The sequence below is a fragment of the Pseudomonas sp. genome, from assembly GCF_049300855.1.
Lineage (GTDB): Bacteria > Pseudomonadota > Gammaproteobacteria > Pseudomonadales > Pseudomonadaceae > Aquipseudomonas.
The window spans coordinates 344,227-537,688 of the sequence record NZ_JBAQKH010000016.1 but is presented as its reverse complement, the minus strand read 5'-3'; the positions used below and the strand labels follow the sequence as shown (position 1 = coordinate 537,688).

Annotated in this window: 150 protein-coding genes, 1 tRNA gene, 2 rRNA genes and 1 pseudogene (1 of these 154 cut by a window edge); 91 read left to right on the top strand and 63 right to left on the bottom strand. The window is 60.2% G+C overall.

The window, feature by feature from the left end; all coding sequences use genetic code 11:
- Together WA225_RS07415 and rrf are read left to right on the top strand one after the other, a co-directional pair.
- Positions 1 to 107, top strand: a 23S ribosomal RNA gene (locus tag WA225_RS07415); the annotation flags it as partial.
- A 157-nt stretch (positions 108 to 264) separates the two neighbouring features.
- Positions 265 to 380 (top strand): 5S ribosomal RNA (rrf, locus tag WA225_RS07410).
- 71 nt (positions 381 to 451) lie between these two features.
- On the opposite strand, the gene WA225_RS07405 is transcribed toward rrf, so the two are convergent.
- From WA225_RS07405 to WA225_RS07390, 4 genes are all read right to left on the bottom strand, one after another.
- Positions 452 to 1,630, bottom strand: coding sequence for a PepSY-associated TM helix domain-containing protein (locus WA225_RS07405; protein WP_422607433.1), 1,179 nt, complete (start codon positions 1,628 to 1,630; stop codon positions 452 to 454).
- Between the two features lie 77 nt (positions 1,631 to 1,707).
- On the bottom strand, positions 1,708 to 4,212 hold the full coding sequence (locus WA225_RS07400) for a TonB-dependent siderophore receptor (protein ID WP_422607432.1): 2,505 nt from the start codon (positions 4,210 to 4,212) through the stop codon (positions 1,708 to 1,710).
- A gap of 88 nt (positions 4,213 to 4,300) precedes the next feature.
- The gene (locus tag WA225_RS07395; RefSeq protein WP_422607431.1) at positions 4,301 to 5,302 is read right to left on the bottom strand and encodes a FecR domain-containing protein; all 1,002 of its coding nucleotides are present in this window, start codon (positions 5,300 to 5,302) and stop codon (positions 4,301 to 4,303) included.
- The gene (locus tag WA225_RS07390) at positions 5,302 to 5,802 is read right to left on the bottom strand and encodes a sigma-70 family RNA polymerase sigma factor (RefSeq protein ID WP_026000801.1); all 501 of its coding nucleotides are present in this window, start codon (positions 5,800 to 5,802) and stop codon (positions 5,302 to 5,304) included. The genes WA225_RS07395 and WA225_RS07390 overlap by 1 nt, the downstream gene beginning before the upstream one ends.
- Positions 5,803 to 6,106: 304 nt before the next feature.
- Here WA225_RS07390 and WA225_RS07385 point away from each other — a divergent pair, with 304 nt between their 5' ends.
- The gene (locus WA225_RS07385; protein ID WP_422607430.1) at positions 6,107 to 7,987 is read left to right on the top strand and encodes a methyl-accepting chemotaxis protein; all 1,881 of its coding nucleotides are present in this window, start codon (positions 6,107 to 6,109) and stop codon (positions 7,985 to 7,987) included.
- Positions 7,988 to 8,140: 153 nt separating this feature from the next.
- On the opposite strand, the gene WA225_RS07380 is transcribed toward WA225_RS07385, so the two are convergent.
- The 5 genes from WA225_RS07380 to WA225_RS07360 form a co-directional block, all read right to left on the bottom strand.
- Positions 8,141 to 8,608 (bottom strand): SRPBCC family protein, encoded by a 468-nt coding sequence (locus WA225_RS07380; RefSeq protein WP_422607429.1) that lies wholly within the window; start codon positions 8,606 to 8,608, stop codon positions 8,141 to 8,143.
- Between the two features lie 22 nt (positions 8,609 to 8,630).
- Complete coding sequence (locus tag WA225_RS07375) at positions 8,631 to 12,023, bottom strand: non-ribosomal peptide synthetase (protein ID WP_422607428.1); 3,393 nt, start codon at positions 12,021 to 12,023, stop codon at positions 8,631 to 8,633.
- Between the two features lie 13 nt (positions 12,024 to 12,036).
- On the bottom strand, positions 12,037 to 12,966 hold the full coding sequence (locus WA225_RS07370; protein ID WP_422607427.1) for a diiron oxygenase: 930 nt from the start codon (positions 12,964 to 12,966) through the stop codon (positions 12,037 to 12,039).
- On the bottom strand, positions 12,963 to 13,739 hold the full coding sequence (locus tag WA225_RS07365; protein WP_422607426.1) for a DUF3050 domain-containing protein: 777 nt from the start codon (positions 13,737 to 13,739) through the stop codon (positions 12,963 to 12,965). The genes WA225_RS07370 and WA225_RS07365 overlap by 4 nt, the downstream gene beginning before the upstream one ends.
- A 753-nt stretch (positions 13,740 to 14,492) precedes the next feature.
- On the bottom strand, positions 14,493 to 15,203 hold the full coding sequence (locus WA225_RS07360; protein ID WP_422607425.1) for a GntR family transcriptional regulator: 711 nt from the start codon (positions 15,201 to 15,203) through the stop codon (positions 14,493 to 14,495).
- A 196-nt stretch (positions 15,204 to 15,399) separates the two neighbouring features.
- Here WA225_RS07360 and lapG point away from each other — a divergent pair, with 196 nt between their 5' ends.
- Together lapG and lapD are read left to right on the top strand one after the other, a co-directional pair.
- Positions 15,400 to 16,092, top strand: coding sequence for a cysteine protease LapG (lapG, locus tag WA225_RS07355; RefSeq protein WP_422607424.1), 693 nt, complete (start codon positions 15,400 to 15,402; stop codon positions 16,090 to 16,092).
- Positions 16,093 to 16,106: 14 nt separating this feature from the next.
- On the top strand, positions 16,107 to 18,053 hold the full coding sequence (gene lapD / locus WA225_RS07350) for a cyclic di-GMP receptor LapD (protein WP_422607423.1): 1,947 nt from the start codon (positions 16,107 to 16,109) through the stop codon (positions 18,051 to 18,053).
- Positions 18,054 to 18,267: 214 nt separating this feature from the next.
- Here the strand turns inward: lapD and WA225_RS07345 are convergent, their stop codons facing one another.
- Together WA225_RS07345 and WA225_RS07340 are read right to left on the bottom strand one after the other, a co-directional pair.
- Positions 18,268 to 18,606: a hypothetical protein gene (locus tag WA225_RS07345; RefSeq protein WP_038369138.1), complete on the bottom strand. Its 339-nt coding sequence runs from the start codon at positions 18,604 to 18,606 to the stop codon at positions 18,268 to 18,270.
- A 149-nt stretch (positions 18,607 to 18,755) separates the two neighbouring features.
- Positions 18,756 to 36,794, bottom strand: coding sequence for a LapA family giant adhesin (locus WA225_RS07340; protein WP_422607422.1), 18,039 nt, complete (start codon positions 36,792 to 36,794; stop codon positions 18,756 to 18,758).
- Positions 36,795 to 37,152: 358 nt separating this feature from the next.
- Between WA225_RS07340 and WA225_RS07335 the strand changes: the two genes are divergently transcribed.
- The 11 genes from WA225_RS07335 to WA225_RS07285 all read left to right on the top strand — a co-directional run bounded on the left by WA225_RS07335 (position 37,153) and on the right by WA225_RS07285 (position 51,461).
- A complete protein-coding gene (locus WA225_RS07335) occupies positions 37,153 to 38,505 on the top strand; it encodes a TolC family outer membrane protein (protein WP_064117410.1) in 1,353 nt (450 codons plus the stop codon).
- A gap of 34 nt (positions 38,506 to 38,539) precedes the next feature.
- Positions 38,540 to 40,696: a type I secretion system permease/ATPase gene (locus WA225_RS07330; RefSeq protein WP_422607421.1), complete on the top strand. Its 2,157-nt coding sequence runs from the start codon at positions 38,540 to 38,542 to the stop codon at positions 40,694 to 40,696.
- The gene (locus WA225_RS07325) at positions 40,686 to 42,053 is read left to right on the top strand and encodes an HlyD family type I secretion periplasmic adaptor subunit (protein ID WP_034151794.1); all 1,368 of its coding nucleotides are present in this window, start codon (positions 40,686 to 40,688) and stop codon (positions 42,051 to 42,053) included. The genes WA225_RS07330 and WA225_RS07325 overlap by 11 nt, the downstream gene beginning before the upstream one ends.
- Before the next feature lie 368 nt (positions 42,054 to 42,421).
- Entirely contained in the window at positions 42,422 to 43,318 is an 897-nt protein-coding gene (locus WA225_RS07320) for a TauD/TfdA dioxygenase family protein (protein ID WP_422607420.1), read from the top strand.
- 22 nt (positions 43,319 to 43,340) lie between these two features.
- Positions 43,341 to 44,201 (top strand): ABC transporter ATP-binding protein, encoded by an 861-nt coding sequence (locus WA225_RS07315; protein WP_422607419.1) that lies wholly within the window; start codon positions 43,341 to 43,343, stop codon positions 44,199 to 44,201.
- 20 nt (positions 44,202 to 44,221) lie between these two features.
- Entirely contained in the window at positions 44,222 to 45,088 is an 867-nt protein-coding gene (locus WA225_RS07310; protein WP_422607418.1) for an ABC transporter permease, read from the top strand.
- 192 nt (positions 45,089 to 45,280) lie between these two features.
- Positions 45,281 to 46,039, top strand: coding sequence for a hypothetical protein (locus WA225_RS07305; RefSeq protein WP_422607417.1), 759 nt, complete (start codon positions 45,281 to 45,283; stop codon positions 46,037 to 46,039).
- A 66-nt stretch (positions 46,040 to 46,105) separates the two neighbouring features.
- Positions 46,106 to 47,023 (top strand): LysR family transcriptional regulator, encoded by a 918-nt coding sequence (locus WA225_RS07300; RefSeq protein ID WP_422607416.1) that lies wholly within the window; start codon positions 46,106 to 46,108, stop codon positions 47,021 to 47,023.
- Between the two features lie 224 nt (positions 47,024 to 47,247).
- Positions 47,248 to 48,786 carry an MFS transporter gene (locus WA225_RS07295; RefSeq protein ID WP_422607415.1) on the top strand — a complete coding sequence of 513 codons (1,539 nt, stop codon included), beginning with the start codon at positions 47,248 to 47,250 and terminating at the stop codon, positions 48,784 to 48,786.
- Between the two features lie 27 nt (positions 48,787 to 48,813).
- Positions 48,814 to 49,884 (top strand): HlyD family secretion protein, encoded by a 1,071-nt coding sequence (locus tag WA225_RS07290; RefSeq protein ID WP_422607414.1) that lies wholly within the window; start codon positions 48,814 to 48,816, stop codon positions 49,882 to 49,884.
- The gene (locus WA225_RS07285) at positions 49,881 to 51,461 is read left to right on the top strand and encodes an efflux transporter outer membrane subunit (protein ID WP_422607413.1); all 1,581 of its coding nucleotides are present in this window, start codon (positions 49,881 to 49,883) and stop codon (positions 51,459 to 51,461) included. The genes WA225_RS07290 and WA225_RS07285 overlap by 4 nt, the downstream gene beginning before the upstream one ends.
- Here WA225_RS07285 and WA225_RS07280 read toward each other — a convergent pair.
- Entirely contained in the window at positions 51,442 to 52,131 is a 690-nt protein-coding gene (locus tag WA225_RS07280) for an NYN domain-containing protein (protein ID WP_422607412.1), read from the bottom strand. The two genes, WA225_RS07285 and WA225_RS07280, sit on opposite strands and share 20 nt — an antisense overlap.
- Positions 52,132 to 52,617: 486 nt before the next feature.
- Here WA225_RS07280 and WA225_RS07275 point away from each other — a divergent pair, with 486 nt between their 5' ends.
- From WA225_RS07275 to WA225_RS07260, 4 genes are read left to right on the top strand one after another with little or no spacing between them, the layout of a single operon-like run.
- Entirely contained in the window at positions 52,618 to 53,397 is a 780-nt protein-coding gene (locus WA225_RS07275) for an efflux RND transporter periplasmic adaptor subunit (protein WP_422607411.1), read from the top strand.
- Positions 53,394 to 54,713 (top strand): efflux RND transporter periplasmic adaptor subunit, encoded by a 1,320-nt coding sequence (locus WA225_RS07270; protein WP_422607410.1) that lies wholly within the window; start codon positions 53,394 to 53,396, stop codon positions 54,711 to 54,713. Before WA225_RS07275 ends, WA225_RS07270 begins: the two co-directional genes overlap by 4 nt.
- Entirely contained in the window at positions 54,714 to 56,810 is a 2,097-nt protein-coding gene (locus WA225_RS07265; protein ID WP_422607409.1) for a biotin/lipoyl-binding protein, read from the top strand.
- An 11-nt stretch (positions 56,811 to 56,821) separates the two neighbouring features.
- On the top strand, positions 56,822 to 57,316 hold the full coding sequence (locus tag WA225_RS07260; RefSeq protein WP_422607408.1) for a GNAT family N-acetyltransferase: 495 nt from the start codon (positions 56,822 to 56,824) through the stop codon (positions 57,314 to 57,316).
- 42 nt (positions 57,317 to 57,358) lie between these two features.
- On the opposite strand, the gene WA225_RS07255 is transcribed toward WA225_RS07260, so the two are convergent.
- Complete coding sequence (locus WA225_RS07255) at positions 57,359 to 57,670, bottom strand: DUF6916 family protein (protein ID WP_422607407.1); 312 nt, start codon at positions 57,668 to 57,670, stop codon at positions 57,359 to 57,361.
- Between the two features lie 54 nt (positions 57,671 to 57,724).
- Positions 57,725 to 58,312: a phage tail protein gene (locus WA225_RS07250; RefSeq protein WP_422607406.1), complete on the bottom strand. Its 588-nt coding sequence runs from the start codon at positions 58,310 to 58,312 to the stop codon at positions 57,725 to 57,727.
- 238 nt (positions 58,313 to 58,550) lie between these two features.
- Here WA225_RS07250 and WA225_RS07245 point away from each other — a divergent pair, with 238 nt between their 5' ends.
- The 6 genes from WA225_RS07245 (at position 58,551) to WA225_RS07220 (ending at position 70,912) form a co-directional block, all read left to right on the top strand.
- Entirely contained in the window at positions 58,551 to 60,131 is a 1,581-nt protein-coding gene (locus tag WA225_RS07245; protein WP_422607405.1) for a glycosyltransferase family 39 protein, read from the top strand.
- Between the two features lie 150 nt (positions 60,132 to 60,281).
- A complete protein-coding gene (locus WA225_RS07240) occupies positions 60,282 to 61,127 on the top strand; it encodes a sulfotransferase family protein (protein ID WP_422607404.1) in 846 nt (281 codons plus the stop codon).
- 56 nt (positions 61,128 to 61,183) lie between these two features.
- Positions 61,184 to 67,597, top strand: a complete 6,414-nt coding sequence (locus WA225_RS07235) for an Ig-like domain-containing protein (protein WP_422607403.1) — start codon at positions 61,184 to 61,186, stop codon at positions 67,595 to 67,597.
- 46 nt (positions 67,598 to 67,643) lie between these two features.
- On the top strand, positions 67,644 to 69,161 hold the full coding sequence (locus tag WA225_RS07230; RefSeq protein WP_016983933.1) for a TolC family protein: 1,518 nt from the start codon (positions 67,644 to 67,646) through the stop codon (positions 69,159 to 69,161).
- 15 nt (positions 69,162 to 69,176) lie between these two features.
- Complete coding sequence (locus WA225_RS07225) at positions 69,177 to 69,962, top strand: aspartyl/asparaginyl beta-hydroxylase domain-containing protein (RefSeq protein WP_422607402.1); 786 nt, start codon at positions 69,177 to 69,179, stop codon at positions 69,960 to 69,962.
- Positions 69,950 to 70,912: a sulfotransferase family protein gene (locus tag WA225_RS07220; protein ID WP_422607401.1), complete on the top strand. Its 963-nt coding sequence runs from the start codon at positions 69,950 to 69,952 to the stop codon at positions 70,910 to 70,912. Before WA225_RS07225 ends, WA225_RS07220 begins: the two co-directional genes overlap by 13 nt.
- Here the strand turns inward: WA225_RS07220 and WA225_RS07215 are convergent.
- Positions 70,907 to 71,665 carry a slipin family protein gene (locus WA225_RS07215; RefSeq protein ID WP_422607400.1) on the bottom strand — a complete coding sequence of 253 codons (759 nt, stop codon included), beginning with the start codon at positions 71,663 to 71,665 and terminating at the stop codon, positions 70,907 to 70,909. The genes WA225_RS07220 and WA225_RS07215 overlap by 6 nt on opposite strands.
- Positions 71,666 to 71,667: 2 nt before the next feature.
- On the bottom strand, positions 71,668 to 72,198 hold the full coding sequence (locus WA225_RS07210) for an NfeD family protein (protein ID WP_422607399.1): 531 nt from the start codon (positions 72,196 to 72,198) through the stop codon (positions 71,668 to 71,670).
- 173 nt (positions 72,199 to 72,371) lie between these two features.
- Here WA225_RS07210 and WA225_RS07205 point away from each other — a divergent pair, with 173 nt between their 5' ends.
- From WA225_RS07205 to pgaD, 14 genes are all read left to right on the top strand, one after another.
- Entirely contained in the window at positions 72,372 to 72,833 is a 462-nt protein-coding gene (locus WA225_RS07205) for an aminoacyl-tRNA deacylase (protein WP_422607398.1), read from the top strand.
- Between the two features lie 129 nt (positions 72,834 to 72,962).
- The gene (locus WA225_RS07200; RefSeq protein ID WP_422607397.1) at positions 72,963 to 73,208 is read left to right on the top strand and encodes a DUF2789 domain-containing protein; all 246 of its coding nucleotides are present in this window, start codon (positions 72,963 to 72,965) and stop codon (positions 73,206 to 73,208) included.
- 86 nt (positions 73,209 to 73,294) lie between these two features.
- Positions 73,295 to 74,785: a Fic family protein gene (locus WA225_RS07195; RefSeq protein ID WP_422607396.1), complete on the top strand. Its 1,491-nt coding sequence runs from the start codon at positions 73,295 to 73,297 to the stop codon at positions 74,783 to 74,785.
- A 117-nt stretch (positions 74,786 to 74,902) separates the two neighbouring features.
- Positions 74,903 to 75,331, top strand: coding sequence for a MarR family winged helix-turn-helix transcriptional regulator (locus WA225_RS07190; protein ID WP_103306495.1), 429 nt, complete (start codon positions 74,903 to 74,905; stop codon positions 75,329 to 75,331).
- Positions 75,328 to 77,391: an FUSC family protein gene (locus tag WA225_RS07185; RefSeq protein WP_422607395.1), complete on the top strand. Its 2,064-nt coding sequence runs from the start codon at positions 75,328 to 75,330 to the stop codon at positions 77,389 to 77,391. Before WA225_RS07190 ends, WA225_RS07185 begins: the two co-directional genes overlap by 4 nt.
- On the top strand, positions 77,388 to 77,597 hold the full coding sequence (locus WA225_RS07180; protein ID WP_007917703.1) for a DUF1656 domain-containing protein: 210 nt from the start codon (positions 77,388 to 77,390) through the stop codon (positions 77,595 to 77,597). The genes WA225_RS07185 and WA225_RS07180 overlap by 4 nt, the downstream gene beginning before the upstream one ends.
- Positions 77,594 to 78,496 (top strand): efflux RND transporter periplasmic adaptor subunit, encoded by a 903-nt coding sequence (locus WA225_RS07175; protein ID WP_422607394.1) that lies wholly within the window; start codon positions 77,594 to 77,596, stop codon positions 78,494 to 78,496. The genes WA225_RS07180 and WA225_RS07175 overlap by 4 nt, the downstream gene beginning before the upstream one ends.
- Complete coding sequence (locus WA225_RS07170; RefSeq protein WP_422607393.1) at positions 78,493 to 79,935, top strand: efflux transporter outer membrane subunit; 1,443 nt, start codon at positions 78,493 to 78,495, stop codon at positions 79,933 to 79,935. Before WA225_RS07175 ends, WA225_RS07170 begins: the two co-directional genes overlap by 4 nt.
- Positions 79,936 to 80,028: 93 nt before the next feature.
- Positions 80,029 to 80,664: an NADH:ubiquinone oxidoreductase subunit N gene (locus WA225_RS07165; RefSeq protein ID WP_422607392.1), complete on the top strand. Its 636-nt coding sequence runs from the start codon at positions 80,029 to 80,031 to the stop codon at positions 80,662 to 80,664.
- Positions 80,665 to 80,983: 319 nt separating this feature from the next.
- Positions 80,984 to 82,489 carry a YdgA family protein gene (locus WA225_RS07160; protein WP_422607391.1) on the top strand — a complete coding sequence of 502 codons (1,506 nt, stop codon included), beginning with the start codon at positions 80,984 to 80,986 and terminating at the stop codon, positions 82,487 to 82,489.
- 258 nt (positions 82,490 to 82,747) lie between these two features.
- Positions 82,748 to 85,228, top strand: coding sequence for a poly-beta-1,6 N-acetyl-D-glucosamine export porin PgaA (pgaA, locus tag WA225_RS07155; RefSeq protein ID WP_422607390.1), 2,481 nt, complete (start codon positions 82,748 to 82,750; stop codon positions 85,226 to 85,228).
- A gap of 12 nt (positions 85,229 to 85,240) precedes the next feature.
- On the top strand, positions 85,241 to 87,238 hold the full coding sequence (gene pgaB, locus WA225_RS07150) for a poly-beta-1,6-N-acetyl-D-glucosamine N-deacetylase PgaB (RefSeq protein ID WP_422607389.1): 1,998 nt from the start codon (positions 85,241 to 85,243) through the stop codon (positions 87,236 to 87,238).
- Position 87,239: 1 nt separating this feature from the next.
- Positions 87,240 to 88,595: a poly-beta-1,6-N-acetyl-D-glucosamine synthase gene (gene pgaC / locus WA225_RS07145; RefSeq protein ID WP_122844372.1), complete on the top strand. Its 1,356-nt coding sequence runs from the start codon at positions 87,240 to 87,242 to the stop codon at positions 88,593 to 88,595.
- Complete coding sequence (pgaD, locus tag WA225_RS07140) at positions 88,592 to 89,119, top strand: poly-beta-1,6-N-acetyl-D-glucosamine biosynthesis protein PgaD (protein WP_422607388.1); 528 nt, start codon at positions 88,592 to 88,594, stop codon at positions 89,117 to 89,119. Before pgaC ends, pgaD begins: the two co-directional genes overlap by 4 nt.
- A gap of 102 nt (positions 89,120 to 89,221) precedes the next feature.
- On the opposite strand, the gene WA225_RS07135 is transcribed toward pgaD, so the two are convergent.
- Positions 89,222 to 90,751: an FAD-dependent oxidoreductase gene (locus tag WA225_RS07135; protein WP_422607387.1), complete on the bottom strand. Its 1,530-nt coding sequence runs from the start codon at positions 90,749 to 90,751 to the stop codon at positions 89,222 to 89,224.
- Between the two features lie 139 nt (positions 90,752 to 90,890).
- Here WA225_RS07135 and WA225_RS07130 point away from each other — a divergent pair, with 139 nt between their 5' ends.
- The 5 genes from WA225_RS07130 (at position 90,891) to WA225_RS07110 (ending at position 94,719) form a co-directional block, all read left to right on the top strand.
- Positions 90,891 to 91,451 carry a YbhB/YbcL family Raf kinase inhibitor-like protein gene (locus tag WA225_RS07130; protein ID WP_422607386.1) on the top strand — a complete coding sequence of 187 codons (561 nt, stop codon included), beginning with the start codon at positions 90,891 to 90,893 and terminating at the stop codon, positions 91,449 to 91,451.
- 87 nt (positions 91,452 to 91,538) lie between these two features.
- Positions 91,539 to 93,224 carry a vWA domain-containing protein gene (locus WA225_RS07125; RefSeq protein ID WP_422607385.1) on the top strand — a complete coding sequence of 562 codons (1,686 nt, stop codon included), beginning with the start codon at positions 91,539 to 91,541 and terminating at the stop codon, positions 93,222 to 93,224.
- A gap of 30 nt (positions 93,225 to 93,254) precedes the next feature.
- Positions 93,255 to 93,836 carry an RNA polymerase sigma factor gene (locus WA225_RS07120; protein ID WP_422607444.1) on the top strand — a complete coding sequence of 194 codons (582 nt, stop codon included), beginning with the start codon at positions 93,255 to 93,257 and terminating at the stop codon, positions 93,834 to 93,836.
- Positions 93,833 to 94,429: a hypothetical protein gene (locus tag WA225_RS07115; protein ID WP_422607384.1), complete on the top strand. Its 597-nt coding sequence runs from the start codon at positions 93,833 to 93,835 to the stop codon at positions 94,427 to 94,429. The genes WA225_RS07120 and WA225_RS07115 overlap by 4 nt, the downstream gene beginning before the upstream one ends.
- A 20-nt stretch (positions 94,430 to 94,449) precedes the next feature.
- Positions 94,450 to 94,719, top strand: coding sequence for a hypothetical protein (locus WA225_RS07110; protein WP_422607383.1), 270 nt, complete (start codon positions 94,450 to 94,452; stop codon positions 94,717 to 94,719).
- A 77-nt stretch (positions 94,720 to 94,796) separates the two neighbouring features.
- On the opposite strand, the gene WA225_RS07105 is transcribed toward WA225_RS07110, so the two are convergent.
- Positions 94,797 to 94,873 (bottom strand) — tRNA-Arg (locus tag WA225_RS07105).
- 431 nt (positions 94,874 to 95,304) lie between these two features.
- Here WA225_RS07105 and gabD point away from each other — a divergent pair.
- The 3 genes from gabD to WA225_RS07090 all read left to right on the top strand — a co-directional run bounded on the left by gabD (position 95,305) and on the right by WA225_RS07090 (position 99,559).
- Positions 95,305 to 96,747 carry an NADP-dependent succinate-semialdehyde dehydrogenase gene (gene gabD, locus WA225_RS07100; RefSeq protein ID WP_007917688.1) on the top strand — a complete coding sequence of 481 codons (1,443 nt, stop codon included), beginning with the start codon at positions 95,305 to 95,307 and terminating at the stop codon, positions 96,745 to 96,747.
- A gap of 185 nt (positions 96,748 to 96,932) precedes the next feature.
- Positions 96,933 to 98,210 carry a 4-aminobutyrate--2-oxoglutarate transaminase gene (gene gabT, locus WA225_RS07095; RefSeq protein ID WP_422607382.1) on the top strand — a complete coding sequence of 426 codons (1,278 nt, stop codon included), beginning with the start codon at positions 96,933 to 96,935 and terminating at the stop codon, positions 98,208 to 98,210.
- A gap of 137 nt (positions 98,211 to 98,347) precedes the next feature.
- Entirely contained in the window at positions 98,348 to 99,559 is a 1,212-nt protein-coding gene (locus WA225_RS07090) for an HDOD domain-containing protein (protein WP_422607381.1), read from the top strand.
- Positions 99,560 to 99,633: 74 nt separating this feature from the next.
- Here the strand turns inward: WA225_RS07090 and WA225_RS07085 are convergent, their stop codons facing one another.
- Entirely contained in the window at positions 99,634 to 100,623 is a 990-nt protein-coding gene (locus tag WA225_RS07085) for a GGDEF domain-containing protein (RefSeq protein ID WP_422607380.1), read from the bottom strand.
- 143 nt (positions 100,624 to 100,766) lie between these two features.
- A complete protein-coding gene (desA, locus tag WA225_RS07080; protein WP_064117457.1) occupies positions 100,767 to 101,951 on the bottom strand; it encodes a delta-9 fatty acid desaturase DesA in 1,185 nt (394 codons plus the stop codon).
- A gap of 146 nt (positions 101,952 to 102,097) precedes the next feature.
- Here desA and dibA point away from each other — a divergent pair, with 146 nt between their 5' ends.
- The 6 genes from dibA (at position 102,098) to WA225_RS07050 (ending at position 108,456) form a co-directional block, all read left to right on the top strand.
- A complete protein-coding gene (gene dibA, locus WA225_RS07075; protein ID WP_422607379.1) occupies positions 102,098 to 104,017 on the top strand; it encodes a phosphodiesterase DibA in 1,920 nt (639 codons plus the stop codon).
- Between the two features lie 237 nt (positions 104,018 to 104,254).
- Positions 104,255 to 104,437, top strand: coding sequence for a sulfur starvation response protein OscA (oscA, locus tag WA225_RS07070; RefSeq protein WP_007917682.1), 183 nt, complete (start codon positions 104,255 to 104,257; stop codon positions 104,435 to 104,437).
- 134 nt (positions 104,438 to 104,571) lie between these two features.
- A complete protein-coding gene (locus WA225_RS07065; RefSeq protein WP_122594085.1) occupies positions 104,572 to 105,585 on the top strand; it encodes a sulfate ABC transporter substrate-binding protein in 1,014 nt (337 codons plus the stop codon).
- Between the two features lie 173 nt (positions 105,586 to 105,758).
- The gene (cysT, locus tag WA225_RS07060; protein ID WP_008080019.1) at positions 105,759 to 106,577 is read left to right on the top strand and encodes a sulfate ABC transporter permease subunit CysT; all 819 of its coding nucleotides are present in this window, start codon (positions 105,759 to 105,761) and stop codon (positions 106,575 to 106,577) included.
- Between the two features lie 13 nt (positions 106,578 to 106,590).
- Positions 106,591 to 107,463: a sulfate ABC transporter permease subunit CysW gene (cysW, locus tag WA225_RS07055; RefSeq protein WP_034151824.1), complete on the top strand. Its 873-nt coding sequence runs from the start codon at positions 106,591 to 106,593 to the stop codon at positions 107,461 to 107,463.
- A gap of 3 nt (positions 107,464 to 107,466) precedes the next feature.
- On the top strand, positions 107,467 to 108,456 hold the full coding sequence (locus tag WA225_RS07050) for a sulfate/molybdate ABC transporter ATP-binding protein (protein ID WP_102354732.1): 990 nt from the start codon (positions 107,467 to 107,469) through the stop codon (positions 108,454 to 108,456).
- Between the two features lie 145 nt (positions 108,457 to 108,601).
- On the opposite strand, the gene WA225_RS07045 is transcribed toward WA225_RS07050, so the two are convergent.
- Positions 108,602 to 109,129: a DUF962 domain-containing protein gene (locus WA225_RS07045; protein WP_422607378.1), complete on the bottom strand. Its 528-nt coding sequence runs from the start codon at positions 109,127 to 109,129 to the stop codon at positions 108,602 to 108,604.
- Between the two features lie 84 nt (positions 109,130 to 109,213).
- On the opposite strand from WA225_RS07045, the gene WA225_RS07040 reads away from it, so the two are divergent.
- The gene (locus WA225_RS07040; protein ID WP_422607377.1) at positions 109,214 to 109,891 is read left to right on the top strand and encodes a Crp/Fnr family transcriptional regulator; all 678 of its coding nucleotides are present in this window, start codon (positions 109,214 to 109,216) and stop codon (positions 109,889 to 109,891) included.
- Positions 109,892 to 110,055: 164 nt separating this feature from the next.
- On the opposite strand, the gene uraH is transcribed toward WA225_RS07040, so the two are convergent.
- The gene (gene uraH / locus WA225_RS07035) at positions 110,056 to 110,466 is read right to left on the bottom strand and encodes a hydroxyisourate hydrolase (RefSeq protein WP_422607376.1); all 411 of its coding nucleotides are present in this window, start codon (positions 110,464 to 110,466) and stop codon (positions 110,056 to 110,058) included.
- 12 nt (positions 110,467 to 110,478) lie between these two features.
- Complete coding sequence (locus tag WA225_RS07030; protein WP_422607375.1) at positions 110,479 to 110,964, bottom strand: GlcG/HbpS family heme-binding protein; 486 nt, start codon at positions 110,962 to 110,964, stop codon at positions 110,479 to 110,481.
- A 135-nt stretch (positions 110,965 to 111,099) separates the two neighbouring features.
- Between WA225_RS07030 and WA225_RS07025 the strand changes: the two genes are divergently transcribed.
- Positions 111,100 to 111,780, top strand: a complete 681-nt coding sequence (locus tag WA225_RS07025) for a heavy metal response regulator transcription factor (protein WP_038367211.1) — start codon at positions 111,100 to 111,102, stop codon at positions 111,778 to 111,780.
- On the top strand, positions 111,770 to 113,155 hold the full coding sequence (locus WA225_RS07020; RefSeq protein ID WP_422607374.1) for a heavy metal sensor histidine kinase: 1,386 nt from the start codon (positions 111,770 to 111,772) through the stop codon (positions 113,153 to 113,155). The genes WA225_RS07025 and WA225_RS07020 overlap by 11 nt, the downstream gene beginning before the upstream one ends.
- A gap of 117 nt (positions 113,156 to 113,272) precedes the next feature.
- Here WA225_RS07020 and WA225_RS07015 read toward each other — a convergent pair whose 3' ends face one another.
- Positions 113,273 to 114,277, bottom strand: a complete 1,005-nt coding sequence (locus WA225_RS07015) for an AraC family transcriptional regulator (RefSeq protein ID WP_422607373.1) — start codon at positions 114,275 to 114,277, stop codon at positions 113,273 to 113,275.
- Positions 114,278 to 114,377: 100 nt separating this feature from the next.
- On the opposite strand from WA225_RS07015, the gene WA225_RS07010 reads away from it, so the two are divergent.
- Positions 114,378 to 115,448, top strand: a complete 1,071-nt coding sequence (locus WA225_RS07010; RefSeq protein WP_422607372.1) for a fatty acid desaturase — start codon at positions 114,378 to 114,380, stop codon at positions 115,446 to 115,448.
- Between the two features lie 200 nt (positions 115,449 to 115,648).
- On the opposite strand, the gene WA225_RS07005 is transcribed toward WA225_RS07010, so the two are convergent.
- The 3 genes from WA225_RS07005 to WA225_RS06995 are packed head-to-tail and all read right to left on the bottom strand — an operon-like array spanning position 115,649 to position 119,684.
- Positions 115,649 to 117,259, bottom strand: a complete 1,611-nt coding sequence (locus WA225_RS07005; RefSeq protein WP_422607371.1) for an arylsulfatase — start codon at positions 117,257 to 117,259, stop codon at positions 115,649 to 115,651.
- A gap of 14 nt (positions 117,260 to 117,273) precedes the next feature.
- Positions 117,274 to 118,089 carry an ABC transporter ATP-binding protein gene (locus WA225_RS07000; RefSeq protein ID WP_150750241.1) on the bottom strand — a complete coding sequence of 272 codons (816 nt, stop codon included), beginning with the start codon at positions 118,087 to 118,089 and terminating at the stop codon, positions 117,274 to 117,276.
- Positions 118,086 to 119,684: an ABC transporter permease gene (locus WA225_RS06995; protein ID WP_422607370.1), complete on the bottom strand. Its 1,599-nt coding sequence runs from the start codon at positions 119,682 to 119,684 to the stop codon at positions 118,086 to 118,088. Before WA225_RS06995 ends, WA225_RS07000 begins: the two co-directional genes overlap by 4 nt.
- Positions 119,685 to 119,992: 308 nt before the next feature.
- On the opposite strand from WA225_RS06995, the gene WA225_RS06990 reads away from it, so the two are divergent.
- On the top strand, positions 119,993 to 121,006 hold the full coding sequence (locus WA225_RS06990; protein WP_422607369.1) for an ABC transporter substrate-binding protein: 1,014 nt from the start codon (positions 119,993 to 119,995) through the stop codon (positions 121,004 to 121,006).
- Positions 121,007 to 121,157: 151 nt separating this feature from the next.
- On the opposite strand, the gene WA225_RS06985 is transcribed toward WA225_RS06990, so the two are convergent.
- On the bottom strand, positions 121,158 to 122,078 hold the full coding sequence (locus tag WA225_RS06985) for a LysR family transcriptional regulator (RefSeq protein ID WP_422607368.1): 921 nt from the start codon (positions 122,076 to 122,078) through the stop codon (positions 121,158 to 121,160).
- Positions 122,079 to 122,259: 181 nt separating this feature from the next.
- On the opposite strand from WA225_RS06985, the gene WA225_RS06980 reads away from it, so the two are divergent.
- Positions 122,260 to 123,168 (top strand): TauD/TfdA dioxygenase family protein, encoded by a 909-nt coding sequence (locus WA225_RS06980; RefSeq protein ID WP_150692875.1) that lies wholly within the window; start codon positions 122,260 to 122,262, stop codon positions 123,166 to 123,168.
- A gap of 197 nt (positions 123,169 to 123,365) precedes the next feature.
- On the opposite strand, the gene WA225_RS06975 is transcribed toward WA225_RS06980, so the two are convergent.
- Together WA225_RS06975 and WA225_RS06970 are read right to left on the bottom strand one after the other, a co-directional pair.
- Positions 123,366 to 124,982, bottom strand: coding sequence for an alkaline phosphatase family protein (locus WA225_RS06975; protein ID WP_422607367.1), 1,617 nt, complete (start codon positions 124,980 to 124,982; stop codon positions 123,366 to 123,368).
- A 145-nt stretch (positions 124,983 to 125,127) separates the two neighbouring features.
- Complete coding sequence (locus tag WA225_RS06970) at positions 125,128 to 126,072, bottom strand: LysR family transcriptional regulator (protein ID WP_422607366.1); 945 nt, start codon at positions 126,070 to 126,072, stop codon at positions 125,128 to 125,130.
- A gap of 165 nt (positions 126,073 to 126,237) precedes the next feature.
- Between WA225_RS06970 and WA225_RS06965 the strand changes: the two are divergent.
- The 13 genes and pseudogenes from WA225_RS06965 (at position 126,238) to WA225_RS06905 (ending at position 139,385) form a co-directional block, all read left to right on the top strand.
- Positions 126,238 to 128,598, top strand: a pseudogene (locus WA225_RS06965) (TonB-dependent receptor).
- 23 nt (positions 128,599 to 128,621) lie between these two features.
- Positions 128,622 to 129,965 (top strand): aryl-sulfate sulfotransferase, encoded by a 1,344-nt coding sequence (locus WA225_RS06960; protein ID WP_422607365.1) that lies wholly within the window; start codon positions 128,622 to 128,624, stop codon positions 129,963 to 129,965.
- A 190-nt stretch (positions 129,966 to 130,155) separates the two neighbouring features.
- Positions 130,156 to 130,482 (top strand): hypothetical protein, encoded by a 327-nt coding sequence (locus WA225_RS06955; protein ID WP_038359731.1) that lies wholly within the window; start codon positions 130,156 to 130,158, stop codon positions 130,480 to 130,482.
- A gap of 380 nt (positions 130,483 to 130,862) precedes the next feature.
- A complete protein-coding gene (locus WA225_RS06950) occupies positions 130,863 to 131,672 on the top strand; it encodes an energy transducer TonB (protein ID WP_422607364.1) in 810 nt (269 codons plus the stop codon).
- Between the two features lie 45 nt (positions 131,673 to 131,717).
- Entirely contained in the window at positions 131,718 to 132,443 is a 726-nt protein-coding gene (locus tag WA225_RS06945; RefSeq protein ID WP_422607363.1) for a MotA/TolQ/ExbB proton channel family protein, read from the top strand.
- 1 nt (position 132,444) lies between these two features.
- Entirely contained in the window at positions 132,445 to 132,846 is a 402-nt protein-coding gene (locus WA225_RS06940; RefSeq protein ID WP_003220570.1) for an ExbD/TolR family protein, read from the top strand.
- Between the two features lie 382 nt (positions 132,847 to 133,228).
- A complete protein-coding gene (locus WA225_RS06935; RefSeq protein ID WP_422607362.1) occupies positions 133,229 to 133,810 on the top strand; it encodes an alpha/beta hydrolase in 582 nt (193 codons plus the stop codon).
- 53 nt (positions 133,811 to 133,863) lie between these two features.
- Positions 133,864 to 134,796 carry a sigma 54-interacting transcriptional regulator gene (locus WA225_RS06930; RefSeq protein WP_422607361.1) on the top strand — a complete coding sequence of 311 codons (933 nt, stop codon included), beginning with the start codon at positions 133,864 to 133,866 and terminating at the stop codon, positions 134,794 to 134,796.
- Between the two features lie 166 nt (positions 134,797 to 134,962).
- Positions 134,963 to 135,760, top strand: a complete 798-nt coding sequence (locus WA225_RS06925) for a MetQ/NlpA family ABC transporter substrate-binding protein (RefSeq protein ID WP_007918708.1) — start codon at positions 134,963 to 134,965, stop codon at positions 135,758 to 135,760.
- A gap of 671 nt (positions 135,761 to 136,431) precedes the next feature.
- Positions 136,432 to 137,097, top strand: coding sequence for an amino acid ABC transporter permease (locus WA225_RS06920; protein ID WP_008083580.1), 666 nt, complete (start codon positions 136,432 to 136,434; stop codon positions 137,095 to 137,097).
- Complete coding sequence (locus tag WA225_RS06915; protein WP_422607360.1) at positions 137,078 to 137,737, top strand: amino acid ABC transporter permease; 660 nt, start codon at positions 137,078 to 137,080, stop codon at positions 137,735 to 137,737. Before WA225_RS06920 ends, WA225_RS06915 begins: the two co-directional genes overlap by 20 nt.
- The gene (locus tag WA225_RS06910) at positions 137,734 to 138,516 is read left to right on the top strand and encodes an amino acid ABC transporter ATP-binding protein (RefSeq protein ID WP_422607359.1); all 783 of its coding nucleotides are present in this window, start codon (positions 137,734 to 137,736) and stop codon (positions 138,514 to 138,516) included. Before WA225_RS06915 ends, WA225_RS06910 begins: the two co-directional genes overlap by 4 nt.
- Positions 138,513 to 139,385, top strand: a complete 873-nt coding sequence (locus WA225_RS06905; RefSeq protein ID WP_422607358.1) for a transporter substrate-binding domain-containing protein — start codon at positions 138,513 to 138,515, stop codon at positions 139,383 to 139,385. The genes WA225_RS06910 and WA225_RS06905 overlap by 4 nt, the downstream gene beginning before the upstream one ends.
- 194 nt (positions 139,386 to 139,579) lie before the next feature.
- Here WA225_RS06905 and WA225_RS06900 read toward each other — a convergent pair whose 3' ends face one another.
- Positions 139,580 to 140,776, bottom strand: coding sequence for an AAA family ATPase (locus tag WA225_RS06900; protein ID WP_422607357.1), 1,197 nt, complete (start codon positions 140,774 to 140,776; stop codon positions 139,580 to 139,582).
- Between the two features lie 157 nt (positions 140,777 to 140,933).
- On the opposite strand from WA225_RS06900, the gene WA225_RS06895 reads away from it, so the two are divergent.
- Genes WA225_RS06895 through WA225_RS06885 form a run of 3 tightly spaced genes read left to right on the top strand, consistent with a single transcriptional unit; the run spans position 140,934 to position 146,205 of the window.
- On the top strand, positions 140,934 to 142,037 hold the full coding sequence (locus tag WA225_RS06895) for an efflux RND transporter periplasmic adaptor subunit (RefSeq protein WP_422607356.1): 1,104 nt from the start codon (positions 140,934 to 140,936) through the stop codon (positions 142,035 to 142,037).
- Positions 142,034 to 143,098 carry an efflux RND transporter periplasmic adaptor subunit gene (locus WA225_RS06890; protein WP_422607355.1) on the top strand — a complete coding sequence of 355 codons (1,065 nt, stop codon included), beginning with the start codon at positions 142,034 to 142,036 and terminating at the stop codon, positions 143,096 to 143,098. The genes WA225_RS06895 and WA225_RS06890 overlap by 4 nt, the downstream gene beginning before the upstream one ends.
- Positions 143,095 to 146,205: an efflux RND transporter permease subunit gene (locus tag WA225_RS06885; RefSeq protein WP_422607354.1), complete on the top strand. Its 3,111-nt coding sequence runs from the start codon at positions 143,095 to 143,097 to the stop codon at positions 146,203 to 146,205. The genes WA225_RS06890 and WA225_RS06885 overlap by 4 nt, the downstream gene beginning before the upstream one ends.
- Before the next feature lie 149 nt (positions 146,206 to 146,354).
- On the opposite strand, the gene WA225_RS06880 is transcribed toward WA225_RS06885, so the two are convergent.
- On the bottom strand, positions 146,355 to 146,981 hold the full coding sequence (locus WA225_RS06880; protein ID WP_422607353.1) for a class I SAM-dependent methyltransferase: 627 nt from the start codon (positions 146,979 to 146,981) through the stop codon (positions 146,355 to 146,357).
- Positions 146,982 to 147,221: 240 nt separating this feature from the next.
- On the opposite strand from WA225_RS06880, the gene WA225_RS06875 reads away from it, so the two are divergent.
- Positions 147,222 to 148,679 carry a hypothetical protein gene (locus WA225_RS06875; protein WP_422607352.1) on the top strand — a complete coding sequence of 486 codons (1,458 nt, stop codon included), beginning with the start codon at positions 147,222 to 147,224 and terminating at the stop codon, positions 148,677 to 148,679.
- A gap of 128 nt (positions 148,680 to 148,807) precedes the next feature.
- Here the strand turns inward: WA225_RS06875 and WA225_RS06870 are convergent, their stop codons facing one another.
- From WA225_RS06870 to WA225_RS06820, 11 genes are all read right to left on the bottom strand, one after another.
- Positions 148,808 to 149,452 (bottom strand): methionine ABC transporter permease, encoded by a 645-nt coding sequence (locus WA225_RS06870; RefSeq protein WP_034151854.1) that lies wholly within the window; start codon positions 149,450 to 149,452, stop codon positions 148,808 to 148,810.
- Complete coding sequence (locus tag WA225_RS06865) at positions 149,442 to 150,563, bottom strand: methionine ABC transporter ATP-binding protein (protein WP_422607351.1); 1,122 nt, start codon at positions 150,561 to 150,563, stop codon at positions 149,442 to 149,444. Before WA225_RS06865 ends, WA225_RS06870 begins: the two co-directional genes overlap by 11 nt.
- A gap of 2 nt (positions 150,564 to 150,565) precedes the next feature.
- Positions 150,566 to 151,375: a MetQ/NlpA family ABC transporter substrate-binding protein gene (locus WA225_RS06860; RefSeq protein WP_422607350.1), complete on the bottom strand. Its 810-nt coding sequence runs from the start codon at positions 151,373 to 151,375 to the stop codon at positions 150,566 to 150,568.
- Between the two features lie 126 nt (positions 151,376 to 151,501).
- On the bottom strand, positions 151,502 to 152,860 hold the full coding sequence (locus WA225_RS06855; protein WP_422607349.1) for an LLM class flavin-dependent oxidoreductase: 1,359 nt from the start codon (positions 152,858 to 152,860) through the stop codon (positions 151,502 to 151,504).
- A complete protein-coding gene (locus WA225_RS06850; protein WP_422607348.1) occupies positions 152,860 to 154,053 on the bottom strand; it encodes an SfnB family sulfur acquisition oxidoreductase in 1,194 nt (397 codons plus the stop codon). The genes WA225_RS06855 and WA225_RS06850 overlap by 1 nt, the downstream gene beginning before the upstream one ends.
- Before the next feature lie 38 nt (positions 154,054 to 154,091).
- Entirely contained in the window at positions 154,092 to 155,333 is a 1,242-nt protein-coding gene (locus WA225_RS06845) for an SfnB family sulfur acquisition oxidoreductase (protein ID WP_422607347.1), read from the bottom strand.
- A gap of 391 nt (positions 155,334 to 155,724) precedes the next feature.
- Entirely contained in the window at positions 155,725 to 156,489 is a 765-nt protein-coding gene (locus WA225_RS06840) for a hypothetical protein (RefSeq protein WP_422607346.1), read from the bottom strand.
- Positions 156,490 to 156,951: 462 nt separating this feature from the next.
- Positions 156,952 to 157,701 (bottom strand): L-cystine ABC transporter ATP-binding protein TcyN, encoded by a 750-nt coding sequence (tcyN, locus tag WA225_RS06835; RefSeq protein ID WP_422607345.1) that lies wholly within the window; start codon positions 157,699 to 157,701, stop codon positions 156,952 to 156,954.
- A 4-nt stretch (positions 157,702 to 157,705) separates the two neighbouring features.
- The gene (tcyL, locus tag WA225_RS06830) at positions 157,706 to 158,371 is read right to left on the bottom strand and encodes a cystine ABC transporter permease (protein WP_422607344.1); all 666 of its coding nucleotides are present in this window, start codon (positions 158,369 to 158,371) and stop codon (positions 157,706 to 157,708) included.
- Complete coding sequence (gene tcyJ / locus WA225_RS06825; protein WP_422607343.1) at positions 158,371 to 159,171, bottom strand: cystine ABC transporter substrate-binding protein; 801 nt, start codon at positions 159,169 to 159,171, stop codon at positions 158,371 to 158,373. The genes tcyL and tcyJ overlap by 1 nt, the downstream gene beginning before the upstream one ends.
- Positions 159,172 to 159,480: 309 nt before the next feature.
- Complete coding sequence (locus WA225_RS06820) at positions 159,481 to 160,473, bottom strand: D-cysteine desulfhydrase (RefSeq protein ID WP_422607342.1); 993 nt, start codon at positions 160,471 to 160,473, stop codon at positions 159,481 to 159,483.
- A 190-nt stretch (positions 160,474 to 160,663) separates the two neighbouring features.
- Here WA225_RS06820 and epsC point away from each other — a divergent pair, with 190 nt between their 5' ends.
- Both epsC and betT read left to right on the top strand, forming a co-directional pair.
- Positions 160,664 to 161,590: a serine O-acetyltransferase EpsC gene (epsC, locus tag WA225_RS06815; protein WP_016983653.1), complete on the top strand. Its 927-nt coding sequence runs from the start codon at positions 160,664 to 160,666 to the stop codon at positions 161,588 to 161,590.
- A 400-nt stretch (positions 161,591 to 161,990) separates the two neighbouring features.
- Positions 161,991 to 163,952, top strand: coding sequence for a choline transporter BetT (gene betT, locus WA225_RS06810; protein ID WP_422607443.1), 1,962 nt, complete (start codon positions 161,991 to 161,993; stop codon positions 163,950 to 163,952).
- Between the two features lie 24 nt (positions 163,953 to 163,976).
- Here the strand turns inward: betT and WA225_RS06805 are convergent, their stop codons facing one another.
- The gene (locus tag WA225_RS06805) at positions 163,977 to 164,237 is read right to left on the bottom strand and encodes a hypothetical protein (RefSeq protein ID WP_422607341.1); all 261 of its coding nucleotides are present in this window, start codon (positions 164,235 to 164,237) and stop codon (positions 163,977 to 163,979) included.
- 396 nt (positions 164,238 to 164,633) lie between these two features.
- Between WA225_RS06805 and WA225_RS06800 the strand changes: the two genes are divergently transcribed.
- Both WA225_RS06800 and WA225_RS06795 read left to right on the top strand, forming a co-directional pair.
- Positions 164,634 to 164,816, top strand: a complete 183-nt coding sequence (locus tag WA225_RS06800; protein ID WP_026000492.1) for a type II toxin-antitoxin system HicA family toxin — start codon at positions 164,634 to 164,636, stop codon at positions 164,814 to 164,816.
- Positions 164,817 to 164,875: 59 nt separating this feature from the next.
- On the top strand, positions 164,876 to 165,277 hold the full coding sequence (locus WA225_RS06795; protein WP_422607340.1) for a type II toxin-antitoxin system HicB family antitoxin: 402 nt from the start codon (positions 164,876 to 164,878) through the stop codon (positions 165,275 to 165,277).
- A gap of 5 nt (positions 165,278 to 165,282) precedes the next feature.
- Here WA225_RS06795 and WA225_RS06790 read toward each other — a convergent pair whose 3' ends face one another.
- The gene (locus WA225_RS06790; protein WP_422607339.1) at positions 165,283 to 166,320 is read right to left on the bottom strand and encodes a LacI family DNA-binding transcriptional regulator; all 1,038 of its coding nucleotides are present in this window, start codon (positions 166,318 to 166,320) and stop codon (positions 165,283 to 165,285) included.
- A 206-nt stretch (positions 166,321 to 166,526) separates the two neighbouring features.
- Here WA225_RS06790 and WA225_RS06785 point away from each other — a divergent pair, with 206 nt between their 5' ends.
- From WA225_RS06785 to mgrA, 3 genes are all read left to right on the top strand, one after another.
- Positions 166,527 to 168,752 (top strand): TonB-dependent receptor, encoded by a 2,226-nt coding sequence (locus WA225_RS06785; RefSeq protein WP_422607338.1) that lies wholly within the window; start codon positions 166,527 to 166,529, stop codon positions 168,750 to 168,752.
- A gap of 1 nt (position 168,753) precedes the next feature.
- Positions 168,754 to 170,073 carry an LLM class flavin-dependent oxidoreductase gene (locus WA225_RS06780; RefSeq protein WP_422607337.1) on the top strand — a complete coding sequence of 440 codons (1,320 nt, stop codon included), beginning with the start codon at positions 168,754 to 168,756 and terminating at the stop codon, positions 170,071 to 170,073.
- 110 nt (positions 170,074 to 170,183) lie between these two features.
- Complete coding sequence (mgrA, locus tag WA225_RS06775) at positions 170,184 to 171,221, top strand: L-glyceraldehyde 3-phosphate reductase (protein ID WP_016983660.1); 1,038 nt, start codon at positions 170,184 to 170,186, stop codon at positions 171,219 to 171,221.
- A gap of 160 nt (positions 171,222 to 171,381) precedes the next feature.
- Here the strand turns inward: mgrA and tauD are convergent, their stop codons facing one another.
- The 7 genes from tauD to WA225_RS06740 all read right to left on the bottom strand — a co-directional run bounded on the left by tauD (position 171,382) and on the right by WA225_RS06740 (position 179,806).
- Positions 171,382 to 172,221: a taurine dioxygenase gene (gene tauD, locus WA225_RS06770; RefSeq protein ID WP_122605775.1), complete on the bottom strand. Its 840-nt coding sequence runs from the start codon at positions 172,219 to 172,221 to the stop codon at positions 171,382 to 171,384.
- 56 nt (positions 172,222 to 172,277) lie between these two features.
- Positions 172,278 to 173,117 carry a taurine ABC transporter permease TauC gene (gene tauC, locus WA225_RS06765; RefSeq protein WP_158829996.1) on the bottom strand — a complete coding sequence of 280 codons (840 nt, stop codon included), beginning with the start codon at positions 173,115 to 173,117 and terminating at the stop codon, positions 172,278 to 172,280.
- Complete coding sequence (tauB, locus tag WA225_RS06760) at positions 173,114 to 173,908, bottom strand: taurine ABC transporter ATP-binding subunit (protein WP_422607336.1); 795 nt, start codon at positions 173,906 to 173,908, stop codon at positions 173,114 to 173,116. Before tauB ends, tauC begins: the two co-directional genes overlap by 4 nt.
- A gap of 16 nt (positions 173,909 to 173,924) precedes the next feature.
- Positions 173,925 to 174,902 carry a taurine ABC transporter substrate-binding protein gene (gene tauA / locus WA225_RS06755; protein WP_422607335.1) on the bottom strand — a complete coding sequence of 326 codons (978 nt, stop codon included), beginning with the start codon at positions 174,900 to 174,902 and terminating at the stop codon, positions 173,925 to 173,927.
- Between the two features lie 342 nt (positions 174,903 to 175,244).
- The gene (gene gshA, locus WA225_RS06750) at positions 175,245 to 176,828 is read right to left on the bottom strand and encodes a glutamate--cysteine ligase (protein ID WP_422607334.1); all 1,584 of its coding nucleotides are present in this window, start codon (positions 176,826 to 176,828) and stop codon (positions 175,245 to 175,247) included.
- A gap of 270 nt (positions 176,829 to 177,098) precedes the next feature.
- Entirely contained in the window at positions 177,099 to 177,482 is a 384-nt protein-coding gene (locus tag WA225_RS06745) for a PaaI family thioesterase (RefSeq protein ID WP_135294745.1), read from the bottom strand.
- A complete protein-coding gene (locus WA225_RS06740; RefSeq protein WP_064116977.1) occupies positions 177,482 to 179,806 on the bottom strand; it encodes a Tex family protein in 2,325 nt (774 codons plus the stop codon). The genes WA225_RS06745 and WA225_RS06740 overlap by 1 nt, the downstream gene beginning before the upstream one ends.
- Positions 179,807 to 180,164: 358 nt before the next feature.
- On the opposite strand from WA225_RS06740, the gene ompR reads away from it, so the two are divergent.
- Together ompR and WA225_RS06730 are read left to right on the top strand one after the other, a co-directional pair.
- A complete protein-coding gene (ompR, locus tag WA225_RS06735; RefSeq protein ID WP_008080479.1) occupies positions 180,165 to 180,905 on the top strand; it encodes a two-component system response regulator OmpR in 741 nt (246 codons plus the stop codon).
- 114 nt (positions 180,906 to 181,019) lie between these two features.
- The gene (locus WA225_RS06730; protein WP_064116978.1) at positions 181,020 to 182,333 is read left to right on the top strand and encodes an ATP-binding protein; all 1,314 of its coding nucleotides are present in this window, start codon (positions 181,020 to 181,022) and stop codon (positions 182,331 to 182,333) included.
- A gap of 215 nt (positions 182,334 to 182,548) precedes the next feature.
- Here WA225_RS06730 and rimK read toward each other — a convergent pair whose 3' ends face one another.
- The 3 genes from rimK to WA225_RS06715 form a co-directional block, all read right to left on the bottom strand.
- Positions 182,549 to 183,454 (bottom strand): 30S ribosomal protein S6--L-glutamate ligase, encoded by a 906-nt coding sequence (rimK, locus tag WA225_RS06725; protein WP_007949201.1) that lies wholly within the window; start codon positions 183,452 to 183,454, stop codon positions 182,549 to 182,551.
- Entirely contained in the window at positions 183,451 to 183,870 is a 420-nt protein-coding gene (locus tag WA225_RS06720; protein ID WP_422607442.1) for an ATP-dependent zinc protease, read from the bottom strand. The genes rimK and WA225_RS06720 overlap by 4 nt, the downstream gene beginning before the upstream one ends.
- Positions 183,871 to 183,945: 75 nt before the next feature.
- Entirely contained in the window at positions 183,946 to 184,725 is a 780-nt protein-coding gene (locus WA225_RS06715) for an EAL domain-containing protein (RefSeq protein WP_422607441.1), read from the bottom strand.
- A 116-nt stretch (positions 184,726 to 184,841) separates the two neighbouring features.
- Here WA225_RS06715 and WA225_RS06710 point away from each other — a divergent pair, with 116 nt between their 5' ends.
- Positions 184,842 to 185,249, top strand: coding sequence for an RNA-binding S4 domain-containing protein (locus tag WA225_RS06710; RefSeq protein WP_242209883.1), 408 nt, complete (start codon positions 184,842 to 184,844; stop codon positions 185,247 to 185,249).
- Between the two features lie 121 nt (positions 185,250 to 185,370).
- On the opposite strand, the gene WA225_RS06705 is transcribed toward WA225_RS06710, so the two are convergent.
- Positions 185,371 to 186,171 carry a phosphatase PAP2 family protein gene (locus tag WA225_RS06705; RefSeq protein ID WP_422607333.1) on the bottom strand — a complete coding sequence of 267 codons (801 nt, stop codon included), beginning with the start codon at positions 186,169 to 186,171 and terminating at the stop codon, positions 185,371 to 185,373.
- 105 nt (positions 186,172 to 186,276) lie between these two features.
- On the opposite strand from WA225_RS06705, the gene hslO reads away from it, so the two are divergent.
- A complete protein-coding gene (gene hslO, locus WA225_RS06700; protein WP_422607332.1) occupies positions 186,277 to 187,179 on the top strand; it encodes an Hsp33 family molecular chaperone HslO in 903 nt (300 codons plus the stop codon).
- A gap of 181 nt (positions 187,180 to 187,360) precedes the next feature.
- Positions 187,361 to 188,902, top strand: coding sequence for a phosphoenolpyruvate carboxykinase (locus WA225_RS06695; RefSeq protein ID WP_008080486.1), 1,542 nt, complete (start codon positions 187,361 to 187,363; stop codon positions 188,900 to 188,902).
- Positions 188,903 to 189,007: 105 nt separating this feature from the next.
- Here the strand turns inward: WA225_RS06695 and WA225_RS06690 are convergent, their stop codons facing one another.
- The 6 genes from WA225_RS06690 to WA225_RS06665 all read right to left on the bottom strand — a co-directional run bounded on the left by WA225_RS06690 (position 189,008) and on the right by WA225_RS06665 (position 192,077).
- Positions 189,008 to 189,295 (bottom strand): helix-turn-helix domain-containing protein, encoded by a 288-nt coding sequence (locus tag WA225_RS06690; protein ID WP_422607331.1) that lies wholly within the window; start codon positions 189,293 to 189,295, stop codon positions 189,008 to 189,010.
- Positions 189,292 to 189,612 carry a type II toxin-antitoxin system RelE/ParE family toxin gene (locus WA225_RS06685; RefSeq protein ID WP_064116983.1) on the bottom strand — a complete coding sequence of 107 codons (321 nt, stop codon included), beginning with the start codon at positions 189,610 to 189,612 and terminating at the stop codon, positions 189,292 to 189,294. Before WA225_RS06685 ends, WA225_RS06690 begins: the two co-directional genes overlap by 4 nt.
- A 110-nt stretch (positions 189,613 to 189,722) precedes the next feature.
- Positions 189,723 to 190,022: a hypothetical protein gene (locus tag WA225_RS06680; protein WP_422607330.1), complete on the bottom strand. Its 300-nt coding sequence runs from the start codon at positions 190,020 to 190,022 to the stop codon at positions 189,723 to 189,725.
- Between the two features lie 323 nt (positions 190,023 to 190,345).
- On the bottom strand, positions 190,346 to 190,528 hold the full coding sequence (locus tag WA225_RS06675) for a hypothetical protein (RefSeq protein ID WP_422607329.1): 183 nt from the start codon (positions 190,526 to 190,528) through the stop codon (positions 190,346 to 190,348).
- A gap of 47 nt (positions 190,529 to 190,575) precedes the next feature.
- On the bottom strand, positions 190,576 to 191,718 hold the full coding sequence (locus WA225_RS06670) for a hypothetical protein (protein ID WP_422607328.1): 1,143 nt from the start codon (positions 191,716 to 191,718) through the stop codon (positions 190,576 to 190,578).
- 95 nt (positions 191,719 to 191,813) lie between these two features.
- Positions 191,814 to 192,077, bottom strand: coding sequence for a hypothetical protein (locus WA225_RS06665; protein WP_064116986.1), 264 nt, complete (start codon positions 192,075 to 192,077; stop codon positions 191,814 to 191,816).
- 298 nt (positions 192,078 to 192,375) lie between these two features.
- Here WA225_RS06665 and WA225_RS06660 point away from each other — a divergent pair, with 298 nt between their 5' ends.
- Positions 192,376 to 192,879 carry a polysaccharide deacetylase gene (locus WA225_RS06660; protein WP_422607327.1) on the top strand — a complete coding sequence of 168 codons (504 nt, stop codon included), beginning with the start codon at positions 192,376 to 192,378 and terminating at the stop codon, positions 192,877 to 192,879.
- Between the two features lie 3 nt (positions 192,880 to 192,882).
- Here WA225_RS06660 and WA225_RS06655 read toward each other — a convergent pair whose 3' ends face one another.
- Positions 192,883 to 193,014: a hypothetical protein gene (locus tag WA225_RS06655; RefSeq protein ID WP_422607326.1), complete on the bottom strand. Its 132-nt coding sequence runs from the start codon at positions 193,012 to 193,014 to the stop codon at positions 192,883 to 192,885.
- Between the two features lie 240 nt (positions 193,015 to 193,254).
- Between WA225_RS06655 and WA225_RS06650 the strand changes: the two genes are divergently transcribed.
- A protein-coding gene (locus tag WA225_RS06650) for a RecQ family ATP-dependent DNA helicase (protein ID WP_422607325.1) crosses the window boundary here: on the top strand, positions 193,255 to 193,462 show its 5' end (the start). 1,721 nt of this gene lie beyond the right edge of the window; only the first 208 of its 1,929 coding nucleotides appear in the window; its start codon is at positions 193,255 to 193,257; its stop codon lies beyond the right edge, outside the window.

Here is a 193,462-nt window from a genome sequence, read left to right as displayed (position 1 = left end):
TGAGTTCCCTGAAGGGCCGTCGAAGACTACGACGTTGATAGGTTGGGTGTGTAAGCGCTGTGAGGCGTTGAGCTAACCAATACTAATTGCCCGTGAGGCTTGACCATATAACACCCAAGCAATTTGACTACTCGAAAGAGCATCAGATTGCGGTGTGTGAAGACGAGATGAACCGAAAGTTCGACGCTCACAAAACACCGAAAGCTGTCACATACCCAATTTGCTGAAGCGAAGCCATTTGGCTACGACTCAGTACCCGAATTTCTTGACGACCATAGAGCATTGGAACCACCTGATCCCATCCCGAACTCAGTAGTGAAACGATGCATCGCCGATGGTAGTGTGGGGTTTCCCCATGTGAGAGTAGGTCATCGTCAAGATTAAATTCCGAAACCCCTGTCTGCTAACGCAGACAGGGGTTTTGTCATTTCAGGGCCTGCAAAACCAATGATCAAACAGCTTTACGCGCTTTGCTGATACGTCGAGCCTGCCATTTGCGCCACCAGATGTAGACGCCAGTCCCCGACAAACCCGCAATCAAAATACCTAACATCGCGATCATGACTTGACCTGTAACCCCAATGATCCGTCCGCCATGTATCGGTAACTGCAACCGATAAAACTGCTCTCCCAACGTTCCCTGCCCAGCGATCTCCTGCCCTAACAAGCGCCCGTCCGTACCGTGAAAGAACAACCAGGATTTTCCATGGGCTTCAGTGTCGTGCTGTCCAAACCCTGCACCGTAGAAGTTGTACTCAAAGCTGTAATACAACTCGCCGATCGCCGCTGTCAGTCCTAACCTTTTCCCCTCCTGTAACGCCCTCTCGTACGCTTGTTGATAACTCAATTGCGTCACCCCCAACTGTGAAGGAGGCATTCGCCCTCGGGCCTCATAGACGCTGGGTTCTATCGGTGAAAACAACGAGACCGCAGGTTTGAATACCTGACTCGGTAAGTTCATCGCCACGCTGCTCACGGCAATCGGCAGTAGCAACAACCATAGCCACAATCCCCCGGCGCGATGCAGGTCGAAGTTAAGCCGGTAGGCATGTCCACCCTTGATCTTCCAGGCGGTCGACCACTTCTTCCAGAACGGCTTGCCACGCGGCAACGTCAGCCAAAGCGCAACGAAACAATCGATCACCCAGGCAACGGCAACCAAGCCCATCAATAACAATCCCCAGTTTCCCGGCAACGTCAGGTTGTAGTGAAACTCAAGAATGAACGGGACAAAATTTTCTCGCTGAAAACAACACTCACCCCAATACCGCTGGCCCTTTTGCTCAGCACTCACCGGGTCCAGATAGAACACCTGATTACGTTCATCGAACGGCTTCCCGGTGGCCGGATCATTACGCGGAACCATCGCCAGCAATGCTGTATGCCCGGCCTGATGCGGATACTCCATATACCAGACCTGCAACTTCGGATGAGCACTTTGCATGGCGTCCACCAAATCACCGGGAGGCAGGCGCTCACCCACGGCAGACGCTGCATAAAACTCCGGGTTCAGCCATTCATCCAGTTCGTGATTGAACGCGAGAATGCTCCCGGTCACTCCCGCCAACAGCAAAAACACCGCCGTGGCCAGACCGATATAACGGTGCAACAACACCAAAAACGCACGCATGAGAATTTCCCCACAGAAACGACAAAGCCAGCCCCTGAAACATCAGGAGCTGGCTTTTTTATGCACAGGACAAAGGCTTAGAACTTGTAACTGACCGTCGCCGCGACGTTGCGCTCTTCGCCCATGTAGCAGAAGTTCAGACTGGCGCAGGAGGCGACGTAAGACTCATTGGTCAGGTTGTTCGCATTCAGACGCACGTCGACACCCTTCAAGCCGACCTTGCCCAAGTCATAACCAATCGAGGCATCGAACAGCGTGTAGGAAGGCACCTTCAGGGTGTTCTCCGCATCGGCCCAGCTGTAACCGACATATCGCACACCGCCGCCCAGGCGCAGGCCGTCGAGCGCTGCGCTGTCGAACTTGTAGTCCGCCCACAACGACGCCATATGACGCGGCGCCTGCGTCGGTGAGTTGCCTTTGTTCTCGATCACGTCGGTGGGGGTGCTCAACGTACTGACCATCGATTTCGAGTATTCGATATCGGTGAAGGTGTAGCTGCCGAGAACCTTGAGGTTATCGGTCAACTGCATGTGCGCTTCCAGTTCCAGACCCTGCGAGCGCACAGCACCGACCGCGCGATAGAAGTTTTCCTGCGGCAGTTTGGTCGCCAGGTTCTCCTGATCGATGCGGAACAGCGAGGCGGTGAACAGGTTGTCCGTGCCAGGCGGCTGATACTTCAAACCGACTTCCCACTGTGTACCGTCGGTAGGTGCCAAAGGATTGCCGGCGCTGTCAGCATAGGAGTTCGGGTTAAATGACTCGGAGTAGCTGATGTAGGGTGCCAGACCGTTATCGAACAGGTACAGCACACCGGCACGGCCAGTGAGTTTGGTGCGTCGATCATTGATCTCTGTGCCAAGCGGGCGCCCGGCTTCAGCGATGCGGTTTTCATCCGAAGTCTCGACCCAGTCCTGGCGCAAGCCCAGCGAGAAACGCCACTTGTCCATCTCGATCAGGTCTTGCAGGTACACCCCGGTCTGCTCCAGACGGCGCAGGTAACTGGTTTCGCCATACATGTCGATCGCCGAGTTGCCGTACACCGGGTTGAACGCATTGATCGGCGCAAGACCGCCACTGGTCCAGTCGACCACGGTTTTGCGTCGCTGATAGTCTGCGCCCACCAGTACTGTGTGTTTGGTCGCACCCGTGAAGAATTCAGCCTGAAGCATGTTATCGACGATAAACGCATGCAGGCGCTCATCACCGCCGGTGTAGTAGCGGTTCAGCTCGTTGCTGGTTGGCGAGGTCCAGCCATACGCGTAGACCTGATCCATGTTTACTTTGGAATCGAGGTAACGGAAGTTCTGGCGTGCGGTGAAGACATCGTTGAAGCGATGTTCGAATTGATAACCGAACGATTGCTGATCACGCGAATAGCCATCGACACCCGGTTCGCCTTCGAAGAAGTGCGGCGAGATGCGGTCGCCGTTGCGCTGATGAATCGTGCCGTCGGCCGGTACGCCGCCGTGGTAACCGCCATCCGGATCGTGTTGCAGATAAGCCTGCAACGTCAGCGAAGTGTCTTCACTGAAATCGATGCTCAGGGTCGGAGCCAAGGCGAAGCGCTTTTCCTTGTTGTGGTCGAACTGCGTGTCGGACTGATCCGTTAAACCGGTCAGACGGTAGGCAATCCGTTTGTCGTCATCGACCGGGCCGCTGAAGTCAAAACCAACCCCGCGCTGGCCCTGAGTGCCCACCGTCGCTTGTACCTGGTGGTAAGCCTCATACAGCGGTTTCTTGCTGGTCAGTGCCACCAGGCCGCCCGGTGAGCTGCGTCCGTACAGCACCGACGACGGTCCCTTGAGAATGTCCACGCGCTCAAGGAAATATGGATCGACCTGCATGGTGCTGTAAGTGCCGCTGTCACCCATTGACTTGAGGCCATCGAGGTAGATGTTATCCACCGAGCCATCGTTGAAACCGCGCATCGCCACATAGTCATAGCGATGCGTCGCGCCGTACGGGTTGGTCAGCACGCCCGGGGTGTAGCGCATCGCCTGTGAGACAGTTTGCGAGCCCTGGTCGTCCATTTGCTCGCGAGTGACCACAGACACGCTTTGCGAAGTTTCCAGCAGCGCGGTACTGGTCTTGGTGGCGATCTGGCTGTGGGTGGCGTTGTAGCCATCCATGCTGCCCAGCGCGTTACCGAGGGCGAAGCCTTTGATGTCGGTGGTCGGCAGGGCCAGTGCCTCGGTTTCAGCGAGCGGGCGCAGGATGTAACTGCTGCCGTCCTGACTGACCGCTTCCAGACCGGAGCCACCGAGCAAATGGCTCAACGCCTGATCAGTCGAGTACTCACCTTGAATGCCCGGCGATTGCCGACCCTGCGTTTGCTGCGGGGTCATCGACAACGTGATGCCAGCCTGACGGGCAAACTGATTCAGTGCCTCACCCAGTGGGCCTGCAGCCACGTTGTAACGCTGGCTGACTTCACTGCCAGTGGGCATTGCAGCCATGCTCAAAGCCGGCATCACTCCCACACCCAGTACGATGGAAAACAGCGCGGCGCGAACAGCGTGGCGCAGCGGTCCGGAGTCGGCAGTGAAATTCGGAGAGTTCTTACAGGTGGCGCGGACAGTCATTGTAGGTTTCCGTAGGAAGTCGCAAACGCTTGAGTTGAAGTGCTTACTGACTAAGCCGGACTGGCTGCAAAAACCCGCCAAAATACTTTCAGGCGACGCGCTCCAGCGTCACCCACCAGCGTGTGCGATAGCGTAATTGCACCGGCAAGGTCTGCGGCAGGATCGCCAGCAGCTTATCGGTGTCCTCCAGACGGAATACGCCGGACAGCCGCAGGTCCGCCACCTGCGCCGCGCAATGCAGAAAACCCTGACGATAACGCGCGACTTCAGCGAGAAAGTCGCCCAGACGCATATTGCGCGTGACGAGCAAGCCGTCGACCCAGGCGCCAGCGTCCATATCCAGCGCCGGCGCGGGACGAATGCGTTGATGATCAATCAGGTAACTTTGCCCGGCGCGCGCCTCGATTGATGTGCCGCCGGCGTGAATCGCCACCTGGCCATGCGTGACGCTGAGCCGCGTGCAATCACTGTCCTGCCGCAGGATGAACCGCGCATCCTGCGGTTCGTAAACGCCGTGACGGCTTTGCACGCGCAGCGGCCGCTCGAAGGTTTCCCCCTGATCAGCGCCGCCACAGGTGACGATGATCTCGCCGCGAGTCAGTTTGATCAGCCGCTGCTGCGCGGTGTAATCGAGATCCACCGCACTGGCGGTGTTGAGCTCGATCCGTGTGCCATCCGGCAACTGGAAACCGCGGCGCTCGCCGGTCGCCGTGGCGTAATCGGCACTCCATTGCTGCCACGCGGCGGTGTCTTTGGCCAACCATGCGGCAGAGCCCATCAGCAGCGCGCCAGACAACAGCTTCAACGCTTGTCGCCGGCCCAAACCCTGCGCACTGTTTTCCAGGGTGTTGAACGCCACTTGTGCACCAGGCACCGTGCGCAGGTTATTGCTCAATTCGGCTTGCAGCGACTGCACGCGTTGCCAGGCCAGTTCATGCTCGTGGTGTTCGGCGCGCCACTGTTCACACTGGCGGTTCAGGCGCGGATTGCCGTGATTGTTGCGCAAGCGCAATAGCCAGTGAATGGCCTGCTTGACCACCTGTTGCTGTGGCTCGGTGCGGCGGCTCAGAGAAAGATTATCCACAGGCATCAGCTTTCGTACCGCAGTACGTAGCAGTGATACAGCGCGTCGGCGACGTAACGTTCCACCGAACGCAACGACAGACCCATCTGCTCGGCAATCTGCTTGTGGGTCAAACCTTCGCACTGCGCCAGCAGAAACGCCTGACGCACTTTCGGCTTCAATCCTTCAAGCATCCGCGCAATGCTTTCCAGCAACTCGATCACCAGCGCTCGGGCTTCGGCACTTGGCGTTTCGGCTTCGGGCAAATGCGCGATGGTTTCGAGGTAGGCGCGTTCGATTTCCTCACGGCGCCAATGGTCGATCACCAGCCCGCGCGCAATCGTGCGCAGGAAGGCGCGAGGCGCTTTCAGTTCGAGGCGTTCGGTGCGCTGCAACAGGCGCACAAAAGTATCCTGCGCCAGGTCTGCCGCATCCGCCGCGTTGCCCAGCCGCGCGCGCAGCCAGGCGTTGAGCCAGCCGTGATGACTACTGTAAAGCGCCTGTACTGCAAACTCAGGTGAGGACATGAACGCGAACGTCACAAATGATAATTAGTCGCATTGTCATCAAGGGTTACGAAATTTGCAACTGCCGCTCGAACATTGCCCTTGAAAAACCTCACGGCGAACGCTCTGGCACGCCGTTCGGCGGGAATCCTGCAGAATTGCCATCCATTTCCTGCACAGCCCTAAGATTTCTCCGACACGTGCCGACAGACTGGTGAGACATGCGTGCACCAAAGTAGAGCGGCCAGAAGAACGCTGCCTGCGCTGTACATGGAATGTTGCATCCGGAACGCATCCCCACTTTTGGCATAAGAAGTCCCATGAAATGAATCTCAAGTTCAGCCATAAAATCCTGTTGGCCGCCTCGGGCGTCGTGGTCCTGGCGTTCGCGCTGTTCACCCTCTACAACGACTATCTGCAGCGAAACACCATTCGCCAGAACCTTCAGTCCTCTGTGCAGCAGGCCGGTGATCTGACCGCCAGCAGCGTGCAGAACTGGATGAGCGGGCGGATTCTGGTGCTGGAAAACCTCGCGCAGAACGTTGCCCATCAGGGCAAGGACGCCGATTTCCCGGGCCTGGTCGATCAACCGGCCTTCACCTCGAACTTCCAGTTCACCTACGTCGGCCAGGCCAACGGGGTGTTCACCCAGCGCCCTGATGCGAAGATGCCGGACGGCTACGACCCGCGTCAGCGCCCTTGGTACAAGCAAGCCGTTGCGGCCGACAAAACCATGCTGACGCCGCCATACATGGCCGCAGTTGGCGGGCTGGTGGTGACCATCGCCATGCCGGTGAAAAAGAACGGCGAACTGCTCGGCGTGGTCGGTGGTGACCTGAGCCTGGAAACTCTGGTGAAGATCATCAACTCGGTGGACTTCGGTGGCCTCGGCCATGCGTTCCTGGTCAGCGCTGACGGTCAAGTGATCGTCAGCCCGGACAAAGATCAGGTCATGAAAAACCTGAAAGATATCTACCCGAACACCAGCGTGCGCATCGAGAAGGGCAACCAGAACGTGGTGCTCAATGGCCAGGAACGTATTCTGTCGTTCACTCCGGTCAGCGATCTGCCGAATGCGCAGTGGTACATCGGTCTGTCGATCGATCGCGATAAAGCCTACGCCGCACTCAGCCAATTCCGTACTTCGGCACTGATCGCAATGTTCGTTGCGGTGGCCGCGATTGCACTGCTGCTGAGCCTGTTGATCAACGTCCTGATGCGTCCGCTGACCACCATGGGCCGCGCGATGAAAGACATCGCTCAAGGCGAAGGCGATCTGACCCGTCGTCTGGTGGTCGAGAGCAAAGACGAATTCGGTGAATTGGGCAGTGCGTTCAACCAGTTCGTTGAGCGGATTCACGCGTCGATTTCCGAAGTGTCTTCCGCCACTCGTCATGTGCATGACTTGTCGCAGCGGGTAATGGCGTCGTCCAACGCCTCGATCGTCGGTTCCGACGAACAAAGTGCGCGCACCAACAGCGTGGCCGCGGCGATCAACGAGTTGGGCGCCGCCACGCAGGAAATCGCCCGTAACGCCGCCGATGCTTCGCAGCATGCCAGTGGCGCCAGCGAGCAGGCTGATGACGGTCGTCAGGTGGTCGAGCAAACGATTCAAGCGATGACCGAGTTGTCGCAGAAAATCAGCCTGTCGTGCACGCAGATCGAAACCCTCAATGCCAGCACCGACAACATCGGCCACATCCTCGATGTGATCAAAGGCATCTCGCAACAGACCAACCTGCTGGCACTCAACGCCGCGATCGAAGCGGCGCGTGCCGGTGAAGCCGGACGTGGTTTTGCGGTGGTGGCGGACGAGGTGCGTAACCTCGCCCATCGCACCCAGGAATCGGCGGAAGAGATCCACAAGATGATCACTTCGCTGCAGATCGGTTCGCGTGAAGCGGTGACTACGATGAATGCCAGTCAGGCGTCCAGCGAGCAGAGCGTTGAAGTGGCCAATCAGGCCGGTTTGCGTCTGGTCAGCGTGACCCAGCGCATCGGTGAAATCGACGGCATGAACCAGTCGGTGGCAGCGGCCACTGAAGAGCAGACCGCCGTGGTGGAAACCCTCAACGTCGACGTTAACCAGATCAACCTGTTGAACCAGCAAAGCGTCGCCAACCTCAATGAAACGTTGAAGGATTGTGATGCGTTGTCGCAGCAGGCCAACCGCCTGAAGCAGTTGGTCGACAGCTTCAAGATCTGATTTTTTCAGATTGCACACCGCGTTATCGTTCTTCGCGAGCAAGCTCGCTCCCACAGGATTTTTGGTTGAACACAACATGTGTGAACACCCAATACCCTGTGGGAGCGAGCTTGCTCGCGAAAGCGGTGGTGCAATCACCGCAAAGCCGAAGCCTTAAACAAACAGCTTCAAAACATTCCCCATCGCATCATCCGCAAACCCCTGCACAAAATCCTTGAACCCCGGCAACGCCTCTTCACCCCCCGAAGCCGGCTCGGCAATGATCGTCCAGGTCGCCCGGGATTTACCTGCGCCCAGCGACTCCACATTCATCGCCGCCCACAGATTCGCCACCCCCAACGTGTTGTAAATCGTCGTCCAGGTCATGCTCCGCGCGTGCTCATCGCGCGAATTGAGTTGCTCGACCACCACGTTGCCATCCTTGAAGACCTTCTTGCGCAGCGAGGACACGCCCTCACCGGTCAATTCGATGTGCGACAGCGCCGGAATGAAGCGGTCGAATCCGCCGAAAGCGCCGACCACCGCCCAGACCTGCGCGGCGTCCGCTGGCACTTCCACCGACGACACAACGTGGCAGCCATGCGGGTTTTTGATAAGGGTGTCCGGTTGCAAATTGCTCATGGTGTTGCTCCTTGTTGTTGGCTCAGATGAAGTTGATTTCTTTCAGGTAGTCGCAGCCGCGACGCAGCAGCGCCGGGGATTTCTGCGGGTAATGCGCGCCCATCTGCTGCACGCCGGCTTCAGCGTTGGCGTGGCCGATCAGCGAGATGTCGCCGATGTCTTCTTCAAAGCCGTTGAGGTAGAAACCGAGCACGCCGAACAGCGCGTTGTCGGCATCGACGCGGCCCAGTTGCTGCTGCCAGTCGGCAACGCTGACCAGCGAAAACTCGCTGCCGGTTTCGCGGAACGAAGCGACGTAGGCGTCCCAGCTCAAAGGCTCGGGGTTGTGCAGGTTGAACACCGCGCGCTCGGGCGCATAACGGCTGGCGTGGAAGGCGATAAAGCGGGCAAGAAAGTCCACCGGCATCAGGTCGAAATTCAGCGCGAAGGCTGGCACCTGACCGAGCTGGATCGAGCCTTTGAGCATCAGCATCAAACGGTTTTTGTGCGGCTGACAAACACCGCTCAAGCTGTTGAAACTGATGTTGCCGGGGCGATACACATTGACCCGAACGCCGCGCTCCCGCGCCCGCTCAAGGATGCGTTCTGCGACCCATTTCGACAGGTTGTAACCGTTGCGGATGTAGATCGGTGGCGTCAGTGCCGCAGGCAGTTCCAGCACCTGGCCGGCGTCGTCGACCGTGCTGGAAGCCGACAGCGTCGAGACAAAATTGAAGACCTTTTTGCGCTGCCCTTCGCACAAGCGCAGCAGCGCGAAAATCGGTTCGACGTTGTCCGCCGCCAGCGACTCGTAATCGAGTACGTGATTGACGTTGGCGGCGTTGTGCACCAACGCGCCGAACTCACGATCCAGACGTTGATAATCTTCGTCGTTCAGGCCCAGTTGCGGGCGCGTAATGTCTGCCGCGTAAACCCGCACCCGACTCAGATCCAGATGCTCCAGACGGTTTTCCCGCAGTGCCTCGGCAAAGCGTTGCGCCGCGGTTTGCCCGCCACCATCACGCACCAGGCACGCCACTTCGCTGACGCCCCAACCGAGCAATGCCTCGACGATGTGCACGCCGACAAAACTGTTGGCACCGGTGACGATGACCTTGTGCACATCACCCATGCGGCTGATGGGTAGCGGTTCGATGTCCAGCGCACGTTCGGCGTCGGCCATGGCCTGGGCGCTGAGCACCGCATTGTCATCGGTGCCGCGCACCAGCGTCGCCAGTTTGATGATGGTCGGCAGTTCGATGAAGCGATTGATCGAGATGCTGCGCCCGAACTCCTCACGCAGGCGCAGCAACATGCGCGACAGCAGAATCGAGTGGCCACCGAGGTTGAAGAAGCTTTCGTCGGTGGAAATATCGCTGTTCGGCAGCTCCAGCAATTCCGCCCAGATCTCCAGCAGCAACGCTTCGTCGGCATTCGCCGGCAGGCATTTCGGCCCGCTGTCCTGCACATTCACCGGCAGTTCCAGCAGCGCTTTGCGGTCGACCTTGCCGTTGCTGGCAAACGGCATGCTCGACAGTTCAGTCCACGCCACGGGTTGCATGTAGTCGGGCAAAAACTGCCGGGCGTGGGCCTTCAGCGCTTCGCGCGCGGTGTCCGATTGCGCTTGGGCGAGGAACGCCAGAATCCGCCGCTGAGGGTCGATCACCACCGCCACTTGCCGGTACAACTGGCTCTCGCGCAGGCAGCGTTCGATCTCTTCCGGCTCGACCCGGAAACCACGGATCTTCACTTGATTGTCGCGCCGCCCGCACAGCTCGATACCGTGCTCGCCCCACTTGGCCATGTCGCCGCTGCGGTAGGCGCGCAACGTTTGGTCGTCCGGCAGATTCAAGGTCAGATAACGCTCGGCGGTCTGCTGTGGGTTGTTCAGATAACCGAGGCAAACACCGGGGCCGACGATGAACAATTCACCGACGGTGTGCTCTGGCACCGGTTGCAAATCGTCATCGAGAATCAGCACCTGGCTGTTGGCGATCGGCGCGCCGAGGCTGCGGTTGCTGTCGCCGGGTTTGAGTTGCCGCGCGGTGATCAACACCGTGGCCTCGGTCGGGCCGTAAAGGTTGTGCAGCGTGCCCTGACGGGTTAGTTGCTCAATGACAAACGGCTCGCAGACATCGCCGCCGGTCATCACTTGCACGCCTTCCAGTTGTTCCAGCGGCAGGATGCTCAACAGCGCCGGCGGCAGGAAGGCGTGGGTCAGTTGTCGACGGCGGATCAACGCAACCAGTTGCAGCGGATCACGCCGTTGCGTGTCGTCGGGCACCACCAGTTCGGCGCCTTCGAGCAGGGTCGGGAAGATATCGATCAGCGACGAATCGAAGCTCAGCGAGGAGAACTGCAGCACCCGGCTCTCAGCCTGCAACTGCACGTAATCGGCGTACCACGCGGTGAAGTGCGCAAAGTTGGCCTGACTGAGCAACACCCCCTTCGGATGCCCGGTGGTGCCCGAGGTGTAGAGCGCCATGCACGGTGCGTCGAGTTCAGGGCGATGGCGCATCAACGGTTGGCTGATATCCGCGTCAGCACTGTCGATGTCACTGACATCCAGCCCCGCCATGGTGGCGCTGAGTGGATGCTCGCCATCATGCAACAACAGCAACGCGCCGGCGTTTTGCAGAATGTATTGCTGGCGCTGCAACGGATGGCTCGGCTCCAGCGGCAGGTACACCGCGCCGCTGCCGAGGATCGCCAGAATCGAGGCGAACAACGCCGGGCTTTTCGGCAGGCAGATGCCGACCACCCACGGATGTGGATGCTGTTCGAGCAAAGGCTGCAAGCGCTGTTGAATCGCGCGACTGTGGGCGTGCAACTGGCCATAGCTGAGCGATTGTTCGGCGAGGTGCAGCGCCGGGCGCTCAGCGTGGCGGATCAAGCTCTGCTCCAGACGCGCGATGACTGGCACTTGCGCCTGTTTCAGCAGCGCCAGGTTCGCGGTGTCGTTGCGCTGATGGACGTACGCCAGGCTGTCGAGAAACAGCAGGTTTTCCATTCGCTCGAAATCCGGCGCAGGCACAGATCCGGCCTGCTGCAGGTATTGCGCATCGCGCGAGAAGCGGCTGACCAGCAACGCCACCTCATCCACCACCTGCGTCAGCACTCGCTGGCGCAGGGCCTGACCGTTGCCGGACGGCTCATCGGCAATCGGCACACGGCTGATCAGTGACGAGCCGAGAAAGCACAGCAAATCGAGCGATGGCAAACCGGCGAAGATCGGCGCGCCGACACCCAAACGCAGATGCAGGTGCGGGATGGCGCAGAAGTCCCCTGCGCCGATAAAGCCATCATCGATGATCAAATCCACCGTCGATGCCGCCACGCCGCTGCGCTGCAATGAGTGACCGTGTTGTTCCAGTTCCTGCGCCAGGTCGGTCATGGCCTGGCTGGCGCCAATCAGCAAAATGTCGAGACGTTTCATGTCGGCCTCCTCATCAAACCAGGTAGTCACGCAAGGCGTGCTGCACGCAGGGCGTGTCGAGCAGCGAGCTGTTGTGGAAGAACTTGACGATGTTGCCCACCAACGGATGGTGGCGATTGATCGGGAACGCGAGCCCGGCCATTTCATCCCTGAGCGAACGGCGCGTGGTCTCGCTGACCGGCAGTGCGTCGATCAGGCGCAGGTCGAAGGATTTCTGGATGTCGTTGGTCAGGTAATGGCCGATAAACACCGGCAGAATCTGCGCGATGGTCTCGCGATCCGTCGCGCTGGCGGTGTGCCAATAGATGCGCACCATCCGCGCCCAGAAGCTCGAATGACGACCTTCATCGAGCAAGTGATCGGCCATCAGGCCTTTGATCGATGGCTTGACCGTGTCGTCGCGGGCAAATGCGGCGACATCACCGGTCACGGTGTTTTCGGCGATGGCCACGCAGATCAACTCCACCGCGCTGCGCAGGTGCTCCGGCGCCAGCGCTACGGCCGCAGGAATCGCCCGGCTCAGTTCGATTTCATCCGGCAGTTGAATCGGCTCGATGCCGGTCATCGCCACCGTTTGCTGCATGAAGTCCATCGCCACCAGCGCGTGGTAATCCTCGTCGACCACTACGGTCATCGCGTCGTAACGGCAAGCAAACGGGAACGCCACGGCGAAGCGATTCTTGGCGATGCTGCGCGCGGTCTTGTCGACGATCTCGGTCTCGAAAATCACTACGTCGTTGATGAATTTGTACAGCGTCTGCACCAAGGCGAAATCGCGTTGCTGCGGACACTCGCGCAGGAAGGTTTCGCTGAGCACCAGAGGCTGGCGGCTGAGCGGATAGATCAGCCGCTCATCGTCTTCGAGCACGCGCCGGGGACGGGTGCGGATGGTGGCGCGGTTCTCCCAGGCGTCAGCGAAGGATTGATAGTCGGCGGCGTTCATTGGGCCACCTCCGCCAACGGCTCGCGCATGCTCACACGCAGGCCGTCCCACAAGGCGATGCGGCTTTCCACGGCGGCGAGGGCACTGGCGTAGACCTCGGCTTCGCGCTGCGGATCGCCGTCGACCAGGCGCTCAAGAAGGTGCTCTGCTGCCGGGCCGTGATCTTCGGAGTCGACCTCGATGTGCCGTTCCAGGTAGTAACGGAAGGTCGGTGCCTGTTCGATGCTGATGCCCCAATCGTCGAGAATGCGCTGGAACATGGTCGGGATCACGCTCTCGCGGCCATGCAAAAACGCCGCAGCGACGCTGTGCCCCGGCGCATGCAGGGCCGTGCGCAAGGTGTCGCGAACGAACTGCGCGGCGGCCGGATCGACCTCGACACTTTGCAGCGCCACTTCATAGCTCACGCCTTCCTGTTGCAGCGCGACAAAGCGTTCCACCGCCGTGGTGCTAGCGCCGATTTCGCGCATCGCATCCAGGTACAACTCGAAGTGGCTGTAATGCCCGGCGATCAGACGATCATCGGATTCTTCACCGAGGACGATTTCGTTGATCAACCGAGCGGCGTGCGGGTCGCGCGGCGGCAGCCAGGGCAAACGCGTGCAGGTCAGCTCCTGCTGCAGGCGTTTGGTCAGCGACATGAAGTCCCACACGGCAAATACATGGGTTTCCATGAACCGGCGCAGTACCGATAGCGAAGTAATCTCGGAAAAGATCGGGTGAATACTCAGTTCGGCTTTCTTCAGGGCGAGTTGGTTCTTAGTGGGCATCATGATGTCCTTTATCATTGATATGAAATGCAACGGCTGTTTCAACGACGCCATTTATGGTGCAACGACTTACTGGGTTTGCTGGCGTTGAACAGGCGTCGATTTCAGTTATGTAAGCGTCAGGTTTATATCGACGGTTTACCGCTGGGTCCTGCGCTTGCCCCTGTCATTAGGGCTTGGCGCCGGGGTGGCTGCCGGAATGAAGAGGAAAGTTCAAACTCGGCGAAGAAAAACTAATACACAGCGAAAGCATTTAACAAGTGTATTTTTAATTATTTTAAGTTGGCTGTTTTTCAAGTATGAGAGTGGCCGATAAAACTTTTGGTTGAAGTTTTATTTGGACGTAGTTACTCCTTTCGGCCAATAATGGTCAAAATTGATTAATCAGAGTGAATGCCTCACTCGAAGCAACTTTCTTAATGAAATGAATTAATTGATTTAAAGGGGGCGGAAGTTGGCCGGGATCGGCGCCTGTACTTCCTTTTTCCCGTGACAAGGCTCCTTCCGTAGGTTCCTGGTGCGGGGACTGCACCGCGATGCGGTGCGTCGCCCGTTCTTTATAGGGTTGGCCGTTCAAGAGTGAGGCTAAATCAGCGCGACGGCTATTACCGTTTCACCGCTGGCTCAGGTGGGCCGGCGCAGGGAGGGTAGAGGGAAGGAGTCGGTTTGCCAGTGGCTTGGCAGCAGAACGGCGAGGGGATTTGTAAGCGGGTTATTCGCCGGGCAGGCGCGGTGCCTGCTCCCGGCGTAATGGGCTCAACGAGCGACTTTGCGGTTTTGCGCAGCCGGGCTGGCGAGATAGCGGGTAATGACCTCAACGCCGCGGTTGAGATGCTGCTCCAGCAGTTTTACCGAGAGTTCGACATCGTGCTCCTCGACCGCCTTGAGCATCTGCCGGTGATCTTCCTGGGACAGTTTGCCCAGGCCCATTGCCTCCAGGTTGAAGCGCAGAAAGCGCTCTTCCTCATTGAGCCCGTCTTCCACCAGACGCAGCAAACGGCGATTGGGCGCCTTGCTGTACAGCGCCATGTGGAACAAGCGGTTGAGGCGGCCGATCTCGGTGTAATCGTGCTGGCTTTCCAGTTCTTCGATATACCCGGCGGCGCGTTGGTAGTCGGCCGGGGTCAGCAGGGGAATCGACTGGCGCAATGCCGCGGTTTCCAGAAGGATCCGCAGTTCATAGGTTTCAGTCGCGTCGCCCTGAATCAGCGGTGCAACGACTGCGCCTTTGTGCGCGGTGACGCTGAGCAACTCCTGTGCTTCGAGCTGGCGCAAGGCTTCGCGCACCGGCATGCGGCTGACCCCGAACAGGTCGGCCAGATCCTGCTGACGCAGCGCCGTACCAAACGGCAGACGGCCGTCGAGGATGGCCGCGCGCAAGGTTTCTTCGATGATCGCGCGGGCGAGATGCGCGGGGATCGGCCCATCGACTTTGATGCTCTGCAGCGGTTTGGGCTTCTGTGTCACGACTACGCACCCTGTTGTCGGCGGAATTTGGATCCAAATGACACTAGTGATTGCTCTACAAGATGTCAAACCGTGTAGAGGAACCCCGTCACATTTGAAGTCTAGCGCGTCGGCGATGATCTCATGGTGCCATTGTTTTTTAGCCGTCTAAGCTTCACCATCAAACGCTTTCCTTCCTGCCCTCTGGAAACCTGCTGTGGCGGTACGTTTCGCGATCCCTCGGACGCTGCGCTGGCTAGGCTGCGCACTGCTGCTGGCCGGCGTCATGCTGGGCGGTCTGCATGCCGATTGGGATTTTTCCGCGATCAGCCGCAAAGCCACGGCACTCTACGGGCCACTGGGTGCCGGCCAGCAACGGATCGATGCCTGGCAGAATCTGTTGGCGACGCAGAAACAGGTCAGCGAGACGGAAAAGCTGAAAGTGGTGAACCTGTTTTTCAACAAACAGGTGCGCTACGTCGAAGATATCGATCTGTGGCACGAGGTCGATTATTGGGAAACACCGATCGAGGCATTGTGGAAAGGTGCCGGGGATTGCGAAGACTATGCGATCGCCAAGTATTTCAGTCTGCGCCATCTCGGGGTTTCCAGTGACAAGCTGCGCATCACCTATGTCAAAGCGTTGCGCCAGAACCGCGCGCACATGGTCCTGACTTACTATGCCACCCCCGATGCCATGCCGCTGGTGCTCGACAGCCTGATCGACCCGATCCAGCCGGCGTCGCAGCGAACCGATTTGCTGCCGGTCTATTCTTTCAATGCCGAAGGGTTGTACCTGCCGGGGGCCAAGGGCAATAAAAAGGTCGGTGATACCAAACGCCTGTCACGCTGGCAGGATGTGTTGAAGAAAATGCAGGCCGAAGGTTTCCCGGTCGAAACGACTAACTAGGAGCACGCGCTCAGATGTCTTTGTTCAAACAGCTGTTGATCGCTATCTGTCTGTTCCTGGTGGTCGCCTTCACCGGCAGCTTCATGGTCAGTCTGGAGAGCTCGCGTACCCAGTACGTCAACCAGTTGCGTTCCCACGCGCAGGACGCCGCGACAGCGCTGGCGTTGTCGCTGACACCGAATATCGATGACCCGGCGATGGTCGAGTTGCTGGTCAGCTCGATCTTCGACAGCGGTTATTACGCGAGCATTCGCGTGGTCGATCTGAAGACTGACCAGACCATCGTCGAGCGCAATGGCATTCCGGCCGTCACCAATGTGCCGGACTGGTTCGTCAAACTGATCGGCCTGGAGCCGGCCGGTGGCGATGCGCTGGTCAGCCGTGGCTGGGAGCAGGCGGCGCGGGTCGAGGTGGTCAGCCATCCGATGTTTGCCGTGGCCAAGTTGTGGCAGAGCGCGTTGGGCAGCCTTGGCTGGCTGTTGATCTGCGGTGCGGCGAGTGCGGTGCTCGGTGCGCTGCTGCTGCGCCGCCAGTTGAAGCCGCTGGACTACATGGTCCAGCAATCCCATGCCATCGCCCGCCGTGAGTTTCTCAGCCTGCCGGAGTTGCCGCGCACGCCTGAGCTGCGCCGCGTGGTGCAGGCGATGAACCAGATGGTCGAGAAGCTCAAGGCGCTGTTTCAGGAGCAGGCCGAACGCAGCGAAAAACTGCGCACCGAGTCCTATCAGGACAACCTCACGGGCCTGGCCAACCGGCGCTATTTCGAGATGCAGTTGAACAACCGGGTGAGCAACCCGGAGCAGGCCAGCTCCGGTTATCTGCTGTTGTTGCGGGTCAAGGATCTTGCCGGGCTCAACCAGCGTCTCGGTGGCCAGCGCACCGATGAGCTGTTGAAAGCGGTGGGCGAACAACTGTCGCGCGAATGCGCCAAGTACCCGGAAACGCAAAACCTCGTCACGCGTATTCGTGGCGGTGAATTCGCCGTACTCGCGCCGGGGCTGGTGCGTGAAGAGGCGCTGCAACTGGCGCAAAACCTCGACAGTGCGCTGAGCAGTCTGCACGCCACGGGCGCGACGGATGTGGCGGCGGTGGCTTCGATTGGTGTCGCACCGTTCGCTCACGGCGATTCCCCGCAAGCGGTGCTGACGCTGGGCGATCAGGCGCTGGCACAGGCTGAGGGGCAGGGCGAACAGAATTGGGCCTGTATCGATCAGAGCCTGACGGCGGATGTCGGCGACGATCACCACGCCTGGCATCGCTTGCTCGATCAGGCCTTGAGTCAGCAGCGTTTCGAGCTGTATTTCCAACCGGTGGTGGCGGCCGCCGACACACAACTGGTGCTGCATTACAAGGTGCTCTCGCGCCTGCTCGATGATCAGGGCCAGACCATTCCGGCCGGGCGTTTCCTGCCGTGGCTGGAGCGCTTCGGCTGGACCGCGCGCCTGGATCGACTGATGCTCGAGCGCGTGCTCGAGCAGATGAAAGGGCATGAGGATTCGCTGGCGCTGAACCTGTCCTCGGCGACATTGGCCGATCCGCAGGCGCTGAATAAAGTCTTCGAGATCCTGCGCGCGCACTCCAACCTGGGTTCACGCCTGACCCTTGAGATCGGCGAAGAGCAGTTGCCGGAGCAAGCGGTGCTGGAGCAGTTGACCCGGCGCTTGCGCGAACTCGGCTTCTCGCTGAGTCTGCAGCGCTTTGGTGGGCGCTTCAGCATGATCGGCAACCTGGCGCGACTCGGGCTGGCCTACTTGAAGATCGATGGCAGCTACATTCGTGCGATTGATCAGGAGGGCGACAAGCGCTTGTTCATCGAAGCGATCCAGCGTGCGGCGCACAGCATTGATCTGCCGTTGATTGCCGAGCGGGTCGAGACGGAAGGGGAATTGTCGGTGATTCGCGAGATGGGCTTGTATGGGGTTCAGGGGCAGTTGTTGGGTGAGCCCAAGCCTTGGCGGTGAGTCATTGCAAAAGCAACCCTCACCCTAGCCCTCTCCCGGAGGGAGAGGGGACTGACCGTGGGATATTGACGCAATACGCCGACGTGAACGATTTGCGCTGAATCCGTAATCGACTCGTTTTCTCAGGTCGATGTATAGCGCCAGACACCTCGGTCAGCTCCCTCTCCCTCGGGGAGAGGGTTGTGGTGAGGGCAGGCTTTTGATTCTGGGCGGATCAGATCAACCCGCCCTCATCCTCATCGATCAACTGACTCAAGCCGCCCAACGCCTCACGCGCCTGGGTCCGGTCCATCAGTTTGGCCTGGGCCGCCGGTGGCAGGTCGGTGACGCGGATCACGCCTTTCTGGGTCAGCACTTGAATCAGGTCGTCGAGTACCCGAATCATCTCAAAGTCGCTCTGCTTGAGCTGTTTGAGGCTGTTTTCCACCGCTTCATTGGCGTACCACGCCTGAATTTCGTGGTGGTCGGCCGGCAGCGTTTCCGTGGCCTCGGCGTAGGCCGCGGCTTCCACGCGAATCAACTGGCCTTGCGCATCGCGTTGCACGTAAAACATTGAGCATCCCTCGGAAATGAACCAGCGTCTTGCTGTCAGCAGCATAGCCAACCGCGCGCGAGTATGCGGTGCGGCGACGCAATCGTCACCGTCGCGGTAGGCGCAAACGTGACGGCCGCCCCAGAAGGGCGGCCGTTCTTGTTCATGTATCAGCTGTTGTTGTGGTCGACTTTGATAGTCGGGTCGCTGCCGGCAATCAGGTTGTGAATGTTGGCACTCGACCAGTTGTTGCCTTCCAGTTTGATCGTCACATCCGGGGTTGCCGCAGCAGTATCGCCGGAGTTGAACTTGCCCGCCGAGCTGACTTGCAGCGACGACGTGCCGTCGACCGTGGTGATCTTCAGGAAGTTGTCGATGGTGCTGCCGGTCTCGCCCTGCAACAGATCGCGCAGATCGATACGGTCACCGTCGGCGGCCTTGAAGTCCTTGATCACGTCGTTGCCGGTGTCGCCCGCCTTCCAGACGAAGGTGTCGGCACCCGAACCACCGATGAGGATGTCGTTGCCCTGACCGCCGATCAGCGTGTCATTGCCGGTGCCGCCGAGCAGGATGTCATTGCCTTTGCCGCCGTCGAGCAGGTCATTGCCGCCCGAGCCGAACAGGATGTCATTGCCGCCGCCGCCCAACAGCGTGTCATTACCGTCATGCGCGCCGGAGACATCGAACGCCTGATAGTGCTCGGTGATGTACTGGTGCACGTTGCTGGTGGTGACTTTGCTGACGTCGACGCCGGTTTGCTGCGCGACGAACGCCTGCATCGCCTGATAACCCTCACCGGCAATGCCGTTGAAGCTGACCAGATCGCCGAACAGGATGTCGTTGCCGTCGCCACCGCTGACGGTGTCGTTGCCCGGCAGCGTTGCCTCGGTGTGGCCGATGATCGAGTTGGCCAGATCCTTCGGATCGATGTTGGTTTGCGGCGTTTTATCCGAATCGTAAGGCTTCAGATCGTTGAGGCTGACGCCGCTGTTCAGGCCGATGGCCTCGACGTTCGACAGGCCACTGAGCAACGCGAAACTGCTGGTCGAGTTGTCGGTGGTGGTCGAGGTGGTGCTGCTGCCGCTGCCCGCCAGGCTCGACAGCTCGTAAGTGCCGTCGCCCTGCGCGTGAACGGTGCCCAGATTGGTGGTGCTCCAGCCGTAACGTGCCGTGTAGGTCTGCAACTGGGCAATTCCGCTGGCGTTGATGCTCAGGTAATGCGTGTTGTCGATATAGGTGCTGAAGGTGTCGCCCAGCTTGTAGTTGCTGGTGGTCACCACGCTGTCGAACTTCACGCTGCCGTACAGCGTCGGGTTGGTCTGCTCGCCGCTCTGGTAGTAGGTCGGCTGGCCGTCGGTGATGAAGTACGTGAGGTTCTTCGCCCCGGTGTTGGCCACAGCGTCGGCGCTCTGGAACCAGTTGGCCGTGGTTTTGAACACGTCCTCGTAGTTGGTGCCGCCGCCGGAACTCATCGAGTCCAGCACCGCTTTGAGCTGCGTCAGCGCGTTCGGATCGTTGAGGTTCACCGACACCGATTTGTTGACCTGGGTATCGAAGTCCACCAGGAAGATGTTCACCGTGCCCGAGTTGCTGCCGCCCAGACTCTGTTTGAGGGTGTTGAACACCGACGTCAGCGAGTCCTTGGCCGCGTTGATCGACGAGCTGCTCATACTGCCGGAGCTGTCGACCATGAACGCGATGTTGTAGTTGGTGCCCGGCACCACGGTCAGGCCACCGATGTCGGCGACGATGATGTCGTTGCCATCGGTACCGGTGACGGTGTCATCGGCCGAGGTGGCGACAATGGCGTTGTAGACCGCCGGCACCACGGTGACCGGAATGGTCGCGGTGCTGCTGGCCGAACCGCCGACCATTTCGGTGGAGGTCGAAGTCACGGTCAGGTTGAACTGGCCGTTGTAGTACGGCGGCGGGGTCACGGTCAGGCTGCCGAGGTTCCAGCCGGTGACGTTGGCATCGCCGCTGCTGGCGGTGACGGTGAAGGTGTGACCCGCGCCATCGCTGAGCACCGAGCCGACCGGTGCACCGCTGATCTTCACGCTGAGGGTTTCCGAACCGTCGGTGTCGGTCAGGGCAGTGGTGATGGCCGACAGTTTCACCGTGGTGCCTTCGGCGCCGGTGTTGAGTTTGTAGCCGTCGTAATAGCCTTCGCCGCCGCTGCCGTGCAGATCGGAAACGGTCACGCCCGAATTGATCAGATCCTGCACGCCGGTGTAGATCGGCACGCCAGTGCTGCTCAGGTCGATCGGCGTGCTGCCGTTGACCGACAGGTTGACGTCATAGCTGCCCGGGCCGCTCTGGTTGTGGTGGTAGATGTCCAGGGTGTAGTAGCCGCTGGTGGTCGGGGTGAACGAACCGTTGAGGTTGCCGCCCGCGCCCCACGTGGTCGACGCCACGCTCTTGCCGCCAATGGTCACCAGCAGGCTGTCATCGCCAACACCACTGAAGGTGTAGGTCTTGCCGGCTTCCAGATAGATCAGGCCGGAAGTCTTCGATGCTGTGCCGGCGGTCACGCTGCCGTCCGACTGGACGTTGTTCACGTTAGTGCTGGTGTTCGGTGTGCCCGCGCCGTCGATGACGTTTTTCAGGGTGGTCGAATTCGCCCCGCTGCCGTCGGTGCCAAGGCCCGACAGACCGGTCCAGACTTCTTTGACCAGCCCGGTGGACTTCACGCTGTTGTCGGCGACGCTCACGGTCGGCGCATCCGCCACTGGCGTGATGTCGATCTTCACGGTGCCGGTGTTGCCCAGCAGTTGGCCGTCGGTTGGCTGGAACTTGATCTGTGCGTAGTCCGCCTGGTTGTTGCCCAGGCCGGTGCCGCCGTAACCGTTCACACCCGATTCGTTGGTGTCCGGCAGGAAGCGCAGCTTGCCCGCGTCGATATCGGCTTTGCTGAAGGTCTGGTTGTTGGCAACGTCTTTCCAGGTCGAGCCGTCCAGGTACTGCAGTTTGCCTTCGCCCGGCAGCTGGGTGATTTTCACCCCGAGGCTGCTGGCCGGGCTGTCGACGTCGGTCACGCCGAAGGTCGACCAGCCGAGGATCAGCGGAGTGTCTTCAGTGCCGGTGACGTTGACCGGTGCAGCAACCGGGGCATCGTTGATCGCCACCACATTGACCGTGGTGGTCGCGGTGTTGGAGTAGTTGCCGCCATCGGTCACCGTCACGGTGATGATGCGCGGCACGGTGCTCGGGTCTTCGCTGTTGTTGGTGAAGCTGATGTTCTTGATCGCCTGCATGTAATCGGCCAGCGTCGCGTTGCCCGACAAGGTCAGGGTCACGGTGCCGTTGGTGCTGTTGGCATTGATCGTGATGCCGTTGACGCTGTTGCCCAGATTCAGCGCATCGCCGTCCTGACGGTTGGTCAACACAACGGTGGCGCCGGTGAGCATGGTGCTGTCCGGGTCGGTGATCTTGATATCGGTGTCGGCAATCGACACACCCGCGCCCGGGGTGTTTTCGGTGAAGGTCACCTTGTAGTCGGCACCGGTGGCACCGCTGGAGTTGTTGGCATCCAGGTCGATGACCGGCGGTGCGTCGTTGTCGATGATCGAGGTGCTGACGCTGCCATTGGTGCTGCTGACCGCGAGGTTCTCGAAGTTGCCGCCGGTGGCCGAATCGATCTTGACCACGAAGTTCTCGGTGCCTTCGGTGATCTTGTCATCGATGGTGGCGACGTTGAACTGCGCACTGCTCGCCCCTGCCGGGATCTTCACGGTGTACACACCGGTGAAGTCCGAACCGTCGGCAGCGGTGCCGCTGTAGACGATTTTCAGGGTCACTTCGGTTTGCGCCGGGTGGTTCAGGCTGACCGTGTAGCTGGCGGTCTGGCCTTCGGTCACCGAGCTGCTGCCAGTGATGCTGACGGTGGTGGTGTCGATGGTGTCGGTGACGCTGGTCACGGCTGGCGTGGTGTTGGTCACCAGATTCTCGAAGCTGCCGCCCGTTGCATTGCTGATGGTGGCTTGCACGGTGCCGGCGTCTTTGTAGACGTCGTCGGCCGGTGCCGCAACGGTCACGGTGCCGGTGGTTTTGCCAGCGTCGATGGTGATGACCGAGCCGTTGCTCAGGGTTACGGTCACTGGCGAGCCAGCGGCGTTGGTCAATGTCGCGGTGTAAGTGATCTGGCCACCTTCGGCCACGGTGCCGGTCGCGGACAGCGTCAGGTTGGTGGTGTCGACGGTATCGGTCACGGTGGTGCTGACCGGGGTTTTGTCGGCGACGAGATTTTCGTAGTTGCCACCGGTCACGTTGGTAATCGAGTTGCTCAGCGGTGCATGGCCGGTCAACGCATCGTTCGGTGCGGTGGTGGTCACAGTGCCGCTGGTTTTGCCGATGTCGATGGTGATGGTCTGACCGTTGGCCAGGGTCACCACGACCGGCGCGCCGGTCACAGCTGCACCGACAGTGGCGGTGTAGATGACGTTGCCGCCTTCAGCCGCGGTACCGGTCGCGGTCAGTTTCACCGTGGTGGTGTCGATGGTGTCGGTGACGCTGGTCACGGCTGGCGCGGTGCTGGTGACGAGGTTTTCAAAGCTGCCACCGGTGGCGGTTTTGATCGTTGCCTGGACGTTGCCAGCGTCTTTGTAAACGTCATCGGCTGGCGCTGGAACGGTCACGGTGCCGCTGGTTTTTCCGGCGTCGATGGTGATCACTGCGCCGTTCGACAGGGTTACGGTCACAGGCGAGCCTGCGGCGTTGGTCAGGTTCGCGGTGTAGGTGATCTGTCCACCTTCGGCCACGGTGCCGGTCGCGCTCAGCGACAAGTTAGTGGTGTCGATGGTGTCGGTGACGGTCGTCGAAACCGGCGTTTTGTCGGCCACCAGATTTTCGTAGTTGCCGCCCGTCACGTTGGTGATCGAGTTGGTCAGCGGCGCGTGACCGGTCAATGCATCGTTAGGCGCAGTGGTGGTCGCGGTGCCGGTGGTCTGGCCAACACCGATGGTGATGGTCTGACCGTTCGACAGGGTTACCACGACAGGCGAGCCGGTCACAGGAGCACCGACGGTTGCGGTGTAGACGACGTTGCCGCCCTCTGCCGCGGTGGCCGTTGCCGTCAACTTCACGGTGGTGGTGTCGATGGTATCGGTGACGCTGGTGATAGCCGGCGTCGTGCTCGGCACCAGGTTTTCGAAGTTGCCACCGGTGGCGGTGCTGATCGTGGCCTGCACAGTGCCAGCGTCTTTATAGACGTCGTCGGCTGGTGCTGGAACGGTCACGGTGCCGGTGGTTTTACCAGCATCGATGGTGATCACGGCGCCGTTCGACAGGGTCACGGTGACTGGCGAGCCAGCGGCGTTGGTCAGGGTCGCGGTGTAGACGATCGAGCCGCCTTCAGCCACAGAACCGGTCGCGCTCAACGACAGGTTGGTGGTGTCGACGGTGTCGGTCACGTTGGTGCTGACCGGGGTTTTGTCGGCGACGAGATTTTCGTAGTTGCCGCCCGTGACGTTGGTGATCGCATTGGTCAGCGGTGCGTGGCCGGTCAATGCATCGTTTGGCGCTGCAGTGGTTGCGGTGCCCGTGGTCTGGCCTACACCGATGGTGATGATTTGACCATTGGCCAGCGTCACGACAACTGGCGAGCCGGTAACCGGAGCGCCTACGGTAGCGGTGTAGACAACGTTGCCGCCTTCAGCCGCCGACTCAGTGGCGGTCAACTTCACGGTGGTGGTGTCGATGGTGTCGGTGACACTGGTGACGGCTGGAACGGTGCTCGGCACGAGATTTTCGAAATTGCCACCGGTGGCGGTGCTGATCGTTGCTTGCACGGTGCCGGCGTCTTTGTAGACGTCATCGGCTGGCGCTGGAACAGACACGGTGCCAGTGGTTTTACCGGCCTCGATAGTGATCACGGCACCGTTCGACAGCGTCACGGTGACTGGCGAACCAGCGGCGTTGGTCAGGGTCGCGGTATAGACGATCGAGCCACCTTCAGCCACAGAACCGGTAGCGCTCAGCGACAGGTTGGTGGTGTCGACAGTGTCGGTCACATTGGTGCTGACCGGCGTCTTGTCGGCCACGAGGTTTTCGTAGTTGCCGCCAGTGACGTTGGTGATCGAGTTGGTCAGCGGCGCGTGGCCAGTCAATGCGTCGTTAGGCGCAGTGGTGGTCGCGGTGCCGGTAGTCTGGCCGACGCCGATGGTGATGGTTTGACCGTTCGACAGGGTTACCACGACAGGCGAGCCGGTCACAGGAGCACCGACGGTTGCGGTGTAGACGACGTTGCCGCCCTCTGCCGCAGTCGCGGTTGCCGTCAACTTCACGGTGGTGGTGTCGATGGTGTCGGTGACGCTGGTGATGGCCGGCGTCGTGCTTGGCACCAGGTTTTCGAAGTTGCCACCGGTGGCGGTGCTGATGGTCGCCTGCACGGTGCCGGCGTCTTTGTAGACGTCGTCAGCCGGGGCGGGAACAGTCACGGTGCCGGTGGTTTTGCCGGCATCGATGGTGATCACTGCGCCGTTCGACAGAGTCACGGTGACTGGCGAGCCAGCGGCGTTGGTCAGGGTCGCGGTGTAGACGATCGAGCCACCTTCAGCCACAGAACCGGTCGCGCTCAACGACAGGTTGGTGGTGTCGACAGTGTCGGTCACGTTGGTGCTGACTGGCGTCTTGTCGGCCACGAGGTTTTCGTAGTTACCGCCGCTGACGTTGGTGATCGCGTTGGTCAGTGGCGCATGACCAGTCAATGCATCGTTTGGCGCTGCGGTGGTTGCGGTGCCCGTGGTCTGGCCTACACCGATGGTGATGGTTTGACCATTGGCCAAAGTCACGACAACTGGCGAGCCGGTAACCGGTGCGCCTACGGTAGCGGTGTAGACAACGTTGCCGCCTTCGGCCGCCGACTCAGTGGCGGTCAACTTCACGGTGGTGGTGTCGATGGTGTCAGTGACGCTGGTCACAGCCGGCGTCGTGCTCGGTACCAGGTTTTCGAAGTTGCCACCGGTGGCGGTGCTGATCGTCGCCTGCACGGTGCCGGCGTCTTTGTAGACGTCATCAGCCGGTGCTGGAACAGTTACGGTGCCAGTGGTTTTGCCGGCGTCGATGGTGATCACGGCGCCGTTGCTCAGCGTCACGGTGACCGGCGAACCAGCGGCGTTGGTCAGGGTTGCGGTGTAAACGATCGAACCACCTTCAGCAACCGAATTGGTAGCGCTGAGTGACAGATTGGTCGTGTCGACGGTGTCGGTAACATTGGTCGATACCGGGGACTTGTCGGCCACCAGGTTTTCGAAGTTGCCACCTGTTACGTCAGTGATCGCGTTGGTCAGTGGAGCATGGCCAGTCAATGCGTCGTTTGGCGCCGTGGTGGTCGCGATACCGGTAGTCTGGCCGACGCCGATGGTGATCGTCTGACCGTTGGCCAGGGTTACGACAACCGGCGAGCCGGTGACTGGTGCGCCGACAGTCGCGGTGTAGGTGACGTTGCCCCCCTCAGCTGTCGACTCTGTCGCTGTCAGTTTGACGGTGGTGGTGTCGATGGTGTCGGTGACATTGGTCACGGCTGGCACGGTGCTCGGTACCAGATTCTCGAAGTTGCCACCGGTCGCGGTCGAAATGGTTGCTTCGACTTTGCCTGCATCTTTGTATACGTCATCCGCTGGCGCTGCGACGGTGACGGTGCCGGTGGTTTTGCCGGCCTCGATGGTGATCACGGCGCCGTTCGACAGGGTGACGGTCACTGGCGAGCCAGCGGCGTTGGTCAAAGTCGCGGTGTAAGTGATCTGGCCACCTTCGGCCACGGTGCCGGTCGCGGACAGCGTCAGGTTGGTGGTGTCGATGGTGTCGGTCACGGTGGTGCTGACCGGGGTTTTGTCGGCCACGAGGTTTTCGTAGTTGCCGCCGCTGACGTTGGTGATCGAGTTGGTCAGCGGCGCATGGCCGGTCAATGCATCGTTTGGCGCAGTGGTGGTTGCGGTGCCGGTGGTTTGGCCTACACCGATGGTGATGGTTTGACCGTTCGACAGGGTTACCACGACTGGCGAACCCGTCACTGGTGCGCCGACGGTTGCGGTGTAAACGACATTGCCGCCTTCAGCCGCAGACTCGGTGGCTGTCAGTTTCACCGTGGTGGTGTCGATGGTATCGGTGACGCTGGTCACTGCCGGTACGGTGCTCGGAACCAGGTTCTCGAAGTTGCCGCCGGTCGCGGTCGAAATGGTCGCTTCGACTTTGCCTGCATCTTTGTAAACGTCATCCGCCGGCGCTGCGACGGTGACGGTGCCGGTGGTTTTGCCGGCCTCGATGGTGATCACGGCGCCGTTCGACAGGGTGACGGTCACTGGCGAGCCAGCGGCGTTGGTCAATGTCGCGGTGTAAGTGATCTGGCCACCTTCGGCCACGGTGCCGGTCGCGGACAGCGACAGGTTGGTGGTGTCGATGGTGTCAGTGACGGTAGTCGAAACCGGCGTTTTGTCGGCCACGAGGTTTTCGTAGTTGCCGCCAGTGACGTTGGTGATCGAGTTGGTCACAGGCGCGTGGCCGGTCAGCGCATCGTTCGGTGCGGTGAAGGTCACGCTGCCGGTGGTTTTGCCGACTTCGATGGTGATGTTCTGACCGTTGGCCAAGGTCACCACGACCGGCGAACCGGTGACTGGCGCGCCGACAGTGGCGATGTAGGTGACGGTGCCACCTTCAGCCACGGAGGTATCGGCGGTCAGTTTGACCGTCGAGGTATCGATGGTGTCGGTGACTTGGGTCACGGCCGGTACAGTGCTCGGCACCAGGTTTTCGAAGTTGCCACCGGTGGCGGTGCTGATCGTCGCCTGCACGGTGCCGGCGTCTTTATAGACGTCATCCGCTGGCGCTGGAACAGACACGGTGCCAGTGGTTTTGCCGGCTTCGATGGTAATCACCGCGCCGTTCGACAGGGTCACGGTGACTGGCGAACCAGCGGCGTTGGTCAGGGTGGCGGTATAAACAATCGAACCGCCTTCGGCCACAGAGCCGGTCGCGCTCAGCGACAGGCTGGTGGTGTCGACGGTGTCAGTGACGCTGGTCGAAACCGGTGTCTTGTCGGCCACCAGATTCTCGTAATTGCCACCGCTTACCTCGGTGATTGCATTGGTGATCGGCGCGTGACCGGTCAATGCATCGTTCGGGGCGATGGTGGTTGCGGTCCCGGTGGTTTGGCCAACGCCGATGGTGATGGTCTGGCCGTTTGACAGGGTGACGACAACAGGCGAGCCGGTCACTGGAGCGCCGACAGTGGCGGTGTAAGTGACGGTGCTGCCTTCAGCGACCGACGTATCAGCCGTCAGTTTGACGGTCGAGGTGTCGATGGTGTCAGTCACTTCGGTGACGGCTGGAACCGTGCTCGGCACCAGGTTCTCGAAGTTGCCACCGGTAGCGGTGGAGATCGTCGCTTCGACTTTGCCCGCGTCTTTGTAGACGTCATCGGCCGGAGCTGGAACGGTCACAGTGCCAGTGGTTTTACCGGCTTCGATGGTGATTACCGCGCCATTAGACAGCGTCACGGTGACTGGCGAGCCAGCCGCGTTGGTCAGCGTCGCGGTGTAGATGATCGAACCACCTTCCGCCACGGTGCCGGTTGCAGTCAGCGACAGTTCAGTGGTGTCGACGGTGTCGGTGACATTGGTCGAAACCGGCGTCTTGTCCGCCACCAGATTTTCGAAGTTGCCGCCGCTTACCTCGGTGATCGCATTGGTGATCGGCGCGTGGCCGGTCAATGCATCGTTCGGCGCGATGGTGGTCGCGGTGCCGGTGGTCTGGCCAACACCAATGGTGATGGTCTGACCGTTAGCCAGGGTCACGACCACAGGCGAACCGGTCACTGGCGCGCCGACAGTTGCGGTGTAAGTCACGCTGCCACCCTCAGTCGCCGACTCGGTCGCGGTGAGTTTGACGGTGGTGGTGTCGATGGTGTCGGTGACGTTGGTCACGGCCGGCACGGTGCTCGGCACCAGATTCTCGAAGTTGCCGCCGGTTGCATCCTTGATCGTCACTTCGACTTTGCCGGCGTCTTTGTAGACGTCATCGGCAGGCGCCGCAACCGTCACGGTGCCGGTGGTTTTACCGGCCTCGATGGTGATCACCGAACCGTTGCTCAGGGTCACGGTCACCGGGGTGCCGGACGGGTTGGTCAGGGTCGCGGTGTAAACGATCGAACCGCCTTCTGCCACCGAGTCGGTCGCGGTCAGGTTCAGGTTGGTGGTGTCGGTGGTGTCCGAAACCGCGGTGTCGGCGGGCTTGCCGTCGACCGCCAGTTTTTCGTAGTTGCCGCCGGTGGCGCCGTCGATGGTCACGCTCAGCGAGCTGCCGCCGGCCAGAGGGCTGTTCGGTGCGACGAAGTTCACCGAGCCGGTGGTTTCACCGACAGCGATGGTGATGGTCTGACCGTTGGACAGGGTCACGACCACTGGCGAGCCAGTCACCGGCGCAGTCACGGTCGCGGTGTAGACCACGGTTTCGCCTTCGGCGACGTTCGGCGTGGCGGTCAGCGACACGGTGGAGGTGTCGATGGTGTCATTGACGGTGGTGACGGCCGGGGCTGTGCTGGTGACGAGATTTTCGAAGTCGCCACCGGTCGCGCCTTTGATGGTCGCTTCAACGGTGCCTGCGTCTTTGTAGACGTCGTCTTTCGGAGCGTCGACGGTGACGGTGCCGGTGGTTTTGCCGGCGTCGATGGTGATCACGGCACCGTTCGACAGGGTCACGGTCACTGGCGAGCCAGCCGCGTTGGTCAAGGTGGCGGTGTAGGTGATCTGGCCGCCTTCGTCCACAGTGCCCGTCGCGGTCAGCGACAGATTGGTGGTGTCCGTGGTGTCGGTCACGGTGGTGCTGACCGGGGTTTTGTCGGCCACGAGGTTTTCGTAGTTGCCGCCGGAAACGCCAGTGATCGAGTTGGTCAGCGGCGCATGACCGGTCAGCGCATCGTTCGGCGCGGTGGTGGTGACGGTGCCGGTGGTTTTACCCACTTCGATGGTGATGTTCTGACCATTGGCCAATGTCACGACGACAGGTGAACCGGTGACAGGCGCGCCGACGGTGGCGGTGTAGGTGACGGTGCCACCTTCAGCCGCGGACTCGGTGGCGGTCAGTTTGACTGTCGAGGTGTCGAGGGTGTCGGTAACGTCGGTGACCGCAGGCGTGGTGCTTGGCACCAGATTCTCGAAGTTGCCGCCAGTCGCATCTTTGATCGTGACTTCGACCTTGCCGGCGTCCTTGTAGACGTCATCGGCTGGCGCAGCAACAGTCACGGTGCCAGTGGTCTTGCCCGCTTCGATGGTGATCACTGAACCGTTCGACAGGGTCACGGTGACCGGGGTGCCAGCCGGGTTGGTCAGCGTCGCGGTGTAAACGATCGAACCGCCCTCGGCCACTGTCCCGGTCGCAGTCAGTGTCAGATCGGTTGTATCGACGGTGTCGGTCACAGTGGTGCTGACCGGCGTTTTGTCGGCCACCAGATTCTCGTAATTACCGCCGCTCACGTCAGTGATTGCGTTGGTCAGCGGCGTGTGGCCGTTCAGTGCATCGTTCGGTGCGGTGGTGGTCACAGTGCCGGTAGTTTTACCGACTTCGATGGTGATGTTCTGACCGTTGGCCAGGGTCACGACAACTGGCGAACCGGTCACAGGTGCACCGACAGTGGCGGTGTAGGTGACGGTGCCACCTTCAGCCGCGGACTCGGTGGCGGTCAGTTTGACGGTCGAGGTGTCGATGGTATCGGTGACTTCGGTCACAGCCGGAACGGTGCTTGGCACCAGGTTCTCGAAGTTGCCGCCGGTAGTGTCCTTGATCGTCACTTCGACTTTGCCAGCGTCTTTATAGACGTCATCGGCAGGCGCTGCGACGGTCACGGACCCCGTGGTTTTGCCGGCTTCGATGGTGATCACCGAGCCGTTGCTCAGGGTCACAGTCACCGGACTGCCGGCCGGATTGGTCAGCGTCGCGGTGTAGATGATCGAACCGCCCTCGGCGACCGAAGGGGTGGCGCTGAGGGACAGATCGGTGGTGTCGACGGTGTCAGTAACTGTGGTCGACACCGGAGTCTTGTCGGCCACGAGGTTCTCGTAGTTGCCGCCGCTGACACCCGTAATCGAATTGCCCAGCGACGCCTGACCGGTCAGCGCATCGTTGGGTGCAGTGAACGTCACGGTGCCGGTGGTTTTGCCGACTTCGATAGTGATGCTCTGCCCATTGGCCAGGGTCACCACAACTGGCGAACCGGTGACCGGCGCGCCGACAGTCGCCGTGTAAGTGACAGTGCCACCTTCAGCCACAGTGGTGTCGGCGGTCAGTTTCACGGTCGAAGTATCGATGGTGTCCGTCACATCGGTAACGGCTGGCGTGGTGCTTGGCACCAGGTTTTCGAAGTTGCCGCCAGTCGCATCCTTGATCGTGACTTCGACTTTGCCGGCGTCTTTGTAGACGTCATCGGCCGGGGCCGCAACGGTCACGGAGCCGGTGGTCTTGCCCGCTTCGATGGTGATCACCGAACCGTTGCTCAACGTTACGGTGACTGGCGTGCCGGCCGGGTTGGTCAGGGTCGCGGTGTAAACGATCGAACCACCCTCAGCCACGGTGCCGGTCGCGCTCAGCGACAGGTTGGTGGTGTCGACGGTGTCGGTCACCGAGGTCACGGCCGGCGTCTTGTCGGCCACGAGGTTTTCGTAGTTGCCGCCGCTGGTGCCGTCGATTTTCACGCTCAGCGTGTTGCCGCCGGCCAGTGCATCGTTCGGTGCGGTGAAGTTGACGCTGCCACTGCTGGCGCCGACCGGAATGGTGATGGTCTGGCCGTTGGACAGGGTCACCACAACTGGCGAACCGGTCACTGGCGCGGTCACGGAAGCGGTGTAAACCACCACGCCGCCTTCAGTGGTGCTGGCGGTGGCCGTCAGCGAAACAGTGCTGTTGTCGATAGTGTCGGTCACGTCGGTGACCGCCGGGGTCTTGTCGACCACCAGGTTCTCGAAGTTACCGCCCGTGGTCTTGGTGATGCTGGCGTCGACTTTGCCGGCGTCCTTGTAGACGTCATCGGCAGGCGCTGCGACGGTCGCGGTGCCAGTGGTCGCGCCTTTGGCGATGTTGATCACCGCGCCGTTGCTCAAGGTCACGGTCATCGCCGTGCCTGCCGGGTTGGTCAGGCTCGCGGTGTAGACGATCGAACCGCCCTCGGCAACCGAAGCGGTGGCGCTCAGGCTGATATTGGTGGTGTCGACCGTGTCGGTGACGGTGGTCACGACCGCCGAACGGTTGGCATCGACCTGTTCGAAGTTGCCGCCGCTGTGGCTGGCAATCGCCGTCTGAACCTTGCCGCCGTCGATGTACGGAGTATTGGCAGGCGCGGCGAAATTCACCGAGCCGCTGGTGGCGCCGGCGGCGATGTTGATCACTGCGCCGTTGGCCAGGGTCACGGTCATGGCAGTGCCGGCCGGACTGCTCAGGGTCGCGGTGTAGGTGATCTGGCCACCTTCGCTGACGGTGTCGCTGGCGCTGAGGGTCAGCGTGGTTTTGTCGATGGTGTCATTGACGGTGGTGCTGACCGGAGTCTTGCTGACGTCGAGTTTCTCGAAGTTGCCGCCAGTGGCATCGGTCATGGTCACGGTGAGCTTGCTGACGTCTTTGTAAACGTCATCGCTCGGCGCAGCGATGGTCACCGAACCGCTGGTTTTGCCAGCTTCGATGGTGATGGTCTGGCCGTTGCTCAGGTTGACGGTCACCGGCGTTTGCGCGGCGTTGGTCAGGGTCGCGGTGTAGGTGATCGAGGTGCCTTCGAGCACGTAGCTTTCTGCGCTGAGGGTCAGGTGCGTGGTGTTGATCGTGTCGGCAACGTTGGTCACCGCTGGCGTTGGGTTGGCCACCAGGTTTTCGAAATTGCCGCCGTCGGTGCCCTTGATGGTCACTTCGACTTTGCCGGCGTCTTTGTAGACATCATCGGCAGGTGCTGGAACGGTCACGGTGCCGGTGGTCTTGCCGGCGTCGATGGTGATGGTCGAACCGTTGCTCAGGGTCACGGTCACCGGGGTGCCGGCCGGGTTGGTCAGTGTCGCGGTGTAAACGATCTGCCCGCCTTCATTGACGTTGCCGGTGGCGGTCAGCGAAACGGTGGTGGTGTCGACGGTGTCGGTCACGGTGGTGCTGACCGGCGTTTTGTCAGCGACCAGGTTTTCGTAGTTGCCGCCGCTGACGTTGGTGATCGAATTGGTCAGCGGTGCATGGCCGGCCAGCACGTCGTTCGGTGCAGTGGTAGTCACGGTGCCGGTGGTCTTGCCGACTTCGATGGTGATGTTCTGGCCGTTGGCCAAAGTCACGATCACTGGCGAACCGGTGACTGGCGCGCCGACAGTCGCGGTGTAGGTGACGGTGCCGCCTTCAGCAGCGGTTTCGGTGGCAGTCAGTTTCACCGTCGAGGTGTCGATGGTGTCAGTGACGTCGGTCACGGCTGGCGTGGTGCTTGGCACCAGATTCTCGAAGTTGCCGCCGGTGGCGTCCTTGATGGTCACTTCGACTTTGCCGGCATCTTTATAGACGTCATCGGCAGGCGCAGCGACGGTCACGGTGCCGGTGGTTTTACCAGCGTCGATAGTGATTACCGAGCCGTTGCTCAGGGTCACGGTGACCGGGGTGCCGGCCGGATTGGTCAGGGTTGCGGTGTAAACGATGGAGCCGCCTTCCGCCACTGTGCCGGTCGCGCTCAGCGTCAGGTTGGTGGTGTCGGTGACGTCAGTCACGGTGGTGCTGACTGGGGTCTTGTCGGCGACGAGGTTTTCGTAGTTGCCGCCCGTTACGCCGGTGATCGAATTGGTCAGCGGTGCGTGGCCGTTCAACGCGTCGTTGGGTGCGGTGGTGGTCACGGTGCCGGTGGTCTTGCCTACTTCAATGGTGATGTTCTGGCCATTGGCCAAAGTCACCACGACAGGCGAACCGGTAACCGGCGCACCCACGGTAGCGGTGTAGGTGACGGTGCCACCTTCAGCGGCCGTTTCGGTGGCGGTCAGTTTCACCGTCGAGGTGTCGATGGTGTCAGTGACGTCGGTGACGGCTGGAACGGTGCTCGGCACCAGGTTCTCAAAGTTGCCGCCGGTCGCATCCTTGATAGTCACTTCGACTTTGCCGGCGTCTTTGTAGACGTCATCGGCTGGGGCTGCGACGGTCACGGTGCCGGTGGTTTTACCGGCTTCAATGGTGATCACCGAGCCGTTCGACAGGGTCACGGTGACTGGCGAACCTGCGGCGTTGGTCAGGGTCGCGGTGTAGGTGATCTGGCCACCTTCAGCCACGGTGCCGGTCGCGCTGAGCGTCAGGTCGGTGGTGTCAGTGGTGTCGGTGACGGTGGTGCTGACCGGGGTTTTGTCGGCGACGAGATCTTCGTAATTGCCGCCGCTCACGCCGGTGATCGCGTTGGTGATCGGTGCGTGACCGGTCAGCGCATCATTCGGTGCCGTGGTGGTGATGGTGCCGGTGGTTTTACCCACTTCGATAGTGATGTTCTGACCGTTGGCCAGGCTCACCACAACTGGTGAACCGGTCACGGGCGCGCCAACGGTGGCGGTGTAAGTGACGGTGCCACCTTCAGCCGCCGACTCGGTGGCGGTCAGTTTGACCGTGGTGGTGTCGACGGTGTCGGTCACGTCGGTGACGGCTGGAGCGGTGCTCGGCACCAGATTCTCGAAGTTACCGCCCGTGGCGTCCTTGATGGTCACTTCGACTTTGCCAGCGTCTTTGTAGACGTCATCGGCAGGTGCGGCGACGGTCACGGTGCCGGTGGTTTTGCCGGCTTCGATGGTGATCACCGAACCGTTCGAAAGGGTTACGGTGACAGGCGAACCGGCGGCGTTGGTCAGGGTCGCGGTGTAAACAATCGAACCACCTTCAGCCACGGAACCGGTGGCGCTCAGCGACAGGTTGGTGGTGTCGGCAACATCGGTAACGCTGGTCGAAACCGGGGTCTTGTCGGCAACGAGGTCTTCGTAATTGCCGCCCGAAACACCGGTGATCGAGTTGGTCAACGGCGCATTGCCGGTCAACGCATCGTTCGGCGCGGTGGTGGTCACGGTACCGGTGGTTTTGCCGACTTCGATGGTGATGCTCTGACCGTTGGCCAGGCTTACCACGACTGGCGAGCCAGTGACCGGCGCGCCCACGGTGGCGGTGTAAGTAACGGTGCCGCCTTCAGCAACCGAAGTGTCAGCCGTCAGCTTCACGGTCGAGGTGTCGATGGTGTCAGTCACTTCGGTGACGGCTGGAGCGGTGCTCGGCACCAGGTTCTCGAAGTTGCCGCCGGAAGCGTCTTTGATCGTCACTTCAACTTTGCCGGCGTCTTTATAGACGTCATCGGCTGGCGCCGGAACGGTCACGGTACCGCTGGTCTTGCCCGCCTCGATGGTGAGTACCGAGCCGTTGCTCAGGGTCACGGTCACCGGTGTACCGGCCGGATTGGTCAGGGTCGCGGTGTAAACAATCGACCCCCCTTCAGCCACGGTGCCGGTTGCTGTCAGCGACAGGTTGGTATCGTCGATCGAGTCGGTGATGGTGGTGGTCGCTGGCGTGGTGTTCGGCACCAGGTTTTCGAAATTGCCACCGCTAGTACCGGTGATGGTCGTGCTGACGGTGCTGCCGTTGTTGTAGACGTCGTTGGCCGCCGTCGGCACGTTGACCGAGCCCGTGGTCTTGCCGGCTTCGATGGTGATCGTCGAGCCGTTCGACAGGGTGATCGTCACCGGGGTTTGCGCTGCGTTGGTCAGCGTCGCGGTGTAAGTGATCTGGCCACCTTCGACGACGGTGCCGGTGGCGGTAAGGCTCACGCTGGTGGTGTCGATCGAATCGGTCACCGTGGTGGTCGCTGGCGTGGTGTTCGGCACCAGGCTTTCGAAGTTGCCACCGGTGGCGCCGGTAATGGTGGTGCTGACGGTGCCGCCATTGTTGTAGACGTCATTGGCCGCCGTCGGCACATTGACGGTGCCGGTGGTCTGGCCGGCTTCAATGGTGATGGTCGAACCGTTCGACAGGGTGACGGTCACCGGGGTTTGCGCCGGGTTGGTCAGGGTCGCGGTGTAGGTGATCTGGCCACCTTCGACCACTGTGCCGGTGGCGGTCAGGGTCAGGTTGGTGGTGTCGATCGAATCGGTGATGGTGGTCACCGCTGGCGTCGGGTTTGGCACCAGGTTTTCGAAGTTGCCGCCGCTGGCACCGGTAATCGTCGTGGTGACGGTGCTGCCATTGTTATAGACGTCGTTGGCCGGGGTCGGCACGTTGACGGTGCCGGTGGTCTGGCCGGCACCGATGGTGATGGTCGAGCCGTTCGACAGGGTGACGGTTACCGGGGTTTGCGCCGGGTTGGTCAGGGTCGCGGTGTAAGTGATCTGCCCGCCTTCGGTGACACTCGGCCCCGCCGTCAGGGTGACGGTGGTGGTGTCGATGGTGTCGGTGACCTGCGTCGTGGCCGGGGTGGTCGGCGGCGTCACGGTGATGCCGTTGCCGCCGGTGGTGCCGGTGACGGTCACGTCGATCTGGGTCGGGTCGTTATAAACAGTGTCGTTCGGGGCCAGCGGCACATTGACGGTGCCGGTGGTGGAACCTGCTGGAATCACAATCACCGAACCGTTGGACAGGGTGATGGTCAGGTCGGTCAATGGCGCCTGGGTCAGGGTCGCGGTGTACACCAGCACGCCGCCGGCTTCAGTGATGGTCGGCGTGGCGCTGAGGCTCAGGGTCGATTCACGCAGGGCGTTGGTGGTGGTGTCGGTGGTCTGGCCGCCGGTGATGTTTTGCGCGGCTTGACCGCCGGCGTTGATGCCTGCGGTCGGGAAGCCAATAGTCGGGTCAACGCGGCCAGCGGTGGCGTCGAGCATCACGAAACTGTGACCACCCCCGGCGGCACCGCCAGTGCCGGCGGCGCTCGGGCCGGCAGCGGTGGCATCGAGGGCGGTGGTCGGGTCGACACCGGCGGCGATGGCTTGCTGCAATTCTGCTACCGACGGCGCAGCCTGCGCGGTGGCTTCGGCCAGGTCAGTGCTGGAGTCGGGCGCGGTGGCGCTCCACTGGGTTTCGCGGCCCAGGTCCAGGGTGCGGCCATCGGCCAATTCAAGCGACACGGCGCCAGACAGACCGGTATCGATCTGGTCGCCGACAAACAGGCGATCGCCTTCAACGAGTACGCGGCGCACGCCCTCTGGGGACACCACGAATACCTGACCGACAATGCTTTTGACGATGGCAACAACACTGCTCATTGAAGACTCTCCGGGGTGTCACGTTCAGTTGACTTCCATGGACCTGAAGGCATGGGCGCCGATTCAGTCTGGACGTACTTTAAAAATTCGCGAAATAAGTTTGACGCGTCTAATCGTCAATAATTTGGCTAGATTCTTTCGCTATTAACTTTATGCCAAACTATTGACCTTCTGGGTGCCATCCTAAACAATCGCCCCACTAATGTCACATTGATATTTCCGCGGCGACCTGTCCTTCAGCGTGTGATCCAGTTCCTGTTTTGAACTTTCCGACATACGGTCAATCTGGTTGCCATCATCCGACGCAGCGCCACGTTTTGCTGTGATTCAAGACAAGAAGTTCTGGGAAATTCCTACCATGCGTTCGCCCCTGCTTTTCGCCGTACCCTTCGCTCTCGCCGCCTCTTTCGTACAAGCACAATCCTTACCAGAAGCCATGCAGCAGGCACTGGATGTCCATCCGGAAATCCAGGCAGGGGTCAACAGTCGTTTGGCTGCGGATTATCAATTACGAGCGGCGAAAGGTGGATACCTGCCCAAGGTCGATCTGCTCGGCGGTTATGGCCGTGAAGGCACCGACAGCGTCACCACCCGTGCCAACTCCGGCGGTAACCACTACGAAACCCTGAACCGTAGCGAGTCAAGTTTACGTCTCTCGCAAATGGTCTTCGACGGTTTTGCGACGTCCAGCGAAGTCGGGCGTCAACAAGCCACCGTCAACTCCCGCGCCTATTCGTTGCTCGGCACTTCCGAGCGCACCGCGCTGACCGTCGCCCAGGTTTACCTGGACGTGTTGACCCGTCGTGAGTTCGTGCGTCTGGCCGAGGACAACCTCAAGAGCCACCAGCGCATCTACGACCAGATCCAGTTGCGCACCCAGCGTGGCGTCGGCAGCGGTGCCGACCTCGATCAGGCCGAAGCGCGGATGGCTCAGGCCCGCAACAACCTGATCACCGAGCAGACCAATCTGGCCGACTCGGAAACCAACTTCCTCAGCGCCGTTGGCCAGATGCCTGATCAACTCGAGCGTCCGGCGCCGTTCATGGCGATGATGCCGGCCAACCTCAACGAAGCCCGTACGCAGATGCTGGAGAACAGCCCGATCCTGCGCTCGGCCGAGTCCGACATCGCCGCTGCCGAGAAGCAGTACGAAACCGCCAAGTCGACCTTCTACCCGCGTTTCGACGCCGAGCTGGGTCGCACCGCCGACAACGATCTCGATGGCCAGAACGGCCACAACAACGAATGGCAGGCGATGCTGCGCATGCGCTTCAACCTCTATTCGGGTGGCAGCAACAAGGCCGATCTGGAATCCAAGTCGTACCTGTCGAACCAGGCGCTGGACATCCGCAACAACGCTTTGCGTCAGTTGAACGAAGAACTCGGTCTGGCCTGGAACGCCTTGAACAACGCCAACGCGCAGGTGCCGATCGCGCAGCAATACGTCGACCACAGCACCTCGGTGCGCACCGCCTACCAGCGTCAGTTCAGCCTCGGCGAACGCACCCTGCTCGATTTGCTCGACAGCGAAAACGAGTTGTTCACCGCTTCGCGGCGTCTGGCTGAAATCAAAAACATTCAGTTATTTACTCAGTACCGAATCAAGGCGACCATGGGCGAGTTGCTCAGAAGCCAGGGAGTGGTCGCACCGTTGGCATCCGTTGTGCAGAACGACGTCAAGCCCAAGGTCCAGCTGCCTGGGATGAATTGAGTTATCCCTTTTCAACTGTCAAAGAGTGTCGAGCGTGGAATCAGAAGTCAGTCGAGTTCATCTCAGTCATGATCCACGCGCGTTGCACGACGATCCGTTACTGGACGGTCTGCTCGCCCTTTGCATGCTCCATCAGAAACCCGCCAGCGCGGCGATGCTGACCACCGGCCTGCCGCTGCCCAAACAACGCCTGAGTGTCGAGTTGCTGCCCCGCGCGGCAGCTCGCGCCGGCCTGCAAGGTCGGGTGCTGCAGCGCAAACTGGAAGAGATTCCGGCGATCGCCATGCCGGCCTTGCTGCTGCTCAAGGATGGCCGCAGTGCCGTTCTGCTCGGCTGGCAAGGTGACAACGACGCGCGAGTGCTGCTCAGCGAAAGCGATGGCGGCGAGTCCGTGGTCAGCCGCGAACTGCTCGCCGACGATTACACCGGCAAAGTCTTCTTCGCCCAGCCGCAACACAAATTCGACGTCAACCACGGCACGCTGATTCCGCGTGCGCGCTCGTGGTTCCGCGACACCCTCAAGCGTTCGCGCTGGCTGTACGCCGATGCGATCGCCGCGAGTTTCCTGATCAACATCATCGCCATGGCCGCGCCGTTGTTCGTGATGAACGTTTACGACCGCGTTGTGCCGAACCAGGCCGAAGCAACCCTGTGGGTGCTCGCGTTGGGCATCACCGGCGCCTACATCTTTGACCTGATCCTCAAGAGTCTGCGTGCCCTGTGCCTGGATCTGGCCGGGAAGAAAACCGACCTGATCATCTCCGCGACGCTTTTCGAGCGCATCGTCGGCATGGCGATGAAATACCGCCCGGCGCGAGTCGGCAGCTTTGCGCAGAACATCCATGAGTTTCAGAGCCTGCGCGATTTCCTCGCCTCGCTGACCCTGACCAGCCTGATCGACCTGCCGTTCACCATCCTGATCTTTATTGTCATCGCCATTCTCGGCGGGCATCTGGTGTGGATTCCGGTGCTGGCCTTCCCGATTGCCCTGCTGATCGGCTATGCGTTGCAGAAGCCTTTGGTGGCAACCATGGAACGCACCATGGCCCTCGGTGCCGAGCGCCAGTCGAGCCTGATCGAAACCCTCGCCGGCCTCGACGCGGTCAAGGTCAACAACGCCGAAAGCGAACGCCAATACCAGTGGGAACAGACCATCGGCACCCTCAGCCGCCTCGAACTGCGGGTGAAAATGCTCTCCGGTCTGGCGATGAACATCACCCTGCTGATCCAGCAACTGGCCGGGGTGATCATGATCGTCTTCGGCGTCTACCAGATCATCGCCGGCAACCTGAGCATGGGCGGTCTGATTGCCTGCTACATGCTCAGCGGCCGCGCACTTAGCCCGCTGGCGTCGCTGTCGGGCCTGCTGACCCGTTATCAGCAAGCCCGCGTGACCATGACCTCGGTCGATCAAATGATGGAGCTGCCGCAAGAGCGCAACTTCGAAGAGCGCCCGCTGAGCCGCAAGGTTCTGCAGGGTGCGATCGAATGCCGCCAGCTCAACTTCACCTACCCGGAACAACAGAATCCGGCATTGAAGAACATCAATCTGGTGATCCGTCCCGGCGAGAAAATCGGCATCATCGGCCGCAGCGGCTCGGGCAAAAGCTCCCTCGCCAAATTGCTGGTCGGCCTGTATCAGCCGGACGACGGCGCGTTGCTGGTCGACGGTGTCGATATCCGCCAGATCGACGTCAGCGAACTGCGCTACAACATTGGCTACGTGCCGCAAGACATCCAACTGCTGGCCGGCACCCTGCGTGACAACCTCGTCTCCGGCGCGCGTTATGTAGAAGACGAGCTGGTGCTGCAAGCCGCCGAACTGGCTGGCGTCCACGAATTTGCCCGGCTGCACCCGCAAGGCTATGAGCTGCAAGTCGGCGAGCGCGGGCAAAACCTCTCCGGCGGCCAACGGCAGAACGTTGCGCTGGCTCGGGCCTTGTTGCTCAACCCGCCGATTTTGTTGATGGACGAGCCGACCAGTGCGATGGACAACACCGGCGAAGAACGCCTCAAGCAACGCCTCGCCGCCGTGATTGAAAACAAGACCGTGGTGCTGGTGACGCATCGGGCTTCGCTGCTGTCGCTGGTCGATCGTCTGCTGGTGATCGACCGTGGACAGATTCTCGCCGATGGCCCGAAAGCCGCCGTGATGGAAGCGTTGAAGAAGGGGCAGATCAGTGTTGCTTAAGTCGGGTTTCAAGGATTCGATCCGTCGCTACTTCAAAGGCTCGGCATCACTGCAGGGCCAGCCGCTGCCGGAGGTCAACAAAGCGCTGATCGAAGACGCCCCGCGCGTCGTGCGTCTGACCATCTGGGCGATCATCGGCTTCTTTATCTTCCTGCTGCTGTGGGCCAACTTCGCCGTGATCGACGAAGTGACCAAGGGCGACGGCAAGGCGATTCCGTCGTCGAAGATTCAGAAAATCCAGAACCTTGAGGGCGGGATCATCTCCGAACTGTTCGTCAAGGAAGGCCAGATCGTCGAAGCCGGCGCGCCGTTGATTCGCCTCGACGACACGCGATTTGCCTCCAACGTCGGCGAAACCGAAGCGGATCGCCTGTCGATGCTGCTGCGTGTAGAACGCCTCAGCGCCGAGGTCGATGACCGTCCGCTGAATTTTCCCGAAGACGTGCTCAAAGCCGTGCCGGGACAGGCAAAAAGCGAAGAGTCGTTGTACATCAGTCGCCGTCAGCAACTGCACGACGAGATTGGCGGTTTGCAGGAGCAGTTGATTCAGCGTCAGCAAGAGCTGCGCGAATTTGGCTCCAAGCAAGCGCAGTACCGTCAGCAACTCGGCTTGCAGCGCCAGGAAATCAACATGTCCGAGCCGCTGGTGGCCCAGGGCGCGGTGTCCCCGGTGGAGGTCTTGCGTCTGAAGCGTGCCGAGGTGGAAACCCGCGGCCAGCTGGATGCAACGACGCTGGCGATTCCGCGTGCCGAATCGGCGATCAAGGAAGTGCAGCGCAAGATCGACGAGACGCGCGGTAAATTCCGCAGCGAAGCGCTGACTCAACTCAACGAAGCACGCACTGACCTGAACAAGGCCAGCGCGACGGGTAAGGCGCTGGAAGACCGCGTCAGCCGTACGCTGGTGACATCGCCGGTGCGCGGCATCGTCAACAAGTTGCTGGTCAACACCATCGGCGGCGTGATCCAGCCGGGCAGCGACATGGTCGAAATCGTACCGCTGGACGACACCTTGCTGGTCGAAGCGAAGATCCGCCCGCAGGACATTGCGTTCCTGCACCCGGGGCAGGAAGCGATCGTCAAGTTCACCGCGTACGATTACACCATTTACGGTGGGCTGAAGGCCAAGCTTGAGCAGATCGGCGCCGACACCATTACCGACGAAGACAAGAAGACCACTTACTACATCATCAAGGTGCGCACCGAGCGTAGCCACCTCGGTACGGACGAGAAGCCATTGCTGATCATCCCGGGGATGGTCGCGTCGGTGGACATCATCACCGGCAAGAAGTCGGTGTTGAGCTACCTGCTCAAGCCGATCATCCGCGCGCGGGCTGAGGCGTTGCACGAGCGCTAGATCTTCGTTGGTCTCTCTGGCCTCATCGCTGGCAAGCCAGCTCCCACAGGTTTCTGTGTCGGACACATAGTGTTCCAGTCGAGAACCCTGTGGGAGCTGGCTTGCCAGCGATGGCGGCAGCCCAAACACCACATCCCTTTCAGGAAGTGACAAAAACCGTCACTCACCATCCCGTCCCTTCCTCACCAATCGCCATATCGTTATTCATTAACGGTATTTAATTTCCAATTCTTATAGCTATAAAGTCATCCACCTGCGTACCTGCCGACCAATCGGCGCGCCGCACGACCTGAACCAACACGCAATCCAGCGTGAGTGTCTGATCGACGAGCGCGCCCGTGAGCGTGCCGTGCGTGGGAGATGGAAAGATGTCCGCAGCTACTGCTTCCCCAAGCGCCGCGACCGCCGCGCCGCAAACCTTCGAAATTCGCCCGTTCAGCGGTGCCGTCGGCGCCGAAATCATTGGTCTCGACCTCACCCGGCCGATCAATGATCAGGACTTTGCGCGCATCCATCGCGCGCACCTGGATCACCACGTCGTGGTGTTTCGCGACCAGCAAATCACCCCGCAACAGCAAATCGACTTCAGCCGCCGCTTCGGCGTGTTGCAGATCCATGTGCTCAAGCAGTTCCTGCTGGCCAATCACCCGGAAATCCTCATCGTTTCCAACATCATCGAAAACGGTCAGAACATCGGCCTCGGTGATGCCGGCAAGTTCTGGCATTCCGACCTTTCTTATAAAGAGCTGCCAAGCCTCGGCTCGATGCTGCATGCGCAAGAGTTGCCGTCCGAGGGCGGCGACACCCTGTTCGCCGACATGCACAAAGCCTGGGACAACCTGCCCGAAGCGTTGCGCAAAGCGGTCGAAGGCCGCAGTGCCGCGCATTCCTACACCGCGCGCTACAGCGAAACCAAATTCGAAGGCAACTGGCGCCCGACCCTGACCCCGGAGCAACTGGCTCAAGTCGCCGAAGTGGTGCACCCGGTGGTGCGTACGCACCCGGAAAACGGTCGCAAGGCGCTGTTCGTCAGCGAAGGTTTCACCACGCGCATCGTCGGCCTGCCGGACGATGAGAGCCAGCAACTGCTGAGCGAGCTCTACGCCCACAGCGTGCTGCCGCAAAACATCTACCGCCATCAGTGGCAGCCCCACGATCTGGTGTTCTGGGACAACCGCTCGCTGATCCATCTCGCCGCCGGCTGCCCCGCGCACCTGCGCCGCAAGCTGTATCGCACGACCATTCAGGGCGACGCGCCTTTCTGATTTGCCGGAGATTGATCAAATAATGAACGCTTCCTTGCCAGGCCACGCGGCCAGCAACCCGGTCGCCCGCAGTGAAGCGCTGTTGGCCGTCGATCATGTCAGCCTTGAATACCGCACCCCGCAACGTGTGGTGCGCGCCACCCACCAGGTCAGTTTTGAAATCGATCCGGCCGATCGCTACGTGCTGCTCGGCCCGTCCGGTTGCGGCAAATCGACTTTGCTCAAAGCGGTCGCCGGGTTCATTCAGCCGTGCGAAGGCGAGATCCGTCTGCAAGGTCAGCGCGTCGACGCGCCGGGGCCGGACCGGATTGTGGTGTTTCAGGAATTCGATCAACTGCCGCCGTGGAAAACCGTCAAACAGAACGTGATGTTTCCGCTGCTCGCTTCGCGCACCCTGAAGAAAAAAGAAGCTGAAGAGCGCGCGTTGCACTATCTGGAAAAAGTTGGCCTGGCGGCGTTTGCCGATGCCTACCCGCATACCTTGTCCGGCGGCATGAAAGCGCGCGTGGCGATTGCCCGAGCGTTGGCGATGCAGCCGAAAATCCTCTTGATGGACGAACCGTTCGCCGCCCTCGATGCACTGACCCGACGCAAGATGCAGGAAGAATTGCTGCTGCTCTGGGAAGAGGTGCGCTTCACTCTGCTGTTCGTCACTCACTCAATTGAAGAGGCGTTGGTGGTCGGCAATCGCATCCTGCTGTTGTCGCCGCATCCGGGCCGAGTGCGCGCCGAAGTGCACAGCCATCAATATGATTTGCACAGCCTCGGTGGCGTGGCGTTTCAGCAATCGGCGCGGCGCATTCATCGTCTGCTGTTCGACGAAGGCCAGTCGCCGGAAACCGAGCGTGAACACGACTTCAACGACATTCGCATCGCCTATTGAGCGGCCAGGAGGACAACCCGATGAGCCAATCATCATCTGTGCGTGAAGAGTTCGAAATTGTGCTGGAGCCGCTGACCGAAGTGCCGGTCGAGCGCGAGCTGTCGCTCGGCACGCGGCTGTGGCAACAGGGCTGGTTGCGTAAAGGCCTGATCCTGATTGTGCTGGCGGTGCTGTGGGAAGTGGTCGCGCGGATTCAGAACAATGATCTGATGCTGCCGAGTTTCTTGCAGACCAGTCACGCGCTTTTCGAGGGTCTGCTCAGTGGTGAGCTGCTGGCCAAGGTGTGGATATCGTTGGTGGTGCTGATCAAGGGGTATCTGATCGGCATCGTTCTGGCATTTGCCCTGACCACGCTGGCCGTTTCGACGCAATTGGGTCGCGATTTGCTGAGTACGATGACCTCGATGTTCAACCCGCTGCCGGCGATTGCCCTGTTGCCGTTGGCGCTGCTGTGGTTTGGTTTGGGGCAGAACAGTTTGATTTTTGTGTTGGTGCATTCGGTGTTGTGGGCGCTGGCGTTGAATACTTATGCCGGGTTTCTCGGGGTCTCGGAAACCTTGCGCATGGCCGGGCGCAATTATGGTTTGAAGGGCTTGCGGCTGGTGTTGTTCATCCTGATCCCGGCGGCGTTGCCGTCGATTCTCGCCGGGTTGAAGATCGGCTGGGCGTTTGCCTGGCGCACGTTGATCGCGGCGGAACTGGTGTTTGGCGCGACCAGTGGCAAGGGTGGGCTGGGTTGGTACATCTTTCAGAATCGCAATGAGCTGTATACCGACAAGGTGTTTGCCGGGCTGGCGGTGGTGATTCTGATCGGGTTGCTGGTGGAGAATCTGGTGTTCGATACGCTGGAGCGGGTGACCGTTAAGCGTTGGGGTATGCAACGGTAAGCCGAATCACTGGCGGGAAATGTTTCAAGAGGTCTAGGCCGTAAAGTTTGATCCCTTGTGGCCGTTAAGTTGGCATCAGAGACAACAATTCACAGGGTTACTTCAGTGGGTCGATCCAAAACTAAAGAGCCGCAACCAGGCGTTGTGGGCTGGGTTCTAGCGCTATCGGTGGCACTACTCATAATCGCAATTATGATCGCCAACAGTGACGGGCTAACACCAGAATTGTTTTTGTCTGTGATGTGCCTTTCTATGGGCACAGCGCTTTTTGCTATTGCTTTGCTGATTGAGCAAAGAATTTTGCGACCTCTAGTCAGTTACGCGTCCGCTGCTGTTTTTTGGATCGTTTTGATTGGAGTTGCAACCTTCTTCGCCAGAAGAAACGCGTTAAGTGACATAAACAGCATCTTTGCATTCGATGCATCGGCGCTGCCAATGACACTGTCAGCCGGTATAGCCTTTCATCTTGCGTACTTTCTGTTTTGGCCGCTCGTTATAGGCGCATGTATAAGCGCTATCTATTGCATCGGTGCCTTGCGGGGCAGCGAGCCGGAGGGAGCTATCGGGGCTTTTGTGATTTGCGTGATGACATGCATAAGTGCTTTTTTGGTTAACCAATGGTTTTCGGATGCAGCCCGGCGCGAACAAATTTTGTACAGGGTCTCGCACATGACGGATTTCAGTTCCAAGTTCAATTGCGCCGGCATTGACCCCGAAAAATTCCAAGTGCTTTTTGTCGGACCTGAACAGCGCCGCATCTCGGTAGCGCCCATTATTCCTGAGACCATTCTTTTCTTTGGCAAGCGACCTCCTGTGCTCCTTCAGAGCGTCACGCTGCCTGACAAAAAAAGCCTGGAACTTCGCGATTGCCTGCCAATTGGCACGGATTCGCCTGATCCCGTTTCTGATCGTGTTGACGAAATACACTTTGAGATAAAGCCCTCGAGTTGATCTTCGAATACATGGCTTTGCTAATATTGCGCCCAGATCAATCCTGATCAGCCATGAGTGCTCAGCATGCAACTCCCGGACATGAACCTTCTGGTCGCCCTCGACGCCTTGCTCGACGAGGGCAGTGTGGTCGGCGCCGCGCGGCGGATGAACCTCAGCCCGGCCGCCATGAGCCGTACGCTGACGCGGATCCGCGAAGCCATCGGCGATCCGATTCTGGTGCGTGCCGGCCGCGGTCTGGTGCCAACGCCCAAAGCCCTGGCGCTGCGCGAACAGGTTCGCGATGTGGTCGAGCAGGCCGCGCTGTTGTTCCGTTCCGCTGACAGCGTGGAGTTGGGCACGCTACGCCGTCGCTTCAGCATTCGCGCCAACGACTTCTTCATCGGCGTCTACGGCGGCAAACTGTTCGACACCCTCGACCAGCAGGCACCGCACTGCGAATTGCGCTTCGTTCCGGAAGGCGACGGTGACGATGAGGCCCTGCGTGAAGGCCGCATCGATCTGAGTGTCAGCAACACTCGCCCCGTCACCCCCGAGGTCAAAGTACAGAATCTGTTCTCGACGCATTTCGTTGGTTTGGTGCGCGAAGACCATCCGCTGCTCGATGGCGAAATCACCGCCGAACGCTACGCCGGGTTTTCCCATATCAGCATGTCGCGCCGTGGCATCGCTCGCGGCCCCATCGACACGGCGCTGAATGCGCTGGGCCTGGAGCGGCGCGTGGCGGTGATTGCACCGAGTTTCCATGCGGCGATGTTTGCGTTACCGGACTCAGATCTGATTCTGCCGGTGCCCAAGGAGGCGCTGCTCAGCGTGCGCCGGCTCGGCTTGAAACTGCGCTCATTCGATTTGCCAATCCCGTTGCCGACGCTGATGCTGACCCAGGCCTGGCACCCGCGCTTCGACAAGGATCCGGCACATCGCTGGCTGCGTGAAACCCTCAAGGCTTGCTGCGACGAAACGTGGCTGGCTGCCCAGCCCTAGTCCCCCAGAAAACACAAAAACCTGTGGGAGTGAGCTTGCTCGCGAAAGCGGTGGGTCAGTCCCCATGATGTTGTCTGACCTGACGCATTCGCGAGCAAGCTCGCTCCCACAAGGGATATTCATTGTTGCGTCAGGCGCACTTATAAGCTGCCAATAAGTCAATTTTCGTCATTGCCAAGCCCGACTAAGATGCTCCGGTATTTTTCCCTCCGGAGTGTGTATTCATGACATCCCTGACGGCGGCAGCGCCTATCGCTGCGGCCAGCCCGGCGAAGGCGATCACGCCACCGGTGTTCGGGGCGCGGATCATCATTGGCCTGGTCGGCGTGCTGCTGGCGGTGCTGGTGTCGGGCCTCAACGAGATGGTCACCAAGGTGGCCCTGGCCGACATTCGTGGCGCGTTGAACATCGGTTACGACGAAGGCACCTGGCTGGTCGCCTGTTACGCCGCCACCTCGGTCGCGGCCATGGCTTTCGCGCCGTGGTGCTCGGTGACCTTCTCGCTACGGCGTTTCACTCTCTGCGCCATCAGCCTGTTCACGTTGCTCGGCGTGTTATGCCCCTTTGCACCGAACTACGAAAGCCTGCTGCTGATGCGCACCTTGCAAGGTCTGGCCGGCGGTGCACTGCCACCGATGCTGATGACCGTTGCCCTGCGCTTTTTGCCCGCCAACATCAAACTCTATGGCCTCGCCGGTTATGCACTGACGGCAACTTTCGGCCCGGGCCTCGGCACGCCGCTGGCCGGATTGTGGACCGAATACGTCGGCTGGCAATGGACGTTCTGGCAAATCATTGGGCCGTGCCTGATCGCGATGGCGATGGTGGCTTACGGTCTCCCGCAGGATCCGGTGCGCCTGGAGCGCCTCAAGTCATTTAACTGGAAAGGCCTGCTGCTGGGCTTTCCGGCGATCTGCATGCTGGTAATCGGTGTGTTGCAGGGCAATCGCCTGGACTGGTTCGAGTCGAGCCTGATCTGCGGCTTGCTCGGTGCCGGGTCGCTGTTGCTGGTGGCGTTTCTGATCAACGAGTGGTCGCAGCCGATTCCGTTTTTCAAATTGCAAATGCTCGGCATCCGCAACCTGTCGTTCGCCTTGATGACGTTGGCCGGAGTGCTGGTGGTGCTGCAAGCGGTGGTGTTGATTCCATCGAGTTATCTGGCGCAGGTGCAGGGTTATCGGTCGGCGCAGACCGCGCCGATCATGCTGATCGCCGCATTGCCGCAACTGATTGCGCTGCCGCTGGTGGCAGCGTTGTGCAACCTGCGCTGGGTCGATTGTCGTTGGGTGCTCGGCATTGGTTTGAGCATGCTGGTGCTGTCCTGCCTCGGTGGCTCGTTGCTGACCGCGCAATGGATCCGCGACAACTTCTACGTTCTGCAATGGCTGCAGATCTTCGGCCAGCCAATGTCGGTGCTGCCACTGTTGATGCTTTCGACCGGCAGCATCCAGCCAACGGACGGTCCGTTTGCCTCCGCGTGGTTCAACACCGTGAAAGGTCTGGCGGCAGTGGTCGCCACCGGGGTGCTTGAGGCGCTGACTACGGCGCGGCTGCATTTCCACTCGACCATGCTGGTCGACAACCTGGGCAATTCACCGTTGGTCGATCGCAGCGATCCGGGCCTTGCCCATCGCCTGCACGAACAGGCTGTGGTGCTGACCGCATCCGATCTTTATGTGTGCATGGCCGGCGTCGCGGTGGCGCTGATCCTGCTGATTTTCTGGCTGCCGACGCGGATCTTTCCGCCGCGCGCGCCGACCTGATTGCTGCACTGAACAATGAAGGTTTTTATGACGACTCAAGCAAAGCAAAAACTCGCGGTGGCCATAGCCGCCGCTCTGGCGGTCGGCGTGCTGGTGTATCTGGCGCTGCCCGGCTTGTTTGGCAAGCGCACCCAGCAAACGACCAACGATGCATTCGTCTCTGCCGACTACACCCTGGTGGTGCCGCGTGTGGCCGGTTTCATCAAGGAAGTGCTGGTGGAAGACAACCAGCAAGTGAAGGCCGGACAATTGCTGGCGCTGATCGATGACCGCGATTTGCGTGCTTCTGCCGAAGCAGCGGATGCGCAAACCCTGGTGGCGCGGGCGCAGGTGCAGAACGCCAAGGCGACGCTGGAGCGCCAGACCTCGGTGATCGCTCAGGCTCAGGCGTCGGTGGTGTCGGCCAAGGCTGAAATGGCCTTCGCTCAGCAGGAATTGAATCGCTACAACCATCTGGCCGGCGTTGGCGCCGGGACTGTGCAAAACGCGCAGCAGGCGCGCACTCGCATCGATCAGGCCACGGCGCATCTCGACACCGCCACGGCGAAGCTGGCGGCAGAGCGCAAGCAGGTCGACATTCTTACTGCTCAACGAGATGCGGCCGAGGGCAGTTTGAAACACGCACAAGCGGCACTGGAAATCGCCAGTTTCGAACTCTCCTACACGCGCATCACCGCACCGCAGGACGGCATGATTGGCGAGCGCGCCGTGCGCGTCGGCGCTTACGTGACGCCGGGCAGCAAGTTGCTGGCGGTGGTGCCGCTGAAGCAGGCGTTTGTGCTGGCGAATTTTCAGGAGACGCAATTGACCGACGTACAGCCGGGGCAAGAGGTGCAAGTGCGTGTCGACAGTCTAGGCGGTGAAGCGTTGAGCGGTCGTGTCGAAAGTATCGCCCCGGCGACCGGCGTGACCTTTGCAGCGGTGAAACCCGATAACGCCACGGGCAACTTCACCAAGGTTGTGCAGCGGATTCCGGTGAAAATCATGCTGGAACCGGGTCAGCCGTTGGCCGAACGGTTACGGGTGGGGATGTCAGTGGAGGCGAGTATTGATACCAAAAGCTCGGCGACCTCCGTGCGTGAGGTGACTCAGCGATGATGGGTATTGAATCGGCTGTCCTCATCGCTGGCAAGCCAGCTCCCACAGGGTTTGTCGGCGGGACTAGAGTTTTTGGACAACCTGCAAAGTTCCTGTGGGAGCTGGCTTGCCAGCGATTGGGCCTGTGGCAGCAAATCAGTTTGAGTGCCTTGCTCGCAGTGAGCCTCACCGCTTGCACAGTAGGACCTGACTTCCAGAAACCCGAAGCCACACAAATCGCCGACTGGGCAAAGCCTGCCAAATCCGCCCCCAGCCAGGCCGTCAGCGAACCTCTCAACGAACGCTGGTGGGAAGTCTTCCACGACGCGCAACTGTCCGCGCTCACTCAGCGTGCGGTGAAGAGTAACCTCGACCTGCAACTGGCCAGCAGCCGCCTGCAACAAAGCCGCGCCGCCCGCCAGGTCATTACCGCCGACCGCTATCCAAACACTGCGGCCACTGGCAGCTATGCGCGTGAACGTAACAGCGGCAAGAGCCTGAGCGACCCGTCCGGGCACAACGGCGATTCCGCCTTCAACCTGTGGGATGCCGGTTTCTCCGCCTCATGGGAACTGGATTTCTGGGGCCGCGTGCGCCGCGAAACCGAAGCCGCCGACGCCAATCTCGAAGTCGCCGAAAACGACCGTCGCGGGGTGCTGCTCGCCGTGCTTGCCGACACGGCGCAAAACTACATTCAACTTCGCGGCGTGCAGAACACCCGCGCCGTCACCGAGCAGAACCTCGACGTCGCCCGGCACAGCTTGAAGCTCTCGCAACTGCGTCTGGCCGATGGCGTGGCGACCGACCTGGATGTCGCCGAAGCCGCTGCGCAAGTCGCCGCCATCGAGTCGCGCCTGCCGGCACTGGAACAACGCCAGTCGCAGTTGATCAACGCGATCAGCCTGCTGATGGGCGAACCGCCGCAAGCCTTGGCCAAGGAGCTATCCACGGACGCCGTCGTGCCGCAGTCGCCGCTGCAAGTCGCCATCGGCCTGCCGTCGCAACTGGCCGAACGCCGCCCGGACATCCGTCAGGCCGAAGCGCGCCTGCACGCCGCCACCGCCAACATCGGCGTGGCCAAGGGCGATTTCTATCCGCGCATCACCCTGTCCGGCAACCTCGGCTCACAAGCCATGCAACTCAGCGATTTCGGCTCGTGGGGCTCGCGCGCCTTCGGCATCGGCCCACAATTCAGCCTGCCGCTGTTCGACGGCGGACGCCTGCGCGGCGTGCTGCAACTGCGTGAAGCGCAGCAACAGGAAGCGGCGATCGGCTACCAGCAAACCGTGCTGCGTGCCTGGCATGAAATCGACGATCAACTGACCGCCTACAACGCCAGCCAGCGCCGCCGCGACAGCCTCGCCGAAGCCGTACGCCAGAACCAGATCGCACTGCGCACTGCGCAGCAGCAATACGTCGAAGGCGTGGTCGATTTCGTCAACGTGCTCACCGTGCAAGGCGCGTTGCTGGCGACGCAGGAACAATGGGTGGAGAGTTCGACCGGCGTTTCGTTGGCGATGGTCGGGTTGTACAAGGCGTTGGGCGGGGGGTGGGAGTCGGTCTATCCGGCGCAAGTACCTACCAATAATCCGGTTTGATCGCTGGTTTTTTGTGAGTGGCTACTCGGTTTGGAAACTGATGGAGGAGCAATTCATCCGCAGTGATTACGCGGCGCAACCAATGAGAGTGATCTTTCAGAGAACCTGGAGTGGGCCGGTTCAAACCTGCCCTGTGCGGAAGAATCACGCCAACGGTTAGATGAGGAAAATCTGTCCGTATTGCTCTCAATGCGGGAGTGATATCGGTGTCACTCGACACCAGTACGAGTTGTTCGACACGCTCTTGAGTTGCGAACATCATCTGCTGGCAGGCGGTGCGGTACATGCTGATCGCTATATGAACGTCGGTTTCCTTTTCTTCAAGCTTCCAGATGTCGACCTTGTCTTGACGTGAGGCCTTGGTGTTTTTGTCGATGAATCGAGGCGCTTTAGCCTGTTCAAGGTGATGTCGACCAAAATGCACCCTGACATTGGTCGTGCGCAGTGCCCTTATATAAGTGTCTTGTGCCTCTTTTGAAATTCGGCCCAATGTCGCGAGCTCGGGTTTGATTGAGGAGGTGAAATAGTCAATCGAGACAACGGCATTCTGCGGGTTTTCGATGTACGCCACATGGACCAGCAATCCTTCAAGATTGAGCCATTTATAGGGGGTGCCAGCGAGCAGCCCATAAAACAAGTTGTAGCCATCGACAAAGAAAGCAGTTCGCACAAATCATTCCTCAGAAACGAAAAAACCGGCCTAGGCCGGTTTCTTCACCCCAACTGCCAGCGAACTGAATCGCTACGTACGGGGTTGAGTAAGGCAATCCTAGATTGAGTGCGTCATGCAGGTCAACCACCAAATAATTGCACGCTCACTCCGCTGGTTTAGCCCCAGCACCGGCTTGTCAGTTTTGGTTGCTGGTATCCGCCATGGTCAAGCCATTTAAGGGCTTGTGTGTCAGAGGTTGTTGCAGAGAGAGGTAAATTCGCTCCGCGCCTATTTGCATAGATAGCCTGTCTATCGCCGTTTTCGCAGTGAGTAATCAGTAGTATCCCCAACTCGTGTAGGACGCCGGAATTTGCCTACATCTTTTAAACAGTCATAGAGCGGCTTTCTCTTTTGAAACATTACATTTCCGAAGAGTGATGGCCTTTCGCTTGACGCTAACCCCCGCTGTCGTAGACTCCGCACATCCGTCAGGGAGTAGCGGTTATGCAGCGTTTTCGTAGTTGGGTTATCGGATTGACCTTAGTAACGTGTGCAGTTCAGGCGCAAACGCCCGGGCCAGACGATCCGCTGCTGGATAATCCGGCGTCGGGAGCGGCCACTCCGAGCAGTGAGGCGCGGGGGGTGTTGCGCGCGCGCGATCAGGCGACGCTGGCCAGTGAGCTTTCCGGGCGGATTGTCGAGTTGCCGTTCAGCGAGGGCGAGTCGTTCAAGAAGGGCGATACGCTGGCGAAGTTCGATTGCTCTGCTTATCAGGCACAGCTCAATGCTGCACAAGCGGCCAGCCGTGGCGCTGGTGAAGAGCTGGCGCACAACAAGCAACTGGCCGCGCTCAATTCTGTCGGGCGCTTCGAAGTGGCGCGGGCTGAGGCCAAGGTCAGCGAAACCCAGGCGCAATCCCAGGTGTATCAAGTGCAGGTCAAACGTTGCAGCGTGATCGCGCCGTTCGACGGGCAAGTCGTCGAGCGCAAGGTGCAGCGCTATGAAAGCGTGCCGGCCGGCGCGCCGCTGCTCGATGTGGTGGATAACCGCACTCTGGAAATTCATTTGCTGGTGCCGTCGCGCTGGATGGCCAGACTCAAGCCCGGCCAGACGTTCAGCTTCGTTCCCGATGAAACCGGCCAGCCGATTGATGCTACGGTGAAACGCCTCGGCGCGCGCATCGATGAGGGCAGTCAGACCCTGTTGCTAGTAGCAACACTCCCGGAAGCCAAAGGCCTGCTCGCCGGCATGAGCGGCACCGCGCGTTTCCCGGAGCTTAAGTGAACGCCCCGGTGAGCGGCGGCGCCGAGCAGGTGTTCGCCAGGTTTCTTGACCTGGAACGCCAGACCCGCGCGGCCCGTGACGCCGCGCAACTGGCCTACAGCCTGGTCAACGACGGCCAGTCGTTGTTTGGTTTTCGCCATGCCGCGTTGTTGATCGCCGGCAAGGTGCAAGCCGTGACCGGCGTCAGTGCGGTCGAGCCGAATGCGCCGTTCGTGGCGTTTGTCGAACAGGCCGTGGCGCAGTTGTTCAAGCAGGATGTGCTGAAGCAGGCGCGAGTGATTGCGCCGCAACTGCTCAGCGAATCGATCCAGGCCGGCTGGCGCAGCCTGTCCGCCACGCAAGTGTTCTGGTTGCCGCTGGTTGATCGCGATGCGCAGGTATTTGGCGGTTTGTGGCTGGCCCGCGATGTGCCGTGGAACCCTTCCGAACAAGTTTTGCTGTCGCAATTGGGCGACACCTACAGCCACGCCTGGCTGGCGCTGCAACCGCGCAAACCGTGGCGACTGCGCTGGACCCGTAAACGTCAGGTGGCCTTGCTCGCGGTATTGTTGCTCGGGCTGTTGATCCCGGTGCGTCAATCGGTGCTGGCCCCGGCCGAAGTGGTGCCACTGGGCGGGCGCGTGGTGGCGGCGCCGCTGGATGGGGTGATTGCCGAGTTTCTGGTCAAACCCAATCAAACGGTAAAAGCCGGCGATGTGCTGGTGCGTTTCGAAAGCACCACGCTCAAGGCACAGGCCGATGTCGCTGAGCGCGCGCTGGGGGTGGCCGAAGCTGAGCTGAAATCCAATTCCCAGCGCTCGTTCGCCGATGCCGAGTCGAGTGCAAAAGTCGATTTGCTCGCCGCCCGCGTTGAACAGAAACGCGCCGAACGTGACTACGCCCGCGAGCTGCTCAAGCGCAGCGAAGTGCGCGCCGAGCGCGACGGCATTGCGGTGTTCGCCGACGCCGAGCGTTTGACCGGCAAACCTGTGCAGACCGGTGAGCGCCTGATGGACATCGCCGACCCGAACCAGGCCGAACTGCGTATCGAACTGGCGGTGGGCGATGCGATCTCCCTTGAGCCCGGCGCCGAAGTCGCGCTGTTTCTCGACAGCGACCCATTGAAGCGTCATCTCGCCACGTTGGAACGCTCGGCGTACGAGGCGCAGCCCACCGCGGGTGGACAACTGGCTTATCGGCTCGACGCCAACTTCGCTGACGCCCCCCCGCGCATCGGCCTGCGTGGCACAGCGAAAATCTTCGGCGACCGCGCGCCGCTGGCGTTGTACCTGCTGCGCCGGCCACTGGCCGGTTTGCGCCAGAGCGTGGGCCTCTAGATGAATCTGCCGAGCCTGCGTGCCGACCTGCAATTGTCGCCCGCGGCGCCGGCCCTGGACGGTTCGCCGCGCTGGACCCTGGCCGATCCGGTGCGTGGGCGTTATTTCAAACTCGGCAGCGCGGCGATGCGCCTTCTGCGCCACTGGTCGCTGGGCGACGCCGAACGAGTCTTGCACGCGGCCAATCGTGAGCCGGGCTTGCCGCTGGACGGTACGGAGCTTGAGCAGTTGCTGGAGTTTCTCCGTGGCCACGATTTGATCAGCGCGCTCGACGATCAACAGCGCGCCAGTTATCGACTCAAGGCCTTGGCGAAAAAGCAAAGTCTGTGGCAAATCCTCCTGCATCAATATCTGTTCTTCCGCATACCGCTGTGGCGTCCCGACGCGTTTCTCAATCGCGCCTGGCCATGGCTTGCGCGCTTCGGCCCGCGTCTGCTGCGCTACGGGTTACCGGCGACGCTGGCGCTGGGTGTGTTTCTGGTCTCGCGCGACTGGCAGCGCTTTGTCGGCACCTTTCCGCACCTGTTCAGCCTCGGCGGCGCGTTGGCGTTTGGCGTGGCGCTGTTCTTTGCCAAGCTCTGTCACGAGTTTGGCCACGCGTTCATGGCCAAGCGCGCCGGGTGTCGGGTGCAGAGCATGGGCGTGGCGTTCATGGTTTTGCTGCCGATGTTTTATACCGATGTCAGTGATGCCTGGCGGGTCAATGATCGCCGTGCGCGATTGTTGATCGGTGCCGGCGGTGTACTCGCCGAACTGCTGTTGGCGTGCCTGGCGTTGCTGGTGTGGTCGTTGCTGCCGGACGGCCCGGGACGCACGGCGGCGTTCATGCTCGCCAGCGCCACGTGGATCACCACGCTGGTGGTCAACCTCAATCCGTTCATGCGCTTTGATGGTTATTTTCTGATCAGCGATTTCTGGGAAGTCGACAACTTGCAGGGCCGCGCATTTGCGCTGTGTCGCTGGCGTCTGCGCGAGTTTTTGTTTGGCTATGGCGCACCGGCGCCGGAGCCGTGGTCGCCGAAGATGCAACGGCGTTTGCTGATCTGGGGGTATGGCTCATGGTTGTGGCGTGCGGCGTTGTTTTTCGGGATCGCGCTGGCGGTCTATCACCTGTTCTTCAAGGTGTTGGGGATCTTCCTGATGCTGGTGGAACTGGTCTGGTTCATTTTTTTGCCGATCATGCGTGAGTGGCGCCAGTGGTGGAGCCGCCGCGAGCAGGCGCACGGCCCACGCGTGTTGCTCAGTGGGTTGGCGCTGTTCGGGTTGTTGCTGGTGCTGATCGTGCCGTGGCGCAGTTCGGTGGAGTTGCCGACGATGCTCGAAGCCGGGCGCGCCAGTGCTCTGCATGCGCCGACGGCGGCGCGGGTCAAAGCGGTGAACGTGACGGACGGGCAGAAAGTCGCTCAGGGCGATGTGCTGATTGAACTGGAGTCACCGGACCTCGAATCGCGACTGGCGATTGTGCGCCGGGAAATCCAGATTCAGCAGTTGTTGATGCGCCGCCAGGCCAGTCGCAGCGAAACCGCTGCCGACGCCGGCATTGTCGAACAGCGCTTGGCAGAAGCGGTCGCCGAATACCGTGGGCTGACGGCGCAACGCGAGCGCCTTTTGCTGCGCGCACCGCAGGCCGGCAGCGTACGTGATCTGCTGCCGAACATGACGGTCGGGCGCTGGCTGTCGACCCGCGATGCGCTGGCCCGAGTGGTCGAGGACGGCGCGCGCCTGCGTGGTTATCTCGCTGAAGCCGAATTGTGGCGAGTCAAACCCGGCGCCAGCGGCCGCTTCATCGCCGATGACCCGATGCACCCGGCGCTCGCCGTGCAGTTGAATGAAATCGACACCAACGGCGTGGCCTACGTCGATCAGGAGGCGCTGACCTCCGATCACCACGGGCCGATTGCCGTGCGCCGCGATCAACAGCAGCGGGCAGAGCCGGTGCAGGCGCAATACGGCGCGCGACTCAGCGTGCTCGACACAGCGCCGACACCGGTACAACCTTTGCGCGGCGTGGTGGTGTTGCAGGGCAGCGGCGAGTCACTGCTCGGCGTCGCCTGGCGGCGAATGGCGGCGCTGGGGGTCAGGGAAAGCGGTTTCTAACGGAGAGCACGATGGCGGACAACGCAGCAGTGGCGGCAGAAGGATTAGTGGTGCGGCCTTCGCGGGCAAGCGACGGGCCGTTTTTGCAAAGCCTGTATCAGACGGCGCGGCCGGATCTGCAATGGGTCGACGGCGAGCAAGAACAGGTGCAACAACTGGTCGCCCAGCAGTTCCAGGTGCAGGAGCAGGGCATGGGCGACAACTACCCCAACGCCATGCACTACGTGGTGGAAAAACTCGGCACCGCGATTGGCGCGTTGAGCACCGATTTCGGCACCAACGAGATTCGCGTGTTGTACCTGGCGTTCATTCCGCAGGCACGCGGCCAGGGTTATGGCCGCGCCGTGTTGCAAGGGGTACAGAAAGCGGCGCAACAGATTCGTTGCCCGGTAGCGACGGTGGTCTGGACCAGCAATTCCCACGCGCGGCGGCACTACCTCGCGCTGGGGTTTGCGGTTGAAGAACGCAACCCGGCGGCGGAGCGACTGGTCTGGTATCCCCAGTAATCTCCGCGCAGGTGCTTCCGAAGGCTGCTCCTTGGGTTCGGGTCAGTTGAAGGTGATGTGGAAGTAAGCCAATTCTGGCGGCCGCCCCATCGGCGGTACCCGCGACACGAAGATGCCGTCCACTCGCCCCAGTTCTGGCAACTCCAGAGCACATAACCCGTCCACAAATTCCGTCGCATCCAGACTGCTCAGTTCGACGCTGAAGGGCATGCGCTCGCTGTAGCGCATTTGCGCCAGAGGCTTTTCCGCCAGTTCGTCGATGTGGATAGGTAATTCAGTGCCATCGGGCAAATGCAGGGTGCCGATCCGCCCCAGCAATGCCTGGAAGTGTTGGCTTTGAACCGATTGCAGCATGTTCTCGCTCCGCCAAGGTTGGAAACCGGGGGAGGTGGCTCCCCCGGCGGTAGGTCAGTTACGCGTTGGGAAGATGCCGTTCAACGCGATGCTGAAGTTGAGCACCAGATACGGGTTCATCACCGGCATCGGCAGGCCGTTGCCGGTGGGGCTGATCGTCCCGCTGATGGTGGTGGCAGCGCCTTTGAGCGGCACGGGGGATGCGCCCTGCGCGTCGGAAAAGATATTCGCCAGACCCGGCCCGGTGCCCGACGCACCAATGTAGGCGTTGGTCGCCGTCGGCGCGCCGGCCGGATTGCTCGCCGGGTTGGCCAGTTGCACGGTGGTGGTGGCGGTGAGGCCGGCGAGGGTGTGGGTGTGGTTCGGCAGATTGTTGAGGGTGGCCGTGACTTGCTCGGCGCCGGAGATTTCTCCCATGACCCGCGGCGTCAGACCCGCGCCGTTGCCTTGGCAGATCGGCATGCGGCTCTGCAGGTTGGGCAGGCCGAAGTTGACGGTGCCGTTGCCGCCGTAAGTGGTGCCGAGCAATGCGAACAGCGCCTGGTTCTGGTTGATTCCGATGATCTGACCGTTGCACAAGGCCCAGCCGCTGGGCGCATAGTTGAAGGCAAACGTCAGAACAGTGCCCATGTAAACTTCCATAAAGTCCTTATCCTTCTGATTGGTTGTCGGCGGGCCGCTAGTGGGTTCAGGCGGTTGCTATTGCCTTGGCACTCCGTGGCCAGGTCACGCCACGCCAGAGCGTAGACGCGGATTGGCAAGCTTGCCGGATGTCGTGAAGTCGCAAATCGGCATCGACGGTTCTCCTGCGCCTGACCTAGAGTGACTGGCAGGTTCGGGCTCATACAGGCGTGGTGTCGTGGCACGGCAAGAGGCAGCAATGGCGGTCAACAGAGTGACACCGGTGGGCGACACACAGGATCCGCACGCGCTGCCGGGTTCGTGGTTTGCCCGCTTGCGTTTGATCCGCTGGGCCAGGGAACACTGGCTGCTGCCGATTCTGTTGTTGGCTGGCGCCGTACGCTTTTACGACCTGACCGCTGCGGCGATCTGGGGCGATGAAGGTTCCAGCCTGCTGCTGGCGCGCTATTCGTTGGCCGATATCTGGCATCACGCGGCGTTCGATGTGCACCCGCCGCTGTACTTCATGCTGCTGCATGGCTGGATCGAACTGTTCGGCGACGGCATTTTTGCCATCCGTTGCCTCAGCGCTCTGGCCGGTGTCGCTGCGGTCGGCATGGGCATCTGGCTGGTGGATCGCCTGGCCACACTCCGCGCGGCGATTCTCGCCGGGCTGCTGTTGGCGTTATTGCCGACAGCGGTGCGCTACAGCCAGGAAGTGCGCATGTATTCGCTGCTCGGCCTGCTGCTGATCGCCGCGACGCTGGCGCTGGTTTACTGGATCCGCCGACCGCAGCGTCATCGCTATCTGGTGATTTATGCGCTGTTGATGACGGCCGCGCTCTACACCCATTACTTCGCCGTGCTGGCGGCGCTGTGTCACTGGATTTATCTGGCTGTGATTCGGTTTCAGCGCGGCTATCGCTTGCGACACATCCAGCGCCCGGGCTGGTGGCTGGCTAACCTGGCCATCGCGGCGTTGTACCTGCCGTGGTTGCCCAACCTGCTCGATCTGACGCAGCACATGGAACAACTCAAGGTCGGTGGCGATGTCGGCTGGGAAGACCCGGTGACGCTGGCGTCGTTGCCGTCGATGATCTGGACATGGTTGATCCAGGATGACGGCGAACACCTGCCGTTGCTGGTGTTCGGCGCGTTGCCGCTGGCATTGTTGCTGCTGACGACGGTGGCGGTCACTCGTGATCGCAGCGTGTCGCGCGGCAGTGTCCTGTTGGCGTTGTACACTGGCTTACCGCTGTTGCTGGTGTTTGCGGTGTCGTTCATCACGCCGATATTCATCGAGCGCTATCTGACCGCCTACGCCCTGGGTTTGCCGCTGCTGGCGGCGCTGGCCATCGACCGCTTGTACAGCCGCGTGCGGGTTCTCGCGTTGGCGGTGCTGGTGGCATTGCTCGGGGTGGAAATGGTTGGCCTGAACAACAACGCCGCGGTCGACAGCAGTGATCAGTTCGATCGCGTGGTGAACTACGTCAATCAGCATTTCCAGCCCGGTGATCGCATCATCACCAGCGACATGCTCTGGTACTTGAGTTACGTCTACTACGATCGCACCGGCGCACAGGTGCGGCTGTACACGCCGCCCGCTGCGGACGGCCGCTCGACGCGGCCGAATCAATATGGTTTCGGGACGCTGGTCAGCGCCGATGTCTACCTCGACAGCCTTGCCGAGGTTTCTGGCAATGCGCGGATATGGCTGGTCGGCACCCAGGATGACCCGGCAGAGTTTGCACCGATGCCCGCCACTTGGCAGATCAGCGCGCAAGTTCATGCGGGCGGGGCGCAAGCGCGCTTGATCACGCCGAAATCCGCAGCGCAATAGCGGCGGTTGAGACTAAAACGATTCACCTTCAAATTCGCGATTAAAAGTTAACCGGTTAGTCCTTTTTGCTCTGAATTGATATCAAAACACTACTAGTCGCAGGGGGGTTGTTGGACTACGCTTTGTCGGACAAAGGGACTTTAGATCAGGGTGAAGGGATTGCAGCAGTTCCACTTTATCTCCGGCTTGCCGCGCTCAGGCTCCACCCTGCTTTCTGCAATTCTTTTGCAGAACCCGCGCTTTCATGCCGGCATGACCAGCCCGGTCGGATCGCTGTTCGCCAGTGTCCTCGAACAATGCAGCGCCGGCAGCGAGTACGGTGCGGTGATCGACACCGACATGCGCCGCCGCCTGTTACGCGGTCTGTTCGACTCCTTCTATGCCGACAAGGCCGACAAACCGGTGGTGTTCGACACCAATCGGCAGTGGAGTTCGCGTCTGCCGGCACTCAACGACCTGTTTCCCCAGGCTAAAGTCATTGCCTGCGTGCGCAATGTCGCCTGGGTGATGGACAGCCTAGAGCGGCTGTACCGCGCCAATCCCTTTGAAAACACCAAACTGTTTGGCGATGCCGTCGAGCGCAACACGGTGTACAGCCGTTGCGAAACCCTGGCTCAGCGCAATCGCCTGGTGGGTTTTGCCTGGGCCGCGCTCAAGGAAGCCTATTACGGCGAGCAAGCCGACTCATTGCTGATCATCGATTACGACTTGCTGACCCAGGCGCCTGAGCGCGTGTTGCGGCTGGTCTACGAGTTTATTGGCGAGCCTTGGTTCGAACACGATTTCGAGCATCTGGCCTATGACGCGCCGGAGTTCGACCAAGGCCTTGGCGTGGCTGGCCTGCACAAGGTGAAACCGAAAGTGGCCTTGCAGTCACGGCGCACCATTCTGCCGCCCGACCTGTTCAAGCAATACGCTGATTTGTCCTTTTGGCTCGATGGCTCAGCCAGCGCCGCCAATGTCATTCGTATGAAGTCCGACGCCGCGATCAGTTGATCGCGGCGTTTTTCATTGATGCCTTACGTACCTTCGTTCGAGTTCGGGTGAGCAACATGTGGTGGAGCATTTTTGGCGGTGCAAAGGTCAAGTCTCGGGCAACCGCAGGTCAGCGTTCGCTGGCCGCGCCGATGATCATGTCGCTGGAGCCGCGCATGCTGTTCGACGGCGCGGTGGCTGCCACCGTGGCCGATACCGCTGCGCAGGCCGACAGCCATGCGCCCACCGCGGCCGAGGCGGCCAAGGCGCCGGTGGCTGACCATCCCGTAGCGAGCAAGGACACCCACGGCCAGGCTGATGCCACGCCGGCGGCCAGCCCGGTCGCGGTGCCCGGCCAGAGTGTGGTGTTCGTCGATTCGCGGGTGAAGGACGCCGACAGCCTGCTGCAAGGGATTGCTCCCGGCACGCAAGTGGTGAAACTCGACGCCAGCAAGGACGGTTTGCAACAGATCGCCGACTTCCTTGATCAGCATCACGGCGTCAGCTCGGTGCAGATCATTGCCCACGGCAATGCCGGTGATTTGTGGCTGGGCAACAGTTATCTGTCGGCAGACAACGTCGCTCAACGCAGCGCGGTTCTCGCTGAAATCGGCAAGGACATGAACGCTGGCGGCGATATCCTGATTTACGGCTGCTACACCGCTGAAGGTGATCGTGGCTTGAGTTTCGTCGACTCGCTGGCGCAGTTGACCGGGCGTGATGTGGCCGCCTCGAACAACCGCACCGGTGTCGGCGGCGACTGGGATCTGGAGATCGCCACCGGCACCATCGAAAGCGCCAACGTGCTGTCGAGCAAAGCCATGAGCGAGTACCAGTGGGGCCTGGCCACCTGGACCGCGACCAACAACCTCAACTCGGGCGTCGGCTCGCTGCGCGCGGCGCTGGCCTCGGCGCAGAACGGCGACATTGTCACGTTCAGTTCCGGCATGACCGTGCAGCTTACTTCCGAGCTGCTGATCAACAAGAACATCACCGTTGACGGCGACCTGAATAATGACGGCGTGGCTGACGTGACCCTTGATGGTCAGTACAAAACCCGTGTGGTGGAAGTCACCTCCGGCAGCACCGTGACCCTCGACGGCCTGGTGATCACCAAAGGTCTGGTCGCCGGCAACGGTGGTAATGGCGGCTCGGCGGCGGCGGGCGCCATGGGCGGCGGCATTTTCAACGCCGGCATTCTTACCCTGAACAACGTCACCGTGACCGCGAACGCCGCTTCCGGCGGTGGTGGTGGCGGGGGTGTGACCGGCGGTTATGTCGGCGGTGGCGGTGGCGGCGGTGCGGGTATCGGTGGCCAGACCGGTGGCCATGGCGGTACCTCCGGCCCGGGCACCGGCACTTATGCCGGGGGCGCAGGCAGTGCCAATGCCGGCGGCTATGGCGGCGGTTACAGCCCGACCGACATGGGCGGCCGTGGTGGCACCAGCACCGGTGGCGTGGGCGGCAACGGTGGCAGCGCCGGTGCTGGTTACAGTCATGGCGGCAATGGTGGTTCGGCGAGCAACGGCACGCTGTCGATTGGCGGCGGTGGCGGTGGTTCCGGCTGGGACAAAGTCGGCGGCGTCGGCGGCAATGCGGCCGGCGGTATCTACAACGCTGCGAGCGGCACCCTGAAAGTCATCGGCACCTCGGTCATCAGCAATAACATTGCTGCCGGCGGCGGCGGTGGTGGTGGCGGCGGGGTCGGCAGCAACGGTGCCGATGGCGGTGCCGGCGGTCGCGGCGTCGGGGCGATCTGGAACAACGGCGGTGTGGTGCTGATCACCGCGAGCAACTTCGCCGCGATCAGCGGCAACGGCGCCGCCAGCGGTGGCGGTGGTCTTTCCAACGGTGGTTCGACCGGCACGACGCCGAGCGCACTGGTGGGGATCTACAACAACGGCGGCACCCTCAATACGGCTTACGTGGAACCGCCGACCGCCACCATCGTGGTCGCCGACACCGCGCTGAAAATCGGCGAAACCTCGCTGGTGACCATCACCTTCAGCCGCGCCGTCAACGGTTTTACCAACGCTGACCTGACCATTGCCAACGGCACGCTGAACAATGTGTCCAGCGCCGACGGCGGTATCACGTGGACGGCGACGTTTACGCCGACCAACAACATCACTGACACCACCAACCTCATCACCCTCGATAACACCGGGGTGACGGCTGTGTCCGACAGCGTGGCAGGCGTCGGCACTACCAACTCCAACAATTACGTCATCGATACTCAGCGACCGACCGCAACCATCGTGATGGCAGACACTGCCCTGAAAATCGGCGACACCTCGCTGGTGACCATCACGTTCAGCGAGGCAGTGAGCGGTTTCACCAACGCCGACCTGACCATTGCCAACGGTACGCTGACCAACGTCAGCAGCGTCGACGGCGGCATCACCTGGACGGCGACGTTCACCCCGACCGCGAGCATTACCGATGCCACCAACCTGATTACCCTGGACAACACCGGGGTGGCGGATCTGGCCGGCAACGCCGGCAGCGGCACCACCGATTCAGCCAATTACGCGATCGACACCGTGCGTCCGACCGCCACGATTGTGGTTGCCGACAACGCGCTGAATCTCGGCGAGACGTCGTTGGTGACCATCACCTTCAGCGAAGCGGTGAGCGGCTTCACCGCCGCCGACCTGACGGTGGCCAACGGCACCTTGACCGGACTGAGCAGCAGCGACGGCATCACCTGGACGGCAACCTTTACGCCGAACAGCAGCACCACCGACGCGACCAACCTGGTCACCCTGAACAACACCGGGGTTACGGATCTGGCCGGCAACACCGGTACCGGCACTACCGACTCCAACAACTATGCGATCGATACGCTACGGCCGACGGCAACCATTGTGGTCGCCGACACTGCGCTGAAAATCGGTGAAACCTCGCTGGTGACCATCACCTTCAGCGAAGCGGTCAGCGGCTTTACCAACGCCGATCTGAGCATTGCCAACGGTACGTTGAGCGCAGTCAGCAGCGCTGATGGCGGTGTCACCTGGACGGCGACGTTCACGCCGACCAGCAGCATCACTGACGCCACCAACCTGATCACCCTGAATAACACCGGGGTCGCCGATCTGGCGGGCAACACCGGCGTCGGTACCACTGATTCCAACAATTACGCGGTCGACACCGTGCGGCCGACCGCCACCGTGGTGTTCGCGCAAAACACTTTGAAAATTGGCGATACCTCGCTGGTGACCATCACCTTCAGTGAAGCGGTGAGCGGTTTCACCAACGCCGATCTGACCATCGCCAACGGCACCCTGACGGCGGTCAGCAGCGCGGATGGCGGGATTACCTGGACGGCGACGTTTACGCCGAGCGCGAACATCACCGATGCCACCAATCTGGTGACACTGGACAACACCGGCGTCGCCGACCTGGCCGGCAACGCTGGCAGCGGCACCACCGATTCGAACAATTACAGCATTGACACCCAGCGGCCGACCGCAACCATCGTCATGGCCGATCCTGCCCTGAGCGCCGGCGAAACCTCGCTGGTGACCATCACCTTCAGCGAAGCGATCAGCGGTTTCACCAACGCCGACCTGACCGTCCCCAACGGCACGCTGACGGCGGTCAGTACTGCGGACGGCGGCATTACCTGGACGGCGACGTTCACGCCGACCGTGGCGATCAACGACAGCACCAACGTCATCACCCTGGCCAACACCGGGATCGCTGACCTGGCCGGCAACGCCGGCACGGGCACGACCAACTCGGGCAACTTCACCATCAACACCGTGGCGCCGACCGCCACCATCGTCGTCGCGGACAACAGCCTGACCATCGGCGAAACGTCGCTGGTGACCATCACCTTCAGCGAAGCCGTGAGCGGTTTCAACAACGCCGACCTGACGATTGCCAACGGTACGCTGACGGCGGTGAGCAGCAGCGATGGCGGTATCACCTGGACGGCGACTTTCACCCCGACCAGCAACATCACCGACGCCTCCAACCTGATCAGCCTCGACAACAGCGGCGTGCAAAACGGCTCCGGCAACGCTGGCAATGGCACCACCAACTCCAACAACTACGCCATCGACACCCAACGCCCAACGGCAACCATTGCACTTGCCGACTCGGCACTGGGCGTCGGCCAGACCACCACCGTGACCATCACCTTCAGCGAGGCCGTGAGCGGTTTGACTCTGGCTGATCTGACCGTGGCCAACGGCACGCTTTCCGGGCTGAGCACGTCGGACAACATCACCTACACGGCGACGTTTACGCCGTCGGCGGGCATCACCGACACCAGCAACATCATCAGCCTGGACAACACCGGTATCACTGACATCGCGGGCAACACCGGCAGCGGTACCACCGACTCGGGCAACTACGTCATCGACAGCCAGCGTCCGACCGCCACCATCGTCATCAGTGACACCGATCTGCGCCCGGGTGAAACCGCGCTCGTTACGATCACCTTCAGTGAGGCGGTCAGCGGCTTCGACAACTCTGACCTGAGCGTCGCCAACGGCGTACTCAGCAACGTCTCGTCGAGCGACGGCGGCATCACCTGGACCGCAACGTTCTCGCCGACCATCGGCATCAGCGATGCCACCAACCTGATCGTGCTGAACAACGCTGGCATCACCGATCTGGCCGGCAATGCCGGCATCGGCATCACCAACTCGGCCAACTACGCGGTGCAAACCGAAGTGCCGACCGCGACCATCGTCGTCGCGGACACCTCGCTCAAGGCCGGTGAAACCTCGGCGGTGACCATTACCTTCAGCGAGGCGGTCAGCGGTTTCAGCAACGCCGACCTGACTATCGCCAACGGCACGTTGAGCAATGTGGCATCCAGCGACGGCGGCATCACCTGGACCGCGACGTTCACGCCGACCGCCAACATCACCGACACCAGCAACCTGATCACCCTCGACAACAGCGGCGTGACCAACGCCTCCGGCAACAGCGGCGTCGGCACCACCGATTCGAACAATTTCGCCATCGACACCGCACTGCCGACCGCCTCCATTGTGGTCGCCGACAATCGCCTGGGCATCGGTGAAACCACCACGGTGACGATCACCTTCAGCGAGGCTGTCAGCGGTTTCGATCTGTCGGACATCAGCGTCGCCAACGGCACACTGGCGAACCTTGCCAGCAGCGACGGCGGCATCACCTGGACCGCCACGCTGACGCCGACGGCGAACGTCAATGACACCACCAACCTGATCATCGTCGACACGGCCGGGGTGCAGGATCTGGCCGGCAACCTGGGCGCCAGCATCGCCATTTCCAACAATTACGCGCTGGATGCGACCCGGCCAACCGTGGACATCGTGGTCGCCAATCCGCACTTGGGTATCGGCCAGACCACCACGGTAACCTTCACCTTCAGCGAGGCGGTGAGCAATTTCGATTTGTCCGACCTCAGCGTGACCAACGGTGATCTGAGCAACCTCAGCAGCAGCGATGGCGGCAAGACCTGGACCGCAACGTTCACGCCGACCGCCAACGTCAACGACCCGAGCAACTTCATCGCGCTGGACACCAGCAACGTCACCGACCTGGCCGGTAACGTCGGCAGCACGGTGGCGGTGTCGAACAACTATGCGCTCGACAGCGAACGGCCAACGGCGACGGTGCTGATTGCCAATCCGAACCTCGGCCTCGGCCAGACCTCACAGGTGACCATCACCTTCAATGAGGCGGTCAGTGGGTTTGATCTGGCGGACATCAATGTCGGCAACGGCACTCTGTCCAACCTGAGCAGCAGCGACGGCGGCAAAACCTGGACCGCGACCCTGACGCCGAATGCCAACGTCAACAGCGCCAGCAACGCCATCAGCGTCAACAGTGCCGGGGTCAGTGATCTGTCAGGCAACAGCGGCAGCGGTGTCAGCAGTTCGAACAATTATGCGATCAACACGGTGCCGCCAGTCGTTCCACCGACGCCGCCCACTGCGCCAATCAGTGTGGTCATTCCCGATCCTTTGATTCGCAGCAGCGACCCGGTGGTGCCACCACCGCCACCGAGCTTGCCGCTGCAACCGATCATCTTCACCGCGCCGACCGGCGATCTCGGCTCACCGCTGACCTTTGCGCCACTGTTCGAGCAACGGGTGATCGGCAATGGCATCCGTCCGCTGGGCGATATCTTCATGAACCACGGTGCCCTCAGCCCGAGCTTTATTGCTCAGGTGTTCGCCAGCAGCGACAGCACGGGTGACGGCTCCGGTCATGGCTTCCTTGGCTTTGGCGGCGGCGATGGCGGCGTCTTCGCCAGCAGCACGCTGTCGAGCCTGTTCAACCAGAACAGCGGCGCCGAGCGCGATTCGCTGAACGCGTTTGGCAGTCACTCACTCAAGGCTGGCGACGTTTCTCAAGGCCTGCGCGGCGTGTTTGGCGCACCGACGCTGGGCCAGCAATTGCAGGAAATAAAAGACAGCGAGCAGCACCGGGTCGACAACCTGGCGGCAGCACTGCAACAGGTCGGTATCAGCGAAATATCGGCCTGAACCAACCATTACTCAACACTGTGCGGGACCTAGGGGCGATCCAGGGATGAAGAGAAGTCAGAAGTTGTTCGGCGCCAGCCTGCTGGCGCTGGCGATCAGCGGATGTGCAGTGACCAGTGAACCGATTGAGCGCAGCGTCAGTGAACAGCGTGCCAAAAGCGATCTGCAAGGCATGTACAAGGACCAGGAACCGCTGCGCGGGCCGTTGACCCTGCACCAGGCCATGGCCCGCGCCGTGAAGTACAACCTCGAAGGCCGCTTGAAAATCATGGAGGAAGCGCTGGCCAAGCGGCAGCTCGACCTCGCCAGTTTCGACATGCTGCCGCGCATGGCGCTGGACGCCGGTTACGTCGGGCGCAACAACGTCAACGCCTCCAGCAGCCAGAGTGTGCGCACCGGCACTCAGTCTCTGGAACCGTCGACCTCGCAGGACCGCGACCGCGACGTCGCCGACCTGACCATGGTCTGGAACGTCCTCGACTTCGGCGTCAGCTACATCAGCGCCAAACAGCAGGGCGACCAGCGACTGATCGTCCAGGAGCGGCGCCGCAAGGTGATCAACACCATCGTCCAGGACGTGCGCTCGGCCTATTGGCGGGCGATGGCCGCTGAACGTCTGCTCAAGCAGATCGACAGCCTGATGGCACGGGTGCAGACCGCCCGCGACAACAGCCAGACCCTGAGCGATCAACGCATTGGCGATCCGGTGCAATCGCTTGGTTACCAGCGCTCGCTGATCGAAGCCACCCGGCAACTGGAAGAGCAGCGCCGTGCCTTGTCACTGGCGAAAACCGAACTGGCGACTTTGATCAACTTGCCACTGGGCACCCAACTGACGCTGGCCACCGATGACGGTTACCAGATTCCCGAGCTCAAGGTCGGTCTGGCCAAACTCGAACAAGAAGCGCTGACCAGCCGCCCGGAACTGCGCGAGCAGGATTACCAGACGCGCATCAGCGCCGCCGAAACCCGCAAGGCCATGCTGCGTTTGCTGCCGGGTCTGGAGTTCTCGGCTGGCGGGCATTACGACAGCAACTCGTTCCTCGTCGAACAGGGCTGGGCCGACTACGGCGTCAAAGTCACCTGGAACCTGTTCAACGTGATCTCCGCCCCGGCCGCCATCAACGTCGCCAAGGCCGGCGAAGAAGTCGCCACGGCGCGGCGTCAGGCGATGTCGATCGCGGTGCTGGCGCAGCTCTACGTGGCCAACGCCAATTACCAGGAGGCGCTGCGGCAGTTCAAGACCAACCAGCAACTGTCGGACATCGACGGGCAAATCGTCGGTCAGTTGCGCAACCGCCATCAGGCTGCCGGGATCGGTGAGCTGGACCTGATACAGGGCGAGCTGAACAACCTGCAAGCAGACCTGCGCCGCGATCTGTCGTACGCCGACCTGCGCAATGCCTACGGCCAGATCTTCGCCAGTGCCGGCCTCGATCCGCTGCCGGATCAGGTGCAGTCGACCGAAGTGCAGTCGATCGCCACCGCGTTGGCCAATCGTGAGTCGGCGTGGGCGGCGGGGGATATCTCCGTGCCGGTGGTGGCGCATGCTCCGGCACCGTGAGGTCAGGGTGCAACCATGAACCGGCCGGCGTTTGCGCGCCTGCCGGTGACGGTGGATTTGCCGCTGCTGTTGCAAGCACTGGAGGCGATTGCCGACGACGCTTGGCACAGTCACTTCAATGCTGAGTATTTCTCGGGTGACTGGAGCGGTGTCGCGCTGATTTCAGCGGTCGATGCGCTGACCGAGTTGTCGCCCGGTCGCGGCGTACCGCTGCAACGCGCGCCTTGGCTGCGGGATGAGCGCTGGCGACAGGGGCTGCGCAATCTGTCGCTGGATATCGTCAGCGCCAGGCTGCTGCGCCTGGGCCCGGGCGGGCAAATCCATGAGCATCGCGATTACGATCTGGAGGGCCCGCAGGCCGATGTGCGCCTGCATATTCCGTTGCTCAGTCCAGCGCACGTCGATTTCTGGCTCGACGGCCAACGCATGCCCATGCAGGCAGGCGAATGCTGGTTTCTCGATCTCGCTCGCCCGCACCGCGTGGATAACCGTGATACCTCGGCGCGGGTTCATCTGGTCATCGACTGCCGGCCCGGTGCCTGGCTCGCGCAGATGATCGCCGAAGGCTTGCCGAGCACACCTGCGCCGGGTTTGGCCGATACCGCGTTGCAACGCTTTCAGACACTGGTCGCGGAGGACGCTGCGCTGTCGCAGGCCTTGCAGACGTTGCACGACCCCGAAGCCTTCATCAGCCGGACGCTGGCACTCGCCGCTGAACGTGGCCTGGGGTTTTCCCGCGAACAATTGCGCGCGGCAATGCGCAACGGGCGGCGGCAGTGGAACGAACAATGGAGCGCTTGAGCTTCGACGGCTGGTTGCCGATTCGGGTCTGGGCGGCCGCCGGACAGTGGCAGGTGGATTGGTGCTGGTTCGGTGACACGCCGTTGCATCAGCCATTTTTCCGCGAGGCGGTGGAGGATGCGCTGCGGCTGCCGTTCAATCAGGCTTTTCGACGGCAGACGCCGCTGTCGGCACTGAGCGATTGGCAGGCGCAAAGCCCCGGGCTCGCGCCGAGTGCATTCATCCTGCACGCCTCGCGCTGTGGTTCGACATTGATCAGTCAGATGCTCGCGCGGCTCGACGATCACATCGTGGTCTCCGAGCCGCCGCCACTCGATGCGCTATTACGTAGTGATTTACCCGGAAGCGCACGGCGTGCCGCCCTTCGCGGATTGCTTTCTGCGTACGGGCAGCGCCGTTGCGGCATTGAGCAACGGTTGGTGATCAAGCTCGATGCCTGGAACATTGGTGAGTGGTCGCTGCTACAGGAATGCTTCCCCGATACGCCGTGGCTGTTTCTTTATCGCGACCCTTTGGAAATTGCCGTTTCGCATCTGCGCCGGCCGGGCATGCACATGGTGCCGGGGATGCTCGGCGACTGTGTGCTGGAGGATGGCTTGCCGTTTGAGGGGCGCGAAGATTTCATTGCCCGGCGTCTGGGGCGGTTGCTTGAGGCGGGGTGGATGCATTGCCGGGATTCCGCGGGATTGCTGGTGAATTACAGCGAGCTGCCCGAGGCGATGGCCGGTCGTCTGGCGCGGTTTTTCCGCTTGAGCGAAGCGCAGCGCCAGCAAGTATTTACAGCGACCGCACAGCATGCGAAACAGCCTTCACAAGTGTTCGTTGCCGATGGCGAAGACAAACGCCGCGAGGCCTCGGCACTGTTGCAAATGCGCGTGCACAACTGCACCCGCGCGCCCTATGAAGCGCTGGAAAAACTTCGTCTGAGTGCCACTGCGTTTGCTTCATGACTTGCCGGACAAATCCGCCATGCCCTTGAGCAACTCGATCGGCAACGGGAAGACAATCGTCGAACTCTTGTCGCCGGCAATCGAACTCAAGGTCTGCATATAACGCAACTGCATCGCCCCGGGCTGGCGGCCGAGCATTTCCGCTGCCTGCATGAGTTTTTCCGACGCCTGCAACTCGCCTTCGGCGTGGATCACCTTGGCTCGCCGCTCGCGCTCGGCTTCGGCCTGTCTGGCGATGGCGCGCACCATCGACTCGTTGAGGTCGACATGCTTGATCTCGACGTTGGCGACCTTGATGCCCCAGGCGTCGGTCTGCGCATCGAGCACCTGTTGAATGTCGATATTCAACTGCTCGCGTTCGGCCAGCAGTTCATCCAGTTCGTGCTTGCCGAGCACGGCGCGCAGGGTGGTTTGCGCTAATTGGCTGGTGGCTGACAGATAATCCTCGACCTGAATAATCGCCTTCTGCGGGTCAAGCACGCGAAAGTACAGCACGGCATTGACCTTCACCGACACGTTGTCACGGGTGATCACGTCTTGCGGCGGCACATCGAGCACGACCGTGCGCAGGTCGACCCGGACCATTTGCTGGACCACCGGAATCAGCAGGATCAGACCGGGGCCTTTGACCTGCCAGAAACGGCCGAGTTGAAACACCACACCGCGTTCGTATTCGCGCAGGATGCGAAACGTCGAGCCGGCCAGGGCAATGACCAGTAACAGCAGCGCGACAACACCGATTTGCAGACCCATAATCACTCTCCGAGCGGCACCGCGTCAGTCGCGGCCACTTGCAGCAACAATCCCTTGCGCCCGACCACGCGCACCGATTGCCCGGTTTGCAGCGCGGTGGCGCTGAGCACTTGCCAGCGTTCGCCTTGCAGTTGCACCCAGCCGTTGCGGGCATCGTCCGGTTGCACCGTGGTGATTGCGGTCACACTGCCGAGCAGGCCGGCGTCGCCACTGACGGCGTGGCGCGGACGGGTTTTCAGGGCGCGAATCAGCAGCGCGATCAACAGCAGGGCGCTGATCAGGCCGAGGCCGATCATCATCGGCACCGGCAATTCGGCGTTACTGAGAATCAGCGCACCGATGACGAACATGATGATCCCGCCCAGGCCGATAACGCCGTAATTGGGCAGCGCAGCTTCGGCGATCAGGAACACGATCCCCAGCGTGATCAGCCACAGACCTACCGGGCTCATGGCTGGCAATGAGGTGTCGGCGGCGAGTGCGGATGCGCTTGTCAGCAGGAGCAGGGCGAAGGCACAACATCGGCTGTTCACGTGACTCTCCATGAGCGTCAGTGGCGGGTTCTTTCAGTCTAGTTGAGGGTTGGGCTGGATGAATTTTGATCAATGTGCGGATGTGTCCGGTGAGCGGATTTCCCTTCGCCAGCGGCCCGCCGAACTAGACTCAAAACACAGCAACAACCTTCCGCGCGACACCGAGGTGCATCATGCGAATGGCAAAAAAGGTCCAGAGCAGCCTGAACCGGGCACACTGCGAATACGACATCGTCGCCCACCGGCATTCATCGAGCAGCCTGGAAACCGCACGGGTCGCCGGGGTGCCCGCCGAGCGTGTGGCCAAATCGATCATCCTCGACGACCACCATGGGCACTATCTGATGGCCGTGCTGCCGGCCAGCCGTCACCTTGACCTGAGCAAAGTGCGCCTCAGTGGCGAATGGCAACTGACCCGCGAAAGCAATCTGGCGCACATCTTCGACGACTGTGAGCGCGGCGCGGTGCCGCCACTGGGTGATTCCTACGGGCTGGACATGGTCATCGACCCGCTGCTGACGCGGCAGAAGGATATTTATCTGGAGGCGGGCAACCACAACTACCTGCTGCACATGAGCATGCCCCAGTTTCTGAAAATGGTGCCGCATGCCGAGGTGCGGGAGTTGAGTGATTAGGATTTGTGGCGCCAGTGCCGACGCCATCGCGAGCAGGCTCACTCCTACAATAGGAATGCGTTCAACCTATAGGGGTGAGCCTGCTCGCGAATAATCGTTCACACAGCCCATTTTTGAAGGAGTTGATGAATGGAAAGTCCAACCCACAGCCTCCCATCCCTGTTCAAACAACTCGGCCTTCCCGACGATCCGGTCGACATCGACAAATTCATCGCCACCCATTCCCCGCTCAAACCCGAGCTGCATTTGGCTGATGCGTTTTTCTGGACGGAGAGCCAGTCGCAGTTTTTACGGGACGAGATTCTGGATGACGCCGATTGGGCGGAGGTGGTGGATCAGTTGGATGTGTTGTTGCGTAAGGGCAGGAGTGTGTAAAAAAAATTGTAGGAAAAGGCTGAAATGTAAAAAAAACATGCGCGATGTAAAAAAAACTGGGCTTTAATCGTCGCAGTGAATTTTTTATGTGGACGATGACGATGCCAACTGTTGGTTATGCCCACCTGCGTGATGCGCTGAAGCTTAATGCATTTGCCCCCAAGCGTATTGCGATGATCAAACCGGTTACCCGGATTACCTTGATCGGTGAGTGTCTAGCGGTTCCAAACGGCGTCGCGCCGGAACAGGGTTCGACACTTGAGCACATTTTGTTTGCTCTGAAGCATGAGGGAATAAACCTGTGCATTCTTGCTCAGGCGCTTGAAACCGTTGAAGCGGACGAGTTGCTAGGTGAGTTGAGCCGATCACCTAACGGGGTATTTATCCGCAAGGCCTGTTTTCTTTGGGAAAGTTTCACGGGCAAACAGCTGGAATACTCCGTACCGGTTCGGGGCAACGTTGTCGCTTTGTTTGATCCCAAGCGTTATGTCACCGGGCCTGCAATTCGAAATAGTCGTTGGCGGGTAGATTTTAACGGGTTGGGGTCAATGCGTTATTGCGCCACAGTCGAGCGTACGACGGAGCTGCAGGCGCTGCTTGATCTGGACATCCTTGGTCGAGCCCAGGCTTTTATGGCGACGTTGCCGCCGGAAATGATGGATCGGGCAATCAATTGGGCCTATCTGCATGAGACCCGCGATTCTTTCGCCATTGAGAAAGAAGAGCCCAATGAAGAAAAGTCGCGCCGTTTTGTTCGGCTTCTCCGCCAAGCTCATGAGCGAACAGAGTTGAGCGAAGACTATTTGGTCGAGTTGCAGAACAGTACGGTTTCCAATCCTTTCGATAAAGCTGTGCTTTTCCGTCATGAACAGAACCATTTACACAACGGCTTGAGAGGCGCAGCTGGCGTCAGCTATGTCCCGCCTCCACCGCAATTGTGCAGGGAGTTGATGGACGAGTTGATGAGTTTTGCCAATCACTCAGCCAAGCAGGTTGATCCGTTGATAGCTGCAGCGGTTGTGGCTTTCGGGTTTGTCTTTCTTCACCCGTTCATGGATGGCAATGGTCGACTTTCACGTTTCCTGATTCACCAGACGCTTTGCCACTCTGGGGCTCTAAAAAATGGTTTGTTATTACCGGTTTCCGTAGCGATGAAACACGAAGAGTCTGGCTATCTCGAAGCATTAAAGGAGTTCTCGAAACCAGCAAGAGAGTTCTGGAATGTCACTTGGCTGGACGCTGATCAGATGGCTTTCGATTTTATTGGGCACGACTCAATCTATCGATTCTGGGACGGGACTCAATGTGCAGAATTTACCTTGCAAATGGCCTTGCGAGCATTGGAAGTGGAGCTGCGCGAGGAGACCGAGTTTCTCGAAAAATACGACTACGTCATCAAAGAGGTGAATGGGCGTTTTGACGTACGGGGGAGCGACCTCTCGAAACTGGTAATGATGTGTCTGGACAACGGTAACAAAGTTTCAAAGCATCGACGTAAGCAGTTCCAGTTCAGCGTGCCGGAGGAGGTCTTCGATTTCATTGAGCAGATAGCGGGTGAATTCGATTCGGTAGGCTAACCCTGAAAAGGCAATTTGTTTCAAAACTTGACTGAAATTCCCCTCCAATGCGATATTGATAGTTAGCAAACTAACAGTGTGCATTTCCCCGTGCCGAACGATCTCGACGCTCTCCAGATGAACATCAGCAGTGCCATGGTGGTGGCCGCCAGGCATTGGCGGAAGATCTGCCAGACCACGCTGGTCAACTATGGAATCTCCGAAGCCTGCGCCGTGCCGCTGTTGATGATCGGCCGTTTAGGCGAGGGCGTGCGGCAGGTCCAGGTGGCGCAGGCGGCCGGGATGGAGAGCCCGTCGCTGGTGCGTCTGCTCGATCAGTTGTGCCATTCCGGTTACGTCTGTCGTACCGAAGATGCTCAGGATCGCCGCGCCAAGTGCCTGAGCCTGACCGACACCGGACGTGAACTGGTGCAAGCGGTCGAGATCGAACTGGTGCGCTTGCGTCACGAGGTGCTCGAAGGCATCGATCAAAGCGATCTGGAAGCTACGCTTCGGGTACTCAGAGCTTTTGAGGCGGCCAGTCCGCCTGTGGTGGTCAATTCTTGAACGGTTTTTTCTCTGGCATTCCGCCGGCCCGCGACTGGTTTTACGGGATCCGTACCTTTGCGGCGTCGATGATCGCGCTGTACATCGCCTTGCTCATGCAAATGCCGCGTCCGTATTGGGCGATGGCCACGGTGTATATCGTCTCCAGCCCGTTTCTCGGGCCGACCAGTTCCAAGGCGCTGTACCGTGCCATCGGGACTTTTCTCGGTGCGGCGGCAGCGGTTTTTTTCGTGCCGATGTTCGTCCAGAGCCCGTATGTGTTGGTGGTGGTCATCGCGTTGTGGACGGGGATTTTGTTGTTCATGTCTCTGCATTTGCGCACGGCCAACAGCTACGCGCTGATGCTCGCCGGTTACACCTTGCCGCTGATTGCCTTGCCGGTGGTGGATAACCCGCTGGCGGTGTGGGACGTGGCGGAAGCGCGGACCGAAGAGATTTTCCTCGGCATCGCCGTCGCTGCGGTGGTCGGTGCGATGTTCTGGCCGCGTCGTCTGGCGCCGGTGTTCAACGATGCCGTGAGCAAGTGGTTCGCCGACGCAACGACCTATAGCCTGAAATTCCTCAGCCGCGACGTGCAGCCCGAAGAGGTCACTGCGCTGCGCATGGCTATGGTCGCCAACTTCAACAGCCTCGAATTGATGATCGGCCAGTTGCCCCACGAAGGCTCGCGACCGCAAACGGTGCGCAACACCAAAGAATTGCGCGGGCGCATGATCCATTTGCTGCCGGTGATCGATGCGCTGGAAGATTCGCTCTACGCCCTCGAACGGCGCACGCCGGAACTGGTGGAAAAATTCGCACCGCTGCTCGTCGCGACCCGCGAATGGCTCGCGCACCAAGACGCCGATCTCAACCGCTGGCAAGCGCTGAAAGATCAGCTCGAAGCCCTGCAGCCGAGTGCCGAAGCGCTGGAGGATCGCCGGCAACTGCTGTTCTCCAACTCGATTTATCGCCTCGGTGAATTCATCGATTTGTGGCAGGACTGCCGCAGCCTGCAGGACGCAATTCTCTGCGAGCGCCAGGACAACTGGCGCGCGGTTTACCGCCATTGGCGCCTGGGTCGGCTGACACCGTTCATCGATCGTGGGCTGATGCTGTATTCGGTGGCCTCGACGATTCTTGCGATCATCACGGCCTCGGTGTTATGGATTCTGCTCGGCTGGCCGGACGGCGGCAGTGCGGTGATTCTGGCGGCGGTAGCGTGCAGTTTTTTCGCCTCGATGGACGACCCGGCGCCGCAGATTTACCGGTTCTTTTTCTGGACCGGGATGTCGGTGCTGTTCGCCAGCCTGTATCTGTTTTTGATTCTGCCCAACCTGCACGATTTCCCGATGCTGGTGCTGGCGTTTTCCATCCCGTTCATTTGCGTCGGCACGTTGACCGTGCAGCCGCGTTTCTACCTTGGCATGCTGCTGACGCTGGTCAACACTTCGTCGTTCATCAGTATTCAGGGTGCTTACGACGCGGACTTTTTCGCCTTCGTGAACTCCAACCTCGCGGGTCCGATCGGCCTGCTGTTCGCGTTTATCTGGACGCTGGTCGCGCGCCCGTTCGGTGCCGAACTGGCGGCCAAGCGCCTGACCCGCTTCAGCTGGAAAGACATCGTCGACATGACTGAGCCGGCCAACCTCGCCGAGCACCGGCAATTGGGCGTGCAGTTGCTCGATCGGCTGATGCAGCACTTACCGCGTCTGGCCCTCACCGGCCAGGACACCGGCATTGCCATGCGCGAAGTGCGTGTGGGTCTGAACCTGCTCGACTTGCTCGCCTACACCCCTCGGGTGACGGGCGCGCCGAACGCTTTGTTGCAGCAAGTGGTCAGTGAAGTCGGCGAGTATTTCCGCGCCTGCCTCAAGGCCGGTGAACGCTTGTCGGCCCCGGCTCCGTTGCTGATGACCCTGGATCGCACCCGCCGTTCGCTCAGTGGCCACGGCGACGATGAAACCCGTCTGAACCTGTTACACGCCTTGAGCGGTTTGCGTCTGGCGCTGTTGCCCGGCGTTGAATTCGTTTCCAGCGCCGAGCCCGAAGAACCGCTGCCCGATGGAGCGCCCCTATGATCGGTGATCTGGACATCAGCGGCATTTTCCTGCCGACCCTGCTGGTGTTGATGGGCATCACGTATGTGCTGTTTTTGCTGGTGCATGCCGTGCTCACGCGCGTGCACTTTTACCGTCTGGTCTGGCACCGGGCATTGTTCAACGTGGCCCTCTACGCGGTACTGCTGTACGGCGTGGACTCACTCAGTCGATACCTGATGACATGAAAAAACCGTTCCTGACTATCGGTCGCGTGGTGCTGACCCTGCTGATCGTGACTTTTGCCGTTGTCCTCGTCTGGCGCATGGTGATGTATTACATGTTTGCGCCATGGACCCGTGACGGCCACATTCGCGCCGACATCATCCAGATCGCCCCGGACGTGTCCGGTTTGATCCAGCAGGTTGAGGTGAAAGACAACCAGTTGATCAAGCGTGGCCAGGTGCTGTTCAGTATCGACCAGGATCGCTTCAAACTGGCGCTGCGTCAGGCCAAGGCTGCCGTCGCCGATCGCGAAGAAACCCTCGCTCAGGCCCAGCGCGAAGCCAAGCGTAACCGTGGCCTCGGCAACCTGGTGCCGGCCGAACAACTGGAAGAAAGCCAATCGAAGGTCGCCCGTGCGCAATCGGCGCTGGCCGAAGCCATGGTTACCGTAGACAGCGCCCAGCTCAACCTCGACCGCTCGGTAATCCGCAGCCCGGTCGATGGCTACGTCAACGACCGCGCGCCGCGTCCGCAGGAATTCGTCACTGCCGGGCGTCCGGTGTTGTCGGTGGTCGACAGCAATTCATTCCACATCGACGGCTATTTCGAAGAGACCAAACTCGACGGCATTCATGTCGGTCAGTCGGTGGATATCCGCGTGATCGGTGACCGCGCCAAGCTGCGCGGGCATGTCGAAAGCATTGTCGCCGGCATCGAAGACCGCGACCGTACCAGCGGCAGCAACTTGCTGCCGAACGTTAACCCGGCGTTCAGTTGGGTGCGGCTGGCGCAGCGGATTCCGGTGCGGATTGCCTTTGACGATGTGCCGGAAGACTTCCGCATGATCGCCGGGCGCACTGCCACGGTGTCGATCATCGATGACGCAAAAGTCGACGATAAAAAGCAGGAGCCCGCGCAATGAGCAGGGCCCTGATGATCGTTGGACTGGGCATGATGCTGTCGGCGTGTCAGATGGTCGGGCCGGACTATCACGTGCCAGAGGATGCGGCGGTTCAGCGCAAGGATTTTCAGGGCGAGCTGGCCGTGGCCGGCAAGCCGGTGGTCTCGGCGCCCGTGCCGGCGGATTGGTGGCGGCTGTATAAAGACCCACGCCTCGATCAACTGGTGCAGCAGGCCATGGCCTCCAACACCGACCTGCGCGTCGCCGCCGCCAATTTGCAGCGCGCCCGCGCTCAGGTCGATGAGGCGGAGGCTGCCGGCGGCTGGAGTGGCGGCGTGAAAATGGGCGCCCAGCGTTTGCAGGAATCCGGTCAGGCATTCCTGTTGCCAGAAAAAGTGCCGGTGGCCAACGTTGGCGATATCGGCATCAGTGCCTCATACCAATTCGACCTGTGGGGCACGTTGCAACGCGGTATCGAAGGCGCCAAGGCCAACGCCGATGCGACCCAAGCCGCAGCGGATACCGCGCGCATTACGTTGGTGGCAGACGTGGTGCGTGCTTATACGCAGGTCTGCGCGGCCAACGAAGAACGCGAAATCGCTCAGCATTCCCTCGACCTACAATCACAAGGCACCACGCTGATCCAGCGTCTGCGCGACGCTGGCCGTGGCGACGAAACCCAGGTCACCCGCTCGCAAACCCAATTCAAATCTCTGCGCGCCGACATGCCGCGTTATGAAGCGGCGCGTCAGGCCGGGTTGTTCCGTCTGTCGATGCTGCTGGCCAAACCGGTCGATCAATTGCCCGCCGGCACCGCCACCTGCGCCGAACTGCCGAAAATCGCTCAACTGGTGCCGGTCGGTGATGGCGCCGCGCTGCTCAAGCGTCGCCCCGACATTCGTCAGGCTGAGCGACGTCTGGCCGCCGCCACCGCCGGGATCGGCGTCGCCACCGGCGAGCTGTACCCGGACATCAGCATCGGCGCGACCATCGGCACCGTCGGCATCATCGATGACCTCGGTGATCCGTCGACCAACCGCTGGGGCTTCGGCCCCTCGCTGAGCTGGAAAGTGCCGACCAACGGCGCCCGTGCGCGTATTCGTGAAGCTGAAGCGAGCACCCAGGGCGCCTTGGCGCACTTCGACGGCGTGGTGCTCAACGCCATTCGCGAAACCCAGACCGGCCTCGCTCAGTACAGCGCACTGCTGCAACGTCGCGACGCGCTGGCCGATGCCGAGCAGTCAGCGAAACTGGCCGCCGACCAGACCCACCGCTTCTTCCAGGCCGGCCGCGAGTCATTCCTGGCGGATCTGCAAGCGACCCGCACCTACACCGATGTCACCGCGCAACTGGCCGCCGCCAACACCCAGGTTGCGATGAGCCAGATCGATCTGTTCCTCGCCTTGGGCGGCGGCTGGGAAAGCGGACGAACGCACGCGACAACCGCCAGCAAACCCTGAGGCCGTTGCTATGCTTTGAAGTGTTGGAAGGGCGCCCCGTGCAAAGCACCCTTCCAGCGCACATTGCTAGCGCTGGTCTAGGGGAAACCAATAATGAAAAACCCTTACGCTCTCGGCTTCTGGTGCGCCCTCGCAGCGCTGGTGCTGCTCTCGGCCACCTATTTCTACGGCATCATGCTGGCTCACCAGATCGACAAGGCCATGGTTTTCCTCGACAGCGCCGTCGCGCTGATTGCGGTTATGGCAATCGTCGTCGTGGCGTGGGCGTCGGTTCAGGTGCAGCGGGTCAAGAAAAGACAACTTGAACAGGGCAAGACCCTGGTGCTGATCTGGGACACCAAAGTTGCCCTGCGCCGGGTCGAAACCGTGTTCGACCGGTATTTCTGGGGCAGTTACTGGCAACCGGGACGGACCTTCGCCGAAGTCATGGGCGAACTCACCGGCACGCCGCTGGAAAAAAGCCTCGAAGCGCTGAAAAAACAGTGTCTGGAACTCGATAAGCAGATTGATGGCGAGGGCTGGCACTGGCTCAACAATGCCCGGGAATTGTCCGATGTCGCCACGGCCATGGCCCGCGAGCGCTATCAACTGGATTTCTGCGATCCACGCGCCGACGGGCCGGGCGGGGCGGTGATCGATCGGGATTTTGAAGTGCTGGTCTACACCTGGACCGCGCGGCTGAAAAGCTTTGATCATCAGCTCGATGCGATGGAGGTTCAGTATTCCTGATGCTCTGCTGAATCAAATGGCCTCATCGCTGGCAAGCCAGCTCCCACAAGGTTTTCTGGTGTTCACAGAATTTGTGTTCACCCAAGATCCCTGTGGGAGCTGGCTTGCCAGCGATGGCGTCTGCAAAGCCACCGAAACTCTTCCAGTCTCTCAGCTGTCCATTCCCCCCATAGACACTCTTTAACCTTTAAACATTGGGCCGTCTTGCGCGCCCGGTGCTAATCTCCACCGCTGAATTCAGCGCAGTCGAGCCGCGACCCGGTCACGGGTTCAGGGAAGACGACCACACTCACAGCCACGGAAATCGATCAGGTCATTCATGAATAAATCAGCAGGCGTGCTTCTCGGAATTGTTGTTGCCATCGGCGCGATCAGCGCAGGCGGGGCCTGGTACACCGGGACCAAGATCGAAGGCGTGCTGAACAACGCCGTCAGCAATGCCAACAAAGAGCTGCAAACCGCGATGGCCGGCTCCAACGGCACCGCGTCGCTGGAACTGGTGTCGCTCGACCGCCACACCTTCACCAGCACCGCGCACTATCGCCTCAAGGGCGAAGGCGAGATGTTTGGCGACAAGCCGGTCGAATTGCTGTTCGTCGACCACATCGAACACGGTCCGTTGCCGTTCTCGCGTCTGGTTTCGCTGAAATGGCTGCCGGTCATGGCCACCAGCAACTACGAGCTGGAAAAGAACCCGGCCACCGAAAAGTGGTTCGCCGCGACCAAGGGCGCCGCGCCGCTCAAAGGCGTGACCAGCATCGGCTACGACGAATCCACCACCAGCACCCTCGACCTGCTGCCGTTCGAAACCGCACTGGATGAGCAGTCGAGCCTGAAATTCTCCGGCCTGACCATGAACATCTCGGCCAACGCCCAGGCGCAGAAGGTCAAGGCGGACGGTTACATGGACAATCTGAAACTGGTCACCGTCGCTGAAGATCAGGCGCCGGTGCAGGTCGAACTCAACGGTCTGACCCTGGCCAGCAACCTCGCCAAGAGCAGCTACGGCTACTACACCGGGGAAAACACCCTGGAACTGACCAACAGCAAAACCACCTTCGGCACCAAGCAATCGGTGCTGGGTGTGAAGAACTTCGAAATGAAGAACCTCACCGAAGAAAACGGCAGCAATGCCTCGGGCCGTGCTGATTACAAGATTGGCGAAGTCAGCCTCAACGACAAGAAAATCGGTTCGGCGAACATGGCCATGAGCCTGAAGAACCTCGACATCCCGTCGACCATGTCGCTGATGCAGATCTACCAGACCAAATTGCAGCCGTATGAAAAGGCTGCCGCCGAAGCCGCAGCCCAGGGCTTGCCAGCGCCGGAGTTGAACCTCACCGAAGCTGAAAACGCCCAGGTCAAAGCCGACCTGCAGAAACTGCTGGCCGCCGGCCCGCAGATCGCCTTGGAAAACCTGTCGTTCAACACTGCCAACGGTGAGAGCAAGGCCAATCTGGTGATTGACCTGACCAAGCCGCAATCGATGGATCTGCCACCGGATCAACTGGGCAAACAACTGATCGCGTTGCTTGACCTGAATATCCAGGTATCGAAGCCAATGCTGGTCGATCTGCTCAGCGTGCAGGCTCAACTCGACGGTCAGACCGATGCTAAAGCCATCGTCGATCAGTCCAAGGAAGCGGCTGACATGTTCGCTGGCATGGCGGTGGGTTCGCAGTTGGCAGTCGTCGACGGCAGCAACGTGGTGACCAAGCTGCATTACGCCGCCAATCAAGTCGAATTCAACGGCCAGAAGATGACCGTCGAGCAGTTCGTCGGCTTCCTGATGAGCAAGTTCGCAGGCGTCACGCAAGTGCAGTAATTCTGCGTTCTTAATAGCAACGCCCGGCCTCTGTATCGCACAGACGCCGGGCGTTTTGCTGTCTGGCGTTCGGGTTTTCGGCGTTTTGGCTGAGCCGCTCCCACGATTCTGAACAATTATTGTGTTGCGGATATTGGTCTACGCTTGCGTGCAAGACTGCCTGACTAAGCTTGGCCGTTGGATGTGCATTGGCGGCCACCGTTACGAATGGGCAAGGAGGGCATTGCGACCCGGCTGGCCATGTAAGGATGCTGACGAATGCCGCGTATTGATGTTCCTGTATTACATCGTGGTTTACGCCCGTTGTTCCGAGTCGCGCTGTGCAGCCAATTGCTCTGGCCGGCGCTGGCGTTTGCCGACACGCCCTACGATCAGAAGGTGCGCGACGCCCGTGCCGGGCAAACCACGCCCGCGCTGACGGTATTGCGTCAGGTGCCGCCGGGGCAGTCGACCACCGGGCAGATCAGCGATCACCTGCAAATCGCCAGTTGGGCCGGTCTCGACGCCGAAGTGGTGCAGGTCTATGAAACCCAGGGTCGCGACCGCGTCCTGCCGGTTCAGGCGCTGACAGCCACCGCCCGCGCCTATCGCAACCTCAAACGCTGGGATCAGGCAACTCAGGTCTACAACAAAGCCTTGGCGCTGGAGCCGGATAATGCCGACCTGCAACTGGGTTTGGCCCTGACTCAGGCTGACGCCGGTAAACCCGACGAAGCGGTGACCCGCGCCAAAGCGCTGGTGGCAGCCAAACCCGATGATCCGTCGCGCCGTCTCGCCTTGGGCTACGCCCTGACCCGCGCCGGCAAGCAATACGATGCGCTGTTCGAATACGATCAGGCTTTCAAGCGCGCCGGCACTAAACCGGAGGTCGCTCGCGAATACGTGGTCGCCCTGCAAAAGGCGCGTCTGCCCGAGCCGGCGCTACGCCTGGCCGATCAACGTCCGGGCCTGATCGATCCGGTCACGTTGCGCCGCCTCGAAGGTGATCTGGCGGCCGAGCGCGTACGCCTCGCCGAATACGCCACCCGCAGTGAGAAAGAACGCTACGTCATCGCCGACCGTGCGCTGGCCGATTACGACAAACTGCTCGCCACCTGGACGCCTGATGCGACGGCTCACGATGATGTAATTCGCTGGCGCATCGACCGCATGGGTGCACTCAAGGCCCGCGCACGCACGGCTGACGTCATCACTGAATATCAGAAGCTGCAAGCCGAAGGCGTGAAGATTCCGACTTACGCCCTGCGCTGGGTGGCGGCGTCGTATCTGGATCAGCGTCAGCCGGAAATCGCCACCGATCTCTATCGCCAAGTGCTGTCGGCGCCAGACGCCGATGTCGGCGACCGCCTCGAAGACACCACCGCGCTGTACTACTCGTTGCTGGAAAGCGATCGTGCCGACGAGGCGCGCAAAGTCGCCGAAGACCTGGCCAAGTCCCAACGCCCGCGCATTGAGCTCAAAGGTTTGCCCATCGGCAACCCCAACGATGAATGGATGGACGCCCAGCAACTGGCGGCGCAGGCCGGCACCTATGGCTCCGACTTGCCCCACGGTGAGGAACGCTTGCAGACCCTGGTCGATCAAGCACCGGGCAACGTCGGTTTGCGTCTGGCCCAGGCCGATTTGTACCTTGCCCGCAACTGGCCGCGCCGCGCAGAAATGCAGCTCAAGGAAACCGAGAGCATGGTGCCGCGCGACATGGGCCTGGAAATTGGTCAGGCGCACACGGCCATGGAATTGCAGGAATGGCGGCAAATGGATGCGCTGACCGACGACGTCGTCGCGCGTTATCCGGACAACCGTCAGGTGCAGCGACTGGCCCGCGAACGCGAAGTGCATGACATGTCCGAGCTGCGCGTCGAAGCCTATGGCGGCAAGGCCAATGGTGGCGGCAGTGGCGATGCCGGCGCGGTCAGCGGCAGCCGCGACTTTGGCATCCAGACCACCTTGTACAGCCCGCCGATCGATGAAGACTGGCGCGTGTTTGCCGGGGCTGGCTATGCCACCGGCGACTTCGCCGAAGGCACCGGCAACCACCGCTTCCAGCGTGTCGGCCTGGAGCGGCGCACCCGCGACATGACCCTTGAAGCGGAAGTCTCCAACCATTCCTACGGTTTCGGTGACAAACAGGGCGCGCGTCTGGCGATCGCCCGTGACATCAACGATAACTGGCAGTACGGCGGCAGCCTCGAATACCTCTCGGCCGAAACCCCGCTGCGCGCGCTCAACAGCGACATCAAGGCCAATGGCGGCAGCGGTTTCATTCGCTGGCGCGCCAATGAAAGCCGCGAGTGGAAACTGTCGGTAAGCCCCTCGCACTTCAGCGACGGCAACAACCGCGTCGAGGCCTTGCTCACTGGTCGCGAAGGCGTTTACAGCGCGCCGAACGTGCAGGTCGACGCCGGTCTGGAAGTCGGCACCAGCCACAACTCCAAGTCCGATGACGTGCCGTACTTCAACCCCAAATCCGACTTCAGCGTGATGCCGCTGGTCAACGTCAATCACGTGCTCTACCACCGCTACGAAACTTCGTGGAGCCAGCAATTTCAGGCCGGCGCGGGGACATACAGCCAGCGTGATCATGGCACTGGCGGCATGGCGCTGCTCGGTTACGGCCAGCGTTATACCTGGAACGACGTGTTCGAGGTGGGCGGCTTGTTCAGTGTGATCAACCGGCCCTACGACGGTGATCGGGAGACCGATCTGCGTCTGCTCGTCGACCTCACTTTCCGCTTCTAGAAGAGTTTGAAGATGCCTTTGATTTCGCGTTTCATCCTTCTGCTGGGAGTGCTGCTGGTCAGCGCTTGCGCCCAGCAAGCTCCGGCCTTCGCGCCGCCGTCCGAGCGTCCGCTGGCGGCCAGTGAAAAACCGTGGCCGAAAAATCACGTGCTCGGCATCGCCTATCACGATGTTGAAGACCGCGATCCCGATCAGGCCGTGGTGGCGGTGCGCACCGAACGCATGATCGAGCAGCTCGCCTGGTTGCGCGAAAACGGCTACAAGCCAGTCACGGTCGACCAGATCATGGCGGCGCGCAAGGGCGGCCCGGAGCTGCCGGCGAAAGCGATTCTGCTCAGCTTCGACGACGGCTATTCGAGCTTCTACACCCGCGTCCTGCCGGTGCTGCGCGCCTATAACTGGCACGCATTGCTGGCGCCGGTCGGCAGCTGGATCGATACGCCGCTCAATCAACCGGTGGATTTCGCCGGGGCGCCGCGTGCGCGTTCCGACTTCCTGACCTGGGATCAGGTGCGTGAAATCTCGCAATCCGGTCTGGTGGAAATCGCCGCCCACACCGACGCCAACCACAAAGGGATTCTGGCCAACCCGCAAGGCAACATGCAGCCGGCAGCGGCGACCCGGCGCTACGATCCGCTGACCAAACGCTACGAGTCCGAGGCTGACTTCCAGGCGCGGATTCGCACCGACGTGAATAACATCTCGGAGAAAATCCGCAAGGTCACCGGCAAGAAACCGCGCGTCTGGGTCTGGCCGTACGGCACGGCGGACGGCACCTCGCTGACCGTGGTCGGCGAGGAAGGCTACGAGATGGCCCTGACCCTGGACGACGGTCTCGACGCCCTCGACAACCTGATGAGCAGCCCGCGATTTCTCGTCGCCTCGGACCCTGATGGTGAACATTTCGCCAACAGCGTCGTTGGTGTGCAGTCGGATTTCGCCATGCGCGTGGTGCATGTCGATCTGGATAACGTCTACGACCCGGACCCGGCGCAGCAGGACATCAACCTTGGCAAACTGGTGCAGCGCATGGCCGACATGGGCGCCAACACGGTGTTCTTGCAGGCCTTCGCTGATCCTAAGGGCGATGGTCTGGTGCACTCGCTGTACTTCCCCAACCGTCACTTGCCGGTGCGCGCCGACATCTTCGATCGCGTCGCCTGGCAGCTGCGCACCCGTGCCCACGTGAAGGTGTTTGCATGGATGCCGGTGCTGAGTTTCGGCCTCGATTCGAAACTGCCGCGTGTCACCCGCTGGGATCCGAAAACCGGCATCACCGCAGTCGATCCAGATCAGTACAAACGCCTGTCGCCGTTCGATCCTGAGGTGCGGCGGATCATCGGTGAAATCTATGAAGACGTGGCGCGCCTGACTTCGGTCGACGGCATTCTTTACCACGACGATGCGGTGCTGTCGGACTTTGAAGATGCCAGCCCTGAAGCCTTGAAAGCCTACGCCGCCCAAGGTTTGCCCGGCTCGATTGCCGCGCTGCGCGATGACCCGGCCGCGATGCAGCGCTGGACGCGCTTCAAGAGCAAATACCTCATCGACTTCACCAACGAGCTGACCGCCAAAGTCCGCGCCATCCGTGGCCCGCAGGTGCAGACCGCGCGCAACATCTTCGCCGAGCCGATGCTCAATCCACACAGCGAAGAATGGTACGCACAGAACCTTGACGATTTCCTCGCGACCTACGACTGGACCGCGCCGATGGCCATGCCGCTGATGGAAAAACAGACCCAGGCAGAGTCCGGCCCGTGGCTGGAAGCGCTGGTGGCCACGGTCAAAAAACGCCCCGGCGCACTGGATCGCACGGTGTTCGAATTGCAGGCCCGCGACTGGACCAAGAAGGATCAGGCCGACATCGACGGCGTGCACCTGGCGGACTGGATGGGCCGTCTCAAGCGTCAGGGCGCGACCAGTTTTGGTTACTACCCGGACAACTTCCTCGACAACCTGCCGGACCTGAAAACCGTAAGGCCTGCACTCTCCAACAAATGGAATCCATAACATGCTGGATAGACTGTTAGCCCTGCTTGTTCTGGCGCTCGTCCTCGGCGTGCCGCTGGGGCTGATCTTCCTGGTCACCGGGCAGTTCCTGATGGACTTCGTGTTCTTCTACCCGCTGTTCATGTCCGGGTTGTGGATTGCCGGTGGCCTGTATTTCTGGCTGCACTGGGAGCGCCACTGGCCGTGGAAAGACGACACGCTGCCGCCGCCGCTGGAAGGCGAACCGCTGATCTCGATCCTGATCCCTTGCTACAACGAAGGCGACAATGCCGCCGACACCATCCACGCGGCGCTGGCCCAGCATTATCCGAACATCGAAGTCATCGCGATCAACGACGGTTCCAAGGACAACACCGCGCAAGTGCTCGACGCGCTGGCCAAGGAAGATCCGCGACTGCGCGTGCTGCATCTGGCGGAAAACCAGGGCAAAGCCGTCGCTCTGCGTATGGGGGCGATCGCGGCGCGGAGTGAATATCTGGTGTGCATCGACGGCGACGCGCTGCTGGCGCCGAACACGGCGGCCTATCTGGTCGCACCGATGCTGGATAACGCTCGTCTTGGCGCGGTGACCGGCAACCCACGGATTCGCACGCGTTCAACGTTGGTCGGGCGCGTTCAGGTCGGTGAGTTCTCCTCGATCATCGGCCTGATCAAACGTACGCAACGGGTATTCGGGCGGATTTTCACCGTGTCCGGAGTGATCGTCGCGTTCCGCCGTACCGCGCTGAACCGCGTCGGTTACTGGAGCCCGGACATGATCACCGAAGACATCGACATCAGCTGGAAGCTGCAACTCGATCACTGGAGCATCTTCTACGAGCCGCGCGCGTTGTGCTGGATCCTCATGCCGGAAACCCTCGGCGGCCTGTGGAAGCAGCGTTTGCGCTGGGCCCAGGGCGGCGCCGAAGTGCTGTTCAAGAACATCCGTGGCATCTGGCAGTACCGCCATCGTTACCTGTGGCCACTGCTGTTCGAATACTGCCTGTCGACCGGTTGGGCGTTTACCTTCCTGCTGTCGGTGATTTTCTGGGGCGTGGGCAAGTTCGTGGTCATGCCCGAGGCGATCGCGGTGGATCACCTGATGCCGCCAGCGTTTACCGGGTTGCTGCTGGCGTTTGTTTGTCTGGTGCAGTTCGCGGTCAGCATCATCATTGACCGTCGCTACGAGCCGGGGTTGGGCAAGACCATGTTCTGGGTGGTCTGGTACCCGATTGCATTCTGGTTCGTCAGTTTGCTGACCACGCTGGTCAGCTTCCCGAAAGTCTTGTTCGGCCAACATCAGAAACGTGCGCGTTGGGTCAGTCCCGACCGGGGTATCAAACCGATTGGCGACGACGAAGAGGAGGTCATCAAATGAAAATCATCCGGACCCGCCAGCGGCCCTTTCTGGTCGTGGTCGATGTGGTGCTTACCGTGGTGGCGTGGGTGGGGCTGCTGTTCTTGCTGATCCGTGGGTTATGGCCATTGATTGAAACCCATGCCGGTGGACCGCGTATCGATAACTCGGCGTTCGAAGCGTTGGGCACGCTGCAGATTTATCTGTGGGTGGCGTTGGTCAACGCGGTGATCCTGATCGGTTGGGCGCGTTACCAGCAGCGCAAAAGCCGCAGTTTCGCCCAGCGCCGGTTGCCCTCGCCGGTGATCGACGATGAAGGGTTGAGCAAGAGTTTCAAACTCTGCGATGACCGCTTTCAGAAACTGCGCACGCCCGGGGTGATGACCATTCACAACGATCAGGAAGGTGACATCAGCCATGTGGTGACGCACTTCTGGCCGGTTCAGCAGCAGGAACTGCCACCGCCGCTGGCACCACTGGAGAATCCACGGGTGATCTTTTTGCATGCCGAGGATGACGACAATCGCGAGCCCCTTTCCCGTTAATTGATCGTTCCCACGCTCCGCGTGGGAACGCCTCTAGGGACGCTCTGCGTCCAGTGACGCGGAGCGTCACGGGCTGCATTCCCACGCAGAGCGTGGGAACGATCAAGCGTAATCGCGGATCAGTGTCCAGGCCTCTTCCATTGCCAGCGGTTGCTTCATGCGCTCGGCCAGCAGCGCCATCGCCCGTTCCTTCTCGCAAGCGACTGCAGCGACCAGAATGCCGTTTTTGCCGAACAGTCCTATGAATGGCGGATGTTCAGGCTCACCGAGAAACTCCACCTCATCCCAGTGCTCAGCGTGGCCAAGGTAGTCGTAATTCTTGCCGAAGTGCCAGGTCCAGAAGAACGGAACGTCGAGGTAATGTTCGTCGCCACCGAGCATATTGGCGGCGGCGATGCGCGCATGCTGCTGAGCCAGGCGCCAGTGTTCGATACGTTGTGGCTGGCCGTGCAGCGGGAACGTCGCGATGTCGCCGACAGCCCACAGGCCTTCGCTGACGCGCATGCCATCGTCAACGCGAATTGACTGATCTTTTTCCTTCGGCAGAGAAGCGAAAGCTGCGGTCGCCGGGTGCACACCGACCCCGGCCAGCACCAGATCCGCTGACAGCCGCAGGCCATTGTCCAACAGCACGGCTTCGACCTTGCCTTCGCCGATGATCTCTGTCGCCTCGTGCTCGCTGATGAATTTCACGCCGTTTGCCTCGTGCAGCGTGCGAATCGCTTTGCCCACGGCTTCGCCGAATTGCGCGGCGAAGGGAATCGCGTGGCGCGCCAGCACCGTGACGTCGAGGCCGTATTGGCGCAGGGCCGAGGCACATTCGAGGGCGATGAAGCTGTCGCCGATGATCACCGCACGTTGCTCCGGTTTGGCAGTGTTCATTATTTGTTCTGCCTGGGCTTTTGAGCGCAGTACGAATACCTGTGGCAGATCGGCACCGGGCAGTTCCAGCGGGTTGGGTTCGCCGCCGGTGGCGAGCACTGCGGCGTCGTAGCGCAGCGTCTGGCCGTCGATAAATTGCAGGGTTTTGTTCGGGACATCGATCGAGCTGATTTCAGCTGGTTGGCGTTCAATGCGCTGCTCTTTATAGAAGTCCTCCTCCCGCAGCGGCGGCGTTTCTTGCGGGGGCATCTCCCCGGCGAGGACAAACTTGCTCAACACGGTACGGTCGTAGCCGGCATCCGCCTCGCGATCGATCATCACAATCCGGCCACCGAAACCCTTTTCCCGCAACGCCGCCGCGCACGCCGTGCCTGCTGCACCGGCGCCGACGATCACAAAGGTGCGCGAGTCATCCGCCGGCGGCGTGTGCGGGTCAGGCAATGGCTGATCATCGACCCAGACCTCATCGCCCCGCAGTTCCAGCGGATAACGCTTGAGGCTGTCGAGCGCCGGTGGCTCGCACAATGCGCCGTCTTCAGCCCGAAACGCAGCCTTGTGCCACGGGCAGATCAGGCGTCCGTGACACAACGCACCGTCAGCCAACGGCGCGCCGGCATGTGGGCATTCGCCCTGAAACGCACGTAGCTGGGCGTTGGAGCGCAACAGCACGATCTTGCAGTCGCCGATTTCAACTTGCAGGCCACGGTCTTCAGGGACATCAGCGATACGGGCGACACGGTGCAGGGGCATGATCGGCTTCCTCGCGGGCATTTCTCTTGTGAGTTTGCGCGGTAGTGCGAGGTTCAGCCATTTGCTACTGCCACGGCACGAACGGTACAGCTATAGTTTGCAAGCCGACGACGGCCCAACTGCACAAGGTGCTCCCGGAATGACCCGATTGACCTCTCTCAACCCATGGCTGGCGGCCGTTGCCGTGGCCCTTTGCGTGCAGTTTCCGGCGCAGGCCCAGGAGCGTTTCACCCTCAGCATCCCGGGTGTTTCCGATAATCGCCTGTTCACCTCGGCAGCGGCCAGCGATGCCGCCGGTTGCGGCGGCAAGAACCAGTCGCCGGCCCTGAGCTGGAATGCCGGTCCCGCCGCGACCCAGAGTTACGCGATCGTCATGCACGATCCCGACGGCCAAAAAGGTCTGGGCGTCGATCACTGGATTCATTACGGCATCAAAGCCACCACGCACCAGATTGCTGCGGGCGTCGGCGCCAAGTCTGCGTTCGAGGGCGTCGGCGGCACCAACAGCAAGGGCAACACCCATTACATGGGGCCGTGCCCGCCAGTCGGCGACAGTGCGCACCACTACATTATCCAGATCTACGCACTGGATCTGGCGCCAGACGCCTTGCCGGCCGGTCTGACCCGCGCCGAGCTGATGGAGAAAATCAAAGGTCATGTGCTGCGTAACAGCAGTGCGGTGCGGCGTTATCACCGCTGAAAATATTTTCAGCGGCGTTTAACCCGAACTGAAAGGGCTGCCCGTCTCAGTGGATGAATGATCAATTTCATCCCGAGGTCAGCCCCCATGTCCCTTTCTGTGTATTTCTTGCGACCCGCAGCGGTCGGTGTGTTGCTGGCGGTGGCCGGCTGCGGCGCGTCCTCCAACCCGGAATCCGCTGCCTTGCCGGCACCCGCTCAGCCTGCGCAGATGATTCAACAGGACGCGGTGATGGCTGACAGCTCAATGGCAAAACGCGCGCTGTACAGGATGCCCAATGCGGGCAGTGCGCCGATGCCGTTGCCGGAGAGTTATCCACAGGGCTATCGCGACGAACAGCGCGAGCAGTATCAGGCGTTGGCGGATAACCCGATCCACAGCGTTGCTGAAACGCCGGTATCGACGTTCAGTGCCGACGTCGATACCGGCAGCTATGCCAACGTCCGCCGCTTGCTCAATCAGGGGCGTCTGCCGCCGGAAGGTGCGGTACGGCTGGAAGAAATGGTCAATTACTTTCCCTATGACTACGCGCTGCCCAGCGATGGCTCGCCGTTTGGCGTGACCACCGAGCTGGCCGCTTCACCGTGGAACCCGCACACCCGCTTGCTGCGCATCGGCATCAAGGCGTCCGACCGGGCGGTGGCGGAGTTGGCCCCGGCCAATCTGGTGTTTCTGGTCGATGTGTCGGGCTCGATGGACCGCCGCGAAGGTCTGCCGATGGTCAAAAGCACGCTGAAATTGCTGGTCGATCAGTTGCGCGATCAGGATCGTGTGTCGCTGGTGGTCTATGCCGGCGAATCGAGAGTGGTGCTGGAGCCGACTTCCGGACACGAAAAAGCGAAAATTCGTACAGCCATCGAGCAATTGACTGCGGGTGGCTCGACCGCTGGCGCCTCGGGTATCGAACTGGCCTACCAAATGGCGCAGCAGGCCTTCATCCCCAAAGGCATCAACCGCATCCTGCTGGCCACCGATGGTGACTTCAATGTCGGCGTCAGTGATTTCGACAGCCTCAAACAAATGGCTGTGGATAAACGCAAAACCGGGATTTCGCTGACGACCCTGGGTTTCGGTGTGGATAACTACAATGAACACCTGATGGAACAACTGGCTGACGCCGGGGATGGCAACTACGCCTACATCGACAACCTGCGCGAGGCGCGCAAAGTGCTGGTGGATCAGCTCGGCTCGACCCTTGCGGTAGTGGCAAAAAACGTCAAATTGCAGGTTGAATTCAACCCGGCGCAGGTCAGTGAATATCGTCTGCTCGGCTACGAAAACCTTGCTTTGAAGCGTGAGGATTTCAACAATGACAAAGTCGATGCCGGCGAAATCGGCGCGGGACACACGGTGACCGCGCTGTACGAAATTGTTCCGGCGGGCGAGCTGGGCTGGCTGGAGCCGCTGCGTTACGCTAAGTCGGAGCCGGTTGTTTCCGCGAAGAACCAAGAATTGGCCATGCTGCGTGTGCGTTATCAACAGCCTGACGGTGGGAAAAGTCTGCTGATCGAGCGGCCGATCGCCAATCAGGTCGCATCTGCCAGTGAAGACCTGCGCTTTGCCGCTGCCGTTGCCGCGTTTTCCCAACAGCTCAAGGACGCTCGCTATACCGGTGACTTCAGCCTGAAAGACACCGAAGCTCTGGCCCGTGGCGCGCGTGGCGATGACCGCTTCGGTCTGCGCAATGAGTTCGTGCAACTGGTCGAATTGGCGCACAGCTTGCGCAGCTCAACTGCATCGAATGCGCTGGCCACTGAACAACGGATCGAATAAGTGAGTCGTCTGAAAGGCTTCATCAGTCAGCTGTTTGCCTCGGCAGACAGCTCAACTGCCAGCAGCGATGAATCGCTGCTGGCGCGTTATCGCCAAGGCGACGGCGCGGCGTTCGAGATCTTGTACGCGCGCCATCGCCAAGGCCTGTACCGGTTTCTGCTCGGATTGAGCGGCAAACCGGAACTGGCCGACGAAGTATTTCAGGAGACCTGGCTGAGCCTGATCCGCAGCAGCAGTCAGCCACAAGGCCGAGCGACATTTCGTACATGGCTGTTCCAGATAGCGCGCAATCGCCTGATCGATCACTGGCGCAAACACGGCGCCCGACTGCCGTTGCATGACAGCTACGACGAGCAACATCACGCAGTCAGCGATGAAACCAACGATCCCGAACAACTGCTCACTCTCAGCCGTGACCGCCAGCGCCTGGACAGCGCTCTGCAAACCCTGCCCGCCGACCAGCGTGAAGTGTTCCTGCTGCGTGCCCACGGCGACCTCGACCTGGCACAAATCGCCAGCCTCACCGAAACACCGCTGGAAACCGTCAAAAGCCGCTTGCGCTACGCCCAGCAAAAACTGCGTCGGCTGCTGGCCGAGGAGGTACTGACATGACTGACGCCCGCCAGACACCCGATGATTCGGTGATAAAACATGTGCGCGAACAGCACAACGCTGAACCGCCAGCGCACCTCGATGCGTTCATCCTCAACGCCGCGCAGCGTCAAACCCCTGCGCCGAAACCAAGCCTGTGGCAACGCTGGCTGGACGCTTGCCGCAAACCCCGCTGGCAAGTCGCATTCGCCAGTCTGGTTGGCGTCGCGTTGATGTTGTCACTGGTGCAACGCGCCCCTGAACCGCTGCGTCAGTACGACTACGCCCCAGCCCCCAGCCTTGCTGTGCCCATGACCGACACGGACTCAGCGCAACTGCACCGATTGTCGGCCCCTGCCGGCGCCATGCCAGCACCTGTGCCGATGATGGAAATGGCCGCGCCGATGCAAGATCAAGCCATCAGCCGCGATGAGGCCAAATTCAGCAAACGCGCCGCCGCCCCGGCCAACGGCCTCGACGCACAACTGCGCGAAGTCCTGCGCTTGCGCGATTCCGGCCAGTCGCAAGCCGCCGATAACCTGTTCAACAACCTGCACAAACGCTACCCGAACACCGATCTCGACGCGCGCCTTGAACAGTTGCAAAAAAAATGACCGCTTGATCCCCCAGCCATTTGGCATTGCCCCGCAAAAACGCGCACTATCGGGGCATTGCCGATGCGCTGGAGGACAACGTGGCATCAAAAATTGACCGCATCGCCCAACTGCTCAACTGCCCGGAGAAGGGCGAAGAGATGCGGCGCGCGATTACTGAAGCACGTAAGGAATTTCTGCTGAATCAGCCGGAAGAAGATGGCGTTGATGAAGACGAGGTTTTCGAAGCGGAGGTTGGGGAGGAAGAGGATGACGATGATTACGACGAATTCGACTGGACGACGGAGTGACGTCCTTCCCGTCCCTTTGCGTCGCCCACAAAAAAGCCCCGGACCATCACAGTCCGGGGCTTTCTCGTTTAAATCAATGGTGCACCAGGCGGGATTCGAACCCACGACCCCTGCCTTCGGAGGGCAGTACTCTATCCAGCTGAGCTACTGGTGCAGCGGGCGACATCATACCTAGGTCGGCTCGGGGCGTCCATGCTGGGGTTTGTCAGTGCGCGTGTCGGTTGAAATCGCTGTATTCCTTAAAGCTGTAACGTCCTGCAAAACCCTCGCTTGGCGCTTTCCCGGGGTTGATCTATGGTTTTGCTGCGGCAACGGGTTTTGGCTCGTTGATCTGAAAAATCCGGCAAAAGCGGCGTTTTTGTTCTTTTTTTCGAACGACCTATTGTCCTTTACCCCCTTTGATCCTACGATCCGTTTGAGATTTCAAACGCTCTTTGCTGGGTGTTGCAGCGCTGGTGGTTCGAATCGTCCACGGTTGATGCGCCACACCCGGTCACTGATTTCCCTGACGGCAGCCTTGCGAGGCGCCTTTCTACAATCATAATTTGCTCCGCGCAGGCCGCGGTGCTGTTAAGGAAAGCCGACATGCAGCTTAAAGACACCCTGTTGTTCCGCCAGCAAGCCTTCATTGATGGCGCTTGGGTCGATGCGGACAACGGTCAGACGATCAAGGTCAACAACCCGGCCACCGGCGAAATCCTCGGTACCGTGCCGAAGATGGGCGCTGCCGAAACCCGCCGTGCCATCGAAGCCGCTGACAAGGCGCTGCCAGCCTGGCGTGCACTGACCGCCAAAGAGCGTGCCGGCAAGCTGCGTCGCTGGTTCGAACTGATGATCGAGAACCAGGATGACCTCGCGCGCCTGATGACCCTCGAGCAGGGCAAGCCGCTGGCCGAAGCCAAGGGCGAAATCGTTTACGCCGCTTCGTTCATCGAGTGGTTCGCCGAGGAAGCCAAGCGCATTTACGGTGACGTGATTCCGGGTCACCAGCCAGACAAGCGTCTGATCGTGATCAAGCAGCCAATCGGCGTGACCGCCGCGATCACCCCGTGGAACTTCCCGGCGGCGATGATCACCCGTAAAGCCGGGCCGGCACTGGCCGCCGGTTGCACCATGGTGCTCAAGCCTGCTTCGCAAACGCCGTTTTCCGCTTTCGCTCTGGCCGAACTGGCCCAGCGCGCGGGCATTCCTGCGGGCGTGTTCAGCGTGGTGTCCGGCAGCGCCGGCGACATCGGCAGCGAGCTGACCAGCAACCCGATCGTGCGCAAGCTGTCCTTCACCGGTTCGACCGAAATCGGTCGTCAACTGATGTCGGAATGCGCCAAGGACATCAAAAAAGTCTCGCTGGAACTGGGCGGCAACGCGCCGTTTATCGTGTTCGACGATGCGGACCTGGATAAGGCCGTCGAAGGCGCGATCATTTCCAAGTACCGCAACAACGGTCAGACCTGCGTCTGCGCCAACCGTCTGTACATTCAGGATTCGGTCTACGACGCGTTCGCCGAGAAGTTGAAAGTGGCTGTGGCCAAACTGAAGATCGGCAACGGTCTGGAAGACGGCACCACCACGGGTCCGCTGATCGACGAAAAAGCCGTGGCCAAGGTGCAAGAACACATCGCTGACGCTGTAGCCAAAGGCGCAACCGTACTGGCCGGTGGCAAGGCGATGGAAGGCAACTTCTTCGAACCGACCATCCTCACCAACGTGCCGAAAAACGCCGCTGTGGCCAAGGAAGAAACCTTCGGTCCACTGGCGCCGCTGTTCCGCTTCAAAGACGAGGCCGAAGTGATCGCGATGTCCAACGACACCGAGTTCGGTCTGGCTTCGTACTTCTATGCTCGTGACCTGGGTCGTGTGTTCCGTGTCGCTGAAGCGCTGGAATACGGCATGGTCGGCGTCAACACCGGGCTGATCTCCAACGAAGTCGCGCCGTTCGGCGGCATCAAGGCCTCGGGCCTGGGCCGTGAAGGCTCCAAGTACGGCATCGAAGATTACCTGGAAATCAAATACCTCTGCCTGGGCATCTAAGCCGGGAAAGGGATCGCTGCAAACGCAAAGGGCACGAGAGCGCTGTCCCTTTGCGTGGTTTCAAACCGGAATTTTCTCTGCGGCCAGGAACGCCGTGGCAGTCGATCATCGCATGCTGCCACCGTCGATTTCTCCCGCTTAATCCTTGAACCACGCCGCCCGATGAGCGGCGAATGAGGACTGTAATGAGCAAGACTAACGCTGAACTGATGGCCCGTCGTACCGCAGCTGTTCCACGTGGTGTTGGCCAGATTCACCCGATCTTCGCTGAATCGGCCAAGAACGCTACCGTGACTGACGTTGAAGGTCGTGAGTTCATCGACTTCGCCGGCGGCATCGCTGTACTGAACACCGGCCACGTGCACCCGAAAATCATCGCGGCCGTGACCGAACAGCTGAACAAGCTGACTCACACCTGCTTCCAGGTACTGGCTTACGAGCCGTACGTTGAGCTGTGCGAAAAGATCAACGCCAAGGTGCCAGGTGATTTCGCCAAGAAAACCCTGCTGGTCACCACCGGTTCCGAAGCCGTGGAAAACGCCGTGAAAATCGCCCGTGCCGCCACTGGCCGTGCTGGCGTGATCGCGTTCACCGGCGCTTACCACGGTCGCACCATGATGACCCTGGGCCTGACCGGTAAAGTCGTGCCGTACTCGGCCGGCATGGGCCTGATGCCAGGCGGCATCTTCCGAGCGCTGTACCCGAACGAGCTGCACGGCGTGAGCATCGACGATTCGATCGCTTCCATCGAACGCATCTTCAAGAACGACGCTGAGCCGAAAGACATCGCCGCGATCATCATCGAGCCTGTACAGGGTGAAGGTGGTTTCTACGTTGCGCCGAAAGAGTTCATGAAGCGTCTGCGCGCTCTGTGTGACCAGCACGGCATCCTGCTGATCGCTGACGAAGTACAAACAGGCGCTGGCCGTACCGGTACGTTCTTCGCCATGGAACAGATGGGCGTTGCTGCCGACCTGACCACGTTCGCCAAATCCATCGCGGGCGGCTTCCCGCTGGCCGGTGTGTGCGGCAAGGCCGAATACATGGACGCTATCGCGCCAGGCGGCCTGGGCGGTACTTACGCCGGTAGCCCGATCGCTTGCGCCGCTGCTCTGGCAGTGATGGAAGTGTTCGAAGAAGAGCAACTGCTGGACCGCTGCAAGGCCGTTGGCGAGCGTCTGGTCACTGGCCTGAAAGCTATCCAGGCCAAGTACCCGGTGATCGGTGAAGTCCGTGCGCTGGGCGCGATGATCGCGGTCGAGCTGTTCGAAAACGGCGACAGCCACAAGCCTAACGCTGCAGCAGTAGCGTCGGTTGTGGCCAAGGCGCGCGACAAGGGGTTGATCCTGCTGTCCTGCGGCACCTACGGCAACGTTCTGCGCGTCCTCGTACCGCTGACCTCGCCGGACGAGCAACTGGACAAAGGTCTGGTGATCATCGAAGAGTGCTTCTCCGAGCTCTGATCACCCAGTGTGACCTGATCGACAAAAAACCCGCTTCGGCGGGTTTTTTTACGCCCCTTGAAACACATGGGACGCTTTAGCACTGTATCGAATGGCCAGCATTGGCTAAGGTTCAGGCATTGCAAGGGAGAGCGCGCATGACTGCCGTTGATTTACCCGCCGTACCGCGAGTGCTGATCGCCGAGGCTGACCCGTGGTCTCGCGACCTGCTCAAACAAGTGTTGCTGAACGTGCGTTGCGATGCGCGGCTGGACTTGTGCGCCGACGGGCAGCAAGCCCTGTCATTGCTCAGTGAAGTGCCGTATGACCTGGCGATCGTTGATTGGGAGTTGCCCGGCATCGATGGTTTGAGCGTGTTGCGCAGCGTGCGCCAGCGCAAACGCAATCCGCCGTTGCCGTTCATCCTGATGAGCAGCCGTAACGACAGCGCCAGCGTGCGCGAAGCGATTCCGTTGGCACCGACGGCCTATCTGACCAAACCACTGAATATGGAAAGCCTGACCGAGCGCTTGCAGGGTTTGCTGTTGAATGCCGGTGAAGAGGTGTTCTGTGAAGTGCCGGCATTGGCGCCGGGCATGACCTTGTCGGTGTTTCTTGAACGCCGCCGGGAGCAGGCTGACGGCGCGCCGTTGATGACCGATGTGCAAGTGGCGGTGAAGCGCAGCCTCAATCCCAGCGGGCTGGATCTGAAACTGCTGGAAGATGAGATCAAAACCGATCCACAAATCACTGCAGTGCTGATCGCTGCGGCCAACAGCGCCGCGCAACACCACGGCGCGCCTGTACAAACCCTGGCGCAGGCCCTGCATTGTCTGGGCACAGGGCAGAGCATGAACCTGATTCTGGGGCTGGCCCTCAAGCGCAGCGCCAGGCTCAGTGATCCGTGTCTGGCCGATTACGCCGAGCGCTATTGGGGGCTGTCGCTGCACACCGCTGAATATGCGCGCACGCTGGCGCGTCTGCTCGATCTCGATCAGGAACGCTGCTATTGCGCGGGCATGCTCCATCGTCTCGGCGATCTGGCGTTGCTGCGGTGTTTGCAGGAATGGCAGCAGGCCGGCGGTGCGCTGGATGAACTGGAGGAGGTCGGCGAGGCGCTGGCTGAGTTTGGCGCGGCTTATGGTTCGGCGCTGCGTACCCGCTGGCGATTGCCGCTGGAACTGCGTGAGCTGATTGCGTCGGTCTACCAACTCGGTGGCGGGGTGTATTCCCGCGAGGCGCTGGTGATGAACATGGCGGCGCAGATGGCGCATCTGACTGAGCATGAAGGCATTGAGGAACTGGCGAAGAGTCGCACGGCGCGGCTGCTCAAGATTGGCTTGCCGGAGTTGATGCGGATGCGCAAATAACATTGATACACAGCAAAACCATGTGGGAGCAAGCTTGCTCCCACAGTGGGTCTGTGTTGAGGCGGGGGACGGGCTCAGGCAGAAATGATGCGGTTCTTGCCCTGTCGCTTGGCTTCATACATCGCCGCATCCGCCCGGGCGAACAGGCTGTCGAGGTTTTCGTCTACTTCGGTAAGGCTGGTCAGACCCTGGCTGACGGTGATGCCGAACGTCTGGCCGTCATGGCTGAAGCTCAAACGCTGAATCTCTTGCTGCAACCGCTCGGCCACTTGCATGGCCATGTCCGGCGCGCAACCGGGAAACACCGCAGCAAACTCTTCCCCGCCAATCCGTCCGAACAGGTCCCCTCGACGTAATGACCCGCGCCCGCACTCGGCAATCCGTTGCAGCACGTTATCGCCTTCCGGGTGGCCGTAGCTGTCGTTGATCATTTTGAAATCATCGATATCCAGCAGCAGAAAAGCCATTTGCGAACCTTGTGCGCGTGCTTCTTCGAATTCGCGGTTGGCGCATTCGAAGAAGTGGCGGCGATTGCTGCTTTGGGTCAACACGTCGGTGGTCGCCAAACGGTGCAGTTCGGTTTCCATCTGCTTCTTGTCGGTGATGTCCTCGGCGATGCCGACGATGATCACCGGTTGCCCCGGCTCGTCCTGACGGTTGATGAAACACTTGTCGCTGAGCCAGCGCACCTGGCCGTCGGCAGCGATGATCCGGTATTCGCGATCTTCCACCGCGCCCTTGTGCAGCACTTCGGCAAGGCTGCGTTCGGCGTATTCCAGGTCATCGGGGTAGATGCTGTCGCGCCACTGGTTGTAGTCAGCCAGCAACAGGCCGGCGGAACGACCGAAAATCCGTTCGTAGGCGGGGCTGACGTACAGCACCTGCCGGGTTTCCCAGTTGAACGCCCAAAGCACGGCGTTGACGCTGACCAGCAGCGAGCTGAACAGCTGTTCGCGTTCGCTCAGGCGGGCGACCTCGCCTTGGGCGTGCATCAGCGCCATGAGGGTTTGCGCGGCTTCGGGCCACTGCGGGAGGGATGAGTCTTTTTGGTTGTTATTGACCATCGGCACAGATCTCAAAGGACGTGCCGCAATTCGACAACGGCCACAGTACAGCCCGCCGGGATGGCGAAGTGTCTTTGAGATAGGCGATTTTTGGCGAAGTTCCGAAGGGTGCACCCGGGAGCCGGGTGCACCGATCAACGGTCTCAGACCGCCGCAGGACGCAGCGAGTAGGTCTTCAACTGGTCAGCGAATTCACGCAGGGACTGGATACCGCTGGCTTCTGCCTCGTGAATCCACTCTTTGATGGCGGCGAGCATGTCGTGGCCATTTGCGCTGGTCTTGACCCAGATCTGCTGCAAGGCCAGGCGTTTTTCGTAAATTACCTTCAACGCCTGGCTGTGTTCGAGCATGGTCTGGATGCGCAAGTGGTGACGATCTTCGAGCAGGCTGGTTTCTCGCGACAGCAGGCGTTTGGCGCGGTGGAACTGATGGCGCACCGAATGATCGACCTTGGCCAGCTCTTGCTTGACCAGCGGACCGATGACCAACTTGCGGTACTGGGCCATGATCTGGAAGCGGTTGTTGAGGATGGCCATGGCGGTGTCCATGTCCAGACTGCCCTTGCCTTCGACGCGGTGGGCAATTGGCGCTACACGCTGAACCTTGGCCAGACGCAGGAAGCTGAAGACTTTGATCCACGCCCAACCAAGGTCGAACTCCCACTTCTTCACCGACAGTTTGGCCGAGTTAGGGTAGGTGTGGTGGTTATTGTGCAGTTCTTCGCCGCCGATCAGGATGCCCCACGGCACCAGATTGGTCGCCGCGTCACGGCATTCGAAATTGCGATAGCCGACCGCATGGCCCAGACCATTGATGACGCCGGCGGCCCATACCGGAATCCACATCATCTGGATCGCCCAGATGGTGATGCCGATGGTGCCGAACAGCAGCAGGTCGATGACGCCCATGATCGCCACGCCCAACAGCGGGTAGCGGCTGTAGACGTTGCGTTCGATCCAGTCTTCCGGGCAGTTCTTGCCATAGATGCGCAGGGTTTCCGGGTTTTGCGCTTCGGCACGGTACAGCTCGGCGCCGGTGCGCAGTACGGTGGAAAGGCCTTTGATGACCGGGCTGTGCGGGTCGTCTTCGGTTTCGCACTTGGCGTGGTGTTTGCGGTGGATGGCGGTCCACTCGCGGGTGTTCTGCGCCGTGGTCAGCCACAGCCAGAAGCGGAAAAAGTGTTTCAGGCCGGCATTCAGCTCCAGCGAGCGATGGGCCGAGTAACGGTGCAGATAGACCGTGACGCCGACAATTGTCACGTGGGTCATCAGCAGGGTGACCGCGACCAGAGACCAGGCCGACAAGCCAAGAAAACCTTCGTACCACATAGGCTATAGGGCCCTCGATAAAGATAAAAACAGCCGTTGCATTATCACCAAGCACACAGATAAAACCAGTCGCCCTTTCAGATAAGAGTCGCTGGATGTTTCTTGACCTATAATTCCAACCTTTTTGTAGGGACATGGACAGCCGAATGCCTGCCACTTACCGCGATGCTTTGCGTGCAGCGCTGCTCTATCTCGTGCTTGCCGCTGTCTGGCTGCAGGGCACTGATCATTTATTAAACAATTTCTTCGATAACTCCGTCGATCTTGCCCGATGGCAACTGATCAACGGTTATGTGTTTGCGGCGCTCAGCGCCGGGCTGATCTTTCTGGCGCGGGCGCGTTTGTGCGAGTTCCTCGGGATCGGGGCTCGCTTGCGTGAGCGGCACGCCGATCGCGAGCGCTTGCGCCAGGCGGCGGCGGTGTTCGATTGCACCCGCGAGGGCGTGTTGGTGACCAACCGTGATGGATTGATCGTGCACGTCAACCGCGCGTTCATGGAGATCACTGGTTATCAGCGTGAAGAGGTCATTGGGCAGCAGCCGAGCCTGTTCAAATCGGGTCATCATCCGCCGGGGTTCTATCAAGCGATGTTCGCCACCCTGGAGTCTCTGGGCGAATGGAGCGGTGAAATCTGGAACCGCCGAAAAAGCGGCGAGATTTACCCACAGTGGCAAACCATCCGGGTCATTCACGATGATCAGGGCCGGCTCAGCCATTACGTCGCGGTGTTTTCCGATATCAGTGCGATCAAGGACTCCGAGCATGAGCTCAAACATCTTGCGCACCACGACCCGCTGACGGATCTGCCCAATCGCCTGCTGTTCAGCGACCGCGCCGAGCAGGCGCTGGCTTCGGCGCAGATCCACAAGCGCGGCTGTGCCTTGCTGATGCTCGATCTCGATCACTTCAAAATGATTAATGACAGCCTCGGCCATAACGTCGGCGATCGCTTGCTCAAGGCTGTGGCGGCGCGCCTGCAAGAACTGTTTGGCCCCGGCATTACCCTGGCGCGGCTGGGCGGCGACGAGTTCGCGGTGTTGGCAGAGAGTTGTCCACAGCCGGTGCAGGCAGCGGCGCTGGCGCAACGGATTCTCGATGCGCTGAAGGAGCCGTTCAGCATTGATGGCAATCAGTTGTTCATCAACGCCAGCCTCGGCATCAGCCTGTTCCCCAGCGACGCGCTAAGCGCCGATCAACTGTTGCGCAACGCCGATGCGGCGTTGTTCAAGGCCAAGAGCAGCGGCCGCAACGGTTACGCCTTGTACACCGAAGAACTCACCGCCCACGCTCAGCAACGCGTCGAAATCGCCTTCGAGCTACGCCGCGCGCTGGAGCAGCAGGAGCTGCGGGTTTACTACCAGCCGGTGCATGACTTGAAAACCAGTCGCCTGATCGGCGTCGAAGCGTTGGTGCGCTGGCAGCATCCGCAACGCGGTCTGGTCTCGCCTGCGGAGTTCATCCCGATTGCCGAACGCACCGGTTTAATCGCTGAAATCGACGCCTGGGTCATGCAGCATGCCTGTCGGCAGATGTGCCAATGGCAGCAGGCCGGAGTGATGCTGTCGTTTGTCGCGGTGAATGTCTCATCGCGCCTGTTTGCCCGCCGTGAGCTGTACCAGCAGGTGGCGCAGGTGCTGCACGACACCGGGCTGGATCCGGCGTATCTGGAGCTGGAAGTGACGGAAAGCGCGGTGATGGATGATCCGGAGGTGGCGCTGGAGCAAATGCACCGGTTGCGTGAGTTGGGCATTCGTCTGGCCATCGATGATTTCGGCACCGGCTATTCATCGTTGTTGCGGCTCAAGCGCTTGCCGGTGCAAAAGCTGAAGATCGATCAGGGCTTCGTTGCCGGGCTGCCGTGGGATGAGGATGACGCGGCGATTGTCCGAGTGATCATCGCGCTGGCGCGAAGCATGGGCATGCAGGTGCATGCCGAGGGCATCGAGCAGGTTGAGCAGGCGGCGTTTCTGCTTGAGCAGGAATGTGATCTGGGGCAGGGCTATTGGTTTGGGCGGCCGAGTCCGGCAAAGGAGATTGATTGGGCAAGGGCGCCGTTGATTAGCTAAGACAGGGGCAAACTTGTTCCTGCGCTCAGCAAAGGGGCGCTCTGCGTCGGCCCAAAATCGCGGCGCAGAGCGCCGCTGGCTGCATTCCTTTGCTGCGCGTGGGAACGATCAGTTTTTCAGTTATATAAACATTCTTAAATAGTCTTTTTAAGAATATCCGCGCCTCTCTTATATTGCTCCCACGCCGAACGCAGTGCCGCCCACTGCCAGGCACATCCCATTCAAAGGAGCAGCACCATGAGCGCATCCCTTCGCAGCGTTGACGGTCAGGACGAAAGCACCATCTTGCGTGAAATCCAGAGCGCCCTGCGCGATCTGCGTTTCGGCGCGGTGGAGATCACTGTGCATAACGCGCAAGTCGTGCAGATCGAACGCAAAGAGAAATTCCGTTTGCAGCAACCGGGTAAACAACCGGGCTAAAAGATCGCCGCCTGCGGCAGCTCCTACAGGGGGCTGTGCGTAGGAGCTGTCGAAGGCTGCGATCTTTGAACCGGCAACACGATTCCCGAAATACATAAGAAAAAGCCACCACCAGAATTCCAGGAGCTTTCACCATGTCGTCGATTCGCCGTTACGCTTTGGCCGCGCTGGCCAGTGCTGTGTTTGCCGGTTCCGCGGTTGCCAAGGATTACGAACTGCTCAACGTGTCGTATGACCCGACGCGCGAGCTGTATCAGGACTACAACGCCGAATTCATCAAGTTCTGGCAGAAAGATCACGCCGGCGACACCGTGAAAATCCAGCAATCCCATGGCGGTTCGGGCAAACAGGGCCGCGCGGTGATCGACGGTCTGCGTGCTGACGTCGTGACCCTGGCGCTGGCCGGCGACATCGACGAAATCGCCAAACTCGGCAAGACCCTGCCCGCCGACTGGCAGAAGCGTCTGCCGGAAGCGAGCACGCCGTACACCTCGACCATCGTCTTCCTGGTACGCAAGGGCAACCCGAAAGGCATCAAGGACTGGGGCGATCTGGTCAAGAACGACGTCTCGGTGATCACGCCGAACCCGAAAACCTCCGGCGGTGCGCGCTGGAACTTCCTCGCCGCGTGGGCCTACGGCCTGAAAGCCAACGGCGGTGACGAAGGCAAAGCCAAAGAATACGTACAGACCCTGTTCAAGCACGTGCCGATTCTCGACACCGGTGCACGCGGTTCGACCATCACCTTCGTCAACAACGGTCAGGGCGACGTGTTGCTGGCCTGGGAAAACGAAGCGTTCCTGGCGTTGAAAGAGGATGGCGGCGCCGACAAGTTCGACATCGTCGTGCCTTCGCTGTCGATCCTCGCCGAGCCGCCAGTGGCCGTGGTCGACAAGAACGCCGAGAAGAAAGGCAACGAGCAGATCGCCGAAGCCTATCTGAAGCACCTGTACAGCCCGGCCGGTCAGGAAATTGCCGCGAAAAACTTCTACCGCCCGCGTGACAAAGACGTGGCCGCGAAGTACGCCCAGCAGTTCCCGAAACTCGATCTGGTGACCATCGACAAGGACTTCGGCGGCTGGAAAACCGCGCAGCCGAAATTCTTCAACGACGGTGGCGTGTTCGACCAGATTTATCAGGCGCAGTAATCTGACTTCAGCCACACATCAAGCCTGAAGCCAGGCGCGGAAAATGTGGGAGCGAGCTTGCTCGCGAAAGCGCAGTGTCAGACGACGTAGAGTTGACTGATACTCCCTCTTCGCGAGCAAGCTCGCTCCCACATTGGTGCGTTCAGCGGAATGCTTTTTAACCAAGGACTTTTATGTCGCGTCGTATCTCCCCCGTCATACCCGGCTTCGGGCTGACGCTGGGCTACACCTTGGTGTACCTCAGCCTGATTGTGCTTATCCCGCTGGCGGCGATGTTCGTCCACGCCGCCCAACTCACCTGGGATCAGTTCTGGGCGATCATTTCCGCACCACGGGTGTTGGCTGCGTTGAAGCTGAGCTTCGGCACCGCGCTGTGTGCCGCGATCATCAACGGCATCATCGGCACGTTGCTGGCGTGGGTGCTGGTGCGCTACACCTTCCCGGGGCGCAAGGTGATCGACGCGATGATCGATCTGCCGTTCGCCCTGCCGACAGCGGTGGCCGGTATTGCGCTGACTGCGTTGTACGCGCCGGCTGGTCTGGTCGGCCAGTTCGCCGCTGACCTCGGCTTCAAAATCGCTTACACCCCGCTCGGTATCACCCTGGCGCTGACTTTCGTCACGCTGCCGTTCGTGGTGCGCACGGTGCAACCGGTACTGGCCGACATTCCCCGTGAAGTCGAAGAAGCCGCCGCGTGCCTCGGTGCGAAACCCTTGCAGGTGTTCCGCCACATCCTCGTACCTGCGCTGCTGCCAGCCTGGCTCACCGGTTTTGCCCTGGCGTTTGCGCGTGGCGTCGGCGAGTACGGGTCGGTGATTTTCATTGCCGGCAACATGCCGATGAAAACCGAGATCCTTCCGCTGCTGATCATGGTCAAACTCGACCAATACGATTACACCGGCGCTACCGCCATCGGCGTGCTGATGCTGGTGGTTTCCTTCGTTCTGTTGCTGCTGATCAACTTGCTGCAGCGGCGCATCGAAACCCCATAAGGAGGCGCGAACCATGTCCCAATCGTCTATTGCGGCCGCCTCTTCGGCCAACGCTGCACGCCGTGGCAGCGCCACTTCGCGCAGAGTCCTGATCGGCCTTGGCTGGCTGGTCTTTTTCCTGTTTCTGCTGCTGCCGTTGTTCATCGTGGTATCGCAGGGTTTGAAGAATGGTCTCGGTGCGTTCTTCACCGCGATCTTTGAACCGGATGCCCTGTCGGCACTGAAACTCACCGTGTTCGCCGTACTGATTTCAGTGCCGCTGAACCTGGTGTTCGGCGTCAGCGCAGCGTGGTGCGTGAGCAAATACTCGTTCCGTGGCAAAAGCATGCTGGTGACGCTGATCGACCTGCCGTTCTCGGTGTCGCCGGTGATCGCCGGTCTGGTCTACGTGCTGATGTTCGGCGCGCAAGGCCTGTTCGGGCCGTGGTTGCAGGATCACGACATCCAGATCGTCTTCGCCCTGCCGGGCATCGTGCTGGCGACGATTTTCGTCACCGTGCCGTTCGTGGCCCGCGAGCTGATTCCGCTGATGCAGGAACAAGGCACGCAGGAAGAAGAAGCCGCGCGCCTGCTCGGCGCCAATGGCTGGCAGATGTTCTGGCATGTCACTGTGCCGAACATCAAGTGGGGCCTGATCTATGGCGTGGTGCTGTGTACCGCGCGGGCCATGGGTGAATTCGGTGCGGTGTCGGTGGTCTCCGGGCACATTCGCGGGGTGACCAACACCTTGCCGTTGCACGTCGAGATCCTCTACAACGAATACAACCACGTGGCCGCGTTCGCCGTGGCGAGCCTGTTGCTGATCCTGGCGCTCTTCATCCTGCTGGCCAAGCAGTGGAGCGAAAACCGTATCAACCGCCTGCGCGCCAGCGCCGCGGAGGAATAATTCATGTCGATCGAAGTGCGTAACGTCAGCAAGAATTTCAATGCGTTCAAGGCGCTGGACAACATCAGCCTGGACATTCACAGCGGTGAGCTGGTCGCGTTGCTCGGCCCGTCGGGCTGCGGCAAGACCACGCTGCTGCGGATCATCGCCGGTCTGGAAACCCCGGATCAGGGCAACATCGTCTTCCACGGCGAAGACGTCTCCGGCCACGATGTGCGTGATCGCAACGTCGGTTTCGTGTTCCAGCACTACGCGTTGTTCCGCCACATGACCGTGTTCGACAACGTCGCGTTCGGCCTGCGCATGAAGCCGAAAAACCAGCGCCCGAGCGAAAGCCAGATCGCGGTCAAGGTGCATGAACTGCTGAACATGGTGCAGCTGGACTGGCTGTCGGATCGTTATCCGGAGCAGTTGTCCGGTGGCCAGCGTCAACGTATCGCTTTGGCCCGCGCATTGGCGGTCGAGCCGAAAGTGTTGTTGCTCGATGAGCCATTCGGCGCCCTCGATGCCAAGGTGCGTAAAGAACTGCGCCGCTGGCTCGCACGGTTGCACGAAGACATCAACCTGACCTCGGTGTTCGTGACCCACGACCAGGAAGAGGCGATGGAGGTCGCTGACCGTATCGTGGTGATGAACAAGGGCGTGATCGAACAGATCGGCTCACCGGGCGACGTCTACGAAAATCCGGCCAGCGATTTTGTGTATCACTTCCTCGGCGATTCGAACCGCTTGCTGCTGAGCGACGACAACCACGTGCTGTTCCGCCCGCATGAAGTGTCGTTGTCCAAGCATGAGCTGGAAGATCACCATGCGGCTGAGGTGCGTGATATCCGGCCGTTGGGTGCGACTACCCGAGTGACGCTGAAAGTTGAAGGGCAGACTGATCTGATCGAGGCTGAAGTGGTGAAAGACCACGACAGCCTGATCGGCTTGGCCAAGGGTGAAACTCTGTTCTTCAAACCGAAGGTCTGGCAGAAAGTCGCCAGCCTTTAACTGATCGTTCCCACGCTCTGCGTGGGAACGCATCCCGTGACGCTCCGCGTCACAGTGGACGCGGAGCGTCCATGGTGGCATTCCCACGCAGAGCGTGGGAACGATCGGTGTAGGCGCTGCCGCAGGCTGCGATCTTTTAAGCGGCCTAAGCCGCCGCTTTGCGATTCGGATTTACCCGCACCACGCCCGCCCGCGCCTCGATCTGCTCTTTCAACTCATGCCGCATCCCCAGCATGAACGCCAGTTCGGCCACAACAAACAACGGCCCGACAATCAGCCCCGATACATCATCGACAAACGCCGGTTTGCGCCCTTCATAGTGATGTCCGACAAACTGGATCACCCAGCCCACCACAAACATCGCTAACCCGCTGCTCAGCCAGACCATCGTGCTCTGCTGTGCCAATACATGCCCGGCCCAGACCGACAGGCCCATCAGCACGGTCATTAACACGCCAAGTTTCACCTCCAGTCGAAGGTAAAACCACGCCGAGGCCAGCGCCACGATCACGGCTGGAGATATCCACAACCCGCCCAGCGTCCATTCCGGGCGCGACAACAACACCGCCACTGCCACCACAATCAGCGGAATGCCGATAAAGTGGCTGGCGATGTTGCGCGGGTCACGGTGGTAGGCGGCGTATTGACTGAGATGGTCGACGAGGCTTTTCATTGTTGTTCCTCCGGTAGGGTTGATCGCATCATCCCTCGGGATCAGGGTTCGCTCTGTCAGGCAGGCGACAATCCAGGAGTGTTTATGCAAATACGTTCACGGCTGATGAGTGGCCAATGGTTCAGTCATCTGCCGGCGTCCTTTCAGGATAGTCTGCTGGCGGTGGCTCGGGAGCGGCGGCTGACGGCGGGGCAGCGTTTGTTCCAGCGCGGTGATGCGCCGTGCGGCTTGTATGCGGTGCTCGACGGCGCGGTGCGCATCGGTGCGGTCAGCGAGCAAGGCAAAGAGGCGTTGTTGAGTCTGGTTGAGGCGCCGCACTGGTTTGGCGAAATCTGCCTGTTCGATGGCCAGCCGCGTACGCATGACGCCTACGCTGTGGGGCCGTGCACGCTGCTCAATATCCCGCAGGCAACGTTACTGAAGCTGCTTGATGAAAATCCAGTGTATTGGCGTCATCTGGCGCTGCTGATGAGCCACAAACTGCGCCTGACCTTCATCAACCTCGAACAACTGAGCCTGCTCCCGGCGCCGGCGCGTCTGGCACATCGCTTGCTGATGATTGCCGAAGGCTACGGCGAACTCGACGCGCCACGCCGGGTGCTGCAACTGCCGCAGGAGCAACTGGCGTCGATGCTGTCGCTGTCGCGGCAGACCACCAACCAGATTCTCAAGGATTTGCAGGGGCAGGGGATTATCGGCCTCGGGTACGGCGAGATCGAAATCCTCGACGCTGCGCGATTGCGCGCCTTGGCCACGATCTAATAATGCACCCGGACACTGTGGGAGCTGGCTTGCCAGCGATAGCGGTGCATCAGATGACATCGATGTCGGCTGAACGGACGCCATCGCTGGCAAGCCAGGCTCCCCCAGGTTTTTCGGCTCTCCATGACATCTGAGGCAAATCACAAAACCTGTAGGAGAGGGGCTCAGGAACCGCGATAGGTCGAGAAACCGTACGGGCTGAGCAGCAGCGGGATGTGGTAGTGCTGATCGGTCTGCTTCACTTCAAAAATCACCGGAATCTCCGGGAAGAACGTGTCGTGCTTGACCTTCTTGTAGTACTCGCCGGTCTTGAACACCACGCGGTATTCGCCCGCTTCAAAAGGCTGCTTGGCCGGGAACAATTCGGCGATGCGTCCTTGCTCGTTGGTTGTGCCCTGCGCCAATGGCTGCCAGTTCTCGCCGACATGTTTTTCCAGAGTCACGTTAATGCCCGGTGAAGGCAGGCCGTTTTCCAGATTGAGCACGTGCACGCTCAAAGGGTTGCCAGCGGCCAGCGCCAGGCTTGAAAAAGCACTCAGGCCGAGCGCGGCGAAGGTCATGCGCAAAGTATTCATTGATGCATCTCCTTATTGGGAACGGGTAGTGGCCAGACCGGTTTTCTCGGCGGCCTTGATTGCACAGTTTTCGTCTTGCTCGCCGCCGCCGGAGCCGGCCACGCCCATCGCGCCAACCAGTTCATCAGCGGCGAACAGCGGAATCCCGCCGCCGAGCAGCAGCAACTCGTCGAGGGTGTTGAGGTTGGCGGTTTCCGGATTGCTGCGGGCACGTTCAGCGAACAATCGAGTGGCGGTTTTGGTCGACAGTGCGGTGTAGGCCTTGCGCTGGCTGGCGGCGGTGTTGTGCGGGCCGACGCCATCGCCGCGCAGAGTCACCAGCAAATTGCCGCCACGGTCGAGCACCGACACCGTGCCGGTGCAATTGACCATTGCCGTGTCGGCGAGCAGCCGTGCGGTTTTCAGGTCGAGATCAGCGTGACGCGGCAGCTCAGGGCTGGCGACAGCGCTGCCACTGAGGCCGATCATCAGGCTTGCAACGAAGTATTTGACGGTCATGGACAGGCTCCAAAAGCTGAGGTCGCCACCTTAATCGCCGGTCTTCGTCAGAACCTCGTCAGTCTGATTACAAGTTTGTAATGGGCAACACCGCCGAAGACGCCTAGCCTGTGTGCCTATCAATCGAGGTGTGCCATGCGTTTGCTGGTCGTAGAAGATGAAGCCAAAACCGCGAATTTCCTCGCCAAAGGCCTGGGCGAGTCGGGTTTTGCCGTGGACGTGGCGCTCAATGGTCTCGATGGCCGCTACTTTATCGAGCAACAGGAATACGACCTGATCATCCTCGACGTGATGCTCCCCGGGCTCAATGGCTGGCAATTGCTGCAGCTGATCCGCCAGCGCGGCGCCACGCCGGTGCTGTTCCTCACCGCCAAGGACGCCATCGAAGACCGTGTGCGCGGTCTCGAACTGGGTGCCGACGATTACTTGCTCAAACCCTTCGCCTTCGCCGAGCTGCTCGCGCGGGTGCGCACGTTGCTGCGGCGCGGGCCGATGCGCGAAGCCGAGTCGTACACCATCGCCGACCTGGAAATCGACGTACTGCGGCGCCGCGTCAGTCGCGGCGGCCAGCGCATTGCCCTGACCAACAAGGAATTCGCCCTGCTGCAATTGCTCGCCAGTCGTCAGGGCGAAGTGCTCTCGCGCACGCTGATTGCCTCGCAGGTGTGGAACCTGAATTTCGACAGCGACACCAACATGGTCGAGGTTGCAGTGCGCCGTTTGCGCTCGAAAGTCGATGATCCGTACATGCCGAAACTTATCCACACCGTGCGCGGCGTCGGCTATCAACTGGAAGCTCCGGACGATGCGCTCTAGGTCGATCGCCTGGCGCCTGGCGCTGGCGTTCGCATTGGTCTGCGCCTTGGTGTTGAGTGCTATCGGTGTGTTTCTCTACCGTTCACTGGCCTCGGAAATCGCCTACCGCGACGACCTCGCGTTGCTCGGTCGACTGGAGCAAGTGCGCGCGTTGCTCGCTGACAGCGACAGCCTCGATGCCTTGCAGGCGCGGCCGCGGCTGTATCAGAACATGCTCGGCAATCTCGACAGCCTGTTGCTGGTGCGGCGGGCCGATGGCTCCAGTGTGATCGCCATCAACCCGCGTCAGCGCGACCTCCCGGCACTGAACGCGATCCCCCGCGAGCAGACGCCGCAGCGCCGTGATGTGTTGACCTGGCAAGCGCCGGACGGTGCCGAACTCGCGCTGTTGTCCGGTGAAGCGCAGGGGCCTAATGGCGAGCCACTGACGGTCATCGCCGGTAAAGTGCTGAGCGAGCGCGAACAGATGCTCGGCAGCTATCGCATGCGCTTGTACCTGTCGGTTGGACTGGGCGCGTTGCTCGCTTTTGCCTTGGGTTTGCTGTTGCTGCGCCGGGGCTTGCAACCGTTGCGGCAGTTGAGCGAAGCGGTACGCGGCATCGATCTGCGCAGCCTCGACCAACGCCTGCCCGCCAACGGCACGCCTGCCGAACTGCTAGAACCGGTGCAGGCGCTCAACGGCATGCTCGCGCGGCTCGACGACAGCGTGCAGCGCCTGTCGCAGTTCTCCGCCGACCTCGCCCACGAGATCCGCACGCCGCTGCACACTTTGCTCGCCAGTAACGGCCAGGCACTGAATCATCCGCGCAGCACCGAGGAGTATCAGGAAGTGCTGGCGTCGAACATGGAAGAGTTCGAACGGCTCAAGCGCATGGCGGAAAACCTGATGTTCCTTGCCCGCGCCGAGCAGGCCGAGCGCGCGCTCAATCTGCAAACGCTGGATTTGCAGGGTGTCGGCAGTGAATTGTGTGATTACTTTGAAGCCTTGGCGGATGACCGCGACGTGCGGCTGGACAATCAACTGCATGGTGAACTGCTTGCCGATCAACAATTGCTGCAACGTGCGCTGGGCAATCTGCTGGCCAATGCCGTGCGCCATGCTGATTCCGGAACTGTGATCAGCCTGCATCGCCGTGAGGAGTCGGGGTGGTGTTGGTTGCAGGTGCATAACCATGGCCCGGCGATTGCGCCGGAGCATCTGGGCAAACTGTTCGACCGTTTCTACCGCGTCGATCCCTCACGGGCAGAGCCGGGGGATTCAGGAGGATTGGGTTTGGCGATCGTGCAGTCGATCATGCAATTGCATGGTGGGCAGGTGCGGGTTAGCAGTGATGCTGACAGCACCGTTTTTGAACTGGGTTTCTCGGTGATTTAAACAGCCCTTTCGCGAGCAAGCTCGCTCCCACATTGGGTCTGCGGGGTGCACGAAACCAGTGTGGGAGCGAGCTTGCTCGCGAAGAGGCCTGTCGATGCACAGCCAATGTTGGAACTATCAGCGCAACCCATCGCGAAACTGCCCCGGCGTCATCCCCGTCCAGCGCTTGAAAGCGCGGCTGAAGCTGCTGGTATCGGCAAACCCGAGCAAATAACTGACCTCACTCAACGAACACTGCGGATCGCGCAGGTGCAGCAACGCCAGATTCTCGCGGCTCTCGTTCAACAACGTATCAAAACGACAACCCTCATCCGCCAGATGCCGTTGCAAACTGCGCAAACTCAGGTGCAGCGCCTGGGCAATCCGCTCGGCACTCGGCTCGCCTTCCGGCAATTGCTCTTCAATCGCGTCGCGCACCTTGCGCTCCCAGGTCAGCGGCTGGAGCTGAGCCATGGTGCGTTTGAGCACCGCTTCATTGTGTTCGGCGAGTTCCGGGTTGGCGTCGTCGAGGTGGCTGTCGAAGTCGGCGAGGGCGAACTCCAGGCGATCCTCGGCACAGCCGAAATGCACCGGAGCGCGGAAGACTTTGTGCCATTGGTGCGCATCGAGCGGTTCCGGGCGGCGCAGGTACACGGCCAGCGGTGCGTAGTCGCGGCCGAGGCGATTGCGGCAGGTGCGCACGTAGATCGCGGTGAAGGCGTCGATGGCTTCGAAGGCTGGTGCGGGATTGCCTGACGGAATTTTCAGACGAAATTGATAGCGGTCGTCGCCACGACTCAGCTCCAGTTCCAGCGCATCGCTGACTACCGGGTGATAGCGCACGATACGTTCGAACACCTCACGCAGGCTGCCACTGGCGACCAGCGCATAACCGAGCGCATGGAACGTGGTTGGGCTGACGAATCTCGATACGCGCAGACCAATCGCCGGATCGCCACTGGCCTGCACGGCAATTTCCCACAGGCGCGTGGTGCCGGACAGTGGATAGCGCGCGTTGGGGTCGTCCATCAAGTCTGGGTCGAGCCCGGCCTGCTGGCACAGGGCGATGCTGTCCAGCCCCAGCGCATCGAGTTGCTTGCGCAAGGCACGGGTCCAGCTGGCGAGAGAGGTCGGTTCCTTCATGCTGATTGGCGCTTCCGGTCAACAGGTTGGCGTTCTCGGCTACCGCGATACAAGGCCTGACGAGGCACGATGCGAACATCCATAAACAGAGGATGGAAGCATGGACGGTACTTCTGCAAGTCCCCAGCGACACAATGCGGCCCAGCGATCAGCGCATATTCGCCAAGTGGTGCTGGCCAAAGGCGTCGAACTGCGTGAACGCTACCCGATTCTCAAGCATCAGGATGCGCTTGGGGCGGGGATTCTGGCCTTTGCCCTGATCGGGATGATCGGCTCGGCGACGCTGTACATCACCGGCCATATGGCGTGGTGGGCATGCCTGTTGCTCAACGCGTTTTTTGCTTCGCTGACCCATGAGCTGGAACACGACCTGATCCACAGCATGTATTTCCGCAAGCAACGCGTGCCGCACAATTTGATGATGGGGTTGGTGTGGCTGGCGCGGCCGAGCACGATCAATCCGTGGATTCGTCGCCATCTGCACCTCAATCACCACAAGGTCTCCGGTACTGAAACCGACATGGAAGAACGCGCGATCACCAACGGCGAGCCGTGGGGTTTTGCGCGCTTGCTGATGGTTGGCGACAACATGATGTCGGCCTTCATCCGCTTACTGCGGGCGCCGACCTGGGCGCACAAGTGGAGCATTCTGAAACGGGTTTTCAAAGTCTATGCACCACTGGCGCTGGTGCATTGGGGCGCGTGGTATGTGTTTCTCGGTTTTCATGCGGCCAATGGCATCGCCTATTTGCTGGGCGCGCCGATCGAATGGTCAGCGACGACGTTGTCGGTGATGCAGGTGATCGATATCGCCGCCGTAGTGATCATCGGCCCCAACGTATTGCGCACGTTTTGCCTGCACTTCATCAGTTCGAACATGCATTACTACGGGGACGTTGAACTGGGGAATGTGCTGCAGCAGTGCCAGGTATTGAACCCTTGGTGGTTGTGGCCGTTGCAGGCGTTCTGTTTCAACTTTGGCAGCAGTCACGGGATTCATCATTTTGTGGTGAAGGAGCCGTTTTACATTCGTCAGCTGACGGTGCCGGTAGCGCATAAGGTGATGCGTGAGATGGGTGTGCGGTTTAATGATTTCGGCACGTTTGGGCGGGCGAACCGGTTTGTTCGTCGGGATGAGGTTGTGGTGGCAGGGGAGGCGGTGGAGGCCTGACACGCTGCCCCTCACCCTGGCCCTCTCCCGGAGGGAGAGGGGACCGATTGTGGGATATTGAAGAGTTACGCCGACGTGAAAGTGCTTCGTTGAATCCATAATCGACTCGTTTTCACAGGTCGATATTTAACGGAAGACACCTCGGTCAGTCCCCTCTCCCTCCGGGAGAGGGTTAGGGTGAGGGGCTTTTGATCTTCGCCTCAATCCGGCTGAAACGGCGACTCACTGAGAATCACCCCAGTCTCCTCGACATACTGCTGCCAATGCCCGATCAACGCGCTGAGCTTCTCCGGCCGACTCACCGCCAGATCATGAATCTCCCCCGGATCACTGCTCAAATCATACAGCTGCCAAGTCGCCGGCCCGACCGGCCCGGGGATCCACACCGCTTTCCACGACCCTTGCCGAATCGCCCGGCGCCCGAACAATTCCCACCCCGTCACCGTGTGCTCGTCATGCACCTGCGCAGTCTCACCCGACAAGAACCCCAGCCACGATTTACCACGCAACGGCGCCACCGGTTTGCCGTGCCAGAGCTTGCCCGGATGACGCACACCGGCCAGATCAAGAATCGTCGGCGTGATGTCCATCACCGTGCCGAAGCCATGGCTGATCTGCCCTTTTATCGCCAGCTGCGGATAGTGCAGCAGCGCCGGCACGCGAATCCCGCCCTCGGTGGTAAACGCCTTGAACAAACGCGACGGCGCGGTCGCCACCTGCGCCCAGTTCGGCCCGTACCAGACATAGGAATTGGCCCGGCCAATGTTGTCGAGGCTGTTGTCGTAGTGCTGGCTGAGGTACGTCACCAGTTCCGGGCCGAATTTCGGGAACGCTTCCAGCAGCGCACCTTCGGCACCGTTGTCGGACATGAACAGGATGAACGTATTGTCGAGCTGCCCTTGCTGGCGCAGATAGTCGACGACCCGGCCAATGTTCCAGTCCATACGCTCGACCATCGCCGCGTAGACCTCCATGGCCCGCGCGGAAATCTGTTTTTGCTCGTCGCTCAAAGCGTCCCACTGTTGGGTCAACTGAATCAGTGGATGCGGCTCGACGTCTGGTTCGATCAGGCCGAGGGCTTTGAGTTTTTCCAGTCGCTCCAGGCGCAGCACTTCCGGGCCTGCGTCGTAGCGGCCACGGTATTTCTCGACGATGTCGGCGGGCGCCTGCAACGGCCAGTGCGGCGCGGAGAATGGCAGATAGGCGAAGAACGGCCGTGTCTGGTCACGCTCCTTGAGGTACTGCAGCAATTTGTCGCCGAAGGCATCGGAGGAATAGAAGTCCTTCGGCAATTCATCAAGGAAAGTATCGTCCTCGATGTACAGCGCCGGCGTGGATTTCAGCAGGCCGGGTGTTTGCTCATCGTAGGTTGGCTCGAACCCGTAATGGTTGGCCGCGCCCGGCAGTAGCGAAAACGAACGCTCGAAACCCCGTGCATGGGGTGCCAGTTCAGCCTTCAAACCGAGATGCCATTTGCCGCTCATCAATGTTTGATAGCCGGCCTCGCGCAGCAACTCCGGCAGGGCGACGACACGGTCGTTGAGGTAGCCCTCGTAACCCGGTTTGCCGATCAGATCCGGGGTCAGTGTTTCGGCCATGGTGCCGATGCCGGCGATGTGGTGGTCGGTGCCGGTCAGCAACATCGAACGGGTTGGAGAGCAGGTCGGTGCGGTATGAAAATCGGTCAGGCGCAGACCGTTGTTGGCCAAGGCATCAAGGTGCGGCGTGGCGATTTCGCCGCCGAACGCTCCGATGTCGGAGAAGCCTAGATCGTCGGCCAGAATCACCAGAAAATTGGGACGTTGCGGCATCGCAAAACTCCTGTTCAGCAGGCAATGAACGTCAGCGGCAGATCGCGGATCTGCACGGGCACGCTCGGTTGGTAATGGTCGTCACTGGTCAGCTCGTGCAGCAGTTCTTCACGCAACTGATGGAAGTCGAAGCTGCTGCGCTGGCGCGGGTGGGGCAGGGCGATGTCGACCACTTGCTTGATCCGCCCCGGACGCGGCTCCATCACCACCACGCGGTCGGCGAGAAAGATCGCTTCTTCCACGTCGTGGGTGACGAGGATCGTGGTGATTTTTGCGCGATCGCGGATCGCCAATAGCTCGTCCTGCATTTGCTGACGGGTCAGCGCATCGAGCGCGCCGAAGGGCTCGTCGAGCAGCAGAATTCGCGGGCTGGCGACGAGGCCGCGAGCAATCGCCACGCGCTGCGCCATGCCGCCGGAGAGTTGGTGCGGATAGGCGCGGGTGAAGTCGCGCAGGCCGACCAGCTCGATGAAATCGTTGATCCGCTGTTGCTTCTGCGCAGCGCTCAGCGGCTCGTTGACCAGGCCCAGGCCGATGTTGTCAGCGACGGTCAACCACGGAAACAAACGGTGCTCCTGAAAGACGATGCCGCGCTCGCCGCCGATGCCGCTGACGGCTTTGCCATCCACCGTGATCTGCCCGCGAAACTGCGTATCAAGGCCCACCAATAACCGCAGTAACGTCGATTTACCGCAGCCGCTGGAACCGACAATCGCGACAAACTCGCCCTCGGCAATGTCGAGGTTGAATTCGCGAATCGCCTCCAGTTCGAAACCGTCGACGTCGAAGGATTTGCCTACATGTTTGAAGCTGACAATCGGTGCGTTCATGCGTGTCTCCAGCGGGTCGCGCGAATTTCCAGGCGGTGGCCAATGAGGTTGAGCAGGGCGCCGGTGAGGCCGACGAAAAGCATGCCCGCCATGATCAGGTCCATGCGCAGCAGTTGTTGCGCGCCGATCATCTGGCTGCCGATGCCGCCGTTGGACGGCATGAAATACTCGGCGCCGATGGTGCCGAGCCAGGCGTAGATCAGGCTCAATCTGAGGCCTGCGAATATCCCCGGCGCAGCGCCCGGCAACACCAGTCGACGCAGGCGTTGGCCGAGGCTCAGGCGCAACACTTGGGCGGCTTCGTTGAGTTGTGGCGAGAGGTTGGCGACGCTGCGCTGGGTGGCGATAAACAGCGGAAAGAAAGCGGCGAGGGCGACGAACACCCACTTGGCCAGTTCACCGAGACCGAACCACGCGGTGAGCAGCGGCACCCAGGCGAAAATGGCGATCTGACGGAGGGCGGCGAGGGTCGGGCCGAGCAGGCGCTCGCTGATGTTCGACAGGCCCAGCAGCAGGCCCAGGGCAAAGCCGAGTCCACCGCCGAGCAGCAGGCCGCCGAGTGTGCGGCCCAGGCTGAGGGCCATGCCGCTGATCAGCGTGCCGTCGAGCACGCCATCGAATGCCGTGCTCAAAACGGCTAATGGGCTGACCAGAATATTGGCGTCGACCCACTGTTGGTCACTCGCCAACTGCCACAGCGCCAATAGGCCCAGCGGCAGCAGCCACGGTTGCAGACGCTGCCAGCCTTCATAACGCGGGCCACGACGGATTTCGGCGGTGGCCGGGTGTGGCCAGTGCACCAGTTTCCTGTCCAGCAGACCGATGCCGCGATCCATCGCCACACCGATCAAACCGATCACCACGATGCACACGAACACGATGTCGAGCATGAACAGTTGTCGCGCCCAGACCATCAGGTAACCGATGCCTTCGCTGGAGGCCAGCAGTTCGACAGCCAGCAACGAAGTCCACCCGGCGGCCAACGCCAGACGTACGCCAGCCATGAACGCGGGGAGGGCGGCGGGCAACACCAGGCGACGGATCAGCAGGCGCGGCGGCAAGCGTAAAACAGCGGCAGCTTCGCGCAGTTTTGGTTGTGCATCTCTTACGCCGACCAGTGTGTGCAGGGTTACCGGCACCACGATGGCTTTGATCAGCACCACCAGTTTCAGCACTTCGCCGATGCCGAAAAACACCATGAACAAGGGAATCCACGCCAGCGTCGGTATTTGCGAAAGTCCGGCGAAGGTCGGGAAGATCAAGCGTTCAAGACGACGACTGAATCCCAGTGCTGCGCCGAGCAATGCACCCGCAGAAACCCCCGCGAGCAGTCCCCAGAACAAACGCTGCAGACTGATCCACAAGTGGCCCCACAACTCGCCCTGCGACAACTCGACAGCGCTGTTCCACACCAGTGACGGCGCGGGCAGGATCTGTTCGCTCATCCATTCGTTGCGTGCGGCCAGCCACCACAGGGCAAACAGGCCAAGCGGCAGCAGCCATGGCAACAGGCGCTGGTTCAGGCTTGGCCAGGTACGGCGGCTTTTCAGCGGCGGCGCGGGCAGTGGAAGACTGAGCAAGGATTGGCGGGCCATGGATGACCTCCGTTGTCGGGTTGGCTCAAGATCTTTAGCGGTATTAGCTAAAAACAAAAAGTTATAACAATATCGATATAGATTCTTTTAGGAGATAAGCGAGGCCATTTAAGGCTTCCAGACCACACGCATCCAATGCATTCGAAGAATATTTTCGATGCTGTTAATGCATACCCCGCTGCAAGCCCCGCCATTGCTTGCTTAGCGTTAAAAGCTATAAAAATGTGCATTTATAGTATTTAAGTGCAGATATGCATTCGACCTACTTTCGGCTCCTCAACGCCCGTCGTGATCAAGGAGCTGCACCCATGAACCTCCCCTTCAAACGTGTTTTCAGTCTGTTTGCCGTTCCTGCACTGGCGGGCCTGCTGGCGTTCACCGCTCACGCTGACGAACTCAAGGAAATCAGAATCGCCGTGCCCGACCTGAGCGCCGGCACCCAGCACAGCGGCGGCGGTGTGGTCGACGTGTTGCGCGATCAGCAGATCTTCGAGAAAGCCTTCGCCGAGCAGGGCATCAAGATTCAGTGGAGTTTCTTCAAGGGCGCCGGGCCGGTAATCAACGAGGCGTTCGCCAATGGTCAGGTCGATCTGGCGTATCTGGGTGATCTGGCGGCAATCATCGGCAAGTCCAATGGCCTCGATACGCGGTTGCTCAGCGCCAGTGCCCGTGGGGTGAAGCAGTATCTGGGCGTGGTGCCGGGGTCGGGGATCAAGACGCTGCAGGATCTCAAAGGCAAGCGTGTGGCGATTTTCCGGGGCACCGCGACGCAGTTGTCGTTTGATGCGGCGCTGGCCAGTCAGGGCTTGAGTGAGAAGGATCTGAAGGTCATCAATCTGGACTTCAACGCAGCGGTCGCGGCGTTGGCAGCCAAGCAGATCGATGCGTCCTGGGGCAGTTCCGGGTTGACCGCATTGCAGGCCAAAGGGCTGGCCGAACTGCCGCTCAATACCAAGGATCTCGGCGGTGCGGGTAGTGTGCAGTCGGTGCTGGTCGGCACGGGCAAGTTTGTCGATGCGCACCCGGAAGTCGTGGCCAAGCTGCTCAAGGCCCAACAGCAGGCTGTTGAGTGGTTGACGCAGGACAGCAACAAGGCTGCTTACGTGCAATTGGTCTCAGGATTGGCGAGTTATCCGCCGGTGATTCTGACGCAGGATCTGCAGGATCAGAAGTTGAGCGACGTGTTCCCGTCGACGCTGGATCCGGTGTTCCTGGGTAGCTTGCAGGACAAGGTCGATCTGGCAGCGCAGCAGAGACTGATTCGCAAGCCGTTCAAGGTTAATGAATGGGTGGCGCCTGGGTTGGCCGCTGCGAAGCTTTAAAAGCAAAGATCGCAGCCTGCGGCAGCTCCTACAGGGGAACCGATCATTCCCACGCTCTGCGTGGGAATGCATCAATGGACGCTCTGCGTCCGCTTTGGGACGCGGAGCGTCCCGGGCTACATTCCCACGCAGAGCGTGGGAACGATCCTCTTCAAACAGCGACGCGATGTTCCTCTCGATCCACCGCCACCAACGTCTCGATCATCGCCCTTGCTGCCGGCGACAGGCGAAACCCGGTACGACTGACAATCCCGCAACGCGCATTCATGCTCTCCAGGTTCTGCGGCAGATTGCGCCAGTGCAGCAACACCAGCGAACCCTTGGCAATGTCCTCGACAAACGCCTCTTCCGTACCGACGCCGATCGCATTCGATTGCAATACCACTTTCACCAGCGCCGGAAAATGCTCGGTCTCGATGGTCGGGGAAAAATCGATGCGCCCGCTGAGGTTCGCCAGCAATTTACGAATGCCCGGCGGGATCAGCGTGGTTGCCAACGGGTAATCGAACATGTCGTTGGTCGACAGGCTTTCCTTGGCCAATAACGGATGCCCCGGCCGGCAGAAAAACACCCCGCGTTTGGGCGTCAGCGCCTGGGTCTGAAAGTTCGGATCGGATTCGAAATGGCGAATGTCGGCGATAAAGAATTCGATCTCTTCACGGCTCAGTGCGCGACTGAGTTTTTCCCAGTTATCCACCTGAAAACAGGTGCGCACTTTCGGGTGCGCATTGATGAATTGCGCCACCGCATCCGGCACCAGTTTCACCGCCGGCGCCGGGCCGCAACCGAAGTGCACCTCGCCGGCATCAAGCTTGGTCATCTGCGTCACTTCGGCGCTGAGCAACGCCGCGCCTTGTACCAGGCTCAGGGCATGTTGCAGCACCACCTGACCTTCAGGCGTGGGGCGCAAATCCTTGTTGCCGCGATCCACCAGCACGCAGCCGAACTCCTGCTCGAGCCCTTGAATGCTGCGGCTGAACGCTGGTTGAGTGATGCCCATCGCGTCCGCCGCGCGGACAAAACTGCGGTGTTCGTTGAGGGCAATGAAGTAGCGCAACTGGCGAAGATCCATATGCTTTTCCGGCATCCTAAAAATAGCTCGAAGGCATTTGCGACGAGGGTTGCTAGAGGTTTTAAATGCAAGCTCTTATTCCGTCAACGAAGCATGTGAATATCTATTAGATGTAAATGGAATATAGATAGAGCGTTGTTTCGCTGCCGTCCAACCGTAAGCAGTCGATGAGGGCCTACCCATGAGCAATGCCGCACTCGCAGTAAAACCCGCTGTCCACGCGCTGGAAATTCATCCGGTGGCCGGTCGTATCGGCGCCGAGATTCGTGGCGTGCATTTGTCCGGTGAGCTGGACACCGCCACGATCGAAGCGATTCAACAGGCGCTGGTTCAGTACAAAGTCGTGTTCTTCCGTGAGCAGACCCAGCTGGATGATCAGCGGCAGGAAGCCTTCGCCCATCTGCTCGGCGAACCCGTGGCGCACCCGACCGTGCCGTCCCGTGAAGGCACGCGTTATCTGCTCGAACTGGACGGCGCTGAAGGTCAGCGCGCCAACTCCTGGCACACCGACGTGACCTTCGTTGATGCCTACCCGAAAGCCTCGATCCTGCGCTCAGTGGTGGCCCCGGCCTTCGGTGGCGACACGCTGTGGGCCAACACCGCGACGGCGTACAACGGCTTGCCGACTGAACTGCGTGAACTGGCCGACAAACTGGTCGCCGTGCACAGCAACGAATACGACTACGCCAGCGCCAAGCCGGACGTCTCGGCGGAGAAGCTTGAACGCTATCGCAAAGTCTTCACTTCCACCGTTTACGAGACTGAGCACCCAGTGGTCCGTGTGCACCCGATCAGCGGCGAGAAGAGCTTGCTGCTGGGGCATTTCGTCAAACGCATCAAGGGTTATTCGCAGGCGGATTCGGCGCATTTGTTCGGGCTGTTGCAGAGCCACGTGATCCGACAGGAAAACACCGTGCGCTGGCGCTGGAAGGCCGGTGATGTGGCGATCTGGGATAACCGTTCGACGCAGCATTATGCGATTGATGATTACGGTACGCAGGATCGGGTGGTGCGTCGGGTGACGCTCAAGGGTGAAGTGCCGGTGGGCGCGAATGGGCAGCGTAGCCAGACCATCAAAGGTCGTGACTGAAGATCAACAGCCCCTCACCCCAGCCCTCTCCCAGAGGGAGAGGGAGCCGACCGAGTTGTCTTTCGGGATGCATCGACCTGAACCACCTTATCGATCATGGATTCGGTGAAGCACGATCAGGTCGGTGTACCTCTGAAATATCCCCCATTCAGTCCCCTCTCCCTCTGGGAGAGGGTTAGGGTGAGGGGCTCTTAAAGCTACCAAACACCAATCTGAACAACCTTCTCGGACTCCGGCTCTCCATAACGAAACCGTTGCCCACGCAAATCAATCTCCTGATGACTGATCGTCGTCCGTCGCTTCAACCCGCGCACCCACTCAAACAAATACCCCGCATGCTCCTCGCGCACCGCCGCATACGCCGGGTCATCCCCCACATCACGCAGCTCCTGCGGATCATTCAGCAGATCAAACAACTGCGGTCGAAAACCGTCGTAAGCCAGGTATTTCCAGCGCTCGCTACGCACCATGGTCATGCGGCAACGGTCGATCGGCTGGCCCAGACGCTCACGTGCCGGCGCTTGGAAGGCGTAGTCGTATTCGCTGATCGCATAGCGGCGCCAGTCCGGGTTTTCACCGTGCAGAAGCGGGATCAACGAACGCCCTTCCAGCCGATGCTCCGCCCCCGGCAATCCCAGCGCTTGAAGAAACGTCGGTAGGGCGTCGATGGTTTCCGCCAGTCGATCATCCACCGTTCCGCGCGTGACATCCGCCGCCGCCCGAGGGTCGCGCACGATCAGTGGCACCCCCACCGCCTGCTCCAGCAAAAACTCCTTCTCGCCGAGCCAGTGATCACCCAAAAAGTCGCCGTGATCGCTGGTGAACACGATCAGCGTGTCATCCCATCGACCATTGCTCTGCAGAAAATCGAACAGCCGTCCGAGTTGATCATCTACTTGCTTGATCAGGCCCATGTACGTAGGGATTACAGTCAATCGTACTGAGTCGCGGGAAAAGTTGAGGCTTTCCTCATGCTGGCGAAAGGCAGTGTATACGGGGTGTTTGCTGGCTTCGGAGGGCGTCGCGCGGACCGCTTCGAGAATCGATTTCGTACTGTACAAGGCGTGGTACGGCGCTGGTACGATGTAGGGCCAGTGCGGTTTGATATAGGAAAGGTGTAAACACCACGATTTCTCGCCTTGCTCGGTGATGAAGTCGATGGCTCGATTTGTAGTGTAGACAGTCTCTGAGTGTTGCTCGGGAATTCGTGCTGGCAAATTCGCATGACGCATTTGCCAGCCACTGAGGATTTCACCGTTCTCGCCTTCAGCGGCGTTGGCCCAGTCGTGCCAGGGATTTTTGCCGTCGAAACCGTGCTCGCGCAGGTAATGGGTATAGGGCGCGGATTCGCGTTTGTCGTCGAACAGCGGATCGTCGGGGTAGATGCCGTCGTGGCGCATGTACGGTTCGAAGCCGACTTCGTTGAGGATTTCGGCTTGCTCGCTGTCAGGGTTGATCGCCAGGCGTTGCAAGGCGTCGACATTCGCCGTTGCGTGAGTTTTACCGACCAGCGCGGTACGGATGCCGTGCGGGCGCAGGTAATCGCCGATGGTCAGTTCTTCCAGCGGCAGCGGTACGGCGTTCCACGCCACTTGATGGCTGCTGACATAACGCCCGGTGTAGGCCGACATCCGCGATGGGCCGCAGATCGTGCCTTGGGTGTAGGCGCGGCTGAAACGCACACCGGCCGCAGCGAGTCGATCGATGTTCGGCGTGTGCAGATGCGGATGGCCGTAGCAGGACAGGTAATCGCGGCGCAGTTGATCGCACATGATGTACAGCACGTTGCGCACGGGGATTGGCGGGGTGGGCATGGGGTTCACCGGTCAATGGGACAGGCGAAGGTTTTCGCTTTCGCTGGGGGTGTTCGGCAAGTGCATTTGGGGAATGGGTTTTATGCAGGGAATGCATTGGCGCCTGCACTGCCGCCATCGCTGGCTTGCCAGCGATAGCGGTAAATCAGACAGCAAAATTCTCCGGTGAACAGACTTCTTCATCCACCGCATCAATCGCTTTGATCTGCTCAATCATCGCCTCCGCCAACGGCGACAACCGATACCCCGCGCGGCTGACAATCCCATAGCGCGTATACAGCTCCTCCAGATCATCCGCCAAACCCTCAACCCGCAAACACACCAGCTCACCCTTGGCCTGATGCAGGGCATCCGAATACGCGCCAACAATCCCGATCGCCTCCGAACGCAGCACCACACTGAGCAGACTCGAACTGTTTTCACACTCCACATTCGGGGTGAAATCCGGGCGGCCGCTGAGGTCGACAATGACCTTGCGCAGGTTCGGCGGACGAATACTCACTGCCAACGGATAGCTCATCAATTGCTCGGCGCTGACCTTATCGAAACCCGCCAGCGGATGACCCGCACGGCAACAGAAATGCCACTTGCGCGGCCGCAGCCGGTAGGTCAGGTAATCCGGATCCGCCTCGAAGTGCCGAGTGTCCGCGACAAAAAATTCAAACTCTTCGCTGAGTAACCGCTTGCTCAGACTCTGCCAGTCATCGACCTGAAACTGCACCCGCGCTTTCGGATAACGCCCGATAAAGCTACCGATCGCCCGAGGGATCAAACCCGCCGCCGGCGCCGGCCCACACCCGAAGCGCAATTCTCCCGCCTCCAGACCATTGAACTGGCTGATCTCGTTGGCCATCTGCTGCGCGCCGCTGACCAGTCGCCGCGCGTGTTCAAGCAACACCTGGCCCTGTTTGGTCGGCGGTAATTCCTTGCGCCCGCGATCAACCAACTGGCAGCCAACGCTGTGCTCGAGTGCCTGAATGCTGCGGCTGAACGCCGACTGCGACAGGTTCACCGCCTGCGCGCCAGCCACAAAGCTGCGTTGTTCAGCCAGAGCGATGAAGTGACGAAGTTGCCGCAAGTCGATATGCATTTTTCACATAAAAAATATCCGGGAAATGCATTGGATATGCATTAGGTCGACTCCTTATAAAGGCAATCTCTTATGCAGTAAATATTTGTAAATCCATAAATAAATAACTTAAAAGAATATGCAGCGCTGAAGATGTCTGTGTGTTTTTTGACCAGGAGCCGCGCCATGAGTCCGTTGAACCTTGCGTCACCCTTAACGCCACGACGGCTCAAACGCCTGCCTCTGGCCCTGTTGCTGGCAGGGAGCGCGAGCTGGACTCACGGCTACGCCGCCGAAGCACAAACCCCGGCGCCAGTGCCGGCCGGCAAGCCTGCCGCCAACAGTTCGCAACTGGAAACCGTGACCGTCACCACCCGCCGCCGCGAAGAAAGCTCGCAGGATGTGCCGACGCCAATGAGCGTGGTCAGCGGGCAGAATCTGGAGACACAGCGGGTCTACCGGATTCAGGATTTGCAGCAACTGGTGCCCAGCGTCAACGTCGCTTACATGCATGCGCGTCAGTCCAGCGTGTCGATTCGTGGCCTCGGTAATAACCCGGCCAGTGATGGTCTGGAAGGCAGCGTCGGCCTGTACATCGACAACGTCTATCTGGGCCGCCCGGGGATGGCGGTGTTTGACTTGATGGACATCGAACAGCTCGAAGTCTTGCGTGGGCCGCAGGGCACGCTGTTCGGCAAAAACACCACCGCCGGGGTGATCAACATCAGCACCCGCGCGCCGACCTTCACCCCTGAGCGCAGCATCGAAACGTCGGTGGGCGAGGACGGTTATTTCCAGACCAAGGGCACCATTTCCGGCCCGCTCAATGATCAACTGGCCGGACGTTTTTCGGCTTATCGCACCCGTAGCGACGGCGATATCAAAAACGAATACGACGGCCATGATTTGAATGGCGGCTCGCGCGACGGCTTCCGCGCGCAACTGTTGTTCAAGCCCAACGAGGATTTCAACCTGCGCTGGATCGGTGACTACAACGAAGAGGATTCCAGTGCGGGCACCCGCGTGTTGTACAACACCGGGCCGACCATCAACGGCGTCAACCTTTACCAGGCGCGCGCCAACGCAGCCGGCGCGACGCTGGTCAACGGCTCGCACCGCAAGGTCAATCTGGACAACGATCAGCATGTCACCGTGCATCAGGGCGGCACCTCGGTGGAAGCCAACTGGACGCTGCCGAGTGACTTCACACTGACCTCGATCAGTTCCTATCGCTTCTGGAATTTCACCCCGCGCAACGACGATGGCCTCAACGTGCCGGCGAGCTATAACGCCGGGGTCTCGGTGGAGGACAAACAGTATTCGCAGGAATTTCGCCTGGCTTCGCCCAAGGGCGAGTTCTTCGATTACGTGGTCGGCGCCTACTACTTCGGTTCGGATCTGGACAACAAATCCTTCGCCTATTACGGCCCGCAAGCCGATATCTGGAACGGCACCGCGCGTGGCGCGCTGGCCAATGTCACCAGTATTGGCAACGGCCATATCAAGACCGACAGCTTTGCGCTGTTCGCCCAAGGCACCTGACACCTCACCGAGCGGCTGGATTTCACCGCCGGGGTGCGTGGCACTTATGAAGAAAAATCCGCCTGGGTCACGCGCGATGCGCCAATCGGTGGCGCCGCCGTAACGGGCGCTGCGGCCACGGCGCGACGCGGACGTGCCGGCGCTTATGATTCTGGTGATTTGAACCAGTACAGCTCCAGTCCGTCCGGGCTGCTCAACCTCAGCTATCGCATCACCGATGACGTGCTCGGCTACGCCACGTTGTCCCACGGCGAGAAATCCGGCGGGGTCAACCTCGCCGTCGGTTCTGCTCCGGTGGCCGGTGCCGATTCGCTGCTGATCGGCACTGAGCGCGCGAACAACGCCGAACTCGGCTTCAAGAGCACGCTGTGGGACCACCGTCTGCAACTCAACGCCAACGTCTTCTGGACCCAGGTCAACGCTTACCAGACCAATGCCTACGACGCGGAAAACCGCGTGCAATACCTGACCAACGCCGGTTCCGTGCGTTCGCGCGGCGTCGAGTTCGAGAGCACGGTGATCCCGTTGCGCGGCCTGACCCTGAACATCAACGGCTCCTACAACGACGTCAGTTACCTCTCGTACAAAGATGCCCCGTGCCCGCCGGAAGTCAGTCAGGCGCCGGGTGCTCCAGCGTCTTGCGACCTCAGCGGTCACCAAGTGGTCGGCGCCTCGAAATGGATCGGCAACGCCAACGGCGAATACAAATGGAATCTGGATAACGGCTTCGAACCTTACGTCACCGCGAGCTATGCATTCCGCTCCAAAGCCGTCGGTACGGTCGAGGATTCCGACTACGGCCAGATCCCGAGTTACGCCGTGGTCAACTTTTCCACCGGCCTGCGCGGCGACTTCAATCAGGGCCAGTGGGACGTGTCGCTGTGGCTGAAAAACGCCTTCGACAAAACCTATTACACGACCCTGTGGACGGGCGGCAACGGCGGCTATGAAGGCCTGCTCGGTACACCGCGCACCCTCGGCGTCACCGGTCGCTACGACTTCTGATTCGTCATTCAAGGAGCTGCATCATGTTGCGTATCAAAACGACTTTGCCGGTGTTGCTGTCCGGCGCAGTGCTCAGTGCCGGCGCCTTCGCCGCGCCGAGTGTTTACCCGACGGGCGTCACTCGTTACGACCCGAACAAGGCGTTCAACCAGTACGTGATTTTTAGCGGTGCCGACAAGCAGACGCACCTGATCGACATGAACGGCAACGAGGTGAAAACCTGGCCACAGGCAGGTTTCCCGTCAGCGATCATTGATCCGAAACTGGTCGGCGGCGAGCGCGGTCACGTGCTGCTGCAACTGAGTGAAAAGGATCCCGGCAAGCTCGGTTCGGCCGGCAATGGTTTGGGCAATCAGAGCGTCGGCGAGCTGGACTGGAACGGCAAAGTCGTCTGGCAGTGGGGCGACAAGGCGCCCGGTGGCGCCGCGCAACAGCACCATGATCAGCGCCGTTTGAGCAACGGCAACACGGTGGTGCTGGCGAACAAGGTGCACAAGGTCAAAGGCTTCAAAGTGCCTGAGGTGATCGACGATGCGATTTATGAGGTCAGTCCCGAAGGCACGGTGAAATGGCAGTGGCTGGCGTCGGAGCATCTGAATGAGTTCGGCTTCACGCCAGAGCAATTGAAGCTGGTACGGGCGAGTGATGATGCGGATTACCTGCACATCAACAACCTCAGTGTGGTCGGGCCGAACAAATGGTTCGATGCTGGTGATAAACGCTTCAATCCGGACAACCTGCTGTTTGATTCACGCAATGCCAATTTCATCGCGATCATCGACAAAAACAGCGGCAAAGTGGTCTGGCGCCTCGGGCCGAATCTGCCACTGATCAATCCGAAAGCGCCCCGTACATTGCCACGCCCGGTGGATCAGTTCGTCGGTCAGCATGATGCACACATCATTCCGGCCGGATTGCCCGGTGCCGGTAATTTGCTGGTGTTCGACAACCAGGGTTCGGCGGGTTATCCGAACGTTACCCTCGGCTTGATTTCCGGCTCGCGCGTGCTGGAAATCGACCCGCTGAAAAACCAGATTGTCTGGCAGTACAGCGCAGCGAATTCGAAGCAACCGGGGTGGGCGTTCTACAGCTCGTTTATCAGCAGTGCGCGGCGCTTGCCCAACGGCAACACGCTGATCGACGAAGGCATGAACGGGCGCTTTTTCCAGGTGACGGCCAACGGTGAAAACGTCTGGGAATACGTCAGCCCGTATCTCGGCAAGGCGCCGGGCAGCAACGCGATCAGCAATTGGGTGTATCGGGCGCTGCCTGTGAGTTATGACTGGGTGCCAACGGGTACGCCACGCTCCGAGACGGCGGTTAATGCCCCGGTTGTAGGCGCGCAACAAACCAATGCCAGTCGTTAGTTGAATTGGAATTATTGCTCGACCGAACGGCGATAAGTTATGAGCGGGTTGAAGGGTGCTTATTGCAAATTCGTTAGTAAGTCGCGTGGACAATAATTGAATGTGCAACCATCCTGACTGTCGTGAGTTTCCAGGAGGAAACTTGCTCTCATTGGAAGACACTTATCCCAACGATAAAGGAAATCGAATCATGTCGAGCATTAATGGCACTTATGTGAACGCTAACGCTGGCGCCAAACTGACGATTACCGATGGCAACGATTCCAACGGTACATTCAGTGGCACGTTCAGCCAGGGCGGCGTTAACTATGACGTCAGCTACGGGCATTACCATTTCCAGAACAGCACCGGACAACCTACCACCATCACATTTGTCGGTCTGAATGGTAATAGCGGGTTTCAAGCATGGTCATTGTTTTCTCCCGATCACAATTACGCGAAAGTTCGCGCGGCCGGTTCCCGTACTAACTTTGACGGTGAAGTAGTGACCCTGGCAGGGGAATTCGTAAAACAATAATCCGCGCGCAATTGATAAAGGCCGACGCACGAAAGTGCGCCGGCCTTTTTTATTGTTGCAGCAAAATAATAATCAACTATCTACTTGGTATTAGTTGTCCGGTAAAACCGGGTCAGGCGAATGTGATGCGTTGCGTGAATACTTTCAATGCCTGAAAAGCATGCGAATTTTCCCGCATCGCTACAGCCCACGTGGCACGTGGCTTTGGCGGAATTGATCAATTTCTATATTCCATAAGGGCCTATGCATAACGTTAAAGATTACTTTCGGAGATAAGCGTCAAGCCCAATGATTCACCCATCGATCCGCCGTGGGGGATTCAACAAACGGTCGATCGGCAGTTTTGTAGAGAACGCAAAAAGACCGCAGGGAGTGAATCAATGGGCAATGTCCAGACCGCCGCCAGCGCAGAGGAATTGCTGTGGCGTCAGACGCCAAGTGGCGAATTGGTCGATCTTGGCCGACCGCATCGTGTGCCGTTGGGGCAGTTGCGTTTGCAGCGTGCGCCCAAAGGCATTCTGAGTCGGCGCGAAACCCTTCTGCTCGGCGTGCTTGCGTTGGTGGTGCATGGCGCGGTGATCTACTGGATCAGCCAGAAGCCGACGCCGGTGCTGCCGATCGTGCCGCCGGAAATTCCGCCGATGACCATCGAGTTCTCGCGTCCGGCACCGCCCGCGCCACCGGTTGTCGAGCCGCCACCACCGGTCCCCGTGGTCGAGCCGCCACCGCCGGTAGAAGACGAGCTGGCAGCAAAACCGCCGCCGCCAAAACCCGTTCCGAAACCCAAACCGGTGGTGAAACAGGCGCCCAAGCCTGCACCAAAAGCCGTCGAACAACCACCTGCGCCGCCACAACCGGCAGCCCCGGTTGCCGCGCCAGCGCCACCTGCACCACCGGCGCCGGAACCGATAACCCCGGCATCAGCGAACGCTGCCTACCTGAAAAACCCGGCACCGGAATACCCGTCGCTGGCTCAGCGTCGCGGTTGGGAAGGCACGGTGTTGCTGCGCGTGCATGTGTTGGCCAGCGGTAAACCGGGTGAGATCCAGATAGCCAAAAGCAGTGGCCGGCAACAGCTCGACGACGCGGCGCTGAACGCCGTGAAACGCTGGAGTTTCGTCCCGGCCAAGCAGGGTGATGTTGCCCAGGACGGCTGGGTCAGCGTGCCCATCGATTTCAAGATTCATTAAACCGCAACCAAATTCGCGCGAAACGTTTACACGAGGGAATACATCATGACGTTACTGGCATCTCCACTGGAATCCATCGAAAGCGCGGTGATCTGGCTGCTGGTGGTTTTTTCCGTCGCCACCTGGGGACTGGCATTGCTCAAGGCTGTGCAGTTCGGGCGTCTGAAGGCGCAGGATCGGCGTTTTCATAAACGTTTCTGGGCGGCGTCGAGTCTCGACTCCGCCGCTGAATTGAGCGAGACCCAACCCGGCGCTGCGGCCCGGGTGGCGCAGGCCGGTTACGCGGCGATTCAGGTGGGCGAGGCGCCACAGACGAATGATTTGAGCCAGGCGATCAACCATCAGGATCGACTGGAGCGCGCCCTGCGTCAGCAAATTGTCCGCGAACGCCGTTCGCTGGAAACAGGCTTGGCAGTGGTCGCCAGTATTGGCAGTACGTCGCCGTTCATTGGTTTGTTCGGCACGGTGTGGGGAATCATGGAGGCGTTGAAAGGCATCAGCGCCGCCGGTTCGGCGAGCCTGGAAACGGTGGCCGGGCCGATCGGTGCGGCGCTGGTCGCGACCGGTGTGGGGATCGCCGTCGCGGTGCCGGCGGTGCTGGTTTACAACTACTTTTTGCGCCGGTTGAAACTGACGGCGGCGGATCTGGATGACTTCGCCCACGACTTCTACAGCCTGGCGCAGAAGAGTGCATTCCGCGTGCTGATTCACCCGACCGCGCACAAGGTCGCGGCACCGGGCAGCGCGGCAAAAGTGAAGGAGGCGTCCTGATATGGCCTTCTCCACGCAAGACAGTGACGAGGTCCTCAGCGAGATCAACGTGACCCCGCTGGTGGACGTGATGCTGGTGCTGCTGGTGGTGTTTATCGTCACCGCGCCGCTGCTGACCAACGCGATTCCGATCAACCTGCCGAAGACCGAAGCGGTGGCGCCGGTCGAGCAGAAGGATCCGCTGGTGGTGAGCATCGATGGCGCCGGCAAGCTGTTTATCAATAAGGACGAGATTCAGCCAGATCTGCTGGAATTCAACCTGAAGTCGGCCAAGGCCAAGGACCCGGAAGTGCGCGTGCAGTTGCAGGCCGATGATGGGGTGAATTACGGCGAAGTGGCGCGGGCGATGGCCTCGATTGAGCGGGCGGGGATTACCAAGTTGTCGGTGATTACTGCGCGGTGACAGGATTTACGTTTTTCCGGGGCCGTCTCCTTGGCAGGGTGCGGCCCTTTTTTTATTTCTGGCATTAGAAGCAGAACCCTCACCCTAGCCCTCCCGAAACGTCGGACCGCCCAGAGGGAGAGGGGACTGATCTCGGTTGTTCTCACGAGTTACGCCGACCTGAAATACCCAGTCGAACTCCAAATCTGAAAGGCCAGGTGATCGGCTCCCTTCCCCCTCGCCCCCTTGGGGGAGAGGGCTGGGGTGAGGGGGAAAGGATCTAAAGTCATAAACAATACTCATATTCAATTCAGGTCTTAATAAATAGCTTCTTATTCCTTAACGAATATAAATCCCCTCCCTATACTCGTTCATGAACAGACACGACGCAGGAGAGTTCCCCATGCGCAACGAATCAATCCGCTACCTGATTGTGCCGGGCTGGCAAGGATCGCCGGAAGATCATTGGCAAAGCCATTGGCAGAACAGCCTGCCAAACAGTGCGCGGGTCGAGCAGGCCGATTGGCTGACGCCGCGTCGTGAAGACTGGGTGGCGGCATTGGCCGAGGCAATCACGGCTGACGACACGCCAGTGATCCTTATCGCGCATAGCCTGGGCTGCGTCACCGTCGCCCATTGGGCGGCCACTGCACCGCTGCAATACCTGCGTCAGGTTCGCGGTGCCTTGCTGGTCGCGCCAGCCGATGTCGAGCGCCCGACCTGCGCGCCGGCGCTGCGTAACTTCGCACCGATTCCGACTGACCTGCTGCCGTTTCCGAGCCAGGTCGTCAGCTCCGACAACGACGCCGCCGTCAGCGCACCGCGGGCTCTGGAACTGGCGCGCAACTGGGGTGCCGAGGCGGGGATTCTCGCCGGTGCCGGACACATCAACGTCAAGTCCGGGCATCAGCGTTGGGAGCAGGGTTTTGCTTATCTCTATCGCCTGCAAAACCGCATGGAACACCACGCCCGCCGCCGCGCCTGATTTTTATTTTTTCAACGCCCCCGTCTGCCGGCGGTTCTGGGCGGGAGTCTGCCATGAGTTTTGAAATTTTCGGTCAGCCGTTGCTGACCTTTCCCGATGCGGAAAAAAGCCCCCTGAGCATTCGCGCCAAGGCGCTGGTGTTTGTCGATCCGCGCTCGCGTCAGTTGCGTGAAGAGCTTGAGCAACTGGCACCACGATCGGTCTCGGTGTTGATTCGCGGTGAGACCGGCACGGGTAAGGAATTGCTCGCCCGACACATCCACCGCGCCAGTGATCGCAGCGGTCTGTTTGTTTCAGTCAATTGCGGCGCGATCAGCCCGACCTACGCTGACGCTGAGTTGTTCGGCTACGCCGCTGGCAGTTACAGCGGTTCGGCGAGCAGTCGCGCCGGCTGGTTCGGTTCGGCCAATGGCGGCACTTTGTACCTGGATGAAATCGGCGATTTGCCGCTGCCGATCCAGATCAAATTACTGGCGGCGCTGGAGAACCACGAAGTCACCCGTGTCGGTGCGCCGCAGCCGAGCCCGGTGGATGTGCGTCTGGTCGCGGCCACCAGCATCGATCTGGCCCAAGCCGTGGATGCCGGAAAATTTCATGAACGCCTCTACCACTACTTGAGCGAAGGGCAACTGGAGTTACCCGCCTTGCGCGCGCGCATCGGCGACATTCTTTCGCTGGCCGAGTATTTCCTCGGCATTTATAGCCAGCGCCTCGACTTGCCGGTGCCGCTGATCAGCGAAGCGGCGCAGCACGTGCTCGAACAACACAGTTGGCCGGGCAACACCCGCGAGCTGGAAAATGTCATTCACTTTGCCTTGCTGGTGAGCACCGGTGACGAGATTCTGCCGGAGCACCTGAACCTGCCCGAGGTGTCTGGCCCGCAGCTTCAGATCGAGCGACTGGTTGCACAAATCAACATCGGCGGCAGCGTCGCCGAGCGTAAGGCATTGAAAGATTTGCTGATTCGTTTGAGTGAGGCGGTGTAACCGTTTCGCTCAACATGAACAAAATGGAATATGAAGCTGAATAAACGTTATTGTCCGGGAATAAAAAATCCCGGTATTGTCCGACCCACGCCAGCGATATCACTTCACTGGCACACGTATTAATGCCGTCGTCGATGACGACCGTGATTTTCGATAAGGACACTGCATGAAAAAGGTTCTGTTGTTTACCGCATTGGCGGCTGCTCTGACTGCTTCCCTGGCCAATGCCGGCGAGAAACTGGTGGTTGCTGCGACCCCGGTGCCGCACGCTGAAATCCTCGAGCTGATCAAACCGACCCTGGCCAAAGAAGGCGTGGATCTGGAAATCAAAGTCTTCACCGACTACGTTCAGCCGAACGTACAAGTGGGCGAGAAGCGTCTGGACGCCAACTACTTCCAGACCCTGCCGTACCTGAACAGCTTCAACCAGGGCAAATACAAGGACGACAAGTCCAAGTACCTGGTGACCGTGCAGGGCGTGCACGTTGAACCGTTCGGTGGTTACTCGAGCAAGTACAAGACCCTGGCTGAACTGCCGGACGGCGCCACCATCGCCATCCCCAACGAAGGCAGCAACAGCGGCCGCGCGCTGATCCTGCTGCAGAAGGCTGGCCTGATCGAGCTGAAAGACCCGAAAAACGCTCTGGCCACGCCGAAAGACATCGCCAAGAACCCGCACAATTTCAAGTTCAAGGAACTGGAATCGGCCCTGCTGCCACGCGTTCTGAAGGAAGTTGATCTGGACATGATCAACACCAACTACGCGCTGGAAGCCAAGTTGAACCCGCAGAAAGATGCGCTGGTGATCGAAGGCGCTGACTCGCCATACGTGAACTTCCTGGTGGCCCGTGAGGACAACAAGAACAGCGACGCGATCCAGAAACTGGCCAAAGCCCTGACCAGCCCGGAAGTCAAAGCGTTCATCGAGAAGAAGTACAACGGCGCGGTACTGCCGGCGTTCTGATCTGACGCTTGAGTGAACCCCTTCAAGGTGTGAAAACGCCGATGGCCAGTGATGGGCATCGGCGTTTTTGTGTGTGGCTTGGAAAAGCCCCTCACCCTAGCCCTCCCGAAACGTCGGACCGCCCATAGTGAGAGGGGACTGATCGGGGGATGCTGTGGAGGTACGCCGAGCTGATATGGCTGTGCCGAATCCATAATCGACTCGATCTCTCAGGTCGATGTTTGACGCAAGACACCTCGGTCGGCTCCCTCTCCCCCTGGGAGAGGGCTGGGGTGAGGGTGCCTTTGATCTTGAGCTCAGGCCACCTGGGCCTTCAACGCCCGTCGCAACGCCACCAACAATTTCACAATCTCCTGCGGATCCAGTCGCTGCGGCACTTTTACGTCCATGTTCTCTTCCTTGTTATGGGTTTGGCCGGGGGAGTCTGGCCAAAAGCTGTTCATCCTTGGAGGGCTTTCGTGAAAAAAAGATCCGTCCTACAGCGCAAAGGAAAATAGCCTTCTTATTCCTTCCCGGCAAACCCACAAGATAGTTTTTTGGGTGATATCAATATGCTTTAACGGTATTTAAATTCTGGTTTTTATACCTATAAAGTCGATGCTTGCCGGACAGCCATCCGCTGCCCATGGACTGCATCACCGCCGCTTACCGAGTGGCGTCCAGGACGTTTCATGACTTTCGATTACGCATTTATCCTCAGCACCCTGCCGGCGTTTCTCAAAGCCGTGGGCGTGACGCTGCAGGTCGGATTCATCGCTATTGGCACCTCGTTGCTGGTGGCGCTGCTCAACGCGACGATTCTGGTGTTCCGCACGCCCTACCTGCAAAAACTGGTCGGCCTGTACGTGGAACTGGCGCGCAACACGCCGCTGCTGATCCAGTTGTTTTTCGTCTACTTCGCCTTGCCGGCCGTGGGGATTCAGGTGTCCGGTTTCACTGCCGCGATCATCACCATGACCTTCCTCGGCGGCGCTTATCTGACTGAAGTGCTGCGCGCCGGCGTTGATGCGGTGCCGCAGGCGCAACTGGAGTCGGGGCGTTCGATCGGTCTGTCCCACGGCCAATTGCTGCGCTACGTGATCCTGCCGCAAGCGGGAATCCTCAGCCTGCCGTCGTTGTTCGCCAATTTCATTTTTCTGCTCAAGGAAACCACCGTGGTCTCGGCGGTGGCGGTGCCGGAAATCCTCTACACCACCAAGAGCTACATCGCGCTCTATTATAAAACCTACGAAATGCTCGCTGTGCTGACGCTGATCTGCGTGCTGTTGTTTTTGCCCCTGTCGCTGTTGCTCAGCCGTCTGGAAAGGAGGCTCCAGCATGGCCAGTTCGGGTCTTGAATTGCTTTGGGTGTCGTTGCCGCAACTGGCCAAGGGTGCCGGGCAAACCTTGTCGATCTCATTTCTGAGCATCGCCATCAGCACCATCGGTGGCGTGCTCTACGGCGTGTTGCGCACGTTGAACGTGACGTGGCTCAACGCGATTTTGCGGGTGTATCTGGAGCTGTTCCGGGCGATTCCGGTGCTGGTCTGGCTGTACCTGCTGTTCTTCGGCTTGCCGATTTTCTTCGGCCTGAGCATTCCGAGTTTCTGGTGCGCGGTAATGGTGCTGTCGCTGTGGGGCGCCAGCGAAGTGGGCGAAGTGGCGCGCGGCGCTCTGCATTCGTTGCCACGCGGGCAGCGTGAAGCAGGGCTGTCGATCGGTCTGAACGCCGCGCAACTCTACGGCTACGTGTTGCTGCCGCAAGCGCTGAAACGCATGACGCCACCGACCATCAACGTCTACACGCGGATCATCAAGACCAGTTCGCTGGCGGTGCTGATCGGCGTGGTGGATGTGATCAAGGTCGGCCAGCAGATCATCGAGCGCACCTACGAATCGGTGCTGATCTACGGCGCACTGTTCCTGTTTTTCTTCTTCATCTGCTACCCGCTCTCGGCCGCCTCGCGCGTGCTGGAGCGGCGCTGGACGCAAGCATGAGCGCATTGATCGAGTTTCACGGTTTCAACAAATTTTACGGCGAGCAACAGGTGCTCAACAGCATTGATCTGCAGGTGCAGAGCGGTGAAGTGATCGTCATCCTCGGCCCCAGCGGTTGCGGCAAAAGCACCTTGCTGCGTTGCCTCAACGGTCTGGAACAGGCCCACAGCGGCAGCCTGAAATTTGTCGGCCGTGAGCTGCTGGACAAGGCCACCGACTGGCGCGAGATCCGCCAGCAGATCGGCATGGTGTTCCAGAGTTATCACCTGTTTCCGCACATGAGTGTGCTCGACAACTTGCTGCTCGGCCCGCTCAAGGTGCAGAAGCGTCAACGCCGCGAAGCACAGCAACAAGCCGAAGCGCTGCTCGAACGCGTCGGCCTGGCAGACAAGCGCGATGCGTTCCCGCGTCAGCTCTCCGGCGGCCAGCAGCAACGCATCGCCATCGTCCGTTCGCTGTGCATGAATCCACGGGTGATGCTCTTCGACGAAGTCACCGCCGCCCTCGATCCGGAGATGGTCAAGGAAGTGCTGCAGGTCATTCAGGGCCTGGCTCGTGAGGGCATGACCCTGTTGATCGTCACCCATGAAATGGCCTTCGCCCGCGCGGTGGCCGACCGCATCGTGTTCATGGATGCCGGGCGCATCCTTGAACAGAACCCGCCCGAGATTTTCTTTACGAACCCGCAAACCGCACGCGCGCAGCAGTTTCTGGAGAAGTTCTCCTTCGTGGCAACACTGCCAAAAACGAATCCGACAAAGGAACTGGAACTGTTATGAAAACTGCCGCTTTTTTACTGCCCCTATTGAGCCTTGCCTTGCTTGCCGGTTGCAGCAAAACCGAAGAACCGCCGAAGCCGAAAGTCGCCAGCGAAAGCACCGCGCCGGCCGGTTACCTGGACAAGATCAAGGCTCGCGACAAACTGATTGTCGGCGTGTTTACCGATAAACCGCCCTTCGGTTTCGTCGATGAAGCAGGGCGTTACGTCGGTTTCGATACCGACATTGGGCGCCGTTTCGCCAAGGATCTGCTCGGCGATGAAAACAAGGTCGAGTTCGTTGCCGTTGAGCCGGCGAGCCGTATTCCGTTCCTGCAAAGCGATAAGGTCGACCTGATCCTCGCCAACATGACCGTGACCCCGGAGCGCAAGGAAGCGGTGGAATTCACCAACCCGAACCTCAAGGTTGCGGTGCAGGCACTGGTGCCGCAAAGCAGCCCGGTGAAAACCCTCGATGATCTGGCGACCCGCACCACCATCGTCACCACGGGCACGACTGCCGATATCTGGCTGACCAAGAATCACCCGGACTGGAAACTGCTGAAGTTCGAGAAAAACTCCGAGTCGCTGCAAGCCTTGGCCAATGGGCGTGGCGATGCTTATGCACAGGACAATCTGGTGCTGTTCAGCTGGGCCAAGCAGAACCCGGGCTATCGCGTGCTTGATGAAAAGCTCGGTGCCGAAGCGCCGATTGCGCCGGCGGTGAAGAAGGGCAATATCGAGTTGCGTGACTGGGTGAATACCGAGCTGGCCAAGCTGGGTGAGGAGAAGTATCTGCTCAAGCTGTATGACCAATATGTGCGTAAGGAACTGAGCGATGACACCAAGCCTGAGAGCGTGATTGTCGAAGGGGGCAAGTGGCAGGGGTGATTGTCTGTTGAGTCGGTGGTGAGGCCTGCCCCTCACCCCAGCCCTCTCCCGAAGGAGAGGGAGCCGATCTTTGGGCTTTTCAAAACCTGAGTTCAACTCGAGACTTTCATGTCGGCGTAACTCGAAAGACCAATTCGGTCAGTCCCCTCTCCCTCTGGGAGAGGGTTAGGGTGAGGGGCTTTTGACCGAAGCACTCAATCCGGCCAATGCCACGCCGGCTCATCCAGCACCCGCTGCCCGACAATCCCGGTCTGCCCCAGTGTCTTCTCCAAAACGATGCAATTGCATTCCGGATCTTCCTGCAACGCCGAAATCAACCGCCGCGCATGCGACACCACCCACACCTGACACTGCTCAGACGCACGAATGATCAACCGTGCCAACGCCGGCATTAGATCCGGATGCAGACTGGTTTCCGGCTCGTTCAGTACCATCAATGACGGTGGCCGTGGCGTCAGTAACGCCGCGACCAGCAGCAGATAGCGCAACGTGCCGTCCGACAACTCCGCCGCCGACAACGGCCGCAACAAGCCTTCCTGATAAAACTCGATGGCAAAGCGTCCACCGGCCTGCGCTTCGATATGCACGCGTGCACCCGGAAACGCATCGGTAATTGCCGCACGCATCGCGTCGCCATCACCAATCTCGATGATGGTCTGCAACGCCGCCGCCAGATCCCGACCGTCGTGATGCAGCACCGGCGTGCGCGTGCCCAGTTGCGGTTGACGCACCGGCGCGTCGGCATCGCTGCGAAAGTGATCGTAGAAGCGCCAGCGGCGAATGAACTCGCGCATCTGAAACACTTCCGGCGAGCTGCGCAGGCTGCCGACCTGATCGAACAGGCTGTCGAAATTCGGCGTGTGCTGTGCCAGCACATCCCATTTACGCTCGGCGCGTACGCGGATCATCGGCCCGTCACGATCCACCAACAGGCTGGCGGGCCGGTAATGCGGGCCGGCCCAGATGCATTCGCGCTTGATCTGCGGGTCGAGGCTGAAGCGCGAGGGTATGGGGTGCGAATGTTCGGGCAGCATGAAATGCCCGTTGGAATCGGGCAGGCCGAGGCTGATCGAGTAACTGAAATCCTCCCCGGCAAATCCCAGACGCAGGCGCTTCACACCTTGGCGCACCGTCGACTGAATGGGCACTTCGCCGTTGCGCATGCGCCGACTGAGGGTTTCCGGCCCGGCCCAGAAGGTCGAATCCAGCCCACCCTCACGGGCCAGCGCATTGACCACGCCGCCCTGCGCGGTTTCCGCCAACAGGCGCAAGGCCCGGTAGAGGTTGGATTTGCCGCTGCCGTTGGGGCCGGTGATCAGGTTCAGCCGGCCCAGCGGGATCACCAGTTTGTTGATCGAACGGTAATTGGCCACTGCCAGAGTGTTGAGCATGGACGTCCTTTTTCAGGTGCGGCTGACAGCCAACAGGATAACCGTTAGCGGCGTGCCAGGCTTTTTCTTCATAAGACCAACGTGCAAGCCGGGAACCCTGTTCTAAGCTCTGAAGTCGTATCGTCCCGATAGTCTCGAAAAATGCCAAGGAGTCTGCATGGCGGGTCCCGGATTGAAAGTGGTGGTGGCCCTCAGTGCCATGGCCTTGCTGACCGCTTGCGGCGACAAGAAACCCGCGCAGGAATACTTGCCAAGGGTCTTTGTACAGGAAGTCAAACCCGCGGATTACGCGGCTTCGGTGACATTGACCGGTGACGTGCAGGCGCGCGTGCAGACCGAATTGTCGTTCCGCGTCGGCGGCAAGATCATCCAGCGTATGGTCGACGTCGGTGACCGCGTCACCGCCAAGCAAGTGCTGGCCAAACTCGACCCCAAGGATTTGCAGACCAACGTCGACTCGGCCCAGGCCCAGGTCGTCGCCGAACAAGCCCGGGTGAAACAAAGTGCGGCGGCCTTCGTGCGTCAGCAAAAACTGTTGCCCAAGGGCTACACCAGCCAGAGCGAATACGATTCCGCCCAAGCCGCGTTGCGCAGCAGCCAGAGCGCCTTGAGCGCGGCGCAAGCGCAACTGGCCAATGCCAAGGATCAACTCAGTTACACCTCACTGATCGCTGACGCGCCGGGCGTTATCACTGAGCGTCAGGCCGAAGTCGGTCAAGTGGTGCAGGCCACCGCGCCGATTTTTAGTCTGGCCCGCGATGGCGACCGCGATGCGGTGTTCAACGTTTATGAATCGTTGCTCGCCGAGCGCCCCACGGATAACAAGATCACCGTCAGCCTGCTCGACAACCCCGAAATCAAAACCACCGGCACCGTGCGCGAAGTCACCCCGGCGGTGTCGGCGCAGTCCGGCACCGTGCAAGTCAAAGTCACCCTCGACAAACTGCCGCCGGGCATGCAGCTCGGTTCGGTGGTCAGTGCCACGGCCAAAGGCTCGGGCAAATCAGCGGTTGAGCTGCCGTGGTCGGCGCTGACCAAGAACATCAGCGATCCGGCAGTGTGGATGGTCGACGACAAGGGCGAGGCGCAACTGCACACCGTCACGGTCGGTCGTTACCTGACCGGCAAAGTCATCATCAGCGAAGGCCTCAAGGGTGGCGAGAAAGTCATCGTCGCTGGCGGGCAATTGTTGCACCCGGGGATGAAAGTCGAGATTGCCGAAAACACCTACAAGGATCTGCAACCGGGAGCACAGCCATGAAGTCTTTGTGGCTGTTACCCGTTGCCGTGTTGTTGGCCGCCTGCTCGAAGAAAGAGCCGCCACCGGAGCCGGTGCGCCCGGTGCTGTCAGTCAAGGTCGAAGCGTTGAACGAGGAAAACCTCGGGCGCTTTGCCGGCAGCATTCAGGCGCGTTACGAGAGCAACACCGGTTTCCGCGTCGGTGGCCGTATTGCCAGCCGTAACGTCGATGTCGGCGCCGAGGTAGAGAAGGGCACGCTGCTCGCCACCCTCGACCCGTCCGATCAGCAAAACCAGTTGCGCTCGGCCCAGGGCGATCTGGCCAAGGTCCAGGCGCAACTGATCAACGCGCAAGCCAACGCGCGCCGCCAGCAGGCTTTGTTTGATCGCGGCGTCGGTGCACAGGCACAACTGGACATCGCCACCACCGATCTGAAAACCACCCAGGCCTCGCTGGATCAGGCGCGTGCGGCGGTCAACCAGAGCAAGGATCAACTCGGCTACACCGAGCTGCGCTCCGACCACCGCGCCGTGGTCACCGCGTGGAACGCCGAGGCCGGACAGGTCGTTACGGCCGGCCAGCAAGTAGTGACGCTGGCGCAACCGGACATCAAGGAAGCGGTGATCGATCTGCCCGATACCCTGGTCGATCAAATCCCCAGCGACGTGGTGTTCTCGGTGGCCGCGCAACTCGATCCGAGCATCAACACCACAGCGGTCATCCGCGAAATCGAGCCGCAGGCGCAAAGCGCTACGCGCACACGACGGGCGCGCCTGACCCTGGCCGACACGCCGGACGGCTTTCGCCTCGGCACGGCAATCAGCGTGACCTTGAGTTCGGCGATCAAACCGCGCATCGAATTGCCTGCCACGGCGTTGCAGGAGGTCGATGGCAAACCGCGAATCTGGGTAATCGATACGCAAAACAAAACCGTCAGCCCCCGCGATGTCACGGTCATCAGCCGTACCGACAACAGCGTCGTACTGGCGGGTGGCGTGAAGAACGGCGAGCGTGTGGTCAGCGCCGGCGTCAACAGTCTCAAACCCGGACAATCGGTAAAACTTGACGAGGACAGTCAATGAAAGGCTCTTTCAACCTCTCCGAATGGGCCCTCAAACATCAGTCTTTCGTCTGGTATCTGATGTTCGTTGCGTTGCTGATGGGCGTGTTTTCGTACTTTAATCTGGGCCGAGAGGAAGACCCGTCCTTCACCATCAAAACCATGGTGATCCAGACCAAATGGCCGGGCGCGACCCAGGAAGAAACCCTTAAGCAGGTCACCGACCGCATCGAGAAAAAACTCGAAGAACTCGATTCGCTCGATTACGTGAAAAGTTATACGCGCCCCGGTGAATCGACGGTGTACGTGTACCTGCGCGACACCACCAGTGCCAAGGACATCCCGGAAATCTGGTATCAGGTGCGCAAGAAGATCGACGACATTCGCGGGCAGTTTCCCCAAGGGATTCAGGGGCCGGGATTCAACGACGAGTTCGGTGATGTATTCGGTTCGGTGTATGCGTTTACTGCTGATGGCCTGACCATGCGCCAGTTACGCGATTACGTCGAGCAGGCGCGCGCCGAGATCCGTAACGTGCCGGGGCTGGGCAAGATCGAAATGGTCGGCCAGCAGGACGAAGTGATTTACCTGAACTTCTCCACGCGCAAACTCGCCGCGCTGGGCATCGACCAGCGCCAAGTGGTGGAAAGCCTGCAATCACAGAACGCCGTGACCCCGGCGGGTGTGATCGAGGCCGGACCGGAGCGAATTTCCGTGCGCACCTCGGGGCAGTTCGCCTCGGAGAAGGATCTGGCCGAGGTCAATCTCAAGCTCAATGACCGCTTCTATCGTCTGGCCGATATTGCCGAGATCAGTCGTGGTTATGTCGATCCGGCCACCCCGGAATTCCGCTTCGATGGCAAACCGGCCATTGGCCTGGCAATTGCCATGCAGAAGGGCGGCAACGTCCAGGAGTTCGGTAAGGCCTTGCACGCGCGCATCGACCAACTGACGGCGGACTTGCCGGTCGGCGTTGGCGTGCACACGGTGTCCGATCAGGCGGTGGTGGTGGAAGAGGCCGTCGGCGGCTTTACCAGCGCGCTGTTCGAAGCAGTGATCATCGTGCTGGTGGTGAGCTTCATCAGCCTTGGCGTGCGCGCCGGTCTGGTGGTGGCCTGCTCGATTCCGTTGGTGCTGGCGATGGTCTTTGTGTTCATGGAATACAGCGGCATCACCATGCAGCGGATTTCCCTCGGCGCACTGATCATCGCCCTTGGCCTGTTGGTCGACGACGCGATGATCACCGTGGAGATGATGGTCACGCGCCTGGAAATGGGCGAAACCCGCGAGCAGGCGGCGACGTTCGCCTACACCTCGACGGCGTTCCCGATGCTCACCGGTACGCTGGTGACGGTGGCCGGTTTCGTGCCGATTGGCCTCAATGCCAGCTCCGCCGGTGAGTACACCTTCACCCTGTTCGCGGTAATCGCCGTGGCAATGCTGGTGTCGTGGGTGGTGGCGGTGTTCTTCGCCCCGGTGATCGGTGTGCACATCCTCAGTGCCAACGTGAAACCCCATGAAGCCGAGCCGGGGCGCATCGGTCGCGCGTTCAATGGCGGGCTGCTGTGGGCGATGCGCAACCGTTGGTGGGCGATTGGCATTACCGTGCTGCTGTTCGTGCTGGCGGTGTTTTGCATGCGCTTCGTGCAGAACCAGTTCTTCCCGTCCTCGGATCGCCCGGAAATTCTGGTCGACCTGAACCTGCCGCAAAACGCCTCGATCGATGAAACCCGCAAAGCCGTCGACAAGCTCGAAGCGACGCTCAAGGGCGACCCGGACATCGTGCGCTGGAGTACCTACATCGGTCAGGGCGCGATCCGTTTCTACCTGCCGCTCGACCAGCAATTGCAGAACCCGTACTACGCGCAACTGGTGATCGTCAGTAAAGACTTCGAGTCCCGCGAGGCGCTGAGTGAAAGGCTGCGTGAGCGCTTGCGCAAAGAGTTCGTCGGTATCGGCAGCTACGTGCAGGCACTGGAAATGGGCCCGCCGGTGGGACGTCCGATCCAGTACCGGGTCAGCGGCAAGGACATCGATCAAGTGCGCAAACACGCCATCGACCTCGCTACCGAACTGGACAAGAACTCGCACATCGGCGAGATCATTTACGACTGGAACGAGCCGGGCAAAGTCCTGCGCATCGATATCGCGCAAGACAAGGCGCGCCAACTCGGGCTGTCCTCCGAAGACGTGGCGAAGCTGATGAACAGCATCGTCAGTGGCTCGCCGTTGACCCAGGTCGATGACGATATCTACCTGATCAACGTGGTCGGCCGCGCGGTGGATTCCGAACGTGGCACGCCGGAGACTCTGCAGAACCTGCAGATCGTCACGCCGAGCGGCACGTCGATTCCGCTATTGGCGTTCGCCACTGTGCGTTATGAACTGGAGCAGCCGCTGGTGTGGCGTCGCGATCGTTTGCCGACCATTACCATCAAGGCGTCGGTGCGCGACGAGATCCAGCCGACCGATCTGGTGAAAATCCTCAAGCCGTCGATTGATGCCTTCGCCGAAAAACTGCCGGTCGGCTACAAAGTCGCCACCGGCGGTACGGTCGAGGAGAGCGGCAAGGCCCAAGGGCCGATTGCCAAGGTTCTGCCATTGATGCTGTTTTTGATGGCGACCTTCCTGATGATCCAGTTGCACAGCGTGCAGAAGATGTTCCTCGTCGCCAGTGTCGCGCCGCTGGGGCTGATCGGCGTGGTCCTGGCGCTGGTGCCGACCGGTACGCCAATGGGTTTCGTGGCGATTCTGGGGATTCTCGCGCTGATCGGCATCATCATCCGTAACTCGGTGATTCTGGTGACGCAGATCGACGAGTTCGAGAAGAAGGGCTATGCGCCGTGGGATGCAGTGGTGGAGGCAACCGAACACCGGCGCCGGCCGATCCTGCTGACCGCTGCCGCGGCGAGCATGGGCATGATCCCGATCGCCCGGGAAGTGTTCTGGGGGCCAATGGCCTACGCGATGATTGGCGGGATTGTCGTGGCGACGTTGTTGACGCTGTTGTTCCTGCCGGCGCTGTATGTGGCCTGGTACAAGATTCGCGAACCGAAAAAGGATCAAGTCAACAACGGCCCTCACCCTAACCCTCTCCCGGGGGGAGAGGGGACTGACCGAGGCGTCTGATGCTGTCCATCGACCTGAACGATCGGGTCGATTATGGATTCAGCGACGTTAGATCCGGTCGGCGTACTTCTTGAATATCCCCCAATCGGCTCCCTCTACCTCCGGGAGAGGGCTGGGCGGGCGGCGTTCCGATGAGGGTTTTTTCTGACTCAACGCTTGCGCCAGACGCTGGCCAACCAAGGCTGCTGCTCTCGCGGCAGCCCCGCCGGCCGGAAGTAATGCTCCAGCTCGACAAACCCCGCCGCCGTCAACAACCCTTGCCACGCTGCCAGATCGTGATACGAGCCATAACGTGGCCCGTTCCAGCCCTCACGATTATCCCCACGCGGATTGGAACTGAACAACACGCCACCCGGTTTCAACGTGCCATACAACTGCCCGAGCACCCGTGGCAATTCCTGCAACGGCACATGAAACAACACCGCATTGGCAAAGATCCCGTCGAAGCGTTCTGCCGGCAGATCAAGCTTCAGAAAGTCCTGCTGCAACACCTCACAGCCACTGTCCTCACGCGCCATGCGCGCAAATTCCTGCGAGCCATCGAGCCCGACCGCAACGTGGCCCAGGCGCGTGAACGTCTGCAAATCCCGGCCCGGACCGCAGCCGAAATCCAGAATCGTGAAGGGCGCTGGACCGTGAATATGCCGCAGCAACGCATCGATGTTCTGGCTGACATCGTGATCGCGAGTGCCTTCACGAAAATCTTCGGCCACTGAGTTGTAGTGGCCGAGGGTGGTGGCGGTGATCTGTTCGAGATCGGTGGGGGTCTGCTTCATGGTCGGGCTGCATGGGCGAGGGAAGATGGCCTGACTATAAGCGCTTTCGCCCTTGAACGAGGAAAGCTTTCAGCCGTGCCTGTCGCATTGAGGCAGCACAAAAACAACGCCTGCATGCCATATACATGTACCGCACCCGCTGATGGGTATTCGATTGAAATGACGCCTGCGCGATAGACGACTGTCGCGCTGTCTGCCCTGATTTTTTCCAGGGGCACTCACCCATCAAAGGAATTGTTCATGGTCACTGTTCGCAAACCCGGCACCCCCACTGTGCCCGGGCGCACGGTTGCACAAGCCCAACCGCCGCGGTTACGCCCCGCTGCAACCTCCGCTGACGACGGGCCGCCGGCCAAGGTTCCACACCTTACGGTTGCAGGCGAGTCAGCGGTCATCGCTACGGCAGCCGTGCACTTCAATCACCTCGTCAGCGACAACCATCGAGCCGATCAGCTCAAGTCGTCCAACTCCGATGTGCTGTCGATGGAGCGTTACCTGCTCAACGGGTTGCCCGCGTCGGCAGCGGTGGACAGCGACGGTTACCGGACCTACAAAGGGCGTTATTTCGTCAATCTTGAGCAGGGTGGCGTAGTGCTGGTGCGCAAGATTTCCGGGACGGCGACCTGCCGGGCCCACCTGGCGACAGAATTGGCCCCGGGTCCGCTACTGATACTCGACCGCGCAACCTTGACCTGGAAACCCGCACCCCTGGTGCCCCTTGCCGATATCCGCAACGGACTCACTATGAATCCGCCCGACGCCGCGATCACTTCACGTGAGCGTCCACTGGCCGCTATAGACGATCCGGCAGACGCTGACCGACAGAATGCCGAGAACCATGCGCCCACCGCTGTCCATGAGGGGCTGAACGACCGATTCGAAACCGCGATGGCCGCCGGCGACGTTGTGATTGCGCGCGGCTTGAAGCAGTTTCCGGCCACTGAAGCCGCCCTCGTGCGCTCGGAAATACAGGCCGTAGAGCGCATCTATGCGGATGCGCAAGCAGCCCTCCGGGCGAACTACACCGATATCGATACGCTGCTGGCGAGCTACTTTGGCAGCGCGCATGCGACGGTCAAACCCCGATTTATCGAGGCGTTGACGCGAGGCCAGGCCCTGGCCGCCGAATATCAAGGCGCATGGGGCGAAAGCAAGATCATTGGCGTGCAATCCAATAGCAAGTCGCGCCAGGGCTGGGTCAACCTTGATGATTTCCACGGGCGGGTTTTCATCAACTTGACTCACCTGGAGAAAGACAGACTCAGCATTCTTTTGGGTCATGAATTTTTGCACACGGCGCGGATCAGCCGCTTCAAAAGTATCGGGCCAAGCCTGCGGGATTTCTTTTATCTGAATGACAAGGCGCAACGTTCGCTGAAACGTTCTTTACCCGTGTACGACTCGTCGTGGCGCGGGGTATCCGAGGTGATCATGCAAGGTCGGCTCACGCTGGATTACCTGCAAGCCTTTGGCATGACTTACACCAACTTCATTGCCGGTGTGCGCGAGCACTCCGGCGTTGCAGGGATTCACGACATCGAAACGGCGCTGTTCCTGTTCAATGCAAGCCCGGCAGTGAGGGCGCAAATGGCTGCGAGAAACGCGGACAGCATCATTTGTGCGGCGGATGACTTGCAGCGTCTGCATCGGGCACGAGTCGCCGCTGCCGAGTTGCTGGCGAACCTGGTTCACAGTTGAGCCCTGGGACTATTCGACATTGCCTGCGGCAACTCCATGCTCGCACTTCCGATCTCCTCCGAAGAACCTGGAGGAGACAGGGAAAAACGGGCCGGGGCTGCCACTGACTGCGATATTTTGATCTCGCTTCAGCGCTTGTTGAGGCCCCGCGCCAACCGATCCCCACCCAATTGAATCACCGCCACCAACGCCACCAGCAACACAATCACTGTCAGCATGATCTGGCTGTCAAAGCGCTGATAGCCGTAGCGATAGGCGATGTCGCCCAAACCACCGGCGCCAATCGCTCCGGCCATGGCCGATGAGTTGATCATCGTCACCAGCGTAATGGTGAAACCGCCGACAATTCCCGGCAGCGCCTCTGGCAGCAACACATGCCAGACAATGTGCCAACGCCGGCAACCCATCGCTTGCGCAGCCTCGATCAGACCATGATCCACCTCACGCAAACTCACCTCGGCAATCCGCGCAAAGAACGGCGTCGCCGCAATCGTCAGCGGAACGACAGCGGCCCAGACACCGTAGGTGGTGCCGACAATCAAGCGGGTGAACGGAATCAGCGCGACCATCAGAATCAGAAACGGGATCGAGCGGAACAGGTTCACGAAGGCGCCCAAGGCTCGGTTCAACACCGGCGCTTCGTAGATTCCGCCCTTGTCGCTGGTGACGAGGATTACCGCCATGGGAATCCCCACCAGCAGGGCGATCAGCGACGACACGCCGACCATCAGGAAGGTGTCGATAAAGCCTTGCAGCAAGCGATCAAACCACATAACCCAATACCTCTACTCGTTGCGCCCATTGCGCGGCGCGCTCACGCAATTGCTCGGCGCTGAACGCTGAGCCGCTGACGGCGAGCAGCAGTTGCCCCAGCGCATGCCCCTGAATCCGTTCTACACCGCCCTGAAGCAGCTTCACCCGGCCACCGAGCGCGCTAAAAAGTGCCGCCAGATCCGGTTCGTCGCTGGCACTGCCAGTGAACTGCAAACGCAGCACCACCGCGGCGTCGGAAGAGGGCGCTTGCACGTGCAAGCGGCTCTGCAATTCTTCCGGCAACGCGTGTTGCAGCGGCGCGAGCAAGGTCTGGCTGACCTCGTGCTGCGGGTCGCCGAACACTTCCCAGACCGGGCCTTGCTCGACCACTTGCCCGTGTTCGAGCACCACCACGCGGTCGCAGATTTCGCGGATCACGGCCATCTCATGGGTAATCAATACGATGGTCAGGCCCAGGCGTTGGTTGATCTCACGCAGCAAGCCAAGAATCGATTGCGTGGTTTCCGGATCGAGCGCCGAAGTCGCTTCGTCGCAGAGCAGAATGTCGGGGTCATGCACCAATGCGCGGGCGATGCCGACGCGTTGTTTCTGCCCGCCGGAAAGCTGCGCCGGATAAGCCTTGTGCTTGCTTTGCAGACCGACCAGTTCGAGCAGTTCGCGGACTTTTTTGTCGCGCTGCTCTTTCGGCACACCCGCCACCTTCAGCGGCAACTCGACGTTCTGCCACACGGTCTTGGCCGACATCAGATTGAAGTGCTGGAAGATCATGCCGATACGTCGGCGCAGCGCTACCAGACGGTCCTCATTGAACTCGCCAATGTCGACCTGATCGATCAACACCCGCCCCGAGGTCGGCTGTTCCAGACGATTGATCGTGCGAATCAGCGACGACTTGCCGGCGCCGCTGCGGCCGATGATGCCGAACACTTCACCGCGCGAAATCGCCAGATCAATACCCTGCAACGCGGCGACCGGGCCTTGCCGGCCGTTGTAGGTTTTGCCCAGACCGATGAAGCGTACGTGGGCGCGATTCAACTCAGGGTGCAGCTCGGTTTTTTCAGCATTGTGGGGCTCTGGAATCGCCAGTCGCCGTTGGATCGCGGCCGTCATGCTCAGCTTTCCCAACCGGCTTGATACAGCCTGCCGTGGGCCTTATCCAGCGCGGCGCGAACCACCGGCGAGTGCTGGTAGATGTCGACGAATTTGATCAGGCGCGGATCGGTTTTGCTCTTCGGCTGAATGACGAACTGGATCACGTATTCCTTGTGGTCGAGGCCGTCGAACAGCAACGCCGAGCCGGCATCGAAAGTCTTCGCCAGACGAATGTAGGCCGGATAGCCCTGAACCAGATCGGCATCGTCATAAGCGCGTACCAGTTGCACGGCTTCGACTTGGAGGATTTTTATTTTCTTCGGGTTGGCGACGATATCGTCTTCGGTAGCCTTGTAGCCGACGCCCGGTTTCAGGGTGATCAAACCGGCCTTGGCCAGCAGTTGCAGACCGCGCCCGCTGTTGATCGGGTCATTGGCGATGGCGACGCTGGCGCCTTCTGGCAGCTCATCGAAGCTTTTGTATTTTTTCGAGTAGAGGCCGACGTTGTTGATGATCCCCGGCGCGAACGGCACCAGATCAAAACCGGACGCGGCTTTGGCGTTCTCGAGGAACGGGATGTGCTGGAAGTAATTCACATCAATGTCGCCGGCGGCGAGGCTGACGTTCGGCGCGATCCAGTCGGTGAACTCCACCAGCTCGACTTTCAGACCTTGTTTGGAGGCCTCTTCAACGGCGGCTTCCAGCGGGATGGCGAAGGCGGCGGTGGTGCCGATTTTCAGCGGTGCGTCGGCGGCGAAAACGGCCGAGCTGAACAGGCCGAGGGCCAGGGCCAGTGCTTTGACTGGGTGGGACAGGGTTTTCTGGGTCATGGTGGGTTTTCCAGTCAGTGCATAAGGTTTGTGGTGTCTGTTGCGGCCTCATCGCTGGCAAGCCAGCTCCCACAGGTTTTGTGAACGCCACAGAACCTTGTGGGAGCTGGCTTGCCAGCGATGCTCTTAGCGTCGGTACGAAGAGCCGGTGTGTTGCTCCGGTAGGTGCGCCTCACCGTGAAACAGCTTCTCGCGCAGGCTGCCGCTGTCATACGCGGTCTTGTACGACCCGCGCCGCTGCAACTCCGGAATCACCAGCTCGATAAAATCGACATAGCTCTCCGGGGTAACAATCCGGGTCAAATTGAAACCATCGAGGCCGGTCTCGGCGATCCACGATTCCAGCTCGTCCGCCACTTGCTCCGGCGAGCCGACCACGGTGATATAGCGGCCACCGAGGGCGTGTTGCTCGAGCAGTTTGCGGCGGGTCCAGTCGTTGTTCTGCAGGTTCTTGGTCGCCGACTGGATCGCGTTGCTCTTCACGTACTGGATCGGTTCGTCGATCTCGTACTGGGAAAAATCGATGCCGGTCGAGGCGGAAAAATGCGCGACGCCAGCTTCGGCGCTGGCGTAGCTGAGGTACTCGGCGTGCTTGGCCCATGCCGCTTCTTCAGTCGCGCCGACGATGACGTTGAGGCCCATGAATACTTTGATGTCCTCAGGATTGCGCCCCGCTTCAACCGCGCTGGCGCGCACCTTGTCGACCTGAACCCTGGTCGACGGTTTGTTCTGGCCGCTGATGAACACGCATTCGGCGTGACGCCCGGCGAACAGCAAACCGCGATCGGAGCTGCCGGCCTGAAACAGTACCGGCGTGCGCTGCGGTGACGGCTCGCAGAGGTGATAACCCTCGACCTGATAGAACTCGCCCTTGTGCTCGACCTTGTGCACTTTCTCCGGCTGCGCGTAGATCCGTCGCTCGCGGTCATTGAGCACCGCGCCGTTTTCCCAACTGCCTTCCCAGAGTTTGTAGAGCACCTCCAGGTATTCGTCGGCCTGGTCATAGCGACGGTCGTGTTCGACTTGCTCGTTGAGGCCCATGGCTTTCGCGGCGCTGTCCAGGTAACCGGTGACGATGTTCCAGCCGACGCGACCACGGCTCAGATGATCGAGCGTGGACATGCGTCGGGCGAACAGATACGGCGGCTCGTAAGTCAGGTTGGCGGTGAGGCCGAAGCCGAGGTTTTTGGTCACGGCGGCCATCGCCGAGACCAGCAGCAACGGATCGTTGACCGGTAGCTGGATCGACTCTTTCAGCGGCACATCAATCGAATTTTGGTAGACGTCGTACACGCCGACGATGTCGGCAATGAACAATCCATCGAATAGCCCGCGCTCAAGCAACTGCGCCAGTTCCGTCCAGTATTCGATTGTGTTGTAGCGCGTGGATGTGTCGCGCGGATGCGTCCACAGGCCATGGTTGATGTGGCCGATGCAGTTCATGTTGAACGCGTTGAGCAGGATTTTCTTTTTCGCCGCGCTCATCAGATCGTCCCTCGCAAAGGAGGGTTTTCATCGTTGAGGTAGTAATTGCCCACTGCGTGATACTTCCAGCGCACCGGATCGTGCAGCGTATGCACGCGGGCGTTGCGCCAGTGGCGGTCGAGGCCGTGTTCGATCAACGTCGCCTGGCTGCCCGCCAGTTCGAACAGCGTGCTGCCGGCGGCGAGGGAAATTTCGGTGCTGATCGCGCGGGCCTCGGCGACGGCAATCGAAGCCGCAGCGACGGTGTCTGCGTTGCTTTCGGCTTGCGCTGCGTCGAGGAATTCGCCAGCGCGCTCAAGCAAGGCTTCGGTGGCGTGCAGACGAATGCTCAAGTGGCCGAAGCTCTTCAGTGTCAGTGGATCTTCGGTGGCTTTGTCGTTGCCCGAATCGATCCACGGCCGGGTCTTGCTGCGCACAAAGTGCAGCGCGTCTTCGTAAGCGGCGCGGGCGATGCCGGTGTCGATGGCGGCGTGAAGGATCTGTGCCAACGGGCCGACAGTGGTCGGGCGTTCGAAGGCGCTTTGGAACGGAATCACGTCTTCGGCGGCGACATACACGTCTTCGAAAACCACCGAACCGCTGCCAGTGGTACGTTGGCCGAAGCCGCTCCAGTCGTCGATCACGCTCAGACCTTGGCTGTCACGCGGGACGAAGGCCAGTTGCTGCACGCCGTTTTCATCGACCACGGAAGTCGGAATACGCTGGGCGTAAATCGCCCCGGTCGAATAGAACTTGCGACCGTTGATGCGATAGCCATCACCGTCGCGCTTGAGGCTGGTGACGCGGTCATGGGCGGTTTTCGTGCCCAGTTCCGCCAGCGCATTGCCGAAACGTTGGCCGGCCAGCACTTCGGTGTACAACCGTTGTTTCTGCTGGTGGCTGCCATTCACCCGCAATACTTCCAGTGCGTAGAAATGGTTCTGCGGAATCTGCCCCAGCGAACCGTCCGCCTGCGCGATCAGGGCGATGACTTTGGCCAGGGTCACGTTGGACACGCCAGCGCCGCCGTATTCCTTGGGCACGCTGATGCCCCACAGGCCCGAGCGGGAAAATACGTCGAGTTCCGGCAGTGGCAGGCGACGTTCGCGGTCGCGCAGGGCGCTGTCGCGTTTGAAGTCTTCGGCCAGGTCGCTGGCGACGATCAGGGCTTGCTCATCGCTGGTGATGACCGCGACGTGATGGGAAAAAGTCATAGGTTTCTCCATTGCACTTGAGAAAGTGTGCGGTCGTCTCAGATCCAGGAATGGCGAGCCGGTAGAGTGCCGTTGAGGCGATAGGCGCCAACCGCGTGATATTTCCAGCGCACCGGGTCGTGCAACGTGTGCACCCGAGCGTTGCGCCAGTGGCGGTCGAGGTTGAATTCAGCGAGGGTCGCGCGGCTGCCCGCCAGTTCGAAAAGCTTCTCGCTGGCGAGCAAGGAGATCTCGGTGGTCAGCACTTTCGCTTCGGCCACGGCGATCGACGCACGCGCAGCGGATTCGGCGGTGAGCGGCGCAGCGTGGACTTGATCAAGCACTTGCCCGGCCTTGCGCAGCAGCGCTTCGGCGGCGTGCAGTTCGATTTTCAGTTTGCCGATATCGGCGATCACGTAGAGGTCATCGCTGGCGCGATCAACCTTGGCGTCGATCCATGGCCGTGCGCGGGTTTTGACGAAATCGATGGCGTCGTCGATGGCGCCACGGGCGATGCCGGCGTCGATCGCTGCCTGAATCAGCTGCGACACCGCGCCTTGAGTGTTCGGGGTTTCGTTGATCTTCCAGTTGTCGACGACCAGACTCGATTCGACGCGCACGTTGTTCAACAGAATCGTGCCGCTGGCGGTGGTGCGCTGACCGAAACCCGACCAGTCATCAACGATGCGCAATCCCGGTGTGCCGCGACGGACGAAGGCCAGTACTTGCTTGCCGTCATCGTTGAGCGCTTTCACCGCGACCCAGTGCGCAAACAGCGCGCCGGTGGAGTAGAACTTCTGGCCGTTGATCACGTAATCGTCGCCCTCGGCGGTGATCCGCGCTTTCAGCTCCAGGGTATTTTTGGTGCCGCGTTCCGGGCCGGCGTTGCCGATGCGCCAGCCTTCCAGAACACTCTGGAGCAGCTGCTTTTTCTGCTCCTCGGTGGCGCTGCCGAGCACCAGATTGATGATGCCGAACTGGTTCTGCGGGATTTGTCCGAGCGCCGGGTCGGCGGCGGAAATGATCGCGAAAACCTCGGCCAATGTGACGAACGAAACCTGCGGGCCACCGTATTCGCGCGGGATGGCGATGCTGCCTAAACCGCTGCGGGTGAACTGTTCGATTTCCGACCACGGCAACTTGCGCTGACGATCGCGTTTGGCGGCCTGCACGCGGGCGACTTGCGCCAGCTCATGGGCGGCCTTGATGGCTTGGGCGTCGTTGCGCAAGACTTGCGCGGGCAACAACAGTGGGGCGATGTCCAGATCCGACTGGACGTTTGCGTCTGCCAGACTGGACATCAGTGCCGCTCCTTGGCTGCACGCAATGCCCTGGCGATCTGCACTGGGGTGATTGTGTTCCGGACCATACTACCTACCTCACATCTCATGAAAAACGCCGCAAAAGTGCGGCGAACGAAAGAATGTCCGGTGGTCCGGTTCATATACCCTAAGCGTGTATAAATATTAAATAAACTAACTTTTAGGAATATGCATAGAAGGGGGTGTGGTCGGTTTGGTTAACAAATTTTTATGGCTGGAGTGATCCTGTGGGGAGGGAGCTTGCTCCCGCCGGGGTGCGAAGCGCCCCCGAAACCTGCACCCCGAGATTTATCAGTTCTATGGTCGTGTCAGGTTTTGCGACTGCTGCGCAGCCGAGCGGGAGCAAGCTCCCTCGCCACAGGGAACTGAATCATTGATTGCGGGATTCGGCGGCTTTGAGTTCAGGTTTCAGCGGGACTTTCAGATAAGGGTTTACGCAGCCGATCTTCAGCGTGCGCGGTGGCGCCCAGCGTGAGTTGTTACCGACCCGGTCGATGATGCAATAAGTGACGTCGAGGCGCAGATCTTCTCCGGCTTCAACGATGATCGCCGGTGGCACCCAGACCTGAATCGGCAGCCCGACATCCGCGGCCGTGATCGGCGCCAGATCCATGCGCACATCACCCCAGCGCAAGGTGATGGCGTCGTCTTCGGCCATGCTCGCATACGGCTCGATGGTCAACGGCACGCCGCGTTTGATCTGATTCGGATTCACCCCCTGGCGGCGAATGCTGTCGGGGAGCGTCACCGGTGCCAGTTGTTGATTTTCGTCCCCGCACAGGGCGGCAGGCTGGCCGCCGGGGCAGTCGAGTTTGACCTCGACGCGAGTCGCCGCCGAGGTCGCCGCACCTTGGCCGACTTGCATCAGCCGATAGTGAATGCGTGCAGTGCCGCTGGCGATGAAACTCTCCGGAACCCGCAGGCTGACCGTGGCGCCGACATCTTCGGCGGCCAGCACCCGCGAGGCGACATAGCATTTGTTCCAGAACAGTTCGATCAGGTCTCCGCAATCCATGTCCGGGTAGGGCGGTACGTTGACCAGCAGGTGTGCGGCGGCTGCCAGATTGATGCCGGTTTGTTGCCCTGGCGCCAGCGTCGGGGCGGCCAGATCGGCGTTGTGCGAAGTGCGGGTCATCGGTTTCTCTCCTTGAAGTCTTGCAGCGAAGTCCGTTTCCGAAAGAATGAAAAACGTCAATTAGCGGGCAATAAAACTGTGAGTTTTTATCCAGGTTCAATGCGCGTTAATTTAACTAACGGGTGCCGTTTGACGACTAGATAAGAGTGTGCGCGAAGGGGTGTCAATAGACGGATTTAGTTAATCCGTGAATTACAAGTTAATCAGAACACTCCTACATCGTTGAGGCCTTATGCCTAGGCTCTATGATGAATTCGGCCACAGAACTCGGGGTTTTTTGCCGGTTTGGATGTGGGTTGATTCGAACCCTGTCGGACGGGAAGCGGCAGATTCAAGGTGCGCGATAGCAATTGCAGAACAGCTGGATGTACTGCGCAGAATAAATTGCAGTGGGGGCAAGAGGAGTATTGAAGTTAGGGTGCAACTTCCATCCTTGGAAGTTTGCGATTAGCGCTGAAAGTTTCAGGCGTGATTGAGGAATTTACTGAGAAATTGCTGAGTGCGTTGTTCTTTCGGATGGGCAAACAGCGCTTTGGCCTCGCCTTGTTCCACGATCACGCCCTTGTCGAAAAACACCACGCGGTTGGCGACGTCGCGGGCGAAAGCCATTTCGTGAGTGACAATCACCATGGTGCGATTCTCCTCGGCCAGGCCTCGGATGGTCGCCAATACTTCGCCGACCAGTTCCGGATCGAGAGCCGAGGTTGGCTCGTCGAACAGAATCACTTCCGGCTCCATTGCCAGCGCTCGAGCAATCGCCACGCGCTGTTGCTGGCCACCCGAGAGACGACGCGGATAAGCGTCCTCCTTGCCAGCGAGGCCGACCTTGGCCAAGAGCTTTTTACCCAGGGCCACCGCTTCTTCACGCGGCATCTTCTTGACCACGATCGGGCCTTCGATGACGTTCTCCAAGGCAGTGCGATGGGGGAACAGATTGAAGTTCTGGAACACGAAGCCCACATGCTGGCGCAGATTGCGCACCAGGCTTTGCTGCTGGTTCAGCGGGCGACTGGTATCGATTTCGATATCGCCGACCTTGATCCGGCCACTGGTGGGTTGTTCAAGGAAATTCAGGCAGCGCAGGAACGTCGTTTTCCCCGAACCGCTGGGGCCGATGATCGCGACGACTTCGCCTTCCTTGACCTCAAGGTCGATGCCGTTGAGCACGACCTGACCCTTGAATTGCTTGGTCAGTTTTTCCACGACAATCATGGGGTCAGGACTCCTGGTCGTGCCGATTGACCCGCTCTTCCAACTTGTTCTGGAAGTGCGAAAGCACCGTGGCCAGAATCCAGTAGATCAGCGCGGCGGCAAGATACATGGTGAAGACTTCGAAAGTCCGGGCGGTAATCAACTGCGCCTGGCGGAACAGTTCCGGCACCTGAATGGTGGCGGCCAGTGCCGTGTCCTTGACCAGCGAAATGAAGCTGTTGCCCAGTGGCGGCAACGCCGTGCGCATCGCTTGCGGCAGGATGGCCCGGCGCAAGGTTTGCGCGCGGGTCATGCCAATACTCGCAGCGGCTTCCCACTGGCCACGCTCGATCGAACTGATCGCGGCGCGCAGAATTTCACAGGCGTAAGCGGCCATGTTCAGCGAGAAGCCGATCATTGCCGCTGGCAGTGGATCCAGTTCGAGGCCCAATTGCGGCAAGCCGTAATAGATCACGAACAGCTGCACCAGCAGCGGCGTGCCACGAAAGAACGACACGTAGATGCGTGCCAGCCAGCTCACCGATTTGAAGCGCGACAGGCGCATCAACGCCAGGCCGAAACCCAGCAGCAAGCCGAAGAACATCCCGCCGAGGCTGAGGACTACCGTGTAATACGCGCCCTTGAGCAGAAAGGGCGCGGAGTCCAGTGCGAGTTGGAAAGCTTCTTCCATTATTTCGTGACGTCAGCGTTGAAGTACTTCGTGGACAGCTTCGCCAGGGTGCCGTCGGCACGCAGTTCTTCGAGGGCCTTGTTCAGGGCTGCCAGCAGTTCAGGCTCGCCTTTGCGCACGGCGATACCGGATTCCTGACGGGAGAAGGCTTCACCGGCGGCGACGGTTTTCGGGGCTTTCTTGGCGTATTCAAGTGCAGCCAGACGGTCGATCAAGATGGCGTCGGTGCGGCCGTTGTTCAGGTCAGCGAACTTGGTCGGATCATCGTCGTAGGTACGTACGTCGGCACCCGGCACGTTGGCGCGGACCCACTGTTCGTAGTTGGTGCCCAGGCCGACACCGACTTTTTTGCCGGACAGATCAGCGGCGGTCTTGATGTTCAGCGCGGCTTCTTTGCTCTTGAGCACCAGTGCCTGAATCCCGGAAACGGTGTACGGCTCGGAGAAGTCATACTTCTTTTTGCGCTCGTCGGAGATGGTCACCTGGTTGACGACAACGTCCAGACGCTTGGATTCCAGCGCGGCGAGGATGCCATCCCACTTGGTCGGCTGAATCTTGGCTTTGACGCCGAGTTTCTGCGCCAGCGCTTCGGAGAGTTCGACTTCGAAACCGGACAGCTTGCCGTCGGCATCAACGAAGCTGAATGGTGGGTAAGTGCCTTCCAGGCCGACGTTGATAACGCCCTTGTCCTTGATCTGTTGCAGCTGCTCACCGGCCACTGCCTGGCCGATCAGACCGGCGCTTAGCGCAAGACCCAGCGAACCCACCAGCAGATTGCGACGTAGTGCGGAAAAATTCATGACGAGCCCCTGTGTTTTCTTATGGAAGACGCTTAAGGAAAGTTGGCGAATTTATGATTTCGACGACAGCGCTATCCTGCCTTAAAGCAGCTTATGCGTCTTGCGCGAAATTCGCCTGCGGCGAGACTATAAGATGTCTGCTTTAGACTTGAAAATACTTAATAATTGAAATGTTATTCTTAATTGGTATATGAGGATCGTTCCCACGCTTTGCGTGGGAATGCCTCTAGGGACGCTCCGCGTTCCAGCGCTCAAGGGGACGCGGAGCGTCCCGGGCTGCATTCCCACGCAGAGCGTGGGAACGATCAGTCAGAGGAAATCCTTGTAGGCAAATAGCGCCGGCGCCCCACCGGTGTGCAGGAAAATGATCGGGCCCTCATCGAAGCGCTGACGGCCGATGCCATCGAGTAACCCAGCCATGGCCTTGCCGGTGTACACCGGATCGAGCAACACCGCTTCCTGACTCGCCAGCAACTTCACCGCCGCCAGTGTCCCGGCATTCGGTTCGCCATAACGCGGGCCGAAATACTCGTCCCACAACTCAACCTTGAAACTGTCCGGCAGCTTGATGCCGAGCAACTCCGCCGTGCGCTCAGCCAGGCCCTCAACCTTCGGCCGCTGATCTTCTTCACTGCGCGAAACCGTCACGCCGATGACCGGCAATTGTGGCAACACTTCGCTCAACGCCAAGGCCAAACCACTGTGCGTGCCGGCGCTGCCCGAGGCCAGAACCACAGCGGCAAAATCCAGCCCGGTGTCCTTGATCTGCTCGGCCAGTTCCAGACCGGCACGTACATAGCCCAATGCACCGAGTGCATTGGAACCACCAATCGGCACCAGATACGGCTTCTTGCCGTTGCTGCGCAAACGCACGGCGAGGGCAGCGAGTTGTTCGTCGGCGTTGTCGAGGTTGTCGACCAGTTCGACTTTGGTGTCGAACAGATCCAGCAGCAGGCGGTTGCCGTTGCCGGTGTAATCGCTGTCGTCGGTGCCCAACGGATTTTCCAGCAGCGCCACACAACCCAGGCCGAGTTTGGCGGCGAGTGCGGCGGTCTGGCGAACGTGGTTCGATTGCAGCGCGCCGGCGGTGATCAGCGTGTCGGCGCCTTGCACCAAAGCGTCGGCGGCGAGGTATTCGAGTTTGCGCAATTTGTTGCCGCCCATGGCCAGCGGCGTCAGGTCATCGCGCTTGATGTACACCTCGCGGCCGAGCCAGGTGGACAGGCGTTCGAGTTTTTCCAGCGGCGTCGGGTGGCCGAGCAGGTCGAGGCGGTTAAAGCGGTCCAGCTGTTGTTTGATCATGATTCCGTACTGGCGGAGAAAGATGAAAGGACTATAGGCACGCGTTTTTGCAGGGGCAACCGCCAATCGCTTATAGCCAAATCGACTGAGCCCAGCACTATCGGTTCTTAATTCGCCTTCGTGAGCATGCCGTAGAGTAGGCGCCGTTGACGCGGCCAGACAGTCCGGCCGCCCGTGAGGAGTCTTTACCGTGAGCGAGCGTTCCAGCCATTGGCAATTGCAGACCATCGTCAGTCAACTGCGCAGCGCGCGGGATCAGTGGCGGGCACAGAACGGCCGGGCGTCCGGCGAGCAGGGTGGTCGCGAGTTGCCGTCGCGGGCAGCGATGGCGGAAATTCTTGAAGCGCTGTGTGGTGCGCTGTTCCCGATGCGTCTGGGGCCGGTGGATCTGCGTGAAGAGAGTGAAGATTTCTACGTCGGCCACACCCTTGATGTGGCGCTGAATGCCTTGCTGGCGCAGACCCGTCTGGAGCTGCGTTACGTCGCCCGCCACAGCGCGCAGGCTGACACCGAAGTCGAGGCCCGCGCGATCCAGATCGTGCAGGATTTTGCCCTGGCTTTACCGGGCCTGCGCACGCTGCTCGACACCGATGTGCTGGCCGCTTATCACGGTGACCCGGCGGCCCGCAGCGTCGACGAAGTGCTGCTGTGCTATCCAGGGATCCTGGCGGTAATTCACCATCGTCTCGCGCATCATTTGTATCGCGCCGGTTTGCCGTTGCTGGCACGGATCAGCGCGGAAATCGCTCATTCGGCGACCGGCATCGACATTCATCCGGGCGCGCAGATCGGCCGTAGCTTCTTTATCGATCATGGGACGGGGGTGGTGATTGGTGAGACGGCGATCATTGGCGAGCGTGTGCGGATTTATCAGGCCGTGACGTTGGGCGCCAAGCGCTTCCCCGCGGATGAAGACGGGCAGTTGCAGAAGGGCCATCCGCGCCATCCGATCGTGGAAGATGATGTGGTGATTTATGCCGGGGCGACGATTCTGGGGCGAATCACCATTGGCAAGGGCTCGACCATTGGCGGCAATGTGTGGCTGACGAGGAGTGTGCCGGCGGGGTGCAATTTGACTCAGGCGAATTTGCAGCATGATGACGGGACGCAGAAGTAGGCCTCTGAATTTGCTTCGCGGCTGCTGACCTCTTCGCGAGCAAGCTCGCTCCCACAATGGAATGCATTTCAAATGTGGGAGCGAGCTTGCTCGCGAATGGTTTTCAGGCAAATCGAGATAATGGCCTTCAGCCAATTCTCCAGTGAACGAATCCCCTCAAACCCGCGTCATACCCATCCTTGAGCTAGCGTAGGAAAACTACCGCCTAGCCCTGCGATTAGTCCTTACTACCCCATCCATGTTTAACTTGAACGTTCATTCAAGTTAAACCGGTGGTTCGCTGCCCGCTCACAACAGGAGGCTTGCCTTTGCTGAGTCCGATCATTTCAGCCACGTTTCAACCCCTCGAGGTGCACGTTTCATGAGTGCATCGTCTACCCCCGCCAGCGGTCTGGTGCGCATGAATCCGCCGGTGTTCTACTTCGCCGCGACGGTCATTCTGCTGTTTGGTCTCGTTGTCATCGCCATGCCTGAACAGGCCGGCGCCTGGCTGCTGGAAGCGCAAAACTGGGCGGCCAACACGGTCGGCTGGTACTACATGCTCGCGATGACCCTGTATCTGGTCTTCGTGGTGGTCACCGCCTTATCCGGCTACGGCAAGATAAAACTCGGTGCCGACCACGACGAGCCCGAATTCAGTTACCTGTCCTGGGCCGGCATGCTGTTCGCCGCCGGGATCAGCATCACGCTGTTCTTTTTCTGCGTCTCGGAACCGCTGACCCACATGTTGCAACCGCCGCAAGGCGAGGCGGGCACGGCGGATGCGGCACGTCAGGCCATGCAGATTCTGTTTCTGCACTGGGGCCTGCATGGCTGGGGCGTGTTCGCCTTCGTCGGCATGGCGCTGGCGTACTTCGCCTATCGCCACAACCTGCCGCTGGCCTTGCGCTCGGCGCTGTATCCGCTGATCGGCAAACGCATCAACGGTCCGATCGGTTACGCGGTGGACGGCTTCGGGATCATCGCCACGGTGTTCGGTCTGGGTGCCGACATGGGCTTTGGGGTGCTGCACCTCAACTCCGGTCTCGATTATCTGTTCGGCATCGCGCACACCCAGTGGATTCAGGTCGGCCTGATCACGCTGATGATGGGCGCGGCGATCATTGTTGCCGTCTCCGGTGTCGATAAAGGCGTGCGGGTGATGTCCGACATCAACATGCTGCTGGCCTGCGCGCTGCTGCTGTTCGTGTTGTTCGCCGGGCCTACCCAGCATCTGCTCAACACCTTGATCCAGAACATCGGCGACTACCTCGGCGCCCTGCCGATGAAGAGTTTCGACCTCTACGCCTACGACAAACCGAGCGACTGGCTCGGCGGCTGGACGGTGTTTTACTGGGCCTGGTGGATTGCATGGTCGCCGTTCGTGGGCCTGTTCATCGCACGGATTTCCCGTGGCCGGACTATCCGCGAATTCGTCTTCGGCGTGCTGCTGATTCCGCTCGGTTTCACCCTCGCGTGGATGTCGATCTTCGGCAACAGTGCCATCGATCAGGTACTCAACCACGGCATGAGCGCGCTGGGCATGTCGGCCCTCGACAACCCGTCGATGAGCATTTACCTGCTGCTGGAAACCTACCCATGGAGCAAAACCGTCATTGCCGTGACGGTGTTCATCAGCTTCGTGTTCTTCGTCACCTCCGCCGACTCCGGCACCGTGGTGCTCTCGACCTTGTCGGCCAAGGGTGGCAACCCGGACGAAGACGGGCCGAAATGGCTGCGGGTGTTCTGGGGCGCCATGACCGCGCTGATCACCAGCGCACTGCTGTTCTCCGGCAGCATTGATGCGCTGAAGTCAGCGGTGGTGCTGACCTCGTTGCCGTTCTCGCTGATTCTGCTGTTGATGATGTGGGGCCTGCACAAGGCGTTCTATCTGGAGTCGCAGAAGCAGATCGCGCAGTTGCATTCGCTGGCACCGGTCTCCGGTTCACGGCGCGGCACGGGGGGCTGGCGACAGCGTCTGAGCCAGGCTGTGCACTTCCCGTCGCGTGACGAGGTGTACCGTTTCATGGACACCACGGTGCGCCCGGCGATTGAAGAAGTGACGGCGGTGTTCGTCGAGAAAGGCTTGAACGTGGTCACGCAGCCGGATCCGGCGAATGACAGCGTCAGCCTCGAAATCGGCCATGGTGATGCGCATCCGTTCATCTATCAGGTGCAAATGCGCGGCTACTTCACGCCGTCGTTCGCGCGTGGCGGCATGGGTTCCAAGCAACTCAACAACCGCCGCTACTACCGCGCCGAAGTGCATTTGAGCGAGGGCAGTCAGGACTACGATCTGGTCGGCTACACCAAAGAGCAGATCATCAACGACATCCTCGACCAGTACGAACGGCATATGCAGTTCTTGCATCTGGTGCGTTGATCGGGAGCTGCGCGCCGGGTTCGTTCAGGACTCGGCGCTCAGCACCATGAACAACACCATCGCCGCCATCGGCACGCCGAATACCGCACTGCCAATGGCTATTTCCGATCCCACGGACTGGCCGGCATGCACCACCCCCACCGCGCCATTGATCACCGTCAACGCCAGCCATAGGGTGGCGAAGCCGTAGGCCATGGTCTGGCGGCTGAAGCCGATGCGCTCGCCGATGTACAGCATCAGCGCGAGCAGGACCAGGCCGAAGAAAATGATGATGGCGGTGTGCATAGGTGTGCCTGCGGGATATGCGCTGCTTGATCGACCGCCATCGCGGGCAAGCCCGCTCCCACAGGGTTTTGCGTCGTTCACAGATTTTGTATCCAACACAGAAACCTGTGGGAGCGGGCTTGCCCGCGATAGGGCCACCTCGTTGTCCTTTAGAGCATAGCCAATCCAGCGTCCGCCACTCCACATCGGGCTTTTTTGTGGGACACATTTTGCGACTGTTACAAAGAGTTCGGGCGGCGGAATGTTTTGCTTGCTTGCCCGCGCCTGCCGTTGATCTATCCCACAACCAAGTGCTGTTCCAGTGAGCTAGTATTTATCCAAGTGTGTAGTGTGTGTATAAAAGGCCCCTGCGCCCTCTAGAGTAAATAGCTCTAGCTGTCGAACAGGGCGAAGGAAATGCGCAGTCGGGAAATGATCAGGATGATCGAAGACGATGGTTGGTATCTGGTGGCGGTGAAAGGCAGCCACCACCAATACAAGCATCCGCACAAGCCAGGAAGGGTGACGATCAAGCACCCTGATTCGGATCTGCCCAAGGGCACGATCAACAGCATCTTGAAACAGGCGGGCTTGAAATGAGGCCCGTTATTGGAACCGAAGGCCGGTTTATGGGCCTGTCAGAGGAAGGACTCACTCATATGAAATTCCCGGTCGTTCTGCACAAGGATACCGACTCAGACTACGGAGTGATCATCCCGGATGTCCCGGGTTGCTTCTCCGCAGGCACTACGGTCGCTGAGGCATTTGAAAATACTCAGGAAGCATTGGCGCTTCACTATGAGGGTTTGGTCGCCGACAGCGCGCCGTTACCGCAAGTGCGGGACATTGATGCGCATCTCGATAACCCGGATTACGCCGGAGGGATCTGGGGAGTGGTCGATTTTGATATCACCCCGTATTTCGGCAAGTCAGTGCGGTTCAACGCCACGCTGCCGGAGCAGTTGCTTGAGCGTATTGACCAGTCAGTCCGCCGTGACCAGCGCTATCGATCGCGTTCCGGGTTCCTCGCGGCGGCCGCCTTGCGCGAACTGTCGGTATAGCGAAGTCAGGTGCTTTCGCGTTCGATGACTTGGCACTGCAGCAGATTCAGCCGCTGCACCTCGTCGCTAGGCAATACCCCAAGGCTTTCCAGTACGCGGGTGGCGGCCAGTACGCCGATCTCCAGCGCCGGTGGTTTGATCGTGCTCAGGCTGGGCAGGAGCATCTCGGCGAAGGGGTAATCACCGAAGCCCAGAACGGCGCAGTCATCGGGGATTTTCAGGCCTGCGCGTTGCCCGGCGAGCAGGCCACCGGCGGCGAGGTTGTCGTTGGCGAAGATGATCGCGTCGGGGCGCGGTGAGGCGTTCATCAGCGCGTCCATCGCTTGTTTGCCGGCCTCGAAGGGCGCGCGATCAGCGTCGGGGGCAAAGACCCACGGCTCCAGGCCGGACTCCCGTAAGGTCGCCGCGTAACCGTCGCGGCGTTCAAGTGCGCTGAAGTCGCCCGCAGCACTGTTCTGCACGAAGGCAATGCGCCGGTAGCCTTTTCCCAACAGATACTTCGCCGCCACCACGCCCACTTCAAAATGCGAAAAACCGATCTGCATCGGCTCCCGATCCGGTTGGTAATCCCACGTTTCGATCACCGGAATATCCGCCTCGGCGATCATCTTTTCCGTACCCGCACTGTGAAAGTGACTGGTCAGCACCAGCGCTGCCGGCGCCCAGCCAAGAAACGCGCGCACGGCGTTTTCTTCCTGCTCGGTGCTGAAGTAACTCGATGCCAGCAACAGCTGATAGCCATGCCGGCTAAGCGTGTCGCTGAAGCCTTGGATGGTATTGGCGAAGATCGGCCCGGAGATGTTCGGGATCACCATGCCGACGATTTTCCCCCGCGCCGAGGCCAGCCCGCCGGCCACCAGATTCGGTACATAGCCCAACTCAGCGACCACCGCCGCAATCCGCTCGCGACGCTCGGGCGACACCTGCTCGGGCTGATTGAAATAGCGCGACACGGTGATCGCCGAGACCCCGGCCTCACGTGCCACCGCATTCAGGGTCACGCGTCCGGCGCCACGGCGTTTGCGCGGTTTTTCTTCGCTCAAGGGTTGATCCTTCTTAAAAACCAAATCGCATATAAAAGTAATTTTTCAGTATTGGACGCTCTATGTGCGGCTTGCCAATACTGGCGATGTTAGCGCTAACAAAGCGCGCTGTCTGCTACTCGCTCGAGCGAATGCCCAAGACACCGATTCAGGCGCTGTCGTCGTAGAACGGCAGCGGATCAGGGCCAATTTCGAGCGGGCAAAGCATGCACAATATTCCTGGGGCGACACACACACTGGCGCAATCGATTCGCGCCGCCGGCTGGTTATTCACGGGTTTGGCGGCGCTGCCGTTGCCCAATGCATTCGCTGCCGTGAGCAGTGATCAGGAGCCGACGCTCAAATCGGTGACCGTCACTGCTACGCGTCGTGAAGAGTCGCTGCAAAAAGTGCCGGTCGCGGTCTCGGTGATCGACGGCGAACAGCTGGAGCGCGATAACCGCAACGGCGTGGCAAGCATCGTTCAGCAAGTGCCGTCGCTGAATTTCCGCACTGGCGCGTCGAACAAAGACACCTCGTTGTTCGTGCGCGGCGTCGGCACGATTTCCACCTCGCCGGGCGTCGAGCCGACTGTGGCGACGGTGATCGATGGCGTGGTCTATGCGCGTCCGGGGCAGTCCACGCTCGATCTGCTGGATCTGGAGCGCGTCGAAGTATTGCGCGGCCCACAGGGCACACTGTTTGGCAAAAACGCCTCGGCCGGTGTACTCAACATCACCAGTAAGGCGCCGACCGCCGAGACCCACGGTTACATCGATCAGTCGTACTACAGCGGCAACGAAAGCCGCACCCGTTTCGGCATCGGCGGCAGCCTGATTCCGGAGACGTTGAAAGGCTCGATCAGCACGCTGTTTGGCAGCTACGACGGTAACGTCGACAACCAGCACAACGGTCAGGAGGTCAACGGCTACAACCATCGCGGAGTGCGCGGCAAACTCGAATTCACGCCGAATGACGACGTCACGTTCACCCTGATTGCCGACTACATGCAGTCCCACGACGACGGCCCCAACGGCGTGGTCAGCAAGTCGCTGACGCCGGCCTTCGCCAACGCGCTGAGTCCGGTCAATGCGAGCAACCATAACCGCGACATCAACACCGACACTCGCTCACACGTCGAGGACATCAACAAAGGTCTGTCCGGCCAGCTCGACTGGCAATTGGGCGATTACACCCTGACATCGATCACCGCGTGGCGTGGTTGGGACAACACGCAGTATCAGGACGGTGACCGTCTCGGTACGGTGACGGCAGCGTTCCCCGGCACCGCCGACAAGGGCGATCTGGCCTTCGATCAATACTCGCAAGAGCTGCGTCTGGCCTCGCCGAAGGGCGAGTTTCTCGAATACGTCGGCGGCCTGTTCTACATGCACGGCAAGGACGATGAGACCTATCAGCGCACGCTGACAACGACCACCCGCACCGACCGTGGCGTCGCCAATTACAGCACCACCAGCGACAGTTACGCCGTGTTCGGCGAGAGCACACTGAACTTCACGTCCGACTTTCGCGGCATCGCCGGCCTGCGCTACACCCACGATGATCTCGAATACGATCACCGCCGCGTCTCGACTTCGGCGACCACGGTCAGCGGCATTCAACCGGCGACCAGCAGCTCCGGTTCCGTGGACGAAGACGGCTGGTCCGGCCGCCTCGGTGTGCAATACGACCTGAGCGATACGGTCACCACTTATCTGACGTATTCGCGCGGCTACAAAGGCCCGGCCTACAACGTGTTCTTCAACATGCAGCCGCGCGACACCGAAGCGCTGAAACCCGAGACCTCGAACACCTGGGAAGCGGGCATCAAAGCCACTTCCTGGAACAATCGCCTGACCACCAATCTCGCGGTGTTCCACAGCGACTACGACAACTATCAGGCGAACTTCTTCGACACCGTCGCAGGCCAGGTTGTGACGCGGCTGATCAATGCCGGCAGCGTCAGCACCGAAGGCGTCGAGCTCGATTACGCGTTGCAGGCCACCCAGCAATTGAAACTGTCCGGCGCGCTGGCCTACACCCGCGCCCGCATCGACGAATTCGCCTGCCCGGCGGGCGCGGCGGCGTCGTGCAACGTCAACGGCAAACCGCTGCCGTTCAGCCCGGACTGGAAAAGCTACGTGCGCGCCGACTACACGATCCCGCTGGATAACGGTCTGGATATCGAACTCGGCACCGACTACAGCTGGCAGAGCGAAGTGCAGTACGACATCAGCCAGAACGTCGACACCAAGCAGGGTGCCTACGGTCTGTGGAATGCCAGTGTCGCGCTGGCCGATTACAGCAATGGTTGGCGAGTGGCGCTGCTGGGCAAGAACCTCACCGACAAATCCTATTCGCCGTTGCTTGCCAGCGGTGGAAATTACATTTATCGCGCCGTGCCACGGGATGACGAGCGCTATTTCGGTGTGCAATTGCGCAAGGATTTCTGAGATGAGCAGACAGTTGAAACTCGGCGCGTTTCTCATGGCCACCGGGCACCATGTGGCGGCGTGGCGTCATGCGGATGTGCCGGCGAATGCGGGACTGGATTTCGCTCATTACAAGCGGCTGGCGCAGATCGCCGAGGCGGCAAAATTTGATGCGTTGTTTGTCGCCGACAGCGTCGCCGCGCCAACTCAGGACATCGCCAGTCGCATGGCGCGTTCCGATCACTTTGAACCGTTGACGTTGCTCTCGGCACTGAGTGCAGTAACCGAGCACATCGGCCTGATCGCCACGGCGACCACCAGTTACAACGAGCCGTATCACGTGGCGCGCAAATTTGCTTCGCTCGATCACCTGTCGGGTGGCCGCGCGGGGTGGAATCTGGTGACCTCGGACAATGCTTCCGAGGCGCTGAATTTTGGTCGAGACGAACATATCGGCCACGCCGAACGCTACAGTCGTGCGCGCGAGTTTCATCAGGTGGTCACCGGGCTTTGGGACAGCTGGGAGGACGATGCCTTCCTTCGCGATAAGGCCAGTGGGGCGTATTACGACCCTGCGAAACTGCACGTGCTGAACCACGTCGGCGAGCACTTCCGGGTCAAAGGCCCGCTGAACGTTGCGCGCTCGCCGCAGGGGCAACCGGTGATCGTCCAGGCCGGATCCTCCGAGACCGGGCGCGAATTGGCGGCGCAGACGGCTGAAGTGGTGTTCACCGCGCAGACCTCGCTGGCCAATGCTCAGGCGTTCTACGCTGATCTCAAAGGGCGCTTGGCGAAATACGGGCGCAGCGCCGATTCGCTGAAAATCATGCCGGGTGTTTTTGTTGTGGTTGGCGACACCGAAGCCCAAGCGCAGGAAAAATGTGAAACGTTTCAGCAATTAGTCGAACCCGAGGTTGGCGTCGCCTTGCTTGGGCGTATGCTGGGCAACTTCGATTTGTCGAAGTACCCGCTGGACGGGCCGTTACCGGAGTTGCCGCTGACCGAAAGCGGTCAGCAGAGCCGGCAGAAATTGCTCACGGAATTGGCGGGTCGGGAGAACCTGAGCCTTGCCGAACTCGGTCGCAAGATTGCCGGCGGGCGCGGGCATTACAGCCTGGTCGGTACGCCGGAGCAGATCGCTGATCGCTTGCAGGAATGGTTCGAACAGGGCGCGGCGGACGGCTTCAACGTGCTGGTACCGCACCTGCCGGGCGGGCTCGAGGACTTCGCCAATGGCGTGGTCCCGGAACTGCAACGGCGCGGGCTGTTCAGAACGGAGTATGAGGGCCGGACCTTGCGCGAGAACCTTGGCCTGTCCCGACCCGGCAATCGATTTGTGTAACACCCTTCGCGAGCAAGCTCGCTCCCACAGGGAAATGCATTCCAAAGGTGGGAGCGAGCTTGCTCGCGAAGCAGTCGACACCCATTTCAAGACAGACAAGAGAGGATTCGATGACTTACACCGCTGCCGAAAACCGCTATGACTCCATCCCTTACCGCCGCGTCGGGCGCAGCGGTCTGGTGTTGCCAGCGCTGTCGCTGGGCCTGTGGCACAACTTCGGTGACAGCACGCCGATCGACACCCAGCGCGCCCTGCTGCGCACCGCGTTCGACCTGGGCATCAACCACTTCGACCTGGCCAACAACTACGGCCCGCCGTACGGCAGCGCCGAGATCAATTTCGGTCGCCTGCTGCGTGAAGACTTCAAGCAATACCGCGATGAACTGATCATCTCCAGCAAGGCCGGTTGGGACATGTGGCCCGGCCCTTACGGTCAGGGCGGCGGCTCGCGCAAATACGTGCTGGCCAGCCTCGACCAGAGCCTGCAACGCCTGGGCCTGGACTATGTGGATATCTTCTATTCGCACCGCTTCGATCCGGACACCCCATTGGAAGAAACCGCCAGCGCCCTCGCCACCGCCGTGCAGCAGGGCAAGGCGTTGTACATCGGCATCTCGTCGTACTCCGGGGTGAAAACCCGGGAAATGGCGGCGCTGCTGAAAGAGTGGAAAGTGCCGCTGCTGATCCATCAACCGGCGTACAACCTGCTCAATCGCTGGGTGGAAAAAGATCTGCTCGATACCACCGATGAACTCGGCACGGGCGTGATTGCTTTCACTCCATTGGCGCAAGGTCTGCTCACCGACAAATACCTCAACGGCGTGCCGGCGGATGCGCGGGTCAATCGTCCGGGCGGTGGTTCGTTGCAGGCTTCGCACTTGTCCGAGGCCAACATTGCTCACGTGCGCGCATTGAACGAGATCGCCAAGCGTCGTGGTCAGAGTCTGGCGCAACTGGCGCTGGCGTGGACGCTGCGCGATCCACGGGTGACGTCGGCGCTGATTGGTGCGAGCCGGCCGGAGCAGATTATCGAGAACGTCGGGGCGTTGAAGAATTTGAGCTTCAGTGCTGAAGAGTTGGCGGAGATCGACCGGTTTGCCCAGGAGGGCGGGATCAATCTTTGGGAGAAGCCTTCGACGGCGGAGTGAGCCTCTCGAAGCTGATCGTTCCCACGCTCCGCGTGGGAATGCATCCACGGACGCTCCGCGTTCGGCTTTAGATGGGACGCAGAGCGTCCCGGGCGGCATTCCCACGCAGAGCGTGGGAACGATCAAGGTAGGAGCTGCCGCAGGCTGCGATCTTTTGATCCTAAAAAAACGGCACATCCCCCAACACCGTCGCCCGCTGCATCACCCGCCGCGCCGGCCGATAATCATCCACCGCGTAATGCTGGGTCACGCGGTTATCCCAGAACGCAATATCGTCCTGCTGCCAACGCCAGCGAATGGTGAATTCCGGCCGCGTCGCATGGGCGAACAAAAACTTCAGAATCGCCTCGCTTTCGGTTTCCGACAGCTCATTGATCTTCGACGTAAACCCTTCATTGACGAACAACGAACGCCGGCCACTGACCGGATGCGTACGAATCACCGGGTGTGACAGCGGTGGATTCTTGCGTCGTGCTTCTTCCCACTGCGCCAATGCTTCTGGCGTGTTGCCGTAGCGTTCCAGCGGAAACGAGCGAGTGAAATCGTGGGTCGCGGTCAGCCCTTCGAGCAAGCCTTTCAGCGGCGCCGACAGCGCTTCATACGCGGCAATGCCGCTGGCCCACAACGTATCGCCACCAAACTCTGGCAGCAACTTGGCGCTGAGTACCGCGCCCATCGCCGGGGTCGGCAGGAAGGTCACGTCGGTGTGCCAGATCGCATTGTCACGCACGTCGGTGACGGCGGTGTCGAGGATCAGCACTTCCGGTTGTTCCGGCACGTTCGGGTAGATCGGGTGAATGTGCAGGTCACCAAAGTACGCAGCGAAACGCGCCTGTTGCGGCGGCTCGATCGGCTGGTTGCGGAAGAACAGCACTTGGTATTTGAGCAGCGCTTGCTCGATCGCGTCGCGGTGTTCCAGGCTCAATGGCTGGCTGATGTCGACGCCGCTGATTTGTGCGCCGAGGGCTGAGCTTAAAGGGGTGATGTTCAGGCTGCTCATGGTCTTTCTCTTCAATTCTTGGGCCGCGATGTGTCGGGGTAGTCAGTGCTGAAAAATCAATGGGCCTGGCCGTGCCATGGCACCAGTTTGCGCTGCAGGGCGCGCAGGCCCATTTCCATGGCGAAGGCGATCAGGGCGATGACCAGAATCCCCAGCACCACCACGTCGGTGACCAGGAACTGCGCAGCCGACTGCACCATAAAACCCAAACCGCTAGTGGCCGCGATCAGTTCCGCCGCAACCAAGGTCGACCAACCCACGCCCAGACCAATACGCACACCCGTGAGAATGTCCGGCAGAGCGCTCGGCAAAATTACATGACGAATCAGCTGCAAACGCGTCGCGCCCAGCGACTGCGCAGCACGCAATTTCGCCGGATCAACCGTGCGCACACCGGTGGCAGTGGCAATGGCAATCGGCGCGAAAATCGCCAGATAAATCAGCAGCACTTTCGACAATTCGCCGATGCCGCACCAGATCACGATCAGTGGCAGATACGCCAGCGGTGGAATCGGGCGGTAGAACTCGATCAGCGGATCGAGCACGCCACGGGCGATGCGGTTGGCACCGATGGCGATACCCACCGGCACAGCGGTCAGAATCGCAAAACCGAGGCCCAGACCGATGCGGCTCAGGCTCGCGCCCAAGTGCTGCCACAACGTCGAATCCATGTAACCGGTAGTCGCCAGTAGCCAACCTTTTTGCAGTACGGCGGACGGTGGCGGCAAGAACAGTGGTTCGATCAAACCAGTGGCAGTCACCGCCCACCAGATCGCCAACAAGGCGAACAGCGTCAGCAAGCTGATCCAGCGCGTGCTGAGGCTGCGGCGCACGGGAATCACCACCGATGCGCTGACCGGTTTAACCGCAGCCGAAGAAACGTCGTAACTGCTCATGCGCGCTCCTGCCGTTGCCCGGCGGTGCGTTGCGAGAATACTTTGCTCAGCACGTGTTCGCGGGTTTCGATAAAGCGCGGATCGGATTTGATCGCGCGGGCGGACTCGCCAGCGGCGTAACGCTGACCAAAATCCAGCTGCAGACGTTCAACGATCTGCCCCGGATTCGGCGCGAGCAGAATCAGGTCGGTGGCGAGGAACACCGCTTCTTCAATGTCGTGGGTAATCAGGAACACCGGCTTGGCGGTGCGCTGCCAGACTTGCAGCAACAGCTCCTGCATCTGTTCGCGGGTAAACGCGTCGAGGGCGCCGAAGGGTTCGTCCATCAGCAATACACGCGGGTCAGCGGCGAGGGCGCGGGCGAGGCCGACGCGCTGTTTCTGGCCACCGGACAGTTGCCAGATTCGGCGACTTTCGAAACCGGAAAGATCAACCAGCGCGAGCATTTCGCGGGCGATCTTTTCGCGTTTGTCCCTGGCGACACCGGCCAGTTCCAGACCGAACGCAATGTTGGCCAACACGTCCTGCCAAGGCAGCAAAGCATCGTCCTGGAACACTACGCCCCGCTCGGCGCTCGGGCCTTTGACCGGCACGCCGTCGAGGGTGATGCGCCCGGCGCTCGGTTCGACGAAACCGGCAATCAGGTTCAACAGCGAAGTCTTGCCACTGCCGGACGGGCCGAGGGCGACCAGCAATTGCTGAGGCCCCAGGGTCAGTGAAATATCCGCCAGCACCGGTGTCGGGCTGCCCGGGTACTGTGCGCTGATGCGCTCCAGCTGTAGCAAGGCCATCGCGGTTAACTCCCGATCAGTTGGTGATGAATTTGGCGCTGACGTACGGCGCGTAGTCCGGCAGAACGGCTTCGACCTTGCCTTGCTCCTTGAGGAACGCGGCGGTATCGGTGATGGCTTTGGTGGTCGGCGCGCCGAGGCTGACGACCTGGTCAGCCGCCAGCGGGTAGACGTTGCCTTGCAGCAGCAGCGGAATGTCGCTGGCCTTGGCGCCGGAGAGTTTCACCAGCTTGTCGACGTTGGATTGGTCGGCGAGCCAGGCTTTCGGGTCTTTGCGGTAATCGGCGTAGGCGTCGAGGGTGACCTTGGCGAACGCGGTGACGATTTCCGGGTGCTTCTCGGCGAAGTCTTTGCGCACGATCCACGCATCAAAGGTCGGCGCGCCGAACTTGGCCAGCTCGCCGGAGGTGATCAGCACTTTGCCGTTTTCCTTGGCCACGCCGAGTGCCGGATCCCACACGTAGGTGGCGTCGATGTCACCGCGTTTCCACGCCGCAATAATCGCTGGCGGCGCGAGGTTGAGCACGGTGACTTTCGACGGGTCGATGTTCCAGTGCTTCAGCGCCGCGAGCAGGCTGTAGTGACCGGTGGACACGAACGGCACGGCGATTTTCTTGCCGATCAGATCTTGTGGGGTCTTGATGCCGGAACCGTCGCGTGCGACCAGGGCTTCGGCGGCGCCGATCTGCGTGGCGATGAGGAAGGTTTCCACCGGAACCTTGCGGGTGATCGCGGCGGTCAGGGGGCTCGAACCGAGGTAGCCGATCTGCACATCACCGGAAGCGATGGCGGCGATGATGTCGGCGCCGTTGTCGAACTTGCGCCAGGCGATATCGGCTTGGGTGGCTTTTTCGTAAGCGCCGTCGGCCTGGGCGACTTTCGCCGGGTCAACGGTGGTTTGGTAGGCGACGGTGAGGTCGGCGGCCTGAGCCAGAAAACTCGCGGCAGCCAGAGAGGCTACGGCGAGCAGGCGAAGCGGGAAATTCAGTTTCATTGAAAAGCTCCATATCAGGCGACCGAGCGTCGGCGTGAAAGGAGACTAAATGATCTAAGAATCGGTAAATAAATAACTTTTTCGAATGAGCTTATGAGCGGAAAAATCTAAGCGGGGGAGTTTGTGGGCGTTTCGGATTTATTCGTTCGACGTTAGATCTTTGCCCCCTCACCCCAGCCCTCCCGAAACGTCGGACCGCCCCCAAGGGGGCGAGGGGAAAGGGAGCCGATCGCTGTGCTTTTCAAGGCCTGAGTTCGGCTCGGTATTGCAGGTCGGCGTACTTCGCATCAACAGCGCGGTCAGTCCCCTCTCCCTCCGGGAGAGGGCTAGGGTGAGGGGCTTTTAGTTGCTGATAGCGAGAATACTCGCCTGATACGACCCGACAAACACATCAAAATCCCCCACTTCGTTCTGCTCCAGCTCAGCCTGCGCAGCCAGCGACGAACGCGCCAACTCCTCAAACTTCGCCTGCTCATCCGCCGCCAATGGCTCGCTGCGGAAAAACTCCGCATGCGCCTGACTCTGACGCAGCGAGAACTGCGCAAAGCTTTCCTTGTGCTCAGCCATCGCCGCCAACACTTGCGCGGACGGTGTCAGGGACGGATCACTGACCTTGGCCAGTTGCGCGTCCAGCGCCTTGCTGTGCGCATCGCCGCCATGGCTCTGATCCAGCAACGCCGCCAGCGGAGCGATTTGCTCGAGCAGTTCGGCCGCCCAGGTCTTCATCTCCACCGATTCACCGTCACGCTGCAATTGCAGACCCGGACGCCGACCTTCCTTGACCACGCTGAGGAAGTTCGACGTGGCGTTGCCGCACGAGGTATTGGTCAGCAACGGGCTGTCGTTGAGCGCGCAGAACAGCAGGAACGCGTCGAGGAAACGCGACTCGGTGAGGTCGATGCCCATCGGCAGGAACGGGTTGATGTCCAGGCAACGCACCTCGACGTACTGAATGCCTCGGGCGACCAGCGCCTGAATCGGCCGCTCGCCGGTGTAGGTCACGCGTTTCGGGCGGATGTTGGAGTAGTACTCGTTTTCGATCTGCAGGATGTTGGTGTTGAGCTGTACCCACTCACCATCCTTGTGCGTGCCGACTTCAACGTAAGGCGCGTACGGCGTGGCCACGGCTTTGCGCAGGCTGTCGGTGTAGCTCGCCAGATCGTTGTAGCACGGCGTCAGACCGGCCTGGGCGTTGCTCTGGTAACCGAGGTCGCTCATGCGCAGGCTGGTGGCGTACGGCAGATACAGGGTGTCCGGGTCGAGTTGTTCCAGTTGATGCGAACGACCACGGAGGAAACCGGCGTCCAGTGCAGGCGACGCACCGAACAAGTACATCAACAGCCAGCTGTAGCGGCGGAAATTACGGATCAGTGCGATGTAGGAGAACGACTGAAAGTCGCGATCCGTGCCGACAAAACCTTCGGTCTCGCGCAGCAGTGGCCAGAGCTTTTCCGGCAGGGAGAAGTTGTAGTGAATCCCGGCGATGCACTGCATGGTCTTGCCGTAGCGCAGGGCCAGGCCCTTGCGATAGACGTACTTGAGCTGACCGATGTTGGAGGTGCCGTAATAGGCGATCGGGATGTCTTCCTCGGCCGGCAACGGGCACGGCATCGATGGACTCCACAGGTACTCGTTGCCGAGTTTGCTGTAGGCAAAACGGTGAATCTTGTCCAGGCTCGCCAGCGTATCAGCCGGGTCGGGCAGGGCCGGTGTGATAAATTCCAGCAGCGACTCGGAATAGTCGGTGGTGATTTGTTCGTTGGTCAGCGCGGAACCCAAGGCTTCGGGGTGCGGCGTTTGCGCCAGGCGACCTTCGCTGGTCACGCGCAGGCATTCACGTTCGATACCGTGCAGGCACTGCTCGAGCAGAGAGAGGTTAGCGCGCTCGCCGAGCAGAGCCAGGCGGCGGTTGAGAAGTTCGCTCAATTTGGATTCCTTCACGCGTCAGTCGCCCCAATATGGGGGTGGGCAGGACGGTCTACAAGGGTGAAGTTGAAACTGGCGTTATCGCCTGGTTTTGTAGCGGCAGGCCATTTGCCGGTCAGTCAGGAACTGCACAATCCCTGTGGGAGCGAGCTTGCTCGCGAAGAGGGATTATCAGCCAACATTTCGGTTGCCTGACACACCGCCTTCGCGAGCAAGCTCGCTCCCACAAGGTTCGTTGCGCCGAAATTAACTCAAATTGATGACCACAAGCTACAGGACAGCGAACGTGCCTTGTGCTTTTGCGACCAGTTTGTCGCCCTGCATCACGTCGGCTTCGACCACCAGCGTGCGGCGGCCCGGGTGAATAACCCGTGCCGTGCACAGCACCTCGCCATCGGCAACGGCGCGGATATAGTTGATCTTGCACTCGATGGTCGCGCTCTGCTGATCGAAGCCGTGGGTGCTGGAACAAGCCAGCCCCATGGCAATGTCGACCAGACTGAACAGCGCGCCGCCGTGCAACTTGCCGCCGCGATTGCGCAGTTGCGGTTCCAGCACCAGGGCGACTTGCGCCACCCCGGTTTCCAGGCTGTGCAGGCGGCAGCCCAACAGCTTGAAAAACGCGCTCTCGACGAGCCCGGCCGGAATCTCCATCAACGTTTCTTCAACTGCTTGGCGTTGGCGAACAGCGAGGCCATTGCGTTGTTGACTGGTGCGGCGGTGGCGGTTTCCTTGCGCGGTGCGTTGTTCGAAGGCTGGCGTTGCGCCGAGCCGGGACGCGAACCACGCGCGCCGTCGATTTTCTCGCCCGGGGTGTCGCCCATGCGCATCGACAGGCCGACGCGTTTGCGCGGGATGTCGACTTCCATGACCTTCACCTTGACCACGTCACCGGCCTTCACCGCTTCACGCGGATCCTTGATGAACTTCTCCGACAGCGCCGAGATGTGCACCAGACCGTCCTGATGCACGCCGATGTCGACGAATGCGCCGAACGCGGTCACGTTGGTGACGACGCCTTCAAGGATCATCCCCAGTTGCAGGTCTTTCAGATCTTCGACGCCTTCCTGGAACTCGGCCGTCTTGAACTCCGGACGCGGGTCGCGGCCCGGTTTTTCCAGCTCTTGCAGGATGTCGGTCACGGTTGGCAGGCCGAAGGTTTCGTCGGTGAATTTCTTCGGATCCAGACGCTTGAGGAAACTGGCGTCGCCGATCAGCGAGCGGATGTCACGGTCGGTTTCAGCGGCAATACGCTGCACCAGCGGATAGGCTTCCGGGTGAACGGCCGAGGAATCCAGTGGGTTGTCGCCGTTCATCACGCGCAAGAAACCAGCGGCCTGCTCGAAGGTTTTTTCGCCCAGACGTGCGACTTTCTTCAGTGCTGCGCGGGTTTTGAACGCGCCGTGCTCGTCGCGGTGAGCGACGATGTTTTGCGCCAATGTCGCGTTGAGGCCGGAGATCCGTGCCAACAGCGCCACCGAAGCGGTGTTCACATCAACGCCGACGGCGTTCACGCAGTCCTCGACCACAGCGTCCAGACCACGCGCCAGTTTCAGTTGTGAAACGTCGTGCTGGTACTGGCCGACACCAATGGATTTCGGATCGATTTTCACCAGCTCTGCCAGCGGATCCTGCAAGCGGCGGGCAATCGATACCGCGCCACGGATCGACACGTCGAGGTCCGGGAATTCCTTGGCCGCCAGTTCCGACGCCGAGTACACCGATGCGCCGGCCTCGGAAACCATGACCTTGGTCATTTTCATCGCTGGATATTTTTTGATCAGTTCGATCGCCAGTTTGTCGGTTTCGCGGCTGGCGGTGCCGTTGCCGATGGCGATCAGGTCAACCGAGTGCTTGGCGCACAGGGCGGCCAGAATGGCGATGGTCTGATCCCACTTGTTGTGTGGCACGTGCGGGTAGACCGTGGCGTGGTCGAGCATCTTGCCGGTCGAATCGACCACGGCAACCTTGCAACCGGTACGCAGGCCCGGGTCGAGACCGAGGGTTGCGCGCGGGCCGGCCGGTGCGGCCAGCAGCAGGTCGTGCAGGTTGTGGGCGAAGACGTTGATCGCTTCGGTTTCGGCGCCGTCACGCAGCTCGCCGAGCAGGTCGGTTTCCAGGTGCGTGTAGAGCTTGACCTTCCACGTCCAGCGCACCACTTCGCCGAGCCATTTGTCGGCCGGGCGGTTCTGGTTCTGGATGTTGAATTGCTGGCCGATCATGCCTTCGCACGGGTGCATGGTGCCCGGCAGCTCGTCGCCGACTTTCAGCGCAGAGCTGAGGATGCCTTCGTTGCGGCCACGGAAAATGGCGAGCGCGCGGTGCGACGGCATGCTTTTCAGCGGTTCGTCGTGTTCGAAGTAATCGCGGAACTTGGCGCCTTCCTCTTCTTTGCCGGCGATGACGCGGGCGCTGAGAGTGGCTTCCTGTTTCAGGTAGTTACGCAGTTTTTCCAGCAGGCTGGCGTCTTCGGCGAAACGTTCCATGAGGATGTATTTGGCGCCTTCCAGCGCAGCTTTCACATCGGCCACGCCTTTTTCGGCATCGACGAAACGTGCCGCTTCGGTTTCCGGGGCCAGGTTCGGGTCGTTGAACAGGCCGTCGGCCAGGTCGCCGAGGCCGGCTTCCAGGGCGATCTGGCCCTTGGTGCGACGCTTTTGTTTGTACGGCAGGTACAAGTCTTCGAGGCGGGTCTTGGTGTCGGCGAGTTTGATGTCGCGCTCGAGGGCAGGGGTGAGTTTGCCTTGCTCTTCGATGCTGGCGAGGATGCTGATGCGCCGTTCGTCGAGTTCTCGCAGGTAGCGCAGACGCTCTTCCAGATGACGCAACTGGGTGTCATCGAGGCTGCCGGTGACTTCTTTCCGGTAACGGGCGATGAAGGGAACGGTAGAGCCTTCATCGAGTAGCGCGACGGCCGCTTCGACCTGTTGTGGGCGTACACCGAGTTCCTCGGCGATGCGGCTGTTGATGCTGTCCATAAAACCACCTGACATATTGTGAAAGCAGGCTCTCAGGCACGCAAATAAAGGCCCGGAGTCTGGTTGAGCGGCGTGAAGATGGCCGCTGCCTGGGTCAAAAGGCAGCCCATTGACCCGTGAAATCGAACAATTACTGCGCTCGGCAGGAAAAAAAGCCTGCCACCTGCGGTAACGATTCAGACGTTGCCTGGCACAAAACGCCGCGCATTATAACCAGCGTTCTGTCATTCGGGGGCGTCGCAGTCTGTAGGCATAAACCCCGGTTTTCTGGCAGTGAAGGAAAAATCTGCTAACAATGCACACGGTGCGTATAACGGCAGCTACGCCATAATGCGCGCCGAGCTAAAAGGAGCATCCAATGAGCAGCACTGCACAAACTGCTGAAGGCGAAAAAATTCTCATCGTTGACGACGATCCGGGCCTAAGCAGCCTGCTGGAACGTTTTTTCGTCAGCAAGGGCTACCGCGCCCGTACCGTACCGAACACCGAGCAGATGGATCGTCTGCTGTCGCGTGAAGTCTTCAATCTGGTCGTCCTCGACCTGATGTTGCCTGGCGAAGACGGTCTGACCGCGTGCCGCCGTCTGCGGGCCGCGAACAACCAGATCCCGATCATCATGCTCACCGCCAAAGGCGATGAGATCAGCCGCATCAAGGGCCTGGAACTGGGCGCCGACGATTATCTGGCCAAGCCGTTCAACCCGGATGAACTGATGGCGCGGGTCAAAGCCGTTCTGCGTCGTCAAGCCGCACCGGTGCCGGGCGCCCCGGGCAGTGAAGACGAAAACGTCACTTTCGGTGATTACGTCCTGTCGCTGGCCACCCGCGAATTGAAACGCGGTGACGAAGTGCACATGCTCACCACCGGTGAGTTTGCGGTACTCAAGGCATTGGTGATGAACGCGCGTCAGCCACTGACCCGCGACAAACTGATGAACCTGGCCCGTGGCCGCGAGTGGGATGCCCTCGAGCGTTCCATCGACGTGCAGATCTCCCGTCTGCGCCGGATGATCGAACCCGATCCATCCAAGCCGCGCTACATCCAGACTGTCTGGGGCGTGGGCTACGTGTTCGTACCGGATGGCGCCGCCACCAAGTGATCGGCGATTTGTAGGAGCGGGTCTGTCGGGCCCGGGTTGAATGACCCGGCCCGCAGACTCGCAATCCGCAATATGCGAGCATTGCTCGCTCCTGCAAGTGTGTAGCGGTTATTGATGAAGACCCCTGTCTGGTTCCCCCAAAGTTTTTTCTCCCGCACCCTTTGGCTGGTGCTCATCGTCGTGCTGTTTTCCAAGGCGCTGACCCTGGTTTATCTGTTGATGAACGAGGACGTGCTGGTGGATCGCCAATACAGCCACGGCGTCGCCCTGACGCTGCGCGCCTATTGGGCTGCCGACGAAGAAAACCGCGCGAAGATCGCGGATGCCGCCACCCTGATCCGGGTCGTGGGCGCCGGTGTGCCGGAAGGCGAACAGCACTGGCCGTACAGCGAAATCTACCAGCGACAAATGCAGGCCGAACTGGGGGCCGACACCGAAGTGCGCCTGCGCATGCATTCGCCGCCAGCGCTGTGGGTGCGCGCGCCGAGCCTCGGTGATGGTTGGCTGAAAGTACCGTTGTATCCGCACCCGTTGCGCGGCCAGAAAATCTGGAACGTGCTCGGCTGGTTTCTTGCCATTGGTTTGTTGTCGACCGCGTCGGCGTGGATTTTCGTCAGTCAGCTCAATCAGCCGTTGAAACGTCTGGTGTATGCCGCGCGGCAACTCGGTCAGGGGCGCAGCGTACGACTGCCGATCAGCGACACACCGAGCGAAATGACCGAGGTGTATCGCGCCTTTAACCAGATGGCTGAAGACGTCGAGCAGGCCGGCCGCGAGCGCGAGTTGATGCTGGCCGGCGTGTCCCATGACTTGCGCACACCGTTGACCCGGCTGCGCCTGTCGCTGGAACTGATGGGCGATCGCAACGACCTGACCGACGACATGGTGCGCGACATCGAAGACATGGACGCGATTCTCGACCAGTTCCTCGCGTTTATTCGCGACGGTCGTGACGAGTCGGTGGAAGAGGTCGATCTCAGCGACCTGGTGCGTGAAGTGGCGGCGCCGTACAACCAGAACGAAGAGAAAGTGCGTTTGCGTCTGGAGCCGATCCAGCCGTTTCCGCTGCGTCGGGTGTCGATGAAGCGCTTGCTGAACAATCTGATCGGCAACGCTTTGAACCATGCGGGCGGGAGTGTTGAAGTCGCGGCTTATGTGTCCGGTGACGTCAGTGCGCCGTATGTGGTGCTGAGCGTGATGGACCGCGGCGCGGGGATTGATCCTTCGGAACTGGAGGCGATTTTCAACCCGTTCACCCGAGGCGATCGTGCCCGGGGCGGGAAGGGTACGGGGTTGGGTCTGGCGATCGTGAAGCGGATTGCTTCGATGCATGGTGGCAATGTTGAACTGCGCAATCGGTCCGGTGGTGGGCTGGAAGCACGGGTGAGGTTGCCGTTGGGGTTGATGTTGCCGCGGGATGCCGTTTAGATCAGCAGCCCCTCATCGGAACGCCGCCCGCCCAGCCCTCTCCCGGAGGGAGAGGGGGCCGACCGAGGTGTTTTGCGTCATACATCGACCCGAAATTCCAAGTCGATTATGGATTCGGCACTGCTAGATTAGGTCGGCGTTTCTCTTAAGCATCCCCCAATCAGTCCCCTCTCCCTTTGGGAGAGGGTTAGGGTGAGGGGCTCTTGCTCTTGGCTCTAGCCCTTGCCTTTGGTGCGGGTCATATTCGGCCCGCCATTCTTCTCAAGGTGCTCAATGATGATCCCCGCCACGTTCTTGCCCGTGGTGGTCTCGATCCCTTCCAGTCCCGGCGACGAGTTCACTTCCATCACCAGCGGCCCGTGATTGGAGCGCAGGATGTCCACACCCGCCACCGCCAGGCCCATGACCTTCGCCGCGCGCAATGCAGTCATGCGTTCTTCCGGGGTGATCTTGATCAGGCTGGCGCTGCCGCCGCGATGCAGGTTGGAGCGGAATTCACCCGGCTTGGCCTGACGCTTCATCGCCGCGATGACTTTGTCGCCGACCACGAAACAACGGATATCCGCACCACCGGCTTCCTTGATGTATTCCTGAACCATGATGTTCTGCTTCAGGCCCATGAAGGCCTCGATCACCGATTCGGCAGCGGTCGCGGTTTCGCACAGCACCACGCCGATGCCTTGGGTGCCTTCCAGCACCTTGATCACCAATGGCGCGCCGTTGACCATGTCGATCAGGTCGGGAATGTCGTCCGGCGAGTGAGCAAAACCGGTGACTGGCAGACCGATGCCGCGTCGCGACAGCAGTTGCAGCGAACGCAACTTGTCCCGCGAACGGGCGATGGCCACCGATTCGTTGAGCGGGAACACCCCCATCATTTCGAACTGGCGCAACACCGCGCAGCCATAAAACGTCACCGACGCACCGATCCGCGGAATCACCGCGTCGAAACCTTCCAGCGGTTTGCCGCGATAGTGGATCTGCGGCTTGTGGCTGGCGATGTTCATGTAGGCGCGCAAGGTATCGATCACTACCATTTCATGCCCGCGCTCGGTTCCGGCTTCGACCAGACGGCGGGTGGAATACAGACGCGGGTTCCGCGACAGCACAGCGATCTTCATGCAACACCTGTGGAGGAGGTAGATACCGGGAACACCGGCTTGTCTTGTACATATTTGATGCCCGGATTGACCACCAACTGGCCATCGATCAGGGCTTTGGAGCCGAGCAACAGGCGATAACGCATGGACTTGCGGCAGGCGAGGGTGAACTCGACCCGCCAGACCCGATCACCCAGAGCCAGGGTGGTGCTGATCACGTAGCGCACCTGTGCATGGCCGTTGGAGCTTTTAATGGTTTTGCGCGTCACCAGCGGCGCTTCGCAGCGGCGGTGACGCAGCTGCACCACCGTGCCCAGATGCGCCGTGAAGCGCACCCACTTCTCGCCGTCGCGTTCAAACGGTTCGATATCGGTGGCATGCAGGCTGGAGGTACTGGCACCGGTGTCGATCTTCGCCCGCAGGCCCGCGACTCCCAAATCCGGGAGCGCCACCCACTCGCGCAGACCGACAACGGTCAAATGGTCAAATGTCTTCAATTAAAAAACCAACGATTAACGCGCCCATGCCTCAGACGAAACCCGGGCCAGCGCTTTGAATGCAGGTTTGGCGAACCAGTAGCCCTGCATCAGAAATATTCCACAGTCCGCCAGGAAATCCCGTTCACCGGCGCTTTCAATGCCTTCGGCAATGACTGTAACGTCCAACTCCGCACAGATTGTGACAATCCCCCGGACGATCGCCTGACGAACACGGTCTTGATCGACATCGCGGATCAGCGCCATGTCGAGTTTGATCAGGTCCGGTTGGAAATCAGCCAGCAGATTGAGCCCCGAATAACCGGCACCGAAATCATCGATGGCGGTCTTGAAGCCGAATTCGCGGTATTCACGCAGAATATTGGTCAAATGGCGATAGTTATCTACGTGCTCGCTTTCCAGGGTTTCGAAAATCAGCCGGTCGAGAGGGAACTGGTGTTTTTTTGCCGCCTCGAGCGTACTGCGAATGCACAGCTCTGGACGATAGACGGCGTTGGGCATGAAGTTGATCGACAAGTGTGTCTGCATATTAAGATCGGCCGCGCCTTCGATGGCGCGGGTCCGGCAGAGTTGGTCGAAACGGTAGCGGTTTTCTTCTGTAACCTGATTCAACACCGTCAGTGCGCCTTCACCCTTCACACCGCGAACCAGCGCTTCATGGGCGAAAACCGACTGGTCGCGCAGATCGACGATGGGTTGATAGGCGAAGGAAAAATCGAAGCCCAGTGGTTCGCTTTGCTGACACCCTTGGCAACCGGCCTTGGGTGAGGTTAATGAAGACGGAAATTTAGTCACTCGATCACTCCATGCCGCTGAACCGGCCAAGATCACAGTCTATCTGGAGGGCCGAGTTCTTGCGCCTGACAGAAACGGTAGTACAGTTCCGACTACTGGCCGAACGAGGAATTCAAATGGCACAAAAAAGCGAAGAGGACGACAAGGTCCGTCTCGACAAGTGGCTGTGGGCTGCGCGCTTTTATAAGACCCGCGCCTTGGCCAAAGCGGCGATCGAGAGTGGCAAGGTGCATTGTCGCGGCGAACGCTGCAAGCCTGGCAAAGAGCCGCGCATTGGCGATGAGTTCGAGATTCGTACCGGGTTTGAAGTGCGTACGGTGAAAGTCGAGGCGTTGTCGATTGTGCGACGCGGGGCGCCCGAAGCACAGACGTTGTATGCAGAGACCGAGGTGAGTATCGCCAAGCGTGAGGCCGCAGCGGCGATGCGCAAGGCGGGCGCGTTGGGCGTGAGCACCGACGGCAAGCCGAGCAAGAAACAGCGGCGGGATTTGTTCAAGTTTCGCGGCAGCAGTAACGACGAATAATCGCGTTGTTGGTGCTGGCCTCTTCGCGAGCAGGCTCGCTCCCACAGGAGATTGCATTTCAATCTGGGAGCGAGCCTGCTTGCGAATCGAGGGCGCAGCCCTCGCCGAAGACAGCTCGGTATCAGGCGCTACGCACCACACTCATCCGCGACACCAGCGGCAACTTGCCCAGCAACGCGAAAATCGGTGCCGTCAGCTTCAGCCAGAAGTTCGCCGCATGGTAGGCAAACGGTGTGTAGTAACCCCAGCCCAACGCCAACACCGCCAGCAGTACGCCACCGATGTAATCGTCCTGTCCCCAATGCGCGCCGGCCACCAGGCGCGGCATCATAAACAGCAACGCCAGCCCCCAGATGATCACGAACTGCCCAACCGTGCGGCTGAACACGCCCATGAACAGCGCCCAGATCAGCAGCACCGAAGCATGGTCGCCCGGGAAGCTCTGGCTGGAACGATCTTTCAATTCCCAGGTTTTTTCCAGGTGCGGAAAGTAATCGCTGATATGCACCGCACCTTCCAGCACCATCGACGGGCTGCTGTGCTGCCAGTCCATGTGGTCGGCGAACTTGGAAAACAGCGCGCGAATCACCACCATCAACAGCAGGATCGAGAAAAAGCCGAAGAATGCGCGACGCACATCAATCGCCTTGAACACCCAGTCGCCCTTGATCAGCAATGCCAGCAGAATCAGCCCGACAACGATATCGAACGGGCGCAGACTTGCAATTGCCCAGGTGTGGAGCCATATCGGGTTGCTGGCCAGCGGTGCATTGAGCGAGCGGAACAGCCACTCGTCGAATATCACACACAGCGCGTTGCCCGTAGGCCATAACCAGAAAGCCAGTAGCGCTAATGGCACTACGTTGCACAGAACCAGCCGGCCGAGGTTCCACCTTGATTGGAACAAACCCGGATTGTTCATAAAATGCCTCCCATGGCAGAGCAGTCGGCACCAAAAAGAGTGCCAAGAAGCGCAAATTTTCACGCCTTGTAACCATTTTGTCACCACATTCAGATACCCAAAATTATGACCGACCTAGCGGATACCGATTTCACCCAACGTTTCATCTTCGATGACAGCGACACGCGCGGCGAACTGGTTGCGCTTGAGCGCAGCTACGCCGAGGTTCTCGCCAAGCACCCGTACCCGGAGCCGGTGGCGCAATTGCTCGGCGAATTGATGGCGGCCGCCTCGTTGCTGGTCGGCACGTTGAAGTTCGACGGCTTGCTGATTCTGCAGGCGCGTTCCGAAGGGCCGATTCCGCTGCTGATGATCGAATGCTCCAGCGAGCGCGATATCCGGGGTCTGGCGCGTTACCACGCCGAGCAGATCGCCGCGGACGCGACCCTTGCCGACCTGATGCCAAACGGCGTTCTGGCGCTGACTGTCGATCCGACTGTTGGGCAGCGCTACCAGGGCATCGTCGACCTTGATGGCGAAACCCTTTCCGATTGCTTCACCAACTACTTCGTCATGTCGCAACAGGTCGGCACGCGCTTCAAGCTGTTCGCCGACGGCCGCCGTGCCCGCGGGATGCTGCTGCAACAACTGCCGGCCGATCGCCTGAAGGACGAAGAAGAACGCGCCGCCAGTTGGCAGCACATCACCGCGCTGGCCAGCACCCTGACCGCCGATGAGTTGTTGAGCCTGGACAACGAAACCGTGCTGCATCGCCTTTACCATGAAGAGCAAGTGCGCCTGTTCGATGTGCAGAACCTGCGCTTCCGTTGCAGCTGCTCGCGTGAACGCTCGGGCAATGCGCTGGTCAGCCTGGGTCTGGAAGATGCGCAGGCGCTGGTGGCCGAACAGGGTGGCCAGGTCGAGATCGATTGCCAGTTCTGCAACCAGCGTTACCTGTTCGATGCCGCCGATATCGCTCAATTGTTCGCCGGCGCGGGCGTCGACACGCCGTCAGATACCCGGCACTAAAACGGTTCAGCGCAGGTAAATTCACTGCTCAACGACGGAATTACGCCGTTACGACGGGAGGGCCCTACTCTTTTTGGGCTTTTCTGGCATAATCCGGCCCACTTTTTTCGCGGTAGTAGTGCACGACTTTCTACTACAAAACGTTTGGAGCACACTCGGCCACTGGCCGACGGGGAACCTCATGACGCAAGCCAATAACGCCGTGTACACCGATCTGAGTGTTGATGATCTGGTAAAAGAAGCCCTGAACCGCGGTGAGGGCGAGCTTGCCGATACCGGCGCTCTGGTTGTTCGCACTGGTCACCGCACCGGTCGTTCGCCTGTTGACCGTTTCATCGTTGAAGAGCCTTCCACTCAGGCCGCTATTGCCTGGGGCCCGATCAACCGCAAGTTCCCGGCCGACAAGTTCGATGCCCTGTGGGCTCGCGTCGAGGCATTCAACAACGCGCAAGAGCACTTTGTGTCCCACGTGCATGTAGGCGCGGCGGAAGATCACTACCTGGCCGTGAAAATGACCACCCAGACTGCCTGGCAGAATCTGTTCGGTCGTTGCCTGTTCATCAACCCGGCCCAGTACAACCCGGCTGGCCGTGAAGAATGGCAAGTGCTCAACGTGGCCAACTTCGAGTGCGTGCCTGAGCGTGACGGCACCAACTCCGACGGTTGCGTGATTCTCAACTTCGCACAGAAGAAAGTCCTGATCGCTGGCATGCGTTACGCCGGTGAAATGAAGAAAGCCATGTTCTCCGTGCAGAACTTCCTGCTGCCGGCCGCTGACGTGCTGCCAATGCACTGCGCTGCCAACATCGGCGAAGAAGGCGACGTGACTCTGTTCTTCGGTCTGTCGGGCACCGGTAAAACCACCCTGTCGGCCGACGAAAGCCGTTACCTGATCGGTGACGACGAACACGGCTGGGGCGAAGGCGTGGTGTTCAACATCGAAGGCGGTTGCTATGCCAAGTGCATCGACCTCTCCGAGAAGAACGAGCCGGTTATCTGGAAAGCCATCAAGCACGGCGCAGTCCTGGAAAACGTCGTCATCGACGACGCCAAGCACGCCGACTACGCCGATGTCAGCCTGACCCAGAACAGCCGCGCCGCGTACCCGCTGGAGCACGTTGCCAAGCGTTCCGAGCAGAACCTGGGCGGCGAGCCAAACGCGGTAATCTTCCTGACCTGCGACCTGACCGGCGTCCTGCCGCCCGTGTCGATCCTCAACGAAGAACAAGCGGCCTACCACTTCCTGTCCGGCTACACCGCACTGGTGGGCTCGACTGAAATGGGTTCGGGCAGCGGCATCAAGTCGACCTTCTCCACCTGCTTCGGCGCGCCGTTCTTCCCGCGTCCGGCTGGCGAATACGCAGAGTTGCTGATCAAGCGCATCCGCGGCTTCGGCTCCAAGGTCTACCTGGTCAACACCGGCTGGACCGGCGGCGGCTACGGCGTCGGCAAACGCTTCAACATCCCGACCACCCGTGCAGTGATCGCAGCGATCCAGAGCGGCGCGCTGATCGGTGCAGCCACCGAACACCTCGACACCATCAACCTCGACGTGCCACTGGCCGTACCGGGCGTTGAAACCAACCTGCTCAACCCACGCAACACCTGGGCTGACAAGGCTGCGTACGACGAGGCGGCGAAAGCATTGGCCGGACTGTTCATCGAGAACTTCAAGAAGTTCGAAGTGAGCGACGCGATCAAGGCTGCAGGGCCGAAGTTGTAAGATTGGTTTGTTGCGAATGAAAAAGCCGCCCTTTGGGGCGGCTTTTTTGTGGGTAACCGATCCTAAGGCAAAGGCTTGACTGCCATTATTCCCGCAGAATGCTGCTCAATCAGCCAACGCATTCAGTACATGAACTGGATCATTATAGATGGCCTTGAGTAGTGCTTTAGCTGGCCCGGTTGGTACCCGACGACCTTGCTCCCAATTACGCAAAGTTCCGAGTTGGACATCGATCAACGCCGCGAACTTTGCTTGTGTCATGCCGGTGGCTTTACGAATTTCTTTGACCTGTAATGCATCAACATAAAATTCGCGGGAGGGTTTTCGTTCACCCCGCAGAATTTCATCCATCTCCTGCACGCTTTCCATCAGCTCATCAAAAAACTTGCTCATGGTTGTCTCCAGTTTCCGATCATGGCTTTCATAGCTTTCCGTTCATCATGGGTCAGATCGTGTTGTTCATTTTTTGGGTAAATCATCAACAAAGCGATCTGTGACGCCGAGACGAAGTGGTAGTAGATCACCCGGGCGCCGCCGCGTTTGCCGTGACCCTTGGAGGCGACTCGAGCTTTACGAACCCCTCCTGCCCCTTCGATTACATCGCCGATAGACGGGTTCACAACTAGCTGTTTTTGGAAGGCGGCATAGGTGTCGTCGTCCAGAAGCTCGATTACTCGGCGGGTGAAGACTGAAGTCTCAATAAAAATCATCGTCAATGTACGCCAGTGACTTACTTCGAGGCAATGCTGAAGTGTTTGAAAAGGATGACTGGTTTCTGATCGCTCTCACTTAAGAATGAGAGCGATCTGTCCACGCAGCCTTAGGCCGGCGCCTTCCAATTGAGCATTCGCTGCTGCGCAACCTGCAGCAGGTCACAGCCATCCTGCGTCAGCAGATAGAGGGCGTGGGTGATGTGGGGGATGTCTTCGACGTCGGCTTGTTTGAAGTTGAGGCAGTAGAGGGTGCGTAGCAGGTCGCTTGAAGCGCGCAGGCGCTGGACGGCGCATTCGAGGATGTCTTGCGGGTTGGCGTGTGTGTCGATGATCAGGGGCTTGGTGTCGGTGAGATTGGATTCGAGTGGGCGGTAGCGATCAGTGGTGAATTGATTCCATGTTTTCATTATTTTTGCCTCGTTTTTTGCGTCATGAGAATCCGCACCCACCGTGACCAAGCGATAGGTGGCGGACTGCGTTCGGGTTGGTCAACCGATGAGGCATTCACAACCGGCACACCCGAAGGTGTCCCGAACACAGCCGCCATAAAGCGTGCTGACACAAAAAAGCGCCAGCAGCATACAACGACTGTGAATGCGCATCTAATACGGGTGACCAAGCCCGAGCCGCTGATTTGGCAGCGACAGTCACGACTATAGAGACGAGCTACACGACGGCGATAGAAGACAAGGAGTCTGTGCTTGTAGGAACAGGACGTAGATTCAATAGGTCATTGCTGACAATCCTTCAGACGTCTTAAACGAGCGCGTTTATCTGCCATCAGTTTCCTGCTTACTTCATCGGAAATGCTTGGCCGAGGATCATCAATGCTGACTTGGACCTGCCTGATGACCCATGCTTCGTAGGTTTCCTCGTCGCTAGCCTGTTCCGATTCACCGCTCGTACTGTTCATCGTTCTATTTCCTTCTTGGTTGAAAACCTATCGGTCGCCGCTCCGCCTCAGCCAATAACTCGATACGCCGCCACATCCAGCACTCTCGTCGTCAGCCCCGTCGCAGGCGCGTAAATCGGGCCTTTCACCGCCGAAAACGGCACTCCTTTGCTGCCCAGGGAAACATAGCGCTCACCTTTATCCAGTTCGGTGAAGTAAGTGTAGGAAATGCTGTGCATCTGCTTGTAGAGCGCTTCGTCGGCGACGATGGCGCCCGTCAGGCGCAGCAGATCTATTTCGCTCAGGTTCAGGGTTTTGTTCAGTTGTACGCCCCAGCGCTTGAGGCAGGTTTCGGCCAGATGGCGGACGATGCGCCCAGGTTCGACCAGTACTTTCAGATCGTTGCTGTTATTGGGTACGCCGCCGCTGGACGTGGCGTTGCCCGCCATGGTCGCGTGGCGGCCGGCCATGGGATAGACGCAGGTTTTGGTGCCGGGGGCGGTTTGCGGGATCACGCAGCTGAAGCCTTTGGAGCGTTCGTCGCGGGCGTAGAAAGCGACGTACTCTTTGACATTGGCGCCGAGTTTGACCCGTTCGTCCTGGAAGTTACCAATGCCTGGAACAGGATCAAGTGCGAATATATTTACCGGGATGTTTTTTAGTTCTGGAACTTTTAACATTGCGTTAGCCAGCATATGGCAACTTATACCGCCCCGGCTCCAGCCCACCAGGTTGACGTGTGTTGGAATAACACCGTCCTTTCGGAAGGTCTTGATAATCTGCTCTTGCAACTTCTGCTGAGTCACACTGCGATCACCGTAGTTATATTTGCGCCAGAACCACGAACCTTCGGCTTTTACATCTTCAATGGGAATGCCGGCGGCTTTGAGGCGGTTGTATTCAGCTTCGGTGAGTTGCTCGCGCTGCCAGTCGCATTTGCCCTTGATGACATTGACCGCGTGCTGCACGTTTTCTTCCCAGCCCTTGCCGAACAACGTACCAGTAAGGCCGTATTCTTTGGTCTTGGTGAACAGGTCATCGGCTTGCAGGTTACCGGAGCCTGGGCCGTCGACCACGATCCACTCGGCAAATTCGCGACCGGAGTGGTTTGCTGCCAACGTGGAAATCAATTCGCCGTCCCAGAAATTTTCATGGGTAACGTCGAACTTATTGGAGCCGGTGCCACAGAAAAAGATAGTTAAAACTGTCATGGTGTTGCCCTTGGCTAAATGTAAGAGCAAACACGTTAAGGTTGAAGTTGAATATAAATAAAGCGTTCTGTTGTTTCCGGGTTTGTGCTGTTTTGTTATTGTTGGGGTTTCTGTTTTGCAACTTCGAGCAAGTCGCAGCCATCTTGAACAAGCAAATAAAGAGCATTGACGATGTTGGGGATATCTTTCACGTCGGATTGTTTGAAACACAAACAGTAAAGTGTTTCCAACAGGTCGCTGGCGGCGCGCAAGCGCTGGTCGGCAGCATTGAGCAGTTCGTCATGACTGGAGTGGGTGTCGATGAGCAGAACAGAGTTTTCGCTGTAGCAAGTTTTGAGCGGGCGATAGCGGGTGATCATGGTGAGGCGTGTCCTTCGAAGGCGCTCGGCGGCGAATACGATTTGTCCACCGCGCCAATCACTATAGAAGCGCGCCGAGCAGCGGAACAAGACAGGAAAAATGGACGGGTTTTGTAGGGGTTTTTCCGGGCCTCGGGCATTTGCCCTACGCGTTTTCATGGGTTTTTCAAGGTGAAACCCTTAGGCCGGAAATTTCCTACGGGTTTCTCAGGCGCTTCGTTAGAAACCGCTGTAAGGTGCGCGCCAGAATTTGTCGGACGTTTCCAAATGTCCGATACGCACTTAAAGGGAATTAGGTATGCAGTGGCTACGAATGGCCTCGATTGTATTGCTGTGGGCCAGTGGTTGCCGTTTGGCAATGGCAGCCGAGTTGGGCAATTCGCTGTTGTTTAATCAACTGGATCGAACCGGTTGGCCGGACGCCCTCAGCAGTCAGGCAAACGTGGATACCGCTTCTCGCGCCGAAGTGCTGATGTTTGGCAAAGCGTTGCTCGCCAGTGAGGCACTGGATGAGTCCGCGCTCAAGCAACGGCTGGGCGTGCCGCAGGTGCAGCTCAAATCGATCAGGCAGGTGCGCGACGGCTTGTGGGACCACCTGTTGAGCACCTATCGCAATGCCAGCCAGGGCTGCGACGAGCAGGTGTTCTGCCCGCGGGTACGCAGTGTCGCGGACTTGCGCCAATTGGCGGCAGCGTTTACCGGCGACATCAGTCCTGCCCATGCGCTGTGGGCGAGCAAGAGCCAAAGCGTGCATGAGCAGATACTGAACGAGCAGTTACGCGTGGCAGTGTTGCTGCCCTGATGATCAGGTCACTGCCGCTGAGGCCGTCGTCAGGCTAATAGCCAGTTCCGGAAGATCACCGGGAAACGGCATGCATCCGCTCAGCAACAGAGTCGCGAGGATGAGGGCGAGGGGCAGCTTCAGTGTGTTCGACATGTTCATTCCTTTGTGAGGTTGTGCGTACATCAGCCGTCCTGGCGTGATGCGGGTGGAGCAGGCACGTTAACGCGATGCCGGAAAACACCGCGATAAACAAATCGTCTCGTCTGTTTCAGTCTGTGGCTGCGTGTTCGGGGCTGTATCATCCCGTATCGATTTGCCCCCCGACCTTTTCTCGACTCGCTGCGATCGCCCGCTAGGCTGTTGGCATGTCAGCGGTCAAAGGAGTGACAGCGAATGCACAACACCCTGGAACAGGTTTTTGGTTATCCACAGTTTCGACTCGGTCAGGAGGCGGCTATCAGCGCCGTGCTGGCCGGGCGCTCGGCCGCGGCCATCTTTCCCACCGGCTCCGGCAAATCGCTTTGCTACCAACTGCCGGCGGTGATGCTGCCGAACCTGACGCTGGTGGTGTCACCGCTGCTGGCGCTGATGCAGGATCAGT

What these genes read in the sequence shown, in the direction of transcription:
- WA225_RS06840 (WP_422607346.1), bottom strand. Translation starts at nt 156,489, where the DNA reads ATGACCCGCACTTCGCACAACGCCGATCTGGCCGCCCCGACGCTGGCG.
- WA225_RS06845 (WP_422607347.1), bottom strand. Translation starts at nt 155,333, where the DNA reads ATGTCCAGTCTGGCAGACGCAAACGTCCAGTCGGATCTGGACATCGCC.
- WA225_RS07215 (WP_422607400.1), bottom strand. Translation starts at nt 71,665, where the DNA reads ATGGGTCTGCAAATCGGTGTTGTCGCGCTGCTGTTACTGGTCATTGCC.
- WA225_RS06900 (WP_422607357.1), bottom strand. Translation starts at nt 140,776, where the DNA reads ATGCTCAACACTCTGGCAGTGGCCAATTACCGTTCGATCAACAAACTG.
- tauC (WP_158829996.1), bottom strand. Translation starts at nt 173,117, where the DNA reads ATGAGCAGTTACGACGTTTCTTCGGCTGCGGTTAAACCGGTCAGCGCA.
- WA225_RS07170 (WP_422607393.1), top strand. Translation starts at nt 78,493, where the DNA reads ATGAGCAGGGCCCTGATGATCGTTGGACTGGGCATGATGCTGTCGGCG.
- WA225_RS06670 (WP_422607328.1), bottom strand. Translation starts at nt 191,718, where the DNA reads ATGACAGTTTTAACTATCTTTTTCTGTGGCACCGGCTCCAATAAGTTC.
- WA225_RS06795 (WP_422607340.1), top strand. Translation starts at nt 164,876, where the DNA reads ATGAAATTCCCGGTCGTTCTGCACAAGGATACCGACTCAGACTACGGA.
- WA225_RS07180 (WP_007917703.1), top strand. Translation starts at nt 77,388, where the DNA reads ATGATCGGTGATCTGGACATCAGCGGCATTTTCCTGCCGACCCTGCTG.
- WA225_RS06740 (WP_064116977.1), bottom strand. Translation starts at nt 179,806, where the DNA reads ATGGACAGCATCAACAGCCGCATCGCCGAGGAACTCGGTGTACGCCCA.
- WA225_RS06665 (WP_064116986.1), bottom strand. Translation starts at nt 192,077, where the DNA reads ATGATCACCCGCTATCGCCCGCTCAAAACTTGCTACAGCGAAAACTCT.
- tauA (WP_422607335.1), bottom strand. Translation starts at nt 174,902, where the DNA reads ATGAAACTGAATTTCCCGCTTCGCCTGCTCGCCGTAGCCTCTCTGGCT.
- WA225_RS07275 (WP_422607411.1), top strand. Translation starts at nt 52,618, where the DNA reads ATGCAGCGTTTTCGTAGTTGGGTTATCGGATTGACCTTAGTAACGTGT.
- WA225_RS06925 (WP_007918708.1), top strand. Translation starts at nt 134,963, where the DNA reads ATGAAAAAGGTTCTGTTGTTTACCGCATTGGCGGCTGCTCTGACTGCT.
- WA225_RS06745 (WP_135294745.1), bottom strand. Translation starts at nt 177,482, where the DNA reads ATGGAGATTCCGGCCGGGCTCGTCGAGAGCGCGTTTTTCAAGCTGTTG.
- WA225_RS06880 (WP_422607353.1), bottom strand. Translation starts at nt 146,981, where the DNA reads ATGAAGCAGACCCCCACCGATCTCGAACAGATCACCGCCACCACCCTC.
- WA225_RS06780 (WP_422607337.1), top strand. Translation starts at nt 168,754, where the DNA reads ATGAGCAGACAGTTGAAACTCGGCGCGTTTCTCATGGCCACCGGGCAC.
- WA225_RS07345 (WP_038369138.1), bottom strand. Translation starts at nt 18,606, where the DNA reads ATGTTTTACGTGCAACGCGATGCGCAAGGCCAGTTGATTCGCGTGGAA.
- WA225_RS06990 (WP_422607369.1), top strand. Translation starts at nt 119,993, where the DNA reads ATGAACCTCCCCTTCAAACGTGTTTTCAGTCTGTTTGCCGTTCCTGCA.
- WA225_RS06785 (WP_422607338.1), top strand. Translation starts at nt 166,527, where the DNA reads ATGCACAATATTCCTGGGGCGACACACACACTGGCGCAATCGATTCGC.
- cysW (WP_034151824.1), top strand. Translation starts at nt 106,591, where the DNA reads ATGTCCCAATCGTCTATTGCGGCCGCCTCTTCGGCCAACGCTGCACGC.
- WA225_RS06985 (WP_422607368.1), bottom strand. Translation starts at nt 122,078, where the DNA reads ATGGATCTTCGCCAGTTGCGCTACTTCATTGCCCTCAACGAACACCGC.
- mgrA (WP_016983660.1), top strand. Translation starts at nt 170,184, where the DNA reads ATGACTTACACCGCTGCCGAAAACCGCTATGACTCCATCCCTTACCGC.
- tcyL (WP_422607344.1), bottom strand. Translation starts at nt 158,371, where the DNA reads ATGGAAGAAGCTTTCCAACTCGCACTGGACTCCGCGCCCTTTCTGCTC.
- betT (WP_422607443.1), top strand. Translation starts at nt 161,991, where the DNA reads ATGAATCCGCCGGTGTTCTACTTCGCCGCGACGGTCATTCTGCTGTTT.
- tcyN (WP_422607345.1), bottom strand. Translation starts at nt 157,701, where the DNA reads ATGATTGTCGTGGAAAAACTGACCAAGCAATTCAAGGGTCAGGTCGTG.
- desA (WP_064117457.1), bottom strand. Translation starts at nt 101,951, where the DNA reads ATGTGGTACGAAGGTTTTCTTGGCTTGTCGGCCTGGTCTCTGGTCGCG.
- WA225_RS07390 (WP_026000801.1), bottom strand. Translation starts at nt 5,802, where the DNA reads ATGTCCTCACCTGAGTTTGCAGTACAGGCGCTTTACAGTAGTCATCAC.
- WA225_RS07200 (WP_422607397.1), top strand. Translation starts at nt 72,963, where the DNA reads ATGGAAAGTCCAACCCACAGCCTCCCATCCCTGTTCAAACAACTCGGC.
- WA225_RS07040 (WP_422607377.1), top strand. Translation starts at nt 109,214, where the DNA reads ATGCAAATACGTTCACGGCTGATGAGTGGCCAATGGTTCAGTCATCTG.
- tauB (WP_422607336.1), bottom strand. Translation starts at nt 173,908, where the DNA reads ATGGCCTTGCTACAGCTGGAGCGCATCAGCGCACAGTACCCGGGCAGC.
- WA225_RS06870 (WP_034151854.1), bottom strand. Translation starts at nt 149,452, where the DNA reads ATGTGGTTTGATCGCTTGCTGCAAGGCTTTATCGACACCTTCCTGATG.
- ompR (WP_008080479.1), top strand. Translation starts at nt 180,165, where the DNA reads ATGAGCAGCACTGCACAAACTGCTGAAGGCGAAAAAATTCTCATCGTT.
- WA225_RS07020 (WP_422607374.1), top strand. Translation starts at nt 111,770, where the DNA reads ATGCGCTCTAGGTCGATCGCCTGGCGCCTGGCGCTGGCGTTCGCATTG.
- WA225_RS06730 (WP_064116978.1), top strand. Translation starts at nt 181,020, where the DNA reads ATGAAGACCCCTGTCTGGTTCCCCCAAAGTTTTTTCTCCCGCACCCTT.
- WA225_RS07310 (WP_422607418.1), top strand. Translation starts at nt 44,222, where the DNA reads ATGAGCCAATCATCATCTGTGCGTGAAGAGTTCGAAATTGTGCTGGAG.
- WA225_RS06660 (WP_422607327.1), top strand. Translation starts at nt 192,376, where the DNA reads ATGCAGTGGCTACGAATGGCCTCGATTGTATTGCTGTGGGCCAGTGGT.
- pgaC (WP_122844372.1), top strand. Translation starts at nt 87,240, where the DNA reads ATGCTGGATAGACTGTTAGCCCTGCTTGTTCTGGCGCTCGTCCTCGGC.
- WA225_RS07245 (WP_422607405.1), top strand. Translation starts at nt 58,551, where the DNA reads ATGGCGGTCAACAGAGTGACACCGGTGGGCGACACACAGGATCCGCAC.
- WA225_RS07255 (WP_422607407.1), bottom strand. Translation starts at nt 57,670, where the DNA reads ATGCTGCAATCGGTTCAAAGCCAACACTTCCAGGCATTGCTGGGGCGG.
- WA225_RS07010 (WP_422607372.1), top strand. Translation starts at nt 114,378, where the DNA reads ATGGACGGTACTTCTGCAAGTCCCCAGCGACACAATGCGGCCCAGCGA.
- WA225_RS07220 (WP_422607401.1), top strand. Translation starts at nt 69,950, where the DNA reads ATGGAGCGCTTGAGCTTCGACGGCTGGTTGCCGATTCGGGTCTGGGCG.
- WA225_RS07260 (WP_422607408.1), top strand. Translation starts at nt 56,822, where the DNA reads ATGGCGGACAACGCAGCAGTGGCGGCAGAAGGATTAGTGGTGCGGCCT.
- WA225_RS06680 (WP_422607330.1), bottom strand. Translation starts at nt 190,022, where the DNA reads ATGAAAACATGGAATCAATTCACCACTGATCGCTACCGCCCACTCGAA.
- WA225_RS07125 (WP_422607385.1), top strand. Translation starts at nt 91,539, where the DNA reads ATGTCCCTTTCTGTGTATTTCTTGCGACCCGCAGCGGTCGGTGTGTTG.
- hslO (WP_422607332.1), top strand. Translation starts at nt 186,277, where the DNA reads ATGACCGACCTAGCGGATACCGATTTCACCCAACGTTTCATCTTCGAT.
- oscA (WP_007917682.1), top strand. Translation starts at nt 104,255, where the DNA reads ATGAGCGCATCCCTTCGCAGCGTTGACGGTCAGGACGAAAGCACCATC.
- WA225_RS07030 (WP_422607375.1), bottom strand. Translation starts at nt 110,964, where the DNA reads ATGACCGTCAAATACTTCGTTGCAAGCCTGATGATCGGCCTCAGTGGC.
- WA225_RS07025 (WP_038367211.1), top strand. Translation starts at nt 111,100, where the DNA reads ATGCGTTTGCTGGTCGTAGAAGATGAAGCCAAAACCGCGAATTTCCTC.
- WA225_RS06655 (WP_422607326.1), bottom strand. Translation starts at nt 193,014, where the DNA reads ATGTCGAACACACTGAAGCTGCCCCTCGCCCTCATCCTCGCGACTCTG.
- cysT (WP_008080019.1), top strand. Translation starts at nt 105,759, where the DNA reads ATGTCGCGTCGTATCTCCCCCGTCATACCCGGCTTCGGGCTGACGCTG.
- WA225_RS07115 (WP_422607384.1), top strand. Translation starts at nt 93,833, where the DNA reads ATGACTGACGCCCGCCAGACACCCGATGATTCGGTGATAAAACATGTG.
- WA225_RS07370 (WP_422607427.1), bottom strand. Translation starts at nt 12,966, where the DNA reads ATGAACGCCGCCGACTATCAATCCTTCGCTGACGCCTGGGAGAACCGC.
- WA225_RS06980 (WP_150692875.1), top strand. Translation starts at nt 122,260, where the DNA reads ATGAGCAATGCCGCACTCGCAGTAAAACCCGCTGTCCACGCGCTGGAA.
- WA225_RS07380 (WP_422607429.1), bottom strand. Translation starts at nt 8,608, where the DNA reads ATGAGCAATTTGCAACCGGACACCCTTATCAAAAACCCGCATGGCTGC.
- WA225_RS07300 (WP_422607416.1), top strand. Translation starts at nt 46,106, where the DNA reads ATGCAACTCCCGGACATGAACCTTCTGGTCGCCCTCGACGCCTTGCTC.
- dibA (WP_422607379.1), top strand. Translation starts at nt 102,098, where the DNA reads ATGCCTGCCACTTACCGCGATGCTTTGCGTGCAGCGCTGCTCTATCTC.
- WA225_RS07005 (WP_422607371.1), bottom strand. Translation starts at nt 117,259, where the DNA reads ATGCCGCAACGTCCCAATTTTCTGGTGATTCTGGCCGACGATCTAGGC.
- WA225_RS06800 (WP_026000492.1), top strand. Translation starts at nt 164,634, where the DNA reads ATGCGCAGTCGGGAAATGATCAGGATGATCGAAGACGATGGTTGGTAT.
- WA225_RS07400 (WP_422607432.1), bottom strand. Translation starts at nt 4,212, where the DNA reads ATGACTGTCCGCGCCACCTGTAAGAACTCTCCGAATTTCACTGCCGAC.
- WA225_RS06805 (WP_422607341.1), bottom strand. Translation starts at nt 164,237, where the DNA reads ATGCACACCGCCATCATCATTTTCTTCGGCCTGGTCCTGCTCGCGCTG.
- gabD (WP_007917688.1), top strand. Translation starts at nt 95,305, where the DNA reads ATGCAGCTTAAAGACACCCTGTTGTTCCGCCAGCAAGCCTTCATTGAT.
- rimK (WP_007949201.1), bottom strand. Translation starts at nt 183,454, where the DNA reads ATGAAGATCGCTGTGCTGTCGCGGAACCCGCGTCTGTATTCCACCCGC.
- WA225_RS07090 (WP_422607381.1), top strand. Translation starts at nt 98,348, where the DNA reads ATGACTGCCGTTGATTTACCCGCCGTACCGCGAGTGCTGATCGCCGAG.
- WA225_RS06690 (WP_422607331.1), bottom strand. Translation starts at nt 189,295, where the DNA reads ATGAGCAAGTTTTTTGATGAGCTGATGGAAAGCGTGCAGGAGATGGAT.
- WA225_RS07175 (WP_422607394.1), top strand. Translation starts at nt 77,594, where the DNA reads ATGAAAAAACCGTTCCTGACTATCGGTCGCGTGGTGCTGACCCTGCTG.
- WA225_RS06675 (WP_422607329.1), bottom strand. Translation starts at nt 190,528, where the DNA reads ATGAACAGTACGAGCGGTGAATCGGAACAGGCTAGCGACGAGGAAACC.
- WA225_RS06945 (WP_422607363.1), top strand. Translation starts at nt 131,718, where the DNA reads ATGACGTTACTGGCATCTCCACTGGAATCCATCGAAAGCGCGGTGATC.
- WA225_RS07235 (WP_422607403.1), top strand. Translation starts at nt 61,184, where the DNA reads ATGTGGTGGAGCATTTTTGGCGGTGCAAAGGTCAAGTCTCGGGCAACC.
- WA225_RS06685 (WP_064116983.1), bottom strand. Translation starts at nt 189,612, where the DNA reads ATGATTTTTATTGAGACTTCAGTCTTCACCCGCCGAGTAATCGAGCTT.
- WA225_RS06710 (WP_242209883.1), top strand. Translation starts at nt 184,842, where the DNA reads ATGGCACAAAAAAGCGAAGAGGACGACAAGGTCCGTCTCGACAAGTGG.
- WA225_RS06820 (WP_422607342.1), bottom strand. Translation starts at nt 160,473, where the DNA reads ATGATCAAACAACAGCTGGACCGCTTTAACCGCCTCGACCTGCTCGGC.
- WA225_RS07285 (WP_422607413.1), top strand. Translation starts at nt 49,881, where the DNA reads ATGATGGGTATTGAATCGGCTGTCCTCATCGCTGGCAAGCCAGCTCCC.
- WA225_RS06970 (WP_422607366.1), bottom strand. Translation starts at nt 126,072, where the DNA reads ATGCATATCGACTTGCGGCAACTTCGTCACTTCATCGCTCTGGCTGAA.
- WA225_RS07315 (WP_422607419.1), top strand. Translation starts at nt 43,341, where the DNA reads ATGAACGCTTCCTTGCCAGGCCACGCGGCCAGCAACCCGGTCGCCCGC.
- WA225_RS07395 (WP_422607431.1), bottom strand. Translation starts at nt 5,302, where the DNA reads ATGCCTGTGGATAATCTTTCTCTGAGCCGCCGCACCGAGCCACAGCAA.
- WA225_RS07165 (WP_422607392.1), top strand. Translation starts at nt 80,029, where the DNA reads ATGAAAAACCCTTACGCTCTCGGCTTCTGGTGCGCCCTCGCAGCGCTG.
- WA225_RS06930 (WP_422607361.1), top strand. Translation starts at nt 133,864, where the DNA reads ATGAGTTTTGAAATTTTCGGTCAGCCGTTGCTGACCTTTCCCGATGCG.
- WA225_RS06955 (WP_038359731.1), top strand. Translation starts at nt 130,156, where the DNA reads ATGTCGAGCATTAATGGCACTTATGTGAACGCTAACGCTGGCGCCAAA.
- WA225_RS07295 (WP_422607415.1), top strand. Translation starts at nt 47,248, where the DNA reads ATGACATCCCTGACGGCGGCAGCGCCTATCGCTGCGGCCAGCCCGGCG.
- WA225_RS07130 (WP_422607386.1), top strand. Translation starts at nt 90,891, where the DNA reads ATGACCCGATTGACCTCTCTCAACCCATGGCTGGCGGCCGTTGCCGTG.
- WA225_RS06875 (WP_422607352.1), top strand. Translation starts at nt 147,222, where the DNA reads ATGGTCACTGTTCGCAAACCCGGCACCCCCACTGTGCCCGGGCGCACG.
- WA225_RS06895 (WP_422607356.1), top strand. Translation starts at nt 140,934, where the DNA reads ATGGCGGGTCCCGGATTGAAAGTGGTGGTGGCCCTCAGTGCCATGGCC.
- pgaD (WP_422607388.1), top strand. Translation starts at nt 88,592, where the DNA reads ATGAAAATCATCCGGACCCGCCAGCGGCCCTTTCTGGTCGTGGTCGAT.
- tcyJ (WP_422607343.1), bottom strand. Translation starts at nt 159,171, where the DNA reads ATGAATTTTTCCGCACTACGTCGCAATCTGCTGGTGGGTTCGCTGGGT.
- WA225_RS07305 (WP_422607417.1), top strand. Translation starts at nt 45,281, where the DNA reads ATGATCGCCAACAGTGACGGGCTAACACCAGAATTGTTTTTGTCTGTG.
- WA225_RS06855 (WP_422607349.1), bottom strand. Translation starts at nt 152,860, where the DNA reads ATGAGCGCGGCGAAAAAGAAAATCCTGCTCAACGCGTTCAACATGAAC.
- WA225_RS07320 (WP_422607420.1), top strand. Translation starts at nt 42,422, where the DNA reads ATGTCCGCAGCTACTGCTTCCCCAAGCGCCGCGACCGCCGCGCCGCAA.
- WA225_RS07015 (WP_422607373.1), bottom strand. Translation starts at nt 114,277, where the DNA reads ATGAAGGAACCGACCTCTCTCGCCAGCTGGACCCGTGCCTTGCGCAAG.
- WA225_RS07250 (WP_422607406.1), bottom strand. Translation starts at nt 58,312, where the DNA reads ATGGAAGTTTACATGGGCACTGTTCTGACGTTTGCCTTCAACTATGCG.
- WA225_RS06910 (WP_422607359.1), top strand. Translation starts at nt 137,734, where the DNA reads ATGAGCGCATTGATCGAGTTTCACGGTTTCAACAAATTTTACGGCGAG.
- WA225_RS06995 (WP_422607370.1), bottom strand. Translation starts at nt 119,684, where the DNA reads ATGGCCCGCCAATCCTTGCTCAGTCTTCCACTGCCCGCGCCGCCGCTG.
- WA225_RS06905 (WP_422607358.1), top strand. Translation starts at nt 138,513, where the DNA reads ATGAAAACTGCCGCTTTTTTACTGCCCCTATTGAGCCTTGCCTTGCTT.
- WA225_RS06885 (WP_422607354.1), top strand. Translation starts at nt 143,095, where the DNA reads ATGAAAGGCTCTTTCAACCTCTCCGAATGGGCCCTCAAACATCAGTCT.
- WA225_RS06865 (WP_422607351.1), bottom strand. Translation starts at nt 150,563, where the DNA reads ATGACGGCCGCGATCCAACGGCGACTGGCGATTCCAGAGCCCCACAAT.
- tauD (WP_122605775.1), bottom strand. Translation starts at nt 172,221, where the DNA reads ATGAGCAGCCTGAACATCACCCCTTTAAGCTCAGCCCTCGGCGCACAA.
- WA225_RS07195 (WP_422607396.1), top strand. Translation starts at nt 73,295, where the DNA reads ATGTGGACGATGACGATGCCAACTGTTGGTTATGCCCACCTGCGTGAT.
- WA225_RS06950 (WP_422607364.1), top strand. Translation starts at nt 130,863, where the DNA reads ATGGGCAATGTCCAGACCGCCGCCAGCGCAGAGGAATTGCTGTGGCGT.
- WA225_RS07135 (WP_422607387.1), bottom strand. Translation starts at nt 90,751, where the DNA reads ATGCCCCTGCACCGTGTCGCCCGTATCGCTGATGTCCCTGAAGACCGT.
- WA225_RS06920 (WP_008083580.1), top strand. Translation starts at nt 136,432, where the DNA reads ATGACTTTCGATTACGCATTTATCCTCAGCACCCTGCCGGCGTTTCTC.
- WA225_RS07335 (WP_064117410.1), top strand. Translation starts at nt 37,153, where the DNA reads ATGCGTTCGCCCCTGCTTTTCGCCGTACCCTTCGCTCTCGCCGCCTCT.
- WA225_RS07265 (WP_422607409.1), top strand. Translation starts at nt 54,714, where the DNA reads ATGAATCTGCCGAGCCTGCGTGCCGACCTGCAATTGTCGCCCGCGGCG.
- WA225_RS06850 (WP_422607348.1), bottom strand. Translation starts at nt 154,053, where the DNA reads ATGACTTTTTCCCATCACGTCGCGGTCATCACCAGCGATGAGCAAGCC.
- WA225_RS06705 (WP_422607333.1), bottom strand. Translation starts at nt 186,171, where the DNA reads ATGAACAATCCGGGTTTGTTCCAATCAAGGTGGAACCTCGGCCGGCTG.
- WA225_RS07385 (WP_422607430.1), top strand. Translation starts at nt 6,107, where the DNA reads ATGAATCTCAAGTTCAGCCATAAAATCCTGTTGGCCGCCTCGGGCGTC.
- uraH (WP_422607376.1), bottom strand. Translation starts at nt 110,466, where the DNA reads ATGAATACTTTGCGCATGACCTTCGCCGCGCTCGGCCTGAGTGCTTTT.
- WA225_RS07365 (WP_422607426.1), bottom strand. Translation starts at nt 13,739, where the DNA reads ATGATGCCCACTAAGAACCAACTCGCCCTGAAGAAAGCCGAACTGAGT.
- WA225_RS07205 (WP_422607398.1), top strand. Translation starts at nt 72,372, where the DNA reads ATGCGAATGGCAAAAAAGGTCCAGAGCAGCCTGAACCGGGCACACTGC.
- WA225_RS07065 (WP_122594085.1), top strand. Translation starts at nt 104,572, where the DNA reads ATGTCGTCGATTCGCCGTTACGCTTTGGCCGCGCTGGCCAGTGCTGTG.
- WA225_RS06695 (WP_008080486.1), top strand. Translation starts at nt 187,361, where the DNA reads ATGACGCAAGCCAATAACGCCGTGTACACCGATCTGAGTGTTGATGAT.
- WA225_RS06975 (WP_422607367.1), bottom strand. Translation starts at nt 124,982, where the DNA reads ATGCCCACCCCGCCAATCCCCGTGCGCAACGTGCTGTACATCATGTGC.
- WA225_RS07375 (WP_422607428.1), bottom strand. Translation starts at nt 12,023, where the DNA reads ATGAAACGTCTCGACATTTTGCTGATTGGCGCCAGCCAGGCCATGACC.
- WA225_RS07160 (WP_422607391.1), top strand. Translation starts at nt 80,984, where the DNA reads ATGAATAAATCAGCAGGCGTGCTTCTCGGAATTGTTGTTGCCATCGGC.
- WA225_RS06860 (WP_422607350.1), bottom strand. Translation starts at nt 151,375, where the DNA reads ATGACCCAGAAAACCCTGTCCCACCCAGTCAAAGCACTGGCCCTGGCC.
- pgaA (WP_422607390.1), top strand. Translation starts at nt 82,748, where the DNA reads ATGCCGCGTATTGATGTTCCTGTATTACATCGTGGTTTACGCCCGTTG.
- WA225_RS06935 (WP_422607362.1), top strand. Translation starts at nt 133,229, where the DNA reads ATGCGCAACGAATCAATCCGCTACCTGATTGTGCCGGGCTGGCAAGGA.
- WA225_RS07085 (WP_422607380.1), bottom strand. Translation starts at nt 100,623, where the DNA reads ATGGTCAATAACAACCAAAAAGACTCATCCCTCCCGCAGTGGCCCGAA.
- WA225_RS07045 (WP_422607378.1), bottom strand. Translation starts at nt 109,129, where the DNA reads ATGAAAAGCCTCGTCGACCATCTCAGTCAATACGCCGCCTACCACCGT.
- WA225_RS07050 (WP_102354732.1), top strand. Translation starts at nt 107,467, where the DNA reads ATGTCGATCGAAGTGCGTAACGTCAGCAAGAATTTCAATGCGTTCAAG.
- WA225_RS07225 (WP_422607402.1), top strand. Translation starts at nt 69,177, where the DNA reads ATGAACCGGCCGGCGTTTGCGCGCCTGCCGGTGACGGTGGATTTGCCG.
- WA225_RS06960 (WP_422607365.1), top strand. Translation starts at nt 128,622, where the DNA reads ATGTTGCGTATCAAAACGACTTTGCCGGTGTTGCTGTCCGGCGCAGTG.
- lapD (WP_422607423.1), top strand. Translation starts at nt 16,107, where the DNA reads ATGTCTTTGTTCAAACAGCTGTTGATCGCTATCTGTCTGTTCCTGGTG.
- WA225_RS07290 (WP_422607414.1), top strand. Translation starts at nt 48,814, where the DNA reads ATGACGACTCAAGCAAAGCAAAAACTCGCGGTGGCCATAGCCGCCGCT.
- WA225_RS07405 (WP_422607433.1), bottom strand. Translation starts at nt 1,630, where the DNA reads ATGCGTGCGTTTTTGGTGTTGTTGCACCGTTATATCGGTCTGGCCACG.
- WA225_RS07000 (WP_150750241.1), bottom strand. Translation starts at nt 118,089, where the DNA reads ATGAACGCACCGATTGTCAGCTTCAAACATGTAGGCAAATCCTTCGAC.
- WA225_RS07190 (WP_103306495.1), top strand. Translation starts at nt 74,903, where the DNA reads ATGAACATCAGCAGTGCCATGGTGGTGGCCGCCAGGCATTGGCGGAAG.
- gabT (WP_422607382.1), top strand. Translation starts at nt 96,933, where the DNA reads ATGAGCAAGACTAACGCTGAACTGATGGCCCGTCGTACCGCAGCTGTT.
- pgaB (WP_422607389.1), top strand. Translation starts at nt 85,241, where the DNA reads ATGCCTTTGATTTCGCGTTTCATCCTTCTGCTGGGAGTGCTGCTGGTC.
- WA225_RS06890 (WP_422607355.1), top strand. Translation starts at nt 142,034, where the DNA reads ATGAAGTCTTTGTGGCTGTTACCCGTTGCCGTGTTGTTGGCCGCCTGC.
- WA225_RS07230 (WP_016983933.1), top strand. Translation starts at nt 67,644, where the DNA reads ATGAAGAGAAGTCAGAAGTTGTTCGGCGCCAGCCTGCTGGCGCTGGCG.
- WA225_RS06915 (WP_422607360.1), top strand. Translation starts at nt 137,078, where the DNA reads ATGGCCAGTTCGGGTCTTGAATTGCTTTGGGTGTCGTTGCCGCAACTG.
- WA225_RS06940 (WP_003220570.1), top strand. Translation starts at nt 132,445, where the DNA reads ATGGCCTTCTCCACGCAAGACAGTGACGAGGTCCTCAGCGAGATCAAC.
- WA225_RS07340 (WP_422607422.1), bottom strand. Translation starts at nt 36,794, where the DNA reads ATGAGCAGTGTTGTTGCCATCGTCAAAAGCATTGTCGGTCAGGTATTC.